Source organism: Escherichia sp. WS1368 (assembly GCF_046487485.1).
GTDB lineage: Bacteria > Pseudomonadota > Gammaproteobacteria > Enterobacterales > Enterobacteriaceae > Escherichia > Escherichia coli.
In genome coordinates, this window is record NZ_JBJQJI010000001.1 from 288,358 (window position 1) to 519,043 (window position 230,686).

The window sequence follows — 230,686 nt, forward strand, 5'->3', positions numbered from 1 at the left end:
GAGTTTTCCAGCCGCTTGTTCAGTACATGGTACAGACGCTGAGTTTCAACCTGATAACGTTCAATAGCGTAAGGAATGGTTTGGGGGGCAGCGTGATTAAAATGATGATTCTGCCCAAGCATCGGCCCCAGTCCGCCTACCTGCCAGAATAACCACTGTAATGTGGCGGCGCGCTCACGCGTTTCATGACTCAAAAAGAGTCCTGTTTTCTCAGCCAGATACAACAAAATGGCACCAGACTCAAAGAGGCTTAGCGGTTCGCCGCCATCGGCTGGAGAATGATCAACAATTGCCGGAATTTTGTTGTTAGGCGAAATGTGCAAAAATTCCGGGCGAAACTGACCGCCTTTCCCCAGGTCTACCTTAATCAAGCGATAATCCAGCCCTGCTTCTTCGAGAAACAGCGTAATTTTGTGACCATTTGGTGTCGGGGCGAAATAGAGATCGATCATTGCAGCTCCGGTTGTCTAATCATCTGAACACCACAAGTATAGAAAGCGCGGCGACTTGCGTGAGTATTCGTCACGTGACAGTGACAAAAAGGCTCTATAGTTTGATAGCCAGCCCCCTTTATTGCCGAGGACATAATGAGTAAACCCGCTATCACGCTTTGGTCAGATGCCCATTTTTTCTCCCCTTATGTGTTATCCGCCTGGGTGGCGTTGCAGGAAAAAGGCCTGTCGTTTCATATCAAGACCATCGACCTCGACAGCGGTGAACATTTGCAGCCGACGTGGCAAGGTTACGGTCAGACACGCCGTGTGCCGTTATTACAAATTGATGATTTTGAGTTGAGTGAATCTTCTGCCATTGCGGAGTATCTGGAAGATCGATTTGCGCCACCGACCTGGGAACGCATTTATCCGCTTGATTTAGAAAATCGTGCGCGTGCACGACAGATTCAGGCCTGGCTGCGTAGCGATCTGATGCCCATCCGCGAGGAACGTCCAACGGATGTTGTCTTTGCGGGTGCGAAAAAAGCGCCATTAACGGCGGAGGGAAAAGCCAGTGCAGAGAAACTGTTCGCGATGGCAGAACATTTGTTAGCACTGGGTCAGCCGAATTTATTTGGTGAATGGTGCATTGCTGATACTGATCTGGCGCTAATGATTAACCGCCTGGTACTCCATGGCGATGAGGTGCCGGAACGCCTGGTGGATTATGCGACATTCCAGTGGCAGCGAGCGTCTGTCCAGCGTTTTATTGCACTTTCGGCGAAGCAATCTGGCTGATAGCAACGACAGAATCCAGTATCATAGCTTACGTTTTTTCGACGAGGAGTGAGTGATGAAACTGATGTTTGCATCGGACATTCATGGGTCGTTACCGGCGACGGAACGTGTTCTGGAGTTGTTTGCCCAAAGCGGTGCCCAGTGGCTGGTGATCCTTGGCGACGTGTTGAATCACGGCCCGCGTAATGCTTTACCGGAGGGTTACGCGCCAGCCAAAGTCGCTGAACGGCTTAATGAAGTGGCACATAAGGTTATCGCTGTGCGCGGCAACTGCGACAGCGAAGTGGATCAAATGCTTTTGCATTTCCCGATAACCGCGCCGTGGCAACAGGTATTACTGGAAAAACAACGTCTGTTTTTGACGCATGGTCATCTGTTTGGGCCGGAAAATCTGCCTGCTTTAAACCAGAACGATGTGCTGGTGTACGGTCATACCCATCTGCCAGTGGCAGAACAGCGGGGGGAGATTTTCCACTTCAACCCCGGCTCGGTGAGTATTCCGAAAGGCGGTAATCCGGCGAGTTATGGCATGCTGGATAATGACGTACTTAGTGTAATCGCACTCAATGATCAAAGTATCATTGCGCAGGTCGCGATTAATCCGTAATTTACCCACAACTCAAAATGCGCCGTAAGAGCGCCAGAAAAAGAAGGTTTCCTGATAATGGAACAGCGTCGTTTGGCAAGTACTGAATGGGTGGATATTGTCAATGAAGAGAACGAAGTCATTGCACAAGCCAGCCGGGAACAAATGCGGGCACAGTGTCTGCGTCATCGTGCAACTTACATCGTCGTGCATGATGGCATGGGCAAAATTCTGGTCCAGCGTCGTACCGAGACAAAAGACTTTTTACCCGGCATGTTAGATGCGACCGCAGGCGGTGTAGTCCAGGCCGATGAGCAACTGCTGGAATCCGCGCGTCGCGAAGCGGAAGAAGAGTTGGGCATTGCCGGTGTCCCCTTTGCCGAGCACGGGCAGTTCTATTTCGAAGATAAAAATTGCCGTGTCTGGGGCGCGTTGTTCAGTTGCGTCTCTCACGGTCCCTTCGCCCTACAGGAAGATGAAGTCAGTGAAGTTTGCTGGCTGACACCGGAAGAAATCACCGCACGCTGCGATGAGTTCACTCCAGACTCGCTGAAAGCGCTGGCGTTGTGGATGAAGCGCAATGCCAAAAATGAAGCCGTAGAGACTGAAACGGCAGAATGAAAAAAGAGCCGCAATTGCGGCTCTTAACATTTTTAGTGGTAGCCCATCAACTGAGCGCCGATCACTACGACGCTGGACATAATAAACAGCAGTCCAAGCAGGGTCGCGCCCACCTTCAGCCAGTTACGGAAGTCCACCCGGCACACACCGAGCGTCGCCATTAACGAAGCTGAGGTTGGGTAAATGATGTGGCTGAAGCCATCACCAAACTGGAACGCCAGCACGGTAACCTGACGGTTAACACCGACCAGATCGCCAAGCGGTGCCAGTAACGGCATGGTTAACGCCGCCTGACCAGAACCGGACGTCACGAAGAAATTAAATACCGCCTGGAAGAGCAACATAAACCAGGCCGCGACCGCGTTATCCAGACCGCTAATGGCATTGGCAATGCTGTTGAGGATGGTATTTAACACGCTGGCATCACCCGCTTCACCATTACCGACCAGCAGCAAAATCCCTTTGGCGAAACCTACCAGCAGGGCAGGGGCGATCATCATTCGCGCCCCTTCGGTGAAGGATGAAGCCATGGTATTAACCGTCATGCCGTTAAGGCGGAAAACAACGCCGATGATGCCAATCACCAGACCCATGGTGAAGAACTGGCTGGCAATTTCTGGAATAAACCAGGCATTAACGATCACGCCCCAAATCACCCAGACCATTACGGCGGTCAGGACAATCAATACCAGCCAGTCACCAAAGGTAAACGGACGTTGTTCAACATCCGCCTGCTTTTCACGAAAGAAGCGGTCGGACTCATGCACGCGTGACAGAAGAGGATTCTTTTTCACTCGTGAGGCGTACACCATGGTAAAGATCAGGCCAATCAGAGTGGCGATAACCCACACCACGATGCGCAACCCGGAGCCAGAAAGCACCGGAACGCCGGCAATCCCCTGAGCAACAACCACACAAAACGGGTTCATCCACGAACTGGCAAAACCGATTTGCGTGGCGATATAGGTCACCAGGACGGTGGTAATACTGTCATAGCCTAGCCGGACCATTAGCGGTGCGATGATAATGGCAAAGGCGACGGCCTCTTCTCCCATACCAAATACCGCGCCGCCAAGTGAAAACAGAATAAAGAGCGCAGGAATAAAGAGAATTTCATTTCCGCGGGTATGGCGAATAAGCGCCAGGATACCGTTATCAATGGTTCCTGTACGCATCACAATGCCAAACGCGCCGCCAATCACCAGCATAAACATGATGATGCCAACGGCTGTCCCGTATTTCGATCCTGAGGTTAACCCTTCAAACGGGAAGTTCATCAGGCCCGGGCGTTCATCGCCCGTCGTAAACAGCTGTACGCGGTGATACTCAGGTTCGCCTGCTTCGTTAGTCAGAATGCGAAATGAGTGTGGATCTACGACTTTTCGTGTTTTTGTTTGACCATCAACCTGATACTGCACTTCCTGACTGTCAAACATGCCCACCGGAACTACCCAGGTGGCAAGACTGGTTAAAATGGCAACAAAAAAGATAATCACCAACGTATCGGGCATTGCCCATCTTCTGGTTGGTTTAGATTCAGTGATTGCGGACATAGCGCAAATATTCCCTTGCACAAAACAAAGTGGTAAGTATGCAAAGTGAGATGGCGCAATTCATTGATGCAGCGCAGCTAAGCAAGATAATCAGAAAGGATTAATGCAAATTAAGAGAATAAAAAACCGGAAATAGTGACTATTTCCGGTTCAGATATCCGCAGCGCAAAGCTGCGGATGATGACGAGATTACTGCTGCTGTGCAGACTGAATCGCAGTCAGCGCGATGGTGTAGACGATATCGTCAACCAGTGCGCCACGGGACAGGTCGTTAACCGGCTTGCGCATACCCTGCAGCATCGGCCCGATGGAGATCAGATCGGCAGAACGCTGTACTGCTTTGTAGGTGGTGTTACCGGTGTTCAGATCCGGGAAGATGAACACGGTAGCGCGACCTGCAACCGGAGAGTTCGGCGCTTTGGATTTCGCAACGTCAGCCATTACCGCAGCGTCGTACTGCAGCGGACCGTCGATCATCAGGTCAGGACGTTTTTCCTGCGCCAGACGAGTTGCTTCGCGAACTTTTTCTACGTCGCTACCAGCACCAGAAGTCCCGGTGGAGTAGGAGAGCATAGCAACGCGCGGTTCGATACCGAAGGCCGCAGCGGAATCAGCGGACTGAATCGCGATTTCTGCCAGCTGTTCTGCAGTCGGATCCGGGTTGATCGCACAGTCACCGTAAACGTAAACCTGTTCCGGCAGCAGCATGAAGAACACGGAAGATACCAGGGAGCTGCCCGGTGCAGTTTTGATCAGCTGCAGCGGCGGACGGATGGTGTTTGCGGTAGTGTGAACAGCACCGGAAACCAGACCATCAACTTCATCCTGTTCCAGCATCAGCGTACCGAGAACTACGTTATCTTCCAGCTGTTCGCGGGCAACGGTTTCGGTCATGCCTTTGTTCTTACGCAGTTCGACCAGACGACCAACATAGCTTTCGCGAACCACTTCTGGATCAACGATTTCAATGCCTGCACCCAGTTCTACACCCTGAGACGCTGCAACACGGTTGATCTCTGCCGGATTACCCAGCAGTACGCAAGTTGCGATACCACGTTCAGCACAGATAGCGGCTGCCTTAACGGTACGCGGTTCGTCACCTTCCGGCAGAACGATACGTTTGCCCGCTTTGCGCGCAAGTTCAGTCAGCTGATAACGGAACGCTGGCGGAGACAGACGACGGCTGCGCTCAGAAGTGGCAGTCAGAGAATCGATCCAGTCAGCGTTGATGTAGTTAGCAACGTATTCCTGAACTTTCTCGATACGCTCGTGATCGTCAACCGGAACTTCCAGGTTGAAGCTCTGCAGGCTCAGAGAAGTCTGCCAGGTGTTGGTGTTCACCATAAATACCGGCAGGCCGGTAGCGAAAGCACGTTCGCACAGTTTAGAAATGCGCGCGTCCATTTCGTAGCCGCCAGTCAGCAGCAGGGCACCGATTTCTACGCCGTTCATGGCAGCCAGGCACGCGGCAACCAGCACGTCAGGACGGTCTGCGGAAGTCACCAGCAGAGAACCGGCACGGAAGTGCTCCAGCATGTGTGGAATGCTGCGTGCGCAGAAAGTGACGGATTTAACGCGGCGAGTATTGATGTCGCCTTCGTTGATGATGGTCGCATTCAGGTGGCGAGCCATATCGATCGCACGAGTCGCGATCAGGTCAAAGCTCCACGGCACAGCGCCGAGAACCGGCAGCGGGCTGGATTCTTGCAGCTTCGCCGGATCAACATTGTTTACTTTAGCTTTGGAAGAGTCGTCGAAAATCTCGGACAGATCCGGGCGAGTACGACCCTGTTCATCAACCGGTGCGTTCAGTTTGTTAACGATAACGCCGGTGATGTTGGTGTTTTTGGCACCGCCGAAGCTGTTGCGGGTCAGTTCGATACGCTCTTTCAGCTGTTCCGGGGTGTCAGTGCCCTGAGACATAACGAAGACGATTTCCGCATTCAGCGTTTTAGCGATTTCGTAGTTCAGAGACTGGGCAAACTGGTGCTTACGTGTCGGGACCAGACCTTCAACCAGAACGACTTCAGCGTCTTTGGTGTTAGCGTGGTAGTTTGCGACGATCTCTTCCATCAGCACATCTTTCTGATTGCTGGAAAGCAGACCTTCAACGTAGCTCATTTTCAGCGGTTCAGCGGCCGTCGTGGTGGAAGAGTTAGCACGCACGATAGTCGTAGTCTGATCGGGCGCATCGCCACCGGTACGCGGCTGAGCGATAGGTTTGAAAACGCTCAGACGAACGCCTTTGCGTTCCATTGCACGGATCACGCCAAGGCTGACGCTGGTCAGACCGACGCTGGTTCCGGTAGGGATCAGCATAATAATACGGGACACGGTTTATCCTCTTTCGTTACCGCCGATTTGGCGGGTTACAAAACAGCACCGCCAGCTGAGCTGGCGGTGTGAAATCAGGCAGTCAGGCGGCTCGCGTCTTGCGCGATAACCAGTTCTTCGTTGGTTGGGATAACCACCGCAGGACGGGTACCTTCTTTGTTGATGAAACCAGATTTGCCGAAACGTGCAGCCAGGTTGCGTTCATGATCAACTTCAAAGCCCAGCACGCCCAGTTTGCCCAGAGACAGCTCACGAACCATCGCGGCATTTTCACCGATACCACCGGTGAATACAACAGCGTCCAGACGACCATCCATCAGCGCAGTGTAGGCACCGATGTATTTCGCCAGGCGGTGGCAGTAAACGTCCATTGCGCGCTTCGCGTCTTCTTTCGTCGCGTAGTTGTCTTCAACATAGCGGCAGTCGCTGGTCACTTCGGTCAGACCCAGCAGGCCAGACTCTTTGGTCAGCAGTTTGTTGATTGCGTCAACGCTCATGCCCAGGGTGTCGTGCAGGTGGAAGATGATCGCCGGATCGATATCACCAGAACGGGTACCCATGACCAGACCTTCCAGCGGGGTCAGGCCCATAGAGGTGTCAACGCATTTACCGTTGCGGATAGCAGAAACGGAACCACCGTTGCCCAGGTGGCAGGTGATGATGTTCAGTTCTTCTACCGGTTTGTTCAGCATTTTTGCCGCTTCCTGGGTTACATAGAAGTGGCTGGTGCCGTGCGCGCCGTAACGACGGATGCCGTGCTCTTTGTACAGGTTGTACGGCAGGGCGTAGAGGTAAGACTCTTCCGGCATAGTCTGGTGGAACGCGGTGTCAAATACAGCAACGTTTTTGTCTTTCAGCTGTGGGAAAGATTTCAGAGCTTCTTCGATACCGATCAGGTGAGCCGGGTTGTGCAGCGGTGCAAAAGAAGCTGCATCTTTGATACCCTGAATAACAGACTCATCGATCACTACGGAGCTGGTATACTTTTCACCGCCGTGTACGATACGGTGACCGATAGCAGTCAGCTGCGCAGACAGTTCTGGTTTTTGTGCCAGAATAGTATTAACGATAAAGTTGAGCGCTTCGCTGTGAGCGGCGCCTGCACCTAAAGCCGCTTCCTGTTTATTGCCGTCCATTTTCCATTTGATACGTGCTTCGGGCAGGTGGAAACATTCGGCTAAACCAGAAAGGTACTCTTCACCATTTACTGCATCGATGATTGCAAATTTCAGTGAAGAACTACCGCAGTTCAGAACCAGTACTAACTTACTCGACATGGAAGTACCTATAATTGATACGTGGCTAAAAAAACGTCAGGGAGCCATAGAGCGTAGCGCATGATGACACCGACATTTATGATTAACATCATGCACTGCAAATTTTTTTTGCATGATGGAAGAAATATCTTGAGTCTATGCCATTTTGCGTAATTTTCAGCCAATGGCATAATGTATATGAATTTGACGACTCAATGAATATGTACTACTTAGGCCTTCAGGCTGCTAAAGGATACCTGATAGTGGGTATGGAAGACAAAATGTTTTGAACGTTGTCCCGCTGAGTTGTGAATTTGCACAAATTTTTGAATCTTTATATGTGAAGTTGAGGTGAAGCATGTCAACGCCGGATAATCGTTCTGTTAATTTTTTTAGCTTGTTTCGCCGGGGACAGCATTACTCAAAGACGTGGCCGCTGGAAAAACGCCTTGCCCCGGTCTTTGTCGAAAATCGCGTTATCAAGATGACGCGTTATGCGATCCGTTTTATGCCGCCGATCGCCGTATTTACTCTCTGCTGGCAGATTGCCCTGGGCGGTCAGCTTGGGCCGGCAGTTGCCACTGCGCTGTTCGCCTTAAGTTTACCCATGCAGGGATTGTGGTGGCTGGGCAAGCGTTCTGTAACGCCATTACCCCCTGCTATCCTCAACTGGTTTTATGAAGTTCGCGGTAAATTGCAGGAGTCTGGACAGGTGTTGGCACCCGTTGAAGGCAAGCCTGATTACCAGGCATTAGCTGACACGCTTAAGCGCGCCTTCAAACAACTGGATAAAACTTTCCTTGATGATTTGTAATTGACCCCTGATTACGCATATAAAAGAAGGCATACTCAGCCTTCTTTTTTTTCACCGTAGTAGAGTGATACAGGAGTCAACAATGGAAATGACCAACGCGCAACGTCTTATTTTGTCTAACCAGTACAAGATGATGACTATGCTCGATCCGGCAAATGCTGAACGTTACCGTCGCCTGCAAACAATCATTGAGCGTGGTTATGGATTACAGATGCGTGAACTGGATCGCGAGTTTGGCGAGCTGAAAGAAGAAACCTGCCGCACTATCATCGACATTATGGAGATGTATCATGCGTTGCATGTTTCCTGGTCTAATTTGCAGGACCAGCAATCCATCGATGAACGTCGTGTCACCTTCCTCGGCTTTGACGCCGCCACTGAAGCACGTTACCTCGGTTATGTCCGCTTTATGGTTAATGTGGAAGGGCGCTATACCCATTTTGACGCTGGAACTCACGGTTTTAACGCCCAGACGCCAATGTGGGAAAAATATCAGCGCATGCTTAATGTGTGGCATGCCTGCCCGCGTCAGTACCATTTGAGCGCCAACGAAATTAATCAAATTATCAACGCCTGAGGAGGTCCGCGTGCGGTGCAAAGGTTTTCTGTTTGATCTTGATGGAACGCTGGTGGATTCCCTGCCTGCGGTAGAGCGGGCGTGGAGCAACTGGGCCAGACGTCATGGGTTAGCGCCGGAAGAGGTGCTGGCTTTCATTCACGGTAAACAGGCGATCACCTCTCTGCGCCATTTTATGGCGGGCAAATCCGAGGCTGATATTGCCGCCGAGTTTACGTGTCTGGAGCAAATCGAGGCCACGGAAACCGAGGGTATTACCGCGCTTCCGGGGGCAATCGCCTTACTCAATCATTTGAATAAAGCAGGTATTCCGTGGGCCATTGTGACTTCTGGCTCCATGCCGGTAGCGCGAGCGCGCCATAAAGTAGCTGGGCTTCCCGCACCAGAGGTGTTTGTAACCGCTGAGCGAGTGAAGCGCGGAAAACCAGAACCTGATGCGTATCTGTTAGGCGCGCAGCTGCTGGGGCTTGCGCCGCAGGAGTGTGTGGTGGTGGAAGATGCTCCCGCTGGCGTGCTTTCTGGCCTGGCGGCGGGTTGTCATGTCATTGCGGTTAACGCTCCGGCAGATACCCCGCGCCTGAATGAGGTCGATTTGGTCCTCCACAGTCTGGAGCAAATTACTGTGACCAAACAGCCAAATGGCGATGTTATTATTCAGTGAAACACCTGATCATGATTTAGCCCCGTCTCGTCGGGGCTTTTTTATGGCAGAATCAAGTCATCCCCCTCAATTAACAAGGATAAGTTGTGAACGGTGAATTGATTTGGGTTCTTTCATTACTGGCCGTTGCCATCGTCTTGTTTGCGACGGGCAGAGTGCGTATGGATGCGGTCGCTTTGTTTGTTATTGTCGCGTTTGCATTAAGCGGAACGCTGACGGTCCCCGAAGTATTTTCCGGCTTTTCCGATCCTAACGTTGTCCTGATTGCCGCCTTGTTCATTATTGGCGATGGTTTGGTCCGTACCGGTGTTGCCACCGTAATGGGGACATGGCTGGTCAAAGTGGCGGGCAACAGTGAAATCAAAATGTTGGTTTTGTTGATGCTGACCGTCGCGGGGCTTGGCGCGTTTATGAGTTCAACCGGCGTTGTCGCTATCTTTATTCCCGTGGTGTTAAGCGTTGCCATGCGTATGCAAACGTCGCCGTCGCGCCTGATGATGCCGTTAAGTTTTGCCGGGCTGATAAGCGGCATGATGACGCTGGTGGCGACGCCGCCGAACCTGGTAGTCAACAGTGAATTGCTGCGTGAAGGCTATCATGGTTTTAGTTTCTTTAGCGTAACACCTATTGGCCTGGTCGTGCTGGTGCTGGGTATTTTGTATATGTTAGTGATGCGTTTCATGCTGAAAGGGGATACCCAGACCCCGCAGCGCGAAGGCTGGACGCGTCGAACCTTTCGCGATCTTATCCGTGAATATCGACTGACCGGGCGTGCGCGACGTCTGGCTATTCGCCCCGGATCGCCAATGATTGGTCAACGGCTGGACGATCTCAAATTACGTGAGCGTTATGGCGCTAACGTCATCGGTGTTGAACGCTGGCGGCGTTTTCGTCGCGTTATCGTGAACGTTAATGGGGTTTCTGAATTTCGCGCGCGTGACGTTTTGCTTATTGATATGTCTGCGGCTGATGTCGATCTCCGGCAATTTTGTAGTGAGCAATTGCTGGAGCCGATGGTACTGCGCGGCGAGTATTTTTCTGACCAGGCACTTGATGTGGGCATGGCAGAGATTTCATTAATTCCTGAGTCAGAACTTATTGGTAAATCGGTGCGCGAAATTGGTTTTCGTACCCGCTACGGACTGAATGTGGTGGGGCTAAAGCGCAATGGCGAGGCGATGGAAGGTTCGCTGGCGGATGAGCCTCTGCTGCTGGGCGATATCATCCTGGTTGTGGGTAACTGGAAACTGATCGGTATGCTGGCAAAACAAGGGCGTGACTTTGTGGCGCTGAACTTACCAGAAGAAGTGAGTGAAGCATCGCCAGCACACAGTCAGGCACCTCATGCCATTTTTTGCCTGGTGTTGATGGTGGCGTTAATGCTGACCGATGAAATTCCTAATCCTGTTGCCGCTATCATCGCCTGCCTGCTGATGGGGAAATTCCGCTGTATCGATGCTGAAAGCGCCTATAAATCCATTCACTGGCCGAGCATTATTTTGATCGTTGGGATGATGCCGTTTGCTGTGGCATTACAGAAAACGGGAGGTGTCGCGCTGGCGGTGAAAGGGCTGATGGACATTGGCGGCGGTTACGGGCCACATATGATGCTGGGTTGTTTGTTTGTCTTGTCGGCGGTTATTGGGCTATTTATCTCTAATACCGCAACGGCGGTGTTGATGGCTCCGATTGCGCTGGCTGCTGCCAAAACGATGGGTGTGTCGCCTTATCCATTTGCGATGGTCGTGGCGATGGCAGCATCCGCCGCCTTTATGACGCCGGTTTCTTCACCGGTTAACACACTGGTTTTAGGTCCGGGAAATTACAGCTTCAGTGACTTTGTGAAGTTGGGGGTACCGTTCACCATTATCGTGATGGCGGTTTGTGTGGTGATGATCCCGATGCTGTTTCCGTTTTGACAAGAGCCTGATGTCGCATCCGGCGCTTATTGCCTGATGCGACGCAGACTCCGGCTGCTTACAGCGGTGAATCCTGGCTAATCTCATCGAGCGAAAGATGGAAGCTGGGAACAAAGACTTCCATGAAGTAGTCCATCTCCTGGCTGCGGCGCGCTTCAAGCGTCGCTTCCAGTCGCGTTTTTGCCAGCAAGAATTCATTATTTCCCGCCGCGAGTTCTTCCAGACATTTCAGATATGCACACAGTGCATCTGCCTGTTTCACCAGCGATTTTTCTTCATCGCTATATGCATGCTCGTCAATTAACGGCGCAAAGATATCCCGCAGCTCTTCCGGAACCATATCGACCAGTTTTTGCTGAGCGATTTTTTCAATCGCCTTGTACTCCTGAGCGATTTGCGAATTGAAGTATTTCACCGGAGTAGGGAGATCGCCGGTGAGCACTTCTGAGGCATCGTGGTACATCGCCAGTAAAGCGATACGTTCGGCGTTGACATTACCGCCAAATTTCCGATTTTTGATAGCTGCCAGCGCATGGGCGACCATCGCTACCTGCAAACTGTGTTCGGACACATTTTCAGTCCGCACGTTGCGCATCAGCGGCCAGCGGTTAATGAGTTTCAGGCGGGAGAGATGGGCAAAAAAATGGCTCTGTTTCATAGTGACCTTATGTATGATGACATCATCAGGTCATTGTGGCGGGATAACACTGCCGGATGCAATCTCCGGCAGTGAAATTAAGATTACAGCTGATGATAACCAGAAAGGAAACGCGCGAACTTACTCAAAGACAGCTCGATATCATCGACACGCGGTAGCGTGACAATGCGGAAGTGATCCGGCCACGGCCAGTTGAATGCCGTCCCTTGCACCAACAGAACTTTTTCCTGCAACAGGAAATCCAGCACCATTTTCTGATCGTCGTGAATATTAAAGCGTTTGGCGTCGATTTTCGGGAACATGTACAGCGCACCGCGCGGTTTCACGCAGGAAACGCCCGGAATATCGTTGATCAATTCCCACGCGCGGTTACGCTGCTCATAAAGACGCCCGCCGGGAGTAATAAATTCACTGATGCTCTGATAACCGCCTAGTGCAGTCTGAATGGCGTGTTGCGCAGGAACGTTAGCACACAGGCGCATTGAAGCCAGCATTTCCAGACCTTCGATGTAGCCTTTGGCGTGTTTTTTCGGCCCGTTCAACACCATCCACCCCTGACGGAAGCCTGCAACGCGGTATGTTTTCGACAGGCCGTTAAAGGTAATGGTCAGCAGATCAGGTGCCAGCGGCGCAATTGAGTGATGCTCAGCGTCGTCGTAGAGAATTTTGTCATAAATTTCATCGGCGAAGATAATGAGATTATGCTGACGTGCAATCTCCACTATCTCCATTAAAAGCTCTTTGGAATATACCGCGCCGGTTGGGTTATTTGGGTTGATAATAACGATCCCACGCGTACGAGGCGTAATTTTAGCGCGAATATCATCAAGGTCCGGGAACCAGTCAGAGGATTCATCGCAAAGATAATGCACCGCTTTACCGCTGGAGAGCGAAACCGCCGCGGTCCATAGTGGGTAATCAGGTGCAGGAACCAACATTTCGTCCCCGCTGTTCAGCAATGCCTGCATTGCCTGAACGATAAGCTCCGATACACCATTGCCGATGTAAATATCTTCCACGGTAACATCACGCATGCCACGAGCCTGGTAGTGCTGCATGATGGCTTTACGCGCGGAGTAAAGCCCTTTGGAATCGCAATACCCTTGAGCGGTAGGCAGGTTGCGAATCACGTCAACGAGGATTTCATCTGGCGCGTCAAAACCGAATGGTGCAGGATTGCCGATGTTCAGTTTCAGTACCTTGTTACCTTCTTCTTCCAGGCGTTTTGCTTCTTTCAGCACCGGACCACGGATGTCGTAACAGACATTCTCTAATTTGCTGGATTTTTCAATGGGGGACATGAATCTTGACCTTTTTTGCTGTTATCGCCACTCCCTGCCGTGGAAGTCAGCTTAGAACAATGTACTCCCCCAGGACGGCGTTTTGAAGGTCTGCAGAATAAGATTTTGCCAGAGGGGAAGGCTTGATTGTGCTGTTAATAACTTAATAATGGCAAAATAATGAGGTGTATATGCTTAATAATTAATGTTATGTAGTGAATTGTTCTGATTCTTAATTGTGAGTGTGGTTTTTTTATCTGTAAGATAATTGTTTGAAAATGCCTCGTTTAAGAATTCACTAATGAATCGTGATGATGATATTTCCGCATTACGGAGAGTTTAACAGCGTGATGATTTCCGAGGTGTCGTAATGGGTGCAAGGTGTGAAACTATTGTTAAGCGGGATTAATGTATGAGGATGATGCTAATTAATTATTATTTAATATTCAAAAAGGTTTTGTTGTGCTTATTAATAATAGAAGATTACTTTGCCTAACATAACATAACTTTGCATCAGATAATTCGCAATGACCCTTATAAATAAAAGGTTTTTGGGGTAAAATGCTCGCATAAATGACGGATCCCTGCTCTTGATGCCGCCTCACCATTGCTGTTTGTACGTGTTCGCGTATGACCAGCGATGCTGCACGAGAGTGGAACAAGGACTCACATTTACATTTATACAAACACGCGCATGTCATAAATACAAAAGAGTGAGTAACTTAATAGATATGCGATTCCTGAAGATATATTCTGTGATCCACTTCAGGCATTATAACGGAACAATGTGAGTCGCTTTTTTAGTGCAACTCATATGCATTTTTACTTTCGTCCGGGTTCCGGATGAAACTGCCAGGGAGGCACATTACAAATGGAATTGCTTGTTTGTGTGTGCACAGCATTAACCAGCTCAGTATGAGCCGCCAGTAAGTGATAATATATGATAAGTGCAAATCGTCCGATAATTAACCTCGACCTCGATCTGCTGAGAACATTTGTTGCTGTTGCCGATCTGAACACTTTTGCTGCCGCAGCTGCCGCTGTGTGTCGTACTCAGTCCGCCGTAAGTCAGCAAATGCAGCGTCTGGAACAACTCGTTGGGAAAGAACTGTTCGCTCGTCACGGTCGCAACAAACTGTTAACTGAACATGGCATTCAACTTCTTGGTTACGCCAGGAAAATCCTGCGTTTTAATGATGAGGCCTGCTCATCATTAATGTTCAGTAATCTTCAGGGCGTGTTAACTATCGGAGCTTCAGATGAATCTGCCGATACGATCTTACCTTTCCTGTTAAATCGCGTGAGTTCGGTTTATCCGAAACTAGCGCTGGATGTCCGCGTTAAACGTAATGCCTATATGGCAGAAATGCTGGAATCCCAGGAAGTGGATTTGATGGTAACCACCCATCGTCCTTCAACGTTTAAGGCATTGAACCTGCGTACCTCGCCAACACACTGGTACTGCGCAGCGGAATACGTATTGCAAAAAGGCGAGCCGATCCCTCTTGTATTGCTGGATGATCCTAGCCCGTTTCGCGATATGGTGCTGGCGACGCTTAATAAAGCAGATATTCCATGGCGACTGGCTTATGTCGCCTCGACGCTTCCGGCAGTTCGTGCGGCAGTAAAAGCCGGTCTTGGCGTGACGGCAAGGCCGGTCGAGATGATGAGTCCAGACCTGCGTGTGCTGAGTGGAGTAGATGGCTTACCGCCGCTACCCGATACCGAATATTTGCTGTGCTATGACCCGTCCAGTAATAATGAGCTGGCCCAGGTGATCTATCAGGCGATGGAGAGCTACCATAATCCGTGGCAATACAGCCCAATGTCTGCTCCGGAAGGCGATGACTCATTGTTGATTGAAAGGGATATCGAGTAATCGACGGACCATAGATAATTTCTGAGACAATAGTGTAAAAACGAGCCGCTGGGGGTGTTTTAAACCCCAGCGGCTTTTTTTTAGTAAAAAGCCTTCCTCGTATCGTGCAGAACATACAAAACTGTTCATTTTTCAATCACCAGAGATTCACGTCCCGAACGCACAAATAATCGCCTGAAAAAAATCACCTGCTACAATGATGTTAAAAAATACGTAAATTTGTTGCTGCGTTTTTGTTATGGAATGACAAAAGCGTGTCACAGATCAAGAAAATACTCTCTTTTGGGGGGAGGAATCGACACAAATTCCTGTCAAAATAGACCCGTATTTTTTCCATTGCTTCACAACGGACACGATTCAACAACATCTAATTATCCTGGAGTCGTCAAGGATCTGGGGTGAAAGGGCATTAAATGCTAATGGTGTTGATATTATGTAAACTAATGTGAAGAAACTTTTGTTAAAGTTGACAAAAGGTTATAGAAAGGAGTAAAAGACCACATCAATTAGCTGTATAAAAGAATTTCTACAGTGATTGTAAGGTTTTTTTTATTCCTCCCCATGAATCGATGTGGCGTCCATCTGCCGTGAAGAGCAGTGAATCTGGCGCTACTTTTGATGAGTAAGCAATGAGTATGTCAACATCCACTGAAGTCATCGCTCATCACTGGGCATTCGCTATCTTTCTTATCGTTGCCATTGGCCTGTGTTGCCTGATGCTGGTAGGCGGTTGGTTTTTAGGCGGTCGCGCACGCGCGAGGTCGAAAAACGTGCCGTTTGAATCCGGTATCGACTCGGTCGGCTCCGCCCGCTTACGCCTGTCCGCCAAGTTTTATCTGGTGGCCATGTTCTTCGTTATCTTCGACGTTGAAGCGCTGTATCTGTTCGCATGGTCAACCTCTATCCGCGAAAGCGGCTGGGTAGGCTTTGTGGAAGCTGCAATTTTTATTTTTGTGTTACTGGCAGGTCTGGTTTATCTGGTGCGTATTGGCGCGCTGGACTGGACGCCCGCGCGTTCACGCCGCGAGCGTATGAACCCGGAAACGAACAGTATCGCTAATCGTCAACGCTAACCGCGAGGCATTAAGATGGATTATACGCTCACCCGCATAGATCCCAACGGTGAGAACGACCGTTACCCCCTGCAAAAGCAGGAGATCGTAACCGACCCTCTGGAGCAAGAAGTTAACAAAAACGTGTTTATGGGCAAGCTCAATGACATGGTTAACTGGGGTCGTAAAAACTCAATTTGGCCGTATAACTTCGGTCTTTCCTGCTGTTACGTTGAGATGGTGACTTCGTTTACCGCGGTGCATGACGTGGCGCGTTTTGGCGCAGAAGTATTGCGTGCTTCGCCGCGTCAGGCTGACCTGATGGTGGTGGCAGGAACCTGCTTTACCAAAATGGCACCGGTTATTCAGCGTCTGTATGACCAGATGCTGGAGCCAAAATGGGTTATCTCAATGGGTGCCTGTGCCAACTCTGGCGGTATGTACGATATTTATTCCGTTGTGCAGGGCGTTGATAAATTCATCCCGGTTGATGTGTATATCCCGGGCTGCCCGCCGCGTCCTGAAGCGTACATGCAGGCACTGATGCTGTTGCAGGAATCTATCGGCAAAGAACGTCGTCCGCTCTCCTGGGTGGTTGGCGATCAGGGCGTTTATCGCGCCAATATGCAATCAGAGCGCGAACGCAAGCGCGGTGAACGCATTGCCGTAACCAACCTGCGTACACCTGACGAGATTTAATTTGCGCCTGTCGGCAAAGGGATTTTTCTTCGCTTATTCCTAAATCTATTTCGCGAAGCTTACTGCGCCGACAGTCACCACGGACCATTTGCAATGGTGAACAATATGACCGACTTAACCGCGCAAGAACCCGCCTGGCAGACCCGCGATCATCTTGATGATCCGGTGATTGGCGAACTGCGCAACCGTTTTGGGCCGGATGCCTTTACTGTTCAGGCGACTCGCACCGGGGTTCCCGTTGTGTGGATCAAGCGTGAACAATTACTGGAAGTTGGCGATTTCTTAAAGAAACTGCCGAAACCTTACGTCATGCTGTTTGACTTACACGGCATGGACGAACGTCTGCGCACACACCGCGAAGGGTTACCTGCCGCGGATTTTTCCGTTTTCTACCATCTGATTTCTATCGATCGTAACCGCGACATCATGTTGAAGGTGGCGCTGGCAGAAAACGACCTGCACGTACCGACCTTCACCAAACTGTTCCCGAACGCTAACTGGTATGAGCGTGAGACCTGGGATCTGTTTGGCATTACTTTCGACGGTCACCCGAACCTGCGCCGCATCATGATGCCGCAAACCTGGAAAGGTCACCCGCTGCGTAAAGATTACCCGGCGCGCGCTACCGAATTCTCGCCGTTTGAGCTGACCAAAGCCAAACAGGATCTGGAGATGGAAGCCCTGACCTTCAAACCGGAAGAGTGGGGGATGAAGCGCGGAACCGAAAACGAGGACTTCATGTTCCTCAACCTCGGCCCGAACCACCCGTCGGCGCACGGGGCTTTCCGTATCGTTTTGCAGCTCGATGGCGAAGAGATTGTCGACTGCGTACCAGACATCGGCTACCACCACCGTGGTGCGGAGAAAATGGGCGAGCGCCAGTCCTGGCATAGCTACATTCCGTATACCGACCGTATCGAATACCTCGGCGGCTGCGTTAACGAAATGCCTTACGTGCTGGCTGTAGAGAAACTGGCCGGGATCACCGTGCCGGATCGCGTTAACGTCATTCGCGTAATGCTTTCTGAGCTGTTCCGCATCAACAGCCATCTGCTGTATATCTCGACCTTTATTCAGGACGTCGGCGCAATGACGCCAGTGTTCTTCGCCTTTACCGATCGTCAGAAAATTTACGATCTGGTGGAAGCGATCACGGGTTTCCGTATGCACCCGGCGTGGTTCCGTATTGGCGGCGTAGCGCACGACCTGCCGCGTGGCTGGGATCGCCTGCTGCGTGAGTTCCTCGACTGGATGCCGAAACGTCTGGCGTCTTACGAGAAAGCGGCGCTGCAAAACACCATTCTGAAAGGTCGTTCCCAGGGCGTTGCCGCCTATGGCGCGAAAGAGGCGCTGGAGTGGGGCACCACCGGCGCGGGCCTGCGTGCTACCGGGATCGACTTCGACGTGCGTAAGGCGCGTCCGTATTCTGGCTATGAAAACTTCGACTTTGAAATCCCGGTGGGTGGTGGTGTTTCTGACTGCTACACCCGCGTAATGCTTAAAGTGGAAGAGCTGCGTCAGAGTCTGCGCATTCTTGAGCAGTGCCTCAACAACATGCCGGAAGGCCCGTTCAAAGCGGATCACCCGCTGACCACGCCGCCGCCGAAAGAGCGCACGCTGCAACATATCGAAACCCTGATCACCCACTTCCTGCAAGTGTCGTGGGGTCCGGTGATGCCAGCCAATGAATCTTTCCAGATGATTGAGGCGACCAAGGGGATCAACAGTTACTACCTGACCAGCGACGGTAGCACCATGAGTTATCGCACCCGTATCCGTACGCCGAGTTATGCGCATTTGCAGCAAATTCCGGCGGCGATCCGCGGCAGCCTGGTGTCTGACCTGATTGTTTATCTGGGCAGTATCGATTTTGTTATGTCAGATGTGGACCGCTAATTATGCACGAGAATCAACAACCACAAACCGAGGCTTTTGAGCTGAGTGCGGCAGAGCGTGAAGCGATTGAGCACGAAATGCACCACTACGAAGACCCGCGTGCGGCGTCCATTGAAGCGCTGAAAATCGTTCAGAAGCAGCGTGGCTGGGTGCCGGATGGCGCGATCCACGCGATCGCCGATGTGCTGGGTATTCCGGCGAGCGACGTCGAAGGTGTGGCAACGTTTTATAGCCAGATCTTCCGCCAGCCGGTTGGTCGCCATGTGATCCGTTATTGCGACAGCGTGGTCTGTCATATCAACGGTTATCAGGGTATTCAGGCGGCGCTCGAGAAAAAGCTGAACATCAAACCAGGGCAAACGACATTTGATGGCCGCTTTACGCTGCTGCCAACTTGCTGCCTGGGGAACTGTGATAAAGGGCCAAACATGATGATCGATGAGGACACTCACGCGCATCTGACCCCGGAAGCGATCCCTGAACTGCTGGAGCGGTATAAATGAAAAACATTATCCGTACTCCCGAAACGCATCCGCTGACCTGGCGTCTGCGCGATGACAAACAGCCAGTGTGGCTGGATGAATACCGCAGCAAAAACGGTTACGAAGGCGCGCGTAAGGCGCTGACCGGGCTGTCTCCGGACGAAATTGTTAATCAGGTAAAAGACGCTGGTCTGAAAGGGCGCGGCGGCGCGGGCTTTTCGACTGGCCTGAAATGGAGCCTGATGCCGAAAGACGAATCCATGAACATCCGTTACCTGCTATGTAACGCCGATGAAATGGAGCCGGGCACCTATAAAGACCGCCTGCTGATGGAGCAACTGCCGCACCTGCTGGTGGAAGGTATGCTTATCTCCGCGTTTGCGCTGAAAGCTTACCGTGGCTACATCTTCCTGCGTGGCGAATATATCGAAGCGGCAGTGAATCTGCGCCGTGCCATTGCCGAAGCCACCGAAGCAGGTCTGCTTGGCAAAAATATTATGGGAACAGGTTTTGACTTCGAACTGTTCGTCCATACCGGGGCAGGGCGCTACATCTGCGGGGAAGAAACCGCGTTAATCAACTCCCTGGAAGGGCGTCGTGCTAACCCACGCTCGAAACCCCCCTTCCCGGCAACCTCCGGCGTATGGGGCAAACCGACCTGTGTCAACAACGTCGAAACCCTGTGTAACGTTCCGGCGATCCTCGCTAACGGCGTGGAGTGGTATCAGAACATCTCGAAAAGTAAAGATGCTGGCACCAAGCTGATGGGCTTCTCCGGTCGGGTGAAAAATCCGGGCCTGTGGGAACTGCCATTCGGCACCACCGCACGCGAGATCCTCGAAGATTACGCCGGTGGTATGCGTGACGGTCTGAAATTCAAAGCCTGGCAGCCAGGCGGCGCTGGCACCGACTTCCTGACCGAAGCGCACCTTGATCTGCCGATGGAATTCGAAAGTATCGGTAAAGCGGGAAGCCGTCTGGGTACGGCGCTGGCGATGGCGGTTGACCATGAGATCAACATGGTGTCGCTGGTGCGTAACCTGGAAGAGTTTTTCGCCCGTGAGTCCTGTGGCTGGTGTACGCCGTGCCGCGACGGTCTGCCGTGGAGCGTGAAAATTCTGCGTGCGCTGGAGCGTGGCGAAGGTCAGCCGGGCGATATCGAAACACTTGAGCAACTGTGTCGATTCTTAGGCCCGGGTAAAACTTTCTGTGCCCACGCACCTGGTGCAGTGGAGCCGTTACAGAGCGCCATCAAATATTTCCGCGAAGAATTTGAGGCGGGAATCAAACAGCCGTTCAGCAATACCCATTTGATTAATGGGATTCAGCCGAACCTGCTGAAAGAGCGCTGGTAACCGAATTTCGATTAACGCTCAGTCTCTGACTGAGAAAACTGGAAGCATGCTAATGGCTACAATTCATGTAGACGGCAAAGAATACGAGGTCAACGGAGCGGACAACTTGCTGGAAGCTTGTCTGTCTCTGGGCCTTGATATTCCTTACTTTTGCTGGCATCCGGCGCTGGGAAGCGTCGGTGCTTGCCGCCAGTGTGCGGTGAAGCAATACCAAAACGCGGAAGACACGCGTGGTCGCCTGGTGATGTCCTGTATGACACCGGCTTCCGATGGCACCTTTATTTCCATTGACGATGAAGAAGCGAAACAGTTCCGTGAAAGTGTGGTCGAGTGGTTAATGACCAACCACCCGCACGACTGTCCGGTATGTGAAGAAGGCGGTAACTGCCATCTTCAGGATATGACCGTGATGACCGGACACAGCTTCCGTCGCTACCGTTTCACCAAACGTACCCACCGTAATCAGGATTTGGGGCCATTCATCTCTCACGAAATGAACCGCTGCATCGCCTGCTACCGCTGCGTGCGTTACTACAAAGATTACGCTGACGGCACGGACCTGGGCGTTTACGGTGCGCACGACAACGTCTACTTCGGTCGCCCGGAAGACGGCACGCTGGAAAGCGAATTTTCCGGTAACCTGGTCGAAATTTGCCCGACCGGCGTATTCACCGACAAAACGCACTCCGAGCGTTACAACCGTAAATGGGATATGCAGTTTGCGCCGAGCATCTGCCAGCAATGTTCCATCGGCTGTAACATCAGCCCCGGCGAGCGTTATGGCGAACTGCGTCGTATCGAAAACCGTTACAACGGTACGGTAAACCACTACTTCCTCTGCGACCGTGGTCGTTTCGGTTACGGTTACGTCAACCTGAAAGATCGTCCGCGTCAGCCAGTACAGCGTCGTGGCGATGATTTCATTACCCTCAATGCCGAACAGGCAATGCAGGGCGCAGCAGATATTCTGCGCCAGTCGAAGAAAGTGATCGGCATCGGTTCTCCGCGTGCCAGCGTAGAAAGCAACTTTGCGCTGCGTGAACTGGTGGGCGAAGAAAACTTCTATACCGGTATCGCTCACGGTGAGCAGGAACGTCTGCAACTGGCGCTGAAAGTGCTACGTGAAGGCGGCATTTATACGCCGGCACTGCGCGAAATCGAATCTTACGATGCGGTACTGGTGCTGGGCGAAGACGTTACCCAGACCGGCGCGCGCGTCGCGCTGGCAGTTCGTCAGGCGGTGAAAGGTAAAGCGCGCGAAATGGCGGCAGCACAGAAAGTGGCTGACTGGCAGATTGCGGCAATCCTCAACATCGGTCAACGTGCGAAGCATCCGCTGTTTGTTACCAACGTTGATGACACCCGTCTGGATGATATCGCGGCGTGGACTTACCGCGCACCGGTTGAAGATCAGGCGCGTTTAGGTTTTGCCATCGCCCATGCGCTGGACAACTCCGCACCAGCGGTTGACGGTATTGAACCTGAGCTGCAAAGCAAAATCGACGTCATCGTGCAGGCACTGGCTGGTGCGAAGAAACCGTTGATTATCTCCGGGACGAACGCCGGTAGCTTAGAGGTGATTCAGGCGGCGGCTAACGTCGCGAAAGCCCTGAAAGGTCGCGGCGCTGACGTTGGTATCACCATGATTGCTCGCTCTGTAAACAGCATGGGGCTGGGCATTATGGGGGGCGGTTCGCTTGAAGAAGCGTTGACCGAACTGGAAACCGGACGCGCCGACGCGGTGGTGGTGCTGGAAAACGATCTGCATCGTCACGCTTCCGCTACCCGCGTGAATGCTGCGCTGGCTAAAGCGCCGCTGGTGATGGTGGTTGACCATCAACGCACAGCGATTATGGAAAACGCCCATCTGGTACTTTCTGCTGCCAGCTTTGCTGAAAGCGACGGTACGGTAATTAATAATGAAGGTCGCGCCCAACGTTTCTTCCAGGTTTACGATCCGGCTTATTACGACAGCAAAACTGTCATGCTGGAAAGCTGGCGCTGGTTACACTCGCTGCATAGCACCTTGCTGAGCCGTGAAGTGGACTGGACGCAGCTCGACCATGTGATTGACGCTGTTGTGGCGAAAATCCCGGAACTGGCGGGTATCAAAGATGCTGCGCCGGATGCGACATTCCGTATTCGTGGGCAGAAACTGGCCCGTGAACCGCACCGTTACAGCGGTCGTACCGCCATGCGCGCCAATATCAGCGTTCATGAGCCGCGTCAGCCGCAGGATATTGACACCATGTTCACCTTCTCGATGGAAGGTAACAACCAGCCGACCGCGCACCGTTCGCAAGTGCCGTTTGCCTGGGCGCCAGGCTGGAACTCCCCGCAGGCGTGGAACAAATTCCAGGACGAAGTTGGCGGCAAACTGCGCTTTGGCGATCCGGGCGTGCGTCTGTTTGAAACCAGCGAAAACGGTCTGGATTACTTCACCAGCGTACCGGCACGCTTCCAGCCGCAGGACGGGAAATGGCGTATCGCGCCGTATTACCACCTGTTTGGCAGCGATGAATTGTCACAGCGTGCTCCGGTCTTCCAGAGCCGTATGCCGCAGCCGTACATCAAACTCAACCCAGCGGATGCCGCGAAGTTGGGTGTGAACGCGGGTACACGCGTCTCCTTTAGTTACGATGGCAACACGGTCACGCTGCCGGTTGAAATCGCCGAAGGGCTGACGGCAGGGCAGGTGGGCTTGCCGATGGGTATGTCCGGCATTGCTCCGGTGCTGGCGGGCGCGCATCTTGAGGATCTCAAGGAGGCACAACAATGAGTTGGATATCACCGGAACTGATTGAGATCCTGCTGACCATCCTCAAAGCGGTGGTGATCCTGCTGGTGGTTGTCACCTGTGGGGCATTCATGAGCTTTGGCGAACGTCGCCTGCTGGGTCTGTTCCAGAACCGTTACGGACCTAACCGTGTTGGCTGGGGCGGTTCGCTCCAGCTGGTCGCGGACATGATCAAGATGTTCTTTAAAGAAGACTGGATCCCGAAATTCTCGGATCGCGTCATCTTTACCCTGGCACCGATGATTGCCTTTACCTCGCTGCTGCTGGCCTTTGCGATTGTGCCAGTCAGCCCAGGTTGGGTGGTTGCCGACCTGAACATCGGGATTTTGTTCTTCCTGATGATGGCCGGTCTGGCGGTCTACGCGGTGCTGTTTGCGGGCTGGTCAAGTAACAACAAATACTCGCTGCTGGGTGCGATGCGTGCTTCTGCGCAGACTCTGAGCTACGAAGTGTTCCTCGGGCTTTCCCTGATGGGCGTGGTGGCGCAGGCCGGTTCATTCAACATGACCGACATCGTCAACAGCCAGGCGCATGTGTGGAACGTCATCCCGCAATTCTTTGGTTTTATTACCTTTGCCATCGCGGGCGTGGCGGTGTGTCACCGTCACCCGTTTGACCAGCCGGAAGCCGAGCAGGAACTGGCGGATGGTTACCACATTGAATATTCCGGCATGAAGTTCGGTCTGTTCTTCGTGGGCGAATACATCGGGATTGTGACCATCTCTGCACTGATGGTGACGCTGTTCTTCGGTGGCTGGCAAGGCCCGTTGTTACCGCCATTCATCTGGTTCGCGCTGAAAACCGCGTTCTTTATGATGATGTTCATTTTGATTCGTGCGTCGTTACCGCGTCCGCGTTATGACCAGGTAATGTCCTTCGGCTGGAAAATCTGCCTGCCGCTGACGCTGATCAACTTGCTGGTAACGGCGGCTGTCATTCTCTGGCAGGCGCAATAAGGGGCAATAAGACCATGACCTTAAAAGAATTGTTAGTAGGATTCGGCACCCAGGTTCGTAGTATCTGGATGATCGGCCTGCACGCGTTCGCCAAACGCGAAACGCGAATGTACCCGGAAGAACCGGTCTATCTGCCGCCCCGTTATCGTGGTCGTATCGTTCTGACCCGCGACCCGGACGGCGAAGAGCGTTGCGTAGCCTGTAACCTCTGCGCGGTAGCCTGCCCGGTCGGCTGTATCTCGCTGCAAAAAGCAGAAACCAAAGACGGTCGCTGGTATCCGGAATTTTTCCGCATCAACTTCTCACGCTGCATTTTCTGTGGTCTGTGCGAAGAAGCCTGTCCGACCACGGCGATTCAGTTAACCCCGGATTTCGAAATGGGGGAATACAAGCGCCAGGATCTGGTTTACGAGAAAGAGGATCTGCTGATCTCCGGTCCGGGCAAATACCCGGAATATAACTTCTACCGGATGGCAGGTATGGCAATCGACGGCAAAGATAAGGGCGAAGCAGAGAACGAAGCCAAGCCTATCGACGTCAAGAGCCTGTTACCGTAAGGAGAGGGGCAATGGAGTTCGCTTTTTATATCTGTGGCCTGATAGCCATACTTGCGACCTTGCGAGTGATCACCCATACCAATCCGGTACACGCACTGCTGTACCTGATTATTTCGCTGCTGGCGATCTCTGGGGTGTTCTTCTCACTGGGCGCTTACTTCGCCGGTGCGCTGGAAATTATCGCCTACGCGGGTGCCATTATGGTGCTGTTCGTGTTCGTGGTGATGATGCTCAACCTGGGCGGTTCAGAAATTGAACAGGAACGCCAGTGGCTGAAACCGCAGGTGTGGATTGGTCCGGCAATTTTGTCGGCCATCATGCTGGTGGTGATTGTTTACGCCATCCTCGGTGTTAACGATCAGGGTATCGACGGTACGCCAATCAGTGCTAAAGCAGTGGGTATTACGCTGTTCGGGCCTTACGTACTGGCGGTGGAACTGGCTTCTATGCTGCTGCTCGCGGGTCTGGTTGTGGCCTTCCACGTCGGTCGTGAAGAGCGTGCGGGTGAAGTGCTGAGCAATCGTAAAGACGACAGCGCGAAAAGAAAAACGGAGGAGCACGCATGATCCCCTTACAACATGGACTGATCCTCGCGGCAATCTTATTCATTCTTGGCTTAACTGGTCTGGTTATCCGTCGCAATCTGCTGTTTATGCTGATTGGTCTGGAAATCATGATTAACGCCTCCGCGCTGGCCTTTGTGGTCGCCGGAAGCTACTGGGGCCAGACCGACGGTCAGGTGATGTACATTCTCGCCATCAGCCTCGCGGCGGCAGAAGCGAGTATCGGCCTAGCGCTGCTGCTGCAACTTCACCGTCGTCGCCAGAACCTGAACATTGATTCAGTAAGTGAGATGCGCGGATGAACATGCTTGCCTTAACCATTATTTTGCCATTGATTGGCTTCGTCCTGCTGGCGTTCTCCCGTGGGCGCTGGTCTGAAAACGTCTCGGCGATCGTCGGCGTTGGCTCTGTGGGCCTGGCGGCGCTGGTAACTGCCTTTATCGGCGTTGACTTCTTCGCTAACGGTGAGCAGGCATACAGCCAGCCGCTGTGGACGTGGATGTCGGTAGGCGACTTTAACATCGGTTTTAACCTGGTGCTGGACGGCCTGTCGCTGACCATGCTCTCGGTGGTCACTGGTGTGGGTTTCCTTATTCACATGTACGCCTCCTGGTATATGCGCGGTGAAGAGGGCTACTCTCGCTTCTTCGCTTACACCAACCTGTTCATCGCCAGCATGGTAGTTCTGGTGCTTGCCGACAACCTGCTGCTGATGTACCTCGGCTGGGAAGGCGTGGGCCTGTGCTCCTATCTGCTGATCGGTTTCTATTACACCGATCCGAAGAATGGCGCAGCGGCAATGAAGGCATTCGTCGTGACCCGTGTGGGTGACGTCTTCCTCGCTTTCGCGCTGTTCATTCTTTACAACGAACTGGGCACCCTGAACTTCCGCGAAATGGTGGAACTGGCACCAGCGCACTTTGCTGACGGCAATAACATGCTGATGTGGGCGACGCTGATGCTGCTGGGCGGTGCGGTCGGTAAATCTGCGCAGTTGCCGTTGCAGACATGGCTTGCCGACGCGATGGCGGGCCCGACGCCTGTCTCCGCGCTGATCCACGCCGCAACCATGGTAACCGCGGGTGTCTACCTGATCGCCCGTAGCCACGGCCTGTTCCTGATGACGCCGGAAGTTCTGCATCTGGTGGGCATTGTTGGGGCGGTTACGCTGCTGCTGGCCGGTTTTGCCGCGCTGGTACAGACCGATATCAAACGTGTTCTCGCTTACTCTACCATGAGCCAGATTGGCTACATGTTCCTCGCGCTTGGCGTGCAGGCATGGGATGCGGCGATTTTCCACTTGATGACTCACGCGTTCTTTAAAGCGCTGCTGTTCCTGGCATCCGGTTCCGTCATTCTGGCCTGCCATCACGAACAGAACATCTTCAAGATGGGCGGTCTGCGTAAATCTATTCCGCTGGTTTATCTCTGCTTCCTGGTGGGCGGCGCAGCACTGTCGGCACTGCCGCTGGTCACTGCGGGCTTCTTCAGTAAGGATGAGATCCTCGCGGGTGCGATGGCGAATGGTCATATCAATCTGATGGTGGCTGGTCTGGTCGGTGCGTTTATGACCTCGCTCTACACCTTCCGTATGATTTTCATCGTCTTCCACGGAAAAGAACAAATTCACGCTCACGCCGTGAAAGGGATAACTCACAGCCTGCCGCTGATTGTGCTGCTGATCCTTTCCACCTTCGTTGGCGCACTGATTGTACCGCCGCTGCAGGGCGTGCTCCCGCAAACGACGGAGCTGGCGCACGGCAGCATGTTGACCCTGGAAATTACCTCTGGCGTGGTCGCGGTGGTCGGCATTCTGCTGGCAGCCTGGCTGTGGCTGGGTAAACGTACTCTGGTGACTTCCATCGCCAACAGTGCGCCGGGCCGTCTGCTGGGCACCTGGTGGTACAACGCCTGGGGCTTTGACTGGCTGTACGACAAAGTGTTCGTCAAGCCGTTCCTGGGTATTGCCTGGTTGCTGAAACGCGATCCGCTGAACTCAATGATGAACATCCCGGCTGTCCTTTCCCGCTTTGCAGGTAAAGGTCTGCTGTTAAGCGAGAACGGTTATCTGCGCTGGTATGTGGCATCCATGAGCATCGGTGCGGTCGTGGTGCTGGCACTGTTGATGGTACTGCGTTGAGTTAAGGATTGTGGGCTTGCCCCTGGGCATATAAGAACGTAGGTCGGATAAGCCGCCTTCGCGGCGCATCCGACACTACAACCACAATCCGAAGAGAATTTTCTGTCGTGAGAATTCGTTGAAAATCCGGTCCTGACGGGACTTTTACAAGGAATAAAGATCGCCATGTTACTACCCTGGCTAATATTAATTCCCTTTATCGGCGGCTTCCTGTGCTGGCAGACCGAACGCTTTGGCGTCAAGGTGCCGCGCTGGATCGCGCTGATCACCATGGGATTGACGCTGGCGCTGTCGCTGCAACTGTGGTTGCAGGGCGGTTATTCACTGACGCAATCCGCCGGAATTCCGCAGTGGCAGTCTGAATTCGACATGCCGTGGATCCCGCGTTTTGGTATCTCTATCCATCTCGCCATTGACGGGCTATCGCTGCTGATGGTCGTGCTGACTGGTCTGCTCGGTGTGCTGGCGGTACTCTGTTCGTGGAAAGAGATCGAAAAATATCAGGGCTTCTTCCACCTCAACCTGATGTGGATCCTGGGCGGCGTTATCGGCGTGTTCCTTGCCATCGACATGTTCCTGTTCTTCTTCTTCTGGGAAATGATGCTGGTGCCGATGTACTTCCTGATCGCACTGTGGGGGCATAAAGCCTCTGACGGTAAAACGCGTATCACGGCGGCAACCAAGTTCTTCATTTACACCCAGGCGAGTGGTCTGGTGATGTTGATCGCCATCCTGGCGCTGGTTTTTGTTCACTACAATGCGACCGGCGTCTGGACCTTCAACTATGAAGAGCTGTTGAATACGCCAATGTCCAGTGGTGTGGAATATCTGTTGATGCTGGGCTTCTTCATCGCATTTGCGGTGAAAATGCCGGTGGTTCCGCTGCATGGCTGGCTGCCGGATGCGCACTCACAGGCTCCAACCGCCGGTTCCGTGGACCTCGCGGGGATCTTGCTGAAAACCGCCGCTTACGGTCTGCTGCGTTTCTCCCTACCGCTGTTCCCGAACGCGTCGGCAGAGTTCGCGCCAATCGCCATGTGGCTGGGTGTTATCGGCATCTTCTACGGTGCGTGGATGGCCTTCGCCCAGACCGATATCAAACGTCTGATCGCCTACACCTCGGTTTCCCACATGGGCTTCGTGCTGATTGCTATCTACACTGGCAGCCAGTTGGCCTACCAGGGCGCGGTAATCCAGATGATTGCGCACGGCTTGTCAGCGGCGGGTCTGTTTATTCTCTGCGGTCAGCTTTATGAACGTATCCATACCCGCGACATGCGCATGATGGGCGGTCTGTGGAGCAAGATGAAATGGCTGCCAGCACTGTCGCTGTTCTTTGCGGTGGCAACGCTTGGGATGCCTGGCACCGGTAACTTCGTCGGCGAATTTATGATTCTGTTCGGCAGCTTCCAGGTTGTCCCGGTGATTACCGTTATCTCTACCTTTGGGCTGGTCTTTGCCTCTGTTTATTCGCTGGCGATGTTACATCGCGCTTACTTCGGTAAAGCGAAAAGCCAGATTGCCAGCCAGGAACTGCCAGGGATGTCGCTGCGTGAGCTGTTTATGATCCTGTTGCTGGTGGTGCTGCTGGTACTGCTGGGCTTCTATCCGCAGCCGATTCTGGATACCTCGCACTCCGCGATTGGCAATATCCAGCAGTGGTTTGTTAATTCCGTTACTACTACAAGGCCGTAAATCGCCATGACAATAACTCCACAAAACCTGATCGCACTGCTACCGTTGCTGATCGTCGGCTTGACGGTGGTGGTTGTGATGCTCTCCATTGCGTGGCGACGCAATCATTTCCTCAACGCTACGCTCTCGGTTATTGGGCTTAACGCGGCGCTGGTTTCGCTCTGGTTTGTCGGCCAGGCGGGCGCTATGGACGTTACGCCACTGATGCGCGTTGATGGTTTCGCCATGCTTTACACCGGGCTGGTATTGTTGGCGAGCCTCGCCACCTGTACTTTCGCCTACCCGTGGCTTGAAGGCTATAACGACAACAAGGACGAGTTCTACCTGTTGGTGTTAATTGCCGCGCTGGGCGGGATCCTGCTGGCGAATGCCAACCATCTGGCGTCTTTGTTCCTCGGTATTGAACTGATCTCTTTGCCGCTGTTTGGCCTGGTCGGTTACGCTTTCCGCCAGAAACGTTCGCTGGAAGCAAGTATCAAATACACCATTCTCTCTGCCGCAGCGTCTTCTTTCCTGCTGTTCGGTATGGCGCTGGTGTATGCGCAGTCTGGCGACCTGTCGTTTGTCGCGCTGGGTAAAAACCTCGGCGACGGTATGCTCAACGAGCCGCTGTTGCTGGCAGGTTTCGGCCTGATGATTGTTGGCCTCGGCTTCAAACTCTCTCTGGTGCCGTTCCACCTGTGGACGCCAGACGTATACCAGGGCGCGCCTGCGCCGGTTTCCACTTTCCTGGCGACGGCGAGCAAAATCGCTATCTTCGGTGTGGTGATGCGTCTGTTCCTCTACGCACCGGTGGGTGACAGCGAAGCGATTCGGGTGGTGCTGGCGATTATCGCCTTTGCCTCCATCATCTTCGGTAACCTGATGGCGCTGAGCCAGACCAATATCAAACGTTTGCTCGGTTACTCATCTATCTCTCACCTCGGCTATCTGCTGGTGGCGCTGATTGCGCTGCAAACCGGCGAGATGTCGATGGAAGCGGTAGGGGTTTACCTGGCCGGTTATCTGTTCAGCAGCCTCGGCGCGTTCGGCGTGGTCAGCCTGATGTCCAGCCCGTATCGTGGCCCGGATGCTGATTCCCTGTTCTCTTACCGCGGTCTGTTCTGGCATCGCCCGATCCTCGCGGCGGTGATGACGGTGATGATGCTGTCTCTGGCCGGTATTCCGATGACGCTGGGCTTTATTGGTAAGTTCTACGTGCTGGCGGTCGGTGTCCAGGCACACTTGTGGTGGCTGGTGGGTGCCGTGGTTGTCGGTTCGGCAATCGGCCTCTACTACTACCTGCGCGTGGCGGTGAGCTTGTATCTTCACGCCCCGGAACAACCGGGTCGCGATGCACCTTCAAACTGGCAGTACAGCGCGGGCGGTATCGTGGTGCTGATCTCTGCACTGTTGGTACTGGTGCTGGGTGTATGGCCACAACCGCTGATTAGCATTGTGCGGTTGGCCATGCCGCTGATGTAAGCAGTCAGTTTGTAAGTCAGAAAGCCGCCGACATGTTCGGCGGTTTTTTTTTGGTGCCCTGACCCCATCACCCAACAATAACCGTCAGCGCATGATTCCCTTGTCGCAGCATACGTCGATACGCACTAATCAGCTTTTCCATATCAAGCATGATCGAAGCAAAGAGTTGCCCCTCTAACTCTTCTGAAAAAGTCACACCAGGGTAAATCTCCATTTCATTGAGTCGTTTAATGGAAAACTGTTTACGCAGCTCACTTCGATCCAGAGCTTCCAGTCGGTCGATTGTCGCGGCTAACTCCTGATTCCAGGTCAATCCCAGGAAGCCATCTATGCCATCTTCGAGGCTGTGTTCACCAAGCACGGCACGACTCAGCGGATCATTATTCGCGGGATCAAAAGCAGAGGTGCCTGTCAGCCCAAAGTGTAAAAAATCCCAGCGTTTATCAATATCCAGTCGGCGTAATCCTGAAAGCGTGTCATGAATATTGTCCATTAAGGGTTTTTCAGTAGACTCAAGCAGTTGGTTAATCTTATCTGAGTCAATTTCTGCAAAATAGCCAATCATTCCCATTTTATTTTCCTCCGTTGAATTTCATGTTTCGCATCTTAAAACAGACGAGGGAAAATAAAATGTACATGTCGCTTTTTCTGGACCCGCCTCGAGAAATTTTTATTATTTACTGTTGTATAACAAAGTTATAACCCCATCCACTACCTGAGCCATTTTCTGATAATTCAATCTGTCTGCGGTATCACCGGGCAAGTGGTATTGTTTATTACGATAAAAAGCGGTGTCAGTAATCATTACTGCGGGAATATCGTGTTGCCAATAATTCAGGTGGTCAGAGAAATCAATACCGGGAATAAACCCTGGGGCATTCATAGAATAAACAGATAAATCCCGGGATGACAACAATGCCGCTTTTACCTGACGAACGGCGTTGATATCCTGCATTCTGCCGACCACGGCAATAAAGTCTCCCCGATCGGGATAAAGCCAGGACATTGCCGGGTAAGGGTAATCCTGACTACCAGGCGCAGAGTCGTAATAGCCAATCATCTCCAGCGCTATCATTAATCTCACTGGACGCTCAAGCGAAGCTGCATGTACCGCGCTCCCCATTTCATCGCTACGAAAGAAGGGCGGTTCTTCCGACGCATAGGCGACCAGCTGCACGCCAGTTTTCGGTGCTTGCTGCTGTAACAAACGTGCCAGTTCGAGTAATCCTGCCACGCCGCTGGCGTTATCATCCGCGCCCGGCGTATAGGTCAATTGATCATTTTCATAACTACTGACAGAGTCATAGTGCGCACCAATAATAATCAGCGGTCCATCGGCAGGACCATAATCAGCAACAATGTTTTTGTAGGGGCCACCCGCAATGGGGACGTCCTGCGCGGTAACTCTGGCACCGCTACTGACAAAGACCTCTTTTATATACTCTGCGGACCTATTCAGATTATCAATATTGTCGGCACTACGTGGATGCACAGTTTGTGTAAGATAACGAACTGTTTTTTCTAATTGCTCAGGACTTGCGTGTCGGGGCGTTGGCGGTAATGCATTGACCCAGGGTTGGTAAAAAATAATAAAAGGAAGTGATAGTAGTAATGATATAAAACAAAGAGGTGTTATTTTTTTCATATGTAAATTATCAATAAAAGGCGTTATTTCATTATTATTTATAATGAGTTATGAGCGTTTATTTTATTACGGTTGGTAAGAATATACAAAAAATATTTTTTCAGTGGCTTCGCTATTTTAAAAAGGAATTCATATGAGAAATAAAAAATAATTATGTTATTTATTGGTCGATTGAATTGACAGGGTGCAGAAATCTGAGGGTAAGAAAAGTCAGCAACAACAATCCACTACATCAACAGACCAGCAATCGCGTGCCGCGATACGCTGGAAATACCCGCAGATTGAACTGGCGGGTGGTGTGACTGACATCAGCCAGTGATGACTTTTTAGCAAACTATGTTCGACCAGTCAGCATATTTGCTGACTGGTCGAATTAATTAACAATGATGTTAACTTACTCTTTTGCCTGATGCTCTGTTTTGGGGTTGTGAGTGTTTTATTTCTAAGTCTCTATAATAATCATTGATATTTGCATCGCCATATTTATCTAAATAACAATTTCTGTTTACCTGTCGATGTTGAAAATCAATTTCGTACTGCTCTTCTGCTGAATATTTTTTAAATCTGTCAGCATAGTTTTTTAATAACGTATAGTGGGCGCTGTCAGAATTACTTTCCCTTTGTTCAATCACTTCCTGGGCTGCCATGCACACAAATGCACCGCAACTTTGGCTTAAATATTGCTGAAGATCGGCATGTAAAAATATTATCTCGGGTTCAGTTAAATGAACTTTTATATTATTATTCGACATTTCTCTCATGAGTTCAGAATTAAAACTATTAATGATACGCTTAAGTGAATTTTCTTTTTCATGGCCTAGTGCACGTAATGAATTGAATATGATGCATTTTATTTGTTGTGTGTTATTTTTTTCATTAACTATTTTTTGTAGCGAAACTAATATCCAGTGTCCGCCAGTATTTATGGGGAATAACTGGACTGCTTTCGGCCATAATGGATCGCTCTTAATATTATCATTGAGAGCGACTTCCAGGTAAGTGCTGTTGGAATTGGGGAGGTAGAAATCAGTAGGATAATTGACTTGAGTATTTTTTGCATTAGCGGCTATCTTTTTAAGATAGCAAGCTATTTCATCTGTGGTTAATTGACGATTTTTATCCCAGAAGTTTGTACCATCGCTCAGTTCATTATTCTTATCATTTAAAAGTACCTTTGAAAGCGACTGTTTTTCTGATATAAGAGGAATGTCCTCACCGATAATTGTCATTAATTTCGAAGGGGAGAATAGTTTTTTGAACAGGAGATCATCTGAATCATGTGATTTGAGGGGGTGTTTGGTTGCGGTATGTGCCAAATTATATAATTTTAAACAGGCATTTTTAATAAGTCGGATAATCGATAGGGTCTCATTTGTTGGGTTTCTAACAATATGGTAAAGAATATCTTCAGCTTTTTTCCCAAATTCATCATAACCTAACGCAATGTTATGCAGTAACTCAATACTTTCTTCATCTCCGGATAACGCTGTTTTTTTTAAAGACTGCAGTAATTCCTCGGTCACAGTAAATTTTTCTGCAAATGTCTGACAGAGTTGGGTTTGAGATAATTGACAATAATTGCTGACAACTGTAACCATCATAGGCTCCTTTTAGTTGCAAAGGTTGTGCTGAATGAAGATAAAAAGAGGCAACTTATTGCTCTGAATATAGTGCGTAAGGAGATGAATAAATATCAAAAATCGCTCAATATGCCCGTGTGGGGGGATATATGTAGCGCGGGTTGCGATAACAGGGCAAGTTTCGCCCTGTTTTTAATAATAAGCAGAGTTAAACGTTAAACACGGTGAAATCATTCGCCAGTTCAGTCGCCGGGAAAATTGACCTGCATTCACGTAACAGGTGCTGACAACCTTTGTCATCATAGCGCGAGCTGACGTGGGTAATGATTAGCTTACCGACTCCAGCCTCACGGGCCAGTGTCGCAGCCTGGCGTGTAGAGCTGTGGCCGCGACTATTGGCTTTGGCTTCCATGGTTATATCCAGCGTCGCTTCGTGCACCATGACATCGACACCTTTAGCCAGGTCAAGTGCGGCATCGCAGGGGCCGGTATCGCCGAAAATAGCGAGCGCTTTACCTGGCACTGGAGCGGCTAAGTAATCTGCGCCGTTAATCTGCCTTCCATCTTCCAGCATGATTGTTTTGCCCGCTTTTAATTCCTGAAACAGTGGGCCAGGCGGTACGCCAGCAGCTTTTAATGCCTGGGCATTTAATGCACCCGGTTTATCATGTTCTTCAATACGATAGCCATAGCATTCCAGTGGGTGTTCCAGCGGATAAGCGGTCACTTTGCGCAGGCCATCATCGAAAATTTCGCCAGCGCCAATTTCGACAATTTCCAGCGGATAATCGGTCCATGAGCCGCTAATCCGCAGCGTGGTCTCCACAAATTCACGGATACCTTGCGGACCATAAATCGTTAAGGGTTGGACAATACCAGACATAGAACGACTGCACAGCAAGCCGGGTAAACCAAAGAGATGATCGCCATGAAGGTGACTGATAAAAATCTTGTCCAGTTTTCCAGGGTTAAAGGCGGTATGCAGTAGCTGATGCTGGGTGCCTTCACCGCAGTCAAACAACCAAAGACCGCTCTGGGTCGGATGTTGCAGGTTAAGCAATATTGCCGTGACATTGCGCGTACGGGTTGGCACACCGGCTGAAGTACCTAAAAAAATTAATTCCATGAGTTCATCACGTTTCAAAAAATATTCCGGCTAGTATAAGGCATACATCTAAAAGGAGAGCATTATGATTGAATGGCAAGATCTGCATCACTCTGAATTATCGGTTTCCCAGCTTTATGCCTTATTACAACTGCGTTGCGCGGTGTTTGTTGTTGAGCAGAATTGCCCTTATCAGGATATCGATGGTGATGATTTGACGGGGGATAATCGCCATATTCTCGGTTGGAAAAATGATGAACTGGTCGCGTATGCGAGGATTCTGAAAAGTGATGATGATCTTGAGCCGGTCGTTATTGGTCGGGTGATTGTTAGTGATGCGTTGCGTGGCGAAAAAGTGGGGCAGCAGCTGATGAATAAAACACTCGAAACATGTACGCGTCACTGGCCTGATAAACCTGTTTACCTCGGGGCGCAGGCGCATCTGCAAAACTTCTACCAGAGTTTTGGCTTTATCCCTGTGACGGAGGTCTATGAAGAAGATGGTATCCCACACATTGGGATGGCACGCGAGGTAATTCAGGCGTAATCAATAACCCTTGTCTATAGTTAGTGACAGGTTTTACGCAAATGGAGAACGAGAATGTCTAATCAGTTTGGTGATACACGTATCGATGATGACCTGACGCTGCTTAGTGAAACACTGGAAGAGGTGCTCCGCTCCTCTGGCGATCCCGCCGATCAGAAATATGTTGAGCTGAAAGCGCGTGCAGAAAAAGCGCTGGATGATGTGAAAAAACGGGTTAGCCAGGCTTCAGACAGTTATTACTATCGGGCGAAGCAGGCTGTTTATCGTGCTGATGACTACGTCCACGAAAAACCCTGGCAAGGAATTGGTGTGGGCGCGGCCGTTGGGCTGGTACTAGGACTGTTGCTGGCACGCCGTTAAAACCTCCCTACACCGGGGTACTGCATTTTTTTTGTAGTACCCCGTATAATGTGAGGCTTTTAACAGGGAGAGGTCCGCGTGCAATCACTTACTACGGCGCTGGAAAATCTACTGCGCCATTTGTCGCAAGAGATTCCGGCGACACCCGGCATTCGGGTTATTGATATTCCTTTCCCTCTCAAAGACGCTTTTGATGCCTTGAGCTGGCTGGCCAGTCAGCAAACGTACCCGCAATTCTACTGGCAACAACGTAATGGTGATGAAGAAGCTGCCGTCCTGGGCGCGATTACCCGTTTTACGTCGTTGGACCAGGCACAAACGTTTCTTCGTCAGCACCCGAAACACGCCGACTTACGCATCTGGGGGCTGAATGCGTTTGACCCGTCGCAGGGCAATTTACTTTTACCACGCCTGGAATGGCGACGCTGTGGCGGTAAAGCCACGCTGAGGCTGACGCTATTCAGCGAAAGCTCCCTTCAGCATGATGCGATTAAGGCAAAAGAATTTATCGCCACACTGGTGAGTATCAAGCCCTTGCCTGGGTTACATTTAACCACCACCCGAGAACAACACTGGCCGGACAAAACGGGGTGGACGCAATTAATCGAACTGGCAACGAAAACCATCGCCGAAGGTGAGCTCGACAAAGTGGTGCTTGCTCGGGCAACTGACCTGCATTTCGCAAGTCCGGTCAATGCGGCAGCGATGATGGCTGCCAGTCGTCGGCTTAATCTGAACTGCTATCATTTTTATATGGCCTTTGATGGCGAAAATGCTTTTCTTGGCTCTTCACCGGAACGGCTATGGCGGCGGCGTGACAAAGCGCTGCGTACTGAAGCGCTGGCGGGAACGGTAGCAAATCATCCTGATGATAAGCAGGCGCAGCGGTTGGGTGAGTGGCTGATGGCGGATGATAAAAACCAGCGTGAGAACATGTTGGTGGTGGAAGATATCTGCCAACGATTACAGGCCGATACCCAAACGCTGGATGTTTTACCGCCGCAGGTACTGCGTCTGCGTAAAGTGCAGCATCTTCGCCGCTGTATCTGGACTTCACTCAACAAAGCGGATGATGTGATCTGTTTACATCAGTTGCAGCCAACGGCAGCAGTTGCTGGCTTACCGCGCGATCTGGCGCGACAGTTTATCGCCCGTCACGAACCGTTCACCCGAGAATGGTACGCCGGTTCTGCGGGCTATCTCTCTTTACAACAAAGCGAATTCTGCGTTTCCCTGCGCTCAGCAAAAATCAGTGGCAATGTCGTGCGACTATATGCTGGCGCGGGCATTGTCCGTGGTTCCGACCCCGAGCAAGAGTGGCAGGAAATCGACAACAAAGCGGCAGGGCTGCGTACTTTATTACAAATGGAATAGTAATGAGTCGCATCATTACCGATTCATATCAATAATCTATTTTTGTAGCTCCTTATACTTAGCCGCAATATTGATACCGGACAAACTCATGTCAGTAAGCGCATTTAACCGACGCTGGGCGGCGGTCATTCTGGAAGCATTAACGCGTCACGGCGTAAGACACATCTGTATCGCCCCTGGCTCGCGTTCTACACCGTTAACGTTAGCGGCGGCGGAGAATTCCGCATTCATTCACCACACCCATTTCGATGAGCGTGGACTGGGGCATCTGGCGCTGGGGCTGGCGAAAGTCAGCAAGCAGCCGGTGGCGGTGATTGTGACCTCCGGCACGGCGGTAGCAAATCTCTATCCTGCACTGATTGAAGCTGGGTTAACCGGAGAAAAACTGATCCTGTTAACCGCCGATCGCCCGCCGGAGCTAATTGACTGCGGCGCGAATCAGGCGATTCGTCAGCCGGGAATGTTCGCCTCTCACCCCACGCACAGTATTTCACTGCCGCGCCCGACCCAGGATATCCCCGCACGTTGGCTGGTTTCTACCATCGACCACGCTCTCGGTACGCTTCATGCTGGTGGAGTCCATATCAACTGCCCGTTTGCTGAACCGCTGTATGGCGAAATGGACGACACCGGGCTTAGCTGGCAACAGCGGCTGGGCGACTGGTGGCATGACGACAAACCGTGGCTGCGTGAAGCGCCTCGTCTGGAAAGTGAAAAACAGCGCGACTGGTTCTTCTGGCGACAAAAGCGCGGCGTGGTGGTTGCCGGGCGCATGAGTGCGGAAGAGGGCAAAAAAGTCGCACTGTGGGCGCAAACTCTTGGCTGGCCGCTGATCGGTGACGTGCTGTCGCAAACCGGACAGCCGCTGCCGTGTGCCGATCTCTGGTTAGGCAATGCCAAAGCGACCAGCGAACTGCAACAGGCGCAAATTGTGGTGCAACTGGGAAGCAGCCTGACGGGCAAACGGCTCCTGCAATGGCAGGCAAGCTGTGAACCCGAAGAGTACTGGATTGTTGATGACATTGAAGGGCGACTTGATCCGGCACACCATCGCGGACGTCGCTTAATTGCCAATATTGCCGACTGGCTGGAGCAACATCCGGCAGAAAAACGCCAGCCCTGGTGCGTTGAAATCCCGCGCCTGGCTGAACAGGCAATGCAGGCGGTTATTGCCCGTCGCGATGCGTTTGGCGAAGCGCAACTGGCGCATCGCATCAGCGACTATTTGCCTGAACAGGGGCAATTGTTTGTCGGTAACAGCCTGGTGGTACGTCTGATTGATGCGCTTTCGCAACTTCCGGCAGGTTACCCGGTGTACAGCAACCGAGGTGCCAGCGGTATCGACGGGCTGCTCTCAACTGCTGCTGGCGTTCAGCGGGCCAGTGGCAAACCGACGCTGGCGATTGTGGGCGATCTCTCAGCACTTTACGATCTCAACGCGCTGGCGTTATTACGTCAGGTTTCCGCGCCGCTGGTATTAATTGTGGTGAACAACAATGGCGGGCAAATTTTCTCGCTGTTGCCAACGCCGAAAAACGAGCGCGAGCGTTTCTATCTGATGCCGCAAAACGTCCATTTTGAGCACGCCGCCGCGATGTTCGAGCTGAAATATCATCGTCCGCAAAACTGGCAGGAACTTGAAACGGCACTTGCCGACGCCTGGCGCACGCCGACCACCACGGTAATTGAAATGGTGGTTAACGACACCAATGGTGCGCAAACCCTCCAGCAACTGCTGGCGCAGGTTAGCCATTTATGATCCTGCACGCGCAGGCAAAACACGGTAAACCAGGTTTACCCTGGCTGGTGTTTTTGCACGGTTTTTCCGGCGATTGCCATGAATGGCAAGAAGTGGGCGAGGTGTTTGCCAACTACTCGCGGTTGTATGTTGATCTCCCAGGTCACGGTGGTTCGGCGGCGATTCGCGTCGATGGATTTGATGATGTCACCGGCTTACTGCGCAAAACTCTGGTTAGTTACAACATCCTTAACTTCTGGCTGGTGGGGTACTCGCTTGGCGGACGGGTGGCGATGATGGCGGCTTGTCAGGGGATGCCGGGGCTTTGTGGGGTTATTGTCGAAGGCGGGCACCCTGGGTTGCAAAATGCTGAACAACGCACGGAACGTCAGCGTTCCGATCGCCAATGGGCGCAGCGTTTTCGCACAGAACCGTTAACGGCGGTATTTGCTGACTGGTATCAACAGCCTGTTTTTGCCTCACTCAATGACGAACAACGCCGGGAGCTGGTTGCGCTGCGCAGCAACAATAATGGCGCAACGCTTGCCGCCATGCTGGAGGCGACTTCTCTCGCCGTCCAGCCCGATTTACGTGCTAACCTTAGCGCCCGCACATTTGCGTTTTATTATTTATGTGGTGAACGTGACAGCAAATTCCGCGCCCTGGCGGCGGAACTGGCTGCCGAATGCCATGTCATTCCTCGCGCCGGACATAACGCGCATCGGGAAAATCCCGCTGGCGTAATCGCAAGTCTGGCGCAGATCTTGCGTTTCTGACTAAAGGACACAATATGATTTATCCTGATGAAGCAATGCTTTACGCACCGGTTGAATGGCACGACTGCTCCGAAGGTTTCGAGGACATTCGTTATGAAAAATCCACCGACGGTATCGCAAAAATCACCATTAATCGTCCGCAGGTGCGCAATGCCTTCCGTCCTCTGACGGTAAAAGAGATGATCCAGGCGCTGGCAGATGCGCGTTATGACGACAACATCGGCGTGATCATTCTGACTGGTGCAGGCGATAAAGCGTTCTGCTCCGGTGGTGACCAGAAAGTGCGTGGTGATTACGGCGGCTATAAAGATGATTCCGGCGTACATCACCTGAACGTGCTGGACTTCCAGCGTCAGATCCGTACCTGTCCGAAACCGGTTGTCGCGATGGTGGCTGGCTACTCCATCGGCGGCGGTCACGTTCTGCACATGATGTGCGACCTGACTATCGCGGCAGATAATGCCATCTTCGGTCAGACTGGCCCGAAAGTCGGTTCCTTCGACGGCGGCTGGGGCGCTTCCTACATGGCTCGCATCGTCGGGCAGAAAAAAGCGCGTGAAATCTGGTTCCTGTGCCGTCAGTACGACGCAAAACAGGCGCTGGATATGGGCCTTGTGAACACCGTGGTACCGCTGGCGGATCTGGAAAAAGAAACCGTCCGTTGGTGCCGCGAAATGCTGCAAAACAGCCCGATGGCGCTGCGCTGCCTGAAAGCTGCACTGAACGCCGACTGTGACGGTCAGGCAGGTCTGCAGGAGCTGGCAGGTAACGCCACCATGCTGTTCTATATGACGGAAGAAGGTCAGGAAGGTCGCAACGCTTTCAACCAGAAACGTCAGCCTGACTTCAGCAAATTCAAACGGAATCCGTAATGCGTAGCGCGCAGGTATACCGCTGGCAGATCCCCATGGACGCGGGGGTGGTTCTGCGCGACAGGCGGTTAAAAACCCGCGACGGGCTGTACGTTTGCCTGCGTGAGGGCGAGCGCGAAGGGTGGGGGGAGATCTCCCCACTGCCGGGCTTCAGCCAGGAAACCTGGGAAGAGGCGCAAAGCGTGCTGCTTGCCTGGGTAAATAACTGGCTGGCAGGCGATTGCGAGCTACCGCAGATGCCTTCCGTGGCCTTTGGCGTAAGCTGTGCATTGGCAGAACTGACCGATGCGTTGCCGCAAGCAGCCAACTACCGTGCGGCACCGCTGTGTAATGGCGATCCGGACGATCTGATCCTCAAACTTGCCGATATGCCTGGCGAGAAAGTGGCGAAGGTCAAAGTGGGATTGTACGAAGCCGTGCGCGACGGCATGGTGGTCAATCTGTTGCTGGAGGCAATTCCGGATCTGCATCTGCGTCTTGACGCGAACCGCGCCTGGACGCCGCGGAAAGGCCAGCAGTTTGCCAAATACGTTAACCCGGATTATCGCCACCGCATTGCTTTTCTCGAAGAGCCGTGCAAAACCCGCGATGATTCGCGAGCGTTTGCCCGTGAAACCGGCATTGCCATTGCCTGGGATGAAAGCCTGCGCGAGCCAGATTTTGCCTTTGTAGCTGAAGAGGGCGTGCGCGCGGTGGTTATCAAGCCCACGCTCACGGGCAGCCTGGATAAAGTACGCGAGCAGGTGCAGGCGGCGCACGCGTTGGGGCTGACGGCGGTGATCAGTTCTTCTATTGAGTCGAGCTTAGGCTTAACGCAACTGGCGCGGATTGCCGCCTGGTTAACGCCAGACACCATTCCGGGGCTGGACACGCTGGATCTGATGCAGGCGCAGCAGGTTCGTCGCTGGCCGGGTAGCCCGCTACCGTTAGTGGAAGTTGATGCACTGGAGCGGCTGTTATGATCTTCTCTGACTGGCCGTGGCGTCACTGGCGGCAAGTGCGGGGAGAAGCCATCGCCTTACGTCTTAATGACGAGCAACTTAACTGGCGCGAGCTTTGTGCTCGCGTCGATGAATTAGCCTCCGGCTTTGCGGCGCAGGACGTTGTTGAGGGCAGCGGCGTGATGTTGCGGGCGTGGAATACGCCGCAAACGCTGCTCGCCTGGCTGGCGTTACTGCAATGCGGGGCGCGGGTGCTGCCCGTGAACCCTCAGCTGCCGCAACCGTTGCTTGAAGAATTGCTGCCCAATCTGACGCTGCAATTTGCGCTGGTGCCGGATGGGGAAAACACGTTTCCGGCGTTAACGTCGCTGCACATTCAGCTGGTTGAAGGCGCACATGCCGCTGCGTGGCAGCCGACGCGTCTGTGCTCAATGACGTTGACCTCCGGCTCTACCGGTTTGCCGAAAGCCGCTGTTCATACTTATCAGGCCCATCTTGCCAGTGCGCAAGGTGTGTTATCGCTGATACCGTTTGGCGAGCACGATGACTGGTTGCTCTCTTTACCGCTGTTTCACGTCTCCGGTCAGGGAATTATGTGGCGCTGGTTATACGCTGGTGCGCGGATGACGGTACGAGATAAACAGCCATTGGAGCAAATGCTGGCAGGCTGTACTCACGCTTCACTGGTGCCAACACAACTCTGGCGTTTGCTGGTTAACCGTAGTTCCGTTTCCCTGAAAGCGGTGCTACTTGGCGGCGCGGCTATCCCGGTCGAGTTGACGGAACAGGCGCGCGAGCAGGGGATTCGTTGCTTTTGCGGCTATGGTCTGACCGAGTTTGCCTCCACGGTGTGTGCGAAAGAAGCCGACGGTCTGGCAGACGTTGGTTCGCCGCTGCCGGGTCGGGAAGTGAAAATCGTTAATGATGAAGTGTGGCTGCGGGCTGCCAGTATGGCTGAAGGTTACTGGCGTAACGGGCAACTGGTGGCACTGGTTAATGACGAAGGCTGGTACGCTACGCGCGACCGCGGTGAGCTGCATAATGGCAAGCTGACCATTGTCGGGCGTTTAGACAATCTGTTCTTCAGTGGCGGTGAGGGTATTCAGCCGGAAGAAGTCGAGCGCGTTATTGCTGCACATCCTGCGGTTTTGCAGGTGTTTATCGTCCCCGTTGCCGACAAGGAGTTTGGTCATCGGCCGGTAGCGGTGGTGGAGTATGACCAGCAAACCGTTGATCTTAGTGAATGGGTGAAAGATAAGCTGGCCCGTTTTCAGCAACCGGTGCGTTGGTTAACGCTGCCGCCTGAACTGAAAAACGGCGGCATTAAGATTTCACGTCAGGCGCTAAAAGAGTGGGTGCAACGCCAGGATTAAGAAATCATTAGTTTCACTTCGCAATTTTGCCATTCCATTGCCGTTGATAATAGGTTTATCTGTTAATCTGTAAATTAATGTGAAAATTCTTATCAAGCAGGGTGGTGCAATGGAATGGCTGGTTAAAAAGTCATGCTGTGATAAACAAGATAACAGACATGTACTTAAGCTTTGTGATGCTGGTGGCACGATAAAAATGATCGCCGAAGTGAAGAGTGACTTCGCCGTGAAAGTGGGGGATTTACTCTCGCCTTTGCAGAATGCGCTTTATTGTATTAATCGTGAAAAGCTGCATACGGTGAAAGTCCTCTCGGCAAGCAGTTATAGCCCCGATGAGTGGGAACGGCAGTGTAAAGTGGCAGGGAAAACTCAGTAACGTTGTTTTGTCGTGGGCAGGAAAATCAGCATCAACCCGCTCATAATACAGGCTACTCCCAGTAGTGCTTTCAGCGAAAAAGTCCCTTCCCAGCCGGGAAGTACCATTGAAGCAATCCATACCAGCACATAACTCATACTGAGCAAGGCATAGGCTTTGCTTAGTGCAAGTTTATGTAGTGTTTTATACCAACAAAAAACGGAAAGCAGATAACCCAGCAGCCCGAGTAACAGTATCCGGGCATCCAGGCCAAAAGCTAACAGCGCCGCGATAAAATCCCATAAGTGCGTCATCGGCGGCAGATGACTCGCCGCAAAACCCAGGCTTAATTGCGCAGCGGAGGCGATAATGACGCTGAATAATCCCCACATCAGGCCCATTACACGGTACTCCCGAGGATCACAATGCCACCAATAATGAACGCCACCCCACACCAGTGACGCGGCGATACCGGTTCGTGCCACAGTTTTACTGCAGCCAGCGTCACCCAGACAAAATTCAGACTTAACATCGGGTAGGCAATGCCTACCGGTACGTTCTGCAAGACCAGCAGCCAGAGCACCATGGCAAGACCAAGACAAGCCAGCGCCAGTCCCAGCCACAGCACGATATGTTTGCGCCGTTTGTTTATCGCCACAAAGCAGGTTGCCTGTTTCTGACACAACTGCCCGGCAACGCTAAGTAAGCTGGCAAAGACTAATGTTAGCCAGATCATTTGGGACGATACTGAATCAGCACCAGACGCTCCTGACGATCGATGGCATCTGCGGGCGGAATGGCGAGACTGTTGATATCTTCATTGCGGTCAACCGAAAGCACGAGTGTAATAATCCCCTCCTGACGATGTTGATTAAGCCAGTTTGCGAACTCATCACCGCTGACAAATCTCCCTTTCGCATCCGGATAATTAAGGCCGTATTTCAACTCACCTGTCTGGCGATACATGATGATGTCATCGCGTTGCAGGCTCCATGCCAGACCTGCGGCAACACCGACGCTATCAGTAAGAATATAGCGGCTTGGCTGAAGTGATTCTTGTGTCATCTCGACAAAAAATTGCGGATGTTTTCCTTCCATGACTCTGTCAGGAATTGAAAATCCTACCAGCAACGCCAGCCCCAGCGGGCAAAGCGCGGCAAAAGACCAGGTCTTTTCGACGTTTGTTAAGGTGTACCAGCCGAAAAATGCCCATAGCGAAAAAATCGACCAGGCACAAAAGACTTTATAGCTCTCGAAGGTTTGCCACACTGGCGTGTTCATTGGTCCCCATGGGGAGACCACAAATGTGGCAATAATGCCAGTGACACCAAAAGCGATGTTAATCCAGCCATTAATCCGCAGCGCCAGAGGATTATTTTTTGCTGCCAGCAAAGCGTAATGCGCCATCAGCATTGCCAGAGGTGCAAAGCAGGAAAGAATATAGGTGGGCAATTTGCCTTTAGCGACGGAGAAAAACAGCAGCGGCATTATCGTCCAGCTCAACAAATAGACGGTTGCGGAATGCTTGCGGTTTTTCCAGCCTGCGTACAGTGCTCCGGGGAGTAATCCCAGCCACGGCAGGCTACCGGCAATGATGACCGGCAAGTAGTACCAGAACGGAGCTCTATGCTGAGCATCATCCATTGCAAAGCGTTGAATATGCTCAACCCAGAAAAAATAGTGCCAGAAGTCAGGCTCCCGCTGCGCTATCGCCAGTCCCCAGGGGAGAACCGTCAGTACGCAACTGATAACCGCCAGCCAGCCGTAAATAAAGAGATCTTTCCAGCGTTTTTGCGATGCAACCCATGGAAGCACGCTTAATACCGGCACGGCAAGGGCGAGAAAACCTTTGGTCATCACCCCCATGCCGCAAGTGATTCCCAGCAGTAAAAATCCCGCGCTTTTGCCTTTCCACGTCTGTGCCTGCATTGCCAGCCAGAAGCTGCACATTCCCGCTACCAGCCAGAATGCAATAAACGGATCGAGCACGGCATAAGTGCCAATGGCATAGACAATAAACAATGAGAGATAAATCACTGCGGCGAGTAGAGCCAGACGTTTATCGCGCCATAAGCGCAGAGTAAACCAGGTCACCAGCGCGGCAGTTAACAGGGTCGCAAAGATAACGCCTGCCCGCACACCAAAGTTATTCGCGCCAAATAGCCATTGCCCAATGCTGTTAATCCAGTATCCGGCAATGGGTTTTTCGAAATAACGTAGCCCTAACAGATGGGGCACAATCCAGTCGCCGGATGCCAGCATTTCCCGACTGATTTCCGCATAACGCGTTTCATCGGGTTGCCATAGCAGACGCGTGCTGATCGGTAACAGGTAATAGCAGGCAATAAACGCGAAGAGGCCGATAAGGTAACGTACCGATTTCATCAACGACTACCCGCAATTTGTTGGCAACCCAGCCAGCCTTCACGTCCGGCAATATTTCCGCGAACAACTTGTCCGAGCGGCAACGTCCCTGATAACAGTTCGCTTAAAGGGCAAAATGTCACGCCTTCCTGGGCTGCCCGTTTCAGGAGATCCACAAAATTATGCTGATAAGCGCAGCCTTCAACTTCTGCATGAATGGTATAAACCGGCATGCCTTTATCTCGCAGGATGCGGTTGAGTAACCAACCGTTAAAATCTTCTGCTTTCACATCCCGACCAATCACTTCATCCCAGGTGGGTAAGGTCACCGGAATTTGCGCAGTGCCAGGGTTTCCTGATTCGAGCAGTGGCCGAAACGGCATGGCCCCACGACAATCGCTGTTGTAGCGCAAATGGAACGCTTCTTTTGCTTCGATCACCTGCTGGTCGGCACGCCAGCCCGCAGCGGCAGAACAGGTTACCGGTTGACCTATGATCTCTTCCAGGGTGCGAAGGCCGCGTGCAATATCGTCGACCAATGTTTGCCGATCCCAGTTACCGCTATGGGCTTGCCAGGCATGGTGATCCCAGGCGTGCAGGCCGACTTCGTGATGTTTAGCTGCTTCACGAATGATATCGGCATTGGCATGACCAATCTCTTTACCCGGCCAGGCCGTACCTGCCAGTAAAATATCCCAGCCATAAAGCGATGCCGCGTTTGAGCGCAGCATCTTCCACAAAAACTGTGGCTTCACCAGTCGCCAGAGATGGCGGCCCATATTGTCCGGGCCGACGCTGAAAAAAATGCTGGCCTGAATATTATGCTTACTCAAGATTTCCAGCAGACGCGGCACGCCTTCACGGGTGCCACGAAAGGTATCGACATCAATGCGTAAGCCGACTTTGGTCATGATGGTTTATCCGTAAGATCAACGGTGCGCAGGAAGAAATCTAGCGTTTCGTCGATGGTTTCATGCATATCAATTTTGGGTTCCCAGTCAAGGCAGCGGCGGGCATTGCGGATGCTCGGTTTACGATGCTCTACGTCCTGATATCCTTTGCCGTAGTAGCTGCTACTTTCGACAACACGAAAGCCCGCAAACGGTGGGAAGTGATGGCGCAGCGGATGTTTTTCGAAGCTCGCCAGCAGCATCTCGCCCAGTTCCTCAATGCTCGCTTCGTTCTCAGGATTGCCAATGTTGATAATTTCGCCGTCGCAGCGATTTCCCGCATTTTCGATAATGCGGTACAACGCCTCGATACCATCCCGGATATCAGTAAAGCAGCGTTTTTGTTTTCCGCCATCAATTAGCTTAATTGGTGAACCTTCTACCAGATTGAGAATGAGTTGCGTAATAGCGCGGGAGCTGCCGATTCGTGCCGCATTAAGGTTATCCAGTCGTGGTCCCATCCAGTTAAACGGGCGGAAGAGGGTAAACTGTAAACCCTCTTTTTCGCCATAGGCCCAGATAACCCGATCAAGTAATTGTTTAGACACCGAATAAATCCAGCGTGGTTTATTCACCGGGCCGACGATTAAATTAGAATGATCCTCATCGAAGTATTTATCGCTACACATCCCATAAACTTCTGAAGTCGACGGGAAGATGATTCGCTTACGGTACTTCACGCAGTAGCGGATAATGCGCAGATTCTCTTCAAAATCGAGTTCAAATACGCGCAGTGGGTTGCGGGTATATTCAATCGGCGTGGCTATCGCCACCAGCGGCAAGACGACATCACATTTTTTGACGTGATACTCAATCCATTCGGAATGAATACTGATATCGCCTTCGACAAAGTGAAAATGCGGATGATTCAGAAAACGGCTTATCGCATCGCTGCCGATATCCAGACCGTAAACTTCATAATGATCTTCGCGCAGCAGGCGTTCTGTCAGATGGTTGCCAATAAAGCCATTCACCCCGAGGATGAGTACCCGGGTACGGCGTCGGGCGGCACAGGCAGGCTGGCTATTCAAGCGTGAACCTTGCACCAGGCCCAGCGTCTGCGCTAATTGCGAGCCCTGCATAGTAATGCCGTCGCCCGCCTGTCCGGTGACGATTTCCAGCGCGCCATCGCCACAGGCAATCAGCAGTGGCGCAACAGAAATCACGCTCCCCGGTTGTGCTGCGGGCGCATGAGAATGCACGCGTGACGACCAGACGGTAAATTTCTGATTACCAACATAGCTGAAGGCACCCGGCCACGGATCGGCAACGGCACGCACCATGTTGTGCAGCACGGATGCCGGTTTATGCCATTCGAGGAAACTGTCTTCCGGTGTTCTGCGACCAAAACAGGTGGCTTCGTTTTCGCGCTGGGCGATTTCCAGAATATTACCGTGTTTAATGGCGGGTAATGTCTGTTCCAGTAGCTGGCGCGCGGCATGGCACAATTTATGATGCAGCGTAATAGCGATATCGTCTGGCGCAATGGCAATGCGCAGTTGCGCCACAATGGCCCCGGCATCGGCACGTTTCACCATTCGGTGCAATGTAACGCCAGTTTCCGTTTCACCGTTCACCAGCACCCAGTTCAGCGGCGCGCGACCACGATATTTTGGTAACAGCGAACCATGCAGATTAAATGCACCTGCGGGAGCGAGCTGCAAAATCTCGTCGCAAATAAGATGGCGATAATAAAAAGAGAAAATCACCTCTGGTGAGAGTTGGGCAATACGTTCCACCCACAGCGGATGATTAACGTTATCCGGCGCATAAACCGGAATGCCTCTTTCCGCCGCCAGACGAGCCACCGAACCATAAAAGGCTTTTTCACCGGGATTATCGGTATGGGTAAAAATGGCGCTAATTTCGTAACCGGCAGACAGCAGGGCTTCAATACCGAGGCATCCCATATCGTGGTAGGCAAAAACGACGGTTTTCATTATTCATTTTCCTTGCTGGATGGACGGATAACTTGCTGAACAAAATAGCGGGGGCGGGCGCGGACATCGGTGTAGATCCTGCCGATATATTCACCGAGCAATCCCATGCCGATAAACTGAGCGCCAATAAAAGTAAACAGCACGGCAAATAGCATAAAGACGCCTTCTGCCGCCCATTGTGGTCCGAAGGTCAGGCGTAAAATCACCAGCAGCACCGCAATGCTAAAACCTCCAATCGCAATAATGCTGCCAAGCAGACTCAGCATACGTAGCGGCGTTGTGGTAAGGCAGGTCACCAGGTCGTACATCAAATTAATCAGGCGCATAAAACTGTATTTGGATTCACCAAACTCACGCTCGGCATGGTGCACTGGAATTTCAATGGCACGGCGGGCGAAGATATTCGCCAGAATCGGGATAAAGGTGCTGCGTTCATGGCAGTGCAACATCGCATCGACAATATGACGGCGATAGGCGCGCAGCATACAACCGTAGTCACCCATCGCTTTGCCGGTGGTGCGCTGAATAAGCCGGTTAATCATCTTCGATGCCGTTTTACGAAACCAGCTGTCCTGGCGGTTCTGACGCACAGTTCCTACCACGTCGTAGCCTTCATCGGCTTTTGCCACCAGGCGGGGGATCTCCTCTGGCGGATTCTGGAGATCGGCATCAAGGGTAATAATTAAGTCGCCAGTAACGTGACTGAATCCCGCCATAATCGCTGAATGTTGCCCGTAATTGCGGTTAAGCAAAATAGACACAATATGGCTGTTCTCCGCTTGTGAGGCTTCGACCAGCATATGCGCGGAATTATCGCTACTGCCGTCATCAATCAGCAGGATCTCATACTCTTTCCCCAGTGATTCACAGGCTTTTGTGGTGCGCCTGATTAATTCCGGTAAGCTTTCCTGCTCGTTATAAACGGGAATAACCACCGAGACTTTCTTAACAGGGTGGATTTCAAACATGGCTTATTGTCCTGCGAGTTGCTGAAGGGCTGTGATGACGCGGTCGGCATCGGCGGTGGTCATATCCGGGAACAGCGGCAACGAACAGATGCGTTCGCTATTCCATTCGGTATTCGGTAACGACAGCGTGGGAAAACGCTCGCGATAATATTTTTGTGTGTGAGCGGCGCGGAAATGTAACCCGGTACCAATGCCTCTTTCTTTTAACGCTTCCATCAACGCATCGCGACTGATACCACAACGTTGTTCATTGACACGAATAATAAACAGATGCCAGGCGTGAACGTGCGGCCAGGCGGGAAGGCTTAATGGCTGAAAGGGGAGAGCTGCCAGTGCTTGCTGATATTGCAGAGCAATTTCGCGCCGACGGGTGTTGAGGTGCTCTAATTTGGCTAACTGGGTCAGGGCAATCGCGGCGTTAATATCGGTCAGATTATACTTATAGCCCGGCGTTAAGACTTCAGCTTGCGGTGCACGGCCCCAGGTTTGTCTGTCATAGGCATCGACACCCAGACCGTGAAATTTCAGCATCCGTAGCAGGCGGGCAAGGTTTTCATTATCTGTAACAATCAGGCCACCTTCCGCACAGGTAATATTTTTGATGGCGTGAAACGAAAAAATAGCGGTACCTTTTGCGCCAATATGTCGCCCTTTGTAATACGTACCGACGGCATGGGCAGCATCTTCGATAACTGCGATGCCGTAACGTTCGCCAATGGCGCGAATGGCGTCAATATCTGCTGGCGCACCGGCATAATGCACCGGAATGATGGCTTTAGTGCGTGGCGTAATGGCTGACTCGATCGCTTCAGGCGTGACCATCAGCGTATCGCGGTCGACATCCACCATTACCGGCGTTGCACCCAACAAGGAAATCATATTGAGGGTTGAAACCCAGGTCAGGGAAGGCGTAATCACTTCATCGCCCTTGCCAATTTCCAACGCCATTAGCGTGATATGCATTCCGGCGGTGGCTGAACTGACCGCGATGGCATGCTGATTTCCCGTCAACTGGCAAAAGGCTTGTTCAAGCGCCTGATTCTTCGGACCGGTTGTGATCCAACCGGATTCGAGAACCTCTTTAACTGCAGCGAGTTCCTCCACGCCCATTGCTGGTCGCGAAAAAGGCAAAAATTCTGACATTGCTTTTCCTTCCGCCATTGAATACCTGTCCACTTATATTTGCTATAAAGAGTGTTGTGTATATTTTGCCATTTGGAGCAAAATTTTAAGGATAGAATATTAACTTAACCTTAAGAAACTAATATTAGACGTAAATATTGAAATTTTTATATTTTTTCTTATTTAGGCTTTGCATTTGGCAAAATTTTGAGGCATTTTGCCGGCATCGCAGGATTTTTAATATTACACCAACTGCTAATTATCGCCAGAAATGTCGCTCAATTTCACGGTAATTGTCTGGTTGCGCTTGTCTATAGGTGGAGTTTACGTGTTAGCTTTTTGCCGCTCTTCGTTGAAGTCAAAAAAATATTTCATCATTTTACTGGCGCTCGCTGCAATTGCCGGACTGGGTACTCATGCCGCCTGGAGTAGCAATGGTTTGCCACGTATCGACAATAAAACGCTGGCCAGACTGGCACAGCAGCATCCGGTTGTCGTTTTGTTTCGCCATGCTGAACGTTGCGATCGTTCAACCAATCAATGCTTGTCAGATAAAACAGGTATTACGGTCAAAGGTACCCAGGATGCCCGTGAACTGGGCAACGCTTTTAGTGCTGATATCCCTGATTTCGATCTTTATTCCAGTAATACCGTCCGGACCATTCAGTCGGCGACCTGGTTTTCAGCGGGTAAAAAGCTGACGGTAGATAAACGACTTCTTCAGTGCGGTAATGAGATTTATAGTGCAATTAAGGACTTACAAAGCAAAGCGCCTGATAAAAATATCGTTATTTTCACCCATAATCATTGCCTGACATATATTGCTAAAGATAAGCGTGATGCGACATTTAAACCTGATTATCTGGATGGTTTAGTCATGCATGTGGAAAAAGGCAAAGTTTATCTGGATGGGGAATTCGTTAACCACTAAATTTTCAATCTGACAGCCAGTAATGGCTGTCATCATTATTACAGAAGACCTTTCAAACGTAACGTTTTTCGGGTGGCGACATTCAAATCATAGTGCGCCAGATCTTCAGGTTTTACCCACGCGTAGTCCTGAAACTCTTCGTTTATTTTCACTTCTCGGTTGGCAGAAACGCAGTCAAAAATCAGGTAAATCATATAAATCTCTTCCTTGCGACCATCTGCATACGTCTTGGTGCGAATATCATCGCTGAAGGTCCACGGCGTGATTTCTGTCAAAAGCAGCTGTTCTCCCAGTTCTTCGCGAATTTCGCGGCGTAGTGCCTCTTCAATTCGTTCGCCAGGCTCCACGCCGCCACCCGAAAGCGCCCATTGACCGGGGAAAACGCCGCGATCGTCGGCCATTTTACACAGCAAATAAGCACCATCATTTTGAATCAAAGGGCATACAATAGTCCGTTGTCGCACAGGGGTATTCCTTATAAATAAAAAGAAACCATGAGAATACGGTAACTCAGAAATATGTGAAAGTGACAGTAATCTCTTTTGCGATGATAACTACATTTATTATTATTTTTGTGTGTATCGATAAAGTGTGTTTATTTTTTCGGCGTTTAATTATTTAAGAAGTATTTAGTTACAATAAGTGACTAGATCCCTTTTTTCGCTCATTGAATCCTCTGCGCCAGGCAGTACAATCCCGCAGCTTTGGGAATTTTGATTAATTGCTTGTGGGAAAGAGGATAATGAAAAAAATTGCGCTAGCAGGTCTGGCCGGAATGCTGTTGGTTTCTGCATCGGTCAATGCAATGAGCATCAGCGGCCAGGCGGGTAAAGAATACACCAATATTGGTGTCGGTTTTGGGACTGAATCGACGGGCCTGGCGTTAAGCGGTAACTGGACACATAACGACGACGACGGTGATGCCGCGGGCGTGGGGCTGGGGTTGAATCTGCCTCTCGGGCCATTAATGGCGACCGTTGGCGGAAAAGGCGTTTACACCAACCCGAATTACGGTGATGAAGGTTATGCAGCGGCAGTTGGCGGTGGTTTGCAGTGGCAAATTGGTGACAGCTTCCGCTTGTTTGGTGAGTATTACTACTCTCCGGATTCGCTCTCCAGCGGTATTCAAAGTTATGAGGAAGCGAATGCTGGCGCGCGTTACACCATTATGCGTCCAGTCAGCATTGAGGCGGGTTATCGCTACCTGAATCTGTCGGGTAAAGATGGTAACCGCGACAACGCCGTGGCTGACGGCCCGTATGTTGGGGTTAACGCCAGTTTCTGATCCCTTCCGGCGCGGCATTCTGCCGCGCCATTCAGTTTCTTACTACGCCTTATCTCCCTTTGCGTTATAGTGATTCGATAACAAAAGCAGGAGATAACCATGTTAAAAGTGGAAATGCTATCCACCGGGGATGAAGTGTTACACGGGCAAATCGTTGACACTAACGCTGCCTGGCTGGCCGATTTTTTCTTTCATCAGGGGTTGCCATTATCTCGCCGCAATACGGTGGGGGATAACCTTGATGACTTAGTGACCATTCTTCGCGAACGGAGTCAGCACGCCGATGTGCTGATCGTTAACGGCGGGCTGGGGCCGACCAGTGATGATTTAAGCGCACTCGCCGCTGCGACAGCAAGAGGTGAAGGCCTGGTGTTGCATGAAGCCTGGCTCAAAGAGATGGAACGCTATTTCCACGAACGTGGACGAGTAATGGCACCGAGCAACCGTAAACAAGCGGAGCTACCTGCCAGTGCTGAATTTATCAATAACCCGGTAGGCACCGCCTGTGGTTTTGCCGTGCAGCTTAATCGTTGCCTGATGTTCTTTACCCCCGGCGTACCGTCAGAATTTAAGGTGATGGTCGAGCACGAAATCCTGCCGCGTCTGCGCGAGCGTTTTTCTTTACCACAGCCGCCGGTTTGTCTGCGTTTAACTACCTTTGGTCGTTCGGAAAGCGATCTGGCACAAAGCCTGGACACTCTACAACTGCCGCCGGGCGTAACAATGGGCTATCGCTCCTCAATGCCTATCATCGAACTGAAACTCACCGGACCGGCAAGCGAGCAACAGGCGATGGAAAAACTGTGGCTGGACGTTAAACGTGTTGCCGGACAGAGCGTGATTTTCGAAGGCACCGAAGGACTGCCCGCGCAGATCAGTCGCGAATTGCAAAACCGCCAGTTCAGCCTGACGTTGAGCGAGCAATTCACCAGCGGTTTATTGGCTTTGCAACTTTCTCGCGCAGGTGCTCCATTGCTGGCGTGTGAAGTGGTTCCTTCACAGGAAGAAACCCTGGCGCAAACTGCGCACTGGATTACAGAACGGCGGGCCAACCATTTTGCCGGGCTGGCACTGGCTGTTTCGGGTTTCGAGAACGAGCATCTCAACTTTGCGCTAGCCACGCCAGATGGCACTTTCGCTCTGCGTGTGCGTTTCAGCACTACGCGCTACAGCCTGGCTATCCGTCAGGAAGTGTGCGCAATGATGGCACTGAATATGCTGCGCCGTTGGTTAAACGGCCAGGACATTGCCAGTGAGCATGGCTGGATTGAGGTTGTTGAGTCCATGACCTTATCCGTCTGATTCCGCCACTCTGTGCCGGTTTACTGCACCGGCACATTCCCCCTCCGGCAAAATTTGTCCAACCTGTTGTACTCAATAAGAAAAAATCCGTGCGCTGATTCACAAATTTGTGCGTAATTTCTCCAGTCCGCTGGACGAGGTGCGGGATTTGATGCGCTTCACAATTTTACTCCCCCTGAGCAACGAGACTGATTCCAGTATCTAAGACTGGAGTCCAGTATGTTGGAATCAAGCAAAGTTCCCGCCCTAACACGGGCTATTGATATTCTCAATTTGATTGCCCGCATTGGCCCCTGTAGTGCTGCGACGATCATTGACACATTGGGGATCCCTAAAAGCACGGCCTATTTGCTGCTTAATGAACTCAGGCGTCAGCGTTTTCTTAGCCTTGATCACCAGGAAAATTTTTGTTTGTGGACCAAGCTGGTGGAGCTTTCCGGTCATGCGTTAAGCAAGATGGATCTCCGGGAACTGGCTCGACCGCGTTTGACGCAACTGATGGATACCACCGGGCTGTTATGTCACCTGGGGATTATTGATAACGGCAGCGCTTATTACATTTTGAAAGTGGAGTCATCAGCCACTATCAGCGTGCGTTCCCATGAAGGAAAAAGCCTTTCGCTTTATCGCTCCGGAATAGGTAAATGCCTGCTTGCCTGGCAACCTGCAGCTGTACAGCAAAGTATTATCGAAGAGCTGGTCTGGGAGCAGATGACACCCACCACCATTACCCATCCACAACGGCTCTACGAGGAACTGGCGCGTATTCGCCGTCAGGGCTGGAGTTATGACAACGGCGAAGATTATGCTGATGTCCGTTGTGTCGCTGCGCCGGTGTTTAACGCCAATAACGAGCTTACCGCTGCGATTTCGGTGGTCGGTACCCGCTTACAAATCAATGAAGAATACCGTGATTATCTGGCGGGCAAGGCCATTGCCTGCGCCAGGGATATTTCACGTCTGTTGGGATGGAAAAGTCCCTTTGACTTACAGGCCTCATAACAATGGAGAACATTATGACCCTACCAAAAATCAAACAGGTTCGCGCCTGGTTTACTGGCGGTGCGACAGCAGAAAAAGGCGCTGGCGGCGGTGATTATCACGACCAGGGGGCAAATCACTGGATTGATGATCATATTGCCACCCCGATGAGTAAATACCGCGATTACGAGCAGTCACGCCAGTCATTTGGCATTAACGTTCTTGGCACGTTGATTGTTGAAGTCGAAGCAGAAAACGGCCAGACCGGATTCGCCGTTTCGACAGCCGGTGAAATGGGCTGTTTTATTGTCGAAAAACATCTTAACCGTTTCATTGAGGGTAAATGTGTCAGTGATATCAAACTGATCCACGATCAAATGCTCAATGCCACCCTGTATTACTCCGGCTCTGGTGGCCTGGTGATGAACACGATTTCCTGTGTCGATCTGGCTCTGTGGGATCTGTTCGGCAAAGTGGTCGGGCTTCCGGTTTATAAACTTTTAGGCGGCGCAGTTCGTGATGAGATTCAGTTCTACGCCACAGGTGCGCGTCCGGATCTGGCAAAAGAGATGGGCTTTATCGGTGGCAAAATGCCGACGCACTGGGGGCCACATGATGGCGATGCGGGGATCCACAAAGATGCCGCTATGGTCGCGGATATGCGTGAAAAATGCGGTGAGGATTTCTGGTTAATGCTCGACTGCTGGATGAGTCAGGACGTGAACTATGCCACCAAACTGGCCCACGCTTGCGCGCCCTATAACCTGAAATGGATCGAAGAGTGCCTGCCGCCACAGCAGTATGAAGGTTATCGCGAACTGAAACGCAACGCGCCAGTCGGAATGATGGTCACCAGCGGTGAGCATCACGGCACACTGCAATCTTTCCGTACGCTTTCAGAAACCGGTATCGACATTATGCAGCCGGATGTTGGCTGGTGCGGTGGCTTAACCACGCTGGTGGAAATTGCCGCAATCGCCAAATCCAGAGGGCAACTGGTGGTGCCGCACGGTTCGTCTGTTTACTCTCACCATGCGGTGATCACCTTCACCAATACGCCATTCAGCGAATTCCTGATGACCAGCCCGGATTGTTCAACGATGCGTCCGCAATTTGATCCGATTCTGCTTAATGAGCCAGTGCCGGTGAATGGTCGTATTCATAAATCAGTGCTTGATAAACCCGGTTTCGGCGTCGAACTCAATCGTGACTGCAATTTGAAACGCCCCTACAGCCACTAATCACTCCGGGCGTTGCTGTGACAACGGTAACGCCCACATATTCTAAGGAGCTTTTTATGAGCACCGCTTTGCTTGACGCCGTGGTGAAGAAAAACCGAGCGCGTTTAATTCCGTTTATGTTGGCGCTGTATGTGCTGGCATTTCTCGACCGTTCGAATATTGGTTTTGCCAAACAAACCTACCAGATTGATACCGGGCTGAGTAATGAAGCTTATGCGCTGGGAGCAGGCATTTTCTTTGTGGTATATGCGTTTCTGGGTGTTCCGGCGAATCTTTTGATGCGCAAAATGGGGGCCAGAACCTGGATTGGTACGACAACACTGCTGTGGGGATTTCTTTCGGCAGCCATGGCATGGGCCGATACTGAAGCGAAATTTCTGATCGTTCGTACTCTGCTTGGTGCTGCGGAGGCCGGGTTCTTCCCTGGTATGATTTATCTCACCTCGCAATGGTTTCCGCAGCGTAATCGCGCCAGCATTATGGGGTTGTTCTATATGGGCGCACCGCTGGCGTTAACACTGGGATCACCGCTTTCCGGCGCGCTGCTGGAGATGCATGGATTTATGGGGCATCCCGGCTGGTTCTGGATGTTTGTGATTGAAGGATTGCTGGCAGTTGGCGCTGGGGTATTCACATTCTTTTGGCTTGATGACACACCGGAGCAGGCACGTTTTCTGAGTAAACAAGAAAAAACGTTGCTTATCAATCAACTGGCAAGTGAAGAACAACAGAAAGTGACTTCTCGATTGAGCGATGCGCTGCGTAATGGCCGAGTCTGGCAACTGGCGATTATCTACCTGACCATTCAGGTGGCGGTTTACGGATTAATTTTCTTCCTGCCGACCCAGGTTGCTGCATTGCTGGGGACAAAAGTGGGCTTTACGGCGTCGGTGGTCACCGCCATTCCGTGGGTCGCGGCCTTGTTTGGGACCTGGCTTATTCCGCGCTATTCCGATAAAACCGGCGAACGGCGTAATGTCGCGGCGCTGACATTACTGGCGGCGGGCATTGGTATTGGTCTCTCCGGGCTGCTTTCTCCAGTACTGGCGATCGTAGCGCTGTGTGTTGCAGCCATCGGGTTTATTGCCGTGCAGCCGGTGTTCTGGACGATGCCGACACAACTGCTTTCCGGTACGGCGCTGGCGGCGGGGATTGGTTTTGTAAACCTGTTTGGTGCAGTGGGCGGGTTTATTGCCCCGATCCTGCGCGTGAAAGCAGAAACGTTGTTTGCCAGCGATGCGGCGGGATTACTGACGCTGGCAGCGGTGGCGGTCATCGGTTCGCTGATTATTTTCACTCTGCGTGTAAATCGCACTGTTGCGCAGACCGACGTGGCACATCATTAATAGGTTAAGGAACACCATGAACGCATTATTAACCAATCCCTTTAAAGAACGTTTACGCAAAGGCGAAGTGCAAATTGGTCTGTGGTTAAGCTCGACTACTTCTTATATGGCAGAAATTGCCGCCACCTCCGGTTATGACTGGTTGCTGATTGACGGGGAGCACGCGCCAAACACCATTCAGGATCTTTATCACCAGCTACAGGCGGTAGCGCCCTATGCCAGCCAACCCGTGATCCGTCCGGTGGAAGGCAGTAAGTCGCTGATTAAACAAGTCCTGGATATTGGCGCGCAAACTCTACTAATCCCGATGGTCGATACTGCCGATCAGGCACGTCAGGTGGTGTCTGCCACGCGCTATCCTCCCTACGGTGAGCGTGGTGTCGGGGCCAGTGTGGCACGGGCTGCGCGCTGGGGACGCATTGAGAATTACATGGCGCAAGTCAACGATTCGCTTTGTCTGTTGGTGCAGGTGGAAAGTAAAACAGCACTGGATAACCTGGACGAAATCCTCGACGTCGAAGGGATTGACGGCGTGTTTATTGGACCTGCGGATCTTTCTGCCTCGTTGGGCTACCCGGATAACGCCGGGCACCCGGAAGTGCAGCGAATTATTGAAACCAGCATTCGGCGGATCCGTGCTGCGGGTAAAGCGGCTGGTTTTCTGGCTGTGGCTCCTGATATGGCGCAGCAATGCCTGGCGTGGGGAGCGAACTTTGTCGCTGTTGGTGTTGACACGATGCTCTACAGCGATGCCCTGGATCAACGACTGGCGATGTTTAAATCAGGCAAAAATGGGCCACGCATAAAAGGTAGTTATTGATATCAAAGGCCCATGGGGATCGGCTGTGGGCCTGTGTTAATTAGTGGTTATTCGCTGCCAGATCGGCTTCGCTTAGCTGGGTGGCCGCGAGCACCAGGTCACGATCAATGCCCTGTTCCAGCATGCGCAAGGCAATTTTAATGGCTTGTTCACGCATACCTTCCTGCCAGCCAATTTGGTGTCCTTCCTGCCGTAGCCGTTCAGCAATAGTCATTAATCTCTCCTTTTGTAGTGGTGAACGTTCGGCAATCTCCTCAATAAAACGGGTGAAACGGGAGGTATCGCCGCATTGCAGCAGATAATTAAACAGCGTTTGTAGCTGGCTGTCATTAGTGAAGCCTCTAACCAAAAGCGTGGTGATCCTGTCGACCATACCGATTAAATCGCGGTCGCGAATATGCTTTTGAATCAGTTCAAGCAGAGCTATACGCCGATGTTGCATAATCTCATCGTCAGGTACGATGGTGATATCCACCAACGGAAAAGCTTCGGTGTACAACTGCCGGGCAAGTTGCGGATCGTCAAACTCATCCAGCCAGTTGAGTGAGTACGGGTAGGGCGAGGTTTCGCCATGATAAAACAGCAATGGCACCACCAGCGGAACTCTGTCATAGCCTTTATCCAGGTGACGCTGCATGGCGGCAGTGGCATAGCGCATTAGCCGAAAAGCCATATTCTTTTCTGCAGAGCTTTGATGTTCAATCACGCAGTAGATATAACCGTCACCGTCGCTGGTTTCCACGGACCACAAAACATCCGAGTAGTAAGCGCGTAAACTTTTTTCAATAAAACTGGTGGGTTCCAGGCGTAAGGTTTGCAGGTTGCAAAGCTTGCGCAGCGGCTCTGGTAGATGTATTTCCAGAAAATCCCGTGCGGTTTCGGGTGTGAACATAAAGGTTTTAAACACCGCATCATGCGGGGAGGAGGTTGTTGATTCGGTCATGGTTGTCCGTCACCTGATATTTATGATGACGCGACATTACGGTTATCCCAGGCCTTTGACATCTGCCAGTTTTAGCCTTTGCGAGACGTTTTCAGAGGAATTTTCACTGCGTTGCAACGCATACATTGGGCACGGAATCGTGTACGCAAAAATGCCCGGTAACAACATGCTTACCGGGCATCAGAAAGGAGTTTAAGCCAGCGCCTGGGCCAGCAGCGTAATCGGATGTTCGCAGCGAAGACTTGTGGACATCTCAATCTGCCATTTGCAGGTTTCGCAGTCGGTAACCACCAGATCTGCGCCGCTTTCTTCTATCTGACGGAACAGTGGTGCGCCGATGGCTTGTGAGGTGGGGTAGTTCTCTTTTTTGAAACCGTAAGTACCTGCAATACCGCAGCACTGGGAATCCAGCACCGTTAACTCAAGTCCCGGGATTTTACGCAACAGCTCCAGGGTGTAGAGCGTCCAGCCCATTTTTTCCATATGGCACGGAGTGTGATAAACCACTTTCAGCGGCAGCGGTTTCAGCGGTAACGTTTTGCCTTCGTCCAGCTTGCGCCACAGCCAGCGGGTCGCCAGTTCGATGTGATCGCGCAAGCCTTTGTTGTCGACATTCAGCACTTCTGGGTATTCGTCGCGCAGGGCAAATGTACAGGTTGAGGAGGTGGCAATCACCGGAATGCCTTTTACTCCCACTGCTTCGCGGATCGACTCTACATTTGTGATTGCCTGTTTACGTGCTTTATCGGTAAAGCCGTTGGCGATCAGCGGTACGCCGCAGCATTTTTCTTTGCTGAGCAGTTGTACACCGGTACCCATTGCGTTGAGCACTTTAATTAAATCTTTGCCTAACTGCGGATGGTTGTAGTTAACGAAGCAGCCGTGAAAGAAAGCCACCTGGTCTTTATATTGCGCTTGTTGGGCTGCCACGCTGCGATACCAGCGACGGAACGTACCGAAGGAGTATTTCGGTAGCGTGCGGCGATGATCGATTTTTAACGCCGCATCAAGCAGCTGCCGCACTGGTTTCAGCGAGGTAGCGGTATTGACGATTGGTGCGAATGGCGTGGAAACGCTACCCATCAGGTCGGTATGACTCAACACAAAATTGCGCAGCGACGGGCGTGTGGTGTCATATTTCGCCCGTGCGCGCTGGATGATATCGCCAATCTTCACATCGGACGGGCAGGCGACTTCGCAACGTTTGCAGTTGATGCAATATTTCAGTGCCTCGTCATACAGTGCGCCATCCTTCAAACGCAGACGCTCGCCATCCGGCCCGGCTTGTTTTGGCCCCGGATATCCCGGATTCACCCGGCTCACCGGGCAGGCGGTGGTGCAGACGGTGCACTTAATGCAGTTTTCGAAGCTGGTGTCGTTCATTGTTGACCTCCTGCGCGTTGGGCAATCTGTTGAGCGGCATGTAAAGCACTGACGGCACAAACACCGCCGCCGCATCCCTGGGCGATGGGATCAAATCCGCCCAGCACCGAACCGATGGCAAACAGGTTCTCAATGGTTTGCCCTGCCTGCGACGGGCGTAGTGCCTCATCAGTGGTTACACCGAACAGCTGCCACGGTTGCGGCGCAAAAAAATCGCCCTTATACCATTCACCCCGCGTGGCGGTTTGTAGCACATCAAGGCCGAGAATCGGCTCGCGAATGCCGTCACGTTCTGCCACCAGTCCGCCGCTAAAGAAACTGCCGCTCGCAAGCACCGCAAATCGTGGGCGCAGCGGGATATCGGCGTGATTGCGCGTCCAGATTTCATTCACTACGCCATTTTTACAGGTCACTTTTTTCACTTCATCGCCTGGCATCCACACGCCACCCTGGCGCACAAACTGGCGCTGTAACTGGTTTTGCAGACGAATGCCCAGCACGGAAGGCGGCAGCGTTGGCAAAAGCATCAGTGAACAAGGTAGTTTTTCATTCAACCAACGCCACAGTTTGTCATCGGCCAGGCCGAAGCAGGCGGGCATCAGGATCATTTCGCAGGTATTGGCGACAGGAATAAGCGCATCAAGTAACAGCGGCCAGTTTTCTTCATTATCAAGGAAACGGGCGATATTCACCGCGCGGAACTCGGTGGCGTTATTGCGCAGGACATCCAGTTCCGGCAGCTCTATTTCTGCGGTTTCAACGGCAAGGCCGAGTTCACGCAACGAAGCTGCCGCAAGGTGAGCCTGAAAATCCATCAGGCCGCTAATTCCCACTACACATATTTTCTTCGCGGGCAGTGGCCAGACGGGGACTTCTGGCGAACTTAGCCAGGTAGAACGCAGAGTGCCGAGCGGCGTAATCCGCTGGTGAGCCAGTTCTACGCTGCCCTGCAATTGCGCACCGCTTTCAGCGATTAATGCCTGCGCCTGGCAAGCGAGATCGAGTACGCGTTGTGGCCCGAGAAGAGAGTAAGGATGGGCAGGGGCCTGCTGACATAACGATTCCAGCCCGTGGTGAATGTCTGTCACAGCTTGACTATCTGGCAGATGGCTCAGCAAATCCAGCGAACCGGATGAGAAATGCAGCGCGCTTTGACCACGCGTGACAATGGCACAGCGCAGGCCGTGTTTTTGCAGTTGCAGGCCACAGAGTAAGCCGGCGAGGCCGCCGCCCATAATGACAGTATCAAAGCGCATCTTTCTGCTCCTTCTCCAGACCACACAGTCCCTGATAAACCCAGCGGGTAAATTCGCTTTCGCGCAGTGCGTCTCCCCATGCTATGGGTTGCACGCCTTTCCAGCGTTCGTTAAGGAAGGTGGAAAGTTGCTCGATAGATTGCGCGGACGTCGTGACGTTAAAACGTTGCAGCAGTCCGGCAGCCCGGCAGGCGCAGAGTTCGCCCTGGCAGGTACCCATCCCTACACGGGTACGACGGCGTAAATCCAGCAGGCTGTTAACGTTTAAATTTTCTACTGCGTACTGCACTTCACCCGCAGTTACCGCTTCGCACTCACATACCAGGCTGCGGTGCAGGCGGCCTTCGCTCAGCCAGGCTGGTGTGCGATCGCCGTGCCGGTAAACTGCGGAACCGCGCAGCGGAGCGGGCAGGGAGATCACTTTGCGCAGCGTGACTTCTGCCGGTTCCTGTGAGCCAGGCAACGGCGTGTCGGCAGTGGTACAGGGGCGCGTGTTGCCCAGCTTGCGACACACCGCGTCAGTAGCCCATTCCGCCATCAGCCGATAGGTCATCAGTTTGCCACCGGTGATGGTGATAAATCCGTCGAGACCATCGCGTTCAGCATGGTCGAGCAGCACGATGCCACGGCTGACGTTACGTCCGCTCGGGTCGTCATCGCTGGCAACCAGCGGACGCACGCCAGAATAGGCCCGCAAAATGCGTGTTTTCGCCATCACGGGGGCCAGTTTTTCCCCTTCACGCAGCAGAATATCAACTTCTTCTGCCGTCACTCGATTATCGTCAATCTCGCTGTAATCAATACGTAAAGAGGTGGTGCCAATCAGCGAAATGGTATCGCCAGGCACCAGAATATCGGCGTCGGAAGGTTTGCGGCAGCGGTTGATCACATGCTGATTAATGCGGTGATCCATAATCAGCAGCGATCCTTTCGCCGGGAACATGCGAATGCGCAGATCGGCATATTCGGCAATGTGTTGCCCCCAAATCCCGGCGGCATTAACTACGACAGGCGCATGAAGTGCCTGAATTTCGCCGGTGAGATGGTTACGTACACGAACACCGCACACCGTCGCGCCTTCACGAATCAGCCCCGTGACTTCATGAGCGGTAAGGATAACCGCACCGTGTTCTTTGGCATCGAGCATGTTCGCTGCGGTCAGACGAAATGGATCAACGGTGCCATCCGGAACTTTCACCGCGCCAATCAGTGCCGGGTTAACGGCAGGTTCGATAATGCGCGCTTGCTGCGGGTCTATAGCTTCTGCGCTGATCCCTGCTTCTTCGCAGGCGCGAATAAAAGTGGCCTGGAAGGAGAGGTCATCTTCCGGCAGGGTGATAAACAGGCCGTTGGTCGGTTCAACGCAGTGACGTGCAATGCGTTTCAGGATCTGGTTTTCACTAATACATTCGCGGGCCGATTCCGCATCGGTTACCGCATAGCGCGCACCACTGTGCAGCAGGCCGTGGTTACGCCCGGTGGCACCGGTTGCGATGTCGTGGCGCTCAACCAAAATCACGCGCAGCCCGCGCAGGGCACAGTCGCGGGCAATCCCGGCTCCCGTTGCGCCGCCGCCAATGATAATCACGTCACTTGATTGCGAGTCGCGAGTTTTCATTGTTATCCCTCTGAAGTTCGTTTTTTACCATTTAGCCATAGTAAAAACATGAATTGTTTGATTTCGCGCATATTCGCTCATAATTCGAAAGTGAAAAGTGATTTCATGCGTCATTCTGAACATTTCAACCATCGTATTTAATAATGTGTGCGGTAATTCACATTTAATTTATGAATGTTTTCTTAACATCGCGGCAACTCAAGAAACGGCAGGTTCTCCCACTGAATCAGGCTGTTAATCATAAATAAGACCACGGGCCACGGAGGCTATCAATGTTGAGTATTTTTAAACCAGCGCCACATAAAGCGCGCTTACCTGCCGCGGAGATCGATCCGACTTATCGTCGATTGCGCTGGCAAATTTTCCTGGGGATATTCTTTGGCTATGCTGCTTACTATTTGGTTCGTAAGAACTTTGCGCTCGCTATGCCTTATCTGGTTGAGCAGGGATTCTCACGCGGTGATTTAGGTTTTGCCCTTTCGGGGATCTCGATTGCTTATGGATTTTCGAAATTCATCATGGGTTCGGTATCGGATCGCTCGAATCCGCGCGTTTTCCTGCCCGCAGGTTTGATTCTGGCGGCGGCAGTGATGTTGTTTATGGGCTTTGTGCCATGGGCGACGTCGAGCATTGCGGTGATGTTTGTGCTGCTGTTCCTCTGCGGTTGGTTCCAGGGGATGGGATGGCCGCCGTGCGGTCGTACTATGGTGCACTGGTGGTCGCAGAAAGAACGTGGCGGCATTGTGTCAGTGTGGAACTGTGCGCACAACGTCGGTGGTGGTATTCCGCCGCTGCTGTTCCTGCTGGGGATGGCCTGGTTCAATGACTGGCACGCGGCGCTCTATATGCCCGCTTTCTGCGCCATTCTGGTGGCACTGTTCGCCTTTGCGATGATGCGCGATACCCCGCAATCCTGTGGCCTGCCGCCGATCGAAGAGTACAAAAATGATTATCCGGACGACTATAACGAAAAAGCGGAACAGGAGCTGACGGCGAAGCAAATCTTCATGCAGTACGTGCTGCCGAACAAACTGCTGTGGTACATCGCTATCGCCAACGTGTTCGTTTATCTGCTGCGTTACGGCATCCTCGACTGGTCACCGACTTATCTGAAAGAGGTGAAACACTTCGCGCTGGATAAATCCTCCTGGGCCTACTTCTTCTATGAGTATGCGGGCATTCCGGGCACCCTGCTGTGCGGCTGGATGTCGGATAAAGTCTTCCGTGGCAACCGTGGGGCCACCGGCGTCTTCTTTATGACACTGGTGACCATCGCGACTATCGTTTACTGGATGAACCCGGCAGGTAACCCAACCGTAGATATGATTTGTATGATTGTTATCGGCTTCCTGATCTACGGCCCTGTGATGCTGATCGGTCTGCATGCGCTGGAACTGGCACCGAAAAAAGCGGCAGGTACGGCAGCGGGCTTTACCGGGCTGTTTGGTTACCTGGGCGGTTCGGTGGCGGCGAGCGCGATTGTTGGCTACACCGTGGACTTCTTCGGCTGGGATGGCGGCTTTATGGTAATGATTGGCGGCAGCATTCTCGCGGTTATCTTGTTGATTGTTGTGATGATTGGCGAAAAACGTCGCCATCAGGAATTACTGCAAAAACGCAACGGAGGCTAATGGCATGAAATTGACGCTAAAAAACCTTAGCATGGCGATCATGATGAGTGGAATGATCATGGGAAGCAGTGCAATGGCGGCGGATAGCAACGAAAAAATAGTCATCGCCCATCGCGGTGCCAGTGGATATTTGCCGGAGCATACGCTGCCAGCAAAAGCGATGGCGTATGCGCAGGGAGCGGATTATCTGGAACAGGATTTGGTGATGACGAAGGACGACCATCTGGTTGTCCTGCATGACCATTATCTCGATCGTGTTACTGATGTTGCCGATCGTTTCCCGGATCGGGCGCGCAAAGACGGTCGTTACTACGCGATAGATTTCACGCTCGATGAAATTAAGTCGCTGAAATTTACCGAAGGTTTCGATATTGAAAACGGTAAGAAAGTACAGACTTATCCGGGGCGTTTCCCGATGGGTAAATCTGACTTCCGGGTACACACTTTCGAAGAAGAGATTGAATTTGTTCAGGGGTTAAATCACTCTACCGGGAAAAATATCGGTATCTATCCAGAAATTAAAGCGCCGTGGTTCCATCATCAGGAAGGGAAGGATATTGCGGCTAAAACGCTGGAAGTGCTGAAGAAATATGGTTACAGCGGTAAGGACGACAAAGTTTATTTGCAATGTTTTGATGCCGATGAACTGAAGCGTATTAAGAATGAGCTGGAACCTAAAATGGGCATGGACCTCAATCTGGTACAGCTGATTGCCTATACCGACTGGAACGAAACTCAGCAGAAACAGCCGGACGGAAGCTGGGTTAATTACAACTACGACTGGATGTTTAAGCCGGGGGCCATGAAACAGGTGGCGGAATATGCTGATGGTATTGGTCCGGATTATCATATGTTGATTGAGGAGACATCGCAGCCAGGTAATATCAAACTCACTGGCATGGTGCAAGATGCTCAGCAGAACAAGCTGGTAGTGCATCCTTACACCGTGCGGTCAGATAAGCTGCCTGAATACACTACTGATGTGAATCAGTTATATGATGCTCTGTATAACAAAGCGGGTGTAAATGGGCTGTTTACTGATTTCCCTGATAAGGCAGTAAAATTCCTTAATAAAGAGTAATGCTATTGCAGGATGGCGTTCATGCGCCATCCTCTGCTAAAGCGAAATAATGCTACTCCCGGTTGTTCTATTCATTAACCGGTGCATCCTGTTAAAAAAGATGCCAACATATTTGCGTAAAACTCATTCGTTAAGAAAGCTAACACTGGGCATTGTTATTCCTTAAACAGTATGAATTGGGTTCAATAATAAATTGTATTGCAGTTTATACTGTAAAGTATTATTCGCATTTCGGAAAAGTAAAGAAAATATTAATGTATCTTATTAATTTATTATATTGTTCTTGAGTGAATGCTATTTGCACACCTTCAGGATAATATTCACCAGTAATAACCAGTTGTCCATTGCTGTGTTGTACCATTAAACCTTTTTTTTCCTTTGGATCTTCAAACTTAGAATTATCAAACGTGAAGATGTTATTTTCCTGTTTTGAGTAAGCAAAGAAATCTCGTGTATAGCTGAAACTATCATTTATTAATGGTGCTAACTTTTTGTCGGCGATATCGATAAGCTCACCACTTAATTTATTGATGTATTTCATTTGGTTCAATTTTTTCTGCGCTTGTACAATTTGCTTGTGGGTATTTTTAATTTCCTTAGAAGAATTCTTGAATTTATCATAGCGTTCCACGGAGGATGCGTATTTGTACCATTCTGTATTTTTCTCAGAATGTAGTAGCAGGTCTGTATATTTTTTTTGATCGCTGTAAAGTTGACTTTTAATACTTTTCTCACTGCTGGTTTTATAAGATTTATCAGAGCTGTTTATTTTTGAAATGTCTTTTTCTGTCGGTGACTGGACCGTGTTGTGGATATTTTCTTTTATAACATGTTCATTGATGATGTTAATTGCAGTTTCATATTCATTTAAGTTTATTGTTCTTTGTGAAATAAACCCTTCTTTGCTTTCGACACTCAAAATACCTTCGTTGTTTTCACCTCGGGTAAAGGTAAGGGTATAGGGTTCATAATCCGCTGCAAATTCATTTTTATACGTTATGACATGTTCGACAAAATGTCTTATTGGTACGAAACCATAACTGTGAACGTCAATTTTTTGGGTCTTGATACTATCAATTGCATCTGAGGCTTTCGTGAAAAAAGCCAATAAATTAGCTATGCTGTCTGCTGAAGTTGATAACCCGTATCTACTTTGAGATATTTTTAGAAACTCATCGCAAAAAAACTCAAGTTTCGCGGTTTGTTGTGATTCTTTGTAAATTTCTGTTGGTTGCAATTTATTATTTTGTAAAATATTACAGGGAGATAAGTGAATAGATGTATTTGGCATAAATGATTCCTTGTATTGTGAGTTAACAAGATACAATCTAATCTTTGCAAAATATATTCACTATCAAATTTAGCTCATTTTATTACGAAGACCTTTACGCATGGTAGAAAGTATCATTATTGTTAATAAATACGGTAATAAGTAACAAACAGATATTGATAACTTCCCTGAAAAGTTACTAGGTATCCCACTTGAAGATTGAGAATGGCTCCAGAGTAAACTGTGTACTGTTCGCCGGAGTGTCATTACTCTCAACGATCGGTTTTGACAGTGAGTCGGGCGCTTCATACCGATTTCTACCTGGAGTCATTGTCACTTCTCCCAACTGGATAAATATATATCGCCAATTCACAAAGTGGGCCAAAATCAGGTGAAAACGAATTATTACGCCTGGTAAAGGCTATAGTACAACTAAGTGTGGCGAATCAGGCAGTCTTGCATTTGTCATCAATCTCATGTCTTACATCAAATTTTTCCACTCACCACTAATTGTTCTGTGCACATTTGTAGTAAAAACAGTGGACTGCCTTCTACCGGCTTTTCTTTAGCCAGCAACGAAATCTGTCGATAGAAGGTTGGTTCGAGAGGAACGGAACACAATTCATCTGCAATGGTTTTCAGCGTTAACTCTGGTAATAAGGCGATGCCTAATCCCTGTCGAATAAAACTGATCGCTGTATCCGGGTGATTAAATTCATATTTTATCTGTGGGGTAATATTCTTTTCTTTAAATAGTGCCATAATGCTTAATTCATAGCGTCCTTTACTAATAATTAATGGTTCACCCATTAACTCTTCCACTGTAATAGTGCTGTTTTTTGCCAGAGCATGGTCGGGCGGTAACACTACGGTGAATTTATCCTGATAAATGGGCACGGAGTACATTCCGCTCACCGGAAAATGAACAAAACCGGCATCAATGGATTCATTCTGAAGCGAATCAATAATCGCTGTGCTATTTTCCTCAAAAGGAATAATTTTTATATTCGGATGATGAATTTCAAAGTAGCGAATCACAACCGGTAAGATACAGGCGCAGACGCTGGGGAAACAACCAAGTCTCAGCGTTCTTTGAGGGTTCTGCTTTTCCTGCTCGGCTATCTCTTTTACTGCGTTAACTTCCCGATTAATGGCGCGCAGATGTTGCACAATGCGATGACCTGCTGTGGTCAGTTGTATAGCTTTACGGCGATCGCGTAACAGTATATTCACACCAAGTTCTTGTTCGAGGCTAGCAATTGCCTGACTTACCGCCGACTGCGTCATGAACTATCGCTTGCTGGCTTCAGTAAAGCCACCGTAATCCAGCACGGCGAGTAAAGAGTTTATTTGGGTAAGAGTCATTAGAGTTTGCTAATCAATAATATTAAAACGATTAATTTCTCTAATAGCATGCAGCCATTTATACTTCTGTTCTGCAAAGTACATCACAATTTGACGCAACCGCAGTAACGGGAGTGTTGTCTGCGTGCGTCATCCTGACAGGCGGTAGGGTATGAAAGAGAAGTTATGGACGAAGGATTTTTGGGCAATAACCATCATCAGCTTTATTATTTTCTTCGTCTTTTATGTTTTACTAACATTGTTGCCAATTTATATCTCTGACCGCTTGCATGCCTCTCCTGATAAAGCCGGTTTATTGGTGACTTTATTTTTAATTGCCGCCATTGTTATTCGCCCATTTGCCGGGCAATGGGTGGGTAAATACTCGAATAAAACTATTCTGGTGCTCTCTTCTCTGGCCTTTTTATTGGTCACAGCGTTGTATCCTTTTTGCCACTCAATTGAATCACTGCTTTTTATTCGGGTGCTTCATGGTATTACCTTCGGGGTTATCACTACGGTAAAAGGAACGATTTCCGCGCGGCTGATCCCGGCCTCCCGACGTGGGGAGGGCATCAGTTTTTTCTCTCTGGCAATGGGGCTGGCAATGGTGGTCGGGCCGTGGATTGGTCTGAATATGGCGCGCTGGGAAGCCTTTAATCTGGCTTTCTGGCTATGCACCGGCGTGGCAGCGGTGGGGATTATTCTGTCGCTGATTATGACAGTGCCGCCGGTTATCAGCCATGCTGATGGTTCAACGCCGAAAATGGGCTTCGCCGCCATGTTCGATCGCGCGGCGTTGCCATTTGCGATGGTCACCTTTTTTATGACCTTTTCGTATGCCGGGGTTTCTGCTTTTCTGGCGCTTTATGCACGCGAACTTAACCTGATGTCGGCAGCCAGTAATTTCCTGCTTTGCTACGCTATCTTCCTGATGATCTGCCGTACCTTTACCGGCAATGTCTGCGACAAAAAAGGACCGAAATATGTGGTTTACCCTTGCCTTGTGTTCTTTACGGTAGGACTGGTGGTTCTCGGCTACACCCAGGGAAGCATAATGATGGTTGTTTCTGGCGCATTGATTGGTATCGGGTATGGTTCCGTGACGCCAGTTTTTCAGACGCAGATTATCAGTTCAGTGGAACCGCATAAAATCGGTGTCGCAAACTCCCTCTTCTTCAATGCGATGGATGCAGGCCTGGCGCTGGGAGCCTGTGTGATGGGGATGATGGTTGCACATACTGGCTACCGAATGATTTATCTGCTGGGTGCACTATTAGTGGTAGTGGCTGGTGGAGTCTATGCGCTGCAAATGAAGGGTAAAAGCGGTGTTGCGCTAGTAGTGGCAAAAGAAATTCATTAATACGACACGTTTCATTAAGATTTTTCGCAGGTAACCACCTATAGTCATTGTCGTTAATAAAAAATGACAGGCGATAGGGTATGGCAGTTTCAGCAAAGCACGACGAATTTAATCACTGGTGGGCAACAGAGGGCGACTGGGTTGAAGAGCCTAACTATCGCCGCAATGGTATGAGCGGGGTGCAATGCGTCGAGCGCAACGGCAAAAAGCTATATGTAAAGCGCATGACGCATCATCTGTTTCATTCCGTACGTTATCCGTTCGGCCGACCAACGATTGTCCGTGAGGTTGCGGTAATTAAAGAACTGGAACGGGCCGGTGTCATCGTGCCGAAGATCGTTTTTGGTGAAGCGGTGAAAATTGAGGGGGAATGGCGCGCGTTGCTGGTGACTGAAGATATGGCGGGGTTCATCAGCATTGCTGACTGGTATGCCCAGCATGCAGTAACGCCCTATTCTGACGAAGTACGGCAAGCCATGTTGAAAGCAGTGGCGCTGGCGTTTAAGAAAATGCATAGCGTTAATCGTCAGCATGGCTGTTGCTATGTTCGCCATATCTATGTGAAAACAGAAGGTAAGGCAGAAGCTGGATTTCTTGATCTGGAGAAAAGTCGTCGCCGCTTGCGTCGCGATAAAGCGATTAATCATGACTTCCGCCAGCTGGAAAAATATCTGGAGCCGATCCCCAAAGCGGACTGGGAGCAGGTGAAAGCGTATTACTACGCCATGTAATCGTTGTAGGCCAGATAATACGCGTAAGCGTCGTATCTGGCGCTAGTACCCGATCACAACTCGATTTCAATATCGCCTTTTGCCCGGCAACAACAGGGCAAAATTTCCCCCGGCTGAATAAAGGCTAACGGTTCGGCAATCCAGTCCACCTGGCCTGCAACAAGGCGCGTGCGACAGGAACCGCAGTAACCTTCGCGGCACTGGTACTCAACCGCCACATTGTGGGATTCCAGCGCCGCCAGAAGGGAAGGGTGTTCATCCTGGCACAGCAGTTGTGTGCCAGTGATGCGCAGGGTAACGCGAGCCATCAGAGCTGGAAGTTACTCAAATCGTCGGTGTCCACTTCCGAGTCAATCTGCCCGACCAGATAAGAACTGACTTCCACTTCCTGCGGAGCAACCTGCACGTTATCAGACACCAGCCAGGTATTGATCCACGGGATCGGGTTGGAGCGCGTCTGGAACGGCAGATCCAAACCGACTGCCTGCATGCGGATATTGGTGATGTATTCAACGTACTGGCAGAGAATGTCTTTATTCAGACCAATCATCGAACCGTCGCGGAACAGATAATCCGCCCAGTCTTTCTCTTGCTGTGCCGCCTGGACAAACAGGTCATAGCACTCCTGCTTACATTCTTCGGCAATTTCCGCCATCTCCGGATCATCCGCACCGCTGCGCAGCAGATTCAGCATATGCTGAGTACCGGTCAGGTGCAGGGCTTCGTCGCGGGCAATCAGGCGAATAATTTTGGCGTTACCTTCCATCAGTTCGCGTTCTGCAAAGGCAAAGGAACAAGCAAAGCTGACGTAGAAGCGGATCGCTTCCAGCGCGTTAACGCTCATCAGGCAGAGATACAGTTTTTTCTTCAGCTCGCGCAGGCTAACGGTTACGGTTTTACCGTTAACGGTGTGGGTACCTTCGCCCAGCAGATGCCAGTAGCTGGTCATTTCGATCAGCTCATCGTAATAACTGGAGATCCCTTCCGCACGTTTCTGGATCTGCTCGTTGGTGACGATATCATCAAACACAACGGACGGATCGTTAACGATATTACGAATGATATGGGTATAAGAACGAGAGTGAATGGTTTCTGAGAACGCCCAGGTTTCGACCCAGGTTTCCAGTTCAGGGATCGAGATCAGCGGCAGCAGTGCCACGTTCGGGCTGCGACCCTGAATGGAGTCCAGCAGCGTCTGATATTTCAGGTTGCTGATAAAGATGTGTTTTTCGTGTTCAGGCAGTGCCTGGTAATCGATACGGTCACGAGAAACGTCAACTTCTTCCGGACGCCAGAAGAAAGAGAGCTGCTTTTCGATCAGCTTTTCGAAGATGTCATATTTTTGCTGATCGTAGCGAGCCACGTTGACCGGCTGACCAAAGAACATCGGTTCTTTGAGCTGATCATTTTTCGTCTGTGAAAAGGTGGTATATGCCATGAATGTGTCCTGTGGTTTTATTACCCCTCACCCTAACCCTCTCCCGCAAGGGGAGAGGGGACGGTTTGGTGCAAAGGCTGGGGGATTATCAGATCTTGCATGCGCCGCTTTCGCAGCCATCGTCCTGGATTGACGGCACCAGATCGTCTTGTGCGTCTTCAGCACCGTCACGGGTGTTCTGATAATACAGCGTTTTGACCCCGAATTTGTAGGCGGTGAGCAGGTCTTTCAGCAGTTGCTGCATCGGCACTTTTCCTGACGGGAAGCGTGACGGATCGTAGTTGGTGTTAGCAGAGATCGACTGATCGATAAATTTCTGCATGATACCCACCAGTTGCAGGTAGCCATCGTTACCCGGCATTTCCCACAGCAGCTCATAGGCGTCGTGCAGATGCTCGTAGTCCGGCACCACCTGGCGGAGAATACCGTCTTTCGACGCTTTGATGCTGACGTAACCGCGCGGCGGTTCAATACCGTTAGTGGCGTTAGAGATCTGCGAAGAAGTCTCTGACGGCATCAGAGCAGAAAGCGTGGAGTTACGCAGGCCGTGCGTTTTGATTGACTCACGCAGTGCTTCCCAGTCGTAATGCAGCGGCTCATTAGCGATGGCATCCAGATCTTTCTTATAGGTATCGATCGGCAGGATCCCTTTCGCGTAAGTGGTTTCGTTAAACCACGGGCACGCGCCTTGCTCTTTCGCCAGCTCATTAGAGGCTTTCAGCAGGTAATACTGAATAGCTTCGAAGGTTTTATGTGTCAGGTTGTTGGCGCTGCCGTCGGAGTAGCGTTTACCGTGCTTCGCCAGGTAGTAAGCGAAGTTGATCACACCAATACCCAGCGTACGACGACCCATCGCTCCACGTTTGGCGGCCGGGATCGGGTAATCCTGATAATCCAGCAGCGCGTCGAGTGCGCGTACTGCCAGAATCGCCAGCTCTTCCAGTTCATCCAGGCTATTAATTGCGCCCAGGTTGAAAGCAGACAACGTACACAGCGCGATTTCACCGTTCTCGTCGTTGACATCATTCAGCGGTTTGGTCGGCAGGGCGATTTCCAGGCACAGGTTAGACTGGCGCACTGGCGCGATGGCCGGATCAAACGGGCTATGGGTATTGCAGTGGTCAACGTTCTGAATATAGATTCGACCGGTAGACGCACGTTCCTGCATCATCAGCGAGAACAGCTCAACGGCTTTCACACGCTGCTTGCGGATGCTGTCGTCTTTCTCATATTTGGTGTACAGGCGTTCAAACTCTTCCTGATCGGCGAAGAACGCGTCGTACAGCCCCGGTACGTCGGACGGGCTGAACAGGGTGATATCTTCACCTTTCAGCAGACGGGTATACATCAGTTTGTTGATTTGTACCCCGTAGTCCATATGACGCACGCGGTTGCCTTCCACCCCACGGTTGTTTTTCAACACCAACAGGCTTTCCACTTCCAGATGCCACATCGGGTAGAACAGCGTAGCCGCACCGCCACGCACACCGCCCTGAGAGCAGGATTTCACCGCTGTCTGGAAATGCTTATAGAACGGAATACAACCGGTATGGAACGCTTCGCCACCGCGAATCGGGCTACCCAGCGCACGAATACGCCCGGCATTGATGCCGATCCCGGCACGCTGGGAAACATATTTCACAATCGCGCTGGAGGTGGCGTTGATGGAATCCAGGCTGTCGCCGCACTCGATCAGTACGCAGGAGCTGAACTGACGAGTCGGGGTACGCACGCCGGACATGATTGGCGTCGGCAGCGAAATTTTAAATGTGGAAACCGCGTCGTAAAAACGCTTCACGTATTGCAGGCGCGTTTCACGCGGGTAGTTCGAGAACAGGCACGCGGCAACCAGAATATAAAGGAACTGGGCGCTTTCGTAGATTTCGCCGGTCACGCGGTTCTGTACCAGATATTTGCCTTCCAGCTGCTTAACGGCAGCATAAGAGAAGGTCATATCACGGTCGTGATCGATAAACGTGTCCATCTGCTTGAACTCTTCTTCCGTGTAGTCTTCCAGCAGATGATTATCGTATTTGCCCATCTCGACCATTTTCACCACGTGGTCGTACAGCGCAGGCGGCTCAAACTGGCCGTAGGCTTTTTTACGCAGGTGGAAGATCGCCAGGCGCGCGGCGAGATACTGATAATCCGGCGCATCACGGGAGATCAGGTCTGCGGCAGCCTTGATAATGGTTTCGTGGATGTCAGAGGTCTTGATACCGTCATAAAACTGAATGTGGGAGCGCAGTTCGACCTGGGAAATCGAAACGTTATGCAGTCCTTCTGCCGCCCAATCCAGAACGCGATGGATTTTGTCGAGATTGATGCGCTCTGTGCTACCGTCGCGCTTTGTCACCAGCAGATTCTGATTCATGTATGTCGTACCTGTTTTTGGAATTCTTTCCGCAATAGTTTCATGCAGACTACCTGTAGTAAGGGAAGCTGCTTAGAACACTATATATAGGGGGTATGTTTGGGATTCACTGCAAGATAGTGTGAAAATGGCCCTCTTGCAAGTGCATAACTTTGTGGATAACTCAGGAAGGAAAAAGTGGCTTTCGCGCACCTTAGGTCAGACAAGGTGTCCGGGAAAGTCAATGGGAAGAGAAAAATTTGTTAAAAATAACTGTTCGGCGATTTCTTGAACGGAAGAATAGGTTAGATAAATTGATATAGATGGTTTATTAATCTTTTGGCTAATGATTGCAAAAATTGATCTAAGCACGAGTCATCACATAATCTGATGTATCAGTTATGGTCAATATATAAGCGAATGTAAGCGATTGTTGATGTCGAAATGGTTGTTTTCTCTTCGGTTGTTGTTAAATGCGAAGCCATTTTGTTAATTTACCTTATATTATAAGAAAATTATTCATTACTTTAATTCAGTTTAAACATAACTGATATCCCTTAAGGTGATTAACTTGAATTATGACGCACTGATATTATTCATGAAATAATAACAAAATAGCCATTGCACCGGGTTGAACAATTTACAAAAGAAAAATAACCCATATCGTATAATGCGATTAAATATGCCGTCTTATAGAAAATGATGGTCAGATTAATATGCGGATTATTTTTCTACGCAAGGAGTATTTATCTTTACTCCCGTCAATGATTGCATCTCTTTTCTCTGCTAACGGTGTCGCGGCGGTCATTGATTCATGTCAGGGATATGATATCAAAGCGAGTTGTCACGCCAGCAGGCAAAGCCTTTCAGGCATTACGCAGGACTGGAGCATCGCCGATGGGCAATGGCTGGTTTTTTCGGATATGAACAATAACGCCAGCGGTGGGGCCGTATTTTTGCAACAAGGAGCGGAGTTTTCTCTATCGCCAGAAAATGAAACTGGAATGACTCTGTTTGCCAATAATACTGTCTCAGGAGAATATAATAACGGCGGGGCAATATTTGCTAAAGAAAACTCAACGCTGAATCTTACTGATGTTATTTTTTCCGATAACGTTGCAGGTGGCTATGGTGGCGCAATCTATTCTTCTGGTACTAACGATACCGGTGTCGTCGATTTAAGTGTCACTAACGCCGTGTTTCGCAATAACATCGCTAATGACGGCAAAGGTGGTGCAATTTATACCATCAACAATGACGTCTATTTAAGTGAAGTTATTTTTGATAACAACCAGGCATATACATCAACAAGTTACAGTGATGGCGATGGAGGGGCAATCGATGTCACCGATAATAATAGCAATATCACGCATCCGTCAGGTTTCACAATAATAAATAACACCGCATTTACAAATAACTCTGCTGAGGGATATGGTGGGGCGATTTATACCAATAGCGTGACGGCTCCCTATCTTATTGATATTTCAGTTGATGACAGCTACAGCCAGAACAACGGCGTGTTAGTGGATGAGAACAACAGCGCAGCAGGTTATGGGGATGGTCCTTCCACTGCGGCGGGCGGCTTTATGTATCTCGGCTTAAGTGAAGTTACCTTTGATATTGCCGACGGAAAAACGCTGGTTATCGGCAATACAGAGAATGACGGAGCTGTTGACTCTATTGCTGGTACCGGGGTAATCACCAAAACAGGTTCCGGCGATCTGGTACTTAATGCAAATAACAATGACTTTACTGGCGAGATGCAGATAGAAAACGGTGAAGTTACCCTGGGCCGCAGCAACTCCCTGATGAATGTCGGCGATACGCATTGCCAGGACGATCCGCAAGACTGCTACGGTCTGACGATAGGGAGTATTGATCAGTATCAGAATCAGGCTGAGCTAAACGTTGGCTCGACCCAACAAACTTTTGTGCACGCATTGACGGGCTTTCAGAATGGCACTTTAAATATCGATGCTGGTGGCAATGTTACTGTTAATCAAGGCAGTTTTGCTGGCACCATCGAAGGTGCTGGTCAGCTCACCATTGCGCAAAACGGCAGCTACGTGCTGGCAGGGGCACAGTCGATGGCGCTAACTGGCGATATAGTCGTTGATGATGGCGCGGTGCTTACGCTGGAAGGCGACGCGGCAGATCTTGCCGCTCTCCAGGACGATCCGCAGTCGATCGTGTTAAACGGCGGCGTGCTTGATCTCTCTGATTTCGCCACCTGGCAGAGCGGCACATCATACAACGATGGCCTTGAAGTCAGCGGCAGCGGCGGTACGGTTATCGGCAGTCAGGATGTGGTGGATCTCGCAGGCGGCGACAATTTGCATATCGGCGGCGACGGGAAAGATGGCGTCTACGTGGTGATCGATGCGGGCGACGGGCTGGTTAGCCTGGCAAACAATAATAGTTACCTGGGCACCACGCAAATCGCTTCCGGTACGCTGGTGGTGAGCGACAACTCGCAGCTTGGCAATACCGACGAAAACCGTCAGCTCATCTTTACTGATAGCCAACAACAAAGTGAGATGGAAATTACCGCTGACGTTGATACTCGTTCAGAGGCAGCAGGTCACGGGCGTGATATTGAAATGCGCGCCGACGGTGAAGTGGCGGTTGATGCGGGGGTAGACACGCAGTGGGGCGGACTGATGGCTGACAGCAGCGGGCAGCATCAGGATGAGGGTAGCACATTGACTAAAACGGGGGCGGGTACGCTGGAACTGACCGCCAGCGGTACGACGCAGTCGGCGGTACGTGTCGAAGAAGGCACCCTGAAAGGCGATGTTGCGGATATCTTCCCTTATGCTTCGTCGCTGTGGGTCGGTGACGGGGCAACGTTCAAGACTGGCGCGGATCAGGATATTCAGTCAATTGATGTTACTTCCAGCGGCACTATCGACATCAGCGATGGTACGGTTTTGCGCCTGACCGGGCAGGATACTTCCGTCGCCCTTAATGCCTCACTGTTTAACGGCGATGGGACGCTGGTGAATGCCACCGATGGCGTGACGTTGACAGGCGAGCTTAACACCAACCTTGAAACTGACAGCCTGACTTATCTTTCCGACGTAACAGTTAATGGCAATCTGACCAATACGTCCGGTGCGGTCAGCCTGCAAAATGGCGTCGCCGGCGACACGCTGACGGTAAACGGTGATTATACCGGCGGTGGTACGCTACTGCTCGATAGCGAATTAAACGGCGATGACTCGGCAAGTGACCAACTGGTGTTGAACGGTAATACTGCTGGCAACACGACCGTGGTAATTAATCCCATTACGGGTATTGGTGAGCCGACATCTACAGGCATTAAAGTGGTTGATTTCGCAGCCGATCCAACGCAATTTCAAAACAATGCGCAGTTCAGTCTGGCGGGCAGCGGCTACGTCAATATGGGAGCGTATGACTACACGCTGGTGGAAGATAACAACGACTGGTATCTGCGATCGCAAGAAGCAACGCCACCATCGCCACCTGATCCAGACCCGACTCCTGATCCAACACCCGACCCGGAACCTACGCCTGCCTACCAGCCGGTGTTGAATGCCAAAGTTGGTGGATATTTTAATAACCTGCGGGCGGCAAATCAGGCGTTTGTGATGGAGCGACACGATCACGCTGGTGGCGATGGTCAGACGCTGAATTTACGTATTATCGGCGGAGATTATCATTACACAGCAGCGGGGCAACTGGCTCAGCATGAAGATACTTCTACGGTGCAGCTTAGCGGCGACTTGTTTAGCGGACGCTGGGGCGCGGATGGCGAGTGGATGCTTGGGGCGGTTGGTGGCTACAGTGATAACCAGGGCGACAGCCGCTCGAATATGACCGGAACTCGCGCCGATAACCAGAACCACGGTTATGCCGTTGGTCTGACCTCAAGCTGGTTTCAGCACGGTAATCAGAAGCAGGGGGCCTGGCTGGATAGCTGGCTGCAATACGCGTGGTTTAACAATGATGTTTCCGAACATGAAGATGGCGTGGATCATTACCACTCATCGGGGATTATCGCCTCGCTGGAAGCCGGGTATCAGTGGTTACCGGGGCATGGAGTGGTGATTGAACCACAGGCGCAGGTGATTTATCAGGGCGTGCAGCAGGATGATTTTACCGCCGCTAACCATGCGCGCGTGTCACAATCGCAGGGTGATGATATTCAAACGCGGCTGGGTTTACACAGCGAATGGCGTACCGCTGTTCATGTCATACCATCATTAGATCTGAATTATTATCACGATCCCCATGCGACGGAAATTGAAGAAGATGGCAGCACTATCAGTGACGATGCGGTGAAGCAACGGGGTGAAATAAAAGTGGGAGTCACGGGCAATATCAGTCAGCGAGTTTCGCTGCGCGGCAGCGTGGCGTGGCAGAAAGGGAGTGATGATTTTGCCCAGACGGCAGGGTTTTTGTCGATGACGGTGAAATGGTAGCTGCTTTGCGCCCGGCATTGTAGCCGGATGTGGTGCGAGCACCTTATCCGGCTAACAATTTTATTTATTCTGCGTGTGCAGCATATAGTTCACATCGACGCCGGGGCCGAGCTTAAAGGAATTAGTGATCGGGTTGTAATGCAGCCCGGTTATATGTCGCTCTTTTAAACTGGTCTGATCCACCCAGCCCAGCAGTTCTGCCGGTTTTATAAATTTCTTCACGTCGTGCGTGCCTTTGGGCACCATGCGCAAAATATATTCCGCGCCAACCACCGCCATCAGCCATGACTTGCCGTTGCGGTTAAGCGTCGAGAAAAAGACATCGCCGCCCGGTTTCACCAGTTGCGCACAGGCTCTGACCACTGACTGCGGATCGGGGACGTGCTCCAGCATCTCCATGCAGGTCACCACGTCATACTGCCCGGCATGTTTTGCCGCGTGCTCTTCCACGGTTTCCTGCACGTACTCTACCTGAATGCCACTTTCCAGCGCGTGCAACTTTGCCACCTGCAATGGCTCAAAGCCCATATCCAGACCGGTCACCGTCGCGCCTTCGCGCGCCATACTCTCGGCCAGAATGCCGCCGCCACAACCGACATCGAGCACCTTTTTGCCAAATAAACCGCCAGCACGCTCGGCAATATAGCCCAGACGCAGCGGGTTAATGCGGTGCAGCGGTTTGAACTCACCTTCAAGATCCCACCAGCGGGAGGCGACAGCTTCAAATTTAGCGATCTCTTCGTGGTCTACGTTATGGTTTACCGGCGATTTTTCGGCATTCATTGGCACTTCTACTCCGTAATTGGCAAGACAAACGAGTATATCAGGCATTGGATGTGAATAAAGCGTATAGGTTTACCTCAAACTGCGCGGCTGTGTTATAATTTGCGACCTTTGAATCCGGGATACAGTAGAGGGATAGCGGTTAGATGAGCGACCTTGCGAGAGAAATTACACCGGTCAACATTGAGGAAGAGCTGAAGAGCTCCTATCTGGATTATGCGATGTCGGTCATTGTTGGCCGTGCGCTGCCGGATGTCCGAGATGGCCTGAAGCCGGTACACCGTCGCGTACTTTACGCCATGAACGTACTAGGCAATGACTGGAACAAAGCCTATAAAAAATCTGCCCGTGTCGTTGGTGACGTAATCGGTAAATACCATCCCCATGGTGACTCGGCGGTTTATGACACGATCGTCCGTATGGCGCAGCCATTCTCGCTGCGTTACATGCTGGTAGACGGTCAGGGTAACTTCGGTTCCATCGACGGCGACTCTGCGGCGGCAATGCGTTATACGGAAATCCGTCTGGCGAAAATTGCCCATGAACTGATGGCCGATCTCGAAAAAGAGACGGTCGATTTCGTTGATAACTATGACGGCACGGAAAAAATTCCCGACGTCATGCCAACCAAAATTCCTAACCTGCTGGTGAACGGTTCTTCCGGTATCGCCGTAGGTATGGCAACCAACATCCCGCCGCACAACCTGACGGAAGTCATCAACGGTTGTCTGGCGTATATCGATGATGAAGACATCAGCATTGAAGGGCTGATGGAACACATCCCGGGGCCAGATTTCCCGACGGCGGCAATCATCAACGGTCGTCGCGGTATTGAAGAAGCTTACCGTACCGGTCGCGGCAAGGTATATATCCGCGCCCGTGCTGAAGTGGAAGTTGACGCCAAAACCGGACGTGAAACCATTATCGTCCACGAAATTCCGTATCAGGTAAACAAAGCGCGCCTGATCGAGAAGATTGCGGAACTGGTAAAAGAAAAACGCGTGGAAGGCATCAGCGCGCTGCGTGACGAGTCTGACAAAGACGGTATGCGCATCGTGATTGAAGTGAAACGCGATGCGGTCGGTGAAGTTGTGCTCAACAACCTCTACTCCCAGACCCAGTTGCAGGTTTCTTTCGGTATCAACATGGTGGCATTGCACCATGGTCAGCCGAAGATCATGAACCTGAAAGACATCATCGCGGCGTTTGTTCGTCACCGCCGTGAAGTGGTGACCCGTCGTACTATTTTCGAACTGCGTAAAGCTCGCGATCGTGCTCATATCCTTGAAGCATTAGCCGTGGCGCTGGCGAACATCGACCCGATCATCGAACTGATCCGTCATGCGCCGACGCCTGCAGAAGCGAAAACTGCGCTGGTTGCTAATCCGTGGCAGCTGGGCAACGTTGCCGCCATGCTCGAACGTGCTGGCGACGATGCTGCGCGTCCGGAATGGCTGGAGCCAGAGTTCGGCGTGCGCGATGGTCTGTACTATCTGACCGAACAGCAAGCCCAGGCAATTCTGGATCTGCGTCTGCAGAAACTGACCGGTCTTGAGCACGAAAAACTGCTCGACGAATACAAAGAGCTGCTGGATCAGATTGCGGAACTGCTGCGTATTCTGGGTAGCGCCGATCGTCTGATGGAAGTGATCCGTGAAGAGCTGGAGCTGGTTCGTGAACAGTTCGGCGACAAACGTCGTACTGAAATCACTGCCAACAGCGCCGACATCAACCTGGAAGATCTAATCACACAGGAAGATGTGGTGGTAACACTCTCTCACCAGGGCTACGTGAAGTATCAGCCGCTTTCTGAATACGAAGCGCAGCGTCGTGGCGGGAAAGGTAAATCTGCCGCACGTATTAAAGAAGAAGACTTTATCGACCGACTGCTGGTGGCGAACACCCACGACCATATTCTGTGCTTCTCCAGCCGTGGTCGCGTCTATTCGATGAAAGTCTATCAGTTGCCGGAAGCCACTCGTGGCGCGCGCGGTCGTCCGATCGTCAACCTGCTGCCGCTGGAGCAGGACGAACGTATCACTGCCATCCTGCCGGTGACCGAGTTTGAAGAGGGCGTGAAAGTCTTCATGGCGACCGCTAACGGTACCGTGAAGAAAACTGTCCTCACCGAGTTCAACCGTCTGCGTACCGCCGGTAAAGTGGCGATCAAACTTGTTGAAGGCGATGAGCTGATCGGCGTTGACCTGACCAGCGGCGAAGACGAAGTAATGCTGTTCTCCGCCGAAGGTAAAGTGGTGCGCTTTAAAGAGTCTTCTGTCCGTGCGATGGGCTGCAACACCACCGGTGTTCGCGGTATTCGTTTAGGCGAAGGCGATAAAGTCGTCTCTCTGATCGTGCCTCGTGGCGATGGCGCAATCCTCACCGCAACGCAGAACGGTTATGGTAAACGTACCGCAGTGGCGGAATACCCGACTAAGTCGCGTGCGACGAAAGGGGTTATCTCCATCAAGGTTACCGAACGTAACGGTTTAGTGGTTGGCGCGGTGCAGGTAGATGACTGCGACCAGATCATGATGATCACCGATGCCGGTACGCTGGTACGTACTCGCGTTTCGGAAATCAGCATCGTGGGCCGTAACACCCAGGGCGTGATCCTCATCCGTACTGCGGAAGATGAAAACGTAGTGGGTCTGCAACGTGTTGCTGAACCGGTTGACGAGGAAGATCTGGATACCATCGACGGCAGTGCCGCGGAAGGGGACGATGAAATCGCTCCGGAAGTGGACGTTGACGACGAGCCAGAAGAAGAATAATTTTACTTCTTCATGCCAAAAGGGAGCTATCTCCCTTGTTTGAATTGAAAAGTCCAGGCTGCAAAGTCTGGGCTTTTGTCGTATTAGGGCGCGGTAAAGTTTTGCTGTGCTCATAAAAAATGGCTGGCTTTACACAAGGAATGTGGCAATGAGTGGTGAAAAAAAGGCGAAAGGCTGGCGGTTCTATGGTCTTGTAGGTTTGGGCGCAATAGTACTGCTTTCCGCTGGCGTCTGGGCGTTGCAATATGCTGGCAGTGGGCCAGAAAAAACGTTGTCGCCGCTGGTGGTGCACAACAATCTGCAAATCGATCTCAATGAGCCGGACCTCTTTCTCGACAGCGACTCTCTGAGCCAGCTTCCCAAAGACCTCCTTACCATTCCGTTTCTCCACGATGTTCTGAGTGAAGATTTCGTTTTCTATTATCAGAATCATGCCGATCGTCTGGGCATTGAAGGCAGCATTCGCCGCATTGTCTATGAACACGATCTCACGCTGAAAGATAAGCTCTTTTCGTCACTCTTAGATCAGCCCGCGCAGGCGGCGCTATGGCACGATAAACAAGGCCATCTTTCACATTACATGGTGCTGATCCAGCGCAGTGGTTTAAGCAAACTGCTGGAGCCATTGTTGTTTGCCGCTACCAGCGACAGCCAGTTAAGCAAAACGGAAATCAGTAGTATTAAGCTAAATAGTGAAACCATCCCGGTTTATCAGTTGCGCTATAACGGCAATAACGCCCTGATGTTCGCGACTTATCAGGACAAGATGCTGGTGTTTTCCAGTACGGATATGCTGTTTAAAGATGACCAGCAGGATACCGAAGCCACGGCGATCGCAAGTGATTTGTTGAGCGGTAAAAAACGCTGGCAAGCCAGCTTTGGCCTGGAAGAGCGTACTGCCGAAAAAACGCCAGTACGCCAGCGCATCGTGGTCAGCGCCAGGTTGCTGGGGTTTGGCTACCAGCGATTAATGCCTTCTTTTGCTGGCGTACGCTTCGAAATGAGCAACGACGGCTGGCATAGCTTTGTGGCGTTAAATGATGAATCCGCAAGCGTAGATGCCAGTTTCGATTTTACGCCGGTATGGAACAGTATGCCTGCCGGGGCCAGCTTCTGTGTGGCGGTGCCGTATTCGCATGGTATTGCCGAAGAGATGCTTTCGCACATCAGCCAGGAAAACGACAAGCTGAACGGGGCGTTAGATGGTGCAGCCGGGCTGTGCTGGTATGAAGACTCAAAATTACAAACCCCGCTGTTTGTCGGTCAGTTTGATGGCACTGCCGAACAGGCACAACTGCCTGGGAAACTGTTTACGCAAAATATTGGTGCGCACGAAAGCAAAGCGCCAGAAGGTGTTTTGCCGGTAAACCAGACTCAGCAGGGCGAAGCGCAAATCTGGCGTCGCGAAGTGAGTTCCCGATACGGCCAGTATCCGAAAACACAGGCGGCGCAACCAGATCAACTAATGTCGGATTATTTTTTCCGCGTGTCGCTGGCGATGCAAAACAAAACGCTGCTTTTCTCCCTCGATGACACGCTGGTTAATAACGCGCTGCAAACACTGAATAAAACCCGCCCGGCAATGGTGGATGTAATACCCACTGACGGCATCGTTCCGCTCTATATCAATCCACAAGGCGTGGCGAAACTGCTGCGTAACGAAACGCTGACCAGTCTGCCGAAGAATCTCGAACCGGTTTTTTATAACGCCGCACAAACTTTATTAATGCCGAAGCTGGACGCTTTATCTCAACAACCGCGTTATGTCATGAAGCTGGCACAGATGGAACCCGATGCCGCCTGGCAGTGGCTACCCATAACCTGGCAGCCGCTATGAGGCACGGACTGCTGGCGCTGATTTGCTGGCTGTGTTGTGTTGTTGCCCATAGCGAAATGCTGAATGTCGAACAGTCGGGGCTGTTTCGCGCCTGGTTTGTGCGTATTGCACAGGAACAGCTCCGACAGGGGCCAAGTCCGCGCTGGTATCAGCAGGATTGTGCGGGCCTGGTGCGATTTTCGGCGAACGAGGCGCTGAAAGTTCACGACAGCAAATGGCTAAAAAGTAACGGCATAGCAAGTCAGTATTTGCCGCCTGAAATGACGCTAACACCTGAACAGCGTCAACTGGCGCAAAACTGGAATCAGGGGAACGGAAAAACCGGCCCCTATGTGACCGCGATTAATTTGATTCAGTACAACAGCCAGTTCATTGGCCAGGACATAAACCAGGCGCTGCCTGGCGATATGATTTTTTTCGATCAGGGCGATGCCCAGCACTTAATGGTCTGGATGGGGCGTTACGTCATCTACCACACCGGAAGCGCCACGAAAACTGACAACGGAATGCGCGCAGTCAGTCTGCAACAACTTATGACATGGAAGGACACCCGATGGATACCCAACGATTCCAATCCCAATTTCATTGGCATTTATCGTTTAAATTTTCTGGCGCGATAGCAGCGTGCTTGTCCCTGTCTCTTGTGGGAACAGGGCTTGCTAATGCTGATGATTCGCTTCCTTCCAGTAACTATGCGCCGCCCGCAGGGGGAACATTCTTTTTGCTTGCTGACAGCAGTTTTAGCAGCAGTGAAGAGGCGAAAGTGCGACTGGAAGCGCCGGGGCGTGATTATCGGCGCTATCAGATGGAAGAGTACGGCGGCGTGGACGTTCGCCTGTATCGTATTCCTGACCCGATGGCATTTTTGCGCCAGCAGAAAAACCTGCATCGCATTGTGGTGCAACCGCAATATCTGGGCGACGGGCTGAACAATACGCTGACCTGGCTGTGGGATAACTGGTACGGCAAATCTCGCCGCGTGATGCAGCGTACTTTCTCTTCTCAGTCACGGCAGAATGTGACTCAGGCGTTACCCGAATTACAGCTCGGCAATGCCATTATTAAACCTTCCCGTTATGTACAGAACAGCCAGTTTTCACCGCTGAAAAAATATCCACTGGTGGAACAGTTCCGTTACCCACTATGGCAGGCTAAACCGGTCGAGCCGCAGCAAGGGGTAAAACTGGAAGGCGCATCCAGCAATTTCATCTCGCCGCAGCCGGGTAACATCTATATTCCTCTCGGCAAACAAGAGCCGGGACTGTACCTCGTCGAGGCGATGGTCGGTGGATATCGGGCGACGACGGTGGTATTTGTCTCTGATACCGTGGCGCTTAGCAAAGTGTCGGGTAACGAGCTCCTGGTGTGGACCGCGGGTAAAAAACAGGGTGAAGCGAAGCCGGGATCAGAGATCTTGTGGACTGACGGTCTTGGCGTGATGACCCGCGGTGTGACCGATGACAGTGGTACCTTGCAGTTACAACATATATCGCCGGAACGTTCATACATTCTGGGTAAAGATGCTGAAGGCGGCGTTTTTGTCTCCGAGAATTTTTTCTACGAAAGCGAAATTTACAACACCCGCTTGTATATCTTCACCGACCGCCCTCTGTATCGCGCAGGCGATCGTGTTGATGTCAAAGTGATGGGCCGCGAGTTCCACGACCCGTTGCATTCATCCCCCATCGTTAGCGCCCCGGCGAAGCTTTCAGTGCTGGACGCCAACGGCAGTCTGTTGCAAACCATCAATGTCACGCTGGATGCGCGTAATGGCGGGCAGGGGAGTTTCCGCCTGCCAGAAAATGCCGTCGCCGGAGGTTATGAGTTACGCCTGGCTTACCGCAAACAGGTCTATAGCAGCAGTTTTCGCGTAGCCAACTACATCAAACCACATTTTGAGATTGGCTTAGCCCTCGACAAAAAAGATTTCAAAACTGGCGAAGCGGTCAGCGGCAAACTGCAACTACTCTATCCGGATGGCGAACCGGTAAAAGATGCCAGCGTGCAGTTGAGTTTGCGCGCTCAGCAACTTTCGATGGTTGGTAACGATTTGCGTTATGCCGGACGTTTCCCGGTGTCGCTGGAAGGTAGCGACGCTGTTTCTGACGATAAAGGCAATGTAGCGTTAAACCTTCCCGCCGCCGATAAACCGAGCCGCTATTTACTGACCGTCTCCGCCAGCGATGGCGCGGCATATCGTGTTACTACTACCAAAGAGATCCTCATTGAACGCGGTCTGGCGCATTACTCTCTAAGCACCTCCGCACAATACAGTAATAGCGGCGAGTCGGTTGTTTTCCGTTATGCCGCGCTGGAATCTTCAAAGCAGGTGCCTGTTAAGTATGAGTGGCTACGCCTGGAAGACCGAACAAGCCACAGCGGAGATCTACCTTCTGGTGGCAAATCCTTTACCGTCAATTTCGATAAACCGGGTAACTACAATCTGACGTTACGCGATAAAGACGGCTTAATTCTCGCCGGGTTAAGCCATGCAGTCAGCGGTAAGGGCAGCACGTCGCATACTGGTACGGTAGATATTGTGGCAGATAAAACGCTGTACCAGCCTGGCGAAACCGCGAAGATGCTGATTACCTTCCCGGAGCCAATTGATGAAGCATTATTGACGCTGGAACGCGATCGCGTTGAACAGCAGTCGCTGCTATCGCATCCGGCAAACTGGCTGACGTTACAACGTTTAAACGATACCCAGTATGAAGCCCGCGTACCGGTGAGCAATTCCTTTGCGCCTAATATCACTTTTTCGGTGCTGTATACCCGTAACGGTCAGTACAGTTTTCAGAACGCCGGGATCAAAGTTGCCGTTCCCCAGCTGGATATCCGGGTGAAAACGGACAAAACCCATTACCAGCCTGGTGAACTGGTCAATGTCGAATTAACCTCGTTGCTGAAAGGTAAACCTGTTTCTGCGCAGCTAACGGTTGGCGTGGTCGATGAAATGATCTATGCGCTGCAACCGGAAATCGCGCCGAATATCGGCAAATTTTTCTATCCGCTGGGGCGTAACAATGTGCGTACCAGCTCCAGTCTTTCGTTTATCAGCTACGACCAGGCGCTCTCCAGCGAGCCGGTTGCGCCAGGCGCGACTAACCGCAGCGAGCGGCGAGTAAAAATGCTTGAACGTCCACGGCGTGAAGAGGTGGATACCGCGGCATGGATGCCGTCACTCACAACTGATAAACAAGGCAAAGCGTATTTCACGTTCCTGATGCCTGATTCGTTAACCCGTTGGCGCATTACAGCCAGAGGGATGAACGGCGACGGGCTGGTCGGGCAGGGGCGTGCTTATCTTCGTTCGGAAAAAAATCTCTACATGAAGTGGAGTATGCCAACGGTGTATCGCGTGGGCGACAAACCGGCGGCAGGACTGTTTATCTTCAGTCAGCAGGATAACGAACCGGTGGCGCTGGTGACTAAATTTGCAGGCGCTGAGATGCGCCAGACGCTGACGCTGCACAAAGGGGCGAATTATATTTCGCTGACGCAGAATATTCAGCAATCTGGCTTGTTAAGTGCAGAACTGCAACAAAATGGGCAAGTGCAGGACAGCATTAGCACAAAACTGTCTTTTGTGGATAACAGCTGGCCCGTTGAACAGCAGAAAAATGTCATGCTCGGCGGTGGCGAGAACGCGCTGATATTGCCCGAGCAGGCGAGCAATATCCGGCTACAAAGTAGTGAAACGCCGCAGGAGATTTTCCGCAACAATCTTGATGCGTTAGTCGATGAACCGTGGGGTGGGGTGATCAACACCGGTAGCCGTCTGATCCCGCTCAGTCTCGCCTGGCGTTCGCTTGCCGATCATCAAAGTGCCGCCGCTAACGACATTCGTCAGATGATTCAGGATAACCGTCTGCGGCTGATGCAACTGGCGGGGCCCGGAGCACGCTTTACCTGGTGGGGTGAAGATGGCAATGGCGACGCCTTCCTGACTGCATGGGCATGGTACGCCGACTGGCAGGCCAGCCAGGCGCTCGGCGTAACGCAACAACCGGAATACTGGCAGCATATGCTCGACAGTTATGCCGAGCAGGCAGATAACATGCCGTTATTGCATCGGGCGCTGGTGCTGGCGTGGGCACAGGAGATGAATCTGCCGTGCAAAACGTTGTTGAAAGGGTTGGATGAAGCTATCGCCCGGCGCGGAACTAAAACTGAAGATTTCTCTGAGGAAGACACCCGCGATATCAATGACAGCCTGATCCTCGATACACCGGAATCTCCACTGGCAGATGCGGTGGCAAACGTCTTAACCATGACGTTGCTGAAAAAAGCGCAGTTGAAGTCCACTGTGATGCCACAGGTTCAGCAATATGCGTGGGATAAAGCGGCAAACAGCAATCAGCCGCTGGCGCACACGGTTGTGCTGCTCAATAGCGGGGGCGACGCTACCCAGGCGGCTGCTATTTTAAGTGGTTTGACCGCTGAGCAATCTACTATTGAGCGCGCGCTGGCCATGAACTGGCTGGCGAAATATATGGCGACAATGCCTTCGGTTGTGTTGCCTGCGCCTGCGGGCGCATGGGCCAAACATAAGTTAACTGGAGGGGGCGAAGACTGGCGTTGGGTTGGTCAGGGCGTGCCGGACATTCTCTCTTTTGGTGACGAATTATCGCCGCAAAATGTGCAGGTCCGCTGGCGTGAACCGGCAAAAACGGCTCAACAAAGTAACATTCCGATGACCGTTGAACGCCAGTTGTATCGGCTTATCCCCGGTGAAGAAGAGATGAGCTTTACTCTGCAGCCGGTGACCAGCAATGAGATTGACAGCGATGCGCTGTATCTCGATGAAATCACGCTTACCAGCGAGCAGGATGCAGTTCTGCGCTATGGTCAGGTGGAAGTACCGCTCCCGCCGGGAGCCGATGTTGAGCGCACAACATGGGGCATTTCGGTCAATAAACCCAACGCCGCGAAACAGCAGGGGCAATTGCTGGAAAAAGCGCGAAATGAAATGGGCGAATTGGCCTATATGGTGCCGGTGAAAGAACTGACGGGAACGGTCACTTTCCGCCATTTGCTGCGCTTCTCGCAAAAAGGGCAATTCGTTCTGCCTCCTGCTCGTTATGTGCGTTCCTATGCACCTGCACAGCAAAGTGTTGCGGCAGGGAGTGAATGGACCGGGATGCAGGTGAAATAAGTGAACTGGCGCAGAATTGTCTGGCTATTGGCGTTGGTTACTCTGCCAACGCTTGCGGAGGAGACGCCGTTACAACTGGTGCTGCGCGGTGCGCAGCACGATCAACTGTATCAGCTGTCGTCATCAGGCGTGACCAAAGTCTCAGCATTACCTGACACGCTCACCACGCCGTTAGGGAGTTTGTGGAAACTGTATGTTTACGCCTGGCTGGAGGATACCCATCAACCGGAGCAGCCCTACCAGTGTCGCGGAAACTCCCCGGAAGAGGTTTATTGTTGTCAGGCTGGGGAGAGCATAACGCGCGATACCGCGCTGGTACGTTCCTGTGGACTCTATTTTGCGCCGCAGCGGTTGCATATTGGCGCAGATGTGTGGGGGCAATACTGGCAACAGCGTCAGGCACCGGCGTGGTTAGCGTCTCTTACTACGCTGAAGCCAGAAACCTCGGTAACGGTTAAATCACTGCTTGATTCATTAGCGACGTTACCCGCGCAAAACAAAGCTCAGGAAGTCTTACTGGATGTGGTGCTGGACGAGGCGAAAATCGGTGTCGCATCCATGCTCGGTAGTCGGGTACGGGTGAAAACCTGGAGCTGGTTTGCCGATGATAAACAGGAAATCCGTCAGGGTGGTTTTGCCGGCTGGTTAACCGATGGTTCACCGCTGTGGGTTACTGGCAGTGGCACCAGCAAAACGGTACTAACCCGTTATGCGACGGTGCTTAATCGGGTTTTGCCAGTGCCGACGCAGGTTGCCAGTGGGCAATGTGTAGAGGTGGAGCTGTTTGCCCGCTATCCGCTGAAGAAAATCACAGCGGAAAAGAGTACGACGGCAGTAAAACCCGGCGTACTTAATGGGCGCTATCGTGTGACATTTGCCAATGGTAACCACATTACGTTTGTCAGCCACGGTGAGACGACCTTACTGAGCGAAAAGGGCAAACTGAAATTGCAGTCGCATCTTGATCGTGAAGAGTACGTTGCCAGAGTTCTGGATCGCGAGGCGAAAAGTACGCCCCCTGAGGCAGCGAAAGCCATGACCGTGGCGATTCGCACTTTTTTACAGCAAAACGCCAATCGGGAAGGCGATTGCCTGACCATCCCCGACAGTAGCGCCACGCAGCGTGTTTCTGCTTCGCCAGCGACCACGGGGGCGCGAACGATGACCGCCTGGACGCAGGATCTTATCTATGCGGGCGATCCGGTTCATTATCATGGCAGTCGCGCTACCGAAGGGACGCTTTCCTGGCGGCAAGCCACGGCCCAGGCGGGGCAGGGAGAGCGTTACGACCAGATACTCGCGTTTGCTTATCCCGACAACAGCCTTAGCCGCTGGGGAGCGCCACGCTCAAGCTGCCAGTTATTACCCAAAGCGAAAGCCTGGCTGGCGAAAAAAATGCCGCAGTGGCGGCGTATATTACAAGGCGAGACGGGGTACAACGAACCAGACGTGTTTGCGGTCTGTCGTTTAGTCTCAGGTTTCCCCTATACCGATCGGCAGCAGAAACGGCTGTTTATTCGTAACTTCTTTACGCTTCAGGATCGGCTCGATTTAACCCATGAGTATCTGCACCTGGCCTTTGATGGTTATCCCACCGGGCTTGATGAGAACTATATCGAAACGCTGACCCGACAATTATTAATGGACTAATGCTATGCGAAAGATTTTTCTTCCGTTGTTACTGGTGGCGCTTTCGCCTGTCGCTCACAGTGAAGGTGTGCAGGAAGTCGAGATTGATGCACCGCTCTCTGGCTGGCATCCGGCAGAGGGCGAAGATGCCAGTTTTTCACAATCGATCAATTACCCGGCGTCGTCCGTCAACATGGCAGATGATCAAAATATCTCAGCGCAGATCCGCGGCAAAATAAAGAATTATGCTGCGGCGGGTAAAGTTCAGCAGGGCCGGCTGGTGGTCAACGGTGCCAGTATGCCGCAGAGAATTGAATCCGATGGTTCATTTGCACGCCCTTATATTTTTACTGAAGGCAGCAACAGCGTGCAGGTCATCAGCCCGGATGGGCAAAGCCGACAAAAAATGCAGTTTTACTCAACGCCGGGCGCTGGAGCGATCCGCGCGCGTTTACGGCTGGTTCTCTCCTGGGACACGGACAATACCGACCTCGACCTTCACGTTGTTACACCTGATGGCGAACACGCCTGGTACGGTAACAGCGTGCTGAAAAACAGTGGTGCACTGGATATGGATGTCACGACGGGGTACGGCCCCGAGATTTTCGCCATGCCAGCGCCGATTCACGGACGTTATCAGGTGTATATCAACTACTATGGCGGACGCAGCGAAACGGAATTGACGACCGCCCAACTGACGCTGATCACCGAGGAAGGATCGGTCAATGAGAAACAGGAAACATTTATTGTACCGATGCGTAATGCTGGCGAGCTGACGCTGGTGAAAAGTTTTGACTGGTGATTAATGGGGTTACCTTCGCCGTCGATGTTCAAGAAAACGCCCGATAACTTTCGCTATCGGGTGTTTTTATTGATTAATTCAACCGTTCAATCACCATCGCAATTCCCTGGCCGCCACCAATGCACAGTGTTGCCAGCCCCAGCGTTTTATCGCGTGCCTGCATGGCATGTAATAGTGTGACCAGAATACGAGCACCACTGGCACCGATAGGATGCCCGAGCGCGATGGCCCCGCCGTTGACATTCACTTTCTCAGAATCAAAGCCCAGGGTTTTCCCAACGGCAAGGAACTGTGCAGCAAATGCTTCATTAGCCTCAATGAGATCAATATCCGCCAGTTGCAGCCCCGCCAGTTGTAACGCTTTTTGCGTGGCAGGTACTGGCCCCATACCCATAAATGCGGGGGGCACGCCACCGCTGGCATAACTTTTAATGCGAGCCAGGGGGGTAAGGCCTGCTGCCAGCGCCGCAGATTCTTCCATAATCACCAGAGCGGCAGCACCGTCGTTAATACCAGACGCGTTCCCGGCGGTGACTGTTCCTGCTTTATCGAAGGCCGGGCGCAATGCGCCTAACGCTTCAGTCGTAGAATCCGCTTTCGGGAATTCGTCTTGACTGAAGACGAAGGTTTTCTTCCGAGTGACAACATTTACCGGGACGATTTCGGCTGTAAAAGCACCGGACTCAATTGCGGCTGCCGCTTTACGCTGTGAATGTAGCGCCAGTTCATCCTGCATTTCTCGGGTAATTCCGTACTCTTTGGCCACGTTCTCGGCGGTAATCCCCATATGATAACCATGGGTGGCGCACATCAGACCATCGCGCAGGATTACGTCATAAACCTGTCCGTCTCCAAGACGATAACCAGAGCGTGCTTTTGCATCGAGTAAGTAGGGCGCTAAACTCATATTTTCCATACCCCCCGCCACAATGCTTTGCGCCTGACCTGCCTGAATTGCCTGGGCGGCAAGCGCCACACTTTTAAGACCCGAACCACACACTTTATTGACCGTGAATCCGCACACCGTTTCTGCCAGCCCGCTTTTTAACAGTGCCTGACGTGCCGGATTTTGCCCCAACCCGGCTTGCAACACGTTACCCATAATCACTTCATCAATGTGTAGTGAATCGATTCTTGCACGTTCAATGGCGGCTTTAATTACTGTCGCCCCCAGGTCGATGGCGCTGGTGGAAGCGAGTGAGCCGTTAAAACTACCGATAGCAGTACGTACCGCACTGACGATGACACAATTTTTCATTTTTTATTCCTTCTGTCTGTAGGGTTGCCGTCAGAACAGCGTTAAACCAATGACGAAAATGACGCCGGAGAAGAGCAGGGCAGTGATGCAATAGCCCATGATGTCGCGGACACCGAGTCCGGCGATTGCCAGTGCTGGCAGCGCCCAGAATGGTTGTGCCATGTTCATCCATTGCTCGCCGTAGGCGATCGCCATTACCGATTTACCGAGATCAGCGCCCAGCGCCTGGGCTGCGGGTATCACGAAAGGTCCCTGAATAACCCAGTGACCGCCGCCAGACGGAACGGCGAAGTTAATCAGTGCAGAACTAAAAAAGGTCATTACCGGGAAGGTGTCTTTGTTCGCAACATTGATGAAGAATTCGGTAATGAGTCCGCCCAGACCGGAGTGCTCCATCATCAGTTGGATCCCAGCGTAGAAGGGGAATTGCACCAAAATACCGGCAGTACTGCGTGCTGCCGCGCTGATAGCACGCATATAAGCCATTGGCGTTTTATGTAGCAGCAGACCCGCAATCATAAACATCAGGTTGACGGTATTGATGGTGATGTTGAAGCCATGTTCGCTGAAGTACATCGCAAGGTAAGCGATACCGAGTGCGCCGATGATCAACGTCAGAATGCGGCTTTCTTCCAGTCGCTCGGATGGTGGGGCATCTTTCGGTAGCTGCTTTTGGAAATCAGCCTCTTCCATGAGTAGTTTCGGATCGATACTCACCACGTCAGACGGTTTTGGCATCATCATGCGGGTGATAAATGGCATCACCACAATCAACGCCACAGTGATGAAAATATTAAAACCACTGAACAGAGTATCGCCCACCGGGATCAGCCCGGCGATATGCTCAACCGGGTTGCCCGGTGTTGCAGCCAACAGAGGCATTGAGCCAGAGAAACCGCCACCCCAGGTGAGAAAACCAATGTAGGCGCAGGCAATGAGCAACGGATAATCAGAACCGGGTACTCGGCGGGCGACTTCACGGGCAAACATTGCGCCGACAACCAAACCAAATCCCCAGTTGATGACACAAGCGACTGAACCGAAGAAAGTAACCAGCATGACGCCCTGTACGGGCGTCTTTGCGGCGGAGGCGGCAGTACGCAGCAAACTTTTTACCGGAGCAGAGCTGGCAAGGGCATGACCGGTAACGATGATAAGCGCCATCTGCATACCAAACGCCAGCAAGTTCCAGAAACCGTCACCCCACATTTTCACCATGCTGATCGGCGTTTGTGGTGTTAACCAAAGCGCGATCACGAAAGTTAGCAATGTCAGCAACATGGCAAAGATCAGTGGATCGGGAAGCCACCGGCTGACAAAACGCGTCATAAAACGCGATATGCGACCAATCATAAATCACCCCGTTGCGTATTCAGATCGGCGGCGACTTCAAACCGAGCTTCTGTTTTGGCACGCACGGTGGCTAAATCACACCCGTCGGCAATTTCGGTGAGCCACATTTTGCCGTCAATAAAACGAAAGATAGCCAGTTCAGTAACCAGCATATGCACCGCATGTTGCGCAGTGAGTGGCATGGTGCAGCGGCGCAAAATTTTTGCTGAACCATCTTTGGCACAATGTTCCATGGCGATGATCACTTTGCGCGACCCGGTCACCAGATCCATCGCGCCACCCATACCGGGCACCATTTTCCCAGGCACTACCCAGTTCGCGAGGTTTGCTTCTTCGTCTACTTGCAAACCGCCGAGCACGCAGGCATCAATATGACCGCCGCGGATTAGCGCAAATGACATGGCGCTATCAAACATGGCTGCACCGGGTAAAACACCGCACGGTTGTCCGCCAGCGTTCACCAGATCTGGATGCGCTGTCGTGACCGGGCCTAAACCGAGGAAGCCGTTTTCCGATTGCAGAGTGATATGAATACCCTCCGGTAAATAATTGGCGACCATTGTGGGTAAACCGATCCCTAAGTTAACGATGTCACCATCACGAAGCTCTTGCGCCACACGGCGCGCAATACGTTGTTTCGCATCCATTATTTGCTCTCCTGTGAAACGATGATGTGGTCGATAACGGCACCAGGGGTGACAATATGGTCAGGTTGCAGCTCGCCGGTTTCGACCAGTTCATCTGGCTCTACCAGTGTGATATCAGCCGCAAGGGCTATCAGGGGGTTAAAGTTGCGGGCGCTAAGTTGATAGGTCAGGTTGCCAAGTGTGTCGCAACGATGAGCGCGAATTAGCGCCAGGTCGGCGCGCAGTGGGCGTTCGAGCAGCCAGGTTTTACCGTCGAGTGTCAGTGTCTGTTTGCCTTCCTCTACGACGGTGCCGACACCCGTTGGGGTGAGAAAACCACCAAGTCCAGCTCCACCACAGCGAATTTGCTCGATTAGCGTACCTTGCGGCACCAGAACGACGTCCATCTCACCAGATATCATGCGCCGACCTGTTTCCGGGTTGGTGCCGATATGTGAAGCAATCACTTTGCGGACTCGACCATTGACGATGAGCGGACCGATGCCAGTATCAACAAACGCGGTATCATTGGCTATCAATGTCAGGTCGCGAACACCAGATTCCAGTAATGCTTCAACCAGGCGGGATGGAGTGCCAATCCCCATAAATCCGCCCACCATGATGGTCATGCCGTCACGAAAGAAGCCGGTGGCATCTTGTAATGTCATCAATTTTGTTTTCATTTTTTATCCCTCTTGCATACACCGTTGTGGGTACAGTCAGGGAATAGCAAGGGGAGTGCCAGAATGAGATTATTGGGTTTTGTTATTTAACTAATTGAATATGAAGGGATAAATTGGATGAGGATTTATAAGGAGAATGAGCGGCTATGCAGAAAATTGCGCACTGTGCAAATATCTGCATAGCAAGTTTTGGCGTTATACATCCGCCGGATCGATACCGTATTCCTGGAGTTTATACATCAATGCACGGCGACTGATGCCCAGCATTAAAGCAGTGCGGGTTCGGTTTCCTTCTTGTTGTTCCAGCACTTCCATAATGATGCGTTTTTCGACGCGTTTAATTTCCTCTTTTAAATTACGCTCACCGACAGGGGCTGTTTTTGCCTCACCAGCATTACAGACTGGCTGACGAATCTGCGGCGGAAGATCCTCAGAGAAAATGATCGGGCCTGAGTTCATCACGACGGCGCGTTCAATAACGTTGGAAAGCTCTCGAATATTTCCCGGCCATGACCAGGCGGTAAGCAGTGACATTGCCATCGGATCGATGTCGATAATATCGCGCTGATTCTCACTACTGAATTTTTGCAAAAAGTGATTAGCTAACAGGGAAATATCTTCCCGGCGATCGCGCAGAGGCGGCAGTATTAAATGAATAACGTTAAGGCGATAAAAGAGATCTTCACGGAAGGTGCCTTCTTTTACCATTGCCTGCAAGTCACGGTTGGTGGCAGCAATGATGCGGATATCAACTTTTATGGTCTGATGGCCGCCAATCCGTTCAAATTCCCGTTCCTGCAGAATGCGTAGTAATTTGGCTTGCAGTACGAGCGGCATTTCGCCAATTTCGTCGAGGAGCAGAGTACCTTCGTTGGCACGTTCAAATAATCCCTGACGCAAGGTTTGTGCACCAGTAAATGCACCTTTTTCATGACCAAACAGTTCACTTTCGAGCAACGATTCCGGCAGCGCCGCGCAGTTGACTTTAATGAACGGCCCCTTTGCCCGCCGCGAATTGTAGTGAATCGCTCTGGCAATCAACTCTTTCCCGGTGCCGCTTTCACCGCTAATCAAGACGCTGGCCTGAGAAAGGGCAATTTTGGCGGTGTCTTTGCAGATATCCATCATCGCAGGGCTGTTGGTGAGAATGTGCCCCCATTGCCAGCTGGTGCTCAGTGCCTGGTGCAGATGACGGATCTCTTTTTTCATTGACTGGAGTTGTAAAGCGCGCTGAACGATTAAATTCAACTCATCGAGATCAAACGGTTTGATAACATAGTCGAAGGCCCCGCAGCGTAGCGCTTCGACGGCGGTTTCCACTTCAGCATAGGCCGTCATCAGAATAACGGGGGTCCGTGTCTCATGGCTGCGCATCTCCTTGAGTGCCTTGATGCCGTCCATCTCTGGCATGCGGATATCCATCAACACCACGTCAGGGTGAATATCGGCAAACAGGTGTAATGCTGTGCGTCCGTTGTTCGCACAATGTGTTTCGAATCCTTGTAGTGCAAAAGCGGTGCTCAGCATACGGCGAACATTATCTTCATCATCCACAATAAGGATGCGATTAATAGCAGTCATACAGTCTGATTTCCCTGCGGATTGATCGGTAAAATAAGCGTGAAGGTTGCGCCGTAGCCCGGCAAACTGGCGACGCGAATATCACCCTGATGGGCATTAATGATGCGTTGACTTAACGCCAGACCAAGCCCGGTTCCAGAGGCTTTGGTGGTGAAAAAGGGATCGAAGATCTTTTTTTGCAGCGAGAGATCAATGCCACAGCCGTTGTCCTCTATCGAAATGGCCTGTTGTGAGTCGCTGTATTGCCAGGTTTGAATGCGAATTTTCCCTCGTGCGCTGATAGCCTGGACGGCATTGATCAGGATATTCAGTAGTACCTGTTTGAGCAGTTCACGATCGGCGTTAATCGGGTTTAATTCATTATCCAGTTCGCTTATGAAGTCGACCCGCGCTTGTACGCCGGCGGTTTGTACCAGTACCAGAGTTTCTTCAACCAATGCATTGAGACTGACTTGTTGCCATTGACTGTGGCGTGGACGTGAAAATTCGAGCAATTGCTGAATAACTTTGTTAATTGAATCGATTTCTTTGAGTACTACGGACAGATATTCCTGATGTATTAGGTCGCTGGTTTGTTGGCGCAAGATCTGTACATAACCACGAATAGCCGTTAGCGGATTACGTACTTCATGCGCGACGCCAGCCATCAGCTCACCCAGTGTGGCGAGGCGTTCTGCTTGCGCCATGCGGCGCTGGGTTTCTTTGCGGGCAGTTAAATCAGAGAAAATCACCAAAGCACCTATCATTTCACCATGCGTGTTATGAATACGACTGGTAGTGACACTGAGTTCAATGGTGCGGTCACGGCCTGGAAAACTGATCTCCAGCGCTACATGTTCGGTGCCATGTTCCAGCGTATCCAGTACTGGACTGTAGAACTGAGTATTGTCGAACAACATGGAGTAAGGCTGCCCTACCAGTTCATGACGTTGATAGCCAGTGATGACTTCTGCTGCCGGGTTCATGGTGGTTACATCACCCTGGCGGTCAATGGCAATGACGCCATCGGCAGCGTTTTCAATAATCAGATCGTTAAGTGTCCGCGTTTCACGCAGTGCCTGGGCGAGGTTGTTAACACTCTGACTGATTTGCCCCATTTCACCGGGCAATTGTGGTAATCGAGTGGGAATATTTTGTGCCAGAGTCGAGAGGCCATCGGTGATGATATCAATATTGGCGCTCAGGCGACGGGAGAAAAGGACAATCAACAGCAGGCTTATCAGCAAACCGGCGGTGAGCACAATGATAATCCTCACATCCATTTTCCAGGCCTGGCGGCGAATATCTTCGGTTAATTCATTGGCCCAGATATAGCCGAGGATTTCACCATTACGCTCAATGGGGATCATTGAATTCAAAATATCGCCGCGCACCTGCCTGCCTGAATAAACCAAAGGGGTATTTGTACGCATGACTTCGCGACCAGGGTGATCTGCGGCAATGGTAACGCCGACATTATTCTGATATAGCGCTGAAGGCGCGTAGGTGATTATCGCATCCAGCGTTTTGTTGTAATAACCAGCGCCGATGCCAGGGAAGGCGTGAGTGATATTTTCGGTAATGGGGGCAAGTTCTGCATTTAATGCGCGGATACGCTCCTCACGTGGTAAGTCGATGTAGAGATCATAGCGATCGCCTAGTGCCTGATTAAGCAGGTTGACCACGGCAGAAAGTTTTTTCTCTTTTTCAGATAAGACTGCTGAACGTCCTTCCGTTTCTACGATATAACCAATAGTAAGCGTTGGGACAATGACCATCAGGATTGCCATCAGAATCATTTGATTGCGTAAGCGGCGTGGATAAATCCACTTCATATAATGCATGCTGAAATCCACTAGTCTTGTCCGGTATATGACGATTATCAGAGGTTAAGGTGATGATTTCTCGGCGGTGTATCATATTCCAGAGAAGAGAGAACATTGCGGTAACACGCTTTTACCGCTACCTTAACCACACTCCATCGGTCACCTGAGGCGGAGCTTCGCCCCTTTGAAATACCTTGCTTCTTTTCGTACAACCCTGAAAGCCTCGCGCTACATGTTCAGAGCATTGGCGTTAGTGCTCTGGCTGTTGATTGCTTTTTCATCCGTTTTTTACATCGTTAATGCGTTACATCAGCGAGAATCGGAAATTCGTCAGGAATTTAATCTGAGTTCCGATCAGGCTCAGCGCTTTATTCAACGTACCTCTGATGTGATGAAAGAGCTGAAGTACATCGCTGAAAATCGCTTATCGGCAGAAAACGGTGTGCTTTCCCCGCGTGGACGAGAAACGCAGGCGGATGTGCCTGCGTTTGAACCGCTGTTTGCCGACTCCGATTGTTCCGCAATGAGTAACACCTGGCGAGGCTCTCTGGAGTCATTGGCGTGGTTTATGCGCTACTGGCGCGATAATTTCTCTGCGGCTTACGATCTCAACCGGGTATTTTTAATCGGCAGCGATAACCTCTGCATGGCCAATTTCGGTCTGCGTGATATGCCAGTGGAACGCGATACCGCGTTGAAAGCGTTGCATGAACGCATTAATAAATATCGAAATGCACCACAAGATGATAGTGGCAGTAACCTCTACTGGATCAGCGAAGGTCCGCGCCCTGGCGTCGGGTATTTTTACGCGTTGACGCCAGTTTATCTGGCGAACCGGTTGCAGGCGCTTTTGGGTGTCGAGCAGACTATCCGGATGGAGAATTTTTTCTTACCTGGTACGTTGCCGATGGGGGTTACCATTCTTGATGAAAATGGTCATACCCTGATTTCGCTTACCGGACCAGAAAGTAAAATTAAGGGCGATCCTCGCTGGATGCAGGAACGCTCCTGGTTTGGCTATACGGAAGGGTTCCGGGAGCTGGTGCTGAAGAAAAATCTGCCACCCTCATCGCTAAGCATCGTGTATTCGGTGCCGGTTGATAAGGTGCTGGAACGCATTCGCATGTTGATCCTTAACGCAATTTTGCTGAATGTGCTTGCCGGAGCTGCATTGTTTACTCTCGCGCGGATGTACGAGCGACGTATTTTCATTCCGGCGGAAAGCGACGCCCTGCGACTGGAAGAACATGAGCAGTTTAATCGCAAGATTGTCGCCTCCGCGCCAGTGGGTATCTGCATTTTGCGTACCGCTGATGGCGTCAATATTTTAAGTAACGAACTGGCGCATACCTATCTCAATATGCTTACGCATGAGGATCGCCAACGGCTGACACAAATTATCTGTGGGCAGCAGGTCAATTTTGTTGATGTCCTGACCAGCAACAATACCAATCTGCAAATCAGCTTCGTCCATTCGCGCTATCGTAATGAAAACGTGGCCATTTGTGTGCTGGTGGATGTTTCTTCGCGCGTGAAGATGGAAGAGTCGTTGCAGGAGATGGCACAAGCAGCGGAACAGGCGAGCCAGTCAAAATCGATGTTCCTTGCCACCGTCAGTCATGAGCTGCGAACGCCGCTGTATGGCATTATCGGTAACCTGGATCTGTTGCAAACCAAAGAGTTACCGAAAGGCGTCGATCGTCTGGTGACGGCAATGAACAACTCTTCCAGCCTGTTGTTGAAAATTATCAGCGATATTCTCGATTTCTCGAAGATTGAATCGGAACAGTTGAAGATCGAACCGCGTGAGTTTTCACCGCGTGAAGTGATGAACCACATCACCGCCAACTATTTACCGCTGGTGGTACGCAAGCAGTTAGGCTTGTACTGCTTTATTGAACCGGATGTGCCAGTGGCCTTAAATGGCGACCCGATGCGTTTACAGCAGGTCATCTCCAACCTGTTGAGTAACGCCATAAAATTCACCGATACCGGCTGTATAGTTTTGCATGTTCGCACTGATGGCGATTATCTCTCTATCCGTGTTCGCGATACCGGCGTGGGGATTCCGGCGAAAGAAGTGGTGCGCTTGTTTGATCCCTTCTTCCAGGTCGGAACGGGCGTACAGCGTAACTTCCAGGGGACCGGTCTGGGTCTGGCGATTTGTGAAAAACTGATCAGCATGATGGACGGCGATATCTCGGTAGATTCAGAACCGGGAATGGGTAGCCAGTTTACCGTGCGTATTCCGTTGTACGGCGCTCAGTACCCGCAGAAAAAAGGCGTGGAAGGGTTGAGTGGTAAACGCTGCTGGCTGGCGGTCCGCAATGCGTCGCTCTGTCAGTTCCTGGAAACCAGTTTGCAGCGCAGCGGCATCGTCGTTACAACATACGAAGGGCAGGAACCGACTCCCGAAGATGTGTTAATTACTGACGAGGTAGTGAGTAAAAAATGGCAGGGTAGAGCGGTAGTGACCTTCTGTCGTCGCCATATTGGTATTCCGCTGGAGAAAGCGCCAGGGGAGTGGGTACACAGTGTGGCTGCCCCGCATGAGCTACCGGCATTGTTGGCGCGTATTTATTTGATCGAGATGGAGAGCGACGATCCTGCTAACGCTCTGCCGTTAACGGACAAAGCGGTCAGCGATAACGACGATATGATGATTCTGGTCGTGGATGATCATCCGATTAACCGGCGTCTGCTGGCAGATCAGTTGGGATCGTTGGGCTATCAATGTAAAACCGCGAATGATGGCGTCGATGCGCTTAATGTACTTAGCAAGAATCATATTGATATCGTGCTTAGCGACGTCAACATGCCAAATATGGATGGTTACCGCTTGACGCAACGCATTCGTCAGTTGGGACTGACGTTGCCGGTAATCGGAGTAACTGCTAATGCGTTGGCTGAAGAGAAGCAGCGGTGTCTGGAGTCTGGTATGGACAGCTGCCTGTCGAAGCCGGTAACGCTGGATGTGATAAAACAGACGCTAACGGTATATGCCGAGAGGGTCAGGAAATCGCGGGATTCGTAGGGCGGATAAGGCGTTTACGCCGCATCTGGCATTCAGTGCAAATGCCAGATGCGACGCTGACGCGTCTTATCTGGCCTACAGATGATTAGTCTTTATCTGCCGGACTTAAGGTCACAGAAGAGAGATAATTCAGCAGAGCAATATCGTTCTCGACACCCAGCTTCATCATCGCAGATTTCTTCTGGCTACTGATGGTTTTAATACTGCGGTTCAGCTTTTTAGCGATCTCGGTCACCAGGAAGCCTTCCGCAAACAGGCGCAGAACTTCACTCTCTTTTGGCGAGAGACGCTTGTCACCGTAACCACCAGCACTGATTTTTTCCAACAGGCGAGAAACGCTTTCCGGGGTAAATTTCTTCCCTTTCTGCAGCGCGGCGAGAGCTTTCGGCAGATCGGTCGGTGCACCTTGTTTCAGCACGATCCCTTCGATATCCAGATCCAATACCGCACTAAGAATCGCCGGGTTGTTGTTCATGGTCAGAACGATGATCGACAGGCTTGGGAAATGGCGCTTGATGTACTTGATTAAGGTAATGCCATCGCCGTACTTATCGCCAGGCATGGAGAGATCGGTAATCAACACATGCGCATCCAGTTTCGGCAGGTTGTTGATCAGTGCTGTAGAGTCTTCAAATTCGCCGACAACATTCACCCACTCAATTTGCTCAAGTGATTTGCGAATACCGAACAAGACTATCGGATGGTCATCGGCAATAATTACGTTCATATTGTTCATGTAATAGGCTACCTTGCTACAGCAAGCTCTTGACATAACTGTCAATGTCGCTGATGTATTTTTCTATTCCTGGAACATCCTTTTCACGAATCAGATGTTCCAGCGTTTCACATAACTGCTTGCCGGGTACCAGATTTAGCATGGCAAACACGCCTTTAAGACGATGAGCCGTTTGGGCTAACGCAGCAAAGTCACTGGTTGCTGCTTCAGTATACAGCCTCTTAACATCATCCGGTACTGTGTCTACAAAGAGCGCATAATAGCCGCTGGCATGGAGTTGCGCATTTTCATCTCCGCCCAGAGGCGATTCTGTCACCTCTTCCTGCGCCAGTTGCACTTCAATTAATTGTAAGACCGCTTCCTGCATAGCGTTGCTCATATTGAAGTTGACGCACAATTGACCAGGCCCAATTTCCCGTACGCCAGACTCATCATCGCTTAAAAGCAAGCCAGAGGCAGTAAGATTAGACGGATTATCCGTTAAAAAGATATCATAATCTTGACTAATTAATCTTTCATCGGGTGTGATACAGGTTGCACCCCAATTTTCTAACTGGCGAGTGACAATATTCCGAATTTCTGCCGAAGTAACATCCACCATTACGCAGACATCATCCAGTAAACGCTCTTCTTCCTCTTCAACTTCCGGGTCAGCTGCGAGCATTTTGATATGCACAGAGTAGCGTGTACCAAGCCCATCCCGCGTTTTAATGTTTAAATGACCGCCCAGTTTACGTGCCAGTTGATCGCTCAGCCAGAATGCCAGCGGGTCCGCCTTGCCATAGCGATCGTTTTGGGTCTGGTTGATAAACGGGAAGTGCAAATTATCCATTTCATGAATGCTTACGCCTTCTCCGGTGTCCAGAATGCGGAACGTCAGGCGGTCTTCGGAGGACTCATCCTGATCAACCTCAAGGGTGATTTTTCCCAATTGCGTTGAGGTCACGGCATATTGCATCAGTAGCAGCAAAATGCGTCGTAAGGCATCGCGATCGCCGCGGCGCATATCGTGTGCTTTCAGATGATTGTTAATCAGCAGTTGCAGACCTTTACGCTTGATGGCAGGCAACACTGAAGGCACAACTTCATCAATTAAATCCTGCACGGAGAACAGCACCGTCTCACTTTTCCAGCTATCATCCGCAAGCATGTTCGCTAACTGTATTTCATCGACCAGCCGCACCAGCACATCTGCCTGATTCGCCAGTTGTTTGCTTTCCGGGGCGTTGAGTTTAGCCGCGCTCTCCGCCAGGGACTGTGCAGGTTCTTTCAGCGCATCGCCAATGTTTTTCATAAAGGTCATCCGCCCCTGCTGGTTTTTCTCATACAGACGCTGCGCCTGCTTGAGTTTCTTGTTTACCAGCACTTCGCGATCCTGATCGCGAATAATGAAAATTTGTGTGCGCGGCGCGACCTGGCTGCGGAACATGCGGATCTCATACAGCTCGTTATTGATCGTCGCCTGAATAATCCCCTGATGCTGTTCCGCCATGGTGGTGATGTTTTGCAGATTCAAATGCGGCAGCAAATGATCGGCAATTTTGTTACTTATGACAGTGCGGTTCGATTCCTGATCGTGAACCAGCAGGCCAAGCGGCAGCAGTGAGACTATCTCTTCATTGATTGCACGTAAAATGCGCAATTCGTTATTGACCGCCGTGCTGGGGACGTTTTCTGTACTGCGGCTGGAGAAATGGCGGAATGTGGTATAGCCAAATAACGCCAGCGCCAGCAAACCGATATTCAGCAGCAGTGGCAGCAGAATGTTTTGCAACGTATCCAGCAGTAAGGTGCCATAAGGAACCTGCCAGACCAGGCGCATATCGGTAGAGTTGAGTGCCGAGGAGATTTCAATCTTCGTACTGTTAAAGTGGATACTGACGCTATCCGTCCCTTCTTTCTCATTATCATTGTTTCCCGTTGCCGTCGCGTCTGGCTCAAGGCGGAAACTGTCCAGCGGCATGCCCGGTGGGATCAAATCATTAATCGGCAGATCAAAAGCCACGACCGTTGCCAGATGTCCCGGCTGGTTAAAGGTAGTACGCAAGGTAAAGTAATGACCGTTCTGCCAGGCTAGGCGGCGCATGTTAGAAAAGCTTTCGCGTTCATCGAGGGCGTTGGCCTGTTGCAACATCTCTGCACGACGTGAATCAACAATGTCGCTGACGGTCGATTCTTTAAATCCGGAGGTGAGATCTTTAAGGGGCAGGGTTGAGATCAGCACCAGGCTGTTATCCTGACCATTCAGGTAATACATCGACCACGGTACATTTTCTGCGCCCCACAATGTATCCAGATAAGTGGACATCCGTTGAGTCATCTCAAGCGTTGAGTTGTCGTGAGAGCCAAAGATTAACGCTTCCGTTTTGCGGCGCGGTTTTTCCAGATAGTAGACATCCTGTTTCAGGCGCGTCTCTTGTAAACCTTCGCCGGAGGAGGGGGAGGTCGTCGCGGCAATGTTGTCGTAGATCTGCCAGGTCACGTAACGCCAGGTATCGACGCGCTTTTGGATTGCGTGGGTAATGTCGACAATCTGGTAACTTTTATCTTTCAGCCAGGCGTTAACGGCGCTTTGTACCATTACTCCCATCGTCACCAGTAACACAATGATCAACAGTAAAAAGAAGCGGGTAATGCTCCCCGGTAGGAGTGAAAAGCGGGTCGTGGCCGTTGTCTCTTTCTGACGCATTCGTGTTTATGACCTGTTAAAACTTCGCGAAGTGATAGGGCAGTATAAAGGGTACAGTGTGAAATTCCAGACTCTTACCTGATTGATGATTCTCTATTCTCCCGTGATATTTATCATCCTGCATTGGGGGAAATAGATGTACAAGCGCCATTTTGCTGTACAAATAACCTACAAAAAGCCCAACGAAATTAATTGCAAATAAACGAAGATTGCTGGAAATTATGCTAATGTTAATTATTTGTGAAATAGTTAACAAGCGTTATAGTTTTTCTGTGGTAGCACAGAATAATGAAAAGTGTGTAAAGAAGGGTAAAAAAAACCGGATGCGAGGCATCCGGTTGAAATAGGGGTAAACAGACATTCAGAAATGAATGACGGTAATAAATAAAGTTAATGATGATAGCGGGAGTTATTCTAGTTGCGAGTGAAGGTTTTGTTTTGACATTCAGTGCTGTCAAATACTTAAGAATAAGTTATTGATTTTACCCTTGAATTATTATTGCTTGATGTTAGGTGCTTATTTCGCCATTCCGCAATAATCTTAAAAAGTTCCCTTGTATTTACATTTTGAAACATCTATAGCGATAAATGAAACATCTTAAAAGTTTTAGTATCATATTCGTGTTGGATTATTCTGCATTTTTGGGGAGAATGGACCTGCCGACTGATTAATGAGGGTTAATCAGTATGCAGTGGCATAAAAAAGCAAATAAAGGCATATAACAGAGGGTTAATAACATGAAAGTTAAAGTACTGTCCCTCCTGGTCCCAGCTCTGCTGGTAGCAGGCGCAGCAAACGCTGCTGAAATTTACAACAAAGACGGCAACAAATTAGATCTGTACGGTAAAGTTGACGGCCTGCACTATTTCTCCGATAACGACTCTAAAGATGGCGATAAGACCTACATGCGTCTTGGCTTCAAAGGTGAAACTCAGGTTACTGATCAACTGACCGGTTATGGTCAGTGGGAATATCAGATTCAAGGTAACGAACCTGAAAGTGACAATAGTTCCTGGACCCGTGTGGCATTCGCTGGTCTGAAATTCCAGGACGTTGGTTCTTTTGACTATGGTCGTAACTACGGCGTTGTTTACGATGTTACTTCCTGGACCGACGTACTGCCAGAATTCGGTGGTGATACCTACGATTCTGATAACTTCATGCAGCAGCGTGGTAACGGTTTCGCGACCTACCGTAACACCGACTTCTTCGGTCTGGTTGACGGTCTTGATTTTGCTGTTCAGTATCAGGGTAAAAACGGTAGTGCTCATGGCGAAGGTATGACCACTAATGGCCGTGATGATGTATTTGAGCAGAACGGTGACGGTGTTGGTGGTTCTATTACTTACAATTATGAAGGCTTTGGTATCGGTGCTGCAGTTTCCAGCTCCAAACGTACCTGGGATCAGAACAACACTGGCCTGATCGGTACTGGCGACCGTGCTGAAACCTACACTGGTGGTCTGAAATACGACGCTAACAACATCTACCTGGCTGCTCAGTACACCCAGACCTACAACGCAACTCGCGTAGGTTCCCTGGGTTGGGCGAACAAAGCACAGAACTTCGAAGCTGTTGCTCAGTACCAGTTCGACTTCGGTCTGCGTCCGTCCCTGGCTTACCTGCAGTCTAAAGGTAAAAACCTGGGTCGTGGCTACGACGACGAAGATATCCTGAAATATGTTGATGTTGGTGCGACCTACTACTTCAACAAAAACATGTCCACCTACGTTGACTACAAAATCAACCTGCTGGACGACAACCGCTTCACCCGTGACGCTGGCATCAACACTGATGACATCGTAGCTCTGGGTCTGGTTTACCAGTTCTAATCTCGATTGATATCGAACAAAGGGCCTGCGGGCCCTTTTTTCATTGTTTTCAGCGTACAAACACAGTTTTTTGGTGTACTCTTGCGACCGTTCGCATGAGGATAATCACGTATGGAAATAAGCTTTACCCGCGTGGCACTGCTGGCTGCCGCGCTCTTCTTTGTTGGTTGCGATCAAAAAACACAACCCGCCAAAACCCACGCTACTGAAGTTACCGTTCTTGAAGGCAAAACCATGGGTACCTTCTGGCGTGCCAGCATTCCGGGCATTGACGCCAAACGCAGTGCCGAACTTAAAGAAAAGATTCAGACCCAGCTGGACGCCGACGATCAGCTGCTTTCGACCTATAAAAAAGATTCCGCGCTGATGCGATTTAACGACTCGCAAAGTTTATCGCCGTGGCCGGTAAGTGAAGCGATGGCCGATATCGTCACCACCTCGCTGCGCATTGGCGCAAGGACCGATGGTGCGATGGATATAACCGTCGGGCCGCTGGTGAATCTGTGGGGCTTTGGCCCGGAACAACAGCCGGTTCAAATTCCGAGCCAGGAACAGATCGATGCGATGAAAGCCAAAACCGGCTTACAGCACCTGTCGGTCATTAATCAGTCGCATCAGCAATATCTGCAAAAAGACCTGCCGGATTTATATGTCGATCTCTCCACTGTCGGTGAAGGTTATGCGGCGGATCACCTGGCACGCTTGATGGAGCAGGAAGGTATTTCTCGCTACCTGGTGTCGGTGGGCGGGGCGCTGAACAGCCGTGGTATGAACGGTGAAGGCCAGCCGTGGCGAGTGGCGATTCAAAAACCAACCGATAAAGAAAACGCAGTTCAGGCGGTGGTGGATATCAACGGCCACGGTATCAGCACCTCCGGCAGCTACCGCAACTATTACGAACTGGACGGCAAACGCCTTTCTCATGTTATCGATCCGCAAACCGGACGACCTATCGAGCATAATCTGGTATCCGTGACGGTGATTGCACCGACGGCGCTGGAAGCCGACGCCTGGGATACAGGTTTGATGGTGCTCGGGCCAGAGAAAGCCAAAGAGGTTGTTCGCCGGGAAGGGCTGGCGGTTTATATGATCACCAAAGAGGGCGATAGCTTTAAAACCTGGATGTCGCCGCAGTTTAAAAGCTTCCTGGTGAGCGAAAAAAATTAAAGCGCAAGATTGTTGGTTTTTGTGTGATGGTGACCGGACAGACTAAAGGCTATCCTTAACCAGGGAGCTGATTATGAAAAACGCCACACGCTTAACTGACGATCAACGCTGGCAATCTGTCTTAGCACGCGACCCGAACGCCGACGGCGAATTCGTTTTCGCCGTGCGCACCACGGGTATCTTTTGCCGTCCGTCTTGCCGCGCCAGACATGCCTTGCGGGAAAACGTTTCTTTCTATACGGATGCCAGCGAGGCGCTTGCCGCTGGCTTTCGCCCCTGCAAACGTTGTCAGCCAGATAAAGCCAATGCCCAGCAACATCGCCTTGATAAAATTACCCACGCCTGCCGACTGCTGGAACAGGAAACGCCTGTAACGCTGGAAGCCTTAGCTGACCAGGTGGCGATGAGTCCGTTCCATTTGCATCGATTGTTTAAAGCGACTACCGGAATGACGCCGAAAGCCTGGCAACAGGCATGGCGTGCTCGCCGTTTACGCGACTCGCTGGCGAAAGGGGAGAGCGTGACTACATCTATTCTTAACGCTGGATTCCCCGACAGCAGCAGTTACTACCGTAAAGCCGACGAAACGTTGGGCATGACGGCTAAACAGTTTCGTCACGGAGGTGAAAATCTGGCTGTGCGTTATGCGCTGGCTGATTGTGAACTGGGCCGTTGCCTGGTGGCTGAAAGCGAGCGGGGGATTTGCGCGATATTGCTGGGCGATGATGACGCGACATTAATCAGCGAGTTGCAGCAGATGTTTCCCGCTGCCGACAACGCGCCTGCCGATTTGACGTTTCAACAACATGTGCGTGACGTGATCGCCAGCCTCAATCAACGCGATACGCCGCTGACGTTACCGCTGGATATTCGCGGCACTGCTTTTCAGCAACAAGTCTGGCAGGCACTGCGCACGATACCTTGCGGTGAAACCGTCAGTTATCAGCAACTGGCTAACGCCATCGGCAAACCGAAAGCGGTACGGGCCGTTGCCAGCGCCTGTGCCGCCAACAAGCTGGCTATCGTAATACCCTGTCATCGAGTGGTCCGTGGTGATGGCACACTTTCAGGTTACCGCTGGGGCGTGTCGCGTAAAGCGCAACTGCTGCGCCGCGAAGCTGAGAATGAGGAGAGGTAATGTTGGATCTGTTTGCCGATGCTGAACCGTGGCAAGAGCCACTGGCGGCTGGTGCGGTAATTTTACGGCGTTTTGCTTTTAATGCTGCGGAGCAACTGATCCGCGATATTAATGACGTTGCCAGCCAGTCGCCGTTTCGCCAGATGGTCACCCCCGGGGGATATACTATGTCGGTGGCGATGACCAACTGTGGGCATCTGGGCTGGACGACCCATCGGCAAGGTTATCTCTATTCGCCCATTGATCCGCAAACAAATAAACCGTGGCCCGCCATGCCACAAAGCTTTCATGATTTATGTCAACGTGCGGCTACGGCGGCGGGCTATCCAGATTTCCAGCCAGATGCTTGTCTTATCAACCGCTACGCTCCTGGCGCGAAACTGTCGCTGCATCAGGATAAAGACGAACCGGATCTGCGCGCGCCGATTGTTTCTGTTTCTCTGGGCTTACCCGCGATTTTTCAATTTGGCGGCCTGAAACGAAATGATCCGCTAAAACGTTTGTTGTTGGAACATGGCGATGTGGTGGTATGGGGCGGTGAATCGCGGCTGTTTTATCATGGGATTCAACCGTTGAAAGCGGGGTTTCATCCACTCACCACCGACTGCCGCTACAACCTGACATTCCGTCAGGCAGGTAAAAAAGAATAAAAATAAGAATTATTATTGCTGTGCGCGCGAAGATGTTTAAACTGCGGGCTGTAATTCATTGTCCGGGTTTTCTGCATGGAACTTCTTGTACTTGTCTGGCGGCAGTATCGCTGGCCATTTATCAGTGTGATGGCGCTAAGCCTCGCCAGTGCGGCATTAGGCATTGGCTTAATTGCTTTTATCAATCAGCGCCTTATCGAAACGGCGGATACCAGTCTGCTGGTGTTGCCGGAGTTTCTGGGGTTATTGCTGCTGTTGATGGCCGTCACTCTCGGATCGCAACTGGCGCTCACCACTTTGGGGCATCACTTCGTTTACCGACTGCGTAGTGAATTTATCAAGCGAATTCTCGATACCCACGTCGAGCGCATTGAACAACTTGGTAGCGCCTCGTTGTTGGCGGGGTTAACCAGCGATGTGCGCAATATCACCATTGCTTTTGTGCGTCTGCCGGAACTGGTGCAGGGGATCATCCTCACTATCGGTTCCGCGGCGTACTTGTGGATGCTGTCGGGCAAAATGTTGCTGGTAACGGCTATCTGGATGGCAGTCACCATCTGGGGCGGTTTTATACTGGTGGCGCGGGTGTACAAACATATGGCGACCCTGCGTGAAACCGAAGACAAGCTGTACACGGATTTTCAAACCGTACTCGAAGGGCGCAAAGAGCTGACTCTGAACCGGGAACGCGCCGAGTATGTGTTTAACAACCTCTACATTCCTGATGCGCAAGAGTATCGCCATCATATTATCCGCGCAGACACCTTCCATCTTAGTGCCGTGAACTGGTCAAACATCATGATGCTGGGCGCAATCGGTCTGGTGTTCTGGATGGCGAACAGTCTCGGTTGGGCTGATACCAACGTTGCCGCGACCTATTCGTTGACGCTGTTATTCCTGCGTACGCCGCTGCTTTCGGCGGTTGGTGCATTACCGACGCTGCTGACGGCGCAGGTGGCGTTTAACAAGCTGAACAAATTCGCACTCGCGCCTTTCAAAGCAGAGTTTCCGCGCCCACAGGCGTTTCCCAACTGGCAAACGCTGGAGCTGCGTAACGTGACGTTTGCTTATCAGGATAACGCGTTTTCCGTTGGGCCGATTAACCTCACCATCAAACGTGGCGAGCTGCTGTTTCTGATTGGCGGCAACGGTAGCGGAAAATCGACGCTGGCGATGTTGCTGACGGGCTTGTATCAGCCACAAAGCGGCGAAATCTTGCTGGATGGCAACCCTGTCAGCGGCGAACAACCGGAAGATTATCGCAAACTGTTTTCGGCAGTGTTTACCGATGTCTGGCTGTTCGATCAACTGTTGGGGCCGGAGGGTCAACCCGCTAACCCGCAACTGATTGAGAAGTGGCTGGTGCAGCTGAAAATGGCTCATAAGCTTGAGTTAAGCAACGGGCGTATTGTTAACCTGAAGTTATCAAAAGGGCAGAAAAAACGCGTCGCGCTGTTGCTGGCGCTGGCAGAAGAACGCGATATTATCCTGCTGGATGAATGGGCGGCGGATCAGGATCCACACTTCCGTCGTGAGTTTTATCAGGTGTTGCTGCCGCTGATGCAGGAGATGGGTAAAACTATTTTCGCCATCAGTCATGATGATCATTACTTTATCCACGCCGACCGCCTGCTGGAAATGCGCAACGGGCTACTTAGCGAGCTGACAGGCGAAGAGCGCGATGCTGCTTCGCGTGATGCCGTTGCCCGGACGGCATAATATTTCGACGCTGACCTGGCGGACTGCTGCTGCCAGGTCAATATTCTAAAAATCCCTTCGTTTCTAATAACCCTATAATTAATCAACGAAATTATAATGTTTCTAAAAATAGAATATAATTTATAAACATTATTTAAATGTTGTTACTTAAGTGTTACCGTTGATGCCGCGCAAATCTCACCTGCAATAAAGCGACTAAAAGTAAGGCATTAACAAGATGAAAAAAGTGACTGCCATGCTCTTCTCGATGGCCGTGGGCCTTAATGCCGTTTCGATGGCGGCAAAAGCGAAAGCGTCCGAGGAGCAGGAAACTGATGTACTGTTGATTGGCGGCGGCATTATGAGCGCCACGTTGGGGACCTATTTACGCGAGCTGGAGCCTGAATGGTCGATGACCATGGTGGAGCGCCTGGAGGGTGTCGCGCAGGAGAGTTCGAACGGCTGGAACAACGCCGGAACCGGGCATTCTGCACTGATGGAACTCAATTACACTCCGCAAAACGCCGATGGCAGCATCAGTATTGAAAAAGCAGTCGCCATTAACGAAGCATTCCAGATTTCCCGCCAGTTCTGGGCGCACCAGGTCGAGCGCGGCGTGCTGCGTACTCCGCGTTCATTTATCAATACCGTTCCGCATATGAGCTTTGTCTGGGGCGAGGATAACGTCAATTTCCTGCGCGCCCGTTACGCCGCGTTACAACAAAGCTCGCTGTTTCGTGGTATGCGTTACTCTGAAGATCACGCGCAGATCAAAGAGTGGGCACCGTTAGTGATGGAAGGGCGCGATCCGCAACAGAAAGTGGCAGCCACGCGTACGGAAATCGGTACTGATGTGAACTATGGCGAGATCACCCGCCAGTTAATTGCTTCCTTGCAGAAGAAATCTAATTTTTCGCTGCAACTCAGCAGCGAAGTCCGCGCCCTAAAGCGTAATGACGATAACACCTGGACCGTCACTGTTGCCGATCTGAAAAACGGCACTGCACAGAACATCCGCGCTAAATTTGTCTTTATCGGCGCGGGCGGTGCGGCGCTGAAGTTGTTACAGGAATCGGGTATTCCGGAAGCGAAAGACTACGCCGGTTTCCCGGTGGGCGGACAGTTCCTTGTTTCGGAAAACCCGGACGTGGTTAATCACCATCTGGCGAAGGTTTACGGTAAAGCATCCGTTGGCGCACCACCGATGTCGGTTCCGCATATCGATACCCGTGTTCTGGACGGTAAACGCGTAGTGCTGTTTGGGCCATTTGCCACCTTCTCAACCAAATTCCTCAAAAACGGTTCATTGTGGGATCTGATGAGTTCCACCACCACCTCTAACGTGATGCCGATGATGCACGTTGGGCTGGATAATTTCGATCTGGTGAAATATCTGGTGAGTCAGGTGATGTTGAGTGAAGAGGATCGTTTTGAAGCGTTGAAAGAGTACTATCCGCAGGCGAAAAAAGAGGACTGGCGTTTGTGGCAAGCGGGGCAGCGTGTGCAGATTATCAAGCGTGATGCCGAGAAAGGTGGCGTACTGCGTCTGGGTACCGAAGTGGTCAGCGACCAGCAAGGGACTATTGCCGCGCTGCTGGGGGCATCGCCAGGTGCGTCAACCGCCGCGCCGATTATGTTGAATCTGCTGGAAAAAGTATTTGGCGATCGCGTTTCCAGCCCGCAATGGCAGGCAACGTTGAAGGCGATCGTTCCGTCTTATGGACGCAAGCTGAACGGTGATGTAGCGGCAACGGAGCGCGAGTTGCAGTACACCAGCGAAGTGCTGGGGCTGAAATACGACAAACCGCAAGCAGCAGATAGTACGCCGAAACCGCAGTTGAAACCGCAACCCGTTCAAAAAGAAGTGGCGGATATTGCGTTGTAATGATGTGCCACATCCGGCATGGTATGCCGGATGTGGCGTATGCTGATAAGACGCGCCAGCGTCGCATCAGGCAACCGGCTTGGGCGTTAGATGTCGGATGCGGCGTGACCGCCTTATCCGACCTACGGGGTGGAGCACTTCACGGCAGTTTAGCGGACTACCGCGTTGTCAATTTTCTCTTCCGCCTTCCAGATGCGGTACTTCACATCCACATTGTCTGGCGTATACACCACGATCGGCAGCTTGCTGTTATAACGCAGCATTCCGGCATCGCCCAGATACGCGGTGACAAATTTCTTCTCTTTCTTGCCATCCGGGCAGGCCATCATCGTCGAAACCGGGGAACTGACTTTATCAAAGACATAATAATCATAGCCCCAGCCTTCCAGCGTTTTGCTTTCCAGCTTCCCGCCGAGACGATGCAAATTGCAATCGACTTCCAGCGTCTGACCGATTAACAGTTCTACTTTCAGGGTAGATTCATCTTCTTGCGGGGTTAACTGAATCACCTGACGCTTCATGCCTTTTTCAGCTTGCGGATAAGGCGCGATTTTTTCCAGTGGCTGGACGCTCTCTGCCGCCCAGGCGGAGGTGGTGGCGAAAGCGGCAAACAATACTGCAGGTAGAATGGTCTTCATTTTTGCTTTCCTTCTTCATTTATAGGTTTTCACCGATGATGTCGCTGAAGGTTAACATATTCATCAGATTTATTAATTTGCTTTATGAATAACTTAAAGAACATTCAGATAATTTTACCTGCTCTTTTAGTGTTAAATTCTGATGAGAGAGCAAACCAACAGAAATATTTCTGGTGAATTAATCGCTATATAAATATGTTTATAACCATTTGAAATGTGAGCAAAAGCCCGTTTTTGCCACGCTTCCCGCCACTCTTTTGATCCTGCTACAGGTTTTACCCCGATCGGGGTATGCATCTTTGACACATCCTTTAATATCTTAGCGGCTATAAAAATGGCTTATTAATTATGCGGTTTATTTGGTCGCTCTCAATTTTCAGAGCGCGTTAATGATGGAAGGTCAATGTGAAGATTGATGCATCCCGTCGGGGCATACTCACTGGTCGCTGGCGCAAAGCCAGTAACGGTATCCGTCCGCCCTGGTCCGGTGATGAATCTCATTTTCTGACCCATTGCACCCGCTGCGACGCCTGTATTAATGCTTGTGAAAACAACATTCTGCAACGCGGCGCGGGTGGCTATCCGAGTGTTAATTTCAAAAATAACGAGTGCAGCTTCTGTTACGCCTGCGCGCAGGCTTGCCCCGAATCGCTATTTTCTCCGCGCCACACCAGGGCCTGGGATTTGCTGTTCACCATCGGGGAGGCGTGCCTGGCGTATCAAACAGTTGAATGCCGCCGCTGTCAGGATAGCTGTGAGCCAATGGCAATTATCTTTCGCCCGACGCTCTCCGGGATCTACCAGCCGCAACTTAATAGCCAACTTTGCAACGGATGTGGAGCATGTGCAGCCAGCTGTCCGGTATCAGCCATAACTGCGGAGTATCTCCATGCACACTAACTGGCAAGTTTGCAGCCTGGTCGTGCAGGCCAAAAGCGAACGAATTTCAGACATCAGCACCCAACTGAACGCCTTTCCCGGCTGTGAAGTTGCTGTCAGCGACGCGCCGAGCGGTCAGTTGATTGTGGTGGTGGAAGCAGAAGACAGCGAAACGCTGATTCAAACCATTGAGTCAGTACGCAACGTAGAGGGCGTGCTGGCGGTGTCGCTGGTTTATCACCAGCAGGAAGAGCAAGGTGAGGAAACACCATGAAACTCAGTCGTCGTAGCTTTATGAAAGCTAACGCCGTTGCGGCCGCTGCGGCGGCTGCCGGTCTCAGCGTGCCGGGCGTTGCCCGCGCCGTTGTTGGTCAGCAGGAAGCCATTAAATGGGATAAAGCGCCGTGCCGTTTCTGCGGTACTGGTTGCGGCGTTCTGGTCGGAACGCAGCAGGGGCGTGTGGTGGCCTGTCAGGGCGACCCGGACGCACCGGTTAACCGTGGTCTGAACTGCATTAAGGGCTATTTCCTGCCCAAAATCATGTACGGTAAAGACCGTTTGACGCAGCCGCTTCTGCGTATGAAAAACGGTAAATATGACAAAGAAGGCGAATTTACCCCAATCACCTGGGATCAAGCCTTCGATGTGATGGAAGAGAAATTCAAAACCGCCCTGAAAGAAAAAGGGCCGGAATCGATCGGTATGTTCGGTTCTGGTCAGTGGACTATCTGGGAAGGTTATGCCGCGTCCAAGCTGTTTAAAGCGGGATTCCGTTCGAACAACATCGACCCGAACGCGCGTCACTGTATGGCGTCGGCGGTAGTTGGCTTTATGCGTACCTTTGGTATGGATGAGCCGATGGGCTGCTATGACGACATCGAGCAGGCTGATGCGTTTGTGCTGTGGGGCGCGAACATGGCGGAAATGCACCCGATCCTCTGGTCGCGCATCACTAACCGTCGTCTCTCTAACCAGAACGTCACCGTGGCGGTGCTTTCTACCTACCAGCATCGTAGCTTCGAGCTGGCGGATAATGGCATCATCTTTACGCCGCAATCAGACCTGGTGATCCTGAACTACATCGCCAACTATATCATTCAAAACAATGCGATAAATCAGGACTTCTTTAGCAAACACGTTAACCTGCGCAAAGGGGCGACGGACATCGGCTACGGTTTACGTCCGACCCATCCGCTGGAAAAAGCAGCGAAGAATCCAGGTTCTGACGCCTCCGAACCGATGAGCTTTGAAGATTACAAAGCCTTCGTTGCTGAGTATACGCTGGAAAAAACTGCCGAAATGACCGGCGTGCCGAAAGACCAGTTAGAACAACTGGCGCAGCTGTATGCCGATCCGAACAAGAAAGTCATCTCCTACTGGACGATGGGCTTCAACCAGCATACCCGTGGTGTATGGGCCAACAACCTGGTCTACAACCTGCACCTGCTGACCGGCAAAATTTCCAAGCCGGGTTGCGGTCCGTTCTCCCTGACCGGGCAGCCTTCCGCGTGTGGTACTGCGCGTGAAGTGGGCACCTTTGCTCACCGTCTGCCTGCGGACATGGTGGTAACTAACGAGAAACATCGTGATATCTGCGAGAAGAAGTGGAATATCCCGAGCGGCACCATTCCGGCGAAAATCGGTCTGCATGCGGTAGCACAAGACCGTGCGCTGAAAGACGGCAAGCTGAATGTTTACTGGACCATGTGTACCAACAACATGCAGGCCGGGCCGAACATCAATGAAGAGCGTATGCCGGGCTGGCGCGATCCGCGCAACTTCATCATCGTCTCCGATCCGTATCCGACAGTCAGTGCGCTGGCCGCCGACTTGATCCTGCCGACCGCAATGTGGGTAGAAAAAGAGGGTGCTTACGGTAACGCCGAACGCCGTACTCAGTTCTGGCGTCAGCAGGTACAGGCACCGGGCGAAGCGAAATCGGATCTCTGGCAGTTAGTCCAGTTCTCCCGCCGCTTCAAAACTGAAGAAGTATGGCCGGAAGATCTGCTGGCGAAGAAACCGGAACTGCGTGGCAAAACGCTGTACGAAGTTCTGTATGCCACCCCGGAAGTGAGCAAATACCCTGTATCCGAACTGGCGGAAGATCAGCTGAACGATGAATCCCGCGAGCTGGGCTTCTATCTGCAAAAAGGGCTGTTCGAAGAGTACGCATGGTTTGGTCGCGGTCACGGTCACGATCTGGCACCGTTCGATGACTACCACAAAGCGCGCGGTCTGCGCTGGCCGGTGGTGAACGGTAAAGAAACACAGTGGCGTTACAGCGAAGGTAACGACCCGTACGTGAAAGCGGGCGAAGGCTATAAGTTCTACGGTAAACCGGATGGCAAAGCGGTGATCTTCGCACTGCCGTTCGAACCGGCGGCGGAGGCACCGGATGAAGAGTACGACCTGTGGCTCTCTACCGGACGCGTCCTGGAGCACTGGCATACCGGCAGTATGACTCGCCGTGTACCGGAACTGCACCGTGCCTTCCCGGAAGCGGTCCTGTTTATTCACCCGTTGGATGCGAAAGCGCGCGATCTGCGCCGTGGCGACAAAGTGAAAGTGGTTTCTCGCCGTGGCGAAGTGATCTCGATTGTTGAAACGCGCGGTCGTAACCGTCCGCCACAGGGCCTGGTGTACATGCCGTTCTTCGACGCCGCACAGCTGGTTAACAAACTGACGCTGGACGCGACCGATCCGCTCTCGAAAGAGACGGACTTCAAGAAGTGCGCGGTCAAACTGGAGAAGGTGTAAGCCATTATGTCCCGGTCAGCGAAACCTCAAAATGGTCGCCGCCGCTTTCTGCGCGATGTCGTTCGCACAGCTGGCGGGCTGGCTGCCGTGGGTGTGGCGCTGGGGTTACAACAGCAAACCGCACGCGCATCTGGCGTGCGGTTGCGCCCGCCCGGAGCCATAAACGAGAACGCCTTTGCCAGTGCCTGTGTGCGTTGCGGTCAGTGTGTTCAGGCTTGCCCTTACGACACCTTAAAACTGGCGACGCTGGCTTCTGGCCTGTCGGCGGGCACGCCATATTTTGTCGCACGGGATATTCCTTGCGAAATGTGTGAGGACATTCCGTGCGCCAAAGTGTGCCCGAGCGGTGCGCTGGATCGTGAGATCGAATCGATCGACGACGCGCGGATGGGGCTGGCGGTACTGGTGGACCAGGAAAACTGTCTCAACTTTCAGGGGCTGCGCTGCGATGTTTGTTATCGCGAATGCCCGAAAATTGATGAGGCAATCACCCTGGAGCTGGAGCGCAACACGCGTACCGGTAAGCACGCCCGCTTTCTGCCGACGGTTCACAGCGACGCCTGTACCGGCTGCGGTAAGTGCGAAAAAGTGTGCGTGCTGGAACAACCGGCAATCAAGGTGTTACCGCTGTCACTGGCGAAAGGGGAGTTAGGTCACCATTACCGCTTCGGCTGGCTGGAGGGGAACAATGGCAAATCGTAAACGTGACGCCGGGCGCGAGGCGCTGGAGAAAAAAGGCTGGTGGCGCAGTCACCGTTGGCTGGTGTTACGTCGCCTTTGTCAGTTCTTCGTGCTGGGGATGTTTTTGAGCGGTCCGTGGTTTGGTGTGTGGATCTTGCACGGCAACTACAGCAGTAGCCTGTTATTCGACACCGTTCCACTGACCGATCCGCTGATGACGCTGCAAAGTCTTGCCAGCGGTCATCTGCCTGCCACGGTGGCGTTGACCGGTGCGGTGATTATCACCGTGCTCTACGCGCTGGCAGGAAAGCGATTATTTTGCAGCTGGGTCTGCCCGCTGAATCCGATTACCGACTTAGCGAACTGGTTACGCAGACGATTTGACCTCAATCAGTCTGCGACGATCCCTCGCCACATTCGCTACGTGCTGTTGGTGGTCATTCTGCTGGGATCGGCCTTAACCGGCACGCTCATCTGGGAATGGATCAACCCCGTTTCCCTGATGGGGCGCAGTCTGGTAATGGGATTCGGCAGCGGCGCGCTGCTTATTCTCGCGCTGTTTTTATTTGATCTACTGGTCGTTGAACACGGCTGGTGCGGGCACATTTGTCCGGTTGGCGCGCTGTATGGCGTGCTGGGTAGCAAAGGTGTCATTACCGTTGCGGCCACCGATCGGCAGAAATGTAACCGCTGTATGGATTGTTTTCATGTTTGCCCGGAACCGCATGTGCTACGTGCCCCGGTGCTGGATGAACAAAGCCCGGTGCAGGTCACCAGCCGCGATTGCATGACGTGCGGTCGCTGCGTGGATGTCTGTTCTGAGGATGTATTTACAATAACTACACGATGGAGTTCGGGAGCGAAATCATGAAAAGCCATGACCTGAAGAAAGCGCTGTGTCAATGGACGGCGATGCTGGCCCTGGTGGTAAGCGGCGCGGTTTGGGCGGCTAATGGCGTCGATTTTAGCCAGTCGCCGGAAGTATCCGGGACGCAGGAAGGGGCCATTCGGATGCCAAAAGAGCAGGAACGGATGCCGCTGAACTATGTGAATCAGCCGCCAATGATCCCGCATAGCGTTGAAGGTTATCAGGTAACGACCAATACCAACCGCTGCTTGCAGTGCCACGGTGTCGAAAGCTATCGCACCACTGGCGCGCCGCGCATCAGTCCTACTCACTTTATGGACAGCGACGGCAAAGTGGGCGCGGAAGTGGCTCCGCGTCGTTATTTCTGTCTGCAATGTCACGTACCGCAGGCCGATACCGCGCCAATCGTGGGGAATACCTTTACCCCGTCAAAAGGTTACGGGAAATAAGAGGTTATTATGGGAAATTCTGACCGTAAGCCTGGTCTGATTAAGCGCCTGTGGAAATGGTGGCGTACCCCCAGCCGTCTGGCGCTGGGGACGCTGCTGTTGATCGGCTTTGTTGGCGGCATCGTCTTCTGGGGCGGCTTTAACACCGGGATGGAAAAAGCCAATACCGAAGAGTTCTGCATTAGCTGCCACGAAATGCGTAACACGGTGTATCAGGAATACATGGATTCCGTGCACTACAACAACCGTAGCGGCGTCCGTGCGACCTGTCCGGATTGTCACGTTCCGCACGAGTTTGTGCCGAAGATGATACGCAAGCTCAAAGCAAGTAAAGAGCTGTATGGTAAAATTTTTGGCGTTATTGACACGCCGCAGAAATTTGAAGCTCATCGCCTGACGATGGCACAGAATGAGTGGCGGCGCATGAAGGACAATAACTCGCAGGAGTGCCGTAACTGTCACAACTTCGAGTATATGGATACAACCGCCCAGAAATCGGTTGCCGCGAAGATGCATGACCAGGCGGTGAAAGATGGGCAAACCTGTATTGATTGCCATAAAGGGATAGCGCACAAGCTGCCCGATATGCGCGAAGTCGAGCCAGGTTTTTAACAGGGTTATTGCGTGGGTATGCTTGAAGCCAGAGAGTTACTTTGCGAGCGGGATGAACGAACCTTATTTAGTGGCTTGTCATTTACGCTGAACGCAGGAGAGTGGGTACAAATCACCGGTAGCAACGGCGCGGGGAAGACAACGCTTCTCCGTTTGCTGACGGGGTTGTCTCGCCCTGATGCGGGTGACGTTCTCTGGCAAGGGCAGCCCTTGCATCAGGTACGCGACAGCTACCATCAAAACCTGTTATGGATAGGCCATCAGCCGGGGATCAAAACCCGGCTGACGGCGTTAGAAAATCTGCACTTTTATCATCGCGATGGCGATACCGCACAATGTCTGGAAGCCCTGGCGCAGGCTGGGCTTGCCGGATTTGAAGATATTCCTGTAAATCAACTTTCTGCCGGGCAACAACGCCGCGTCGCTTTAGCGCGTCTGTGGCTGACCCGTGCCACGTTATGGATCCTCGACGAGCCTTTTACCGCGATTGACGTTAACGGCGTCGATCGTCTGACCCAGCGTATGGCGCAGCATACGGAGCAGGGGGGGATTGTGATTCTGACTACCCACCAGCCGCTCAACGTTGCTGAAAGTAAAATTCGCCGCATTTCACTGACGCAAACGAGGGCCGCATGATGTTCTGGCGCATTTTCCGTCTTGAGCTGCGCGTAGCGTTTCGCCATAGCGCCGAAATCGCCAACCCGCTGTGGTTCTTCCTGATTGTCATTACCCTTTTTCCGCTCAGTATCGGTCCGGAGCCGCAACTGCTGGCGCGTATTGCACCGGGCGTTATCTGGGTTGCCGCACTGCTTTCATCCTTGCTGGCACTGGAGCGTCTGTTCCGTGACGATTTGCAGGACGGCAGTCTTGAACAATTGATGTTGTTGCCGTTACCCTTGCCCGCCGTTGTGCTGGCGAAGGTGATGGCGCACTGGATGGTAACCGGTCTGCCGTTACTTATCCTTTCGCCCCTGGTAGCAATGCTACTGGGAATGGATGTTTATGGCTGGCAAGTGATGGCGCTGACGCTGCTGCTGGGAACCCCTACGCTTGGCTTTCTCGGTGCACCGGGCGTGGCGCTGACAGTGGGACTTAAGCGCGGTGGTGTGCTGCTCAGCATACTGGTGTTACCGCTGACTATCCCATTACTCATCTTTGCCACCGCCGCGATGGACGCGGCTTCCATGCATTTGCCCGTTGACGGGTATCTGGCAATTTTAGGCGCGTTGCTGGCAGGCACCGCGACTTTAAGTCCTTTTGCGACGGCGGCAGCGTTACGAATCAGCATTCAATAACGCTGGATTACTGATTTTTGTTCGAGTCTGGTATCGAAACTATGTGGAAAACACTGCATCAACTGGCGATCCCACCACGGCTGTATCAAATCTGTGGCTGGTTTATACCGTGGCTGGCAATTGCCAGTGTGGTCGTGCTTACCGTCGGCTGGATCTGGGGATTCGGCTTTGCTCCGGCTGATTATCAGCAGGGAAATAGCTACCGCATTATCTACCTGCATGTGCCTGCGGCGATCTGGTCGATGGGCATTTATGCATCAATGGCGGTGGCGGCGTTTATTGGCCTTGTCTGGCAGATGAAAATGGCCAACCTGGCGGTAGCGGCGATGGCCCCCATTGGTGCCGTGTTTACCTTTATTGCCCTGGTTACCGGCTCTGCATGGGGAAAACCGATGTGGGGCACCTGGTGGGTATGGGACGCACGCCTGACTTCTGAACTGGTGCTGCTGTTTCTGTATGTTGGTGTAATTGCCCTGTGGCACGCCTTCGACGACCGCCGTCTGGCGGGCCGTGCGGCAGGTATTCTGGTGCTGATTGGCGTGGTGAATCTGCCGATTATTCATTACTCCGTGGAGTGGTGGAACACCCTGCATCAGGGATCAACGCGGATGCAGCAAAGTATCGATCCGGCGATGCGTTCGCCGCTGCGCTGGTCGATTTTTGGCTTCCTGCTGCTGTCTGCCACGCTGACGCTGATGCGGATGCGTAATTTGATTTTGCTGATGGAAAAACGCCGTCCGTGGGTGAGTGAACTGATACTGAAAAGAGGCCGTAAATGACCCCTGCATTTGCTTCCTGGAATGAATTTTTCGCAATGGGCGGTTACGCCTTTTTTGTCTGGCTGGCGGTAGCGATGACCGTTATTCCGCTGGTGATTTTAGTCGTGCACTCGGTGATGCAGCATCGCGCAATTCTGCGTGGCGTGGCGCAACAGCGGGCGCGTGAGGCGCGTTTACGTGCTGCGCAACAGCAGGAGGCTGCATGAATATTCGCCGTAAAAACCGCTTGTGGATTGCCTGTGCCGTTTTGGCGGGGCTGGCGCTTACTATCGGTCTGGTGCTGTATGCGCTGCGCTCGAATATCGATCTCTTTTATACGCCGGGGGAAATTCTCTACGGCAAGCGTGAAACTCAGCAAATGCCGGAAGTCGGTCAGCGTCTGCGCGTTGGCGGGATGGTGATGCCGGGTAGTGTGCAGCGCGATCCCAATTCGCTGAAAGTAACTTTCACCATTTACGATGCTGAAGGTTCAGTGGATGTCTCTTACGAAGGCATTTTGCCGGATCTGTTCCGTGAAGGGCAGGGCGTTGTGGTGCAGGGCGAGCTGGAAAAAGGCAATCATATCCTCGCGAAAGAAGTGCTGGCGAAACATGATGAAAACTACACGCCGCCAGAAGTTGAGAAAGCGATGGAAGCTAACCACCGTCGCCCGGCGAGTGTTTATAAGGACCCAGCATCATGATGCCAGAAATTGGTAACGGGCTGCTGTGCCTGGCGTTAGGGATTGCGCTGCTGCTGTCCGTGTATCCGCTATGGGGCGTGGCGCGCGGAGATGCGCGCATGATGGCGTCTTCCCGCTTGTTTGCCTGGCTGCTGTTTATGTCTGTGGCTGGCGCATTTCTGGTGCTGGTCAATGCTTTCGTGGTCAACGACTTTACCGTCACCTATGTTGCCAGCAACTCCAATACCCAGCTTCCGGTGTGGTATCGCGTGGCGGCTACCTGGGGCGCGCATGAAGGTTCGCTTCTGCTGTGGGTGCTGCTGATGAGCGGCTGGACCTTTGCGGTGGCGATTTTTAGTCAGCGTATTCCGCTGGATATTGTGGCCCGCGTACTGGCGATAATGGGGATGGTCAGCGTCGGCTTTTTGCTGTTCATTCTCTTTACCTCTAACCCGTTCTCACGCACGTTGCCGAACTTCCCGATTGAAGGTCGCGATCTTAACCCGCTGTTACAGGATCCGGGGCTGATCTTCCATCCGCCTCTGCTTTATATGGGGTACGTCGGCTTCTCGGTGGCGTTTGCTTTTGCCATTGCTTCTTTGTTGAGCGGGCGTCTGGACAGCACTTATGCGCGTTTTACTCGTCCGTGGACACTGGCAGCGTGGATCTTCCTGACGCTCGGCATCGTGCTCGGTTCCGCATGGGCCTATTACGAACTCGGCTGGGGCGGCTGGTGGTTCTGGGATCCGGTAGAAAACGCCTCGTTTATGCCGTGGCTGGTGGGGACTGCGCTGATGCACTCACTGGCGGTCACTGAACAACGCGCCAGCTTCAAAGCGTGGACATTACTGCTGGCAATCAGTGCCTTCTCGTTGTGTCTGTTGGGGACTTTCCTCGTGCGTTCCGGCGTGCTGGTATCGGTACACGCGTTTGCGTCTGATCCGGCGCGCGGTATGTTTATCCTCGCCTTTATGGTGCTGGTGATTGGTGGTTCGCTGCTGCTGTTTGCCGCGCGTGGACACAAAGTTCGCTCACGCGTAAACAATGCGCTGTGGTCGCGGGAATCTCTGCTGTTAGCGAACAACGTTTTGCTGGTCGCCGCGATGCTGGTGGTATTACTGGGGACGCTGCTGCCGCTGGTGCACAAGCAACTGGGACTGGGCAGTATTTCGATTGGCGAACCGTTCTTCAACACCATGTTTACCTGGCTGATGGTGCCGTTTGCGCTGCTGCTTGGTGTCGGTCCTCTGGTGCGCTGGGGGCGCGATCGCCCACGTAAAATCCGCAATTTATTGATTATCGCCTTCATCTCAACGCTGGTGCTGTCGCTGCTGCTGCCGTGGCTGTTCGAAAGCAAAGTTGTGGCGATGACGGTGCTCGGCCTGGCAATGGCCTGCTGGATTGCGGTGCTGGCAATTGCGGAAGCTGCGCTGCGTATTTCACGTGGCACGAAAACCACCTTCAGTTATTGGGGAATGGTGGCGGCTCACCTGGGGCTGGCAGTGACAATTGTTGGTATTGCCTTTAGCCAGAACTATAGCGTTGAGCGTGATGTGCGCATGAAGTCCGGCGATAGTGTCGATATTCATGAATATCGCTTCACCTTCCGTGATGTCAAAGAGGTGACTGGCCCGAACTGGCGTGGCGGTGTGGCGACTATCGGCGTAACGCGCGATGGCAAGCCGGAAACGGTGCTGTATGCGGAAAAACGTTATTACAACACTGCCGGGTCGATGATGACCGAAGCGGCGATTGACGGCGGCATCACGCGTGACCTGTACGCCGCGCTCGGTGAAGAGCTGGAAAACGGCGCGTGGGCCGTGCGTCTTTACTACAAACCGTTTGTTCGCTGGATTTGGGCGGGCGGGCTGATGATGGCATTGGGCGGGCTGCTGTGCCTGTTTGATCCTCGCTATCGTAAGCGCGTGAACCCGCAGAAAACTGCGCCGGAGGCTGTATGAAGCGCAAAGTATTGTTAATTCCGTTGATTATCTTCCTGGCGATTGCCGCGGCGCTACTGTGGCAGCTGGCGCGTAATGCCGAAGGGGATGATCCGACCAATCTGGAATCGGCGCTCATTGGCAAGCCAGTGCCGAAGTTTCGCCTCGAATCACTGGACAATCCGGGGCAGTTTTATCAGGCGGATGTGCTGACTCAGGGCAAACCAGTGCTGCTTAACGTCTGGGCGACCTGGTGTCCGACCTGCCGTGCGGAACATCAATATCTGAATCAGCTTTCTGCGCAGGGCATCCGCGTGGTCGGCATGAACTATAAAGACGATCGCCAGAAGGCAATCAGCTGGCTGAAAGAGCTGGGCAATCCTTACGCACTAAGCCTGTTTGATGGCGACGGCATGTTAGGACTGGATCTCGGTGTCTATGGCGCGCCAGAAACGTTCCTCATCGACGGCAACGGCATCATTCGCTATCGCCATGCGGGCGATCTCAATCCTCGCGTCTGGGAAGAAGAGATCAAGCCGCTGTGGGAGAAATACAGTAAGGAGGCCGCACAATGAGGTTTTTATTGGGCGTGCTGATGCTGATGATCTCCGGCTCAGCGCTGGCGACCATCGACGTGTTGCAGTTTAAGGATGAAGCGCAGGAGCAGCAGTTCCGGCAACTCACTGAAGAACTACGCTGCCCGAAATGCCAGAACAACAGCATTGCCGATTCCAACTCGATGATTGCCACCGACCTGCGCCAGAAAGTGTATGAACTGATGCAGGAAGGTAAAAGTAAAAAAGAGATTGTCGATTATATGGTGGCGCGTTACGGCAACTTTGTCACTTACGATCCGCCGTTAACGCCGCTGACCGTGCTGCTGTGGGTGCTTCCGGTAGTGGCTATTGGCATTGGCGGTTGGGTCATTTACGCCCGTTCGCGGCGTCGGGTACGCGTGGTGCCGGACGCGTTTCCTGAACAAAGCGTGCCGGAAGGTAAGCGTGCCGGATATATTGTTTATCTGCCGGGTATTGTGGTGGCGTTAATTGTGGCTGGCGTCAGCTACTACCAGACTGGCAATTATCAGCAGGTGAAAATCTGGCAGCAGGCCACGGCACAGGCTCCGGCGTTGCTGGACAGGGCGCTGGATCCGAAAGCCGATCCGCTCAACGAAGAAGAGATGTCGCGCCTTGCGCTGGGGATGCGTACTCAACTGCAAAAAAATCCGGGAGATATAGAAGGCTGGATTATGTTGGGCCGCGTTGGCATGGCGCTGGGTAACGCCAGTATCGCCACCGATGCATACGCTACTGCGTATCGCCTCGATCCGAAGAACAGCGATGCTGCACTGGGATACGCTGAAGCGTTGACACGTTCATCTGATCCCAACGACAACCGCCTCGGCGGCGAACTGCTGCGCCAGTTGGTGAGAACGGACCATAGCAATATTCGTGTGTTAAGCATGTATGCGTTTAACGCCTTTGAGCAGCAGCGATTTGGCGAAGCCGTTGCCGCGTGGGAGATGATGTTGAAACTCTTACCTGCCAACGATACTCGCCGTGCGGTGATTGAACGTAGTATCGCGCAGGCGATGCAACATTTGTCGCCGCAGGAGAGTAAATAAAAAGAGACCCGATGGTGATGCCATCGGGCTATTTTTTATTGTGCCCCGCGTTGTTGCAGGAACAGAATGGTGGCCGCCACGCGTGAGCGGACATTGAGTTTACGCAGCAGATTGCGAATGTGTACTTTTACTGTCTGCTCGGAAATATTCAACACCGAGGCAATCTGTTTATTTGACAGCCCCTGTGCCAGCTCGTGCAGAACATCCAGCTCGCGCTCCGTCAGCACGCTGAAGGGATCTTCTTCCGCGCCAAACATTTCACGTTCACGTAAGTACTGATTGACGCGTTCGCTAAAGACTTTGCTGCCTTTCGCTCCGGCACGAATCGCTTCCAGCAACACTTCCGGGTCGCTGTCTTTCAACAGATAACCGTCTGCGCCTGCGTCTATCAGCGCAAAGACATCGCTGGAGGCATCTGATACGGTCAGGATAATAATTTGCGCGGTAACGCCATCCCTGCGCAAGGCATTGAGGGTATCCAGGCCACTCATACCTTTCATATTGAGATCCAGCAAGATCACGTCGATATCCAGTCTATTCGCCAGATCGATTGCGCTCGCGCCGTCGCCCGCTTCGGCGACCACTTCAAAGCCAGGATCAAGCTCCAGTAACTGACGAACACCGCGTCGCATAAGTGGATGATCATCCACAATCATCACCTGAAAAGGCGTTGCTTCAGGCATAGTAGTCTCCTGAGGTTTTATTAGAATCATTATGTTTGAGCGTAGCGTTGGTAACGCTACCAGGCGCGTGAATGTTACCCCATTTTATGTATGGACATGTAGCGAAAACTACAACCTTGTCGTTCGCTTTGGCATCACTTTCATTATAAAGACGGAATTTTGCATCAGCTTCTCATCAAGAAAAACAACTAAAAAATCAATCACAATACTTGTGCATTTCTTTAAACAGTTTTTAAAAACTGACTCCGGGTATGGAGCTATGGGTATTTTCTCTACCCAATGCTTTTAACAGCAATTAATTTCATAGGATGAAAGCTCAATGCATCAATCTGGTTCTGTTTCTCTTTGTCGTTCCGCAATATCTGTTCTGGTGGCTACAGCGTTATATTCACCCATAGCATTGGCATCAACAGTTGAGTATGGTGAGACAGTTGATGGTGTTGTCCTGGAAAAAGATATCCAGCTGGTTTATGGGACCGCCAATAATACGAAAATCAATCCTGGCGGAGAACAGCATATTAAAGAATTTGGTATAAGTAGTAATACTGAAATTAACGGCGGGTATCAGTACATTGAAATGAATGGCACCGCAGAATACTCAGTATTAAATGATGGTTATCAAATTGTTCAAATGGGTGGTGCGGCAAACCAGACTACCCTCAATAATGGTGTGCTACAGGTTTATGGCGCAGCGAATGAACCTACGATTAAAGGCGGGCGCTTAATTATTGAAAAAGATGGGATTACCGTCTTTGCCGCTATCGAAAAGGGAGGATTACTGGAGGTTAAAGAGGGAGGATTAGCATTTGCGGTAGATCAGAAAGCAGGCGGTGCGATTAAAACAACCACCCGGGCCATGGAGGTATTCGGAACAAACCGTCTCGGTCAGTTCGATATCAAGGATGGTATTGCTAATAATATGCTGTTGGAAAACGGCGGAAGTTTGCGAGTTGAAGAAAATGACTTCGCTTATAATACCACTGTGGATAGTGGCGGCTTACTGGAGGTTATGGATGGCGGGACTGCAACTGGCGTTGATAAAAAAGCAGGCGGAAAATTAATTGTCTCAACGAATGCGCTGGAAGTGAGTGGTACAAACAGTAAAGGCCAATTTAGTATAAAAGATGGTGTGTCAAAAAATTATGAGCTGGATGATGGTTCCGGGCTTATTGTTATGGAGGACACGCAGGCCATTGACACTATCCTTGATGAGCATGCCACTATGCAATCGCTGGGAAAGGATACTGGTACGAGAGTGCAGGCAAATGCGGTATATGATCTCGGTCGATCAGATCAGAATGGAAGTATAACGTATTCCTCTAAAGCCATCTCTGAAAATATGGTTATCAACAATGGCCGCGCTAATGTCTGGGCTGGCACAATGGTTAACGTTTCAGTCAGAGGGAATGATGGCATTCTTGAGGTCATGAAGCCGCAAATAAATTATGCACCCGCTATGTTGGTGGGTAAGGTAGTGGTTTCTGAGGGCGCTTCTTTTAGAACGCATGGTGCCGTGGATACCAGCAAAGCGGATGTTTCGCTCGAAAATAGCGCATGGACCATCATTGCCGATATCACTACGACGAACCAAAACACTCGCCTCAACTTAGCCAACCTTGCGATGTCTGGCGCAAATGTGATTATGATGGCTGAGCCAGTGACTCGTTCATCTGTGACGGCAAGTGCGGAAAATTTCACTACGTTGACCACCAATACCCTATCGGGAAACGGCAATTTTTATATGCGTACTGATATGGCTAATCATCAGAGCGATCAGCTCAACGTGACCGGTCAGGCAACAGGTGATTTCAAAATATTTGTGACGGACACAGGGGCCAGCCCGGCAGCAGGTGATAGCCTTACACTGGTAACAACGGGCGGCGGTGATGCTGCATTTACGTTGGGCAATGCCGGAGGCGTTGTTGATATCGGTACGTATGAATATACCTTGCTGGATAATGGCAACCATAGCTGGAGTCTGGCAGAGAATCGCGCGCAAATTACCCCTTCAACCACTGATGTGCTGAACATGGCAGCAGCACAACCGCTGGTATTTGATGCAGAACTGTACACCGTGCGTGAGCGTCTTGGTAGCGTAAAAGGCGTTAGTTACGATACGGCGATGTGGAGTTCGGCAATTAACACCCGCAACAACGTGACCACTGATGCGGGAGCTGGCTTTGAGCAAACATTGACGGGCCTGACGCTCGGTATCGATAGCCGTTTCTCCCGTGAAGAAAGCAGCACAATTCGCGGCTTGTTCTTTGGTTACTCTCATTCTGATATTGGTTTTGATCGCGGCGGCAAAGGTAATATCGATAGCTACACCCTGGGGGCTTATGCCGGTTGGGAGCATCAGAACGGTGCCTATGTTGATGGAGTGGTGAAAGTTGACCGTTTTGCCAACACCATCCATGGCAAGATGAGTAATGGAGCAACAGCGTTTGGCGATTACAATAGTAACGGCGCGGGTGCTCATGTCGAGAGCGGGTTCCGTTGGGTTGACGGATTGTGGAGTGTTAGACCCTATCTGGCCTTTACCGGCTTTACCACAGATGGTCAGGACTACACGTTATCAAACGGCATGAGCGCGGATGTGGGAAATACCCGCATATTACGGGCTGAAGCGGGAACGGCGGTAAGCTATCACATGGACCTGCAAAACGGTACGACGCTGGAACCCTGGCTGAAAGCCGCCGTACGTCAGGAATACGCCGATTCTAACCAGGTGAAAGTTAATGACGATGGCAAATTTAATAATGATGTGGCTGGAACCAGTGGCGTTTATCAGGCTGGGATAAGGTCATCGTTTACCCCGACGTTAAGCGGTCATTTGTCTGTCAGCTATGGCAATGGCGCAGGGGTAGAATCACCGTGGAATACTCAGGCGGGTGTGGTCTGGTCGTTCTGATAACAGAAAATAAACAGGCCGTGATGTGTCGCGGTCTGTTTATCGAATTAAATGCAGATATAAAAAAACCAACCGTAAAGGTTGGTTTTTTTTGGGATTTTTGGTCGGCACGAGAGGATTTGAACCTCCGACCCCCGACACCCCATGACGGTGCGCTACCAGGCTGCGCTACGTGCCGACTCGTGGCTGCTAATACTACCGTTTTCCACACCGATTGCAAGTAAGATATTTCGCTAACTGATTTATAATTAATCAGTTAGCGATAAAACGCTTCTCGTCTGTCAGTACTTGCAATAACAAACTTAACTGTGGTTTTTCATCTTTCACTCTTTCACCACGTAAGTTGTAAGTACGGTATTTACCGTTATTGTTCAGCACCAGCGTCTTTTTCGGGGTGGTAATTGCCAGCGTATCGTTATCCGCGGCGGTAACCCAGTAATGACGGCGTTGAGGGTTGAACAAATCCTGACCTTGCGAATATTCGCTGGCAGGTGTGCTGACATGTAGCAGGCGTTGCATCAGCGTCGTCATCAGATCGGTATGATCAGTCAGAGCATTAATACGCTGCGCCGGCGTACCTGGCCAGTGAATCACTAATGGTACCTGCAGATGACCGTGGGACCAGTCAAAGGTTTCTTCCTCTTCGCTCAGCGGAATACCCCGACCGGCAGTGATAATCACCACCGTATTGTCCAGTTTGCCAGAATCGCGTAGTGCATTGAGCACGCGGTTGATCTGGTCATCGACATTGCTTGCCGCCCGGCTATATTTCCGTGCAAATGCCTGCTGATTGCTGTCGTCAATGTTAGTGCCATTGAAAGAAACCCACGAGAACCAGCGGTTATCTTCTTGTGCGTAGCGGCCCAGCCAGTTGATCCACTGCGTGGCGGTCTGCTCGTCGGATTGGGTGCGTACGCTCGGCATCGAGAAATCTGACAACAATGCCTGGCGATACAGCGGGCTGGTAAAGCCATCTGATGAGAATAACCCCAGCTGATAGCCTTGCTGATTAAGCGCAGTAATTAATGCCGCAGGCGTACGGGTCGACAGAATACCGTCCATATAGCTCGGCGAGATGCCATAGAACAGGCCAAAGATGCCGTTGTCTGTAGTGTTGCCGGAGCTCATATGGCGCGTGAACGAAATATTTTGCTCAGCAAAACCTGCCAGCGCAGGCATCTGCTTCTCGAAGCGTGAGTAGTTCAGGCCATCGACAGTAATCAACAGCACATTCTGCCCGGTGCCCATATCGCGATAGCGCAGTTCGCTTAACGGATACTGAACGGAAACGGCGTCTGGATTACCTTGCTCAATGAGACGGCGTTGATACTCCTGCGCATCAAGCAGACCATGCTTCTCAAGAAAACGTCGCGCCGTCATCGGGTACGAAAGCGGTAGGTTAGCGCGCTGCATGGTGATCGGGCGATAGAAGTTGGCATCGGCCCAGATATAAACCACATGCGAGGCGATAAAGGCGATAAATAAGAATGCGGCCAGCGGGCGCGCGAAGCGTCGACGACGCGTCAGGCTTCGCAGCTTTTGCCAGCTCCACGTCGCAAACACCAGTTCAAGCAATAAAATAACCGGCACGCTGATGAACATCAGCTGCCAGTCGCGCGCCATCTCATTTTCGTCAGGGTTGATAACCAGCTGCCAGACGATGGGATTAAGATGGAGATGGAAACGAGTAAAGACTTCGCTATCGATCAGTAATAGCGTCATTCCCGCCGTTGCCAGAATGACGGACAAAAACCTCATCAGCCTCTGGGAGCCGACGATAAAGGTCAGCGGGAAGAGGATCAGCAAGTAGGTGGCGAACACCAGGAAGCTGAAATGGCCGATAATGCTTACGTAGGAATAAATGCGACCAGCAAGCGTTGTCGGCCAGTCGGCGATAAACAGGTAACGGCTGCCAATGACGAGCGAAAGCAGAATATTGAACAGTGCAAACCAGTGCCCCCAACTGACCATCTGGGAGACTTTTTCACGGTAGCGCTGACGATGAGTTACCATAACCTGTTATCTGTTTCCCTTAGTGCGCTTTGTCTTCGTTGATAGAGGACTGTAAGGCGCGGGCAAAAGAGTTGGCAATTGCCTGGCGTTGGGCCGGGGCAATGCTGGTGTTGATAAGGTTAGTGACCATGTTGCCTAACACCATCAGGGAAAGGTCGGTCGGAGCCTTATGTTTTTCCAGTACGTTGAGCAGCTCTGCGAGCAATTGTTCAACCTGTTCATCACTGTAGCGGGAAATTTGTGGCATAAATCGAAATCAGTTAGTTGATGAAAGGGCAACATATTACCGTAGCAACGGTTTTTTTTCTGCTTTTTTATGCGTTAAATCATTCTCGTTACGCCGCCTTCTGTAAAATGACCGCCATCTTTTATTGCGTCGCTTAACCGGCGGTGGTTGAATACCGCCCGGTCTTAAAGGAGAGTTTATCATGAGTCTGGATATCAACCAGATTGCTCTGCACCAGCTTATCAAGCGTGATGAGCAGAACCTTGAGCTGGTGTTGCGCGATTCATTGCTGGAACCGACAGAAACCGTCGTTGAGATGGTGGCAGAACTGCATCGGGTCTATAGCGCCAAAAATAAAGCTTACGGCTTGTTTAGCGAAGAGAGTGAACTGGCGCAGACACTGCGCTTACAGCGTCAGGGCGAAGAGGACTTTCTGGCATTTAGCCGCGCGGCAACCGGTCGCCTGCGTGACGAATTAGCGAAATATCCTTTTGCTGACGGTGGATTCGTGCTGTTTTGCCACTATCGCTATCTGGCGGTGGAGTATCTGCTGGTGGCAGTTCTGAGCAACCTGAGCAGTATGCGTGTTAACGAAAATCTCGACATCAACCCAACCCATTATCTTGATATCAATCATGCGGATATTGTTGCGCGTATCGATTTAACCGAGTGGGAAACCAATCCAGAGTCGACCCGCTATCTCACTTTCCTGAAAGGGCGAGTAGGGCGCAAAGTGGCGGATTTCTTTATGGATTTCCTCGGGGCCAGCGAAGGGTTAAACGCGAAAGCGCAAAACCGTGGGCTGTTGCAAGCGGTTGATGATTTCACTGCCGAAGCACAACTGGATAAAGCAGAGCGACAGAACGTGCGCCAGCAGGTTTATAGCTACTGTAATGAGCAGCTGCAGGCAGGCGAAGAGATTGAACTGGAATCGCTGTCGAAAGAGCTGGCAGGCGTCAGCGAAGTGAGCTTCACGGAGTTTGCGGCTGAAAAAGGCTACGAACTGGAAGAGAGCTTCCCGGCAGACCGTAGCACACTGCGTCAGTTGACGAAGTTTGCCGGTAGCGGCGGTGGCTTGACTATTAACTTTGATGCGATGCTGTTAGGTGAACGCATCTTCTGGGATCCAGCAACCGATACCCTGACCATTAAAGGCACGCCGCCGAATTTGCGCGATCAATTGCAGCGCCGGACGTCTGGCGGCAATTAATCGGTTTTGTGTTCTGAATGCCAGATGCGGCGTGAACGCCTTATCTGGCCTGCAAAAAATAGCAATACCGTAATCAGGCATATTCTGCAGATACAAAAAACCCCGCCGGAGCGGGGTTTTTTACAACTTATTCAGCAATTAAGCGCGAACGAAGTCGATGTGCAGCAGCTTCGGTTTGTACGGGTGACGCTGTACGTCCTGAGCTTTAACTTTGATTTCTTTACCGTCAACAACGATGGTCAGAACTTCGCTATAGAATTCAGCTTTAACTTGCATGTTCATGACTTTGTCGTGATCCAGTTCGACAGCCAGCGGCGCTTCTTTGCCACCGTAGATGATTGCCGGGAACTTGTTAGCGGCACGCAGGCGGCGGCTCGCACCCTTACCCTGCTCTTTACGTACTTCTGCGTTGATAGTAAACATTTCTTTCTCTCTTAAATTAATCCTGCTACAGGCGACCCAGCAACAGGTAAGTGATCTGCTTTGCGTATGCAAAAGCGGGCGAGATTCTATACTCAATCGCCTTATACATCAATCAAAACTACCATTAACCGCGTAATTCGTGCGCCCGACGAAAACGACCTTCGTAATCGAACACTTTTTCACGCACTTGCCAGTACTGACCTTTCATGCGGGCGACGACAAAATCCGGGTGTCGCAGTAATGCTTGCTGGGCGAGGATATCAGCGGCGGTGATCCAGCGCAGAGGGATGCCCGGTGTGCGCGTATGCGGGCGGATAAAAAGCTGCTCGAAGGCGGTACGCTGAGCGGGCGTTTGCAGACGGAAACGCTCACTCACATCCGCGCCGTCTTCATCGTAATAGGTGATTTTCAACCATTCGCCTTTCTCGTCGTGCCCATGCTGCAAAGACATGCCGCTACAGCGTAATACCAGCGCGTCTTTCAGTCGTAGCGCCGCTTTTAACATATCATCCGGATCAACCAGTACGGTGTCACATTCGCGGCAGCGGCGGGCGGCAATATCGTTTTCCGCGTTACATTGCGGGCAATTTTTAAAACGGAAACGGAAATCACACTGTTCTCGATGACCGTCGTCATCTTCAAACCATCCCTGACAGCGGCGACCAAAGTGTTCAATCAATGTCCCGTCGGCGGTCGTTTTCCCCCAAAAGGTGTTGGCAAAACCGCAGGCAGGGCAGAAAACCTGTACCGGAACGTTGTCACTTTTGCCTTTCGGTGTACCAACTTCCGGCGCGTAGAGATCGTGAGGGTTACCCGCATAATCAAGAATTAAGCAATCAGTCTTGCCTGGAGCGAGACGCAGACCGCGCCCGACAATTTGTTGGTAAAGACTCACCGATTCGGTAGGGCGCAGAATAGCAATAAGATCGACGTGCGGGGCGTCAAATCCAGTGGTCAGTACCGCGACGTTGACCAGATAGCGAAAACGCTGGGCTTTAAAATCTTCAATTAACACATCGCGCTCAGCGCCGGGTGTGTCGCCAGTAATCAGTGCTGCATCTTCGGCAGGCAGCAGTCCCACTATCTCCTTGGCGTGTTCAACGGTGGCGGCGAAAATCATCACTCCTTTACGCTTTTCGGCGAACTCCATAATCTGGCTGATGATGTGCGGGGTAATACGTTGCTGTTTTTTCAGCTCGCGGTTGAGATCGGCTTCGCTGAAAAGCCCGTTACTCTGTGCCTGCAAGCGGCTGAAATCGTATTGCACTACTGGCATATCCAGTCGTTCTGGCGGCGTCAGATAGCCGTGTTTAATCATATAACGCAGCGGCAGCTCATAAATGCAGTCACGGAAAAGGGCTTTCTCATCGCCGCGTACCATGCCGTGATAATGGAACTGGTAGATCCAGCCTTTGCCCAATCGAAAAGGCGTGGCAGTCAGCCCCAGCAGGCGTAAGTGGGGATTCACTTTTGTCAGGTGAGTGAGGATTTGCTGATACTGGCTCTCTTCATCGTCACCAATACGGTGACATTCATCGACAATCAACAGCGAAAATTCACCCTGAAAGGCATCAAGATTACGGGCGACCGACTGCACGCTGCCAAATACCACTTTACCGTGGCTCTCTTTGCGCTTTAGCCCGGCGGCAAAAATATCGGCTTCCAGCCCCAGCGCCTGATATTTTGCATGGTTTTGCGCCACCAGTTCTTTAACGTGTGCCAGCACCAGCACGCGACCACGCGCCAGCCGCGCCAGTTCCGCTATCACCAGGCTTTTACCTGCACCGGTGGGCAGCACGATAACGGCAGGGGTTTTATGACGACGAAAATGGTTGAGCGTGGCATCCACGGCTTCTTGCTGATATGGGCGGAGTGTAAAAATCATGGTCTCGCGTAGGTAGATTATTCTGCTAATAGTATGCCACGGATCTTTTTCCCTTGAGGGAAGTTATTAGACCGCTATACTGGGCAGACAACAGTTCAGATTTTCGGGTCATTACCCGACCTCCGTTTTTTACAGGCAAAATCACACACATGCGACTTGATAAATTTATCGCACAGCAACTCGGCGTTAGCCGTGCTATTGCCGGGCGTGAAATCCGCGGCAATCGTGTCACCGTCGATGGCGAAATCGTCCGTAATGCAGCGTTCAAACTGCTCCCTGAACATGATGTCGCTTACGATGGCAACCCGCTGGCGCAGCAACACGGTCCACGTTACTTCATGCTCAATAAACCTCAGGGCTATGTTTGCTCCACGGACGACCCGGATCACCCAACGGTGCTCTATTTTCTTGATGAACCGGTAGCGTGGAAACTGCACGCTGCAGGGCGTCTGGATATCGATACCACCGGTCTGGTACTAATGACAGATGATGGTCAGTGGTCGCACCGCATTACTTCTCCGCGCCATCATTGCGAGAAGACCTATCTGGTGACGCTGGAATCACCCGTAGCTGACGATACGGCAGAGCAATTTGCTAAAGGCGTGCAGCTGCATAACGAAAAAGATCTCACTAAGCCGGCGGTGCTGGAAGTGATTACCCCAACGCAGGTTCGTTTGACCATCAGCGAAGGGCGTTATCATCAGGTGAAACGTATGTTCGCCGCCGTGGGTAACCATGTGGTTGAGCTGCATCGTGAACGTATTGGCGGCATTACGCTGGATGCTGATTTAGCTCCCGGTGAATATCGTCCGTTAACTGAAGAAGAAATTGCCAGCGTCGTCTAACTTTTCAATGACTTTCAGGAGCCCGTTGTGACCACCCGACAGCATTCGTCGTTTGCTATTGTTTTTATCCTTGGCCTGCTGGCCATGTTGATGCCGCTGTCGATTGATATGTATCTGCCCGCGCTACCGGTAATTTCAGCGCAGTTTGGCGTACCGGCAGGCAGTACGCAGATGACCCTCAGTACTTATATTCTGGGCTTTGCGTTGGGGCAGTTAATCTACGGGCCGATGGCAGACAGCTTCGGGCGTAAGCCGGTGGTTCTTGGCGGTACGCTGGTGTTTGCCGCCGCCGCGGTGGCGTGTGCGTTGGCAAACACCATCGATCAGCTGATTGTGATGCGTTTCTTCCACGGGCTGGCTGCGGCTGCGGCCAGCGTGGTCATTAATGCCCTGATGCGCGATATTTACCCGAAAGAAGAGTTCTCGCGGATGATGTCGTTTGTCATGCTGGTGACCACTATTGCACCGTTGATGGCACCGATTGTCGGCGGTTGGGTGCTGGTGTGGCTGAGCTGGCATTACATCTTCTGGATCCTGGCATTAGCGGCGATTCTGGCTTCGGCAATGATTTTCTTCCTGATTAAAGAAACGTTGCCGCCAGAGCGTCGTCAGCCATTTCACATTCGTACCACTATTGGTAACTTTGCGGCGCTGTTCCGTCATAAGCGTGTCCTGAGTTATATGCTTGCCAGTGGTTTCAGCTTTGCCGGGATGTTCTCGTTCTTAAGCGCCGGACCGTTTGTCTACATTGAAATTAACCACGTCGCGCCGGAAAACTTTGGTTATTACTTTGCGCTAAACATTGTTTTCCTGTTCGTGATGACTATCTTTAACAGCCGCTTCGTCCGCCGAATTGGCGCGTTAAATATGTTCCGCTCGGGGTTGTGGATACAGTTTATTATGGCGGCGTGGATGGTCATCAGTGCGCTGCTGGGGCTGGGATTCTGGTCGCTGGTGGTTGGCGTTGCGGCGTTTGTGGGCTGCGTGTCGATGGTGTCATCTAATGCGATGGCGGTCATTCTTGATGAGTTTCCCCATATGGCGGGAACGGCATCTTCGCTGGCAGGAACCTTCCGTTTCGGCATAGGGGCAATTGTTGGCGCATTACTTTCTCTTGCGACCTTTAACTCTGCATGGCCGATGATTTGGTCAATTGCATTCTGCGCAACCAGCTCCATTCTCTTCTGTCTGTACGCCAGTCGGCCGAAAAAACGGTGATCTATTGCACAACGAGGAAGCTAAAAGGCTTCCTTTGTTGATGCATGTCAACCACAAATCCATCATTCCCCCGATATATGTTTATTTTATGTAAAATCAATTTATGTAAAAAGTCACATCATTGTAGTTAAAAAGGTTGAGTTAGATCGCAGAAACGGGTACATATAGCCCCGCAAACGTGACCACGCCCGCAGATATTATTTAAATCAGAGCCATAGAGGCCACGCTGGCGAGGCATCAATCTTTACGATCTGTATAAAGACGGATTGTTGATGATGTGTTAAAATTGATGTAAACAAATTGTGAAGTAAATGTGCTTCCGGGGAAAATAAGTGACTTCATTACAACTCTCAATCGTCCATCGACTGCCGCAGAACTATCGCTGGTCTGCTGGTTTCGCAGGTTCGAAGGTTGAACCGATTCCGCAAAATGGACCGTGCGGTGACAACAGCCTGGTGGCGCTTAAATTGCTTAGCCCGGATGGTGATAATGCATGGTCGGTGATGTACAAACTCAGCCAGGCGTTAAGCGACATCGAAGTTCCATGTTCGGTACTGGAGTGTGAAGGTGAGCCGTGCCTGTTTGTAAATCGCCAGGACGAGTTTGCTGCAACATGCCGATTGAAAAATTTTGGTGTGGCAATTGCCGAACCCTTCTCAAACTACAATCCTTTTTAAGCGTCAGCTCAACGCCAGTAGCTGACGCGTATACTCCTGCTGCGGTGCGGCAAACACGCGCGCGCACGGTCCTTGTTCCACTACTTCCCCTTGTCGCAGTACGATAACCTGATGACATAACGCGCGGACAACGTGCAAATCGTGACTGATAAACAAATAGGCCAGTTGATGCTTTTGTTGCAATGATTTCAATAGCGTCAATATTTGCGCCTGTACCGTTTTGTCGAGCGATGATGTTGGTTCATCAAGAATGATCAGCGAGGGCTTAAGAATTAACGCCCTGGCAATCGCAATACGTTGCCGCTGACCACCAGAGAACTCCGCCGGATAACGGTGGCGTGTTTCAGGATCTAATCCCACTTCATGCATCACGGCTATCACTTGTTGTTCGCGTTGTGCGGCAGAAAGCGTCGGCTGGTGAACCCGTAAGCCTTCCTCAATAATCTGCAAAACGTTGAGTCGTGGGTTGAGCGAGGAGTTTGGATCCTGAAATACCACCTGAATGCGATGACGAATAGGTAACAGCTGGCGACGATTTAAATTTTGCAGTGGCTGACCGTCAAAGATAATGCTGCCCTGAGAGTTAATCAGTCGCAGCAGCGCCAGTCCCGTCGTGCTTTTCCCGGAACCTGACTCGCCTACTAAACCCAGTGTTTCACCCGCTCGTAGCGTAAAACTGATGTTTTTCACCACCACATTATGATCCACAATGCGCTTCAAAATCCCTTTGCGAATGGGGAAGGCAACCTGAAGCTGTTCAACATCCAGCAACGTTGAGGCAGGTTCTGGCAATGGTACCGGGTCGCCTGACGGTTCACTGTTGAGTAGCTTTTGTGTGTAAGGATGAGTGGGTGAGGCAAATAGCGTAGCGGCGTTATTTTGCTCGACACAGCGACCGTTTTGCATTACCGCCACGCGATGGGCCAGTTTTCTGACAATGCTGAGGTTATGAGTAATAAACAGCATACCCATATTCAGCTCGCCTTGCAGTTCGCGCAACAGCTGTAAAATTTGCGCCTGAACAGAGACGTCCAGTGCGGTGGTTGGTTCATCGGCAATTAATAATTCAGGTCGCGTTAACAGCGCCATCGCAATCATCACCCGCTGGCGTTCGCCGCCGGAGAGCTGATGCGGATAATCTGTCAGCCGTTTTGCCGCCTGGCGGATACCGACGCGATCAAGGCAGTTAAGAATTTCGCCACGAGCCGCTTCCCGACGCATCCCGCGGTGGAGTGAAAGCACTTCATAAAGCTGTTTTTCCAGGGTATGCAATGGATTTAATGACACCATCGGCTCCTGAAAAATCATGGCGATCTTATTACCGCGTACACCGCGCAACGTTTGATCGCTGGCATGAAGCAGCGATTCGCCATGAAAACGAATATCGCCGGAGAGATATTCAACCGGCGGGGAAGGGAGCAGGCGTAAAATTGACAGCGCGGTAACGCTTTTGCCTGAACCTGACTCACCCACCAGCGCCAGCGTTTCGCCAGCCTCAATCTGAAGTGAAACATCATTGACTACTGTACGTACGGTTTGCTGATGGCGAAAACCCACCGACAAATTTTCAATCGCTAACAGAGTTTGCGTCATGCTACACCGCCTTATTAGGATCAAATGCGTCGCGGACGGCTTCACCAATAAAGATCAGCAAAGACAACAATATCGCCACCGACAAGAAGGCGGTGATCCCAAGCCACGGGGCCTGAAGGTTATTTTTCCCTTGTAACAGCAGTTCGCCGAGTGACGGTGAACCGAGCGGCAGACCGAAGCCGAGGAAATCGAGTGAGGTCAGGGTGGTGATCGAACTACATAAAATAAACGGTAAAAAGGTGAGGGTAGCGACCATGGCATTTGGCAACATATGACGCAGGATGATACTGCGATCGCTGACGCCAAGCGCCTGCGCCGCGCGGATGTAGTCGAAATTACGGGTACGTAAAAACTCCGCCCGCACCACGCCGACCAGACTCATCCAGCCAAACAAGACGGTAATTGCCAACAGCCACCAGAAGTTAGGCTGTACGACGCTGGAAAGTAAAATAATCAAAAACAGCGTCGGCATCCCCGACCATACTTCAATAAAACGTTGCCCCCAGAGATCGACTTTACCGCCGTAATAGCCTTGTAGCGCCCCCGCCAGCACGCCCATCACGCTGGAGCAGAGGGTCAGCATCAGGCCAAACAGAACTGAGATCCGCGTGCCATAGAGAATACGTGCCAGCACATCGCCGCCATTGGCATCCGTTCCCAGCCAGTTTTGCCGGGAGGGTGGGGAGGGGAAGGGCTTGTCGGTAGAAAAGTTGATACTGGTAGCGCCAAAGCGAATCGGTGCCCATAGTACCCAGCCTTTATCTTCCAACCGCTGTTTCAGCCACGGGTCCTGATAATCAGCCTGGCTTGCCAGCGGGCCGCCAAAATCGCTTTCGCTGTAGTTTTTCAACAACGGGAAATACCAACTGCCGTCATAACGTACCAGCAACGGTTTATCGTTGGCGATCAGTTCAGAACACAAACTCAAACCAAACAAAACGAGGAAAATCCATAACGACCAGTAGCCGCGACGGTTATGACGAAAACGCGCCCAACGGGCCTGATTGACGGGGCTGAGTCGCGACATTAACGTCCCTCAAAATCTATACGCGGATCGACCAGCGTATAGCTGATATCACTGACAATATTCAGCAGCAGGCCAATCAGGGTGAAAATATACAAGGTACCAAACATTACAGGATAATCGCGCGAGACGGTCGCTTCGTAGCCCAGTAAGCCAAGACCATTGAGTGAAAACATCACCTCAATCAGCAGCGAGCCGGTAAAAAACATGCTGATAAACGTCGCCGGAAAACCGGCAATCACCAGCAGCATGGCGTTGCGGAACACATGTTTCCAGAGAATATTTTTTTCACTTACCCCTTTCGCACGGGCGGTCACCACGTATTGCTTGCGCACTTCATCAAGGAATGAGTTTTTTGTCAGCATGGTCAGCGCCGCAAAGCCGCCAATCACTGTCGCCAGCACCGGCAGCGTGATATGCCACAGATAATCGGTGATTTTCTGATACCACGGCAGCGAATCAAAGTTAGCGGAAACCAGGCCGCGTAGAGGGAACAGGTCGAAATAGCTGCCGCCTGCGAAGAAGACAATCAGCAGGATGGCAAACAAAAAGGCCGGAATGGCGTAGCCGATGATGATAAATGCACTACTCCAGACGTCAAAGCGACTACCATTATAAACAGCTTTGCGAATGCCTAACGGAATCGACACCAGATAGATAATCAGCGTGCTCCATAATCCGAGGGTGATGGAAACCGGCAGACTATCTTTAATCAGCGTCAGTACCGAGGCGCTGCGAAAAAGGCTGTCGCCAAAATCAAAGCGGATGTAGTCCCAGAGCATTTTGAAGTAACGTTCGTGGATCGGCTTATCGAAACCGTAGCGATGAGTGATCTCGGCGATCACTTCTGGATCTAATCCGCGTCCGCCACGGTAATTACTGTCGCTGATATTGCCGACGCCCGTTTGCGCATGGCTGGCGCGAACACCTTCACCGCCTGCGCCGGGTAATACTCCGGCATTACCAAACTCAATGGCGGCGATGGCCTGGTCGACCGGACCGCCAGGCGCAATTTGCACGATGAAAAAGTTGATAGTGATAATCGCCCATAACGTTGGGATCACCAGCAACAGACGGCGAATCAGATAAGCGCCCATCTACTCTCCCTGTTGTCTGGCTGACGGCAGTTTGGCCGCTTTATTAACGTCATACCACCAGGTATCGATACCCAGGCTGTAAACAGGGCGTACAGCGGGTTGGGAGAATTTATCCCACCAGGCGAGACGGTCTTCCGCCATGTACCACATTGGCAGCATGTAATAATTCCACGTTAATACGCGATCCAGTGCTCGCCCCAACGGCAGTAATTTTTCTTTATTTCCCTGCGCGGCAATAATTTGGTTGATCAGCGAGTCGATAACCGGGCTTTGCACGCCGGGGGCATTATAAGTGGAATTGATATATTCCGATGACCAGGAAATCTGTAAATCGGAACTGGGCCACGGCATCGCCCGCCATACGCGCGGCATCATGTCATAGTCGCGACTGCGCATGCGGTTGGTGATTTGCGAGTTATCCACTTTGCGAATGTCCATGTTGATACCCAGCCGTTGCAGGCTGTGCTGGAACGGCAATACCCACTGACTATTGCTGCTCGAAGGTAGCAATAACTCAAAGCTGAGCGGCTGACCCGTTGTGGCATTTACGCGTTGCTGACCCTTCAGCACCCAGCCCGCTTCGTTGAGAAGTTTGTCGGCTTTTAACAGGTTGTCACGATCGTAGCCATCGCCTTTGGATACCGGCGGCTGGTAGATTTGCGTGAAGACTTCTGGCGGTAGATCTTTTTTCATTGGTGCCAGAAGCACCAGCTCCGCGGCGTCGGGGTAATTTCTGGCCGCGTATTCGGTATTCTGAAAATAACTGTTCGTGCGACTCCAGGCATTGTAAAACAACGCTTTGTTCATCCATTCAAAGTCAAAGGCGAGAGTGATCGCTTCCCGCACCCGGCGATCGCTGAATACCGGACGTTGGATATTAAACGCCAGCCAGCGCGTATCCTGGGCTGATTCGTTCTTTTGCTCATCTTTGATGATGTATTTCTTATCGAAATTTTTACCGGTATAGCGCGTGGCCCAGTTTTTGGCGTCGTTTTCCATACGCAAATCAAAGGCACCGGCTTTAAACGCTTCAAAGGCGACATTATCATCGAGGTAATAATCGTAGCGAATGGTGTCGAAATTCCAGCGTCCACGGTTTACCGGTAAGTTTGCTGCCCAGTAATCTTTCACGCGGGAATAGACAATATTTTGCCCCATTTTCCAGGACGTAATTCGGTACGGACCACTGGCAAGCGGAGGCGTGGCGAGCGGGTCGCTAAGTTTGTGATTCTTCCAGTACTTTTCTGGAAACACCGGCAGCGAAAACAGACTCAGCATATCTTCTTTGCCGGGTTTAGCTAACTCAATGCGCACGGTTAACGGCGCAATGGCTTTGACGGTGGTGCCTTTGTAGACCAGACGAAATTGCGGCACGCCTTCGGTCATAAATTTTTGAAAAGTAAACTCTACATCGCGGGCAGTAATGGGCGAACCATCATGAAAACGGGCGAGCGGATTAATAGCGACCTCCACCCAGGAATAATCGTCAGCATAGCGTGCACTTTCAGCAATCAGCGGGTAATAACTGCCTGGTTCGTCATCGGAAGTTGTAAATAGCGTGTCGTACAGCTGCTCGGTGCGTGCGCCCGGGTTGCCGCGCAGTGCATAGCGGTTGAAATTATCGAAGGTGCCGAGGGCTGACAACGTTATCTGCCCCCCTTTTGGCGCGGCGGGGTTCACATAATCAAAATGGTTGAAATTAAACGCGTACCGGGGTTCGCCCAGCACGGCAAAGGCATAGCTTTCCTTGATAGCCTGCGCCTGCGCACCAAAGGTGAACAGAGCGATAAACAGCAGCAGTATGCGCACAATCATCTGCAACGGATTTCCTTTTACTCATCATTAGCCGCAATCCGGCATGCTTTCACTATGAATAATAAGGGACGTAAGCACACCTTACCACTGCGGCGTATACGGTTTCTTCAGCCAGCGGACAAAATCGTCCAGCGGTAACGGGCGACTAATCCAGTAGCCTTGCATGAAATTAACGCCGCGTTCGCTTAGCCATCGCGCCTGTTCCGGCGTTTCGACCCCTTCAGCAACCGTCAGCATATTGAGACGTTTCGCCAGCGTCAGCACCGCGTCAAGTACGGGTGAAGTGATCGTTTCCGTACCGATGGCGTTGATAAATCCACGGTCAATTTTCAGATAATCGAGCGTAAAACGCTCAAGGTAGATAAGCGCGCTGTGCCCGGTACCGAAGTCATCAATAGCAATTTCTACGCCGACCGAGTGTAGCCAGGCAAAGAGTTGCGTGGCTTCTTGCTCTTTCAGCATATCGCGCTCGGTAATTTCCAGCACAATCTGGAAATGGTGTGCGGGCAGGGAAGTGAGCAGTTTCTGGATATCTGCTTTAAAGCTTTCGCTGTGCAGATGGTCCGGCGCAATGTTAATGCCAAATTTGACGCCTACCGGCAGTACTTTTTCTAATTCTGCGGCATCGCGGGCAATCAACTCAAACAGGTGCTGAGTCAGTGGCACAATCATCTTTTGCGATTCGGCAAAGTTAATGAAGGCATCCGGGGGTATTTCTCCCGCGACAGGATGCCGCCAGCGTAGCAGTACTTCCAGGCCCGTTACTCGCAAAGATTGTGTATCCACCACCGGTTGATACGCCACGTAAAATTGTTCGCGCTTGATGGCGGTCATGATTTCTCTGCCGGGGCGCATACGTACGCTCATCAGGTAATAGCAGAGCAGGCCAACGACAGTTCCACTCATGCCGCCCAGTAAAAATGCGTACCACACATCGTTCCATGTCCAGTCATCTGCATAAAGCCGAACGGTCAGAGGAATGCCCGCAATTTTAGTTTCACGGACCGGCATGTCGGTTAATTCATTAACGTTCATCAAACGTGAAGAAAAGGTAGATAGCGCAGTATTGCCAATAATGAGGGCGACGCCATCGTAATCTTCCTGCCGTGAACTATAAAAGAGAGAAGGCGTCAGATTGAGATTCAGAGCGGCAAACACGCCGCTATTTTTCAGCAAAGGGTTGCGATACCAGATGACGATTGCGGGTTTGTTCGGCACCATCGGCGTGCCGGGTAAGATCGCCATATCGACGTTTTTATTAATGTCGAGCGCCGGAATCAATTCATTGAGTGGAATGTCCATCTCACCAGTCGCAGATGAACAGAATGTTTTTTTATCTTTTACCAGCACAAACGTACGGACATTCATGCTAAATGCCGCGCGGGCAGTCAGTTCGGGGTTAGCCTGCTGGCAGGTATCTAAGGTCAGCGGCTGGAGCCGGTCAGTAGTGGATTTCAGGTCGGCAAAATAGGTATCGAGATATTTTTGTACGTCGGTAATCAGTGTGTCGTATTTGACTTCGTGCTTATGCCAGGCCACTAAAAACTGAAGGCAGCTCACCAGTATCGCAATCATCACGCCTGCAACAATGCAGGTAAGCAGGAGCTTACGTCCAGAATTGGGAGCGCGTATGAACATGATTCCGTTAATTTCCTGAAATTACGACAACATTTAAAAGATAACAATGACCGGACTATAGCCTGGATCAAGACGCGGAAACATCATTTTCTCTGATGAATGAAAACAAAAAAGCACTGCCTAAGCAGTGCTTTCAGTTAACTCGTCAGGATAGCCAAGGGATTGCATCCAAACGGTTTATTAGCTGCGGCTGAGAACCCGGCGTGCTTCGTTGTAACGCTTCTTCCAGTACGGTTCATTCATGCTGGAAATAATAACACCACTGCTGGTGGAAGCATGGACAAACTGATTGTTGCCGATATAAATACCGACATGGCGTCCCGTTGAACCGGCACGGAACAGAACTAAATCACCCGTACGCAAATTACTGCGGGAAACAGATTTACCCATTTCCTGCTGTTCGTAAGTCGAACGCGGAAGTTCTAAGCCAAATTGCTCACGGAATGTACGCTGTACGAAACCAGAACAATCGATACCTTTTTTAGTGCTGCCGCCCAGGCGATAACGTACGCCTTTCCAGTCAGCATACTGATCCATAATTCGCGATTTTACGTCGACATTACGAACCAGGTTTTCAAATTCATCCTGAGAAGCTTGCAGTGATGATGTTTCACTACCCACTGCACGTGTCTCAGGATGCATATTCTTTGCGGTGTTATTTGCACTACATGCAGAAAGCAGAACCGCTACTGCAATCGCGGGAATCCCGCGCAAGATATATCTCAAAATCGGTTGAGATTTGACCATGTTGTTTGTTTTCCCTTGAAGTCCTTAACGACAAATATCGTTATAAAAAAATGCCAAGCGACACGAGACTAATTACCTGGGCATGTTGAAACAATTCCTTAAGGCCAAATCTGTGGACTAACGCACAAAATTATATGCTGTGAGGATAATCTACCGCCGAGGCAAAACGAGTTCGAGATTACCCGATTGGTGCGGTCTTGGCGAGCGGTTTTACATGATTTTTTATAAGAAAAAGTGATACAGAAAGTTAATAAGCGGGATTGGTCAATTAAAGTACGATTGAGTGAAGCGCATGCAATCCATTCATTTACTTAGAGAATGATTTTTGCGTTCGATAGATGAAAGCACGGTGCGCATCATCAGGATTATCCTCACTATAAAAATAACCCTGATGATGTTAATTACTGTGAGTTATTTGTTTTGGAAATGTTTGTTTTTTCCCGGTAGTGATTTGTCAAAAAAGGTGATTAATCGATCACTTAATGGCGTCAGCAACACCCAGGGCAAACCGATCAATATCACGGTCATCGAACCTACAATGATGTCAGTAAACCAGTGTGCGCCAATCATTACTCTGGGAAATGCAAAAACCACAAAAATAATAAGGGCGATAAGGCCTGCAACTTTGCCGAAATAACGCCACATGAATGCCGAAAAAATAAGCAGCATCATACCGTGATCACCGGGAAAGCTATCTCGTGAGGCATCTTTCGTGGGGACAGAGAGCAGTTCGCTGACGCGGTTAATATTGGTAAAAGTCAATGTTGGGCTGGCCCGTTTTACAGGAATTAATGCCTGACCCAGCTGGTTTAATACCACTGCAGTTAATAGCATGACCAGACCAATAATCACGATACGTCGTCTGCCAGGGGCGTTTTCTTTCAGCCAGAAACTCAGCATCAACATTCCCATCGCCAGCAGAGAACAACCGTCGAAAGCGCGATTGTTGGTCAATGCAACCAGCCACAAAAAGGCCTTACTTTCGACCAGTTTCTGATTAAAGAAATAAAAAATATCCGCATCAATCGGCAACCAGAATCCATGATTAACGGGAATATACCAGGAAAGAAACAGCGCGAGGCCGACAATATTCAACAACACTATTTGCGGCAAATTTTTAATCATATTTTCTCTAATTATCTTACTGAAAAACGCAGGCAACCTTACGCGGTAGTCGCTAAACGAAGCTTCAACAGCGCGCTCTGCAAGGCATTCCAGTCAGCTTCGCTGCTGGAAATCAGCTCAATACGACTGTCCGGTGGCGCAACGTTTTGCGTTTCAATGTGCAGGTCATCGCCCTGACGGTTGATTCGCACCAGCCCTTCGGGAATACGCATCACGCCTTTGACGCGTTCCACCGGTGCAAGTCGCGCCCATTCCAGAATGCCAATGGTGTCGAATACCGTATCAGCGTCGAATATCCAGCCACAAGCCTGATGCCCTTGTCCGCTGTTCAGACTGCGACGCCAGCGTTGATGCTCTGGCAGGCTTAACGCTGCTAACCCTTTTTTCACGCTATGATGATGAGAATGTGCGGCGCTGGCGGGCAACTCGGCTAAATTGCGACGCGGCAAATCCAGAAGATGACCGTCAATTTTCCCATGCTCGCTGTGAATTAATTGCCGATCGCCACCATTTTGCTGCCACCAGCGCTGTAGCGCTTGCTCACTTTCGGGCGTCGCACGGTCGGATTTATTGGCGACAATAATGTCTGCGGCAGCCAGCTGGTCACGGAAGTTTTCATTGCTGGCGCTTTTTTCGTCCAGCAGCAGGCGTGGATCGAGAATGCACAACGTGGCGCGCAGATCTATCCACGGTTCATAGACTGGTGCGGTTAAGAGATCGAGGATTTGTTTCGGATGGCCCAGCCCGGTCGGCTCTATCAACAAGCGGTCTGGTTTTCCCTGACGCAGTAAGGTATTCAATCCTACCTGCATGGGTAAACCATTAACGCAGCACATGCAGCCGCCGGGGATCTCTTTCAGCAATGCGCCGCTATCGGCGAGCAAAGCACCATCAATTCCGACTTCCCCAAATTCATTAACCAGTACCGCCCATCTTTCGTTGGGATCTTTATGGGCTAACAGATGAAGAATCGACGTAGTTTTCCCGCTGCCGAGAAAACCGGTGATGAGGTTGGTCCTGGTCACAACGGCTCCGCAATACTCTTAAAAGTTAACTGAGCGTTAATCCTGGCTAAAAAAGGCAGAAAAGAGAAGGGGGGAGCGGACGAAGGCGAGCTTCATCCGCTTTAACCGCAGAAATCGTTAAATTTTGAGGGTGTTTAATAGCGCCTGATGCGCGCCGAATTGTGCGATTTGTTGCCAGGCTTGTTCGATAGCCTGCACAAAATGCGGGTTATCTGGCAGATCATCACCGAAAACTTCACGCAGGGAAAGCAGGGCGGTGACGCGTTGTTCACTGCTACTGCCCGCAACAAGTTCGCGAATTTTATCGCTAAGCGGATCGCGAACATCAATGGCATTTCCGGCATCATCAACGCCGCTGACGTAACGCATCCAGCCTGCAACGCCTAATGCCAGCAACGACCAGTCCGTTTCGCGCGCCAGATGTATGCGAATACCTGCCAGCATACGTTGCGGTAATTTCTGGCTACCATCCATTGCGATTTGCCAGGTCTTATGTTTCAGCGCCGGGTTAGCAAAACGTGCAATTAACTTATCCGCATATTGTGTTAAATCGACATCTTTAATTCGCAGTGTTGGCGCTTGCTCATCCAGCATTAATGTTCTGGCGGCATGGCGAAATGCGCGATCCTGCATGCAATCACTGATATGGGCGAATCCTGAGAGGTAACCCAGATAAGCGAGAAAAGAGTGGCTGCCATTAAGCATACGCAGTTTCATCTCTTCCCATGGCAGGACATCATTCACCATTTGTACACCTGCGACTTCCCAGGCAGGACGCCCAGCGACGAAGTTATCTTCCACCACCCACTGGATAAACGGTTCGCAGCTAATCGCGCAGGGATCATTCACCCCCAGATGCTGGCTGATTTCCGCTAGTGATTCGTCGGTTGCAGCCGGAACAATGCGGTCGACCATGGTTCCCGGAAAACTGACGTGTTCTTTTATCCACCCGGCGAGTTCTGGTGAACGTTTTTCCGCCATCCCCAGCACCGCGTTTTTCACCACATGGCCATTGTCGGGAATATTGTCGCAGGAGAGTACGGTAAACGGTGCAAGGCCGCGTTCACGGCGTCGTTTCAGTGCTTCGACGAGAATACCCGGCGCGGAGTGAGGTTCTTCAGGGTTTTGTAGATCGTGAATAATCCGCGGATTGCTGGTGTCGAGTGCACCGGTGGCCGGGTCAATACAATAGCCTTTTTCGGTAATCGTCAGGGAAACAATTGCCACCTGTGGCTCGCAAAACTTCTCAATAATTGCCGCTAAGGAATCCAGTTTTGCATTCAGGCATTCGTGAACGGCACCGACAATTATCGCCTGATTGCCGTCCGCCCCTTTCTCCAGCACGGTATATAAATGGTTCTGTGCGCGGAGCTGGCTCATCAGTTGATCGCCGCTGAACAAGCTGATTTCACAGATCCCCCAGTCGCCGCCCTGGGCATTCAGCACACGATCGGTCAGTAATGCCTGATGTGCGCGGTGAAAGGCACCAAAGCCAAAATGAACGATACGTGATTGCAACTGCTGGCGATCGTAGCGTGGAGCGTGTACATGATGCGGGAGCGTAACGGAGGCGATTGTATTCATAGGAGTCACGTCTTAGTAACGATTAATTAACAATGACAGTGTAAAGTTATATGACAGCAATTGAAATTGGTCTGGATTGTTAATGCGATGAAGTGTGAGGGCGATCAATCAACGAGTGAATATTGCGGGCGTAAGGTGTTCAGGAAGCGCAAAATAGAAGATTGGTATAATAAATTAAAAAAGGGACAGCCTGAGCTATCCCTTTTCTGCATGCGGCTGAAGTTAGTCAGCACGCCCCATATAACGGCGTTCTTCGATATGGATACGAATTTTTTCGCCCGGGCTTAAGTATTCTGGTACCTGAATCACCAGACCAGTGCTCAATGTCGCCGGTTTGTTACGGGCGCTGGCAGATGCCCCTTTGATGCCAGGTGCGGTTTCAACGATTTCCAGATCAACGGTCTGCGGCAGCTCAAGCGCCAGCAGTTGACCGTCCCAGGTCAGCACCTGCATGTCCGGCATGCCGCCCTCTGGCATAAACAGCAACTCTTCTTCAATCTGATCTTTGGTGAAGGTATACGGGGTATAGTCTTCTTTATCCATAAAGACATATTCGTTACCATCGACATAGGAGAAGTCAACGTAACGGCGGGTCAGAGTCACGGTGTCAACGATATCATCTCCTTTGAAACGCTCTTCTACTTTCAGCCCGGTACGGACATCAGAAAAACGCATTTTGTACAGCGTAGCGGCACCGCGGGCAGTGGGCGACTGAATATCAATGTCCTTAACCAGCAGCAGTTTGCCGTTGTAATTCAGTACCATACCTTTTTTAATTTCGTTCGCTCTTGGCATCGAAAAATTCCTGTAGTCGAAAATGTCAAAAATATCGCGACAAAGTACTCGCGACGGGCCTTTCGGGCAAGTGGTATTCGCACTTTTGCTGGTGCAAAAAAGGTGGTACTGTGCGCGCTCATCAATCCGGTGGTTAACCTTAAGAGAACAACGTATGGAATGCCGTCCGGGTTGCGGGGCGTGTTGCACTGCCCCTTCAATTTCCAGCCCTATTCCCGGTATGCCAGATGGCAAGCCCGCCAATACGCCCTGCATTCAGCTTGATGAACAGCAACGCTGTAAAATTTTCACCTCGCCACTGCGACCGAAAGTTTGTGCGGGCTTACAAGCCAGCGCTGAAATGTGCGGTAACTCGCGTCAGCAGGCAATGACCTGGCTTATCGATCTGGAAATGCTGACCGCGCCTTAAACATCTTTAATCCGCAGTAAGCAAAACAGAGTGGCGATAATCATCACCATCGCAAACCAGAACACAGCGTGATAATTCCAGATCTCGGCGACGATGCCCGCCACTGATCCTGCGATGATCCAGCCCACGCGCGAAGTGTTGGTATAGAGCGTGGTGGCTGAACCTGCCTGACCGGGCATCAAATCCTGAAAATAGAGCATCCCGATGCCGCCCAGAATGCCAATAAAAATAGCATTAAGCAGCTGCAAGCCCAACAGAATGACAGGTGAATGCGCCATCAGCATTCCTGCGTAAAAACAGACGCCACCCACGGCAGCAACGCGCATTAAGAAACGCTTACCCAAACGTTTGGCGAAATATCCGGCAATCAACATGGTCGGGATTTCCAGCCCGGCGGCGGTCCCCATCATCACACCGGCCAGTTTCTCGGGAAGATGCAGTTCGTTGATAATAAATAGCGGCATGTTGATGATGTACAGGCTGTTCGAGCCCCACATCAATGTACAAATGACAAACAGCAGCAGCGTATCGCGACGGTTACGGCGCGGCGCTTCAACCGTGCCGGTCGCCAGTGGAAGTTCTTTTTGCATCGACGGTAAAAACAGCCACACCATCACACCGCAAACAATAAACGCTACCGCTGCGCTCAGATACATTACCGTAAAGCTGAAACCCATCGCTAAGGCATAAGCCAGCGGCGGGCCAATGACCCATGCCAGTGAAACCTGAGCGCGTAAAAAAGAGCTGAACATCACCGCTTCACGTCCGGTTTTGTCAGCATGTTCACGGGCGAGGGCAAACATTTGCGGGTTAGCAGTCGAGCCAAAGCTGCTAAGAAAGACGCCAACGAATAGCAAAACAAAGTAGTTGCGATTCCAGGCAAAAAGAGTGCAGGCCAGCACGCCTAACAGGCAGCAAAAGACAATCAGCGATTTGCGATCGCCGCGCTTATCAGAGCGCCCGGCGAGAAACTGACTTACCAGAATCCCAATGACAGCGCTGCCGGTAAAGAAGAATCCCACCATCGCCGGGCGGGCATGTACTTCATCAGTAAGAAAAATACTGAGTGTCGGGGTTTGTAGAGCGCCCGCAATACCGGTGAGAAAGGCAACGATTAAAAACGCCATCGAGGTCAGGTCAAACGATTTCGCGCTGGAGACTGCGGGGGAGTTATGCATGCTGGTCGATCACTGGAAGAGGAAGACGCGGAGTTTACGCTGCTTGTCAGAAAATAAACAGACAGCGAAATCAAAAGCGCCACGAATAATCAAAATGCCATTTCACTGTTGCTGATTGGCTGCTGACGCTGCTGAAATGAAATTGCTGATAACGGATTTTCCCATCAGCAATTAGGAAAAATGACAAAAAATTGTGCAGCACATCAAACTTTTGCTCATAACTTTACGGCTTTCCTTGCGTGCTGAAACAGAAGTATTATGCTTTCTTGAAACGTTTCAGCGCGATCTTGTCTTTAACCCTAAGCCAGGTTGGCGCTTTTTTTCTCATAGAAGCTGAATCGTTTCAATTCAGCAAGAGAGGAGAACTATGTTCCAGTTATCCGTACAGGACATCCATCCGGGCGAAAAGGCCGGAGACAAAGAAGAGGCGATTCGCCAGGTCGCTGCGGCGCTGGTGCAGGCCGGTAATGTAGCTGAAGGCTACGTCAATGGCATGCTGGCGCGCGAACAGCAAACCTCTACGTTCCTCGGCAATGGTATTGCTATTCCACACGGCACTACCGACACCCGCGATCAGGTGCTGAAAACCGGCGTTCAGGTATTTCAGTTCCCGGAAGGCGTCACCTGGGGTGACGGCCAGGTAGCGTACGTGGCGATCGGTATTGCTGCCAGCTCGGATGAACATTTGGGCCTGCTACGCCAGCTGACCCACGTACTGAGCGATGATTCCGTTGCTGAACAACTGAAGTCAGCAACAACAGCAGAAGAACTTCGCGCATTGCTGATGGGCGAAAAGCAGAGTGAGCAGCTGAAGCTCGACAACGAAATGCTGACGCTGGATATCGTCGCCAGCGATCTGCTGACTCTTCAGGCGCTGAACGCTGCTCGTCTGAAAGAGGCGGGGGCAGTTGACGCCACTTTCGTCACCAAAGCCATCAATGAACAACCGCTGAACCTCGGACAGGGTATCTGGCTGAGCGATAGCGCCGAAGGCAATCTGCGTAGCGCGATTGCGGTAAGCCGTGCGGCAAATGCTTTTGATGTGGACGGCGAAACGGCAGCCATGCTGGTGAGTGTGGCGATGAATGACGATCAGCCCATTGCGGTTCTAAAGCGTCTCGCTGATTTGTTACTCGACAATAAAGCTGACCGCTTGCTGAAAGCGGATGCGGCAACGTTGCTGGCGCTGCTGACCAGCGATGATGCGCCGACCGACGACGTGTTAAGCGCGGAGTTTGTGGTGCGCAATGAACACGGCCTGCATGCTCGTCCAGGTACCATGCTGGTCAATACCATTAAACAATTTAACAGTGATATTACCGTGACAAACCTTGATGGCACCGGCAAACCGGCAAACGGACGTAGTCTGATGAAAGTTGTGGCACTTGGCGTTAAGAAAGGTCATCGCCTACGCTTTACCGCCCAGGGTGCAGATGCTGAACAGGCGCTGAAAGCCATTGGCGACGCTATCGCTGCTGGTCTTGGGGAGGGCGCATAATGAGCAGACGTGTTGCTACTATCACCCTTAATCCGGCTTATGACCTTGTTGGTTTCTGCCCGGAAATTGAACGCGGCGAAGTGAACCTGGTGAAAACCACCGGTCTGCATGCGGCGGGTAAAGGCATCAACGTGGCCAAAGTGTTAAAAGACCTGGGAATTGATGTCACTGTTGGCGGCTTCCTCGGTAAAGACAATCAGGATGGTTTTCAGCAACTGTTCAGCGAGCTGGGCATTGCCAACCGTTTCCAGGTTGTACAGGGGCGCACCCGAATTAACGTTAAGCTGACGGAAAAAGACGGCGAAGTGACCGACTTCAACTTCTCGGGTTTTGAAGTCACTCCCGCCGACTGGGAACGCTTTGTGACTGATTCTCTGAGCTGGCTCGGTCAGTTCGATATGGTCTGTGTCAGCGGAAGCTTACCGTCAGGCGTCAGCCCGGAAGCGTTCACCGACTGGATGACTCGCCTGCGTAGTCAGTGTCCTTGCATTATCTTTGATAGTAGCCGTGAAGCGTTAGTAGCAGGTTTGAAAGCGGCACCGTGGCTGGTGAAACCTAACCGCCGCGAGCTGGAAATCTGGGCAGGCCGTAAACTGCCTGAAATGAAAGATGTGATTGAAGCTGCACATGCGCTACGTGAACAAGGTATCGCGCATGTCGTTATTTCACTGGGTGCCGAAGGCGCGCTTTGGGTTAATGCCTCCGGCGAATGGATCGCCAAACCACCGTCAGTCGATGTCGTAAGCACCGTTGGCGCAGGGGATTCTATGGTTGGTGGCCTGATTTATGGCTTGCTGATGCGTGAATCCAGTGAACACACACTGCGTCTGGCGACAGCTGTTGCAGCCCTGGCGGTAAGTCAAAGCAATGTGGGTATTACCGATCGTCCGCAGTTGGCCGCAATGATGGCGCGCGTCGACTTACAACCTTTTAACTGACAGCAGGAGAGGCATAATGAAAACGCTGCTGATTATTGACGCTAATCTCGGTCAGGCACGCGCCTATATGGCGAAGACCCTGCTGGGCGCGGCGGCGCGAAAAGCAAAACTGGAAATCATCGACAATCCGAACGACGCTGAAATGGCGATTGTTCTCGGTGATTCCATCCCGAACGACAGCGCGCTGAACGGTAAAAATGTCTGGCTGGGCGATATTTCCCGGGCAGTTGCGCACCCTGAGCTGTTCCTGAGTGAAGCCAAAGGCCATGCGAAACCTTACACTGCGCCGGTCGCTGCGACAGCACCGGTTGCCGCCAGCGGTCCGAAACGCGTAGTTGCGGTGACTGCTTGCCCGACTGGCGTAGCACACACCTTTATGGCGGCTGAAGCCATTGAAACCGAAGCGAAAAAACGTGGCTGGTGGGTGAAAGTTGAAACCCGTGGTTCGGTTGGCGCGGGTAATGCAATCACCCCTGAAGAAGTAGCCGCAGCAGATCTGGTGATTGTGGCGGCAGATATTGAAGTGGATCTGGCGAAATTTGCTGGTAAACCGATGTATCGCACCTCTACCGGTCTGGCGCTGAAGAAAACCGCGCAGGAACTGGATAAAGCGGTTGCTGAAGCAACGCCGTATGAACCGGCGGGCAAAACTCAAACAGCGACCACTGAAGGTAAGAAAGAGAGTGCAGGCGCTTACCGTCACTTGCTGACGGGCGTCTCTTACATGCTGCCGATGGTCGTTGCAGGTGGTCTGTGTATCGCGCTTTCTTTTGCTTTTGGTATCGAAGCGTTTAAAGAGCCGGGTACGTTGGCTGCGGCGCTGATGCAGATTGGTGGTGGTTCAGCCTTTGCGTTGATGGTGCCGGTACTGGCAGGTTATATTGCCTTTTCCATTGCCGATCGTCCGGGTCTCACGCCGGGTCTGATTGGCGGTATGCTGGCGGTCAGCACCGGTTCTGGCTTCATTGGCGGTATTATTGCGGGCTTCCTGGCTGGTTACATTGCGAAGTTAATCAGTACGCAATTGAAACTGCCACAGAGTATGGAGGCGCTGAAACCGATTCTGATCATTCCGCTAATTTCCAGTCTGGTGGTCGGTCTGGCGATGATCTACCTGATCGGTAAACCGGTTGCTGGCATTCTCGAAGGGTTGACTCACTGGCTGCAGACCATGGGGACTGCGAATGCGGTTCTGCTGGGGGCGATCCTCGGTGGCATGATGTGTACTGACATGGGCGGTCCGGTAAACAAAGCAGCGTACGCGTTCGGTGTGGGTCTGCTGAGTACTCAAACCTATGGCCCGATGGCGGCGATTATGGCGGCAGGTATGGTGCCACCGCTGGCAATGGGCCTGGCAACAATGGTGGCGCGTCGTAAATTCGACAAAGCGCAGCAGGAAGGTGGCAAAGCCGCTCTGGTATTGGGACTGTGCTTCATTTCGGAAGGTGCAATTCCGTTTGCTGCCCGTGATCCGATGCGAGTGCTGCCGTGCTGTATCGTGGGTGGGGCGCTGACTGGCGCAATCTCAATGGCGATTGGTGCGAAACTGATGGCACCGCACGGTGGTCTGTTTGTTCTGCTGATCCCTGGCGCGATTACGCCGGTATTGGGTTACCTGGTAGCCATTATTGCCGGTACGCTGGTGGCGGGTCTGGCCTATGCCTTCCTGAAACGTCCGGAAGTGGACGCAGTAGCGAAAGCAGCGTAATAAAAGGTGTGTTACAGGGCAGAAATTTCCTGCCCTGTAACATTTGATGCGCGCAAAGAGAATGACCGGTTTGTGAATGTAATTTTATGAATTTAAATGGTTTTATCTTTTAGTGGAAACCTGAAACTTTCATCAAACACTAAGGTTATTTCCTCAAGGGCAGATTAATTTCTGCCCTTTTTTAGTGTTCCTGTTCTGTGCATCCCGTCACAAATTCCCCCTTTTTATAATTCAGGTATTTAATCGCGTTTTGTGAGCCTGCTCAAATCTGCCCATTTTGCCTCTCTGGCGGTAATTTACTTTACGTAAAACATGCATACTATGAGCACATGTTTAAATATGAACACATGTTTAAACCGTCTTTGCAGTATCAATATTCTTGTGGATTGACAGGGTTGGTAATTTTTTACCAGAGGACGTGCTATGCGCGAAAAGGATTATGTCGTAATTATAGGTTCGGCGAATATTGATGTCGCCGGATATTCACATGAATCATTAAATTATGCGGATTCAAATCCAGGTAAAATAAAATTTACGCCTGGTGGAGTAGGGCGCAATATTGCACAAAACCTGGCGTTGCTGGGGAATAAAGCCTGGCTACTGAGCGCAGTAGGCAGTGATTTTTATGGTCAATCGTTGCTAACGCAAACCAATCAATCTGGTGTTTATGTCGATAAATGCCTGATTGTGCCGGGAGAAAATACGTCGAGCTATTTATCATTACTCGATAATACCGGTGAAATGCTGGTTGCTATAAATGACATGAATATTAGCAACGCTATTACAGCTGAATATCTCGCACAGCACGGTGAATTTATTCAGAGGGCAAAGGTCATTGTCGCGGACTGTAATATCAGTGAAGAGGCACTGGCATGGATTCTGGATAATGCCGCCAACGTACCCGTATTTGTCGATCCTGTTTCCGCGTGGAAATGTGTCAAAGTGCGCGACCGTCTAAATCAAATCCACACTCTCAAGCCAAACCGCCTTGAAGCGGAAACCCTGAGTGGGATTGCTTTGTCAGGGCGTGAAGATGTGGCAAAAGTTGCTGCCTGGTTCCATCAACATGGCCTGAACCGACTGGTATTGAGCATGGGCGGCGACGGCGTTTATTACAGTGATATCAGCGGTGAAAGTGGTTGGTCTGTGCCGATCAAAACCAATGTCATTAATGTTACCGGAGCGGGCGATGCCATGATGGCTGGACTTGCTTCGTGTTGGGTAGACGGAATGCCGTTTGCCGAATCTGTTCGTTTCGCACAGGGATGTTCGTCAATGGCGCTCTCCTGTGAATACACCAATAACCCCGATTTATCGATTGCCAACGTTATATCGTTAGTGGAGAACGCAGAATGTCTGAATTAAAAATTTCCCCTGAATTATTACAAATTTCCCCGGAAGTGCAGGACGCTTTAAAAAACAAAAAACCGGTTGTGGCGCTGGAATCGACCATTATTTCTCACGGGATGCCGTTCCCACAAAATGCCCAGACCGCAATTGAAGTTGAAGAAACTATTCGTAAACAGGGCGCTGTACCTGCCACTATCGCCATTATTGGCGGCGTGATGAAAGTGGGTTTAAGCAAAGAAGAAATTGAATTGCTGGGTCGTGAAGGGCATAACGTGACCAAAGTTAGTCGTCGCGATTTACCTTTTGTTGTTGCCGCCGGAAAAAATGGCGCAACTACCGTTGCTTCAACGATGATTATTGCGGCGCTTGCCGGAATTAAAGTATTTGCCACCGGGGGAATTGGTGGTGTGCATCGCGGGGCGGAACATACCTTCGATATTTCTGCCGATTTGCAAGAACTGGCAAATACTAATGTCACCGTTGTTTGTGCCGGTGCAAAATCTATTCTCGATTTAGGATTAACAACAGAATATTTAGAAACCTTCGGTGTGCCGTTAATTGGCTATCAGACAAAAGCGCTGCCTGCGTTTTTCTGCCGTACCAGCCCATTTGAAGTTAGTATTCGCCTTGATAGTGCCACGGAAATCGCTCGTGCAATGGCGGTGAAATGGCAAAGCGGTCTGAACGGTGGCCTGGTGGTGGCAAATCCGATCCCGGAACAGTTTGCGATGCCGGAACACACTATCAATGCGGCGATCGATCAGGCGGCAGCTGAAGCTGAAGAGCAGGGCGTTATTGGTAAAGAAAGCACACCGTTCCTGCTGGCTCGTGTTGCTGAACTGACTGGCGGTGACAGCCTGAAATCCAACATCCAGCTGGTGTTCAACAACGCCATTCTGGCGAGCGAAATTGCCAAAGAATATCAGCGTCTCGCGGGTTAATTTCTGACGGGCAGAAAGCCGTCGCCCGTACTCATCAAGCATACCAAAACCTGGCGCTGACGCCGGGTTTACTGGCATGAAGGGAAAATCATTATGGATATAATGAGAAGTGTTGTGGGGATGGTGGTGTTACTGGCAATAGCATTTCTGTTGTCAGTGAATAAAAAGGGCATCAGTTTGCGCACGGTTGGAGCCGCACTGCTGCTGCAAATCGCTATTGGTGGCATCATGCTCTACTTCCCACCGGGAAAATGGGCAGTAGAACAGGCGGCATTAGGCGTTCATAAAGTGATGTCTTACAGTGATGCCGGTAGCGCCTTTATTTTTGGTTCATTGGTCGGGCCGAAAATGGATGTCCTGTTTGATGGCGCGGGCTTTATCTTCGCCTTTCGCGTACTCCCGGCGATTATCTTCGTCACTGCGCTCATCAGCCTGCTGTACTACATTGGCGTGATGGGACTGCTGATTCGCATTCTTGGCAGCATTTTCCAGAAAGCTCTCAACATCAGCAAAATCGAATCTTTTGTTGCGGTTACCACTATTTTCCTCGGGCAAAATGAGATCCCGGCGATCGTTAAACCGTTTATCGATCGCATGAATCGCAACGAGTTGTTTACCGCAATTTGTAGCGGGATGGCGTCCATTGCTGGTTCGATGATGATTGGTTATGCCGGAATGGGCGTACCAATTGACTACCTGTTAGCGGCATCGCTGATGGCGATCCCTGGCGGGATTTTGTTTGCACGTATTCTTAGCCCGGCAACCGAGCCTTCGCAGGTCACATTTGAAAATCTGTCGTTCAGCGAAACACCGCCAAAAAGCTTTATCGAAGCAGCGGCGAGCGGTGCGATGACCGGGTTGAAAATCGCCGCTGGTGTGGCGACGGTGGTAATGGCGTTTGTCGCAATTATTGCGCTGATTAATGGCATTATCGGCGGAATTGGCGGCTGGTTTGGTTTTACCAATGCTTCTCTGGAAAGTATTTTTGGCTATGTGCTGGCACCGCTGGCGTGGATCATGGGTGTGGACTGGAGTGATGCCAATCTTGCGGGTAGCCTGATTGGGCAGAAACTGGCGATTAACGAATTCGTCGCTTACCTGAGTTTCTCCCCATACCTGCAAACGGGCGGCACGCTGGAAGTGAAAACCATTGCGATTATCTCCTTTGCGCTTTGTGGTTTTGCTAACTTTGGTTCTATCGGTGTTGTCGTTGGCGCATTTTCGGCTATTTCGCCTAAACGCGCACCGGAAATCGCCCAGCTTGGTTTACGGGCGCTGGCAGCAGCAACGCTTTCCAACCTGATGAGCGCGACCATTGCCGGGTTCTTTATTGGTTTAGCTTGAGTTTCATTGCCGGATGTACGCGCTTATTTAGCGTCACATCCGGCAATCGCTCTATTGCAAATAATTTTTACTGCATCATCCCTGAGAATTTATTTTCCGGGTCCATCTCCAGTGCCAGTCCTGACAACTGCTTTCTGTTTTTAATTAGATACCCTTTCTTGCTTTTAATTAATAAACCGTCGTGAATGAATTGCGCTAGAACATATAAAAGATGTCGATAAGAAACGCCTAAATACTCTGCCGCTTGCGTATGCTTTTCGTGATAAAGATCACCTTCCTGCGAGAGTAATATAAAAGCTGCCAGGCGATTCACTAACGGAAATGATTGATTCTGAGTTAAAGAAACAATATTGCGATAATTTTTATGGCTTAAGGTGACGCAGAGTTTTCGTAAAAATAGCGTGTCGTTTAATAACAGCGGACGGTAATGTTTCATAGGGAGCGCAAGGCACCAACACTCTTCAATAGCCTGTACCGCACGCGGTTCATGGTCTTTGTCGATTAACTCAATCTCGCCAATAAAACAGGGAGCGGCAAAGAAATCGATCAGCGACACGCGACCATTAGCTAGCGTGGCGTAAAGCCTGGCGCGGCCTCGCGTCAGGTAAAACAGCCAGGACGGCTGTTGCCCTTCCTGCACAATGTAGTCACGCGCTAAAAAATGAAACAGCCGCGTATCGGCTGAAACATCCGTTGAAAAGCAATCCTTAAACGCGGATTCACTCATCAATTGCTGCTTAAGGTCATTATTGTGGATTTCTTTCACGATGTTTATCCGCTATGAGATTTCTCATATTTAGCATACTTACGCTGTTGTTAAGATTCAATCATCGGCCCGGTCGAATTTTCTTTGCTGTAGAAAAAATAACGCAACTGGAAACAGAGGAAATAAACAATGGAAAAGAGAAAAATTATTCTGGATTGTGATCCGGGTCATGATGATGCTATTGCCATAATGATGGCAGCGAAACATCCGGCAATAGATTTATTAGGCATCACCATTGTGGCGGGTAATCAGACGCTTGATAAAACATTAATTAATGGCCTGAATGTTTGCCAGAAACTGGAGATTAATGTTCCGGTTTATGCGGGGATGCCACAGCCCATTATGCGTCAACAAATCGTTGCCGATAATATTCACGGTGAAACCGGACTGGATGGCCCGGTATTCGAGCCGCTGACCCGCCAGGCAGAAAGCACTCATGCGGTGAAATATATCATCGATACCCTGATGGCAAGCGATGGCGATATCACTCTGGTGCCGGTTGGTCCGCTTTCAAATATCGCGGTGGCAATGCGCATGCAGCCCGCAATCCTGCCGAAAATCCGTGAAATTGTGCTGATGGGCGGCGCTTACGGTACTGGCAACTTTACGCCATCCGCCGAGTTCAACATCTTTGCTGACCCGGAAGCCGCACGCGTGGTGTTCACCTCCGGCGTTCCGTTGGTGATGATGGGCCTCGATCTCACCAACCAGACCGTTTGCACCCCGGACGTGATTGCCCGGATGGAAAGGGCAGGCGGCCCTGCCGGAGAGCTGTTCAGCGACATCATGAACTTCACTCTCAAAACCCAGTTCGAAAACTATGGCCTGGCTGGCGGCCCGGTGCACGACGCCACCTGCATCGGTTATCTGATCAACCCTGATGGCATTAAAACCCAGGATATGTACGTCGAAGTGGATGTTAACAGTGGCCCTTGCTATGGGCGTACCGTCTGCGACGAGCTGGGCGTTCTTGGCAAGCCAGCCAATACCAAAGTCGGCATCACTATTGATACCGACTGGTTCTGGGGCTTAGTCGAAGAGTGCGTGCGCGGCTACATCAAAACCCATTAAGTGTTGATAACAAGCCGGGCCGGTATCGCAAGATGCAGGCCCGGCTATTTCTGATGGGCAGAAAGCCGTCGCCCAAAATGACATGAAGAGATAATAACTATGGATGTCATGAGAAGTGTTCTGGGAATGGTTGTATTGCTGGCAATTGCGTTTTTGCGGTCAGTAAACAAGAAGAAGATCAGCCTGCGTACCGTTGGCGCGGCGTTAGTGTTACAGGTCGTGATTGGCGGCATTATGCTTTGGTTACCACCAGGGCGTTGGGTCGCAGAAAAAGTCGCTTTTGGCGTGCATAAAGTGATGGCGTACAGCGATGCAGGTAGCGCATTTATCTTTGGTTCTCTGGTCGGACCGAAAATGGATACCTTATTTGATGGCGCAGGATTTATCTTTGGTTTCAGGGTATTACCGGCAATTATCTTCGTTACAGCACTGGTGAGTATTCTCTACTACATCGGTGTGATGGGGATCTTAATTCGCATTCTCGGCGGTATCTTCCAGAAAGCATTAAATATCAGCAAGATCGAGTCATTCGTCGCGGTCACTACCATTTTCCTCGGGCAAAACGAAATTCCGGCAATCGTCAAACCCTTTATCGATCGGCTGAATCGCAATGAATTATTTACAGCGATTTGTAGTGGCATGGCCTCGATTGCTGGTTCGACAATGATTGGTTACGCTGCACTGGGCGTGCCTGTGGAATATCTGCTGGCGGCATCGTTAATGGCGATCCCCGGCGGGATCTTGTTTGCCCGCCTGTTAAGCCCGGCTACCGAATCTTCGCAGGTTTCCTTTAATAACCTCTCTTTCACCGAAACTCCGCCAAAAAGCTTTATCGAAGCAGCGGCGAGCGGTGCGATGACCGGACTGAAAATCGCCGCAGGTGTGGCGACAGTGGTGATGGCATTTGTTGCAATAATTGCGTTGATTAACGGTATTATCGGCGGCGTTGGCGGCTGGTTTGGTTTTGAACATGCCTCGCTGGAGTCCATTTTAGGTTACCTGTTGGCTCCACTGGCGTGGGTGATGGGGGTTGACTGGAGTGATGCGAATCTTGCCGGGAGTTTGATTGGACAGAAACTGGCGATTAATGAATTTGTCGCTTACCTCAATTTCTCACCTTATCTGCAAACAGCTGGCACTCTGGATGCTAAAACCGTGGCGATTATTTCCTTCGCGTTGTGCGGTTTCGCTAACTTTGGTTCTATCGGGGTGGTGGTGGGGGCGTTTTCTGCGGTTGCGCCACACCGTGCGCCGGAAATCGCCCAGCTTGGTTTACGCGCGCTGGCGGCGGCGACACTTTCTAACCTGATGAGTGCCACCATTGCAGGATTCTTTATTGGCTTAGCGTAGTGCGCGATTTATGAGCCGGATAAGACGCGGTCAAGCGTCGAATCCGGCAAGATTGTTACACCATCGGCACTAATGAAAGCGCGTTATCGGCAGACAGGGTAGGGTTGTTTAAGCTGCCGCTGGCGCGTGAAATTGCCGCGCAGGCCATCGCAAAACGGGCGCTGTCACGGAAATTGTTTCCTTCCAGAAAGCTATATACCAGGCCCGCCATAAAACCATCGTCAGCACCAAAACTGTCTACTGTCGTATGCGCTGGTGCGGTCAGCAAAAATTGTTCTCCATCCTTTTCGCTGCAATAAACTGACTCATCGGGCAAATAAACAAACAGTTGCTGAACGCCTTGCTGATGCAACGCATTCACTGCGGTATTACGGTCAGCATCGCTGGTGATCGCCTGTCCCCATAAAATTTCCAGCTCCGGTAAAGTGGGTTTCAGGGTGTGAATATGCGCCAGCCAGTGTTTGATTTTGCCCGCTTTGAATTCTGAAACGGTATCGACAAACACCGGGATTTCATCAGCGAGGGTAAAGACCCACTCCAGCGCCTCGGCTGTCAGGTTGCAATCAGCCAGTACCACGCCCGCATGACGAAGTAAATCGCGCGACCCGTTCAGTAGTTGCGGTGTCAACTGTTCCAGCAGATGGGTATCGTTAATCGCCAGCACGGTTTGATCGTCTCGATTGGCAATTGCCAGATACGTCGATGTGCTTTGACCATGTAAACGAACGCAGCCGGAGACATTCACGCCGGCGCGGCGCGTTTCTTCCAGGAGCATTTCGCCATAAAAGTCATCGCCAATCACTGAAAGCAAATGGACGTCGCGGCCTAACAGCGCCAGATTGTGGGCGATATTGCGTCCAACGCCGCCTGCCGAGCAATGAATTGTACCGGGATGAGAAGCCGCTTGCGGGTAACGGATATCCGCCATCCCGCGAATATCCATATTGATTGTCCCCACCACTACGCAGTATTCCTGCTCGGTGAGAATGTAACCTTTGCCTTTAATCCGACCTTTGCGCATTAAATCCATAATATGCGCCGCAACGCGCGAACGGCTGATTTGCAGCATATCAGCAATTTCGTTCTGCTGAATCAGCGGGTTACGCCGTAAAATTGCAAGGATCTCCTTCTCCCGGTTGTTCATCTTCAGGCTACCGCTTTTTCAGTTTGTTGCGCTTTCAGCCAGGCGATCTCTTCTGCCCAGATATCCGGGTTGATGGTTTCAAGGATCAGCGGAATGCCGTCGAAACGGTCGTCCTGCATGATCCAGCGGAACGCATCATGACCGATATTGCCTTCACCGAGGCTATGATGGCGGTCAACGCGGCTGCCAAAGGTGCTTTTCGCATCGTTAAGGTGCATCCCGCGCAGATACTTAAAGCCGACAATACGGGCAAAATCCGCGAACGTTTTCTCGCATTCGGCTGGAGTACGCAAATCATACCCGGCAGCAAAAGCATGGCAGGTATCAATGCAGACGCCGACGCGGGATTTATCTTCCACGCCGTCGATAATCGCCGCGAGATGTTCGAATTTAAACCCTAAGTTACTGCCCTGACCGGCGGTGTTTTCAATCACCGCTGTCACACCTTGAGTTTTATCCAGCGCAATGTTGATGGATTCGGCAATACGCGCAAGGCAATCCTCTTCTGAAATCTGCATCAGATGGCTGCCAGGGTGGAAGTTGAGCAAAGAAAGCCCCAGCTGTTCGCAACGCTGCATTTCATCTATAAACGCATCGCGCGATTTTTCCAGAGCTTCAGCGACCGGATGTCCGAGGTTAATCAGATAACTGTCGTGGGGAAGAATTTGCGCCGATGTGTAGTGATATTTTTCACAGGCGGCTTTGAATTCATCGATGGTTTGCGTCGTGAGCGGTGCGGCACGCCACTGACGTTGGTTTTTGGTGAACAAGGCAAACGCGGTTGCGTCGATTTCGGCGGCGCGAATTGCGGCATTTGCCAGACCGCCAGCAGCACTAACGTGCGCTCCAATGTATTTCATGCGAGGACTCCTGTTAAACCCGCTGGAGGAAAACGGTAATGATAGCGGGTTAACAGGAGCAAGATGTAGTGGTTTATGCGATGACGCTTTGAATCACATAGTTAATCGCACCACCACCAACAATCAGCCAGGCAAACAGTACCAGTGCCATCAGCAGAGGTTTCGCCCCGGCTTTTTTCAGCGCGCTGACGTGAGTGGTCAGACCCAGCGCCGCCATCGCCATTGCCAGCAGGAAGGTATCCAGCGTTACCAGCATGTTCACCACGCTCTGCGGTAACAGGTGGAACGAGTTAAAGATGGCAACTACGATGAACAAGATGGCAAACCACGGAATAGTGATTTTGCTTTTCTCGCCGCTGTTCGCCCCAGACAGCTGTTTAACACGCGCCGCCAGCAGGATGAGGAACGGAGCCAGCATCATCACGCGCAGCATTTTGGAAATAACTGCTGCGTTTTCTGCATCCGGGCTGATGGCATGACCTGCCGCCACCACCTGCGCCACTTCGTGCACAGTAGAACCAATGTAGATACCGAAAGTTTCCGGACTAAACCATTGAGACATCAGCGGATATATCGCCGGGTAGAGGAAAATCGCGACGGTCCCGAAGATAACAACGGTTGCAACAGCCACGGTTACTTTACTGGCTTCCGCTTTCACTACCGGCTCAGTCGCCAGTACCGCGGCAGCACCACAAATACTGCTACCGGCACCGATCAACCAGCTGGTGTGCTTATCCAGACCAAACACTTTCTGCCCCAGGAAGCAAGCCAGCAGGAAGGTACTGGACAGCGTCAGCACGTCAATGATGATCCCACTGATACCGACATCGGCAATTTGCGAGAACGTCAGACGGAAGCCATAAAGAATGATACCCAGACGTAATAAATATTGCTTGGCAAACAGCACACCACCGTCACAGCTTTTCCAGATGTGCGGATAGATGGTGTTGCCTAAAACCATCCCCAACAAAATTGCGAGGGTGAGGGCACTAAACCCGGCACCCGCAACCGCGGGAATGGAACCACCCCACAGGGCGACCCCGGTGATAACTGCACTCAGGGCTAACCCCGGAATAAAATGCCACAGTGTACGATGTTGTTTCTGTAAGGTGATATTCGTCATAACCCTCTCCTTTAACCGGGCATAAGGTTACGACTAACTGGTTTAAAAATAAAATTGATTATATATTTATAATTAATCTTTATAAGTGGTAAGCGACTATGCACATCACCCTCCGGCAGTTGGAAGTTTTTGCAGAAGTATTGAAAAGTGGATCAACCACCCAGGCGTCGGTGATGCTGGCGTTGTCGCAATCAGCAGTGAGCGCAGCCTTGACCGACCTGGAAGGGCAGCTTGGCGTTCAACTGTTTGATCGCGTGGGGAAAAGACTGGTAGTTAATGAACACGGGCGACTGCTCTATCCGCGCGCGTTGGCACTGCTTGAACAGGCGATCGAAATCGAACAACTGTTTCGCGAAGACAACGGTGCGATTCGTATCTATGCCAGTAGTACCATCGGTAACTACATTCTGCCTGCAGTTATCGCCCGTTATCGCCATGATTATCCGCAGTTGCCGATTGAACTTAGCGTTGGGAACAGCCAGGACGTGATGCAAGCGGTGCTGGATTTCCGCGTTGATATTGGCTTTATTGAAGGACCGTGCCACAGCACTGAAATCATCTCAGAACCGTGGCTGGAAGACGAGCTGGTGGTTTTCGCCGCGCCGACTTCACCATTGGCTCGTGGACCTGTCACCTTAGAACAGCTGGCCGCTGCGCCGTGGATCCTGCGTGAACGCGGCTCCGGCACGCGGGAGATTGTCGATTATCTGTTGCTGTCACATTTACCGAAGTTTGAGATGGCGATGGAATTAGGTAACTCCGAGGCAATCAAACATGCGGTGCGTCATGGGTTGGGAATTAGTTGCCTGTCGCGGCGGGTGATTGAAGATCAATTGCAGGCAGGCACATTAAGTGAAGTTGCGGTCCCTCTGCCGCGCCTGATGCGTACGTTGTGGCGTATACATCATCGGCAAAAACACCTTTCCAACGCGCTACGGCGCTTTCTGGACTATTGCGATCCCGCGAATGTACCGCGTTAAGTTGCTGTACAAGAACATGCTGGTGCTGTGTCGATTTCGTGACGCAGCGCCCTCAGCATGCATTCGCCAGAAAAGAGATTGGCTGCTTTACTTATAATCCCTGGGCGATCATGAAGGTGTCTTATAACCGTGTATTTCTGCCGGAAGGATTGCCAATCGTCTGCTACAATCGCGCCTCATTTTTAAGATGGATAGCATTTTTGTATGGGTTCCGAAACTAAAACTACAGAAGCGCCGGGCTTACGCCGTGAATTAAAGGCGCGTCACCTGACGATGATTGCCATTGGCGGTTCCATCGGTACAGGTCTTTTTGTTGCCTCTGGCGCAACGATTTCTCAGGCAGGTCCGGGCGGGGCATTGCTCTCGTATATGTTGATTGGCCTGATGGTTTACTTCCTGATGACCAGTCTCGGTGAACTGGCTGCATATATGCCGGTTTCCGGTTCGTTTGCCACTTATGGTCAGAACTATGTTGAAGAAGGCTTTGGCTTCGCGCTGGGCTGGAACTACTGGTACAACTGGGCGGTGACTATCGCCGTTGACCTGGTTGCAGCTCAGCTGGTCATGAGCTGGTGGTTCCCGGATACACCGGGCTGGATCTGGAGTGCGCTGTTCCTCGGCGTTATCTTCCTGCTGAACTACATCTCAGTTCGCGGCTTTGGTGAAGCGGAATACTGGTTCTCACTGATCAAAGTCACGACAGTTATTGTCTTTATCATCGTTGGCGTGCTGATGATTATCGGTATCTTCAAAGGCGCGCAACCTGCGGGCTGGAGCAACTGGACAATCGGCGAAGCGCCGTTTGCTGGTGGTTTTGCGGCGATGATCGGCGTAGCTATGATTGTCGGCTTCTCTTTCCAGGGAACCGAGCTGATCGGTATTGCTGCAGGCGAGTCCGAAGATCCGGCGAAAAACATTCCACGCGCGGTACGTCAGGTGTTCTGGCGAATCCTGTTGTTCTATGTGTTCGCGATCCTGATTATCAGCCTGATTATTCCGTACACCGATCCGAGCCTGCTGCGTAACGATGTTAAAGACATCAGCGTCAGTCCGTTCACCCTGGTATTCCAGCACGCGGGTCTGCTCTCTGCGGCGGCGGTGATGAACGCAGTTATTCTGACGGCGGTGCTGTCAGCGGGTAACTCCGGTATGTATGCGTCTACTCGTATGCTGTACACCTTGGCGTGTGACGGTAAAGCGCCGCGCATTTTCGCTAAACTGTCGCGTGGTGGCGTGCCGCGTAATGCGCTGTATGCGACGACGGTGATTGCCGGTCTGTGCTTCCTGACCTCCATGTTTGGCAACCAGACGGTATACCTGTGGCTGCTGAACACCTCCGGGATGACCGGTTTTATCGCCTGGCTGGGGATTGCCATTAGCCACTATCGCTTCCGTCGCGGTTACGTATTGCAGGGACACGACATTAACGATCTGCCGTACCGTTCAGGTTTCTTCCCATTGGGGCCGATCTTCGCATTCATTCTGTGTCTGATTATCACTTTGGGCCAGAACTACGAAGCGTTCCTTAAAGATACCATTGACTGGGGCGGCGTAGCGGCAACGTATATTGGTATCCCGCTGTTCCTGATTATTTGGTTCGGCTACAAGCTGATTAAAGGAACTCACTTCGTACGTTACAGCGAAATGAAGTTCCCGCAGAACGATAAGAAATAAGTTTCCTCCCTTCCTTGCTAAGCCCTCTCAACCGAGAGGGCTTTTTCAATTCCATTTCCCTGACAAATCATGCGGATATAAAATTTAACATTTGGATTGATAATTGTTATCGTTTGCATTATCGTTACGCCGCAATCAAAAAAGGCTGACAAATCAGAGGCTGTTCCGGCTTTCTGGGATGATCACCTGCATACAAATAAGTCCACCGCGATGCTGCCGTACGCAAGGGGACATGAAGAAGATGTGAGCGATAACCCATTTTATTTTCGTAGTTACCTCATGGAGATATGGAATGTTTAGGTTGAACCCTTTCGTACGGGTCGGGCTGTGTTTGTCCGCTATTTCTTGTGCATGGCCTGTGTTAGCGGTCGATGATGATGGCGAAACGATGGTTGTCACTGCATCTTCCGTTGAGCAAAACCTTAAAGATGCACCCGCCAGTATCAGCGTCATTACCCAGGAAGACCTGCAGCGAAAACCGGTACAGAATCTGAAGGATGTCCTCAAAGAAGTGCCTGGCGTACAACTGACGAACGAAGGGGATAACCGTAAGGGCGTTAGTATTCGTGGTCTGGACAGCAGCTACACCCTGATTCTCGTCGACGGTAAACGCGTTAACTCCCGCAATGCCGTCTTCCGCCACAATGATTTCGATCTGAACTGGATCCCGGTCGATTCCATCGAACGTATTGAAGTGGTCCGTGGCCCGATGTCGTCGCTGTACGGTTCCGATGCGCTCGGCGGTGTAGTGAATATCATCACCAAAAAAATCGGTCAGAAATGGTCGGGTACCGTTACCGTCGATACCACCATTCAGGAACATCGCGATCGCGGTGATACCTATAACGGTCAGTTCTTTACCAGCGGACCATTAATTGACGGCGTGCTGGGAATGAAAGCTTACGGCAGCCTGGCAAAACGTGAAAAGGATGACCCGCAAAACTCAACGACCACCGATACCGGAGAAACGCCGCGTATTGAAGGATTCTCCAGCCGCGACGGCAATGTGGAATTTGCCTGGACACCGAATCAAAATCACGATTTTACTGCCGGATACGGTTTCGACCGTCAGGATCGTGATTCCGACTCGCTGGACAAAAACCGCCTGGAACGCCAGAACTACTCCGTCAGCCATAATGGGCGTTGGGATTACGGCACCAGCGAACTGAAATACTACGGTGAGAAAGTCGAGAACAAAAACCCTGGCAACAGCAGCCCGATAACTTCCGAAAGCAATACGGTCGACGGCAAATACACGTTGCCGCTGACGGCGATTAATCAGTTTCTCACGGTTGGCGGTGAATGGCGTCACGACAAACTTAGCGATGCGGTGAACCTGACCGGGGGAACCAGTTCCAAAACGTCTGCCAGCCAGTACGCGCTGTTTGTGGAAGATGAATGGCGGATCTTCGAGCCGCTGGCGCTGACGACCGGCGTACGTATGGACGATCATGAAACCTACGGTGAACACTGGAGTCCGCGTGCCTACCTGGTTTATAACGCCACCGACACCGTAACGGTGAAAGGGGGCTGGGCGACGGCATTTAAAGCACCTTCTCTGTTGCAACTTAGCCCTGACTGGACGAGCAATTCCTGCCGTGGCGCATGTAAGATTGTGGGTAGCCCGGATCTGAAACCAGAAACCAGCGAAAGTTGGGAACTGGGGCTTTACTACATGGGCGAAGACGGCTGGCTGGAAGGGGTAGAGTCCAGCGTTACCGTTTTCCGTAACGATGTGAAAGATCGCATCAGCATCAGCCGTACGTCTGACGTCAATGCTGCACCGGGCTACCAAAACTTTGTTGGTTTTACAGCGAACGGTGTGCCGGTATTTAGCTACTACAACGTTAACAAAGCTCGTATTCAGGGCGTGGAAACCGAACTGAAAATTCCGTTCAACGATGAATGGAAACTGTCGATCAACTACACCTACAACGATGGTCGTGATGTCAGCAACGGCGAAAACAAACCGCTATCCGATCTGCCGTTCCATACTGCTAACGGTACGCTGGACTGGAAACCGCTGGCGCTGGAAGACTGGTCATTCTATGTTTCTGGTCACTATACCGGGCAGAAACGAGCCGACAGCGCGACGGCTAAAACACCGGGCGGTTATACCATCTGGAATACCGGCGCGGCCTGGCAGGTGACTAAAGACGTCAAACTGCGCGCAGGCGTGCTGAACCTTGGCGACAAGGATCTCAGTCGTGACGACTACAGCTATAACGAAGACGGACGTCGTTACTTTATGGCAGTGGATTATCGCTTCTGATGAGAAGATGCCCGGCGAACCGGGCGGACTTTCACTTCAGTAAATATTGCGCATGGAAGCGCAAATGATCCTCTATAAAAGAGGCGATGAAGTAGTAACTGTGATCATATCCCGGCTGAATACGCAGCGTCATCGGCCACGCTTTCTGGCGCGCGGCTTCTGCCAGCACTGCGGGTTGCAGCTGGTCGGCAAGAAACTGATCATTATCACCCTGATCGATAAGCGTCGGGATCGCATCCTGCGCGTTACTGGCATACATCAGCGCGCAACTGTCCCATTCCAGCCATGCATTTTTGTCCTCACCTAAATAGGTGCTAAACGCTTTGATTCCCCACGGGACGCTGCACGGATTCACAATTGGCGCAAAGGCCGAAACGCTAGTGTATTTACCCGGATTTTTCAGCGCCATAATTAGCGCACCGTGACCACCCATTGAATGACCGCTAATAGCGCAGCGGTCGCTGACATTAAATTGCGACTGAATCAGCGCCGGTAATTCATCGCGCAGATAATCATACATCCGGTAATGCGTCGCCCAAGGCGGTTGCGTGGCATTAAGATAAAAGCCTGCGCCCTGGCCTAAATCGTAGCCATCGTCGTTGGCAACCTGTTCGCCGCGCGGGCTGGTGTCTGGCATTACCAGTACAATCCCCAGTTCTGCCGCCACGCGCTGGGCACCCGCCTTGGTGGTGAAGTTCTCGTCATTGCAGGTTAATCCGGAAAGCCAGTACAGCACTGGAGGCGGGGTGTGATCACGAGGTGGTGGGAGAAAGATACTGAACGTCATCGGGCAGTTTAAGGTACTGGAGTCGTGTCGCCAGCGTTGCTGCCAGCCTTCAAAACAGCGGTGCTCTTCGAGCATTTCCATGCGTGGCTCCTTGTTGTGTTGTTTGCAATTTCTTCATCATACCGTTTATTCAATGTGCTGTGAGTAACTTTCACTTCCGTATTTGCATAACGATGTTTTAACATCTGCTGATGAAAGGCAGCGGCAATTACAATAATTATCGCTGTGAATACTGGATTATGTGCGCCGCCTCACGCACAATAATCAGGCTGTAAATCAGCTTAATAACTTTGCCCCCACGCAGGGCGGAGGCGTCACACCTGCAGGAGAAATCATAAATGCCATCACTCAGTAAAGAAGCGGCCCTGGTTCATGAAGCGTTAGTTGCGCGAGGACTGGAAACACCGCTGCGCCCGCCCGTGCATGAAATGGATAACGAAACGCGCAAAAGCCTTATTGCTGGTCATATGACCGAAATCATGCAGCTGCTGAATCTCGACCTGGCTGATGACAGTTTGATGGAAACGCCGCATCGCATCGCTAAAATGTATGTCGATGAAATTTTCTCCGGTCTGGATTACGCCAATTTCCCGAAAATCACCCTCATTGAAAACAAAATGAAGGTCGATGAAATGGTCACCGTGCGCGATATCACCCTGACCAGCACCTGTGAACACCATTTTGTTACCATTGATGGCAAAGCGACGGTGGCTTATATCCCGAAAGATTCGGTGATCGGTCTGTCAAAAATTAACCGTATTGTGCAGTTCTTTGCCCAGCGTCCGCAGGTGCAGGAACGTCTGACCCAGCAAATTCTCATTGCGCTACAAACGCTGCTGGGCACCAATAACGTGGCTGTCTCTATCGACGCGGTGCATTACTGCGTGAAAGCGCGTGGCATCCGCGACGCAACCAGTGCCACAACAACGACCTCTCTTGGTGGATTGTTCAAATCCAGTCAGAATACGCGCCACGAATTTCTGCGCGCTGTGCGTCATCACAACTGATTAAAAGGCAGGAACCATGGAGCGCAACGTCACGCTCGATTTTGTTCGCGGCGTCGCCATTCTGGGGATCCTGCTATTAAACATCAGCGCCTTTGGGCTACCAAAGGCGGCTTATCTCAATCCCGCCTGGTACGGCGCTATTACGCCGCAGGATGCATGGACCTGGGCATTTCTCGATCTCATCGGCCAGGTGAAATTCCTCACGCTTTTTGCGCTGCTGTTTGGTGCTGGCCTGCAAATGTTGCTGCCCCGTGGCAGACGCTGGATCCAGTCGCGGTTAACGCTGTTAGTCTTGCTGGGCTTTATTCACGGTTTATTGTTCTGGGACGGCGATATTCTGCTGGCTTACGGGCTGGTGGGCTTAATCTGCTGGCGGCTGGTGCGCGATGCGCCATCAGTAAAAAGCCTGTTTAATACAGGCGTCATGCTTTATCTGGTGGGGCTTGGCGTTTTGATGTTATTGGGGCTGATTTCCGACAGCCAGACCAGCCGCGCCTGGACGCCGGATGCATCGGCTATTTTGTATGAAAAATACTGGAAGCTTCACGGCGGCGTTGAAGCGATCAGTAATCGTGCCGACGGTGTTGGCAACAGTTTACTGGCACTGGGCGCACAGTATGGCTGGCAACTGGCAGGGATGATGCTCATTGGTGCGGCGCTGATGCGCAGCGGCTGGCTGAAAGGGCAGTTCAGCTTACGTCACTATCGTCGTACTGGTTTTGTGCTGGTGGCGATTGGGGTGACCATTAACCTTCCTGCCATCGCCCTGCAATGGCAGCTGGACTGGGCGTATCGCTGGTGTGCCTTCTTACTTCAAATGCCGCGGGAACTGAGTGCGCCGTTTCAGGCGATTGGCTATGCGTCGCTGTTTTATGGTTTCTGGCCGCAATTAAGCCGCTTTAAGCTGGTGCTTGCGATCGCCTGCGTCGGACGGATGGCGCTGACCAACTATCTATTGCAAACGCTGATTTGTACCACGCTTTTTTACCACCTCGGTTTGTTTATGCATTTTGACCGCCTGGAGCTGCTGGCGTTTGTTATTCCGGTATGGCTGGCGAATATCCTCTTCTCTGTTATCTGGCTGCGTTACTTCCGCCAGGGGCCGGTGGAATGGCTCTGGCGTCAGTTAACTTTGCGTGCTGCCGGACCGGCAATATCTAAAACATCAAGATAACGATCTGGATCACATTCGTTAACAAAACGGCTGTAACCGTTTCCATTGCTGTGACTCGATTCACGAAGTCCTGTATTCAGTGCTGACAAAATAGCCGCCAGCAAGCAGTCATTTACTGCAATCTCATAACAGGTAGTGAATATGATCACCATTCGTGATGTAGCGCGTCAGGCTGGCGTCTCTGTGGCAACGGTTTCCCGAGTGCTCAATAACAGTACGCTGGTCAGTGCCGACACGCGTGAAGCAGTAATGAAAGCCGTTAGTGAGCTGGATTATCGACCAAATGCCAATGCCCAGGCGCTGGCAACTCAGGTTAGCGACACCATTGGCGTGGTGGTGATGGACGTTTCTGATGCGTTTTTCGGCGCGCTGGTAAAAGCGGTGGATCTGGTCGCCCAGCAGCATCAGAAATACGTGCTAATCGGCAATAGCTATCATGAAGCGGAAAAAGAGCGTCACGCCATTGAGGTGTTAATTCGCCAGCGTTGTAATGCATTGATTGTTCACTCAAAAGCATTGAGTGACGATGAACTGGCACAATTTATGGATAACATTCCCGGTATGGTGTTAATCAACCGCGTTGTGCCGGGGTACGCCCATCGTTGCGTTTGCCTGGATAATCTCAGCGGTGCCCGAATGGCGACGCGCATGTTGCTGAATAACGGTCATCAACGTATTGGTTATCTTTCTTCCAGTCACGGCATTGAAGATGACGCCATGCGTAAAGCAGGCTGGATGAGTGCGTTGAAAGAGCAGGATATTATTCCGCCGGAAAGCTGGATTGGCACTGGCACGCCGGACATGCCGGGCGGTGAGGCGGCGATGGTTGAACTGCTGGGGCGCAATCTACAACTTACCGCTGTATTTGCTTATAACGACAATATGGCCGCTGGCGCACTGACAGCATTAAAAGATAATGGCATTGCGATTCCGTTACATCTCTCAATCATCGGTTTCGATGATATTCCCATCGCCCGTTACACCGACCCGCAATTAACGACTGTGCGTTATCCCATTGCTTCAATGGCGAAATTAGCCACCGAACTGGCCTTGCAGGGGGCAGCAGGCAATATTGATCCGCGTGCCAGCCACTGTTTTATGCCGACGTTAGTGCGTCGCCATTCTGTCGCAACGCGCCAGAATGCGGCGGCGATCACTAACTCAACAAATCAGGCGATGTAACCGCTTTCAATCTGTGAGTGATTTCACAGTATCTTAACAATGTGATAGCTATGATTGCACCGTTTTAACGTTGTAACCCGTATGTAACAGTGAATAATCACTTTCACCGAGGTAATAGCGTCATAACAACAATTAAAGCCGTTTTCTGGAGCGTTACCGGGCATGGAAGAACGAATTTTAAAAAGTGAGCTTCGGCGTTCAGTAACACTTCATTAACTCTACTGCCCCGCCGAGCATTTATCTCAAGCACTACCCTGCATAAGAAAAACCGGAGATACCATGAATAAGAAGGTGTTAACCCTGTCTGCTGTGATGGCCAGCATGTTATTCGGTGCCGCTGCACACGCTGCTGATACTCGCATTGGTGTAACAATCTATAAGTACGACGATAACTTTATGTCTGTAGTGCGCAAGGCTATTGAGCAAGATGCGAAAGCCGCGCCAGATGTTCAGCTGCTGATGAATGATTCTCAGAATGACCAGTCCAAGCAGAACGATCAGATCGACGTATTGCTGGCGAAAGGGGTGAAGGCACTGGCAATCAACCTGGTTGACCCGGCAGCTGCGGGTACGGTGATTGAGAAAGCGCGTGGGCAAAACGTGCCGGTGGTTTTCTTCAACAAAGAACCGTCTCGTAAGGCGCTGGATAGCTACGACAAAGCCTACTACGTTGGCACTGACTCCAAAGAGTCCGGCATTATTCAGGGCGATTTGATTGCTAAACACTGGGCGGCGAATCAGGGTTGGGATCTGAACAAAGACGGTCAGATTCAGTTCGTACTGCTGAAAGGTGAGCCGGGCCATCCGGATGCAGAAGCACGTACCACTTACGTGATTAAAGAATTGAACGACAAAGGCATCAAAACTGAACAGTTACAGTTAGATACCGCTATGTGGGATACCGCTCAGGCGAAAGATAAGATGGACGCCTGGCTGTCTGGCCCGAACGCCAACAAAATCGAAGTGGTTATCGCCAACAACGATGCGATGGCAATGGGCGCGGTAGAAGCTCTGAAAGCACACAACAAGTCCAGCATTCCGGTGTTTGGCGTCGATGCGCTGCCAGAAGCGCTGGCGCTGGTGAAATCCGGTGCACTGGCGGGCACCGTACTGAACGATGCTAACAACCAGGCTAAAGCGACCTTTGATTTGGCGAAAAACCTGGCCGATGGCAAAGGTGCGGCTGATGGCACCAACTGGAAAATCGACAACAAAGTGGTCCGCGTACCTTATGTTGGCGTAGATAAAGACAACCTGGCTGAATTCAGCAAGAAATAAGACTGATTGGGCGCAGTCGTTTACTGCGCCCTTATTGTATGGCCAACAAGGTAAAATTATATGGTCAGCTCAACGACTCCGTCTTCCGGGGAATACTTGTTGGAAATGAGCGGTATCAACAAGTCTTTTCCTGGTGTTAAGGCACTTGATAACGTTAATTTAAAAGTCCGGCCACATTCTATCCATGCATTAATGGGGGAAAACGGCGCAGGAAAATCAACATTATTAAAATGCCTGTTTGGTATTTATCAAAAAGACTCCGGCACCATTTTATTCCAGGGTAAAGAGATCGATTTCCATTCTGCCAAAGAAGCGCTGGAAAATGGTATTTCGATGGTACACCAGGAGTTAAACCTGGTATTACAACGTTCGGTGATGGATAACATGTGGCTGGGGCGATATCCCACCAAAGGCATGTTTGTCGATCAGGACAAAATGTACCGCGAAACCAAAGCGATTTTTGATGAACTGGATATTGATATCGATCCGCGTGCGCGCGTCGGCACATTATCCGTTTCGCAAATGCAGATGATCGAAATCGCCAAAGCGTTTTCCTATAACGCGAAAATTGTGATTATGGATGAACCGACTTCTTCGTTAACCGAAAAAGAGGTCAATCATCTGTTCACTATTATTCGTAAATTAAAAGAGCGCGGCTGCGGTATTGTTTATATCTCACATAAAATGGAAGAAATCTTCCAGTTATGTGATGAAGTTACCGTATTGCGCGACGGTCAGTGGATCGCCACTGAACCGCTGGCAGGACTGACGATGGACAAGATCATCGCCATGATGGTTGGGCGTTCTCTTAACCAGCGTTTCCCTGACAAAGAAAACAAGCCGGGCGAAGTGATTCTTGAAGTGCGTAACCTGACGTCGCTGCGCCAGCCGTCGATTCGCGATGTCTCGTTTGATCTGCATAAAGGGGAGATCCTCGGTATTGCCGGTCTGGTGGGGGCGAAACGTACCGATATTGTTGAGACGTTATTTGGTATTCGCGAGAAATCGGCTGGCACCATTACGTTGCACGGCAAAAAGATCAATAACCATAATGCCAACGAAGCCATAAACCACGGATTTGCACTGGTAACTGAAGAGCGCCGCTCAACGGGAATTTATGCCTATCTGGATATCGGTTTTAACTCGTTAATTTCCAATATTCGCAACTACAAAAATAAAGTTGGTTTACTGGATAACTCGCGGATGAAAAGTGATACCCAGTGGGTGATTGATTCGATGCGGGTAAAAACACCGGGGCATCGGACGCAAATTGGTTCGCTCTCCGGTGGTAATCAGCAAAAGGTGATTATTGGTCGCTGGCTGTTAACGCAACCAGAAATATTAATGCTCGATGAACCGACGCGCGGTATTGATGTCGGGGCGAAGTTTGAGATCTATCAGTTAATTGCCGAGCTGGCGAAGAAAGGCAAGGGGATTATTATTATCTCCTCCGAAATGCCAGAGTTGTTAGGGATAACAGACCGTATTCTGGTCATGAGTAATGGTCTCGTTTCCGGAATTGTCGATACAAAAACAACAACGCAAAACGAAATTCTGCGTCTTGCGTCTTTGCACCTTTAAGATTAGGGGCTTCCCATGAGTGCGTTAAATAAGAAAAGTTTTCTTACTTACCTGAAAGAGGGCGGTATTTACGTCGTTCTTTTAGTTTTGCTGGCAATTATTATTTTCCAGGATCCTACATTTTTAAGTCTGTTGAACTTAAGTAATATTCTCACCCAGTCATCGGTGCGTATTATTATCGCGCTTGGTGTGGCAGGGTTAATTGTCACCCAGGGGACCGACCTTTCTGCGGGGCGTCAAGTAGGGCTGGCGGCAGTGGTGGCAGCGACATTATTGCAGTCCATGGATAACGCCAACAAAGTGTTCCCGGAAATGGCGACGATGCCGATTGCGCTGGTTATTCTGATTGTCTGTGCCATTGGTGCGGTGATCGGTTTGATCAACGGTCTGATTATCGCCTATCTCAACGTGACGCCGTTCATTACCACGCTCGGCACGATGATCATCGTCTATGGCATCAACTCGCTCTATTACGACTTTGTCGGGGCGTCGCCGATTTCTGGTTTCGACAGTGGCTTCTCTACCTTTGCTCAGGGCTTTGTCGCGCTGGGGAGTTTCCGTCTCTCTTACATCACCTTCTACGCGCTGATTGCGGTGGCGTTCGTCTGGGTGTTGTGGAACAAAACCCGCTTCGGCAAGAACATTTTTGCTATCGGCGGTAACCCGGAAGCGGCAAAAGTTTCTGGTGTCAACGTCGGCCTGAACCTGCTGATGATCTACGCGTTGTCTGGTGTGTTCTATGCCTTCGGCGGGATGTTAGAAGCCGGACGTATCGGCTCTGCCACCAACAACCTCGGCTTTATGTATGAACTGGATGCTATCGCGGCGTGCGTGGTGGGCGGCGTATCGTTCAGCGGCGGTGTGGGGACGGTGATTGGCGTGGTGACCGGGGTAATTATTTTTACCGTCATCAACTATGGCCTGACGTACATCGGTGTAAACCCGTACTGGCAGTACATCATCAAAGGGGCGATTATTATCTTCGCCGTGGCGCTGGATTCACTGAAATACGCGCGTAAGAAGTGATGTGATTGTGGGTATTGCCGGATGCGTCGCATCCGGCAATCGGTGCCAAATGCCGGATGCGTCGCTGGTTTTACAATGTTACAGAGTGTTCTTTCTCTCCCTTCTTAAACTTCACTTCCCCAAGCTCAATACAACCCACCGGGCAGACGTGACCACAAAGCAGACAACCCACGCATTTCTCGGTATTACAATGCGGCGTGCGTGTTTTCTCGCTCCATTCCATCGCCTGGTGACCGCCGTCGTAACAGGAAATATAACAGCGTCCACAGCCAACACATTTATCGAGATTGATACGGGGATAGACAATATAACTGCGGTCTAAATCTTCCGCCGGAACAATATTGTTATTCGCCAGACCTACCATCTCCTGCAACGAATCAAATCCCTGATCGGCGAGATAATGCGACAACCCGCTCGCCATATCTTCCACTATCCGATACCCGTACTGCATAATGCCGGTGGTCACCTGTAACGTTGCTGCGCCGAGCAATAAAAACTCCGCCGCATCCTCCCAGGTTTCAATGCCGCCGATACCGCTGATCGGGAAATCGCGCAGCTCTGGATGGGTACGTATTTGCTGAATGAAGCGCAGGGCGATCGGTTTTACCGCTTTACCGGAATATCCGGAAATACTCGATTTACCGTTAACGATCGGCATACCGATTTTCTGATTAAGATCGATATTGGTGATGGATTTAACGGTGTTAATCGCCGCAATGCCATCTGCGCCGCCGCGCTTCGCCGCCAGCGCCACTTCGCACATATCACCGATATTCGGCGTCATCTTCGCCAGCATTGGCAGCGTGGAACCACGTTTTACTGCCCGACAATATTTTTCTACCAGCTCCGGGCTTTGCCCGACATCGCTACCCATCGCATGAGAAGTCATTTGCGGACAGGAGAAGTTACACTCGATCATATCCGCGCCAGCTTCTTGCACCAGACGCGCCAGCTCTTCCCATTGCTGCTCATTTTCGCCCATGATTGAAGCGATCAATACTTTGTCCGGGTAATCTTCTTTCAGCCGACGCAGGGCGGCCAGATTATCTTCCAACGGATGTTCAGCAATCTGCTCCATATTTTTGAAGCCGATAAAACCGGTATCTTCTTTCACCAGATGATCAAAACGCGGCGAGACTTCGTTGGCGATAAAAAAGCCGATCGTTTTAAACACCACGCCGCCCCAGCCAGTGTCGTAGGCTTTGGCACACATCTCATAGCAGTTGCCTACCGGCGAAGAAGAGAGGCAGAACGGGTTGGGAAACTTCACGCCGCAAAAAGTAATCGAAAGATCTTTCGTTAACATGAGCAAGCTCCCTCTAAATAGTGATGAATCGCCTCGGCGGCTTCTTTCCCGGTTTTCACGGCATAGACCACGGTTTTGTCCCCCTCAACAATATCGCCAGCAGCAAAGACTTGCGGATCGCGGGTCTGGTAATTTTGTGTATTGATGGTGTTACGCTGCGGCTCTAACTCCGCAAAGGCATCCAGTCTGGCATGCTGACCGACGGCGAGAATAATTTTATCTGCCGCCATCGTCAGTTCGCCCGGTAACCGTACATGCTTAAACGTGACTTTATTGCCTTCCACGGCTACTGGCGTGAATCCATCGATGATCGAAACGCCCAGCTCCCGAGCGCTGGCAAACTCTTTTTCGCTTGCCGGAAACTCATCTAACTCTTCACGCGCTACGCAAGTTACCGCCTGACAGCCGAGAACTTTCAGCGTGCTGGCTACGTCCATCGCGACATCACCGCCGCCGATAATTAATGCGCTTTGTGGAATGCTGATATCGCCTTGCGCCTGTCGTGCACGTTGCAAGAAGTCGACGGCAATCTCAACGTCGCTATGCTCAAACAGTGGTAGCCCCGAACCGCTCGATAACCCCACGGTGACCAGTACCGCGCGGTTTTCCGCTTTCAGCTGATCCAGGGTAAATGTGTTACCGATTTCGTTATTGCACTTAATGGTCACGCCCATTTTTTCAATACGGGCGATTTCTGCATCCAGTACTGATTGCGGTAACCGGAATTGCGGAATGCCGTTACGCAACCAGCCACCGGGTTGTGCTTCTTTCTCATAGATCGTGACGTCATAACCCTGGTTTGTCAGCGTCACACTGGCCTGCAATCCGGCAGGACCTGCGCCAATAATGGCGACTTTGCCGAGCGTTTTAGTACCGGGCTGATAAATTTCCATCCCAGTTTGTTGTTCAAAATCAGTAACAAAACGCTGTAAGCGACCGATATCAATGGGAGTATCAACACCGGCACGGGTACAACCGCTTTGGCATAATTTCTCCGTCGGGCACACTCTGGCACAAACGGCACCGAGGGCATTATTTTCGCGAATTGTCTCGGCAGCGCCTTTAAAATTACGAAAGTAGATTGAGCGAATAAATTTCCCCGGATCGGTCTGTGCCGGGCAAGCCTGACTACAGGGGGCGTCATGGCATAATAAACAGCGAGAGGCTTCTTTAATCGCCAGTAACGGTGTAAAAGCCGGAGTGAGTTCATCCAGATAATTTTGTTGCGGCATGTGATCTTCCTTAATGCTATGAGTAATTAAGGCGAACGCTAAATATACTCGTCATACTTCAAGTTGCATGTGCTGCGTCTGCGGGTTATTCGGCCCATCCATGGGCCTCACCCCTTATGGGGCCGCTGCAGGCAGCGTTCAAATCCGCTCCATGCGGATTTGTCGCTCACCCCAGTCACTTACTTATGTAAGCTCCTGGGGACTCTCTCACTTGTCGCCTTCCTGCAACTCGAATTATTTAGAGTATAAATATTGCGTGCTGATATTAAGGCTATGCGCGTGGGGAAATTTAAACTGTGAAAGGATTCACAAATAGCTGTGGTTCAGAATGTTATATCCGCAGCTTATTGAGTGAAGTAATAATTATTCTCAATAATTAACAGAAAAGAGAAAATATTAACGATAGAAAATAAGATAAACAATCATGCCGATAGATAAAATTCCGAAGCCGATATATGCCACCATATAAGCGAAGAAGAGTCCGGGATTTTTTGCTCGCCAGACATACACCGGTTCCGGTGCATTTTTAACCCGTTTATCAATCGCGCCTGCGCGCCAGCCTTTCCATGCTTCGCGGAAACAAAATATCGGAATGAGGAAAAAAACGGCAACGACAAAAAAATGCTGTACATCCATAACTACTTTCCTTGTTTCTTTTGCAATTCAAGTAACTGTTCGGGCGTGACGGCGGGATACCCCTGCGCATCTTCCGGCACCTGGTGCATAGCCGGAATAGGGACCAGCGGCCCTAAAAAACGCGGTTCACGTTTAAAAATATAAAGGTCAGCCAGCGCACCGAAACGGGCGGCAAATTCGCGAATACGTACTGACAGCATATCCTTCGGTGACGGTACGGCATAACACTGAGCCTGAATCCCCATATGCAGCGCAATAAATAATGCCCGCTCACAGTGGAAACGTTGGGTGATAATAATGAAATCATTAGTATCGAAAACTTTGCGTGTACGCACGATGGAATCCAGCGTACGAAAGCCTGCGTAATCGAGAACAATATCTGATGGGTCGACACCAGCAGCGATTAAATCTTTGCGCATGGTCATCGGCTCATTATAACTTTGCAATGCGTTATCGCCGCTCAGTAATAGATAATTTACCTTACCGCTGTTATAGGCATTAATCGCTCCTTGAATGCGGTAGCGATAATACTGATTAATTACGCCAGTACGATAATATTTTGCTGTGCCGAGCACCACACCGACCTGGCGGTAGGGGAGATCCTGCAATTCGTCGTAGATATAAGGCGCGGTTTTCCAGCTCATCCAGCGATCGAGGCCGAGCACAGTCAACAGCAGCAAGCCGATCAGGACTAACAGGCTGAGGAACACGCGCTTTAACATGCAGGAGACTCGATCTAAGGAAAATTTCCATCAGGCTACTTTACCCGCTGGTTTTGCGCAAGAAACGGCAAACTGTTTGCCGGGATTTTCGACACCAGGAGAGGGCTGGCAAGCCGGACAAGGCGTTCACGCCGCATCCGGCACCAGGCTTAAGCGAGAAGCACGCGGTCGATATTGTGACAGCCGAGAGCTTTCAGCGTTGCGGAGGTGGCATCCCACTGAATCAACGGCGCATCGGCTTTTTCTGCCAGAACCGCGCGCTGGATATCCGGGTAATCATAACCCTTGAGATTCAACAGAATTAACGCCCCCTGCAACGGTGGCAGAGTCGGGTTGAATGCGGCGTTTTCAGCGTAGCTGCCGCTGAAAATACGACCGTCTTTACATTCCAGCGCGACACCGCTTGGCGACTTACTGTAAGGCATGTGCGAACGGTTTGCCGCCGCAATCGCCGCCTGAGAAAGCGCATCACCCGTCAGCGCATAGCCGTGATCCTGCTCGTCCATCAGCAGCGTTTTAATCTCCAGATCTTTCGGCCCAAAGGCATCCGGTAGATAGTCACGCAGCGCGTGTGCCTCGCGTCCCGGAAGATGAATACGCAGATCCAGACCGCTGTTCAGTTCATTCATAAACTGACGGCAGTGACCACAAGGCGTGTAGTTAACGGTGATCGCTGCAAGCGCTTTTTCACCACTCAACCAGGCGTGGCTGATCGCGCTTTGTTCGGCATGAACGGTTTGCTGCATTGTCGCACCAATAAATTCCATATTGGCACCAAAATACCAGGTTCCGCTCACACCGCGCGCAATTGCGCCAACATTAAAATTCGACAATGGCGTACGCGCACAGGCCGCCGCCAGCGGAAGTAGTGCGAATGCCAGCGCGTCTTCGTCCAGCCCCGTTGCGCTCTTCAGCGATGAGACTTGCTCCCCGGTCAACAAAGCGGGGAAGTACTTGTCTGCCAGAATAGGTTCCAGTGCAGATTGCAAGTTATCCGCAAGTTGGGCAAAAGCGGTTTGAAAACGTGGATGCATGGCGTTGCCTCATAATCATGTAATGGGATAACAGTTTACGAACCCGTTATGGCTTTATATGTGATCTGAATCTCATTAATTATGCAACGCGTGAAACTTACATCAAAAATGCGCGACGCATCGCAAATTTTAGCCCATTACTGCCAGAATAATCGGGAAAAGGAACGGTGCGATCAGCGAAGTAATTATCCCGCATAACACCAGTGCCAGCGAACTAAACGCACCTTCCTGATAATCCAGCTCGGCGCAGCGCGCCGTACCGAGGGCGTGCGAGGCTGTCCCCATCGCCAGACCGCGCGCAGCTTTGGTACGAATACGCATCGCATTAAGCAATGTATGGCCAAACACAGCGCCGAGGATGCCGACGAAAATGACGCAAACTGCGCTGATTGCCGGAATACCGCCAATACTGCCGCCAACCGCCATTGCAATAGGCGTGGTGACTGATTTCGGCAGGATTGACGCGGCGATTTCCGGTGAAGCGCCCATCAACAATGCCACAGAAGTCCCCGTCACCATCGCAACCACGCTGCCGATAAAACAGATGGTGATGATCGATTTCCAGCGCGCGCGGATCTGGTGTAGCTGCTCATATAAAGGATAGGCCAGCGCGACGACCGCCGGTTGCAGCAGATCGTTTAGCACTTCGCTACCTTTAAAGTAGCTGTCGTAAGAGATGCCGGTCAGCATTAAAAAAGGAATGATCACCACCATTGCTACCAGCAACGGGTTAAGCAAGGGAAACTTATACCGTGCCGCCAGTTTGCGGGCGGCAAAAAAGACAATCAACGTCAGCGGTAATGACCACCAGATATTCGCCATCATTCTTCTGATCCTTTCTGACCTACGACTTTACGTTCACCGTGCACCAGTTGCGAACTCCAGCTCACCACCAGAAAAACCACCAGCGTACTGACTGCACAGGAAACCACTACCGGGCCAAACTGTGCGCGGAGCAAATCAAAATATTGCATGACGCCTACGCCAATCGGCACAAACAATAGCGCCATATAGCGAATCAGTACGTAGCACCCCGGATTGACCCATTTTGCCGGAAGAATTTGCAAGGCCAGCAGGACAAACAGGATCAGCATCCCGATGATGCTGCCCGGAATGGTTACCGGTAGCAGTGAAGCAATGAAAATGCCTGCATACAGGCAGGCATAAATCAGGACAAAAGCACGTAAATATTGCCAGATAATGTTCAGTGTCTTACTCATAATCAACACCCCAGATGAGATGGATTCATCATACAATTAATTCGTAAAACGTGCTACCGATCACATTAAGAAATCAGCGCTTATTTTTTCGCTCCCGGGCATTAAGCAATGAGCAGCGAACTCAGGCATACATCAAGCATAGAGAGGGATTGCAGTTTGCAGCAATCCCTCTTTGCAGACCTTTAATCCGCTGACCATAGGCGCTAACATAGCGCCTCATTTTTTTGCGGGTGATGATATGCGTGTGTTACTGGCACCGATGGAGGGTGTACTCGACTCTCTGGTGCGTGAATTGCTGACCGAAGTTAACGACTACGATCTGTGCATCACCGAGTTTGTCCGCGTGGTGGATCAACTGCTGCCAATAAAAGTCTTTCATCGCATTTGCCCTGAGCTACAAAATGCCAGCCGGACACCTTCCGGTACGCTGGTGCGCGTGCAGTTGTTAGGTCAGTTCCCACAATGGCTGGCAGAGAACGCCGCCCGTGCGGTGGAGTTAGGTTCCTGGGGCGTGGATCTCAATTGCGGCTGCCCGTCGAAAACGGTTAACGGTAGCGGCGGTGGGGCGACGTTACTCAAAGATCCCGAACTCATCTACCAGGGTGCAAAAGCGATGCGTGAAGCTGTACCGGCGCATTTGCCCGTCAGCGTGAAAGTGCGTCTGGGATGGGACAGCGGTGAGAAGAAATTTGAAATCGCCGATGCGGTTCAACAGGCTGGTGCTACAGAGCTGGTGGTGCATGGGCGGACGAAAGAGCAGGGTTACCGCGCGGAGCATATTGACTGGCAGGCGATTGGCGAGATTCGCCAGCGGCTGAATATTCCGGTGATTGCCAACGGTGAAATCTGGGACTGGCAGAGTGCGCAACAATGCATGACGATCAGCGGATGCGACGCAGTGATGATTGGTCGCGGGGCGCTCAATATTCCCAACCTGAGCCGGGTGGTAAAATATAACGAACCGCGAATGCCGTGGCCGGAGGTAGTTGCTTTGCTGCAAAAATATACCCGTCTGGAAAAGCAGGGCGATACCGGGTTATATCACGTTGCGCGGATTAAACAGTGGTTGAGTTATTTGCGTAAAGAATACGATGAAGCAACGGAATTATTTCAGCATGTTCGGGTGTTGAATAATTCCCCTGATATTGCAAGGGCTATTCAGGCAATTGATATCGAGAAACTCTAAAAAACCATAGTGATGTTTTTTGACAATGTGTTAGCTCTTTATCAATAGGCCGCACGGTTGTTTGGTGGCGTCAAAATCGCCGAGGCGTTCCCCGAAGGCCGGGGCAGCCCACATGGATGTGGGCTGAGGGCGCGTTTTACAGGGATGTTACCTCGCGCCCGACCCGGTAGCCGTAAGGGATAAGCCGAGGGCACCGCGCAGCGGCGATTTTGTTCGCCAGAGCCTGGGGGTGCAGGGGGCGGCGGCGATTGGTCGCCCCCTGCGCGCTCCTTGCGCCAGTGATTATATGAAGCAATGCACATGACAGGAGCGCAACAGGATGAGAGACTGAAATATTCTCGTTATTTTCGGATCTGATGACATTAATTAATTTTAAAATATCATCTTAAATACGCCAGTCACCACCAGTAGCCCAATCAGGAAAATAATCAATACAGCCCAGAGTATAATTTTCATTGGCGTTCCTTTATTTGTGAGTGCTGAATAAGTATAGGAAAAAACGAAGCCCTTTGCCGCTATCCATAAACGATTAAGATAAATCGGAAGATATCATTCACTTAGTGTATATTTTTCTGAATATGTTGTTTTATTGCCACTGATGTATTGCCACGCGAAACTAAAAAATATATCGCAACACACGGTAATCTCCGCGCACCTTTTCTTACCTGATTATTCCCCCATGAATCGTGATTCTTTTTATCCAGCCATCGCCTGTTTTCCGCTGTTACTGATGCTGGCCGGGTGTGCGCCTATGCATGAAACCCGCCAGGCGTTAAGCCAGCAAACGCCCGCTGTGCAAGTTGACACCGCATTACCCACGGCGCTGAAAAATGGTTGGCCAGACAGCCAATGGTGGCTGGAGTATCACGATAATCAACTCACTTCATTAATTAATAACGCACTACAGAACGCACCGGATATGCAGGTGGCTGAACAACGCATTCAACTGGCTGAAGCCCAGGCGAAGGCAGTTGCCACTCAGGATGGTCCGCAGCTCGACTTTTCTGCGGATATGGAGCGGCAAAAAATGTCGGCAGAAGGGTTAATGGGGCCGTTTGCTTTGAACGATCCGGCCGCAGGTACGACCGGTCCGTGGTACACCAACGGTACTTTTGGCTTAACGGCGGGCTGGCATCTCGATATCTGGGGAAAGAATCGGGCGGAGGTTACTGCTCGCCTGGGTACGGTTAAAGCACGGGCGGCGGAACGCGAGCAAACCCGCCAATTGCTGGCTGGCAGCGTAGCCCGTCTGTACTGGGAGTGGCAAACCCAGGCGGCGTTAAACACTGTCTTACAGCAAATCGAAAAAGAGCAGAACACCATTATCGCCACCGATCGCCAGCTATATCAGAACGGGATTACTTCTTCAGTTGAAGGTGTGGAAACCGATATTAATGCCAGCAAAACCCGGCAGCAGCTCAACGATGTCGCGGGGAAAATGAAAATTATTGAGGCACGGTTAAGCGCACTTACAAATCACCAGACAAAGGCATTGAAGCTTAATCCGGTCGCGTTGCCGAAAGTGGCAAGCCAGCTTCCTGATGAACTGGGGTACTCCTTACTGGCCCGGCGGGCAGATTTGCAGGCGGCGCACTGGTACGTTGAGTCATCGTTAAGCACTATTGATGCGGCAAAAGCGGCATTTTATCCTGACATCAACCTGATGGCCTTCCTGCAACAGGATGCGTTGCACTTAAGCGATCTGTTCCGTCATTCCGCGCAGCAAATGGGCGTTACGGCAGGCCTGACGCTACCCATTTTCGATAGTGGCCGTCTTAACGCCAACCTCGATATCGCAAAAGCCGAAAGCAACTTGTCTATCGCCAGCTACAACAAAGCGGTGGTTGAAGCGGTGAATGACGTGGCGCGGGCAGCTAGTCAGGTTCAGACACTGGCGGAGAAAAACCAGCATCAGGCGCAAATTGAGCGCGATGCCTTGCGTGTAGTAGGTCTTGCGCAGGCGCGCTTTAACGCGGGCATCATTGCGGGTTCCCGGGTCAGCGAAGCCAGAATCCCGGCGCTGCGTGAGCGGGCCAATGGCCTGTTATTGCAAGGGCAGTGGCTGGATGCTTCCATTCAACTCACTGGTGCGTTGGGCGGGGGTTACAAACGTTGATGATATGCGCCTTCTATACTTAACGTTTATTCAGCGTTAAGTGGAGAACTCGATGGCACAGGTCGCGATTATTACCGCCTCCGATTCGGGGATCGGCAAAGAGTGCGCGTTATTACTGGCGCAGCAGGGGGTTGATATTGGTATTACCTGGCACTCTGATGAAGAAGGGGCAAAAGATACCGCGCGTGAGGTGGTTAGCCACGGCGTACGTGCGGAGATCGTGCAACTGGATCTCGGCAATCTGCCAGAAGGTGTGCAGGCGCTGGAGAAACTCATTCAACGGCTGGGGCGTATTGATGTGCTGGTGAATAATGCGGGCGCAATGACCAAAGCGCCGTTTCTTGATATGGCTTTCGATGAGTGGCGCAAGATTTTTACCGTTGATGTCGATGGTGCATTTTTATGCTCGCAAATTGCTGCCCGCCAGATGGTGAAACAAGGGCAGGGTGGTCGCATCATCAACATTACGTCGGTGCATGAACATACGCCGTTGCCGGATGCCAGCGCCTACACAGCCGCTAAACATGCGCTCGGCGGGTTAACCAAAGCGATGGCGCTGGAGCTGGTCAGGCATAAGATTTTGGTGAATGCGGTTGCACCTGGGGCGATCGCCACGCCAATGAACGGCATGGATGATGGCGACGTGAAGCCCGGCGCGGAGCCTTCGATTCCCTTGCGGCGTTTTGGCGCAACGCATGAGATTGCCAGCCTGGTGGTGTGGCTTTGTTCGGAGGGCGCAAATTACACCACTGGGCAGTCGTTGATAGTGGATGGCGGCTTTATGCTGGCGAATCCGCAGTTCAACCCAGAATAGCGCAGTGAGGTGCGTGGATATTTCATTGGGTTAGGCCAGATAAGACACGCCAGTGTCGCATCAGGCATGGAACACCCGGTGCCGGATGTGGCGTGAATGCTTATCTGTGGCAACTGCTTTACGCCTGATTATCCGGCTTTTTCTTCCCGCGTCGTTTCAGCCACCAGCGCACGCCTACCACCAGAACCACGACCAGAATCAACCAGACCCAGTGCTTCAAATGCTGGTCGAGATTGTGCAACCACGGCGCAATCACCTGACCACCAGCGTAACCGATAGTGGTAAAAATCAACGCCCAGGCAAATGCGCCAAGGATATTCAGTGGCAGAAAGATTTTCGGCGGCAGCTGGCTGGCACCAATCAGCGTCGGGCCAATCACCCTAAAGCCATACATAAAACGCGTACCAATGACAAACAGATACGGATGGCGTTGGATAAGTTTCTGCGCCCGCTCAATTTTATCCTGATGTTTCGAGAAACGGCGTAATAGCTTGCCGCCAAAGCGCCGCCCGCACAGATAAAGCACCTGGTCGCCAATCATGCCGCCAAGCGCCACAGAAAGTACCACCAGCGGGAACTTTAATAGCCCCTGATGTGCCGCAACGCCTCCCAGCAAAGTCACGGTTTCACCTTCCGCCAGGCTACCGATCACCAGCGCGGCATAACCATATTGTGAGATGAGTGTATTGAGATCCATAGGCCAGTCTGTCTCCCTTTGCTTGCCTGTAAGCATACACCCTGTGAATAGTTCACGCTGAAAAAGGACGTACATCAGACGGTGCAAATTACATGAGCGAACAAAAAATAATCACAAGCTGACTTATACTTGAACTGTCAGGTTCATGAACTCACAACAAGGGGGCGGTATGAGCCATGTCTGGGGACTGTTTTCCCATCCCGATCGTGAAATGCAGGTGATTAATCGCGAAAACGAAACGATTTCTCATCACTACACCCACCACGTTTTGCTGATGGCGGCGATTCCGGTGATTTGCGCCTTCATTGGCACCACACAAATTGGCTGGAATTTTGGCGATGGCACTATCCTGAAGTTATCCTGGTTTACCGGACTGGCGCTGGCTGTCTTGTTTTATGGCGTTATGCTGGCTGGGGTCGCGGTGATGGGGCGGGTCATCTGGTGGATGGCGCGCAATTATCCGCAGCGTCCGTCACTTGCGCACTGCATGGTCTTTGCGGGCTACGTTGCAACTCCGCTGTTTTTAAGCGGTCTGGTGGCGCTTTATCCGCTGGTCTGGTTGTGTGCGCTGGTCGGCACGGTGGCGCTGTTTTACACCGGCTACCTGCTTTACCTCGGTATTCCGAGCTTCCTGAATATCAACAAAGAGGATGGACTTAGCTTCTCCAGTTCGACGCTGGCGATTGGCGTGCTGGTACTGGAAGTGCTGCTCGCCCTTACCGTTATACTATGGGGCTACGGTTATCGTTTGTTCTAGAAAGTTCTTTTGTGTTGCATTGCTGGCGTAAATGTCAGCAATGCAGCATTTCCTCACGATTCTCCTTTGACGATCGCACTTTTTGCTCGTTATGATGGCGTCGCTAGCCTCAGTAAATCCTTACTCCGGCGGTGCGCAACCCGTGCGCGTGAACCACTATATGAATGCTCATCATGCCGAAATTTCGAGTTTCTTTATTTAGCCTGGCCCTGATGCTGGCTGTGCCTTTTGCACCGCAGGCCGTTGCGAAAACGGCAGCCGCTACCACCGCTTCACAACCGGAAATTGCCTCCGGTAGCGCGATGATTGTTGATCTGAATACCAACAAAGTGATCTATTCGAACCACCCGGATCTGGTGCGTCCGATTGCGTCTATCAGCAAATTAATGACCGCGATGGTCGTGCTGGATGCACGACTGCCGCTGGATGAAAAACTAAAAGTGGATATCAGCCAGACGCCGGAGATGAAAGGGGTCTATTCGCGCGTACGACTGAACAGCGAAATCAGCCGTAAAGATATGCTGTTGCTGGCGCTGATGTCTTCAGAAAACCGCGCGGCGGCAAGCCTTGCGCACCATTATCCCGGTGGTTACAAAGCCTTTATTAAGGCGATGAATGCGAAAGCGAAATCGCTCGGAATGAACAACACGCGCTTTGTTGAACCGACCGGACTATCGGTGCATAACGTTTCAACTGCCCGTGACTTAACCAAACTGCTCATTGCCAGCAAACAATATCCGTTGATCGGGCAGTTAAGTACTACCCGGGAAGATATGGCAACCTTCTCTAACCCGACGTATACGCTGCCGTTCCGCAATACTAACCATCTGGTGTATCGCGATAACTGGAATATCCAGCTAACCAAAACCGGCTTTACCAATGCGGCGGGCCATTGTCTGGTGATGCGTACGGTTATCAATAATAAACCGGTGGCGCTGGTAGTGATGGATGCGTTTGGCAAATATACCCATTTTGCCGATGCCAGCCGCCTGCGTACCTGGATTGAAACCGGTAAAGTGATGCCTGTTCCGGCAGCAGCGTTGAGCTATAAAAAACAAAAAGCCGCCCAAATGGCGGCGGCGGGGCAGACGGCACAGAACGATTAAGTGAATTACGGATGGCGATACTCTGCCATCCGTAATTTTTACTCCACTTCCTGCCAGTTTTTCCGCTTACTGGTTTTACCGATCCCCGGATTCATACTGTTGGTCGGATCGTTCTCGCGATAAAACTTCTGCAACGTCTCCGGTGCTTTATACAAATGACCGACGTTATGTTCGGCAGGGTATTGCGCGCCGCGCTGCTGTAGCAGCTCCAGCATCTGTTCTTTCAACGCATGCACATCCACGCCTTTTTTAACGATGTAATCCTGATGGAAGACATAGCACATAAAATGGCCGTAATAGAGCTTGTGCACCAGCTGGCTGTCGATCTCCGGCGGTAAATGCTCATACCACTCGGTGTCGTTACGCCGCAGAGCGATATCCAGCGCCAGAATGTCTTCGACTTCATCGGAATGCACCGCCTGATAACGAATTGCTGCGCCCGCAGCGGCGAAACGGTGTAAAAACGCTTTGCTACCTTCCTCCGGCGTACAGACAAAGAAATCGCCTTCGGCCTGTTTGAAATAATCCACCAGCCACGATTTGGCTTCACCGACGCCATCGCCCGCCATTTTTAACAGCAGATGATGCTCGTATTTATCGCGCCAGTTTTTCATGCGCGGCGGTAAATGGCTGGGGAACAGGTGACCGAATTTTTGCATCGCACGGTCGGTAAAATGCGGACGGAAGAATTTCACTTTCTCCAGCATCGCATCGGTGCGCCCCTTGAGATTAAAGAAGAACGGCATCTTGTCGGTGCCTAACTTATCAATCATCAGGAAGGTGTCTTTGCCGTATTTTTCCGCAATATCGTAGATATCCCGGTGCATATATTCCCCGGCAACCGGCAGATTTTCGAAATTAGCCAGAATATGACGGCGGATTTCGGTCAGTACTTCCGGCTGGTTGGTGCCGATATAAAACACCTGCTGATTTTTTTCCGCTTCGAAGGTATCAAGACGTACCGCAAAGACGGCCAGCTTCCCGGCGCAACCAGAAGATTCAAATAACCGATCCGGATCGGCGTTATAACGTGCAGGCGTGTCGGCTTCAATATCACGAACGCGGTGGACATAGTCATAATCGTGGGCGTGACGACCATCGTGACGCACATCGTCATCTTTGATGCGATCGTCATCCAGCTTGCTAAGGATCTGCTCCGGCGTTTCGCCCAGATCAATCCCCAGATGGTTAACCAGCGTCAGCTTGCCATCTTCATTTATACGCGCGAATAACGACATTTCGGTATACGCCGGGCCACGTTGCACCAGCGAACCACCAGAGTTATTACAGATACCGCCGATGACCGATGCGCCTATACACGATGATCCAATCACCGAGTGCGGTTCGCGTCCCAGCGGTTTGAGGGCTTTTTCCAGCGAATAGAGCGTGGTGCCCGGATAGGCCAGCACCTGTTCGCCCTTGCCAAGAACGTGCAGCTTGTCGAGACGCAGGGTGCTGATGATCACGATATCGCGATCATAGTCGTTACCGTTTGGCGTCGAGCCTTCGGTCAGACCTGTATTGGCTGCCTGCATCAGAATAATTTTGTCGGCGGTGACGCAGGCTTTCAGCACCCGCCACAATTCCAGTAGTGAGCCAGGGAAAACGACAGCCAGTGCATCGCCCTGACCAGAACGGAAGCCCTTGCGATAGCGGGCCGTTTTTGCGGGATCGGTGAGCAGGTGTGAAGAACCCACCAGTCGGGCAAGTTCATTCAAAAAGGCTTTATTATCAGTTGTTGTCATGGAAGACATTTTCCACTCCTTGTGGTGGCGAAAAAATATCACAAACTAGAATAGCGCCTTGTATGACAATTCAGCGAGTGAATATTTTGAAAATTCAGACAATAAACTGAGCATTCTTTTTCTCTCTCCATCATGCTTATGGCAAACTACGGTTTTTGCACCATTTTCGCTGCCACGTCGGGCAACAAAGGAAGAAAAATCCATATGAAATGGCTATGTTCAGTAGGAATCGCGGTGAGTCTGGCTCTGCAGCCAGCACTGGCGGATGATTTATTCGGTAACCATCCATTAACGCCTGAAGCGCGGGATGCGTTCGTCACCGAACTGCTTAAGAAAATGACAGTTGATGAGAAAATTGGTCAGCTGCGCTTAATCAGCGTCGGCCCGGATAACCCGAAAGAGGCGATCCGCGAGATGATCAAAGACGGGCAGGTTGGGGCGATTTTCAACACCGTAACCCGTCAGGATATCCGCGCCATGCAGGATCAGGTGATGGAATTAAGCCGCCTGAAAATTCCTCTTTTCTTTGCTTACGACGTGCTGCACGGTCAGCGCACGGTGTTCCCGATTAGCCTCGGTCTGGCCTCGTCTTTTAACCTCGATGCGGTGAAAACAGTCGGGCGTGTCTCTGCTTATGAAGCGGCAGATGATGGCCTGAATATGACCTGGGCACCAATGGTCGATGTCTCGCGCGATCCGCGCTGGGGACGTGCTTCCGAAGGTTTTGGCGAAGATACGTATCTCACCTCAATAATGGGGAAAACCATGGTGGAAGCGATGCAGGGTAAAAGTCCGGCAGATCGCTACTCGGTGATGACCAGCGTCAAACACTTTGCCGCTTACGGCGCGGTAGAAGGCGGTAAAGAGTACAACACCGTCGATATGAGTCCGCAGCGCCTGTTTAATGATTATATGCCGCCGTACAAAGCGGGGCTGGAGGCAGGCAGCGGCGCGGTGATGGTGGCGCTGAACTCGCTGAACGGTACGCCAGCCACCTCCGACTCCTGGCTGCTGAAAGATGTTCTGCGCGACCAGTGGGGCTTTAAAGGCATCACCGTTTCCGATCACGGCGCAATCAAAGAGCTGATTAAACATGGCACGGCGGCAGACCCGGAAGATGCGGTGCGCGTGGCGCTGAAATCCGGCATCAACATGAGTATGAGCGACGAGTACTACTCGAAGTATCTGCCTGGGTTGATCAAATCCGGCAAAGTGACGATGGAAGAGCTGGATGACGCTACCCGTCATGTACTGAACGTTAAATATGATATGGGGTTGTTTAACGACCCGTACAGCCATCTCGGTCCGAAAGAGTCTGACCCGGTGGATACCAATGCCGAAAGCCGCCTGCACCGCAAAGAAGCGCGTGAAGTGGCGCGCGAAAGCCTGGTGTTGCTGAAAAACCGTCTCGAAACGTTACCGCTGAAAAAATCCGCAACCATTGCGGTGGTTGGCCCGCTGGCAGACAGCAAGCGTGACGTGATGGGCAGCTGGTCGGCGGCAGGGGTTGCCGATCAATCCGTGACCGTGCTGACCGGGATTAAAAATGCCGTCGGTGAAAACGGTAAAGTGCTGTATGCCAAAGGGGCTAACGTTACCAGTGACAAAGGCATTATCGATTTCCTGAATCAGTATGAAGAAGCGGTCAAAGTCGATCCGCGTTCGCCGCAAGAGATGATTGATGAAGCGGTGCAAACCGCGAAACAATCTGATGTGGTGGTGGCTGTGGTCGGTGAAGCACAGGGGATGGCGCACGAGGCTTCCAGCCGTACCGATATCACTATTCCGCAAAGCCAACGTGACTTGATTGCGGCGCTGAAAGCCACCGGTAAACCGCTGGTGCTGGTGCTGATGAATGGGCGTCCGCTGGCGCTGGTGAAAGAAGATCAGCAGGCTGATGCGATTCTGGAAACCTGGTTTGCGGGGACTGAAGGGGGGAATGCGATTGCCGATGTATTGTTTGGCGATTACAACCCGTCCGGCAAGCTGCCGATGTCCTTCCCGCGTTCTGTCGGGCAGATCCCTGTGTACTACAGCCATCTGAATACCGGTCGCCCGTATAACGCCGATAAGCCGAACAAATACACTTCGCGTTATTTTGATGAAGCTAACGGGGCGCTTTATCCGTTCGGCTATGGTCTGAGCTATACCACTTTCACCGTCTCTGATGTGAAACTTTCTGCGCCGACCATGAAGCGTGACGGCAAAGTGACCGCCAGTGTGCAGGTGACGAACACCGGTAAGCGCGAAGGGGCGACGGTAGTGCAGATGTACTTGCAGGATGTGACGGCTTCCATGAGTCGTCCGGTGAAGCAGCTGAAAGGCTTTGAGAAAATCACCCTGAAACCGGGCGAAACCCAGACCGTCAGCTTCCCGATTGATATCGAGGCGCTGAAGTTCTGGAATCAACAGATGAAATATGACGCCGAGCCTGGCAAGTTCAATGTCTTTATCGGCACTGATTCCGCACGCGTTAAGAAAGGCGAGTTTGAGTTGCTGTAATGCTTTAGTAAGGGCGCGACGTCTGCGCCCTTTAAGTATTTATCTGATTCTGCAACTGAATCCGCCCAGACAGGCTAACCCTGTCATTATCAACTATGCTTTTCTCTTAATTCGCTGAAAACAACAGTAAAAGAATGAGGAAAGCATCATGCCACTCTCAAAGCTCTGGGCAGGTTCATTGGTTTTGTTGGCAGCCGTGAGCCTGCCGCTACAGGCGGCTTCCCCCGTTAAGGTCGGTTCAAAAATCGATACCGAAGGCGCGCTGCTCGGCAATATCATTTTGCAGGTGCTGGAAAGTCACGGTGTTCCTACGGTAAATAAAGTGCAACTGGGAACGACTCCCGTGGTGCGCGGGGCGATTACTTCCGGTGAACTGGATATCTATCCGGAATATACCGGCAATGGCGCGTTTTTCTTTAAAGATGAAAACGATGCGGCATGGAAAAATGCCGGGCAAGGCTACGAGAAAGTCAAAAAACTCGATGCAGAGCAAAACAAGTTAATCTGGCTGACGCCCGCGCCTGCAAATAACACCTGGACTATCGCCGTGCGTCAGGATGTGGCAGAGAAAAACAAACTCACTTCGCTTGCCGACCTGAGTCGTTATCTGAAAGAGGGCGGCACCTTCAAACTGGCGGCCTCGGCAGAATTTATTGAACGCGCCGATGCGTTACCCGCGTTTGAAAAAGCCTATGGCTTTAAGCTCGGTCAGGATCAGTTGCTGTCACTGGCTGGTGGCGACACGGCGGTGACGATCAAAGCCGCTGCCCAGCAAACCTCTGGCGTTAATGCGGCGATGGCTTACGGCACTGACGGCCCGGTCGCGGCGCTGGGGCTGCAAACCTTAAGTGATCCGCAAGGCGTGCAACCTATCTACGCGCCTGCACCAGTGGTGCGTGAGTCGGTGTTGAAAGAGTATCCACAAATGGCACAGTGGCTACAGCCAGTCTTCGCCAGCCTCGATGAAAAAACATTGCAGCAACTGAATGCCAGCATTGCTGTGGAAGGACTGGATGCCAAAAAAGTGGCTGCCGACTACCTGAAACAAAAAGGGTGGACGAAGTAATTTCCCGTGACTTATTTCCGTATTAATCCTGTTCTGGCGCTGCTGCTGTTGCTGACGGCAATCGCAGCGGCGCTGCCATTTATCAGTTACGCGCCTAATCGTTTAGTTTCGGGTGAGGGGCGTCATCTCTGGCAGCTGTGGCCGCAAACGATCTGGATGCTGGTGGGCGTTGGTTGCGCCTGGATGACAGCCTGTTTTATTCCCGCTAAAAAAGGCAGCATTTTTGCACTCATTCTGGCGCAATTCGTCTTCGTATTGCTGGTGTGGGGAGCAGGAAAGGCGGCGACACAACTGGCACAAAATGGCAGTGCGCTGGCGCGTACCAGCCTCGGCAGTGGTTTCTGGCTGGCTGCGGCGCTGGCATTGCTGGCCTGTAGCGATGCCATCCGCCGAATCTCCACGCATCCGCTGTGGCGCTGGTTGTTGCATATGCAGATTGCCATTATTCCGCTGTGGTTGCTGTACTCCGGCACGCTTAACGATCTCTCGCTAATGAAAGAATACGCCAACCGTCAGGATGTGTTTGACGACGCGCTGGCACAACATCTGACGTTGCTGTTTGGTGCGGTGCTGCCTGCGTTAGTGATTGGTGTGCCGTTGGGCGTCTGGTGCTACTTTTCCACTGCGCGGCAGGGGGCGATTTTTTCGCTACTCAATGTCATTCAGACCGTGCCTTCGGTGGCGCTCTTTGGCTTGTTGATTGCGCCGCTTGCCGGACTGGTTACGGCCTTTCCGTGGCTGGGTAAGCTCGGCATAGCAGGAACCGGAATGACACCCGCACTGATTGCGCTGGTGCTCTATGCCTTGCTGCCGCTGGTGCGCGGCGTGGTAGTCGGCTTGAACCAGATCCCGCGCGATGTGCTGGAGAGCGCCAGAGCGATGGGCATGAGCGGGGCGCAGCGATTCCTGCATGTTCAGTTACCGCTGGCGTTACCGGTATTTCTGCGTAGCCTGCGGGTGGTGATGGTGCAAACCGTCGGCATGGCGGTGATTGCGGCGTTAATCGGCGCAGGCGGTTTTGGTGCGCTGGTTTTCCAGGGGCTGCTAAGCAGTGCCATTGATTTAGTGTTGCTGGGGGTGATCCCGGTAATTGTTCTGGCGGTGCTGATCGATGCGCTGTTCGATTTGCTTATCGCACTGCTGAAGGTGAAACGTAATGATTGAATTTAGCCATGTCAGCAAACTGTTCGGCGCACAAAAAGCCGTTAACGATCTCAATCTCAATTTTCAGGAGGGGAGTTTTTCGGTGCTGATTGGTACATCAGGCTCCGGTAAATCCACCACCCTGAAAATGATTAACCGCCTGGTGGAGCATGACAGCGGCGTGATCCGCTTTGCCGGAGAAGAAATTCGCTCGCTGCCAGTGCTGGAGTTGCGCCGCCGGATGGGCTATGCCATTCAATCTATTGGCCTGTTTCCCCACTGGAGCGTGGCGCAAAATATTGCCACCGTGCCGCAATTACAAAAATGGTCGCGGGCGCGGATTGACGATCGTATCGACGAATTAATGGCGCTACTGGGGCTGGAGCCAAATTTGCGTGAGCGTTATCCGCATCAGCTTTCTGGCGGTCAGCAGCAACGTGTGGGAGTGGCGCGCGCACTGGCTGCCGATCCGCAAGTCTTACTGATGGATGAACCTTTTGGCGCGCTGGACCCGGTAACGCGCGGCGCGTTGCAACAAGAGATGACGCGCATACACCGTTTGCTGGGGCGTACCATTGTGCTGGTCACTCATGATATTGATGAGGCGCTACGACTGGCAGAACATCTGGTGTTGATGGATCACGGTGAAGTGGTGCAGCAGGGCAATCCGCTGACGATGCTGACTCGTCCGGCGAATGATTTTGTCCGCCAGTTTTTTGGGCATAGTGAACTGGGTGTCCGCCTGCTTTCGTTACGTAGCGTGGCGGATTACGTGCGTCGCGAAGAACGGGCAGAAGGTGAGGCGCTGGCAGAAGAGATGACTCTACGCGATGCGCTCTCCCTGTTTGTCGCGCGGGGATGCGAGGTGCTGCCGGTGGTGAACACGCAGGGCCAGCCTTGCGGCACGCTGCATTTTCAGGATCTGCTGGTGGAGGCGTAAACGTATGAAGATGTTGCGCGATCCGCTGTTCTGGCTCATTGCTCTGTTTGTGGCGCTGATTTTCTGGCTGCCTTACAGCCAGCCGCTGTTTGCTGCCTTGTTCCCACAACTGCCACGACCCGTTTATCAGCAAGAAAGTTTTGCTGCTCTGGCACTGGCTCATTTCTGGCTGGTGGGAATTTCGAGTTTGTTTGCGGTGATCATTGGCACTGGTGCAGGAATTATTGTTACTCGCCCGTGGGGCGCGGAATTTCGCCCACTGGTGGAAACTATTGCCGCCGTTGGACAGACTTTTCCGCCCGTCGCGGTGCTGGCGATTGCCGTTCCGGTGATTGGGTTTGGTCTGCAACCCGCGATTATCGCCTTGATCCTTTATGGTGTGCTGCCCGTCCTGCAGGCAACACTTGCCGGGCTGGGAGCGATTGATGCCAGCGTGACAGAAGTTGCGAAAGGTATGGGAATGAGCCGTGGTCAGCGACTGCGTAAGGTCGAGCTACCGCTGGCGGCTCCGGTGATTCTGGCGGGCGTGCGAACTTCGGTGATTATCAACATTGGTACGGCGACGATCGCCTCAACGGTAGGGGCCAGCACGCTGGGTACGCCGATCATCATCGGGCTTAGCGGATTTAATACCGCGTATGTGATCCAGGGGGCGTTACTGGTGGCACTGGCGGCGATCATTGCAGACCGCCTGTTTGAAAGGCTGGTGCAGGCGCTTAGCCAGCACGCAAAATAAAGGTATAACCTGCGAGCATGACGCCACCAATTCCGCCTAACGCCATAAACAGGAACAGGGCGATGACCCCAATTTTAGCTATGCGCATAATGCACTCCTTATGTTAACGAAAGGATTGTACAGTAAAGCGCATTTGTTAACGAATCATTAAATGCCGAGTGGGAAAATATCATGGCCTTGTTCCTGCCAACTGGTGAGTTGCTGCTGTTGGGCGGAGGTTCGATTTTCACCGCACCACACCAGCAATGTACGGCCTTCGAACAGTTCAGGGCGTAGTTGATTGAGCGAGTGGGCGAGGACATCAATGCGCCATCCTTGTTGACTGGCAATCCAGCCCTCCAGCCACAGACGGGTGGTATCATGAATATTCCAGCCAACCACCAACGCATCTTTACCCTGTTTTTTACGTGCCGAAGCCAGGCAAATGGCGATGTAGTTGATCAGTACGCCGTCGAGGATCGCCAGCAGCGCCTGGAGAGTCGGTTGTTGGCACTGAAGTCGTCGGCGCAGAGGAATAAACAGATGTGTGGTGAGCGTCTGGGCGGGGTAATCCTGACCGCGCTCTTTGATCCACGTTCGCAGGCTATGCAGATTGCCGCTTTGCAGGTAAGTCAGTAATGTTTCTTGCTGATCGCGCCAGCCGTTCTGCACATCAACATTTTCATTACTGAGCAGCATTTTAACTTTGCTGACCTGCACGCCGTTGTCGATCCAGCGTTTGATCTCGCGGATCCGGTCAATATCGGCATCGTTGAACAGCCGATGGCCGCCGTCTGTCCGTTGCGGTTTCAGCAATCCGTAACGCCTCTGCCACGCGCGTAACGTGACAGGGTTAATATCACAAAGCAACGCCACTTCACCAATTGTGTAAAGCGCCATCGTCTCACCCTTGCTCGCGAGGTCCCGGTTTAACTTTAGACGCAGTTTTGCGAACCAGGTAGTTTTGCCCGTTTTTTGTGCATCTATAGGGTGATTTTATTTTTGCCAGGCGATTTTGAGTGATCGTACTCACGAATTCTCATTTTTCTGCAAGAGTTCAAAGAAAGTTAAACGCAGGCAATGTATGTTACGCGTTTTAAAGGGAAGTGTGGTTTGCGGGTATGTACGATTTTAATCTGGTGTTGCTGCTGCTTCAGCAGATGTGCGTTTTTTTAGTCATTGCGTGGTTAATGAGTAAAACGCCATTATTCATACCGTTAATGCAGGTCACGGTTCGTCTGCCGCATAAATTTCTCTGCTACATCGTCTTTTCCATCTTCTGCATCATGGGCACCTGGTTTGGGTTGCACATTGACGATTCTATTGCCAATACCCGTGCGATAGGCGCGGTAATGGGCGGCTTACTCGGCGGTCCGGTCGTCGGTGGGCTGGTTGGTCTGACCGGCGGGTTACATCGATATTCGATGGGGGGCATGACCGCGCTAAGTTGCATGATCTCGACCATCGTTGAAGGGTTGCTCGGCGGCCTGGTACACAGCATCCTGATCCGTCGCGGGCGCACTGATAAAGTCTTTAACCCCATTACCGCCGGTGCCGTCACGTTCGTCGCTGAAATGGTGCAAATGTTGATCATCCTGGCAATCGCCCGACCTTATGAAGATGCGGTGCGTCTGGTGAGTAATATTGCTGCGCCAATGATGGTCACCAATACCGTCGGCGCGGCGCTGTTTATGCGTATATTGCTCGATAAACGCGCGATGTTTGAAAAATACACTTCGGCTTTTTCTGCCACTGCGCTAAAAGTGGCTGCCTCGACGGAAGGCATTTTGCGCCAGGGGTTTAACGAAGTGAACAGCATGAAAGTGGCACAGGTGCTGTATCAGGAGCTGGATATTGGTGCAGTCGCGATTACCGATCGAGAGAAATTGCTGGCCTTTACCGGAATTGGTGACGATCACCATTTACCCGGCAAACCGATTTCTTCGACTTACACCTTAAAAGCGATTGAAACCGGTGAAGTGGTCTACGCTGATGGCAACGAAGTACCTTATCGTTGCTCTTTGCATCCGCAATGCAAACTGGGGTCGACGCTGGTAATTCCGTTGCGTGGTGAAAATCAGCGGGTGATGGGTACCATCAAATTGTATGAAGCCAAAAACCGTTTATTCAGTTCAATCAATCGCACGCTGGGTGAGGGGATTGCGCAACTGCTTTCGGCGCAGATCCTCGCCGGGCAATATGAGCGGCAAAAAGCGATGCTCACCCAGTCAGAGATCAAACTGCTTCACGCCCAGGTGAACCCCCATTTTTTGTTTAATGCGCTTAACACCATTAAAGCGGTGATCCGCCGCGACAGCGAACAGGCCAGCCAGCTGGTGCAGTATCTTTCCACTTTTTTCCGCAAAAACTTAAAGCGGCCTTCGGAGTTTGTTACTCTCGCCGACGAAATTGAACATGTGAACGCTTATCTGCAAATTGAAAAGGCGCGCTTCCAGTCGCGGTTGCAGGTCAACATTGCTATTCCGCAAGAATTATCCCAGCAGCAATTGCCCGCGTTTACCCTGCAACCGATAGTGGAAAACGCTATTAAACATGGGACATCACAACTGCTGGATACAGGGCGAGTGGCAATCAGCGCCCGACGTGAGGGGCAACATTTGATGCTGGAGATCGAAGACAACGCCGGTTTGTATCAACCGGTAACCAATGCCAGTGGGCTGGGGATGAATCTGGTGGATAAGCGTTTACGTGAACGGTTTGGCGATGACTATGGGATAAGCGTCGCCTGTGAGCCTGATAGTTACACCCGAATAACGTTACGACTACCATGGAGGGACGAGGCATGATTAAAGTCTTAATTGTCGATGATGAGCCGTTAGCACGGGAGAACCTGCGCGTATTTTTGCAGGAGCAGAGCGATATTGAAATCGTTGGAGAGTGTTCAAACGCCGTGGAAGGGATCGGCGCGGTGCATAAACTGCGCCCGGATGTGCTGTTTCTTGATATCCAGATGCCGCGCATCAGTGGTCTGGAAATGGTGGGGATGCTCGACCCGGAACATCGTCCGTATATCGTTTTTCTCACCGCGTTTGATGAATACGCCATTAAAGCCTTTGAAGAACATGCTTTTGATTATCTGCTGAAGCCAATTGATGAAGCGCGACTGGAGAAAACGCTGGCGCGATTGCGTCTGGAGCGCAGCAAGCAGGATGTTTCGCTGTTACCGGAAAATCAACAGGCGCTGAAATTTATCCCTTGTACGGGGCATAGTCGGATTTATTTGCTGCAAATGAAAGATGTAGCATTTGTCAGCAGTCGGATGAGCGGTGTCTACGTTACCAGTCACGAAGGGAAAGAGGGCTTTACCGAATTGACATTACGTACCCTGGAGAGTCGTACACCACTACTACGCTGCCATCGTCAGTATCTGGTTAACCTCGCGCATTTACAGGAGATTCGTCTGGAAGATAACGGCCAGGCCGAGTTGATTTTGCGTAATGGCTTAACCGTGCCGGTCAGCCGTCGTTATCTGAAAAGCTTAAAAGAGGCGATTGGCCTGTAAAAGACTGCTAAAATGGCTTTTTGCCTCATCAACACCTGAAGGCCTCATGCTAAGTAACGATATTCTGCGCAGCGTGCGCTACATTTTGAAAGCCAATAATAATGACCTGGTGCGTATTCTGGCGCTGGGTAATGTCGAAGCCACCACGGAACAGATCGCCGTCTGGCTACGTAAAGAAGACGAAGAGGGTTTTCAGCGTTGTCCGGACATTGTTTTGTCTTCCTTCCTCAATGGCCTGATTTATGAAAAACGCGGCAAGGATGAGTCTGCTCCGGCACTGGAGCCGGAACGTCGCATTAATAACAACATCGTGCTGAAAAAATTACGCATCGCGTTTTCGCTGAAGACCGATGACATTCTGGCGATCCTCACCGAACAGCAGTTCCGCGTTTCGATGCCGGAAATTACGGCGATGATGCGTGCACCGGATCATAAAAACTTCCGCGAATGCGGCGATCAATTTTTACGTTATTTTCTGCGTGGACTGGCAGCGCGCCAGCATGTGAAGAAAAGCTAAGACGGGTATGGCGGCCATGCAAAAACATGGCCGCCGACAGATTATTTCACTTCTTTAAAACCAGCGGCTTTCATCACCAGTTCCATTTGCGCCATAGTGATACCTTTTTTGGCATCTTCAGCAGAAACGTTGATTCCTGAAATACCCTGCAGGGCTTTGAAATCCACTTTTTCCATATCGATAGTCACGTTTTCCTGCGCGTAGGTATCGGTATAGGTTAATTTTTCTTCAACACCCGCGATGTTTTTGTATTTGGCGCTTAACGGCTCAAGTGTCTTGGCAGCATCTTCTTTGGTGGTTGCACCAATGGAGGCAAATTGAATTTTGGTTTCAGAAGATTGCTTAAGCACCTTGTCACCTTTGTAGACATAGGTAATGGCAATTTCAGTACCGTTCAGATTGGCGCTGAATTTTTTCGATTCTTCTTTGTCACCGCAGCCAGCAAGAGAGAAAACCAGAACAGATGCAACAACGAGGGAAAACAGCTTATTGAAAGCCTTCATGTAAAACTCCATTTTATTTAATCAAGAAACTGGTGACTCTCACCAGGAGCTATATAGGATATGCCTAATACCGTGACGTGAGCAGTCCGGAACTGGAGTAGAACTCTTAGTAAAAAGCACTATTTCATCCTTGTTGCTGAAGCATGGGGAATAATTGTTCGCAAAGTAAAACACCGTTATTCATTGCTTCTACCCGTGCCTCGCTTTCTGTATTACGAAATTGTGCCAACACATGTGCCAGCCGATAAAAAACCACCGCGGTGAGGTCATTCGCCAGCAACTCTGCCTGACCAATAGCACTCTGTTCCTGATAGCGCCAGCCGTTATGGAGCAGTTGAATAAGTAACGCCTGGCAGCGCATCAGCAACTGATGAGCGGTAGACGGCACAGGCAAAACGCTGGCAGAAGGTAGCGGTGCCACAGGCGCAGTTTCTGCGTCCAGCGCCCAGGCGCGGGTTTTGGTCATCATTACCCGTGGTTCCAGTGTCAATTGCCCCTCTACAAAGCTGACAAAGCCAGAAACCAGACTCACGGGGTCGTCTGTTTGTTGCAAAAGCGCCGCCATGCGTTCAACGGCAAAAGGAGAACAGGCAGATGCCGGAAGGGATAACGTCAGCAGATTATCTTCACCTTCGCCGCTGATTACCTGCGCGTCCAGCGTCTGGCGGCTGCTATCCCAACCGAGTGAAATACACTCAGCGACTGGCAGAATAAATAAGTTATCCACCTGATTAAGAGGCCGTATGCAGGCGGGGGGACGCTGGCGTAAATATTCACGCAAAGCCACAATGCCCGGCTGGCGCAACGGCGCACTCAACATTTGCCAGGCGTCTGGCGACAGTGGAACAACACTACTCAAGCGGTTGCGGGTAGCTAACAGCAGCTCGCCATCGGCACTGCGTTTTGCTGCTTGTGAAACAATTTGCCCACCAGCCAGTGCGCCAGCCTGAAAACTAAACAGCCGACGCGTCGCTGCCGGTGAGTTTTCCTGTTCGCTTCTCGGCCAACTACGCGAAAGATGCAAAATACTGCCGGTGTCGGGATCGGTAAACCAGATGCGTAAACCATACTGCTCAATATCCTGCCAGCAACGCATACCTAAAGACACCAGCCGCAGATGATCAAGCTTTGCTTCTCCGGCAATGCCAGCGCCAACGACCGTGCGCCACGGCATGGGAGGAACTTCACCAACACTGTCGCGCCGGGCCATCTCTTGTGCACAATTTAATCGATTGTTTAATGCCGCAAGCTGACGTAAGCATTCTCCGGCATGATAGTGGCTGGCGCGGGCGTGGAAGGCATCAACGCTGGCGCGCAGTTGCCGTAGCGATTCACTCACCCAGCGCCAGTTGCAGCGTTCCGCCGCTTGCTGCGCGCGGCTGAAAGCAGCCTCGTAATGAATAAGCGGCTGGCTGATGCCGCCAAGCCATAACGCCTGGCTTAATTGCTGAACATATTGACGACACGCGTCCCCCTCATCGTTGGCAAACGGATCGTCAGATGATGTGACGTGTTCGCTGCGCATCTGCCAGATTAAATGAGTAAATTCCGCTTGCTGCGCTTTGGCCTGGACAAAGGCCTGTACTGCCAGTACGACATGTTCGCAAAGTGTTCCTTCAATACAATCACAGCGAGCGAAACGAATGCTGCTGCGGGAATAAAAACGTACATCGCTCATCGGTAAGCGGGCAGAGGGAATTTCGCTCGGCGTACAGAACAACTCAATGGTGATGCCTTTAGCGACCAGTGCCTGTGCGCGTTTGCGGGTGGCATCGGGCAGGGTAGCCAGTTCTTCCAGCCAGATTGCCGGATCCCACTCTTCTTCTTTTTCCGTAGTCTGGGTGGTGGCGCAAAGTCGCTGATAACTTAAAACCAGCATCACGCGATGGCGGCACATGCCGCTGGCCCCGCAGCTGCACTGAGCCTCTTTCAGTGCCTGACCGTTCGCCAGCTGGGTACGGACACCGTCACTGAAGGTGGCGATTAAAGCGCCGTTCTCATGGCTGATCTCCGGGACGTTGCCATTTTCCAGTTCCTTAAGACTGCGCTTAACAAAACCGGCATTGCTTAACGCTGTCAGGGCCTGCGGTGTCAGTTCTAATAATTCCGGACGTAGTGAATTCATGACTGAAGATTCTCCGCAAGCCATGATGCCAGCTCGCCCGGTGTCATGGCGGCTATTTGTGCGCCGACATTAACCAGCGCCTGGGCCGTATCGTGGTCATAGCAAGGTGTTGCGGTGCTATCGAGCGCCGCCAGTCCCAGCACTTTGATGCCGCTCTGGACACACTTTTTCACCTGATGCGTCAGTAATGATGATGAACCCCCTTCGTAAAAATCGCTCACGAGGATAATGACGCTTTTCGCTGGTTGTTCAATAAGTTGCCGACCATATTCCATGGCACTGGCGATATTGGTTCCGCCGCCTAATTGCACTTTCATTAATAACTCTACCGGATCGGCAACGTCTGCCGTGAGATCAACCACGCTGGTGTCAAACGCCACCAGATGGGTACGAATACCGGGTAACTGCCATAAACAGGCCGCCATCACCGCTGAGTGGATCACCGAGTCAACCATCGATCCGCTTTGATCAACCAGTAAGACCAGTTGCCATTGATCGCTATGGCGCTTAATGCGGCTGTTAAAGCGGGGGGATTCGATATACAACTTGCCGTGTTGCGGATGCCAGTGTTGCAGGTTGGCACGCAGCGTACTTTTGAAATCGAAATTACGCGCCAGTGGAATAAATGAGCGACGGCGGCGATCGCGGACACCAGAAAAAGCCTGGCGAACTTCCTTTGCCAGTCGCGCCATAATCTCTTCAACAACCTGGCGCACTATCCGGCGAGCGGCAGCCAGCACTTCGGGATTCATCAGATGTTTGGTGTGCAAAACGGCGCGTAGCAGGCTTTCAGAAGGCTGCATACGTTCCAGTACGTCGAGATTCGTCACCACATCTTCAATGCCATAGCGCAGCACGGCATCGCTTTCCAGCCGCTCGATCACCTGTTGCGGAAACAGCGTGTGAATACTGTTGATCCACTCAGGGGTGGTGAGATTTGAGCAACCTAATCCACCGGAGCGTTCACCACGCTGGAGCCGTTCAGGATCGCGCCCATACAGCCACTCCAGCGCGTGGTCTATCTGCCGGGCATTGTCATCCAGCCCACAAAGGGTCGTTTCTGCCGCTTCGCCAAGAATTAATCGCCAGCGTTGTAGCTCACGGGTGGTCAGAAGATCGTTCAGTTCAGACATGGAAAACTCCCCAGTGTTGCAGCGATGCCAGTGCCTGCTGTTCGAGTTGTTGATGATGTGCAATGGCTTGCGGTGGACAATGCAACGGCATTTGCAGTGCCGAAACGGGAAGTTGCGCCAGTTGATAATGCTCAAACACCTGATGCGCCAGCGTCCCGCGTTCTCGTGGTGGTAGCCAGGCCATCGCCGCGCGTAAATCGGGCAGGGCGTTAATAAAATCGTCGTTACTCAGTTGATTTAAATGACTACTGAAACCGGCGATAAATGCCGGCTGACAGGCCAGTTGATGGCGGGCCAGCGCCAGCAAACCGTGCAGCGCTTCGCCGGATTGTGCCGGGGATAATTGCGCCAGCATTGTCAGCGCCGCTTCGGCACTGGCGTTGGGATGTTCCAGACGCATTAGTGCGCCAAGAGCCGCGCCGCGATCCAGCGCCGGGGCATGAATCGCCTGACTGCGGCGCTCCAGTAAGGCTACCGCCGCAGAAAGCGAAACGCCGGGTAAATTAACGCCGCTATGTAGATCGCGCAGGATATGGCAAAGCGCCTGCCAGCTATGCAGGTGAGCGTGAAACTCCTTTTCCTCCGGTTTGCCGTTGGATTCACACAGCCAGAGTGTGCGATCGATAGCCGCGCATAACGTCGTCTGCAATATCTGCGCGCCTTGCATACCGCTGATTTCATCTAACCGCCATAAGGCATATAGCACTTCCAGCGCCTGGCCCATTTCGGCAAATTGATTTTCCTGGGCGATTAATAATGTAAGTTGCTCCAGTAATTGTTGACTGAAAGACGCCAGACCCGCTAACGCCGCCTGGCTAAGACATGTGGTGATGATGCTGATTCCACCCGCGTCCAGCATATCGGCTTCTAATTTATGGCGTGCGGCTTCCTGGAGTGTGGCACCAAAGCAGGCGGCCTCAATCAATGCCGCATGCTGGCTAAGCGGGCGGGTTAATTTCCAGCATTCTTCACCGTTGCCTGCAAGTGACAGTGTACTTCCCTGCTGGCGCACAACCCCTGGGATCTCCAGTATTGCCAACCGATGTAACACCTGACTTTGCGCCAGTCCATCGGGGGTAAAGCGATTTAAGGTAAGCTCCGCCGGAAGAGAGATTCCGGTACGTTCCAGTTCGCAGGTGACATCTTTTGGCAGAGGCGGTTGTGGCGTAGAAGGGGCAAGTTTACCGAATCCGTCACCCGCTAATGTGTCTATCAACGTTAGCAGAATCGGATCGGTATCGGGATGAATAACGCCGCGATAGCTCCACGGCAACGGCGCGTTCAAGGCTTCTTTAATCAGCGAGCCTGCTATGGCATCCAGCCAGTCAGTGCGTAACGGTAGTGTATGACCGCGCAACTGTGCCAGCGCCATCGCATGCAGATGAGCGGCAGCCATATCAGCGGTAGAAGCGGGCAATTTGTGCTGGCGCAAACGGGTAAGGATAGTTTTTAGCAGTTGTTCACCGGCCTGCTGTAGGCCCCACTGCCAGCACCAGTTTTGCCAGACCGGGGCAGGCATACCAGAAAGGTATCCTGCCAGCACATCAAGGCGCTTTTCACTGTAGGGGGTGAGATAACAACCTGTAACGGCATCTGCCAGCTAGGGCAATTCCGGCGTGTTAATTTCCTGCGTGTATTCGCGCCACATCTTTGCCAGTGCCGGAGCATGCCAGCCGCCGCAGACGACTAACACGTCGCCATTGTTTTGCTGCATCGCCCATCCAATCCAGCGGGCCATAAAGGCTTCGCGCTGACGATTGAGGGCATCTCCGGGGGAATCGCCCCGCAGTTGTGCAAAATAGTGCGCCAGCGCAGAGGGTAATGCAGTTTGCTGGCTTTCATCTTCGAACAAGTGATCCCACAGGGTGTCGCTGTTATCCATGCGGGTGGCACGCAGCAGTAAGGTCTGGCTGTCATCTTGCGTATCGGGTGATTCGTCTTCTTCTTCACTCTGCGCCCAGCAAGGCAAATCGATGAAGTAAGTTTGTGCCTGAATACGACGTGCGGCTTGTAGCGCCTGCCACTCCGGCGAAAATTCAGCAAATGGCGTCCAGGCACCACGCCCGGGGGCTGCACCGTCCTGATACTGGCAATAACTGTAAATAGCTACCGGAAGCTGGTGGGCTAAAAACAGTTCGTCTACCCGGTCATTAAAATCAGCCGGGCCTTCAATCAACACGTATCGTGGCCGCTGGCTTTCGATTAACGATTTCACCAGCCGGGCGCAGGCCGGACTATGATGCCGGATGCCGACAATTAACGGCTCGCTCATGCATCTTTCCTCACGGCAGGCGGTGGCGGGCTTGATAATAAGCCTGCCAGTGAGCTTCTTTATGTGTGGCGACACGCTGTTCGAAGTAACGGCGCAGACGCGCGCGATCTTCTTCGTTATCTTTAACGATGGTTCCGGCAATACAGTCCACCAGATCGGCTGGCTCACCTGCGCGATTCGCTAAAAACCAGGCGCGGACGCCCACTGCGTGGGCCACGTTCACGGCTTCAGCGGTGGATATAATTGCCGTCAGAGTATCCATTGACGTTTTCTTTTCGCCGTTGGCACGCAGATCGCGGAAGGTGCGGACCAGTAACTCCAGTACCGCGTCAGGCACTTTATGCGGAATACCGCTATGGGCCAGCAAACGCGCCGAAGCACTGGCGACCAGTTCCAGCTCCTGGGCGAAATCCATAATCGGAAAGACGGTTTCAAAATCGAAGCGACGCTTTAGCGCGGCACTCATCTCATTGACGCCGCGATCGCGGGTATTGGCAGTGGCAATAATATTAAAGCCTTCCCGCGCATAGAGCTGACTGGCTTCACCGGTGAGTTCCGGCACCGTCATCACCCTGTCAGAAAGCATACCTAACAGACAGTCTTGTACTTCCAGCGGTGTACGCGTTATCTCTTCAAAACGGACGATTTTGCCGTCGCGCATTCCCTGGTAAAGCGGGGCAGGGACCAGTGCTTCCGTAGACGGACCATGGTTGATAAGCAGGGCGTAGTTCCATTTGATCTTCAGTAGTAGATGCGCCGCCCTGGATGGTTAACCCGGCATCGCCGCTAATAGCGGTTGCCAGTAATTCAGACAGGAGAGATTTTGCGGTGCCCGGTTCCCCCACCAACATCAAACCGCGCCCGGTGGCAAGAGTGACTAACATACGTTCGACAGCGGAGGGACTAATCACCACTTTACGGCTAATATTTTGCGCGCTATCGCCAAGGATAAAAGCACGGGCCGCAGGCAAACTTAACTGCCAACCGGGCGGGCAAGGTGCGTTATCATTTTGTTTTAATTTTGCCAGTTCATCGGCGTATAACACAGCAGCAGGCGGACGCTGCAGATGATTATTCTGCGGTGACATATATTCATCCCTGAAATGTATTAATGAAATAAACGATATTTTACGCGCAATAAATGTTTGGCGCATTAGTTGTTTGAGCGAAAAATATCTGGAAAGCAGATCACAGTAAATAAAAAAACCTGCTGGTGAGGCAGGTTCTTTTATTTACTATTTTCAGGCCCAACACCGCAGCCTGTGCAACATCGTGTTCCAACGAACGAATTATAACCATCGGTGGACCCCGTTGCAATTAAGATAATGAGATTTATAATCCAGACGGTTGGGACGTTGCGCCGGATCGGACCAATTTTAAGTCCTGGCTACCGGACGGGTGGTGCTGCAGGTGGTGCCCTGATCCGGAGTGCAACATCGTGGTCCAACATACGTAAACCAGTATCGACAGGCAGTGTAAGGGTAAGGTGCTGGTGTTGCGCTCCTTAATAAGGAGAGCGGATGGACACGCTGACACAAAAGTTAACCGTGCTCATTGCCGTACTGGAGCTATTAGTGGCTCTGTTACGGTTGATTGATTTGTTGAAGTAATGGGCAAATTGAAACGCATCTAAGGGGGAATACCGTTTCCCCCTTTAATAAAGCTATTTTTCTATTTCTTGGTTGAATATATTCTGTAGTTCGCGATTAAAAATGGCTATTACCGTTTCTGGTGATTCGCCCCGTAATTTTCGCTCATCAATAAACTCATCTCTTATATAAATCAACGCATCATTTATTAGCGGGTCGACATCCTCTCGATCACGTTGATGAAATGTTGGATGTAGCCGGAATCGCTCCAGTCGGTAGACGGAACCTGTAAATAATTCAGAGCATTTATGGATCTCAAGTCTGAAGGAAAACGGATCTTCAGGTACAGGGACCTCATAATCGTAAATAGCAACCAGCTCTTTTTGCACGATCATCGCTTTTCCCGGTGGCAGGTCGTGTTAATAACGGGCAGTCGCATCACTGCCCGCTGTGTTTTAATGGAAAATGACGTCGGGTGCGCTTAACGCTTCACTCAAATCAAACACATCAAGTTCGGCAAAAGTGACAGATTTATTGTCACGGTATACATGAAGAGAACGGAAGCTCATTAGCGCTTTGCTATCAACATTGTAGTGGTTAAAACCGGATGAAAACTTAAGGACCAGCCGGTACTCGCCCAGGTCATAGACAAATGCATTCTCATAGCCTGACTCCCAGCCTTTGTATCGCATTCCCATAAGTTGCCCAACGGTAGCAGATTTACCTTCCCAGCGATTCAAACTATTACTGGCTGACTCGTCAGGCGTGAGCAGTACTGTGCGCCGTGCCAATTGGCGAAAAGGCGGCATAATTTCGTAATCGGCAAAAAGCTGTGCAAACTCACTGCGCATTTCTGCTGCCATTTCTAACGGGTGGGCAATGCCAATCAGAGCATCGGCAGGCAGGTCAATTGGCTCATCTTGCTCATTGCAGAACTCCCCCTCAGCGGCCACACGAAAGGCGTTGAGTAAACGACGCGGTTCATTTGCCGGATAAACACCCCATATTAATCGCTGAGTAACCAGACGGGTAAAGGGATGATTAACAAACAGAGAATGAAAATCTGCCAGCGACCAGCGTCGGGTGGTGCGCAGGGCAGTTTCAAGACGCGGGAGCAGGTTTTTGCTCACCTGAGTGGCATCTTTTTTTAGCCCTTTTAGTCGGGCCAGTGCCTCGGGTGCTTTCAGTTGATCGTCATCGGCGCGCAACCGGGGAACGCTTTTCTGGCGAACGTTTTGCTGATCAAAGATAACCGGGTTAAGGTTTTCATCGAAGCGAACGGTAAATTGCCGTGGACCAAAATCAAAAATCAACGCCTGCGGATCATCAAGACCCAGTGTTGGGACTAATCTGTCCGCTAACTGTTCCTGGCTTAGCCCTCGATTTTCTGCGACCACCTGAAGAAATTCCGCCGCGTTATCACGTAAGGGGCGGGATTTCGCCCGTTGCGATATATGATGCAGCTGTATCAGTGCCATATCATTATTCATCTGAGTAAGTATGTTCAGGCCGCTGACGGCACGGGCAGATTTGCCTTCCTGTGGCCAGGCAAGGATCTGTGTCGTCAGATCCCGTGCCGTGCTTTCGTCGCCAAAGAGACTTAACGCCAGAAATGCCCAGTTGTCTTTTGCGGGAGCACCAGCTTGTTGCCACGCGGTGAAAAGATCCCAGGCAAAAGCTGCCAGCGTTTGCGGCTGGCAGAAAGTTTTCAGTTGTTCCAGTCCGCTATAAAAACGTCCGCCCTGGGTAAAGCGCAGCATTTCGCCGATAATTTCCAGTGCGTCATCGGTAACAGGCTGATTATTCGTGATAAGGCGCGGCCTGGACCACATTGCCGGCTGCCAGAAATCAGGGGCTTTTGGAATGCGTGTCGGGTAAATCTCTATTGGACTCTGTTTAAGTAAATGCTCCAGGGCAGGCCATACATCTGTACGCTGCCAGCGGTTTGCCGCGGTTTGCAGCAATTCACCATGTCCCTGTTCGTAAAGTAAACGTAGGGCAAGTAATGCAGCTTCGCTATTATCGCTGGATTTGGTGAAGACAAGAGGGATAAGTGCAGTAGCCGTATGTTCCGGCCATTGTAAAATCCACTGGCGAGCCAGATCACGCTGCGCCGCGAAACGTCGCCAGACGCGGGCAACGGGCAGGGCCAGTTCTGTTGCGCCAAAATTTAAAATTAACGGAAATGTTTCTTTTGGACGATATGAAAAAGCCAACAGCAGACCTGGTAGAGCATCCAATCCGAAGATACTGAGAAAATAGTCCTCACCCGCGAACAGATGCTTTTTCTCATTGATACGTAGCCAGAAAGTCAAAGCTATCTCACGCGGCAACTGTGCCAATAAATACAGGTTCCAGATACTCTTTTCCCGACGATAGCGTGAGTAGCTGTCATTTTCCCATATGTTAATTAACACTTCTACGTGACCGCTGCGAAGCGCCTGTTCTGCTAATTGTGCTTCCGGGGAGTTCCAGCCATTCAGGATCTCTTCAACCCGCCCCTGGTAGTAATGCCACTGAACAATGAGTGAATTGCGTGCAGCATCCAGTTTTCCGGGGAGTATATAATTCAGAAACAGCCATACATCATCTCCAAAACCCAGCTCCTGTAGTACAACTCGTCCACTTTTATGTTCCATGCGTTCCGCAAGAGATTCCGTGCTGAAATAACGGGCAGACTCAGTGGCGGCAAGCCTCTCTCGTTCGCCTGGTTGCCAGTAAACTTGCGGCGTTAATTCGAACGGTGCCAAATCAAGACGTGGAACTGTCATTTTTTTCTTACTACGCCACGGTGGTGAAACGAGGATTTCAGGCATTTGGCTGTTATCGGTGCTATCAATAACCGTTTTAGGCGGTGCCGATAAATAACTATTCAGCACTGACCGGGCTTGAGTACTTAACCACGGCATCACCTCTTCTGCCAGTTGTGGCTGCGATGCCATCAGCGTTTGTAACAGCGTACGCCAGTATTCATCACGTGCTTTTTGCTGTGCAGGCAGCTTTTTGTCTTCGATGATTGGATAACCAGGGCGCGTAGGTGGTTCTTTTAGCGCCAGCAGTTCTGCCAGTGCGGCAAGCGTCGCATGGGGGAAATTTTTACTGTATTTAGCTACACGTTGCAGGCTGGGTTTGTTTTTATCAGCAACTAACAGCAGGGTGCGGATGACCTGCGGATGGTTAATTTGTACCAGCAGACTGCCGCAATCTTCTTTATGGGCATACATTGCCAGGCGTGGAACGGCTGCCAGTCCTTGTTCGCGCAAAAGGGCAGCGCAGGCCGCGTAGCCGAAGTGGTTTTCATGCGACATGTAGCTGGCTTCCCGATCGCTAAATATATCCTGGCTCCAGTAGCGTTCGAGTTTTCTCACCGCTCTGGGGTCAATAGCAACAACTTTTAACCACTCCTTAGAATGAAAATGAGTCCACGGGCATTCAAGGCTTACCAACTCATTGGCGATTTCTGGTTTTTCCGGGAGGATCAGAGCAATAAAAGGGCGGCGAACTTTGGTTATTCCTGGCAGTGCGGCAATGAGTTTGTCGGCGCAACGCTGCCAGCTGCTTTCCTCTGCCAGAGAGAGATGCTTACGCAGTCGGAGATCGAATTCGTTATAGGTTTCTGATCGATAACCATAGCCATAATCCTCGTTCTGATACTGCAATGTCACTAGCAGAGGATCACTTTCATAACATCGTGTAATAAACTGGCGTGCAATCACCACCTCAGTCGCATATTCCAGTCCCTCTTGTTGGACGATTTCGTCGAGCAACTGTTGGCTATCATTTTGCGCGATACAGGCTAGCGCCGCCATTGTCCGGGCCGGAACTGAGGGTTTGTGTTCGCCAATCAAGTTGATGGCCTGCGTAATGGCCGACTGCCACTCCAGTGAAAAATTTTCATAACGCCAGACAATGTTTTTTTTCTTCTCAGCTTTTTGTAGCAATTCATCACCCAGTGTCTGGATGAGGCTTTCAGTGATAACAGGCACCGGTTCGCCCGGCCAACTGCGATGGCTGAGCGGCGTTTTGCCTTTTTTATATTTCAGTTCCACTTGGGCGTTATCCGCCAGCCACGGTAATTCCTTGTCCATGCTCTTTCCTTATTCAAACAGGGCTTCAATATCGTTAATGAGTTCGCTGGCGGTGATGTCGTCGAGCACGGAGAACTGCGCTTCCTGAGTTGAATTACTCCCCCAGCCATAGCTTTCCGCTTTGCCTTCCCATAGCCACAGCTTGCTTAAGACCTGCTCAGCGCTAAGATCGGCTGGTGACATACCCACCGCAAAACCTTCGTCGATTTCCATGATTAACGACCAGCGACCGAGAGGTTTGATCATCCATCCGATCCAGCCTCCATCCTGTGGTTCGCCCTTTATCCAGCCTTTATTTGCCAGCCCCATGACCCGGCCGCTCGGGCATTTTCTGCCTGCCCAGCGGGTCAGTTCGCTGGCGTTGCGCTCGGCTTCTGTCAGGGCGTAACTGTTACGTTCAAGCTGACGGAACGGTGGTAGCAGTTCGTAGTCGGCAAAAAGCTGACCAAAGGCGACAGCATCCGTCGGTGATATTTCCAGAACGTGAGGAATGCCAACAGAGATATCGCCTTCCTGCAAGGTGAAAAGATCATCGTCAGCGGTGCTGTAGCTGTTATCTTCCGCCACCCTAAAGCACGCCTGTAGCTGGTTTTCGGCGCTATAAACGCCCCAAATCAGACGGCGGGTTAAGTGACGAACCAGCGGATGCTCAACCAGGAAGAGCTGAAAGTTTTCCGGCGACCAGCGGCGGCGCAGGCACATGGCGGATTCCAGCCTTGCTACCTGCTGGGCGGCGACGGTACGCGCATCTTTTTTCAGCAATTTGTAGCGGTTAACAGCATCGTTTGCCTGTGATTCATCATCGCTTTTATTGGGTTTAGGTAAGTCTTTCAGGCGGCTGCCGGAAACATCGCGCACAAACGGTTTTAAGGTTTCATCAAAGCTGACGGTGAACTGCCGTGGGCCAAAATCCAGCAGCAGCGAACCGTTATCATCCAGACCGAGAGCCGGTGCTAACCGATCTTCAAGCTCCGCTACCGTCAGTTCGCGACTTTCGGCAATGTCGGCAATTTTCTCTTTCGCCCGCTCCTGTAATGCTTTGAATTTCAGTTTCTGGGCAATGCCGTTAAGCTGCATCAGGGCGATATCACTACTGATAGCGGCGAGGATATCCAGCCCGACGGTGGCGCGTTTATGCTGGGATTCACCAGGCCAGGCGCGTATTAATGGCGTCAGTTTGCGGGCGGTGTCATCGTTACCGAGAACGCCTAACGCAGTGAACGCCCAACTCTCTTTCGACGGCGCGCCAGCGGTCTGCCAGGCGGTAAACAGATCCCAGGCAAATTCAGCCAGTGAGTCGGCGGTACAGGCATCTTTCACCTGCAATAATCCCGGATACAGCGCCTCCTCCTGATGGAAGCGGAGCATTTCACCGAGGTGCTGGAGTGCGCTATCGGGCAGTGATTGGGCATTTGCTTTTAATACCGGGCGGGTCCAGATCGATGGCTGATAAAAGGCCGGAAGAGTGGGGATTTTTGTCGGGTGATTATCTAAGGGATCGAGCGCAAGCATAGCGTTCACCGCATCTGTTACTTCCGGCTGGTTATAACGCCGGGCGATTTCTTGCAGTAATGGTTGATGACCGTTTTCGGTAAGCATACGCAATGCAGCGCGGGCGTTATCCTGTGCTTCACCGGCTTTGCCGAGCGCCGCAGACAGCAGGCCGGTAATGGCGTGTTCCGGGTATTTCAGCAGCCAGGTGCGGGCGTCTTGTCGTAGGGTTTTGAGTTTGTTGAAGGCGCGGGCGACGGCAGGTGCCAGCTCACTCGCTGCGAAGTAATTCGTTATGGGCAAGGCTTCCTGTGGATAGCGTGCAAGTGAGTTTACTAACCCAGGTAATCCTTTGAGTCCAAAATGTAACATGGCGTATTCGGTATCGGTATGCGGAGATAGAGTAAGGGCATTCCATGCTCTTACTGCTTTCTCCAGCGGCAATGTTGTCAAAATCCCCAAATGCCAATAATGCCCGGTAGGTGAATGAAACACCTTAAATTCACTTATTAAAGTTGAATAATCTTCATTTAGCCATGCCTCAACTACCGCTTCGGGAGCTTTAATATATGTACCAGCGATCCGTCGTTGAAAACCCATCCTTGCCAACAGATTGGCAGTACTTTCTTCATGACTAACCGTGATGTGTTTTGAATACCAGATATATTTCGCCAAAAGTTGATTACTGATTTCTTCTGTCAGATAACTGATTGGCTCAATACCTAATGGTGCTAAATCAAGCACTGGAATCGGCGATTTTTTCTTTTTCGAAAGCCATGGTGGGGAGACTACTATGGCCGGCAGTAGATCGGCGCTGGCATGGTTTGAGGGCTGTGTCAGTTGTTGCTGGCATGATTTCAGCACTGCAACTGCGGGTGTCGAAAGCCAGGGAATGACCTGTTCTGCTAGTGTCGGTTGCGAGATAAGCATCGTCATTAGCATAATGCGCCAACTATTCTCTTCTTTTTGCACTAGAAGTTCCGCCAGTGCTGCCAGTGCTGCGTGTGGGAACGCAGCGCAGGCTTTCGTCATTCGATCGTGACAGCGTTTAGTATGCCCTGCTACACGTATAAGCAGTGTTAATGCGAACGGATGATTGATATGACGCAACACATCGGCGCAGTAGTCACTTGCGACATAGGGAGCAAATCGGGGCAGGGCCGCAACACCTTGCTCCTGTAATACGGTGGCTGACCATATCGCACCACAATAGTAATCATCAAAAATGGCATATGGCTCGTGATATTTTTCTAATGAGGCAAGAATGTGCTCATCAGTCGCCACTATTTTTAGCCACTCCAGCGAGGGTAATTTCTTTTGCCCCAGTAGACGCTGGGCAATTTCATGTGCAATTTCTGGTTTTTCGGGCAATAACAAAGCAATTAATGGTTGCCGCCATTCTGGAATATGTGGAACTGCGGCAATAAGTTTTTGTGCACATTTTTGCCAGAGAGACTCTTCCGCCAGTGATAAATGTTTACGTAGGCGTAATTCAAAGCTGGAATATTGCTGCAAATAATCAGGTGAAATGCCAGACGACAGGAAAACAATATTATTGTTGACATAATCCCATTCAATAGATATTTGTTGAAGATGTATTATTACATCAGTAGCATATTCCAGACCGCCTTCCTGAATAATCTGATCCATAACATCCGCACGCTCTTTATATCTCGTGCAGTGCAGTTCAAGTGCCGCGAGTACAGCCATTACCGGTGATGGTAATTTTGTCGTTTTCGGGCTGTTAATCAGATCGATCGCCTGAGCGATGAAGTTTTGCCACTCTAAAGTACAGGCGCTGAAGTCAAATGTAGCTGTTTTGTTATCCCGTTGCGACACGCCACAGGCTAAGCGACGTAACTGGGTTAATTTATCTACAGGTGTAACAGGATCTCCGGGAAAGCGGCGATGGCTTAAGGTGGTGGGTACGACTTCAAGCGGAAAAACGACAGCAATATCTTTTGCCAGCCACGGTAAAATAACGTCTGTATTTTTGTCAGCCACGTAGAATTCTGGTGTAACTGAGGGCTGTTCCTGAATGATGGTAGAAAAGTCAGATAATTCGAGAGATTTCGTTACCGTTCGAGTATGTTTCGATGTAGCATTCTCCGCATGTTCCACATACCCCTTTTTCGTTTTCTCCGCAATCAGCTTGAGTTCCGCTTTTTCCGCCGCCGCAGCATCTGCAAAGCTTTTTACCTGACTTTGCCCGTTGGTGCCGACTTTGCCCCAACTGATATTCAGTTCGTTTCCCTGCTGCTCCACCGCCCAGAATTTATGTGATTTTTCGTCCTGATAAATATAGGTTTTCATTGCAAAGTCCTTTTAATCAAAAAGTGATTCGATGTCGTTAATGAGTTCGCTGGCGGTGATGGCATCAAGCGCGGAGAACGTGAGCGAGGGCTGTGTACTGTAGCGTTCCCCTGGTGAAGTGATTTTTACGCTTTCAACAGGTAGCAGGTCGCTATACCCCGTTTCGCCATAAGTTAATGAAAAATGTTCTGTTTCAAGTTCGAGAGCGCCATAAGGGGTAGATTTGCGCATCGCATAGACGCTGCCGCTTTCTTCCAGACGTTGCCAGCCTCGACGTTCCAGCCCGACAATGCGCCCGGCCTGGCAAAGACGTCCTTGCCAGCGTATCAATTCATGGGTATCACGTTCATTATCAGTAAGGTGGTAATAACCACGATCGAGTTGGCGAAAGGGAGGAAGCTTTTCGTAATCAGCATAAATTTGCCCAAATGCAGTGGCGGATTCAGGAGATATTTCCAGCACATGCGGTATACCGATGTTTCCTGCTGGCAGCGTGAATAACTCATCCTGCGCATCGCTGTAAGTGCTGTCTTCTGCGACCCGGAAGCAGGCGATCAGCGTGTTTTCCTCAGTATATACCCCCCATAACACCCGTCGGGTTAAGTGACGTACCAGCGGATGCTCCACCAGAAACAGGCGGAACTGCTCTGCCGTCCAGCGTCTGCGCTGGCACATATCCTGCTCCAGACGATCAATCTGCTGGCTGGCAATGGCGTGCACATCTTTCTTCAATTGTTTGAAGAGGTTAACGGAGTCAGTTGCCAGTGTTTGATCATCGCTCTGATTTGGTTTGGGTAAATCTTTCAGGACTTTGCCGTTTGCATCGTGCACTACAGGTTTTAAGGTTTCGTCAAAACCAACGGTGAATTGACGTGGGCCGAAATCCAGTATCAGCGAGCCACTGTTATCAAGCCCTAAATCTGGAGCCAGGCGGTCTTCCAGTTCAGCCATAGTCAGCCCACGGTTTTCAGCAACTATGTTGATTTTCTCGCGGGCATGTTCCTGTAATGCTTTGAATTTAATTTTTCGCGCGATGCCATTAAGCAGCATTAGCGCAACATCGCTGCCAATATCAGCTAATACATCCAGCCCGTAAACCGCGCGTTTATGCTGGGATTCACCCGGCCAGGCACGGATAAGCGGGGTTAATTTACGTGCGGTGTCGTCATTGCCTAAAATCCCAAGCGAAGTAAATGCCCAGTTTTCTTTTGCGGGTGCGCCAGCTTCTGTCCATGCCGTGTAGAGATCCCAGCCAAAGTCAGCCAGTGATTCGTGGGTGAAGGTCTCTTTGATGGTCGCCAGCCCAGCGTAGGAGGTAATGTCGCGTGGAAAGCTCAACATTGTGCCCAGGTGGCGCATAGCGTCATCTGGCAGAGGCAGGTTGTTACTTTTAAGCCGTGGTCTGCGCCATAAGGTGAACTGATAAAAGCCGGGCAGTGGGGCGATTTTAGCGGGATATTCTTCCAGCGGATCGCTATCGAACAATGTTGCCAGCGCAGCTAAAACATCAGGTTGGTTGTATCTCCGGCCGATTTCTTCAATCGTTTCTCGCTGGTTTAATTTCACTAGCAGGCGGAATGCCTGGCGGGCATATTCCCGATTTTGGCACGGTTTGCCCAGCGCCAAAGGCAGTAGCCCGGCGGCGGCATGGCGCGGGTTATTTGCCAGCCAATTAATGGCATCCTTGTAAGCCATTTTTTTCTGTAACCGCTGCGCCATTGGTAAGGCTAGTTCACTGGCCCCAATAAAGAGGGTGAATATCCACAGTCGTTGATGATCTCGTTGCAAGCAGGTCATAAACGCAGGAATGGCCGTACTACCAAAAACTGCCAGAATCTCTTTCTCACCTGAATATCGCTCCTCAATGATTATTTGGTTGAGAAATGAAATCGCCTGTTGTCCCGGTAAGTAACAAAGCGCAGATAGATTCCAGCTTTTGTTGGCATTGTTGTGATATTTCGCAAACTCAGCTTTTAGTGCTGGAAAATCAAAGCGCAACAAGGCATCAACAGCGCTTTGCGGTATATATTTTTTTTCATGTAAGTCATCTTCGCAATGCAGCCATTCATTAAAACCTAATTGCCAAAGGATTTGTTGTTCTGGTGTAAAAGGAATGAAAGATGTCTCCCAGCTTTCTTTTTCAATTAGTGGCAGGTCGGTAAATAAGGTTTGCTGTGATGACTGATATTGCGCGATTTCACTGAATCTGGATATGTCAGTATGACTGATTAACTCTGTAATTCCTGGCGTGATGTCAGTGACTGCAGGGATGGGAAGCACCGGTAAATCAAATACGGGTATTACATTCGTTTTCTTATTTATTACCCACGGTGGAGCGACAAACAGCTCCGGCAACATATCCGCAGTGGCGTATTCACATTCTTCAGCGACTAACTGAGTACGACATTCAGATAAGATGCCTGCCGCTTTAGCATTAACCCAGGGAATGACGTCAGTGACTAAATCTGGCGTGGCGGTAATCAGTTTGACAAGCGCTTTACGCCACTGTGCATCTTCATGTATTGCCAGTAAAGTTGCATAAGCGGCAAGAGCCGCAGCGGGATGTTTTTGACAGGCTTTGCTTAAGTATTCCAGGTGCTTTTTCTTGCCAATTACACCGAGGATCAGAATTTGAATCGCATCCGGGTGATTCGTTTTCCATAGCCATTTGACAAGATCTTCAGTCTCGCTGATGCGCTCGAAGAGATAAGTGGGATTGTCAGAATGCTCTTCCGTAAACTCAAGAAGTATCCGGCTTACACCGCGCACCCCATTATTTGCCAGCAACATTGCCAGATAAGCGCGAAAATCATGATACAACGGTGGGAAGTCGTATTTTTCTGCTGTAGTCAGAGCGGCGTCATCGGTTACCACCAGTCTTAACCAGGTCATCGCCGGAACGTTTTGATCTGCATAACGTAGCGCCATAGCATTGGCAATATCCGGGCGTTCAGGGAGCAGTAACGCCGCAAAAGGTTGCCGTGCTGGGGATAGCGAGGGAATAGCAGCGAGAACTTTATCTACACAGCGTTGCCACTCATCTTCTGAAGCGAGTGAAAGATGATGACATAGACGTTGATGCCAGTTCGGTAGTGATTCTGCTTTGAGATCAGGGGGAATAATGGTGGTGACGTCGGCTTTTACTGGTTTATATTTGAGTTGAAGAGCGAGAAGGGCGATTTCAACGGTAGTTTCCAGACCACAGCGAATGACTAAGTCATCGACCAGTTCATCTGTAGAGTAAGAGTTCCATAAATTCCAGAGCAATGCCGCATCAGATTGTATACTTCCTGTTTGTTGATTATTCAGAATTCGCCTTTGTAACTCGGCAAACGCCAGCTGCCAGTTTTCAGGATAAGAGCGGTAATTATTGTCGGGGTCATATGCCCTGGTGTTATTCGCGATGCGCTTCCATATTTGGCCATCTTTGTACAGATAATTGATCTCTCTGGGGCGAGAGCGATGAGGAAAAGCAAATCGATTAATATCGCCAGTTACCGGAATGACTGCATCATCAGCCACCCATGGGCGTTTGTTTTTACTCTCAGGGGAGGTTTCAACTTCAGGAGTGGCTTTGGTGATGGGGGGGATATGCACGTTTGCTAAAGCATTTTCCACATAGCCTTTTTTCGTTTTCTCTGCGATCAGCTTAAGCTCCGCTTTTGCCGCTGCCGCAGCATCCGCAAAACTTTTTACCTGGTTTTGCCCTTTGGTGCCAACTTTTCCCCAACAGATATGCAACTCGTTTCCCTGCTGCTCCACCGCCCAGAATTTATGTGATTTTTCGTCCTGATAGATAAAGTGTTTCATTCTGCATCCCTGTAATTTTATCCAGTTGAATGCTGATGCTACCAGTATTTATGCGGGTTAGAGAGAGACAAAATCGCAAGAAAACAACTTTAGGAATTTATAAAGAAAAGGCGCTGTCGATGCAGCGCCTTGAAGGGGGATTATTTCACCTGATGACCCGGTTTAGCACCGGCATCCGGGCTTAGCAGGAAAATATCTTTCCCGCCAGGACCGGCAGCCATCACCATGCCTTCAGAGATACCGAAGCGCATTTTACGTGGTGCCAGGTTAGCCACCATAATGGTGTGACGACCAATCAGTGCCTGCGGATCCGGGTAAGCAGAACGAATACCGGAGAAGACATTGCGTTTTTCACCGCCGAGATCCAGCGTCAGGCGCAGCAGTTTGTCAGAACCTTCAACAAACTCTGCGTTTTCAATCAGCGCCACGCGCAGGTCAACTTTAGCGAAGTCGTCAAAGGTGATGGTTTCCTGAATCGGATCATCTGCCAGTGGGCCAGTAACTGGCGCGGCAGCTGCTTTCACTTCTTCTTTAGACGCTTCCACCAGTGCTTCAACCTGCTTCATATCGATGCGGTTATACAGCGCTTTGAACGGATTCACTTTATGGCCCAACAGCGGTTGCTGGATACCATCCCAGGTCAGTTCCGTATTAAGGAATGCTTCCGCGCGCTCGGTCAGTTTCGGCAGTACCGGCTTCAGGTAAGTCATCAGCACGCGGAACAGGTTTATGCCCATCGAGCAAATTGCCTGCAGGTCGGCATCGCGTCCTTCCTGTTTCGCCACCACCCACGGAGCCTGTTCATCGACATAACGGTTAGCCAGATCTGCCAGCGCCATGATTTCGCGGATCGCTTTACCAAATTCGCGGCTTTCCCACGCTTCACCAATCACTTCAGCGGCATCCGTGAAGGTTTTGTACAACTGCGGGTCAGTCAGTTCGCTTGCCAGCACGCCGTCAAAACGCTTGTTGATAAAGCCAGCGTTACGGGATGCCAGGTTAACCACTTTATTCACGATATCGGCATTCACACGCTGAACGAAATCTTCCAGGTTGAGATCGATATCATCAATGCGCGAAGAGAGTTTCGCAGTGTAGTAGTAACGCAGGCTGTCAGCATCAAAATGATTCAGCCAGGTGCTGGCTTTAATAAAGGTGCCGCGAGACTTGGACATCTTCGCGCCGTTCACCGTCACATAGCCATGAACAAACAGGTTAGTCGGCTTGCGGAAGTTGCTGCCTTCCAGCATTGCTGGCCAGAACAGGCTGTGGAAGTAAACAATATCTTTGCCGATGAAGTGATACAGCTCGGCGGTGGAATCTTTCTTCCAGTATTCATCGAAGCTGGTGGTGTCGCCGCGTTTGTCGCACAGATTCTTGAAGGAACCCATGTAGCCAATCGGCGCATCCAGCCAGACGTAGAAATATTTGCCCGGTGCATTCGGAATTTCAAAACCGAAGTACGGGGCGTCGCGGGAGATATCCCACTGTTGCAGGCCAGATTCAAACCACTCCTGCATTTTGTTTGCCACTTGCTCCTGCAACGCGCCGCTGCGGGTCCATGCCTGCAGCATTTCGCTGAAAGAGGGCAGATCAAAGAAGAAGTGTTCAGAATCACGCATTACCGGCGTAGCACCAGAAACCACCGATTTAGGCTCGATCAGCTCAGTCGGGCTGTAGGTCGCGCCACAAACTTCGCAGTTATCGCCGTATTGATCCGGGGATTTACATTTCGGGCAGGTGCCTTTTACAAAACGGTCCGGCAGGAACATGCCTTTTTCCGGATCGTAAAGCTGAGAGATGGTGCGGTTTTTAATAAAACCGTTCTCTTTCAGGCGAGAATAAATAAGTTCTGACAACTGGCGGTTCTCTTCGCTGTGCGTCGAGTGATAGTTGTCGTAGCTGATGTTAAAGCCTGCGAAATCAGTCTGATGCTCCTGACTCATTTCGCCAATCATCTGCTCCGGAGTGATACCAAGCTGCTGAGCTTTCAGCATGATCGGTGTGCCGTGGGCATCGTCGGCGCAGATGAAGTTGACCTCGTGGCCGCGCATTCGCTGGTAACGGACCCAGACATCAGCCTGGATGTGCTCCAGCATATGGCCGAGGTGGATTGAGCCGTTAGCGTACGGCAGTGCGCACGTCACCAGAATTTTCTTCGCGACTTGAGTCATAGTAGGCATTACTTCTTAATAGTGAAAAGGGGTTAGATAGTACCAAATGGGAAAATGTTAAGTAAGTACTTCTCTATATTCTTCAGGTAAACTATCAGCTGATGGTTTATCTATACAAAAAAGGAGTCGGGATGAACGAACAATCCCAGGCCAAATCACCAGAAGCCTTGCGCGCAATGGTCGCCGGGACACTGGCCAATTTTCAGCACCCAACCCTGAAGCATAACCTCACCACGCTGAAAGCGTTGCACCATGTCGCCTGGATGGACGACACGTTGCATGTGGAACTGGTTATGCCATTCGTCTGGCATAGCGCGTTCGAAGAGTTAAAAGAGCAATGTAGCGCCGAACTGCTGCGCATCACCGGGGCGAAAGCTATCGACTGGAAACTGTCGCACAATATCGCCACCTTAAAACGCGTGAAGAATCAGCCGGGAATTAACGGCGTGAAGAACATCATTGCGGTCAGCTCAGGTAAAGGCGGCGTGGGTAAATCCTCCACGGCGGTAAACCTGGCGCTGGCACTGGCGGCGGAAGGGGCGAAAGTCGGCATTCTGGATGCCGATATCTACGGCCCATCAATACCCACCATGCTGGGTGCAGAAAATCAGCGTCCAACTTCGCCGGACGGTACCCATATGGCACCGATTATGTCTCATGGACTGGCAACCAATTCAATTGGTTATCTGGTCACTGACGACAATGCGATGGTGTGGCGTGGTCCGATGGCGAGCAAGGCGTTAATGCAGATGTTGCAGGAAACCTTGTGGCCGGATCTCGACTATCTGGTGCTTGATATGCCGCCAGGCACCGGTGACATTCAATTGACACTGGCACAAAACATTCCAGTAACTGGCGCGGTAGTGGTCACCACCCCGCAGGACATTGCGTTGATCGATGCGAAAAAAGGCATTGTGATGTTCGAGAAAGTCGAGGTTCCGGTGCTCGGTATTGTCGAGAACATGAGTGTGCATATTTGCAGTAACTGTGGTCACCATGAACCGATTTTCGGTACCGGTGGTGCTGAGAAACTGGCTGAAAAATACCACACACAGCTGCTGGGGCAGATGCCGTTACACATCTCCTTACGTGAGGATCTCGATAAAGGCACGCCAACGGTTATCAGCCGTCCGGAGAGCGAATTTACCGCTATCTACCGCCAGCTGGCTGACCGCGTTGCAGCTCAGCTCTACTGGCAGGGTGAAGTCATTCCAGGCGAAATTTCCTTCCGCGCGGTCTAACGCCTATTAACCATTCTGGTTATTCTTCATACACCGCAGAGATGTTACATTGATGCGGTGTATTTGTTTTTGCCGCATTAATGAACACTTATTTAATACTGCGAATATTCTGCGGACCTTCGTCCGAAACTCTATAAAGTCGATTGATCGTACAGGCAATGCTTCATTATCATCCTTCGTGGCTGTGTAGTGGATGTACAGCTATAGTTTGTTATGCACTCATTCTATCCAGGCATAACCTTTACTACAGGGATAACGTTCAATGAATAAGTACTGGCTGTCAGGAATTATTTTTCTTGCCTATGGAATGGCTTCTCCCGCGTTCTCTTCACAGACTGCCACATTAACGATTAATGGCAGGATCAGTCCCCCAACATGCAGTATGGCTATGGTTAATGGTCAACCTCAACAGCATTGTGGTCCGTTAACGTATGATGTTGATACCCGTCATCAGGTTTCTTCGCCAGTCAAAGGTGTAACGACAGAAGTGGTTGTTGCAGGTAGCGATAGCAAACGTCGAATCGTGTTAAATCGCTACGATTAATTTGCCACCCTGGTTTTTTAATCGAATTTAGAAAGCTGAAATCATCCGTGTGAATGATTTCAGCTTTTTTATTGATATCAATAATACCATTTACAAAAATCTGCATTAATTAATAGATGTGATAAATATTTAATATGCTTAAGTATTTGTTGTATTTATATTGCAATAGTTAATTTGCTTTAAATCAATAAAACAATATGTTTACATTGCGGCAACTTTTTTGATGTGAGAAATTTGTTTCCAAGAGATACAGACTCTTAACAACCAAAAATAAATTTTATTAAGGAACATATTATGAAACGTTCAATTATTGCTGCCGCTGTCTTTTCTTCTTTTTTTATGAGCGCTGGGGTATTTGCCGCAGACGTTGATACCGGAACATTAACCATTAAAGGGAATATTGCAGAATCTCCGTGTAAATTCGAAGCGGGTGGCGATTCAGTAAGTATTAATATGCCAACTGTACCAACCACTGTCTTTGAAGGTAAAGCTAAATACTCGACCTATGATGATGCAGTCGGTGTAACCAGCAGCATGTTAAAAATTAGCTGTCCGAAAGAAGTTGCTGGTGTAAAACTCTCGTTGATTACCAACGATAAAATAACCGGAAACGATAAGGCGATAGCCAGTAGCAACGATACCGTGGGGTACTATCTCTATTTAGGTGATAACAGCGATGTCCTGGATGTTTCTGCACCTTTTAACATTGAGAGTTATAAAACAGCGGAAGGTCAATATGCTATTCCGTTTAAAGCAAAATACCTGAAGCTGACAGATAATTCAGTGCAATCAGGTGATGTGTTATCTTCTCTGGTTATGCGTGTGGCGCAGGATTAATAAATAAAATTTCAAGTTTCTCCAGGTAATAAACATGGCCGCTATCCCCATGGCGGCCTTTTAATTTAAGAGGCATTAAGATGAAAGGATTATTTGCTTTACTCATTTCTTCTATGGTCCTTCCTGCACATGCCGGTATTGTTATCTACGGGACGCGTATTATTTACCCGGCAGAAAATAAAGAAGTGATGGTGCAGTTGATGAATCAGGGAAACCGTTCTTCGCTGCTGCAGGCGTGGATTGATGATGGTGATACGTCGTTACCACCAGAAAAAATTCAGGTTCCTTTCATGTTAACGCCACCAGTGGCAAAA

189 protein-coding genes, 1 tRNA gene and 4 pseudogenes (2 of these 194 running past the window's edge) are annotated in these 230,686 nt (G+C 51.3%); 112 read left to right on the top strand and 82 right to left on the bottom strand.

Annotated elements, in window-relative coordinates; all coding sequences use genetic code 11:
- A protein-coding gene (gene yfcG, locus ACJHYD_RS01360) for a GSH-dependent disulfide bond oxidoreductase (RefSeq protein WP_001551398.1) crosses the window boundary here: on the bottom strand, nt 1–452 show its 5' portion. It extends 196 nt beyond the left edge of the window; the window shows 452 of its 648 coding nt (coding positions 1–452); the start codon lies at nt 450–452; its stop codon lies off the left edge, out of view.
- A gap of 135 nt (nt 453–587) precedes the next feature.
- Between yfcG and yfcF the strand changes: the two genes are divergently transcribed.
- The 3 genes from yfcF to yfcD are packed head-to-tail and all read left to right on the top strand — an operon-like array spanning nt 588 to nt 2,439.
- Entirely contained in the window at nt 588–1,232 is a 645-nt protein-coding gene (yfcF, locus tag ACJHYD_RS01365; protein ID WP_000042440.1) for a glutathione transferase, read from the top strand.
- A gap of 55 nt (nt 1,233–1,287) precedes the next feature.
- Nucleotides 1,288–1,839: a phosphodiesterase gene (gene yfcE / locus ACJHYD_RS01370; RefSeq protein WP_000772452.1), complete on the top strand. Its 552-nt coding sequence runs from the start codon at nt 1,288–1,290 to the stop codon at nt 1,837–1,839.
- Between the two features lie 57 nt (nt 1,840–1,896).
- Nucleotides 1,897–2,439 carry an NUDIX hydrolase YfcD gene (gene yfcD / locus ACJHYD_RS01375; protein WP_000437935.1) on the top strand — a complete coding sequence of 181 codons (543 nt, stop codon included), beginning with the start codon at nt 1,897–1,899 and terminating at the stop codon, nt 2,437–2,439.
- A 32-nt stretch (nt 2,440–2,471) separates the two neighbouring features.
- On the opposite strand, the gene yfcC is transcribed toward yfcD, so the two are convergent.
- The 3 genes from yfcC to ackA all read right to left on the bottom strand — a co-directional run bounded on the left by yfcC (nt 2,472) and on the right by ackA (nt 7,603).
- Nucleotides 2,472–3,992, bottom strand: coding sequence for a putative basic amino acid antiporter YfcC (gene yfcC / locus ACJHYD_RS01380; RefSeq protein ID WP_001274493.1), 1,521 nt, complete (start codon nt 3,990–3,992; stop codon nt 2,472–2,474).
- 189 nt (nt 3,993–4,181) lie between these two features.
- The gene (gene pta, locus ACJHYD_RS01385; protein WP_000086716.1) at nt 4,182–6,326 is read right to left on the bottom strand and encodes a phosphate acetyltransferase; all 2,145 of its coding nucleotides are present in this window, start codon (nt 6,324–6,326) and stop codon (nt 4,182–4,184) included.
- Between the two features lie 74 nt (nt 6,327–6,400).
- On the bottom strand, nt 6,401–7,603 hold the full coding sequence (ackA, locus tag ACJHYD_RS01390; RefSeq protein WP_000095707.1) for an acetate kinase: 1,203 nt from the start codon (nt 7,601–7,603) through the stop codon (nt 6,401–6,403).
- A gap of 337 nt (nt 7,604–7,940) precedes the next feature.
- Between ackA and yfbV the strand changes: the two genes are divergently transcribed.
- The 4 genes from yfbV to ACJHYD_RS01410 all read left to right on the top strand — a co-directional run bounded on the left by yfbV (nt 7,941) and on the right by ACJHYD_RS01410 (nt 11,553).
- On the top strand, nt 7,941–8,396 hold the full coding sequence (gene yfbV / locus ACJHYD_RS01395; protein ID WP_000106627.1) for a terminus macrodomain insulation protein YfbV: 456 nt from the start codon (nt 7,941–7,943) through the stop codon (nt 8,394–8,396).
- A gap of 82 nt (nt 8,397–8,478) precedes the next feature.
- Nucleotides 8,479–8,973: a YfbU family protein gene (locus tag ACJHYD_RS01400; protein ID WP_000426124.1), complete on the top strand. Its 495-nt coding sequence runs from the start codon at nt 8,479–8,481 to the stop codon at nt 8,971–8,973.
- A gap of 10 nt (nt 8,974–8,983) precedes the next feature.
- The gene (hxpA, locus tag ACJHYD_RS01405; RefSeq protein WP_001551397.1) at nt 8,984–9,634 is read left to right on the top strand and encodes a hexitol phosphatase HxpA; all 651 of its coding nucleotides are present in this window, start codon (nt 8,984–8,986) and stop codon (nt 9,632–9,634) included.
- 86 nt (nt 9,635–9,720) lie between these two features.
- On the top strand, nt 9,721–11,553 hold the full coding sequence (locus ACJHYD_RS01410) for an SLC13 family permease (RefSeq protein ID WP_001012889.1): 1,833 nt from the start codon (nt 9,721–9,723) through the stop codon (nt 11,551–11,553).
- A 58-nt stretch (nt 11,554–11,611) separates the two neighbouring features.
- On the opposite strand, the gene yfbR is transcribed toward ACJHYD_RS01410, so the two are convergent.
- Nucleotides 11,612–12,211, bottom strand: coding sequence for a 5'-deoxynucleotidase (gene yfbR, locus ACJHYD_RS01415; RefSeq protein WP_000813860.1), 600 nt, complete (start codon nt 12,209–12,211; stop codon nt 11,612–11,614).
- Between the two features lie 83 nt (nt 12,212–12,294).
- Nucleotides 12,295–13,512: an alanine transaminase AlaA gene (alaA, locus tag ACJHYD_RS01420; RefSeq protein ID WP_000074527.1), complete on the bottom strand. Its 1,218-nt coding sequence runs from the start codon at nt 13,510–13,512 to the stop codon at nt 12,295–12,297.
- A gap of 919 nt (nt 13,513–14,431) precedes the next feature.
- Here alaA and lrhA point away from each other — a divergent pair.
- From lrhA to nuoN, 14 genes are all read left to right on the top strand, one after another.
- A complete protein-coding gene (gene lrhA / locus ACJHYD_RS01425) occupies nt 14,432–15,370 on the top strand; it encodes a transcriptional regulator LrhA (RefSeq protein ID WP_000622290.1) in 939 nt (312 codons plus the stop codon).
- A 629-nt stretch (nt 15,371–15,999) separates the two neighbouring features.
- On the top strand, nt 16,000–16,443 hold the full coding sequence (nuoA, locus tag ACJHYD_RS01430) for an NADH-quinone oxidoreductase subunit NuoA (protein WP_000062997.1): 444 nt from the start codon (nt 16,000–16,002) through the stop codon (nt 16,441–16,443).
- Nucleotides 16,444–16,458: 15 nt separating this feature from the next.
- Nucleotides 16,459–17,121 carry an NADH-quinone oxidoreductase subunit NuoB gene (gene nuoB / locus ACJHYD_RS01435; protein ID WP_000386733.1) on the top strand — a complete coding sequence of 221 codons (663 nt, stop codon included), beginning with the start codon at nt 16,459–16,461 and terminating at the stop codon, nt 17,119–17,121.
- A gap of 93 nt (nt 17,122–17,214) precedes the next feature.
- Nucleotides 17,215–19,017, top strand: coding sequence for an NADH-quinone oxidoreductase subunit C/D (nuoC, locus tag ACJHYD_RS01440; RefSeq protein WP_000247878.1), 1,803 nt, complete (start codon nt 17,215–17,217; stop codon nt 19,015–19,017).
- A gap of 2 nt (nt 19,018–19,019) precedes the next feature.
- A complete protein-coding gene (nuoE, locus tag ACJHYD_RS01445) occupies nt 19,020–19,520 on the top strand; it encodes an NADH-quinone oxidoreductase subunit NuoE (RefSeq protein ID WP_000545042.1) in 501 nt (166 codons plus the stop codon).
- Nucleotides 19,517–20,854, top strand: coding sequence for an NADH-quinone oxidoreductase subunit NuoF (gene nuoF / locus ACJHYD_RS01450; protein ID WP_000789502.1), 1,338 nt, complete (start codon nt 19,517–19,519; stop codon nt 20,852–20,854). The genes nuoE and nuoF overlap by 4 nt, the downstream gene beginning before the upstream one ends.
- A gap of 52 nt (nt 20,855–20,906) precedes the next feature.
- Nucleotides 20,907–23,633, top strand: coding sequence for an NADH-quinone oxidoreductase subunit NuoG (nuoG, locus tag ACJHYD_RS01455; protein ID WP_001298783.1), 2,727 nt, complete (start codon nt 20,907–20,909; stop codon nt 23,631–23,633).
- Nucleotides 23,630–24,607 carry an NADH-quinone oxidoreductase subunit NuoH gene (gene nuoH, locus ACJHYD_RS01460; RefSeq protein ID WP_000118507.1) on the top strand — a complete coding sequence of 326 codons (978 nt, stop codon included), beginning with the start codon at nt 23,630–23,632 and terminating at the stop codon, nt 24,605–24,607. The genes nuoG and nuoH overlap by 4 nt, the downstream gene beginning before the upstream one ends.
- Before the next feature lie 14 nt (nt 24,608–24,621).
- Nucleotides 24,622–25,164, top strand: a complete 543-nt coding sequence (gene nuoI / locus ACJHYD_RS01465) for an NADH-quinone oxidoreductase subunit NuoI (RefSeq protein ID WP_000172749.1) — start codon at nt 24,622–24,624, stop codon at nt 25,162–25,164.
- 11 nt (nt 25,165–25,175) lie between these two features.
- Nucleotides 25,176–25,730, top strand: a complete 555-nt coding sequence (gene nuoJ / locus ACJHYD_RS01470) for an NADH-quinone oxidoreductase subunit J (RefSeq protein WP_410228793.1) — start codon at nt 25,176–25,178, stop codon at nt 25,728–25,730.
- Nucleotides 25,727–26,029, top strand: a complete 303-nt coding sequence (nuoK, locus tag ACJHYD_RS01475; RefSeq protein WP_000612640.1) for an NADH-quinone oxidoreductase subunit NuoK — start codon at nt 25,727–25,729, stop codon at nt 26,027–26,029. The genes nuoJ and nuoK overlap by 4 nt, the downstream gene beginning before the upstream one ends.
- Nucleotides 26,026–27,867 carry an NADH-quinone oxidoreductase subunit L gene (gene nuoL, locus ACJHYD_RS01480; RefSeq protein WP_001551395.1) on the top strand — a complete coding sequence of 614 codons (1,842 nt, stop codon included), beginning with the start codon at nt 26,026–26,028 and terminating at the stop codon, nt 27,865–27,867. Before nuoK ends, nuoL begins: the two co-directional genes overlap by 4 nt.
- Before the next feature lie 165 nt (nt 27,868–28,032).
- Complete coding sequence (gene nuoM, locus ACJHYD_RS01485) at nt 28,033–29,562, top strand: NADH-quinone oxidoreductase subunit M (protein ID WP_000926441.1); 1,530 nt, start codon at nt 28,033–28,035, stop codon at nt 29,560–29,562.
- Between the two features lie 6 nt (nt 29,563–29,568).
- Nucleotides 29,569–31,026 (top strand): NADH-quinone oxidoreductase subunit NuoN, encoded by a 1,458-nt coding sequence (gene nuoN, locus ACJHYD_RS01490; RefSeq protein WP_000156701.1) that lies wholly within the window; start codon nt 29,569–29,571, stop codon nt 31,024–31,026.
- Nucleotides 31,027–31,093: 67 nt separating this feature from the next.
- Here the strand turns inward: nuoN and ACJHYD_RS01495 are convergent, their stop codons facing one another.
- Both ACJHYD_RS01495 and ACJHYD_RS01500 read right to left on the bottom strand, forming a co-directional pair.
- On the bottom strand, nt 31,094–31,597 hold the full coding sequence (locus ACJHYD_RS01495) for a YfbM family protein (protein WP_001551394.1): 504 nt from the start codon (nt 31,595–31,597) through the stop codon (nt 31,094–31,096).
- Nucleotides 31,598–31,699: 102 nt separating this feature from the next.
- On the bottom strand, nt 31,700–32,671 hold the full coding sequence (locus ACJHYD_RS01500; RefSeq protein ID WP_001551393.1) for a M28 family metallopeptidase: 972 nt from the start codon (nt 32,669–32,671) through the stop codon (nt 31,700–31,702).
- Between the two features lie 184 nt (nt 32,672–32,855).
- On the opposite strand from ACJHYD_RS01500, the gene ACJHYD_RS01505 reads away from it, so the two are divergent.
- The gene (locus ACJHYD_RS01505) at nt 32,856–32,990 is read left to right on the top strand and encodes a hypothetical protein (RefSeq protein ID WP_254911077.1); all 135 of its coding nucleotides are present in this window, start codon (nt 32,856–32,858) and stop codon (nt 32,988–32,990) included.
- A 70-nt stretch (nt 32,991–33,060) separates the two neighbouring features.
- Here the strand turns inward: ACJHYD_RS01505 and elaD are convergent, their stop codons facing one another.
- Nucleotides 33,061–34,272, bottom strand: a complete 1,212-nt coding sequence (gene elaD / locus ACJHYD_RS01510; RefSeq protein WP_019842282.1) for a deubiquitinase ElaD — start codon at nt 34,270–34,272, stop codon at nt 33,061–33,063.
- A gap of 187 nt (nt 34,273–34,459) precedes the next feature.
- Complete coding sequence (gene rbn / locus ACJHYD_RS01515; RefSeq protein WP_001551391.1) at nt 34,460–35,377, bottom strand: ribonuclease BN; 918 nt, start codon at nt 35,375–35,377, stop codon at nt 34,460–34,462.
- Nucleotides 35,378–35,441: 64 nt separating this feature from the next.
- On the opposite strand from rbn, the gene ACJHYD_RS01520 reads away from it, so the two are divergent.
- The 9 genes from ACJHYD_RS01520 to pmrD all read left to right on the top strand — a co-directional run bounded on the left by ACJHYD_RS01520 (nt 35,442) and on the right by pmrD (nt 43,713).
- The gene (locus ACJHYD_RS01520; RefSeq protein WP_410228794.1) at nt 35,442–35,903 is read left to right on the top strand and encodes a GNAT family N-acetyltransferase; all 462 of its coding nucleotides are present in this window, start codon (nt 35,442–35,444) and stop codon (nt 35,901–35,903) included.
- Nucleotides 35,904–35,957: 54 nt separating this feature from the next.
- The gene (gene elaB, locus ACJHYD_RS01525) at nt 35,958–36,263 is read left to right on the top strand and encodes a stress response protein ElaB (protein ID WP_000070621.1); all 306 of its coding nucleotides are present in this window, start codon (nt 35,958–35,960) and stop codon (nt 36,261–36,263) included.
- Nucleotides 36,264–36,341: 78 nt separating this feature from the next.
- Entirely contained in the window at nt 36,342–37,637 is a 1,296-nt protein-coding gene (gene menF, locus ACJHYD_RS01530) for an isochorismate synthase MenF (protein WP_001551390.1), read from the top strand.
- Between the two features lie 88 nt (nt 37,638–37,725).
- Complete coding sequence (gene menD, locus ACJHYD_RS01535) at nt 37,726–39,396, top strand: 2-succinyl-5-enolpyruvyl-6-hydroxy-3-cyclohexene-1-carboxylic-acid synthase (protein WP_001551389.1); 1,671 nt, start codon at nt 37,726–37,728, stop codon at nt 39,394–39,396.
- Entirely contained in the window at nt 39,393–40,151 is a 759-nt protein-coding gene (gene menH, locus ACJHYD_RS01540; protein WP_000600541.1) for a 2-succinyl-6-hydroxy-2,4-cyclohexadiene-1-carboxylate synthase, read from the top strand. The genes menD and menH overlap by 4 nt, the downstream gene beginning before the upstream one ends.
- 14 nt (nt 40,152–40,165) lie before the next feature.
- A complete protein-coding gene (gene menB, locus ACJHYD_RS01545) occupies nt 40,166–41,023 on the top strand; it encodes a 1,4-dihydroxy-2-naphthoyl-CoA synthase (protein ID WP_000639996.1) in 858 nt (285 codons plus the stop codon).
- Nucleotides 41,023–41,985: an o-succinylbenzoate synthase gene (menC, locus tag ACJHYD_RS01550; RefSeq protein ID WP_001551386.1), complete on the top strand. Its 963-nt coding sequence runs from the start codon at nt 41,023–41,025 to the stop codon at nt 41,983–41,985. Before menB ends, menC begins: the two co-directional genes overlap by 1 nt.
- Nucleotides 41,982–43,337, top strand: a complete 1,356-nt coding sequence (menE, locus tag ACJHYD_RS01555) for an o-succinylbenzoate--CoA ligase (protein ID WP_001551385.1) — start codon at nt 41,982–41,984, stop codon at nt 43,335–43,337. The genes menC and menE overlap by 4 nt, the downstream gene beginning before the upstream one ends.
- A gap of 109 nt (nt 43,338–43,446) precedes the next feature.
- Nucleotides 43,447–43,713 carry a signal transduction protein PmrD gene (gene pmrD, locus ACJHYD_RS01560; RefSeq protein WP_001389849.1) on the top strand — a complete coding sequence of 89 codons (267 nt, stop codon included), beginning with the start codon at nt 43,447–43,449 and terminating at the stop codon, nt 43,711–43,713.
- Here pmrD and arnF read toward each other — a convergent pair.
- Genes arnF through arnB form a run of 7 tightly spaced genes read right to left on the bottom strand, consistent with a single transcriptional unit; the run spans nt 43,707 to nt 51,057 of the window.
- Complete coding sequence (arnF, locus tag ACJHYD_RS01565; RefSeq protein WP_000523864.1) at nt 43,707–44,093, bottom strand: 4-amino-4-deoxy-L-arabinose-phosphoundecaprenol flippase subunit ArnF; 387 nt, start codon at nt 44,091–44,093, stop codon at nt 43,707–43,709. The genes pmrD and arnF overlap by 7 nt on opposite strands.
- Nucleotides 44,093–44,428: a 4-amino-4-deoxy-L-arabinose-phosphoundecaprenol flippase subunit ArnE gene (gene arnE / locus ACJHYD_RS01570; RefSeq protein ID WP_000638031.1), complete on the bottom strand. Its 336-nt coding sequence runs from the start codon at nt 44,426–44,428 to the stop codon at nt 44,093–44,095. The genes arnF and arnE overlap by 1 nt, the downstream gene beginning before the upstream one ends.
- Nucleotides 44,425–46,077 (bottom strand): lipid IV(A) 4-amino-4-deoxy-L-arabinosyltransferase, encoded by a 1,653-nt coding sequence (gene arnT / locus ACJHYD_RS01575; RefSeq protein WP_001520905.1) that lies wholly within the window; start codon nt 46,075–46,077, stop codon nt 44,425–44,427. Before arnT ends, arnE begins: the two co-directional genes overlap by 4 nt.
- Nucleotides 46,077–46,967 (bottom strand): 4-deoxy-4-formamido-L-arabinose-phosphoundecaprenol deformylase, encoded by an 891-nt coding sequence (arnD, locus tag ACJHYD_RS01580; protein ID WP_001520904.1) that lies wholly within the window; start codon nt 46,965–46,967, stop codon nt 46,077–46,079. The genes arnT and arnD overlap by 1 nt, the downstream gene beginning before the upstream one ends.
- Nucleotides 46,964–48,946, bottom strand: coding sequence for a bifunctional UDP-4-amino-4-deoxy-L-arabinose formyltransferase/UDP-glucuronic acid oxidase ArnA (gene arnA, locus ACJHYD_RS01585; RefSeq protein ID WP_001551384.1), 1,983 nt, complete (start codon nt 48,944–48,946; stop codon nt 46,964–46,966). The genes arnD and arnA overlap by 4 nt, the downstream gene beginning before the upstream one ends.
- A complete protein-coding gene (gene arnC / locus ACJHYD_RS01590) occupies nt 48,946–49,914 on the bottom strand; it encodes an undecaprenyl-phosphate 4-deoxy-4-formamido-L-arabinose transferase (protein WP_000461642.1) in 969 nt (322 codons plus the stop codon). Before arnC ends, arnA begins: the two co-directional genes overlap by 1 nt.
- A gap of 3 nt (nt 49,915–49,917) precedes the next feature.
- Nucleotides 49,918–51,057: a UDP-4-amino-4-deoxy-L-arabinose aminotransferase gene (arnB, locus tag ACJHYD_RS01595; protein WP_001376970.1), complete on the bottom strand. Its 1,140-nt coding sequence runs from the start codon at nt 51,055–51,057 to the stop codon at nt 49,918–49,920.
- Nucleotides 51,058–51,364: 307 nt separating this feature from the next.
- On the opposite strand from arnB, the gene ais reads away from it, so the two are divergent.
- Nucleotides 51,365–51,967 (top strand): lipopolysaccharide core heptose(II)-phosphate phosphatase Ais, encoded by a 603-nt coding sequence (gene ais / locus ACJHYD_RS01600; RefSeq protein WP_001306469.1) that lies wholly within the window; start codon nt 51,365–51,367, stop codon nt 51,965–51,967.
- 38 nt (nt 51,968–52,005) lie between these two features.
- Here the strand turns inward: ais and nudI are convergent, their stop codons facing one another.
- Nucleotides 52,006–52,431 carry a nucleoside triphosphatase NudI gene (nudI, locus tag ACJHYD_RS01605; protein WP_001303598.1) on the bottom strand — a complete coding sequence of 142 codons (426 nt, stop codon included), beginning with the start codon at nt 52,429–52,431 and terminating at the stop codon, nt 52,006–52,008.
- A gap of 278 nt (nt 52,432–52,709) precedes the next feature.
- Here nudI and ACJHYD_RS01610 point away from each other — a divergent pair, with 278 nt between their 5' ends.
- The 6 genes from ACJHYD_RS01610 to yfaU all read left to right on the top strand — a co-directional run bounded on the left by ACJHYD_RS01610 (nt 52,710) and on the right by yfaU (nt 58,942).
- Complete coding sequence (locus ACJHYD_RS01610) at nt 52,710–53,252, top strand: YfaZ family outer membrane protein (protein ID WP_001551383.1); 543 nt, start codon at nt 52,710–52,712, stop codon at nt 53,250–53,252.
- Nucleotides 53,253–53,351: 99 nt separating this feature from the next.
- Complete coding sequence (locus ACJHYD_RS01615) at nt 53,352–54,554, top strand: nicotinamide mononucleotide deamidase-related protein YfaY (protein WP_001551382.1); 1,203 nt, start codon at nt 53,352–53,354, stop codon at nt 54,552–54,554.
- 219 nt (nt 54,555–54,773) lie between these two features.
- Nucleotides 54,774–55,556: an IclR family transcriptional regulator gene (locus tag ACJHYD_RS01620; protein WP_001551381.1), complete on the top strand. Its 783-nt coding sequence runs from the start codon at nt 54,774–54,776 to the stop codon at nt 55,554–55,556.
- A gap of 14 nt (nt 55,557–55,570) precedes the next feature.
- Nucleotides 55,571–56,776, top strand: coding sequence for an L-rhamnonate dehydratase (gene rhmD, locus ACJHYD_RS01625; RefSeq protein ID WP_001551380.1), 1,206 nt, complete (start codon nt 55,571–55,573; stop codon nt 56,774–56,776).
- 56 nt (nt 56,777–56,832) lie between these two features.
- Complete coding sequence (locus ACJHYD_RS01630) at nt 56,833–58,122, top strand: MFS transporter (RefSeq protein ID WP_001551379.1); 1,290 nt, start codon at nt 56,833–56,835, stop codon at nt 58,120–58,122.
- Between the two features lie 16 nt (nt 58,123–58,138).
- Entirely contained in the window at nt 58,139–58,942 is an 804-nt protein-coding gene (gene yfaU, locus ACJHYD_RS01635; RefSeq protein ID WP_000992992.1) for a 2-keto-3-deoxy-L-rhamnonate aldolase, read from the top strand.
- A gap of 40 nt (nt 58,943–58,982) precedes the next feature.
- On the opposite strand, the gene ACJHYD_RS01640 is transcribed toward yfaU, so the two are convergent.
- The 4 genes from ACJHYD_RS01640 to glpA form a co-directional block, all read right to left on the bottom strand.
- Nucleotides 58,983–59,885 carry an ISNCY family transposase gene (locus ACJHYD_RS01640; RefSeq protein ID WP_001551378.1) on the bottom strand — a complete coding sequence of 301 codons (903 nt, stop codon included), beginning with the start codon at nt 59,883–59,885 and terminating at the stop codon, nt 58,983–58,985.
- Nucleotides 59,886–60,077: 192 nt separating this feature from the next.
- Nucleotides 60,078–61,268 (bottom strand): anaerobic glycerol-3-phosphate dehydrogenase subunit GlpC, encoded by a 1,191-nt coding sequence (glpC, locus tag ACJHYD_RS01645; RefSeq protein ID WP_001000377.1) that lies wholly within the window; start codon nt 61,266–61,268, stop codon nt 60,078–60,080.
- On the bottom strand, nt 61,265–62,524 hold the full coding sequence (gene glpB / locus ACJHYD_RS01650) for a glycerol-3-phosphate dehydrogenase subunit GlpB (protein ID WP_001551377.1): 1,260 nt from the start codon (nt 62,522–62,524) through the stop codon (nt 61,265–61,267). Before glpB ends, glpC begins: the two co-directional genes overlap by 4 nt.
- Complete coding sequence (glpA, locus tag ACJHYD_RS01655; RefSeq protein ID WP_000857245.1) at nt 62,514–64,142, bottom strand: anaerobic glycerol-3-phosphate dehydrogenase subunit A; 1,629 nt, start codon at nt 64,140–64,142, stop codon at nt 62,514–62,516. The genes glpB and glpA overlap by 11 nt, the downstream gene beginning before the upstream one ends.
- Nucleotides 64,143–64,414: 272 nt before the next feature.
- Between glpA and glpT the strand changes: the two genes are divergently transcribed.
- Together glpT and glpQ are read left to right on the top strand one after the other, a co-directional pair.
- On the top strand, nt 64,415–65,773 hold the full coding sequence (glpT, locus tag ACJHYD_RS01660) for a glycerol-3-phosphate transporter (RefSeq protein ID WP_000948724.1): 1,359 nt from the start codon (nt 64,415–64,417) through the stop codon (nt 65,771–65,773).
- A gap of 4 nt (nt 65,774–65,777) precedes the next feature.
- A complete protein-coding gene (gene glpQ, locus ACJHYD_RS01665; protein WP_000779071.1) occupies nt 65,778–66,854 on the top strand; it encodes a glycerophosphodiester phosphodiesterase in 1,077 nt (358 codons plus the stop codon).
- A 220-nt stretch (nt 66,855–67,074) separates the two neighbouring features.
- Here the strand turns inward: glpQ and ACJHYD_RS01670 are convergent.
- Nucleotides 67,075–68,145, bottom strand: a pseudogene (locus ACJHYD_RS01670) (hypothetical protein).
- A 465-nt stretch (nt 68,146–68,610) separates the two neighbouring features.
- Nucleotides 68,611–69,489 (bottom strand): annotated as a pseudogene (locus ACJHYD_RS01675) (LysR family transcriptional regulator).
- A 151-nt stretch (nt 69,490–69,640) separates the two neighbouring features.
- On the opposite strand from ACJHYD_RS01675, the gene ACJHYD_RS01680 reads away from it, so the two are divergent.
- Together ACJHYD_RS01680 and inaA are read left to right on the top strand one after the other, a co-directional pair.
- On the top strand, nt 69,641–70,831 hold the full coding sequence (locus tag ACJHYD_RS01680; protein WP_001551374.1) for an MFS transporter: 1,191 nt from the start codon (nt 69,641–69,643) through the stop codon (nt 70,829–70,831).
- 80 nt (nt 70,832–70,911) lie between these two features.
- Entirely contained in the window at nt 70,912–71,562 is a 651-nt protein-coding gene (gene inaA, locus ACJHYD_RS01685) for a lipopolysaccharide kinase InaA (RefSeq protein WP_000301028.1), read from the top strand.
- 53 nt (nt 71,563–71,615) lie between these two features.
- On the opposite strand, the gene yfaE is transcribed toward inaA, so the two are convergent.
- The 3 genes from yfaE to nrdA all read right to left on the bottom strand — a co-directional run bounded on the left by yfaE (nt 71,616) and on the right by nrdA (nt 75,374).
- On the bottom strand, nt 71,616–71,870 hold the full coding sequence (gene yfaE, locus ACJHYD_RS01690) for a ferredoxin-like diferric-tyrosyl radical cofactor maintenance protein YfaE (protein WP_000135039.1): 255 nt from the start codon (nt 71,868–71,870) through the stop codon (nt 71,616–71,618).
- The gene (gene nrdB / locus ACJHYD_RS01695; protein WP_000332037.1) at nt 71,870–73,000 is read right to left on the bottom strand and encodes a class Ia ribonucleoside-diphosphate reductase subunit beta; all 1,131 of its coding nucleotides are present in this window, start codon (nt 72,998–73,000) and stop codon (nt 71,870–71,872) included. The genes yfaE and nrdB overlap by 1 nt, the downstream gene beginning before the upstream one ends.
- Before the next feature lie 88 nt (nt 73,001–73,088).
- Nucleotides 73,089–75,374 (bottom strand): class 1a ribonucleoside-diphosphate reductase subunit alpha, encoded by a 2,286-nt coding sequence (gene nrdA, locus ACJHYD_RS01700; protein ID WP_001075170.1) that lies wholly within the window; start codon nt 75,372–75,374, stop codon nt 73,089–73,091.
- 127 nt (nt 75,375–75,501) lie between these two features.
- Between nrdA and ypaB the strand changes: the two genes are divergently transcribed.
- Both ypaB and yfaL read left to right on the top strand, forming a co-directional pair.
- Entirely contained in the window at nt 75,502–75,645 is a 144-nt protein-coding gene (ypaB, locus tag ACJHYD_RS01705; RefSeq protein WP_001300064.1) for a protein YpaB, read from the top strand.
- A 424-nt stretch (nt 75,646–76,069) separates the two neighbouring features.
- Nucleotides 76,070–79,798 carry an AIDA-I family autotransporter adhesin YfaL/EhaC gene (gene yfaL, locus ACJHYD_RS01710; RefSeq protein ID WP_021519829.1) on the top strand — a complete coding sequence of 1,243 codons (3,729 nt, stop codon included), beginning with the start codon at nt 76,070–76,072 and terminating at the stop codon, nt 79,796–79,798.
- A gap of 60 nt (nt 79,799–79,858) precedes the next feature.
- Here yfaL and ubiG read toward each other — a convergent pair whose 3' ends face one another.
- Entirely contained in the window at nt 79,859–80,581 is a 723-nt protein-coding gene (gene ubiG / locus ACJHYD_RS01715; RefSeq protein WP_000990772.1) for a bifunctional 2-polyprenyl-6-hydroxyphenol methylase/3-demethylubiquinol 3-O-methyltransferase UbiG, read from the bottom strand.
- A gap of 146 nt (nt 80,582–80,727) precedes the next feature.
- Between ubiG and gyrA the strand changes: the two genes are divergently transcribed.
- The 6 genes from gyrA (at nt 80,728) to ACJHYD_RS01745 (ending at nt 92,781) form a co-directional block, all read left to right on the top strand.
- On the top strand, nt 80,728–83,355 hold the full coding sequence (gene gyrA / locus ACJHYD_RS01720; RefSeq protein WP_001281251.1) for a DNA topoisomerase (ATP-hydrolyzing) subunit A: 2,628 nt from the start codon (nt 80,728–80,730) through the stop codon (nt 83,353–83,355).
- 148 nt (nt 83,356–83,503) lie between these two features.
- Nucleotides 83,504–85,192 carry a DUF2138 domain-containing protein gene (locus ACJHYD_RS01725; RefSeq protein WP_000012346.1) on the top strand — a complete coding sequence of 563 codons (1,689 nt, stop codon included), beginning with the start codon at nt 83,504–83,506 and terminating at the stop codon, nt 85,190–85,192.
- A complete protein-coding gene (locus ACJHYD_RS01730; protein WP_001328405.1) occupies nt 85,189–85,812 on the top strand; it encodes a DUF1175 domain-containing protein in 624 nt (207 codons plus the stop codon). The genes ACJHYD_RS01725 and ACJHYD_RS01730 overlap by 4 nt, the downstream gene beginning before the upstream one ends.
- 23 nt (nt 85,813–85,835) lie before the next feature.
- A complete protein-coding gene (locus ACJHYD_RS01735; protein ID WP_001328406.1) occupies nt 85,836–90,350 on the top strand; it encodes an alpha-2-macroglobulin family protein in 4,515 nt (1,504 codons plus the stop codon).
- On the top strand, nt 90,351–92,000 hold the full coding sequence (locus tag ACJHYD_RS01740; protein WP_001104555.1) for a YfaQ family protein: 1,650 nt from the start codon (nt 90,351–90,353) through the stop codon (nt 91,998–92,000).
- A gap of 4 nt (nt 92,001–92,004) precedes the next feature.
- Entirely contained in the window at nt 92,005–92,781 is a 777-nt protein-coding gene (locus ACJHYD_RS01745) for a YfaP family protein (protein ID WP_001225846.1), read from the top strand.
- 73 nt (nt 92,782–92,854) lie between these two features.
- Here the strand turns inward: ACJHYD_RS01745 and atoB are convergent, their stop codons facing one another.
- From atoB to atoS, 6 genes are all read right to left on the bottom strand, one after another.
- Nucleotides 92,855–94,039, bottom strand: coding sequence for an acetyl-CoA acetyltransferase (atoB, locus tag ACJHYD_RS01750; protein ID WP_000786551.1), 1,185 nt, complete (start codon nt 94,037–94,039; stop codon nt 92,855–92,857).
- A gap of 30 nt (nt 94,040–94,069) precedes the next feature.
- Entirely contained in the window at nt 94,070–95,392 is a 1,323-nt protein-coding gene (locus ACJHYD_RS01755; RefSeq protein ID WP_000580275.1) for a TIGR00366 family protein, read from the bottom strand.
- Entirely contained in the window at nt 95,389–96,039 is a 651-nt protein-coding gene (gene atoA, locus ACJHYD_RS01760) for an acetate CoA-transferase subunit beta (protein WP_187197631.1), read from the bottom strand. The genes ACJHYD_RS01755 and atoA overlap by 4 nt, the downstream gene beginning before the upstream one ends.
- Nucleotides 96,039–96,701, bottom strand: a complete 663-nt coding sequence (gene atoD / locus ACJHYD_RS01765) for an acetate CoA-transferase subunit alpha (RefSeq protein ID WP_000850540.1) — start codon at nt 96,699–96,701, stop codon at nt 96,039–96,041. The genes atoA and atoD overlap by 1 nt, the downstream gene beginning before the upstream one ends.
- Nucleotides 96,702–96,896: 195 nt before the next feature.
- A complete protein-coding gene (gene atoC / locus ACJHYD_RS01770) occupies nt 96,897–98,282 on the bottom strand; it encodes an acetoacetate metabolism transcriptional regulator AtoC (protein ID WP_000125281.1) in 1,386 nt (461 codons plus the stop codon).
- The gene (gene atoS / locus ACJHYD_RS01775; protein WP_000559127.1) at nt 98,279–100,105 is read right to left on the bottom strand and encodes a two-component system sensor histidine kinase AtoS; all 1,827 of its coding nucleotides are present in this window, start codon (nt 100,103–100,105) and stop codon (nt 98,279–98,281) included. Before atoS ends, atoC begins: the two co-directional genes overlap by 4 nt.
- A 166-nt stretch (nt 100,106–100,271) precedes the next feature.
- On the opposite strand from atoS, the gene rcsC reads away from it, so the two are divergent.
- Complete coding sequence (rcsC, locus tag ACJHYD_RS01780) at nt 100,272–103,121, top strand: two-component system sensor histidine kinase RcsC (RefSeq protein WP_000876029.1); 2,850 nt, start codon at nt 100,272–100,274, stop codon at nt 103,119–103,121.
- Nucleotides 103,122–103,206: 85 nt separating this feature from the next.
- Here rcsC and rcsB read toward each other — a convergent pair whose 3' ends face one another.
- Both rcsB and rcsD read right to left on the bottom strand, forming a co-directional pair.
- On the bottom strand, nt 103,207–103,857 hold the full coding sequence (rcsB, locus tag ACJHYD_RS01785) for a response regulator transcription factor RcsB (protein WP_001061917.1): 651 nt from the start codon (nt 103,855–103,857) through the stop codon (nt 103,207–103,209).
- A gap of 16 nt (nt 103,858–103,873) precedes the next feature.
- Nucleotides 103,874–106,546 carry a phosphotransferase RcsD gene (gene rcsD, locus ACJHYD_RS01790; RefSeq protein ID WP_001249120.1) on the bottom strand — a complete coding sequence of 891 codons (2,673 nt, stop codon included), beginning with the start codon at nt 106,544–106,546 and terminating at the stop codon, nt 103,874–103,876.
- A gap of 738 nt (nt 106,547–107,284) precedes the next feature.
- Here rcsD and ACJHYD_RS01795 point away from each other — a divergent pair.
- The 6 genes from ACJHYD_RS01795 to mqo all read left to right on the top strand — a co-directional run bounded on the left by ACJHYD_RS01795 (nt 107,285) and on the right by mqo (nt 114,917).
- Complete coding sequence (locus ACJHYD_RS01795) at nt 107,285–108,379, top strand: porin OmpC (protein ID WP_000865539.1); 1,095 nt, start codon at nt 107,285–107,287, stop codon at nt 108,377–108,379.
- 111 nt (nt 108,380–108,490) lie between these two features.
- Nucleotides 108,491–109,546, top strand: coding sequence for an FAD:protein FMN transferase ApbE (gene apbE / locus ACJHYD_RS01800; protein ID WP_000406119.1), 1,056 nt, complete (start codon nt 108,491–108,493; stop codon nt 109,544–109,546).
- A gap of 73 nt (nt 109,547–109,619) precedes the next feature.
- Nucleotides 109,620–110,684: a bifunctional DNA-binding transcriptional regulator/O6-methylguanine-DNA methyltransferase Ada gene (gene ada / locus ACJHYD_RS01805; RefSeq protein WP_000786434.1), complete on the top strand. Its 1,065-nt coding sequence runs from the start codon at nt 109,620–109,622 to the stop codon at nt 110,682–110,684.
- Nucleotides 110,684–111,334 carry a DNA oxidative demethylase AlkB gene (gene alkB, locus ACJHYD_RS01810; protein WP_000884957.1) on the top strand — a complete coding sequence of 217 codons (651 nt, stop codon included), beginning with the start codon at nt 110,684–110,686 and terminating at the stop codon, nt 111,332–111,334. The genes ada and alkB overlap by 1 nt, the downstream gene beginning before the upstream one ends.
- Before the next feature lie 75 nt (nt 111,335–111,409).
- Nucleotides 111,410–113,053, top strand: a complete 1,644-nt coding sequence (gene yojI, locus ACJHYD_RS01815) for a microcin J25 efflux ABC transporter YojI (protein WP_000422197.1) — start codon at nt 111,410–111,412, stop codon at nt 113,051–113,053.
- Between the two features lie 217 nt (nt 113,054–113,270).
- Nucleotides 113,271–114,917, top strand: a complete 1,647-nt coding sequence (gene mqo, locus ACJHYD_RS01820) for a malate dehydrogenase (quinone) (protein WP_000758076.1) — start codon at nt 113,271–113,273, stop codon at nt 114,915–114,917.
- A 149-nt stretch (nt 114,918–115,066) separates the two neighbouring features.
- On the opposite strand, the gene eco is transcribed toward mqo, so the two are convergent.
- Nucleotides 115,067–115,555, bottom strand: coding sequence for a serine protease inhibitor ecotin (gene eco, locus ACJHYD_RS01825; RefSeq protein WP_000849212.1), 489 nt, complete (start codon nt 115,553–115,555; stop codon nt 115,067–115,069).
- Between the two features lie 132 nt (nt 115,556–115,687).
- The gene (gene yojO, locus ACJHYD_RS01830) at nt 115,688–115,852 is read right to left on the bottom strand and encodes a protein YojO (protein ID WP_001296837.1); all 165 of its coding nucleotides are present in this window, start codon (nt 115,850–115,852) and stop codon (nt 115,688–115,690) included.
- Between the two features lie 108 nt (nt 115,853–115,960).
- On the opposite strand from yojO, the gene napF reads away from it, so the two are divergent.
- From napF to ccmH, 15 genes are read left to right on the top strand one after another with little or no spacing between them, the layout of a single operon-like run.
- The gene (gene napF, locus ACJHYD_RS01835) at nt 115,961–116,455 is read left to right on the top strand and encodes a ferredoxin-type protein NapF (RefSeq protein WP_000686721.1); all 495 of its coding nucleotides are present in this window, start codon (nt 115,961–115,963) and stop codon (nt 116,453–116,455) included.
- Complete coding sequence (gene napD, locus ACJHYD_RS01840) at nt 116,445–116,708, top strand: chaperone NapD (protein WP_000557378.1); 264 nt, start codon at nt 116,445–116,447, stop codon at nt 116,706–116,708. The genes napF and napD overlap by 11 nt, the downstream gene beginning before the upstream one ends.
- Complete coding sequence (gene napA / locus ACJHYD_RS01845) at nt 116,705–119,191, top strand: nitrate reductase catalytic subunit NapA (protein ID WP_000778055.1); 2,487 nt, start codon at nt 116,705–116,707, stop codon at nt 119,189–119,191. Before napD ends, napA begins: the two co-directional genes overlap by 4 nt.
- 6 nt (nt 119,192–119,197) lie before the next feature.
- Nucleotides 119,198–119,893, top strand: coding sequence for a ferredoxin-type protein NapG (napG, locus tag ACJHYD_RS01850; RefSeq protein ID WP_000091291.1), 696 nt, complete (start codon nt 119,198–119,200; stop codon nt 119,891–119,893).
- On the top strand, nt 119,880–120,743 hold the full coding sequence (gene napH, locus ACJHYD_RS01855) for a quinol dehydrogenase ferredoxin subunit NapH (RefSeq protein ID WP_000013506.1): 864 nt from the start codon (nt 119,880–119,882) through the stop codon (nt 120,741–120,743). The genes napG and napH overlap by 14 nt, the downstream gene beginning before the upstream one ends.
- Nucleotides 120,740–121,189 carry a nitrate reductase cytochrome c-type subunit gene (gene napB / locus ACJHYD_RS01860; protein WP_000835177.1) on the top strand — a complete coding sequence of 150 codons (450 nt, stop codon included), beginning with the start codon at nt 120,740–120,742 and terminating at the stop codon, nt 121,187–121,189. Before napH ends, napB begins: the two co-directional genes overlap by 4 nt.
- A gap of 9 nt (nt 121,190–121,198) precedes the next feature.
- Nucleotides 121,199–121,801 carry a cytochrome c-type protein NapC gene (napC, locus tag ACJHYD_RS01865; protein ID WP_000528376.1) on the top strand — a complete coding sequence of 201 codons (603 nt, stop codon included), beginning with the start codon at nt 121,199–121,201 and terminating at the stop codon, nt 121,799–121,801.
- Between the two features lie 12 nt (nt 121,802–121,813).
- Complete coding sequence (ccmA, locus tag ACJHYD_RS01870) at nt 121,814–122,437, top strand: cytochrome c biogenesis heme-transporting ATPase CcmA (RefSeq protein ID WP_000525568.1); 624 nt, start codon at nt 121,814–121,816, stop codon at nt 122,435–122,437.
- Nucleotides 122,434–123,096 carry a heme exporter protein CcmB gene (ccmB, locus tag ACJHYD_RS01875; protein WP_000971741.1) on the top strand — a complete coding sequence of 221 codons (663 nt, stop codon included), beginning with the start codon at nt 122,434–122,436 and terminating at the stop codon, nt 123,094–123,096. Before ccmA ends, ccmB begins: the two co-directional genes overlap by 4 nt.
- 41 nt (nt 123,097–123,137) lie before the next feature.
- On the top strand, nt 123,138–123,875 hold the full coding sequence (gene ccmC, locus ACJHYD_RS01880; RefSeq protein WP_001295447.1) for a heme exporter protein CcmC: 738 nt from the start codon (nt 123,138–123,140) through the stop codon (nt 123,873–123,875).
- Complete coding sequence (ccmD, locus tag ACJHYD_RS01885) at nt 123,872–124,081, top strand: heme exporter protein CcmD (protein ID WP_000186534.1); 210 nt, start codon at nt 123,872–123,874, stop codon at nt 124,079–124,081. The genes ccmC and ccmD overlap by 4 nt, the downstream gene beginning before the upstream one ends.
- Nucleotides 124,078–124,557 (top strand): cytochrome c maturation protein CcmE, encoded by a 480-nt coding sequence (gene ccmE, locus ACJHYD_RS01890; RefSeq protein WP_001026418.1) that lies wholly within the window; start codon nt 124,078–124,080, stop codon nt 124,555–124,557. The genes ccmD and ccmE overlap by 4 nt, the downstream gene beginning before the upstream one ends.
- Nucleotides 124,554–126,497, top strand: a complete 1,944-nt coding sequence (gene ccmF / locus ACJHYD_RS01895; protein WP_000982446.1) for a cytochrome c-type biogenesis heme lyase CcmF — start codon at nt 124,554–124,556, stop codon at nt 126,495–126,497. The genes ccmE and ccmF overlap by 4 nt, the downstream gene beginning before the upstream one ends.
- Nucleotides 126,494–127,051, top strand: coding sequence for a thiol:disulfide interchange protein DsbE (gene dsbE, locus ACJHYD_RS01900; protein WP_000824439.1), 558 nt, complete (start codon nt 126,494–126,496; stop codon nt 127,049–127,051). Before ccmF ends, dsbE begins: the two co-directional genes overlap by 4 nt.
- Nucleotides 127,048–128,100 (top strand): cytochrome c-type biogenesis thiol:disulfide oxidoreductase CcmH, encoded by a 1,053-nt coding sequence (gene ccmH / locus ACJHYD_RS01905; protein ID WP_001211558.1) that lies wholly within the window; start codon nt 127,048–127,050, stop codon nt 128,098–128,100. Before dsbE ends, ccmH begins: the two co-directional genes overlap by 4 nt.
- A gap of 35 nt (nt 128,101–128,135) precedes the next feature.
- Here ccmH and narP read toward each other — a convergent pair whose 3' ends face one another.
- Nucleotides 128,136–128,783, bottom strand: coding sequence for a nitrate/nitrite response regulator protein NarP (gene narP / locus ACJHYD_RS01910; protein ID WP_001113637.1), 648 nt, complete (start codon nt 128,781–128,783; stop codon nt 128,136–128,138).
- A gap of 319 nt (nt 128,784–129,102) precedes the next feature.
- Between narP and yejO the strand changes: the two genes are divergently transcribed.
- Nucleotides 129,103–131,694, top strand: a complete 2,592-nt coding sequence (gene yejO, locus ACJHYD_RS01915) for an autotransporter YejO (protein WP_001551371.1) — start codon at nt 129,103–129,105, stop codon at nt 131,692–131,694.
- 101 nt (nt 131,695–131,795) lie between these two features.
- Here the strand turns inward: yejO and ACJHYD_RS01920 are convergent.
- From ACJHYD_RS01920 to ACJHYD_RS01930, 3 genes are all read right to left on the bottom strand, one after another.
- A tRNA-Pro gene (locus ACJHYD_RS01920) sits at nt 131,796–131,872 on the bottom strand.
- Between the two features lie 74 nt (nt 131,873–131,946).
- On the bottom strand, nt 131,947–133,707 hold the full coding sequence (gene yejM / locus ACJHYD_RS01925) for an LPS biosynthesis-modulating metalloenzyme YejM (protein ID WP_000256206.1): 1,761 nt from the start codon (nt 133,705–133,707) through the stop codon (nt 131,947–131,949).
- 19 nt (nt 133,708–133,726) lie between these two features.
- Nucleotides 133,727–133,954, bottom strand: a complete 228-nt coding sequence (locus ACJHYD_RS01930; protein WP_001135667.1) for a YejL family protein — start codon at nt 133,952–133,954, stop codon at nt 133,727–133,729.
- A 181-nt stretch (nt 133,955–134,135) separates the two neighbouring features.
- On the opposite strand from ACJHYD_RS01930, the gene yejK reads away from it, so the two are divergent.
- Nucleotides 134,136–135,143, top strand: a complete 1,008-nt coding sequence (gene yejK, locus ACJHYD_RS01935) for a nucleoid-associated protein YejK (protein ID WP_000050789.1) — start codon at nt 134,136–134,138, stop codon at nt 135,141–135,143.
- Between the two features lie 138 nt (nt 135,144–135,281).
- On the opposite strand, the gene rplY is transcribed toward yejK, so the two are convergent.
- Together rplY and ACJHYD_RS01945 are read right to left on the bottom strand one after the other, a co-directional pair.
- Nucleotides 135,282–135,566, bottom strand: a complete 285-nt coding sequence (gene rplY / locus ACJHYD_RS01940) for a 50S ribosomal protein L25 (RefSeq protein ID WP_000494186.1) — start codon at nt 135,564–135,566, stop codon at nt 135,282–135,284.
- A gap of 124 nt (nt 135,567–135,690) precedes the next feature.
- The gene (locus tag ACJHYD_RS01945; protein WP_000578079.1) at nt 135,691–137,451 is read right to left on the bottom strand and encodes a DEAD/DEAH box helicase; all 1,761 of its coding nucleotides are present in this window, start codon (nt 137,449–137,451) and stop codon (nt 135,691–135,693) included.
- Between the two features lie 149 nt (nt 137,452–137,600).
- Here ACJHYD_RS01945 and rsuA point away from each other — a divergent pair, with 149 nt between their 5' ends.
- The 3 genes from rsuA (at nt 137,601) to ACJHYD_RS01960 (ending at nt 140,191) form a co-directional block, all read left to right on the top strand.
- Nucleotides 137,601–138,296, top strand: a complete 696-nt coding sequence (gene rsuA / locus ACJHYD_RS01950) for a 16S rRNA pseudouridine(516) synthase RsuA (protein ID WP_001234850.1) — start codon at nt 137,601–137,603, stop codon at nt 138,294–138,296.
- Nucleotides 138,297–138,323: 27 nt separating this feature from the next.
- On the top strand, nt 138,324–139,514 hold the full coding sequence (gene bcr, locus ACJHYD_RS01955) for a multidrug efflux MFS transporter Bcr (protein WP_000213361.1): 1,191 nt from the start codon (nt 138,324–138,326) through the stop codon (nt 139,512–139,514).
- Between the two features lie 332 nt (nt 139,515–139,846).
- Complete coding sequence (locus tag ACJHYD_RS01960; protein ID WP_000202798.1) at nt 139,847–140,191, top strand: YejG family protein; 345 nt, start codon at nt 139,847–139,849, stop codon at nt 140,189–140,191.
- A 3-nt stretch (nt 140,192–140,194) separates the two neighbouring features.
- On the opposite strand, the gene yejF is transcribed toward ACJHYD_RS01960, so the two are convergent.
- The 10 genes from yejF to yeiP form a co-directional block, all read right to left on the bottom strand.
- Nucleotides 140,195–141,784, bottom strand: coding sequence for a microcin C ABC transporter ATP-binding protein YejF (gene yejF / locus ACJHYD_RS01965; RefSeq protein WP_000194914.1), 1,590 nt, complete (start codon nt 141,782–141,784; stop codon nt 140,195–140,197).
- A 1-nt stretch (nt 141,785) separates the two neighbouring features.
- Entirely contained in the window at nt 141,786–142,811 is a 1,026-nt protein-coding gene (locus ACJHYD_RS01970) for an ABC transporter permease (RefSeq protein WP_000088901.1), read from the bottom strand.
- Entirely contained in the window at nt 142,811–143,905 is a 1,095-nt protein-coding gene (locus tag ACJHYD_RS01975; protein WP_000501604.1) for a microcin C ABC transporter permease YejB, read from the bottom strand. The genes ACJHYD_RS01970 and ACJHYD_RS01975 overlap by 1 nt, the downstream gene beginning before the upstream one ends.
- A complete protein-coding gene (locus ACJHYD_RS01980; RefSeq protein ID WP_001316494.1) occupies nt 143,906–145,720 on the bottom strand; it encodes an extracellular solute-binding protein in 1,815 nt (604 codons plus the stop codon).
- Between the two features lie 81 nt (nt 145,721–145,801).
- Nucleotides 145,802–147,358, bottom strand: coding sequence for a cyclic di-GMP phosphodiesterase (locus ACJHYD_RS01985; protein ID WP_000470599.1), 1,557 nt, complete (start codon nt 147,356–147,358; stop codon nt 145,802–145,804).
- A gap of 180 nt (nt 147,359–147,538) precedes the next feature.
- Nucleotides 147,539–148,105 carry a bifunctional murein DD-endopeptidase/murein LD-carboxypeptidase gene (mepS, locus tag ACJHYD_RS01990; RefSeq protein WP_000241011.1) on the bottom strand — a complete coding sequence of 189 codons (567 nt, stop codon included), beginning with the start codon at nt 148,103–148,105 and terminating at the stop codon, nt 147,539–147,541.
- Between the two features lie 411 nt (nt 148,106–148,516).
- The gene (gene lpxT / locus ACJHYD_RS01995; RefSeq protein WP_001297918.1) at nt 148,517–149,230 is read right to left on the bottom strand and encodes a Kdo(2)-lipid A phosphotransferase; all 714 of its coding nucleotides are present in this window, start codon (nt 149,228–149,230) and stop codon (nt 148,517–148,519) included.
- A gap of 38 nt (nt 149,231–149,268) precedes the next feature.
- Nucleotides 149,269–150,255, bottom strand: coding sequence for a zinc-binding GTPase YeiR (gene yeiR, locus ACJHYD_RS02000; RefSeq protein ID WP_000198839.1), 987 nt, complete (start codon nt 150,253–150,255; stop codon nt 149,269–149,271).
- A 117-nt stretch (nt 150,256–150,372) separates the two neighbouring features.
- Complete coding sequence (locus tag ACJHYD_RS02005; RefSeq protein WP_001091917.1) at nt 150,373–151,839, bottom strand: mannitol dehydrogenase family protein; 1,467 nt, start codon at nt 151,837–151,839, stop codon at nt 150,373–150,375.
- A 222-nt stretch (nt 151,840–152,061) separates the two neighbouring features.
- The gene (gene yeiP, locus ACJHYD_RS02010; RefSeq protein WP_001136827.1) at nt 152,062–152,634 is read right to left on the bottom strand and encodes an elongation factor P-like protein YeiP; all 573 of its coding nucleotides are present in this window, start codon (nt 152,632–152,634) and stop codon (nt 152,062–152,064) included.
- Between the two features lie 154 nt (nt 152,635–152,788).
- Between yeiP and ACJHYD_RS02015 the strand changes: the two genes are divergently transcribed.
- Complete coding sequence (locus ACJHYD_RS02015) at nt 152,789–153,043, top strand: YkgJ family cysteine cluster protein (protein WP_000389030.1); 255 nt, start codon at nt 152,789–152,791, stop codon at nt 153,041–153,043.
- Here ACJHYD_RS02015 and setB read toward each other — a convergent pair.
- Nucleotides 153,040–154,221, bottom strand: a complete 1,182-nt coding sequence (gene setB, locus ACJHYD_RS02020) for a sugar efflux transporter SetB (protein WP_000551949.1) — start codon at nt 154,219–154,221, stop codon at nt 153,040–153,042. The two genes, ACJHYD_RS02015 and setB, sit on opposite strands and share 4 nt — an antisense overlap.
- 367 nt (nt 154,222–154,588) lie before the next feature.
- Here setB and fruB point away from each other — a divergent pair, with 367 nt between their 5' ends.
- The 6 genes from fruB to ACJHYD_RS02050 all read left to right on the top strand — a co-directional run bounded on the left by fruB (nt 154,589) and on the right by ACJHYD_RS02050 (nt 162,000).
- On the top strand, nt 154,589–155,719 hold the full coding sequence (gene fruB, locus ACJHYD_RS02025) for a fused PTS fructose transporter subunit IIA/HPr protein (protein WP_000487246.1): 1,131 nt from the start codon (nt 154,589–154,591) through the stop codon (nt 155,717–155,719).
- Nucleotides 155,719–156,657 carry a 1-phosphofructokinase gene (gene fruK / locus ACJHYD_RS02030; RefSeq protein ID WP_000091263.1) on the top strand — a complete coding sequence of 313 codons (939 nt, stop codon included), beginning with the start codon at nt 155,719–155,721 and terminating at the stop codon, nt 156,655–156,657. Before fruB ends, fruK begins: the two co-directional genes overlap by 1 nt.
- A 16-nt stretch (nt 156,658–156,673) precedes the next feature.
- Nucleotides 156,674–158,365: a PTS fructose transporter subunit IIBC gene (gene fruA / locus ACJHYD_RS02035; RefSeq protein ID WP_000854453.1), complete on the top strand. Its 1,692-nt coding sequence runs from the start codon at nt 156,674–156,676 to the stop codon at nt 158,363–158,365.
- Between the two features lie 423 nt (nt 158,366–158,788).
- Nucleotides 158,789–159,730, top strand: a complete 942-nt coding sequence (locus ACJHYD_RS02040; RefSeq protein WP_001208119.1) for a pseudouridine kinase — start codon at nt 158,789–158,791, stop codon at nt 159,728–159,730.
- Entirely contained in the window at nt 159,718–160,656 is a 939-nt protein-coding gene (gene psuG, locus ACJHYD_RS02045; protein WP_410228795.1) for a pseudouridine-5'-phosphate glycosidase, read from the top strand. Before ACJHYD_RS02040 ends, psuG begins: the two co-directional genes overlap by 13 nt.
- Nucleotides 160,657–160,749: 93 nt before the next feature.
- On the top strand, nt 160,750–162,000 hold the full coding sequence (locus ACJHYD_RS02050; RefSeq protein ID WP_001328268.1) for a NupC/NupG family nucleoside CNT transporter: 1,251 nt from the start codon (nt 160,750–160,752) through the stop codon (nt 161,998–162,000).
- 67 nt (nt 162,001–162,067) lie between these two features.
- On the opposite strand, the gene ACJHYD_RS02055 is transcribed toward ACJHYD_RS02050, so the two are convergent.
- Entirely contained in the window at nt 162,068–162,766 is a 699-nt protein-coding gene (locus ACJHYD_RS02055) for a transcriptional regulator YeiL (RefSeq protein ID WP_000658598.1), read from the bottom strand.
- Nucleotides 162,767–162,895: 129 nt separating this feature from the next.
- On the opposite strand from ACJHYD_RS02055, the gene rihB reads away from it, so the two are divergent.
- Both rihB and ACJHYD_RS02065 read left to right on the top strand, forming a co-directional pair.
- On the top strand, nt 162,896–163,837 hold the full coding sequence (gene rihB / locus ACJHYD_RS02060; RefSeq protein ID WP_000415426.1) for a ribosylpyrimidine nucleosidase: 942 nt from the start codon (nt 162,896–162,898) through the stop codon (nt 163,835–163,837).
- A gap of 99 nt (nt 163,838–163,936) precedes the next feature.
- Nucleotides 163,937–165,187: a NupC/NupG family nucleoside CNT transporter gene (locus ACJHYD_RS02065; protein ID WP_069903825.1), complete on the top strand. Its 1,251-nt coding sequence runs from the start codon at nt 163,937–163,939 to the stop codon at nt 165,185–165,187.
- A gap of 55 nt (nt 165,188–165,242) precedes the next feature.
- On the opposite strand, the gene ACJHYD_RS02070 is transcribed toward ACJHYD_RS02065, so the two are convergent.
- From ACJHYD_RS02070 to ACJHYD_RS02080, 3 genes are all read right to left on the bottom strand, one after another.
- On the bottom strand, nt 165,243–166,331 hold the full coding sequence (locus tag ACJHYD_RS02070) for a sugar kinase (protein WP_001065004.1): 1,089 nt from the start codon (nt 166,329–166,331) through the stop codon (nt 165,243–165,245).
- Between the two features lie 2 nt (nt 166,332–166,333).
- Nucleotides 166,334–167,191 (bottom strand): deoxyribonuclease IV, encoded by an 858-nt coding sequence (gene nfo, locus ACJHYD_RS02075; RefSeq protein ID WP_000873880.1) that lies wholly within the window; start codon nt 167,189–167,191, stop codon nt 166,334–166,336.
- Between the two features lie 73 nt (nt 167,192–167,264).
- A complete protein-coding gene (locus ACJHYD_RS02080) occupies nt 167,265–168,314 on the bottom strand; it encodes a YeiH family protein (RefSeq protein WP_000182053.1) in 1,050 nt (349 codons plus the stop codon).
- 98 nt (nt 168,315–168,412) lie between these two features.
- Here ACJHYD_RS02080 and yieE point away from each other — a divergent pair, with 98 nt between their 5' ends.
- The 3 genes from yieE (at nt 168,413) to cirA (ending at nt 173,240) form a co-directional block, all read left to right on the top strand.
- Nucleotides 168,413–169,294, top strand: coding sequence for a DNA-binding transcriptional regulator YeiE (gene yieE, locus ACJHYD_RS02085; RefSeq protein ID WP_000548286.1), 882 nt, complete (start codon nt 168,413–168,415; stop codon nt 169,292–169,294).
- A 204-nt stretch (nt 169,295–169,498) separates the two neighbouring features.
- Entirely contained in the window at nt 169,499–170,968 is a 1,470-nt protein-coding gene (gene lysP / locus ACJHYD_RS02090; protein WP_000534384.1) for a lysine-specific permease, read from the top strand.
- 292 nt (nt 170,969–171,260) lie between these two features.
- The gene (gene cirA, locus ACJHYD_RS02095; RefSeq protein WP_001563949.1) at nt 171,261–173,240 is read left to right on the top strand and encodes a catecholate siderophore receptor CirA; all 1,980 of its coding nucleotides are present in this window, start codon (nt 171,261–171,263) and stop codon (nt 173,238–173,240) included.
- A 31-nt stretch (nt 173,241–173,271) separates the two neighbouring features.
- Here cirA and yeiG read toward each other — a convergent pair whose 3' ends face one another.
- Nucleotides 173,272–174,108, bottom strand: coding sequence for an S-formylglutathione hydrolase (yeiG, locus tag ACJHYD_RS02100; protein WP_000425456.1), 837 nt, complete (start codon nt 174,106–174,108; stop codon nt 173,272–173,274).
- A 257-nt stretch (nt 174,109–174,365) separates the two neighbouring features.
- Between yeiG and folE the strand changes: the two genes are divergently transcribed.
- From folE to mglC, 6 genes are all read left to right on the top strand, one after another.
- Complete coding sequence (gene folE / locus ACJHYD_RS02105) at nt 174,366–175,034, top strand: GTP cyclohydrolase I FolE (protein WP_001139613.1); 669 nt, start codon at nt 174,366–174,368, stop codon at nt 175,032–175,034.
- A gap of 16 nt (nt 175,035–175,050) precedes the next feature.
- Nucleotides 175,051–176,208: a DUF418 domain-containing protein YeiB gene (gene yeiB / locus ACJHYD_RS02110; RefSeq protein ID WP_001551362.1), complete on the top strand. Its 1,158-nt coding sequence runs from the start codon at nt 175,051–175,053 to the stop codon at nt 176,206–176,208.
- A gap of 141 nt (nt 176,209–176,349) precedes the next feature.
- Entirely contained in the window at nt 176,350–177,390 is a 1,041-nt protein-coding gene (gene galS / locus ACJHYD_RS02115) for an HTH-type transcriptional regulator GalS (RefSeq protein ID WP_000628659.1), read from the top strand.
- A gap of 279 nt (nt 177,391–177,669) precedes the next feature.
- Nucleotides 177,670–178,668 carry a galactose/glucose ABC transporter substrate-binding protein MglB gene (gene mglB / locus ACJHYD_RS02120; protein WP_001036964.1) on the top strand — a complete coding sequence of 333 codons (999 nt, stop codon included), beginning with the start codon at nt 177,670–177,672 and terminating at the stop codon, nt 178,666–178,668.
- Between the two features lie 60 nt (nt 178,669–178,728).
- Entirely contained in the window at nt 178,729–180,249 is a 1,521-nt protein-coding gene (gene mglA / locus ACJHYD_RS02125; RefSeq protein ID WP_000255032.1) for a galactose/methyl galactoside ABC transporter ATP-binding protein MglA, read from the top strand.
- A gap of 15 nt (nt 180,250–180,264) precedes the next feature.
- Nucleotides 180,265–181,275, top strand: coding sequence for a galactose/methyl galactoside ABC transporter permease MglC (gene mglC / locus ACJHYD_RS02130; RefSeq protein ID WP_001275118.1), 1,011 nt, complete (start codon nt 180,265–180,267; stop codon nt 181,273–181,275).
- Nucleotides 181,276–181,345: 70 nt separating this feature from the next.
- Here the strand turns inward: mglC and preA are convergent, their stop codons facing one another.
- The 7 genes from preA to ACJHYD_RS02165 all read right to left on the bottom strand — a co-directional run bounded on the left by preA (nt 181,346) and on the right by ACJHYD_RS02165 (nt 187,425).
- Nucleotides 181,346–182,581 (bottom strand): NAD-dependent dihydropyrimidine dehydrogenase subunit PreA, encoded by a 1,236-nt coding sequence (preA, locus tag ACJHYD_RS02135; RefSeq protein ID WP_001551361.1) that lies wholly within the window; start codon nt 182,579–182,581, stop codon nt 181,346–181,348.
- Nucleotides 182,575–183,813 carry an NAD-dependent dihydropyrimidine dehydrogenase subunit PreT gene (preT, locus tag ACJHYD_RS02140; protein WP_001551360.1) on the bottom strand — a complete coding sequence of 413 codons (1,239 nt, stop codon included), beginning with the start codon at nt 183,811–183,813 and terminating at the stop codon, nt 182,575–182,577. The genes preA and preT overlap by 7 nt, the downstream gene beginning before the upstream one ends.
- A 396-nt stretch (nt 183,814–184,209) precedes the next feature.
- Nucleotides 184,210–184,449 carry a DUF2542 family protein gene (locus ACJHYD_RS02145; RefSeq protein WP_000383045.1) on the bottom strand — a complete coding sequence of 80 codons (240 nt, stop codon included), beginning with the start codon at nt 184,447–184,449 and terminating at the stop codon, nt 184,210–184,212.
- 2 nt (nt 184,450–184,451) lie between these two features.
- Nucleotides 184,452–185,171 carry an outer membrane permeability protein SanA gene (gene sanA / locus ACJHYD_RS02150; RefSeq protein WP_000920064.1) on the bottom strand — a complete coding sequence of 240 codons (720 nt, stop codon included), beginning with the start codon at nt 185,169–185,171 and terminating at the stop codon, nt 184,452–184,454.
- A gap of 149 nt (nt 185,172–185,320) precedes the next feature.
- Nucleotides 185,321–186,205, bottom strand: coding sequence for a cytidine deaminase (gene cdd, locus ACJHYD_RS02155; protein WP_000553553.1), 885 nt, complete (start codon nt 186,203–186,205; stop codon nt 185,321–185,323).
- Nucleotides 186,206–186,334: 129 nt separating this feature from the next.
- On the bottom strand, nt 186,335–187,030 hold the full coding sequence (locus ACJHYD_RS02160) for a CidB/LrgB family autolysis modulator (RefSeq protein ID WP_000968208.1): 696 nt from the start codon (nt 187,028–187,030) through the stop codon (nt 186,335–186,337).
- Complete coding sequence (locus tag ACJHYD_RS02165) at nt 187,027–187,425, bottom strand: CidA/LrgA family protein (RefSeq protein WP_001295452.1); 399 nt, start codon at nt 187,423–187,425, stop codon at nt 187,027–187,029. Before ACJHYD_RS02165 ends, ACJHYD_RS02160 begins: the two co-directional genes overlap by 4 nt.
- A gap of 238 nt (nt 187,426–187,663) precedes the next feature.
- Between ACJHYD_RS02165 and dusC the strand changes: the two genes are divergently transcribed.
- Complete coding sequence (gene dusC, locus ACJHYD_RS02170) at nt 187,664–188,611, top strand: tRNA dihydrouridine(16) synthase DusC (RefSeq protein WP_001551359.1); 948 nt, start codon at nt 187,664–187,666, stop codon at nt 188,609–188,611.
- Between the two features lie 372 nt (nt 188,612–188,983).
- Here dusC and yohP read toward each other — a convergent pair whose 3' ends face one another.
- Nucleotides 188,984–189,067: a small membrane protein YohP gene (gene yohP, locus ACJHYD_RS02175; RefSeq protein ID WP_000691708.1), complete on the bottom strand. Its 84-nt coding sequence runs from the start codon at nt 189,065–189,067 to the stop codon at nt 188,984–188,986.
- 223 nt (nt 189,068–189,290) lie between these two features.
- On the opposite strand from yohP, the gene mdtQ reads away from it, so the two are divergent.
- Nucleotides 189,291–190,727, top strand: a complete 1,437-nt coding sequence (gene mdtQ / locus ACJHYD_RS02180) for a multidrug resistance outer membrane protein MdtQ (RefSeq protein WP_001551358.1) — start codon at nt 189,291–189,293, stop codon at nt 190,725–190,727.
- Nucleotides 190,728–190,779: 52 nt separating this feature from the next.
- Complete coding sequence (locus ACJHYD_RS02185) at nt 190,780–191,541, top strand: SDR family oxidoreductase (RefSeq protein ID WP_001551357.1); 762 nt, start codon at nt 190,780–190,782, stop codon at nt 191,539–191,541.
- A 118-nt stretch (nt 191,542–191,659) separates the two neighbouring features.
- Here the strand turns inward: ACJHYD_RS02185 and ACJHYD_RS02190 are convergent, their stop codons facing one another.
- Nucleotides 191,660–192,238 carry a DedA family protein gene (locus tag ACJHYD_RS02190; protein ID WP_000365433.1) on the bottom strand — a complete coding sequence of 193 codons (579 nt, stop codon included), beginning with the start codon at nt 192,236–192,238 and terminating at the stop codon, nt 191,660–191,662.
- A gap of 169 nt (nt 192,239–192,407) precedes the next feature.
- Here ACJHYD_RS02190 and ACJHYD_RS02195 point away from each other — a divergent pair, with 169 nt between their 5' ends.
- Nucleotides 192,408–192,995 (top strand): Yip1 family protein, encoded by a 588-nt coding sequence (locus tag ACJHYD_RS02195; protein ID WP_001551355.1) that lies wholly within the window; start codon nt 192,408–192,410, stop codon nt 192,993–192,995.
- A gap of 173 nt (nt 192,996–193,168) precedes the next feature.
- The gene (gene pbpG / locus ACJHYD_RS02200; RefSeq protein WP_001319943.1) at nt 193,169–194,101 is read left to right on the top strand and encodes a D-alanyl-D-alanine endopeptidase; all 933 of its coding nucleotides are present in this window, start codon (nt 193,169–193,171) and stop codon (nt 194,099–194,101) included.
- Between the two features lie 38 nt (nt 194,102–194,139).
- Here the strand turns inward: pbpG and dld are convergent, their stop codons facing one another.
- Nucleotides 194,140–195,855, bottom strand: a complete 1,716-nt coding sequence (gene dld, locus ACJHYD_RS02205) for a D-lactate dehydrogenase (RefSeq protein ID WP_000097400.1) — start codon at nt 195,853–195,855, stop codon at nt 194,140–194,142.
- Between the two features lie 195 nt (nt 195,856–196,050).
- Here dld and bglX point away from each other — a divergent pair, with 195 nt between their 5' ends.
- The 5 genes from bglX (at nt 196,051) to yehW (ending at nt 202,233) form a co-directional block, all read left to right on the top strand.
- Nucleotides 196,051–198,348: a beta-glucosidase BglX gene (gene bglX / locus ACJHYD_RS02210; RefSeq protein WP_023063648.1), complete on the top strand. Its 2,298-nt coding sequence runs from the start codon at nt 196,051–196,053 to the stop codon at nt 198,346–198,348.
- A 148-nt stretch (nt 198,349–198,496) separates the two neighbouring features.
- The gene (osmF, locus tag ACJHYD_RS02215; RefSeq protein WP_001131232.1) at nt 198,497–199,414 is read left to right on the top strand and encodes a glycine betaine ABC transporter substrate-binding protein OsmF; all 918 of its coding nucleotides are present in this window, start codon (nt 198,497–198,499) and stop codon (nt 199,412–199,414) included.
- A 6-nt stretch (nt 199,415–199,420) separates the two neighbouring features.
- Nucleotides 199,421–200,578, top strand: coding sequence for a glycine betaine ABC transporter permease YehY (gene yehY, locus ACJHYD_RS02220; protein ID WP_001551353.1), 1,158 nt, complete (start codon nt 199,421–199,423; stop codon nt 200,576–200,578).
- Nucleotides 200,571–201,497, top strand: coding sequence for a glycine betaine ABC transporter ATP binding protein YehX (gene yehX / locus ACJHYD_RS02225; protein ID WP_000569343.1), 927 nt, complete (start codon nt 200,571–200,573; stop codon nt 201,495–201,497). The genes yehY and yehX overlap by 8 nt, the downstream gene beginning before the upstream one ends.
- Nucleotides 201,498–201,501: 4 nt before the next feature.
- Nucleotides 201,502–202,233 (top strand): glycine betaine ABC transporter permease YehW, encoded by a 732-nt coding sequence (gene yehW / locus ACJHYD_RS02230; protein ID WP_000783134.1) that lies wholly within the window; start codon nt 201,502–201,504, stop codon nt 202,231–202,233.
- Here yehW and ACJHYD_RS02235 read toward each other — a convergent pair.
- On the bottom strand, nt 202,214–202,321 hold the full coding sequence (locus tag ACJHYD_RS02235; protein WP_001216963.1) for a protein YohO: 108 nt from the start codon (nt 202,319–202,321) through the stop codon (nt 202,214–202,216). The two genes, yehW and ACJHYD_RS02235, sit on opposite strands and share 20 nt — an antisense overlap.
- A 59-nt stretch (nt 202,322–202,380) precedes the next feature.
- Nucleotides 202,381–203,112, bottom strand: coding sequence for an HTH-type transcriptional regulator MlrA (gene mlrA / locus ACJHYD_RS02240; RefSeq protein WP_001240398.1), 732 nt, complete (start codon nt 203,110–203,112; stop codon nt 202,381–202,383).
- A gap of 221 nt (nt 203,113–203,333) precedes the next feature.
- Between mlrA and btsS the strand changes: the two genes are divergently transcribed.
- From btsS to ACJHYD_RS02255, 3 genes are read left to right on the top strand one after another with little or no spacing between them, the layout of a single operon-like run.
- Entirely contained in the window at nt 203,334–205,019 is a 1,686-nt protein-coding gene (btsS, locus tag ACJHYD_RS02245; protein WP_001295431.1) for a two-component regulatory system sensor histidine kinase BtsS, read from the top strand.
- The gene (gene btsR, locus ACJHYD_RS02250; protein WP_001308766.1) at nt 205,016–205,735 is read left to right on the top strand and encodes a two-component system response regulator BtsR; all 720 of its coding nucleotides are present in this window, start codon (nt 205,016–205,018) and stop codon (nt 205,733–205,735) included. Before btsS ends, btsR begins: the two co-directional genes overlap by 4 nt.
- Nucleotides 205,736–205,781: 46 nt before the next feature.
- Entirely contained in the window at nt 205,782–206,252 is a 471-nt protein-coding gene (locus tag ACJHYD_RS02255) for a DUF1456 family protein (protein WP_001551352.1), read from the top strand.
- A gap of 41 nt (nt 206,253–206,293) precedes the next feature.
- Here ACJHYD_RS02255 and ACJHYD_RS02260 read toward each other — a convergent pair whose 3' ends face one another.
- The 10 genes and pseudogenes from ACJHYD_RS02260 to metG all read right to left on the bottom strand — a co-directional run bounded on the left by ACJHYD_RS02260 (nt 206,294) and on the right by metG (nt 227,750).
- Nucleotides 206,294–206,755 carry a YehR family lipoprotein gene (locus ACJHYD_RS02260; RefSeq protein WP_001295429.1) on the bottom strand — a complete coding sequence of 154 codons (462 nt, stop codon included), beginning with the start codon at nt 206,753–206,755 and terminating at the stop codon, nt 206,294–206,296.
- Between the two features lie 124 nt (nt 206,756–206,879).
- Entirely contained in the window at nt 206,880–208,880 is a 2,001-nt protein-coding gene (locus ACJHYD_RS02265; protein ID WP_001551351.1) for an SWIM zinc finger family protein, read from the bottom strand.
- Nucleotides 208,877–210,013, bottom strand: a complete 1,137-nt coding sequence (locus tag ACJHYD_RS02270) for a vWA domain-containing protein (RefSeq protein WP_001551350.1) — start codon at nt 210,011–210,013, stop codon at nt 208,877–208,879. Before ACJHYD_RS02270 ends, ACJHYD_RS02265 begins: the two co-directional genes overlap by 4 nt.
- Nucleotides 210,006–212,285, bottom strand: a pseudogene (locus tag ACJHYD_RS02275) (DUF5682 family protein). Before ACJHYD_RS02275 ends, ACJHYD_RS02270 begins: the two are co-directional and overlap by 8 nt.
- A gap of 10 nt (nt 212,286–212,295) precedes the next feature.
- Nucleotides 212,296–213,373: pseudogene (locus tag ACJHYD_RS02280) on the bottom strand (AAA family ATPase).
- A gap of 575 nt (nt 213,374–213,948) precedes the next feature.
- Entirely contained in the window at nt 213,949–214,269 is a 321-nt protein-coding gene (gene yehK / locus ACJHYD_RS02285) for a protein YehK (protein WP_000636924.1), read from the bottom strand.
- A gap of 60 nt (nt 214,270–214,329) precedes the next feature.
- The gene (gene yehI, locus ACJHYD_RS02290) at nt 214,330–217,962 is read right to left on the bottom strand and encodes a DUF4132 domain-containing protein YehI (RefSeq protein WP_001551345.1); all 3,633 of its coding nucleotides are present in this window, start codon (nt 217,960–217,962) and stop codon (nt 214,330–214,332) included.
- A 9-nt stretch (nt 217,963–217,971) separates the two neighbouring features.
- Complete coding sequence (locus ACJHYD_RS02295; RefSeq protein ID WP_000860770.1) at nt 217,972–221,766, bottom strand: WGR and DUF4132 domain-containing protein; 3,795 nt, start codon at nt 221,764–221,766, stop codon at nt 217,972–217,974.
- A 12-nt stretch (nt 221,767–221,778) separates the two neighbouring features.
- Nucleotides 221,779–225,576 carry a DUF4132 domain-containing protein gene (locus tag ACJHYD_RS02300; RefSeq protein ID WP_069903824.1) on the bottom strand — a complete coding sequence of 1,266 codons (3,798 nt, stop codon included), beginning with the start codon at nt 225,574–225,576 and terminating at the stop codon, nt 221,779–221,781.
- A gap of 140 nt (nt 225,577–225,716) precedes the next feature.
- Nucleotides 225,717–227,750, bottom strand: a complete 2,034-nt coding sequence (gene metG / locus ACJHYD_RS02305; RefSeq protein ID WP_001551343.1) for a methionine--tRNA ligase — start codon at nt 227,748–227,750, stop codon at nt 225,717–225,719.
- A gap of 131 nt (nt 227,751–227,881) precedes the next feature.
- Between metG and apbC the strand changes: the two genes are divergently transcribed.
- From apbC to ACJHYD_RS02325, 4 genes are all read left to right on the top strand, one after another.
- A complete protein-coding gene (gene apbC, locus ACJHYD_RS02310) occupies nt 227,882–228,991 on the top strand; it encodes an iron-sulfur cluster carrier protein ApbC (RefSeq protein WP_001005448.1) in 1,110 nt (369 codons plus the stop codon).
- Nucleotides 228,992–229,253: 262 nt separating this feature from the next.
- On the top strand, nt 229,254–229,535 hold the full coding sequence (locus tag ACJHYD_RS02315; protein WP_001551342.1) for a YehE family protein: 282 nt from the start codon (nt 229,254–229,256) through the stop codon (nt 229,533–229,535).
- 294 nt (nt 229,536–229,829) lie between these two features.
- Complete coding sequence (locus ACJHYD_RS02320) at nt 229,830–230,372, top strand: fimbrial protein (RefSeq protein ID WP_000830468.1); 543 nt, start codon at nt 229,830–229,832, stop codon at nt 230,370–230,372.
- An 80-nt stretch (nt 230,373–230,452) separates the two neighbouring features.
- A protein-coding gene (locus tag ACJHYD_RS02325) for a fimbria/pilus periplasmic chaperone (protein ID WP_001551341.1) crosses the window boundary here: on the top strand, nt 230,453–230,686 show its beginning. 441 nt of this gene lie beyond the right edge of the window; only the first 234 of its 675 coding nucleotides appear in the window; the start codon lies at nt 230,453–230,455; the stop codon falls past the right edge of the window.

Bases quoted from the DNA above. Each gene is read 5' to 3' on its own strand.
- yfcF (WP_000042440.1), top strand. From the start codon at position 588: ATGAGTAAACCCGCTATCACGCTTTGGTCAGATGCCCATTTTTTCTCC.
- yfcE (WP_000772452.1), top strand. From the start codon at position 1,288: ATGAAACTGATGTTTGCATCGGACATTCATGGGTCGTTACCGGCGACG.
- yfcD (WP_000437935.1), top strand. From the start codon at position 1,897: ATGGAACAGCGTCGTTTGGCAAGTACTGAATGGGTGGATATTGTCAAT.
- yfcC (WP_001274493.1), bottom strand. From the start codon at position 3,992: ATGTCCGCAATCACTGAATCTAAACCAACCAGAAGATGGGCAATGCCC.
- ackA (WP_000095707.1), bottom strand. From the start codon at position 7,603: ATGTCGAGTAAGTTAGTACTGGTTCTGAACTGCGGTAGTTCTTCACTG.
- yfbV (WP_000106627.1), top strand. From the start codon at position 7,941: ATGTCAACGCCGGATAATCGTTCTGTTAATTTTTTTAGCTTGTTTCGC.
- ACJHYD_RS01400 (WP_000426124.1), top strand. From the start codon at position 8,479: ATGGAAATGACCAACGCGCAACGTCTTATTTTGTCTAACCAGTACAAG.
- yfbR (WP_000813860.1), bottom strand. From the start codon at position 12,211: ATGAAACAGAGCCATTTTTTTGCCCATCTCTCCCGCCTGAAACTCATT.
- alaA (WP_000074527.1), bottom strand. From the start codon at position 13,512: ATGTCCCCCATTGAAAAATCCAGCAAATTAGAGAATGTCTGTTACGAC.
- lrhA (WP_000622290.1), top strand. From the start codon at position 14,432: ATGATAAGTGCAAATCGTCCGATAATTAACCTCGACCTCGATCTGCTG.
- nuoA (WP_000062997.1), top strand. From the start codon at position 16,000: ATGAGTATGTCAACATCCACTGAAGTCATCGCTCATCACTGGGCATTC.
- nuoB (WP_000386733.1), top strand. From the start codon at position 16,459: ATGGATTATACGCTCACCCGCATAGATCCCAACGGTGAGAACGACCGT.
- nuoC (WP_000247878.1), top strand. From the start codon at position 17,215: ATGGTGAACAATATGACCGACTTAACCGCGCAAGAACCCGCCTGGCAG.
- nuoE (WP_000545042.1), top strand. From the start codon at position 19,020: ATGCACGAGAATCAACAACCACAAACCGAGGCTTTTGAGCTGAGTGCG.
- nuoF (WP_000789502.1), top strand. From the start codon at position 19,517: ATGAAAAACATTATCCGTACTCCCGAAACGCATCCGCTGACCTGGCGT.
- nuoG (WP_001298783.1), top strand. From the start codon at position 20,907: ATGGCTACAATTCATGTAGACGGCAAAGAATACGAGGTCAACGGAGCG.
- nuoH (WP_000118507.1), top strand. From the start codon at position 23,630: ATGAGTTGGATATCACCGGAACTGATTGAGATCCTGCTGACCATCCTC.
- nuoI (WP_000172749.1), top strand. From the start codon at position 24,622: ATGACCTTAAAAGAATTGTTAGTAGGATTCGGCACCCAGGTTCGTAGT.
- nuoJ (WP_410228793.1), top strand. From the start codon at position 25,176: ATGGAGTTCGCTTTTTATATCTGTGGCCTGATAGCCATACTTGCGACC.
- nuoK (WP_000612640.1), top strand. From the start codon at position 25,727: ATGATCCCCTTACAACATGGACTGATCCTCGCGGCAATCTTATTCATT.
- nuoL (WP_001551395.1), top strand. From the start codon at position 26,026: ATGAACATGCTTGCCTTAACCATTATTTTGCCATTGATTGGCTTCGTC.
- nuoM (WP_000926441.1), top strand. From the start codon at position 28,033: ATGTTACTACCCTGGCTAATATTAATTCCCTTTATCGGCGGCTTCCTG.
- nuoN (WP_000156701.1), top strand. From the start codon at position 29,569: ATGACAATAACTCCACAAAACCTGATCGCACTGCTACCGTTGCTGATC.
- ACJHYD_RS01495 (WP_001551394.1), bottom strand. From the start codon at position 31,597: ATGGGAATGATTGGCTATTTTGCAGAAATTGACTCAGATAAGATTAAC.
- ACJHYD_RS01500 (WP_001551393.1), bottom strand. From the start codon at position 32,671: ATGAAAAAAATAACACCTCTTTGTTTTATATCATTACTACTATCACTT.
- elaD (WP_019842282.1), bottom strand. From the start codon at position 34,272: ATGATGGTTACAGTTGTCAGCAATTATTGTCAATTATCTCAAACCCAA.
- rbn (WP_001551391.1), bottom strand. From the start codon at position 35,377: ATGGAATTAATTTTTTTAGGTACTTCAGCCGGTGTGCCAACCCGTACG.
- ACJHYD_RS01520 (WP_410228794.1), top strand. From the start codon at position 35,442: ATGATTGAATGGCAAGATCTGCATCACTCTGAATTATCGGTTTCCCAG.
- elaB (WP_000070621.1), top strand. From the start codon at position 35,958: ATGTCTAATCAGTTTGGTGATACACGTATCGATGATGACCTGACGCTG.
- menD (WP_001551389.1), top strand. From the start codon at position 37,726: ATGTCAGTAAGCGCATTTAACCGACGCTGGGCGGCGGTCATTCTGGAA.
- menH (WP_000600541.1), top strand. From the start codon at position 39,393: ATGATCCTGCACGCGCAGGCAAAACACGGTAAACCAGGTTTACCCTGG.
- menB (WP_000639996.1), top strand. From the start codon at position 40,166: ATGATTTATCCTGATGAAGCAATGCTTTACGCACCGGTTGAATGGCAC.
- menC (WP_001551386.1), top strand. From the start codon at position 41,023: ATGCGTAGCGCGCAGGTATACCGCTGGCAGATCCCCATGGACGCGGGG.
- menE (WP_001551385.1), top strand. From the start codon at position 41,982: ATGATCTTCTCTGACTGGCCGTGGCGTCACTGGCGGCAAGTGCGGGGA.
- pmrD (WP_001389849.1), top strand. From the start codon at position 43,447: ATGGAATGGCTGGTTAAAAAGTCATGCTGTGATAAACAAGATAACAGA.
- arnF (WP_000523864.1), bottom strand. From the start codon at position 44,093: ATGGGCCTGATGTGGGGATTATTCAGCGTCATTATCGCCTCCGCTGCG.
- arnE (WP_000638031.1), bottom strand. From the start codon at position 44,428: ATGATCTGGCTAACATTAGTCTTTGCCAGCTTACTTAGCGTTGCCGGG.
- arnT (WP_001520905.1), bottom strand. From the start codon at position 46,077: ATGAAATCGGTACGTTACCTTATCGGCCTCTTCGCGTTTATTGCCTGC.
- arnD (WP_001520904.1), bottom strand. From the start codon at position 46,967: ATGACCAAAGTCGGCTTACGCATTGATGTCGATACCTTTCGTGGCACC.
- arnA (WP_001551384.1), bottom strand. From the start codon at position 48,946: ATGAAAACCGTCGTTTTTGCCTACCACGATATGGGATGCCTCGGTATT.
- arnC (WP_000461642.1), bottom strand. From the start codon at position 49,914: ATGTTTGAAATCCACCCTGTTAAGAAAGTCTCGGTGGTTATTCCCGTT.
- arnB (WP_001376970.1), bottom strand. From the start codon at position 51,057: ATGTCAGAATTTTTGCCTTTTTCGCGACCAGCAATGGGCGTGGAGGAA.
- ACJHYD_RS01610 (WP_001551383.1), top strand. From the start codon at position 52,710: ATGAAAAAAATTGCGCTAGCAGGTCTGGCCGGAATGCTGTTGGTTTCT.
- ACJHYD_RS01615 (WP_001551382.1), top strand. From the start codon at position 53,352: ATGTTAAAAGTGGAAATGCTATCCACCGGGGATGAAGTGTTACACGGG.
- ACJHYD_RS01620 (WP_001551381.1), top strand. From the start codon at position 54,774: ATGTTGGAATCAAGCAAAGTTCCCGCCCTAACACGGGCTATTGATATT.
- rhmD (WP_001551380.1), top strand. From the start codon at position 55,571: ATGACCCTACCAAAAATCAAACAGGTTCGCGCCTGGTTTACTGGCGGT.
- ACJHYD_RS01630 (WP_001551379.1), top strand. From the start codon at position 56,833: ATGAGCACCGCTTTGCTTGACGCCGTGGTGAAGAAAAACCGAGCGCGT.
- yfaU (WP_000992992.1), top strand. From the start codon at position 58,139: ATGAACGCATTATTAACCAATCCCTTTAAAGAACGTTTACGCAAAGGC.
- ACJHYD_RS01640 (WP_001551378.1), bottom strand. From the start codon at position 59,885: ATGACCGAATCAACAACCTCCTCCCCGCATGATGCGGTGTTTAAAACC.
- glpC (WP_001000377.1), bottom strand. From the start codon at position 61,268: ATGAACGACACCAGCTTCGAAAACTGCATTAAGTGCACCGTCTGCACC.
- glpB (WP_001551377.1), bottom strand. From the start codon at position 62,524: ATGCGCTTTGATACTGTCATTATGGGCGGCGGCCTCGCCGGCTTACTC.
- glpA (WP_000857245.1), bottom strand. From the start codon at position 64,142: ATGAAAACTCGCGACTCGCAATCAAGTGACGTGATTATCATTGGCGGC.
- glpT (WP_000948724.1), top strand. From the start codon at position 64,415: ATGTTGAGTATTTTTAAACCAGCGCCACATAAAGCGCGCTTACCTGCC.
- glpQ (WP_000779071.1), top strand. From the start codon at position 65,778: ATGAAATTGACGCTAAAAAACCTTAGCATGGCGATCATGATGAGTGGA.
- ACJHYD_RS01680 (WP_001551374.1), top strand. From the start codon at position 69,641: ATGAAAGAGAAGTTATGGACGAAGGATTTTTGGGCAATAACCATCATC.
- inaA (WP_000301028.1), top strand. From the start codon at position 70,912: ATGGCAGTTTCAGCAAAGCACGACGAATTTAATCACTGGTGGGCAACA.
- yfaE (WP_000135039.1), bottom strand. From the start codon at position 71,870: ATGGCTCGCGTTACCCTGCGCATCACTGGCACACAACTGCTGTGCCAG.
- nrdB (WP_000332037.1), bottom strand. From the start codon at position 73,000: ATGGCATATACCACCTTTTCACAGACGAAAAATGATCAGCTCAAAGAA.
- nrdA (WP_001075170.1), bottom strand. From the start codon at position 75,374: ATGAATCAGAATCTGCTGGTGACAAAGCGCGACGGTAGCACAGAGCGC.
- ypaB (WP_001300064.1), top strand. From the start codon at position 75,502: ATGGCCCTCTTGCAAGTGCATAACTTTGTGGATAACTCAGGAAGGAAA.
- yfaL (WP_021519829.1), top strand. From the start codon at position 76,070: ATGCGGATTATTTTTCTACGCAAGGAGTATTTATCTTTACTCCCGTCA.
- ubiG (WP_000990772.1), bottom strand. From the start codon at position 80,581: ATGAATGCCGAAAAATCGCCGGTAAACCATAACGTAGACCACGAAGAG.
- gyrA (WP_001281251.1), top strand. From the start codon at position 80,728: ATGAGCGACCTTGCGAGAGAAATTACACCGGTCAACATTGAGGAAGAG.
- ACJHYD_RS01725 (WP_000012346.1), top strand. From the start codon at position 83,504: ATGAGTGGTGAAAAAAAGGCGAAAGGCTGGCGGTTCTATGGTCTTGTA.
- ACJHYD_RS01730 (WP_001328405.1), top strand. From the start codon at position 85,189: ATGAGGCACGGACTGCTGGCGCTGATTTGCTGGCTGTGTTGTGTTGTT.
- ACJHYD_RS01745 (WP_001225846.1), top strand. From the start codon at position 92,005: ATGCGAAAGATTTTTCTTCCGTTGTTACTGGTGGCGCTTTCGCCTGTC.
- atoB (WP_000786551.1), bottom strand. From the start codon at position 94,039: ATGAAAAATTGTGTCATCGTCAGTGCGGTACGTACTGCTATCGGTAGT.
- ACJHYD_RS01755 (WP_000580275.1), bottom strand. From the start codon at position 95,392: ATGATTGGTCGCATATCGCGTTTTATGACGCGTTTTGTCAGCCGGTGG.
- atoA (WP_187197631.1), bottom strand. From the start codon at position 96,039: ATGGATGCGAAACAACGTATTGCGCGCCGTGTGGCGCAAGAGCTTCGT.
- atoD (WP_000850540.1), bottom strand. From the start codon at position 96,701: ATGAAAACAAAATTGATGACATTACAAGATGCCACCGGCTTCTTTCGT.
- atoC (WP_000125281.1), bottom strand. From the start codon at position 98,282: ATGACTGCTATTAATCGCATCCTTATTGTGGATGATGAAGATAATGTT.
- atoS (WP_000559127.1), bottom strand. From the start codon at position 100,105: ATGCATTATATGAAGTGGATTTATCCACGCCGCTTACGCAATCAAATG.
- rcsB (WP_001061917.1), bottom strand. From the start codon at position 103,857: ATGAACAATATGAACGTAATTATTGCCGATGACCATCCGATAGTCTTG.
- rcsD (WP_001249120.1), bottom strand. From the start codon at position 106,546: ATGCGTCAGAAAGAGACAACGGCCACGACCCGCTTTTCACTCCTACCG.
- ACJHYD_RS01795 (WP_000865539.1), top strand. From the start codon at position 107,285: ATGAAAGTTAAAGTACTGTCCCTCCTGGTCCCAGCTCTGCTGGTAGCA.
- apbE (WP_000406119.1), top strand. From the start codon at position 108,491: ATGGAAATAAGCTTTACCCGCGTGGCACTGCTGGCTGCCGCGCTCTTC.
- ada (WP_000786434.1), top strand. From the start codon at position 109,620: ATGAAAAACGCCACACGCTTAACTGACGATCAACGCTGGCAATCTGTC.
- alkB (WP_000884957.1), top strand. From the start codon at position 110,684: ATGTTGGATCTGTTTGCCGATGCTGAACCGTGGCAAGAGCCACTGGCG.
- yojI (WP_000422197.1), top strand. From the start codon at position 111,410: ATGGAACTTCTTGTACTTGTCTGGCGGCAGTATCGCTGGCCATTTATC.
- mqo (WP_000758076.1), top strand. From the start codon at position 113,271: ATGAAAAAAGTGACTGCCATGCTCTTCTCGATGGCCGTGGGCCTTAAT.
- eco (WP_000849212.1), bottom strand. From the start codon at position 115,555: ATGAAGACCATTCTACCTGCAGTATTGTTTGCCGCTTTCGCCACCACC.
- yojO (WP_001296837.1), bottom strand. From the start codon at position 115,852: ATGCATACCCCGATCGGGGTAAAACCTGTAGCAGGATCAAAAGAGTGG.
- napD (WP_000557378.1), top strand. From the start codon at position 116,445: ATGCACACTAACTGGCAAGTTTGCAGCCTGGTCGTGCAGGCCAAAAGC.
- napA (WP_000778055.1), top strand. From the start codon at position 116,705: ATGAAACTCAGTCGTCGTAGCTTTATGAAAGCTAACGCCGTTGCGGCC.
- napG (WP_000091291.1), top strand. From the start codon at position 119,198: ATGTCCCGGTCAGCGAAACCTCAAAATGGTCGCCGCCGCTTTCTGCGC.
- napH (WP_000013506.1), top strand. From the start codon at position 119,880: ATGGCAAATCGTAAACGTGACGCCGGGCGCGAGGCGCTGGAGAAAAAA.
- napB (WP_000835177.1), top strand. From the start codon at position 120,740: ATGAAAAGCCATGACCTGAAGAAAGCGCTGTGTCAATGGACGGCGATG.
- napC (WP_000528376.1), top strand. From the start codon at position 121,199: ATGGGAAATTCTGACCGTAAGCCTGGTCTGATTAAGCGCCTGTGGAAA.
- ccmB (WP_000971741.1), top strand. From the start codon at position 122,434: ATGATGTTCTGGCGCATTTTCCGTCTTGAGCTGCGCGTAGCGTTTCGC.
- ccmC (WP_001295447.1), top strand. From the start codon at position 123,138: ATGTGGAAAACACTGCATCAACTGGCGATCCCACCACGGCTGTATCAA.
- ccmD (WP_000186534.1), top strand. From the start codon at position 123,872: ATGACCCCTGCATTTGCTTCCTGGAATGAATTTTTCGCAATGGGCGGT.
- ccmE (WP_001026418.1), top strand. From the start codon at position 124,078: ATGAATATTCGCCGTAAAAACCGCTTGTGGATTGCCTGTGCCGTTTTG.
- ccmF (WP_000982446.1), top strand. From the start codon at position 124,554: ATGATGCCAGAAATTGGTAACGGGCTGCTGTGCCTGGCGTTAGGGATT.
- dsbE (WP_000824439.1), top strand. From the start codon at position 126,494: ATGAAGCGCAAAGTATTGTTAATTCCGTTGATTATCTTCCTGGCGATT.
- ccmH (WP_001211558.1), top strand. From the start codon at position 127,048: ATGAGGTTTTTATTGGGCGTGCTGATGCTGATGATCTCCGGCTCAGCG.
- narP (WP_001113637.1), bottom strand. From the start codon at position 128,783: ATGCCTGAAGCAACGCCTTTTCAGGTGATGATTGTGGATGATCATCCA.
- yejO (WP_001551371.1), top strand. From the start codon at position 129,103: ATGCATCAATCTGGTTCTGTTTCTCTTTGTCGTTCCGCAATATCTGTT.
- yejM (WP_000256206.1), bottom strand. From the start codon at position 133,707: ATGGTAACTCATCGTCAGCGCTACCGTGAAAAAGTCTCCCAGATGGTC.
- ACJHYD_RS01930 (WP_001135667.1), bottom strand. From the start codon at position 133,954: ATGCCACAAATTTCCCGCTACAGTGATGAACAGGTTGAACAATTGCTC.
- yejK (WP_000050789.1), top strand. From the start codon at position 134,136: ATGAGTCTGGATATCAACCAGATTGCTCTGCACCAGCTTATCAAGCGT.
- rplY (WP_000494186.1), bottom strand. From the start codon at position 135,566: ATGTTTACTATCAACGCAGAAGTACGTAAAGAGCAGGGTAAGGGTGCG.
- ACJHYD_RS01945 (WP_000578079.1), bottom strand. From the start codon at position 137,451: ATGATTTTTACACTCCGCCCATATCAGCAAGAAGCCGTGGATGCCACG.
- rsuA (WP_001234850.1), top strand. From the start codon at position 137,601: ATGCGACTTGATAAATTTATCGCACAGCAACTCGGCGTTAGCCGTGCT.
- yejF (WP_000194914.1), bottom strand. From the start codon at position 141,784: ATGACGCAAACTCTGTTAGCGATTGAAAATTTGTCGGTGGGTTTTCGC.
- ACJHYD_RS01970 (WP_000088901.1), bottom strand. From the start codon at position 142,811: ATGTCGCGACTCAGCCCCGTCAATCAGGCCCGTTGGGCGCGTTTTCGT.
- ACJHYD_RS01975 (WP_000501604.1), bottom strand. From the start codon at position 143,905: ATGGGCGCTTATCTGATTCGCCGTCTGTTGCTGGTGATCCCAACGTTA.
- ACJHYD_RS01980 (WP_001316494.1), bottom strand. From the start codon at position 145,720: ATGATTGTGCGCATACTGCTGCTGTTTATCGCTCTGTTCACCTTTGGT.
- ACJHYD_RS01985 (WP_000470599.1), bottom strand. From the start codon at position 147,358: ATGTTCATACGCGCTCCCAATTCTGGACGTAAGCTCCTGCTTACCTGC.
- mepS (WP_000241011.1), bottom strand. From the start codon at position 148,105: ATGGTCAAATCTCAACCGATTTTGAGATATATCTTGCGCGGGATTCCC.
- lpxT (WP_001297918.1), bottom strand. From the start codon at position 149,230: ATGATTAAAAATTTGCCGCAAATAGTGTTGTTGAATATTGTCGGCCTC.
- ACJHYD_RS02005 (WP_001091917.1), bottom strand. From the start codon at position 151,839: ATGAATACAATCGCCTCCGTTACGCTCCCGCATCATGTACACGCTCCA.
- yeiP (WP_001136827.1), bottom strand. From the start codon at position 152,634: ATGCCAAGAGCGAACGAAATTAAAAAAGGTATGGTACTGAATTACAAC.
- ACJHYD_RS02015 (WP_000389030.1), top strand. From the start codon at position 152,789: ATGGAATGCCGTCCGGGTTGCGGGGCGTGTTGCACTGCCCCTTCAATT.
- setB (WP_000551949.1), bottom strand. From the start codon at position 154,221: ATGCATAACTCCCCCGCAGTCTCCAGCGCGAAATCGTTTGACCTGACC.
- fruB (WP_000487246.1), top strand. From the start codon at position 154,589: ATGTTCCAGTTATCCGTACAGGACATCCATCCGGGCGAAAAGGCCGGA.
- fruK (WP_000091263.1), top strand. From the start codon at position 155,719: ATGAGCAGACGTGTTGCTACTATCACCCTTAATCCGGCTTATGACCTT.
- fruA (WP_000854453.1), top strand. From the start codon at position 156,674: ATGAAAACGCTGCTGATTATTGACGCTAATCTCGGTCAGGCACGCGCC.
- ACJHYD_RS02040 (WP_001208119.1), top strand. From the start codon at position 158,789: ATGCGCGAAAAGGATTATGTCGTAATTATAGGTTCGGCGAATATTGAT.
- psuG (WP_410228795.1), top strand. From the start codon at position 159,718: ATGTCTGAATTAAAAATTTCCCCTGAATTATTACAAATTTCCCCGGAA.
- ACJHYD_RS02050 (WP_001328268.1), top strand. From the start codon at position 160,750: ATGGATATAATGAGAAGTGTTGTGGGGATGGTGGTGTTACTGGCAATA.
- rihB (WP_000415426.1), top strand. From the start codon at position 162,896: ATGGAAAAGAGAAAAATTATTCTGGATTGTGATCCGGGTCATGATGAT.
- ACJHYD_RS02065 (WP_069903825.1), top strand. From the start codon at position 163,937: ATGGATGTCATGAGAAGTGTTCTGGGAATGGTTGTATTGCTGGCAATT.
- ACJHYD_RS02070 (WP_001065004.1), bottom strand. From the start codon at position 166,331: ATGAACAACCGGGAGAAGGAGATCCTTGCAATTTTACGGCGTAACCCG.
- nfo (WP_000873880.1), bottom strand. From the start codon at position 167,191: ATGAAATACATTGGAGCGCACGTTAGTGCTGCTGGCGGTCTGGCAAAT.
- ACJHYD_RS02080 (WP_000182053.1), bottom strand. From the start codon at position 168,314: ATGACGAATATCACCTTACAGAAACAACATCGTACACTGTGGCATTTT.
- yieE (WP_000548286.1), top strand. From the start codon at position 168,413: ATGCACATCACCCTCCGGCAGTTGGAAGTTTTTGCAGAAGTATTGAAA.
- lysP (WP_000534384.1), top strand. From the start codon at position 169,499: ATGGGTTCCGAAACTAAAACTACAGAAGCGCCGGGCTTACGCCGTGAA.
- cirA (WP_001563949.1), top strand. From the start codon at position 171,261: ATGTTTAGGTTGAACCCTTTCGTACGGGTCGGGCTGTGTTTGTCCGCT.
- yeiG (WP_000425456.1), bottom strand. From the start codon at position 174,108: ATGGAAATGCTCGAAGAGCACCGCTGTTTTGAAGGCTGGCAGCAACGC.
- folE (WP_001139613.1), top strand. From the start codon at position 174,366: ATGCCATCACTCAGTAAAGAAGCGGCCCTGGTTCATGAAGCGTTAGTT.
- yeiB (WP_001551362.1), top strand. From the start codon at position 175,051: ATGGAGCGCAACGTCACGCTCGATTTTGTTCGCGGCGTCGCCATTCTG.
- galS (WP_000628659.1), top strand. From the start codon at position 176,350: ATGATCACCATTCGTGATGTAGCGCGTCAGGCTGGCGTCTCTGTGGCA.
- mglB (WP_001036964.1), top strand. From the start codon at position 177,670: ATGAATAAGAAGGTGTTAACCCTGTCTGCTGTGATGGCCAGCATGTTA.
- mglA (WP_000255032.1), top strand. From the start codon at position 178,729: ATGGTCAGCTCAACGACTCCGTCTTCCGGGGAATACTTGTTGGAAATG.
- mglC (WP_001275118.1), top strand. From the start codon at position 180,265: ATGAGTGCGTTAAATAAGAAAAGTTTTCTTACTTACCTGAAAGAGGGC.
- preA (WP_001551361.1), bottom strand. From the start codon at position 182,581: ATGTTAACGAAAGATCTTTCGATTACTTTTTGCGGCGTGAAGTTTCCC.
- preT (WP_001551360.1), bottom strand. From the start codon at position 183,813: ATGCCGCAACAAAATTATCTGGATGAACTCACTCCGGCTTTTACACCG.
- ACJHYD_RS02145 (WP_000383045.1), bottom strand. From the start codon at position 184,449: ATGGATGTACAGCATTTTTTTGTCGTTGCCGTTTTTTTCCTCATTCCG.
- sanA (WP_000920064.1), bottom strand. From the start codon at position 185,171: ATGTTAAAGCGCGTGTTCCTCAGCCTGTTAGTCCTGATCGGCTTGCTG.
- cdd (WP_000553553.1), bottom strand. From the start codon at position 186,205: ATGCATCCACGTTTTCAAACCGCTTTTGCCCAACTTGCGGATAACTTG.
- ACJHYD_RS02160 (WP_000968208.1), bottom strand. From the start codon at position 187,030: ATGATGGCGAATATCTGGTGGTCATTACCGCTGACGTTGATTGTCTTT.
- ACJHYD_RS02165 (WP_001295452.1), bottom strand. From the start codon at position 187,425: ATGAGTAAGACACTGAACATTATCTGGCAATATTTACGTGCTTTTGTC.
- dusC (WP_001551359.1), top strand. From the start codon at position 187,664: ATGCGTGTGTTACTGGCACCGATGGAGGGTGTACTCGACTCTCTGGTG.
- yohP (WP_000691708.1), bottom strand. From the start codon at position 189,067: ATGAAAATTATACTCTGGGCTGTATTGATTATTTTCCTGATTGGGCTA.
- mdtQ (WP_001551358.1), top strand. From the start codon at position 189,291: ATGAATCGTGATTCTTTTTATCCAGCCATCGCCTGTTTTCCGCTGTTA.
- ACJHYD_RS02185 (WP_001551357.1), top strand. From the start codon at position 190,780: ATGGCACAGGTCGCGATTATTACCGCCTCCGATTCGGGGATCGGCAAA.
- ACJHYD_RS02190 (WP_000365433.1), bottom strand. From the start codon at position 192,238: ATGGATCTCAATACACTCATCTCACAATATGGTTATGCCGCGCTGGTG.
- ACJHYD_RS02195 (WP_001551355.1), top strand. From the start codon at position 192,408: ATGAGCCATGTCTGGGGACTGTTTTCCCATCCCGATCGTGAAATGCAG.
- pbpG (WP_001319943.1), top strand. From the start codon at position 193,169: ATGCCGAAATTTCGAGTTTCTTTATTTAGCCTGGCCCTGATGCTGGCT.
- dld (WP_000097400.1), bottom strand. From the start codon at position 195,855: ATGTCTTCCATGACAACAACTGATAATAAAGCCTTTTTGAATGAACTT.
- bglX (WP_023063648.1), top strand. From the start codon at position 196,051: ATGAAATGGCTATGTTCAGTAGGAATCGCGGTGAGTCTGGCTCTGCAG.
- osmF (WP_001131232.1), top strand. From the start codon at position 198,497: ATGCCACTCTCAAAGCTCTGGGCAGGTTCATTGGTTTTGTTGGCAGCC.
- yehX (WP_000569343.1), top strand. From the start codon at position 200,571: ATGATTGAATTTAGCCATGTCAGCAAACTGTTCGGCGCACAAAAAGCC.
- yehW (WP_000783134.1), top strand. From the start codon at position 201,502: ATGAAGATGTTGCGCGATCCGCTGTTCTGGCTCATTGCTCTGTTTGTG.
- ACJHYD_RS02235 (WP_001216963.1), bottom strand. From the start codon at position 202,321: ATGCGCATAGCTAAAATTGGGGTCATCGCCCTGTTCCTGTTTATGGCG.
- mlrA (WP_001240398.1), bottom strand. From the start codon at position 203,112: ATGGCGCTTTACACAATTGGTGAAGTGGCGTTGCTTTGTGATATTAAC.
- btsS (WP_001295431.1), top strand. From the start codon at position 203,334: ATGTACGATTTTAATCTGGTGTTGCTGCTGCTTCAGCAGATGTGCGTT.
- btsR (WP_001308766.1), top strand. From the start codon at position 205,016: ATGATTAAAGTCTTAATTGTCGATGATGAGCCGTTAGCACGGGAGAAC.
- ACJHYD_RS02255 (WP_001551352.1), top strand. From the start codon at position 205,782: ATGCTAAGTAACGATATTCTGCGCAGCGTGCGCTACATTTTGAAAGCC.
- ACJHYD_RS02260 (WP_001295429.1), bottom strand. From the start codon at position 206,755: ATGAAGGCTTTCAATAAGCTGTTTTCCCTCGTTGTTGCATCTGTTCTG.
- ACJHYD_RS02265 (WP_001551351.1), bottom strand. From the start codon at position 208,880: ATGAATTCACTACGTCCGGAATTATTAGAACTGACACCGCAGGCCCTG.
- ACJHYD_RS02270 (WP_001551350.1), bottom strand. From the start codon at position 210,013: ATGTCTGAACTGAACGATCTTCTGACCACCCGTGAGCTACAACGCTGG.
- yehK (WP_000636924.1), bottom strand. From the start codon at position 214,269: ATGATCGTGCAAAAAGAGCTGGTTGCTATTTACGATTATGAGGTCCCT.
- yehI (WP_001551345.1), bottom strand. From the start codon at position 217,962: ATGGACAAGGAATTACCGTGGCTGGCGGATAACGCCCAAGTGGAACTG.
- ACJHYD_RS02295 (WP_000860770.1), bottom strand. From the start codon at position 221,766: ATGAAAACCTATATTTATCAGGACGAAAAATCACATAAATTCTGGGCG.
- ACJHYD_RS02300 (WP_069903824.1), bottom strand. From the start codon at position 225,576: ATGAAACACTTTATCTATCAGGACGAAAAATCACATAAATTCTGGGCG.
- metG (WP_001551343.1), bottom strand. From the start codon at position 227,750: ATGACTCAAGTCGCGAAGAAAATTCTGGTGACGTGCGCACTGCCGTAC.
- apbC (WP_001005448.1), top strand. From the start codon at position 227,882: ATGAACGAACAATCCCAGGCCAAATCACCAGAAGCCTTGCGCGCAATG.
- ACJHYD_RS02315 (WP_001551342.1), top strand. From the start codon at position 229,254: ATGAATAAGTACTGGCTGTCAGGAATTATTTTTCTTGCCTATGGAATG.
- ACJHYD_RS02320 (WP_000830468.1), top strand. From the start codon at position 229,830: ATGAAACGTTCAATTATTGCTGCCGCTGTCTTTTCTTCTTTTTTTATG.